Origin of the sequence: Streptomyces rapamycinicus NRRL 5491 (assembly GCF_024298965.1) — a bacterium.
Lineage (GTDB): Bacteria > Actinomycetota > Actinomycetes > Streptomycetales > Streptomycetaceae > Streptomyces > Streptomyces rapamycinicus.
Map to the genome: position 1 here is coordinate 518030 of NZ_CP085193.1, position 230686 is coordinate 748715.

Sequence of the window (230686 nt, forward strand, 5' to 3'; positions counted from 1 at the left end):
TCAGCAGCTGCTGTTCGACGTAGGCGCCGGCCGAGTCGTCGTCGTAGACGGAGTGGAAGTACAGGCCCTCCTGCAACGGGGTCAGTGGCAGGATGTCGCGCAGGGCCGGGCCGTCCAGGGCGTCGACGTCGGCCTGCGCAAGGGGCACGAGTGCGAAGTCACTGGGAGAGTGGCCGCCCCGGTCGAGCGAGGCCAGCCCGGCCAGGGCCGTCCGGAAATACCCGCCGAGGGTCGCGATGTCCTCGTCGGTGAACATGCCGTCGGGCCAGGAGATGGTGGTGACCAGTTCGTACTCGCCGGTGGCGGCGGCTTCGGCGATCGCGTTGAACTCCAGGGGGCGCGGCAGCCGCATCCTCGGATCGCGCTTCTCGCCCAACTGGACTGTGGTGCCCGTGAGTTGCCAGTCGTCGGTGGTACCCGCGTCGAAGCGGCCCAGGTAGTTGAAGAGCACCTGTGGTGCGGGCGTGTCGAACTCGACGTGGGTCAGGTACCGCAGGGCGCCGTACGAGACGCCGTTGTCCGGCACCCGGGCGAGGTCCTCCTTGACCGCCTTGAGCGCGGCGGTCAGGTACTCGGGGGCGGTGAAGTCGGCCGCCGCCCCGGGATCCACGGTCACCGGGAACAGGGTGGTGAACCAGCCCACGGTCCGCGACAGCGCGGGCTCGAAGCCGGCGGAGCCCGCGACGAACTGTCCTTCGCGGCCGTGGCCCTCCAGTTCGACGTGGGCGAAGGTCTGCTCCTGCCCCAGGTCGCGGCGCCACCTGGCCAGGGCGACGGCGAGTCCGGTCAGCAGTACGTCGTTGACACCCGCGTGGAACTTCGCGGGTGTCTCGCCCAGCAGCGCGGCCGTGACCTCGGGGCCGGCCGAGACGGCCTGGAGCCGCTCCGTCGCCACGGTGTCGGCCGTGGCGAGCGTGCGCCTGCCCAGCGGTTGGTCCTCTCCCGGCAGGGGACGCCAGTAGGGGGAGCTGTCCGCGTCGAACGCCGCGCGCTCCAGCAACTGCGTCCAGCGCCTGAACGACGTGCCCACCGGGGGCAACTCGATCGGCGCGCCCGAGGCGAGCTGCCGCCATGCGGTGGCCAGGTCGTCCATCAGGATCCGCCAGGACACTCCGTCGATCACCACGTGATGGGCGGTCAGGACCAGCTGCCGCGCCTCGCGGCGCCAGACCGCACGCAGCATCACGCCGCACTCCGGGTCCAGCCCTTCGGTGGCGAGCGCCACGCACTCGTCGAGCGGCCGGTCGCTCTCCTGCCATCCCAGGGCGGCCTGGTCCGCCTCCGGGATGTCGAAGCTCCAGCGGTCGCCGCGCACCAGCCTGGCGCGCAGCATGTCGTGGTGCCGGATCAGGGCGATGAGGATCGCGTCGAGCGCGTCGGCGGTCAGATCCGCCGGGGTGTTCAGCACGACCGACTGTACGAAGCCGTCAATCGCGTCCGTGGTGTCGCCGAGCCACCGCACGATGGGCGATCCCACGACGGAACCGGTCGCGACATCGCGGTGGTCCACGGTGGAGACGTCTTCGCGGCTCGCCACCGCCGCCAGCGCCCCCACACCGCTGTGGGTGAAGATCTGCCGTGCCGTGACATGGAGCCCCGCGTCACGCAGTGCGCTCAGCAGGGAGATCGCCAGGATGCTGTCTCCGCCGAGTTGGAAGAAGTCCTGGTCGACGCCGACCTCGTCGAGCCGCAGCACCGCCGCGACAGCCGCGCACACCGCGTGCTCGTTCTCGGTGGTGGGCCGTTTGAGCGGGCCCGTCGGGACCGCGGGCTCCGGCAGGGCGCCCCGGTCGAGCTTGCCGTTCGCGGTGAGCGGGAACTCCGTCATCACGACGACATGGGTGGGCACCATGTACTCCACCATGTGCTCGGTGGCCCACGCCCTGACCTCGTCCGCCCGCAGCTCCCCACTGCCGGCCGCCGGGATCACGTACCCCACCAGGTAGGTGCCGCCGGCCGCGTTCTTCTTCGCGACGACGCAGCTGTGCCGTACTCCGGGGTGCTCCGCGAGACCGGCCTCGACGTCCTCGATTTCCAGCCGCATACCGCGGATCTTGATCTGGTTGTCGGCCCGGCCGAGGAAGTCCAGCGATCCGTCCGGGGTGTACCGCGCGAGGTCACCGGTCCGGTACAGCCGGGACCCGTCCGCGGCGAAGGGGTTCGCCACGAACCGGGACGCCGTCAGGCCGGGCGCGCCCACGTATCCGCGTCCCAGCAGGAACCCGCCCGCGTAGAGTTCGCCGCCGACCCCGACCGGGACCGGGCGCAGTTCATCGTCCAGCACATACAGCTGGGTGTTGGGGTTGGCCCTGCCGATCGACGTCGACAGCCGCTCCGCCGCCCCCCGGTAGATGACGTGCGAGACACCGATCGTCGTCTCGGCCGGGCCATAGCCGTGGTACAGGGGGATGTCGAGCTTGGTGCGGAACCTCTCGTACAGCTCCGGGGTCAGCACCTCGCCGCCGCACCACACGTGCCGCAGGCTGTCCAGCCTCCCGGAGTCGCCCGCCATCTCCAGCAGCACGTCCAGCATGGACGACACCAGGTACGTGAAGGTGACGCGCTGTTCGGCGATCACGCTCAGCAGGTGGTGCGGATCGCGTTCGCCGCCGGACCGCAGGATCACCAGCCGGCCGCCGGACACCAGCGGCAGGAAGATCTCGTTGATGGAGATGTCGAAGGACAACGGCGCCTTGAACAGCGATGCGTCGTCGTGGCCGAAGCCCAGGATCTCGTTCATCTGCCACAGCAGCCGTTCGCTGATCGCCGCGTGCCGGATCATCGCGCCCTTGGGCCGCCCGGTCGAACCGGACGTGAAGATCACGTACGCCAGGGCGTCGCCGGGGACGGTGACCGCGGTGCCCTCGGCGGGGTGGGAACCGAAGCGCCAGTCGCCGAGGTCGACGGCCACGGCGTCCGGTTCGGCCGGATCGCGTTCGCCCGAGTCGTTGAGCTGCACCACGACCTGGGCGTCATCGATGACGACGGCCCGGCGCGCGGCCGGCCACTTCGGATCGAGCGGCACGAAGGCGCACCCCGCCTGGAGCACGGCGAGCAGCCCGATCACCATGTCGGCGGAGCGGCGCAGTGAGATGCCGACGACCTGTTCGGGGCCAAGTCCGCGTGCGATGAGGTGGTGGGCCAGCTGACCGGCCAGCCCGGCCGCCTCACGGTAGGTCAGCGACCGGTGCTCGTCGACGATGGCGACGGCGTCCGGCCTGGTCCGCGCCTGCTCATGGAACATCTCCACGATGGTCGGGCGGACCCGGTCGGCCTCGGTGTCGTTCCACCCGGCCAGGGCCTCGAGCCTCGCCGCCACACCGGCCGGGCCGATGGTGCCGATGGGCCGGTCCGGGAAGTCGGCCAGATCGTCCAGCGCGAGCTGCGCGTCGGCCGGCCCGACGCCTCCCGGGAGGACGATGCTCCGCTCGTCCGCGCCGATCTCCCAACCGCCGGACGCCGTACCGCCGTTGTCGACCCATCCGAGGACGTCGGCGAAGAGCGTGCCGGGGGTGAGGTCGATGCCGTCGGGGCTCCGGCCCGTTGCCCAGTACGCCAGCCCGATGGCACAGGCTTCGGCGATGGTCCGGTCGGAGAAGTCACCGATCCGCCGGCGTACGTCGGCGACACGTGTGGGAGAAAGCAGTACGCGACGAGCGCTCGGTTCCACCATCGAGGACTCAGCATCCCTTCCGCGTCATGAAAAGCCGATCTGAATCAGGGGTGGCTAACTGCCTTCTCGCCAGGCCCGCCACAGTCGCGCATACCGGCCGCCCAGGGCCACCAGCTCCTCGTGGGTTCCCTGCTCCACCACGCGTCCCGCGTCCAGCACGGCGATCCGGTCCGCCGCCATCGCCTGGGTCAGCCGGTGCGCCACGAGCAACGTGGTCCGGCCCGAGCACGCGGCCAGCACGGCCCGCTCCAGCTCGGCGGCGCCCTCGCTGCCCGCCTCCGCGGTCGACTCGTCGAGCACCACCACCGGCGACCGGGCCAGCACCAGCCGGGCCAGGGCGATCTGGGCGACCTTGGTGACGTCCAGCCGCTCTCCGCCCTCGCCGACCATGGTGTTCAGCCCCTCGGGCAGCGCATCGACCCACCCATCGGCGCCGACCGTGCGCAACGCGTCCATCAGCTCGGCGTCGGTCGCCTCCGGCGCGGCCAGCCGCAGGTCGTCGGCGAGCGGACCGGAGAACACATATGTGTCCTGGGTCAGGATGCTCACCATGGCCCGCGCCCCGGCCTCGTCCAGACCGGCGAGGTCGGTCGGCCCGATGCGCACCGACCCGGACTGTGGGGTTCCGATGCCCGCGATCAGCGCGGCGAGGGTCGTCTTGCCCGCGCCCGTCGCCCCCACCAGCGCGAGCGAGCCCCCCGCCGGGATCGTCAGGCTGACGTCCCGGAGGACCGGATCCTCGGCGCCGGGATAGCGGAACGTCAGCCCCCGCACCGTCACCGGGTACCGCGCGGCGTCCACCGGTGCGGTTGCCGCTTCGCCCACCAGCCGGTCCTGCGCGGCCTCGCCGACCACCCCGACCAGCCGGGTCAGGCTCGCGCCCGACTTCTGTGCCTCGTCGAAGGTGAACATGATGGAGCCCAGCGGGGTGAACAGCCGGTGGAACATCAGCGGGGCCGACGACACCTCGCCCAGGCTGGCGGCATCGGCCTCCAGCAGGGCGTACCCCACCACGATGATCAGGACAAGACCGATGAACTCGGCGCGGTTCTCCCTGCCGACGAACCGGCCGAAGAACCGGAACACCTCGATACCGAAATCGCGCACTCGCCACGACTCGCTGGTGACCTGCTCGCGGAAGGCGCCCTCGAGGCGGTACGCCCGGACCGTGTCGATCCCGTTCAGACCACTGATCAACGCCTGTGCACGGTCGGCCTGGGCCGCCCGCTGCTTCTGGTAGAGCGGGGCGGACCGGGGGAGGTACCAGCGCAGGGCCAGCGCGTACGCGGGCAGCGCGCCGGCGCCCGCCAGGCCGAGCCGCCAGTCCAGTCCGAACATGCCGGCCGTCGCGATGAGGACCAGCACTCCCGCCGAGAACACGGTGGGGACGGCGGTCCGGATGCCCTTGGACAGCACGGCCACATCGTCACCGACCCTGGACAGCACGTCCCCCCGGCCGACCTGCTCGATCCGCGCGCTCGGCATCCCCAGCACCGCGCGGACGGCGCCTTCCCGCAGCCCCGCGAGCAGATCCGCGCCGAGCCGCCCGATGAGATAGGTCGACACCGCGGTGGCCGCCGCGCCGAGCAGCGCGGCGGCCCCCATCAGCACCCCGATCGTGACCAGGGCCGAGCGCGGTTCACCCTCGACAACGCCGTCGACCACCCTGCCGAGCAGCAGCACCGGGAGTACCTGGAGGGCCGCCCCGGCCACCGTGGTGAGCACGGTGGCGGCCGTCAGCCAGGGCATCTCGCGGCAGTGTGCCGTGACCCATCGGATGGCCACGCGTCCGGTGGCCGTGCGCAGGGTCGCCGGGGTGACACGCGCGTCGGTGGTGCTCACCCCCGGCCGACCGACGTGACGAGTTCGTCGATCGCGTACGGCAGGGACAGCAGGGTGCTCTGGGAGATGGCGGCGCCGACGGCCGGGCCCTCACTGTCCGGCAGATACGACACCTTGCCCTTCTTCACGGCGTCCAGGTTGGTGAACAGCTGGAATTTCCTCAGCGCCCGCTGGTCCGCCTTGTCGTTGATGACGAAGACGCGGTCGACGTCGACCAGGTCGACGCGCTCGGGGGAAAGGACGGTGAAGAACTTCCCGCCCGCGGCCTTGTCGATCTTGGTCTGGTAGCCGAAGCCGATGCCCGTCACCAGCCGCCCGCGCACATCGGTGGAGGTGAACGGCGCCACCGAGTTCTTGTACCAGGACAACGCGACGGCGGTCTGGTCCGCGAACTTCGGATGCGCCTTCTTGGCCGCGTCGAGCTTGTCCTGGATGCCCTGCACCAGTTCGGTGCCCTCGGCCTCCTTGCCGAGCGCCTTGGCGATCTGCACGGCGTTGTCCTGCCAGGGGGCGCTGAACGGCTCCTTCTCGCCCTTGGTGCGGCCGACGGTCGGGGCGATCCGGGAGAGCTTGTCGTAGGCGGCCTTGTCGATCTCGGAGTACACCGCGACGATCAGGTCCGGCCGCAGGGCGGCGATCTTCTCGTAGTTGGGGCCGGAGTCGCCGTTCTTCATGACGACCTCGGGCCGGGCGTCGCCCCATTTGTCCTTCACCCAGGGCCACTGGGTGTTGATGTCCGGCTGCTTGCCCGCCGGGTTCGGGTACTGGTCGACCATGCCGACCGGTCTGACACCCAGCGCCAGCATGGCCTGGTCGTCCGTGTAACCGACGGAGACGACCCGCTGGGGGGTCTTGGTGATCTTCGTGGATCCGAACGCGTGCTCCACGGTGACCGGGAACGCGCCGGAGGCGGCGGCCGGGGCGTCGTCGCCCGCTTCGTCCGCCGAGTCGGAACCACATCCCGCGAGAAGGCCGACGCCGAGGGCCGCCGCGGACAGCGCCGCCGCCGACCGCCGCCATGGCGTCATACGCGTCGTTCGATGGAGGAGCATCCGGAATCCCTTGCTGTCGCGCCGTCCGTTACACCCCTGACTAAGGGCAGGCAAACCTTATCCTGTGCAAGTGAGGCTAGCCTAGCCTTACTTGAGGCTCTCTTCCCGGAACCTGGCCGAGCCGGGCATGGGTACGGCCGATCGGCACGATGAGCGGCCGATCCCCCACCGGGTCGTCGATGACCGTGGCACGCAGCCCGAACGCCTCGTCCAGCAACTCGGCGGTGATCACGTCACGCGGGTGCCCCTGCGCCAGGATCGAACCCGCCCGCATCACGATGAGGTTGTCGCTGTACCGCGCGGCCAGATTGAGGTCGTGCAGCACCATGACCACGGTGCGGCCCGACTCGTGCAGGTCGTCCACCAGGTCGAGCACGTCGATCGCGTGCGCCAGGTCCAGATAGGTGGTCGGCTCGTCGAGGAGCAGCAGATCGGTGCCCTGGGCCAGGGTCATCGAGATCCAGACCCGCTGGCGCTGCCCGCCGGACAGCGAGTCGACCGGGCGGTCGGCCAGATCCGACACTCCGGTCATGGCCAGCGCGCGCTCCACCACACCGGCGTCGTCCGACGACCACTGCCGCAGCCAGCTCTGGTGCGGATGACGCCCCTTCGCGACCAGGTCGGCCACCGTCAGCCCCTCCGGCGCGACCGGCGCCTGCGGCAACAGGCCCAGCTTCTTCGCCACGTCCCTGGTCCTGAGCCTGACGATGTCCTCGCCGTCCAGCACGACGGCCCCCTTGGCCGGTTTGAGCAGCCGCGTCAGGGTGCGCAACAGAGTGGACTTGCCACAGCCATTGGGACCGATGATCGTGGTGATCACGCCGGGCGGGATCGTCACGTCCAGGTTCTCGATGACGGTCCGGCCGCCGTACCCGACCGTGACGCCTCTGGCCGCGAGCCGCGCGGCGCCCTGGGCCATGGACTGGATGTCGGTGCTGCGCTCGGCGCTCACAAGCCCCCCTGTATCGAGGTTTTGCCTGACGTCATTGCCATCTACCTGAGGTTCGCCCGCACCAGCAGATAGACGAGGAAGGGGCCGCCGATCGCGGCGGTGACCACGCCGACCGGGAGAGTGATCGGCAGCGCCGTACGCGCGACCAGGTCCGCACCGATCAGCAGCAACGCTCCCACCATGCCGGAGGCCGCCAACGGCGGTGTCGGGCACCTCGCCAGACGCATCGCCACCTGCGGCGCCACCAGCGCGACGAACGGGACCGGGCCCGCGGCGCTCACCGCCACAGCGGCCAGCAGGACCGCGCACAACAACAGGACCGCCCGCACCATCGAGTACCGGACGCCCAGACCGGCGGCGACCTCGTCGCCCAAGTGCATCGGCTTGAACTGGAACGCCACACAGGACACGACGGTCAGGAGGACGAGCGTGCACCACAGCGCCACCCGGACCTCGCCCCACGAGCGGCCCTCCAGCGAGCCGACCAGCCACACCTGGGCCCGGGCCACGTCCTTGATGTCGGCCGTGGCCAGCAGCCATGTGGTGATCGCCTCCATCACGGCGCTCACCGAGATGCCGATGAGGATGAGCCGGAAGCCGTCGACACCGCGCCGCCACGCCAGGAAGTACACCAGCAGCCCGGTCCCGAGACCGCCCGCGAGCGCCGCCGCGGACAGGCCCACGGCGCTGACGACCGCCGCGGCGGTCCCGCCCGACACCGTCACCAGGAACACCGCGACCGCGCCGGCGCCCCCGGTGATCCCCAGAATGTCCGGACTGGCCAGCGGATTGCGGGCGATGGACTGCGTCAGCGCCCCGGACACCCCCAGCGCGACCCCCACGATGAGCCCGGCCAGGGCACGCGGCATCCGCAAGTCGATGATCACGAACTCGTCGACCCGCTCGCCCCCGCCGAGGATCGTGGCGAGCACCCGGGACAGGCCGATGGGGAAGTCCCCGACGCCGATGGACAGGCAGAACACCAGGAAGGTGGCCGCGGCCAACAGCAGCGTGACGCTTACGAGCCAGGGCCGCCACACGAACGACACCTGGCCGAGCCGCACACCCGGTGCCACCGATCGCTTCACATCCGTCCCGCTCATGTGTTCTTGAACTTTCCGAGCCACACCAGGACCGCGAAGAACGGAGCACCCAGGAGAGCCACGACAACACCCGCGTCCAACTCGCCCGGCCGCACCACCAAACGCCCCACGATGTCGCAGACCAGGAGGACGACGGCGCCGAGCAGCCCCGCGTACGGCACCAGCCAGCGGTAGTCCGGCCCGGTCAGATACCGGGCCACATGGGCCACCATGAGCCCGAGGAACGCGATGGGGCCGCACGCCGCCGTCGCGGCGCCCGCCAGCAGGGTGATGGCGACGATGCCGACGGTCCGGCTCAGCGCGATGTTCACGCCCAGCCCCCGCGCCACGTCGTCACCCAGGTTGAGCAGGTTGAGGGCGGGCAGCGTGGTCAGCGCCAGCACCAGCCCGACGGCGATGAACAGGGCGACCGGCCGGATGACGTCGAATCCGGCACCGGCCACGGAGCCCGCGTTCCAGAACCGCAGCACGTTCAGCGACGCCTGGTCCGACAGCGCGACCGCCGTGGTCATCGCCGCCAGGAACACCGTGATCCCCTGTCCGGCCAGGGCGAGCGTCAACGGGTTGCCGGCCCCCCGGCCGATGCTCGCCAGCCCGAACACCACCACACCGGCGACCGCCGCCCCCAGGAAGGCGAACCAGACATACTTGAACGGGTCGGTGAACCCGAACAGGGTGATCACCGACACCACGGCGAACGAGGCGCCGGCGTTCACCCCCAGCAGGCCCGTGTCGGCGATCGGATTACGCGTGTACCCCTGGATCAACGCCCCGCCGACTCCCAGGGCGATGCCCGCCACGATCGCGAGCACCGTCCGGGGCACCCGCACGGTCCGCACGATGAGCCTGATCTCGGTGAGCCGCTGGTCGGAGTCCGGTGCCGCGAACAACCCGTGCCACACCTCACCGGGACTCAACGCGCGCGCACCGACGGCCAGCGACACCGCCCCCGCGATCACGAGGAGCGCCACGAGCGCGCCCATACCCACGACCCGTCGCCGTCGGGCCTCTGTTGTGCCCCTGGCCAGGGGACGTTCCATCGCAGTCGTGCCCATGTCTCAGTACGTCATCCCTACCGGGCGGTGCAGCCGACGCCGTCGGCGGCCGACCGGGCCTCCCCGGACGCGGATATGACGCCCCGGTCGAGGAGCGAGTCCAGGATCTCGCCGACCCTGATCGCGGTGTTGGACAGCAGAGACGATGTGATGCCGTGCGTGTGCTCCGTGCCGCCCTGCAGATAGATGCCGCAGCGCAGCCCGGGGTCCGTCGCGATGCGGTAGTCGCGCTCGACGCGGAAACGGCCCTCGTCGTCCCTGAGGCAGCGGTCGGCGACTTCGCCGAGGAGACCCAGGGGGTCGGCGGGGCTGTAGCCGGTGGCGAAGACCACGACGTCCGCGTCCAGAAGCGTCTCCTCGCCGGTGACGAGGGACTTCACGGTGGCACGGACCTGCGTCGGCGTCTCCTTGACGTCGGCGAGCCGGGACACGTTGAGGAAGCGCAGCCGCTCGGTGCCGAGGACCTTCTCCTGGTACATCTGCCGGTAGAGGTCGTCGATCAGGTCGATGTCCACCACGGAGTAGTTGGTGTTGCCGTGGTAGTCCATGAGCCGGCGCTTCACGTCCTCGGGCGCGGCGAAGTACTCGTCGACCGCGCCGGGGTCGAAGATCCGGTTGGCGAAGCCGCTGTCGTCGGCGGGGCTGTAGCCGTAGCGGGAGAAGACCGCGCAGACCTCGGCCCCGGGGAAACGGCGGTGCAAGTAGGCGACGTTCTCGGCGGCGCTCTGCCCGGCGCCGACGACGACGAACCGGGAGGGCGAGGTGCCCTCCAGTTCGTCGGCCTTCGCCAGCAGTTCGGATGTGTGCCACACGCGGTGGCCACGCTCCACGCCATCGGGCATCAGGGGACGCAGCCCGGTGCCGATGACGAGGTTGCGCGCCCGGTGGACCGCGAGCCCCTCTCCCGACCGGACCGTCACCTCCAAGTACTCCACGGCTCCGTCGCGGCCGACAGGCACGATGCCGACGACCTCGTGACCGTAGGAGACCATGTCGTCGACCTTGGCCGCGGCCCACTCGAAATAGTCGTGGAACTCCACCCGCAGCGGGAAGAGGTTCTTGTGGTTGATGAAGTCGATCAGCCGCCCCTTGCTCTTCAGATAGCAGAGGAAGCTGAACTCACTGGCCGGGTTCCGCAGCGTCACCAGGTCCTTGAGGAAGGACACCTGCATGGTGGCGTCGTCGATCAGCATTCCTCGGTGCCAGCCGAAGCGTGGCTGCTGCTCGAAGAATTGGGCGGAGATCGCCTCACGCCCGCCGACGCGTGCGTTGTGCTCGCTGAGTGCGATCGCCATGGCCACATTGGACGGTCCGAAGCCGATGCCAATGAGGTCGTGGACCAGTAATGCGTCACCAGGAAGAACCTGTGACATGTCACTCCCATCGTGCGGGGCAATCGCCTGTCAGGCGTGGGGAAGCTGCGGTGGCCACGCCGGCGGAACGGCATGGCGGCAACTTAGGTGAGCCTAAGCTAAACCCACGCGACTGTCGATAGTGCCGCCCGAGCGCCCGCACTCCCCAACTGAGAGATCAGATTGGCCCGTTGCAAGCTAAGGTAAGCCTTGCTTTACTTGCTGCTCGGTCATCCCCTGCTTCAAGGAGGAACCCCATGCGGGTCGTCATGTTCGGCTACCAGACCTGGGGGCACCGCACCCTGCAAGCCCTCCTGGACTCCGAACACGACGTGGTACTGGTCGTGACGCACCCCAAGAGCGAGCACGCGTACGAGAAGATCTGGAGTGACTCCGTCGCCGAGCTGGCCGAGGAGCACGGCGTCCCGGTGCTGCTCCGCAACCGCCCTGACGACGACGAGCTGTTCGAGCGCCTCAAGGAGGTCGACCCGGACATCATCGTGGCGAACAACTGGCGGACGTGGATCCCTCCGCGCATCTTCGGCCTGCCGCGCCACGGCACGCTGAACGTCCACGACGCGCTGCTGCCGAAGTACGCCGGATTCTCCCCGCTGATCTGGGCCCTGATCAACGGCGAGCCCGAAGTGGGCGTCACCGCGCACATGATGAACGACGAACTCGACGCCGGCGACATCGTCCGGCAGGAGGCGGTTCCGGTCGGACCGACGGACACCGCCACCGACCTCTTCCACAAGACCGTGGACCTCATCGCCCCGGTCACCATCGGCGCACTCGGCCTCATCGCCGCCGGGCAGACGGAGTTCACCAAGCAGGACCGGTCCCAGGCCAGCTTCTTCCACAAGCGGTCCATCGAGGACAGCCGCATCGACTGGACCTGGCCGGCGAAGGACCTCGAACGCCTGGTCCGCGCCCAGTCCGAGCCATACCCCAGCACCTACACCTTCCACAAGGGCAAGCGCCTCGAAATCCTGGCAGCGGTCGTGTCCCAGGGCCGGTACGGCGGCACTCCCGGCCGCATCTTCTACCGCGAGGGCGACGGCGTGGCGATCGTCGCCGGAGCCGACGCCCGCACCGGCCGCAATCACGGTCTGGCCATCACGCGCGTTCGGACCGAGGACGGCCGCGAGCTGGGCGCCACGGAGTACTTCACCTCCATGGGCGGCTATCTGACCAGCCGCCCCTGACGTGTCAGCCCACCGCGGTCCCGTCGTTGCCCTTCGCGAGCTCGCATCGTCCGTACCGGCGGCCGTTCACAGAAGGAGAGGGGCGGACGACGAACTGCTGGCTCCGTTGAGCCCGGCTGAACGCGACCAACTGGCCTCCCTGCTCCGCCGGGTCCACGCACACCTCGATCAGGCCCAGCACCTCGGCGCCACCGGCGTAGTCCACCGGCGGCCATCCGAAGAAAGCCGTATCGGCTGACCAGCCGGCCCGGGTGGGCGACTCAGATGGTTCGGCAGAGGCGGGCCGCGTCCAGCATCGCGGCATGGACATTTCCGCTCGCCACCGCGAAACCGTTCTCCGCCAAGGAGTTGGCATAGCCAGATGCCGTGAGCGAGCCGAGGTCGGGTGAGAGGGTGCGCTCGGGTGCGACGACCTCGACGGTGGCTCCTCCGCGGACGAGGGCCCCCGCCGCGTCGAGTGCCTGGTTTCCGCCGTGGTCGTCGGTGGCTCCGCGCCTCCGTGGATTATCGGAGCACCAGAGCCCCGAGAACGACTTCCTGCCGCCCCGGTGCCACGTACACGGCCCCCAGCTCACCGCTCACCTCAAGCGGCCCGAGCACCCTGAAAGGAGCCGCCGCCACACCGCGGCCGTCGTAACCTGCCATGCACATCATGTTTCTTTGGTACGGCCAGGCCTGGTCTGGCTCGCGCAATTGGGCAGTGCCATCCATGCTGACCTGACTCGTCGGTCACAGCCGTGGGCTGACGCCTCGCCAGCTTTGCCGCGGTCGAGGGCGCGTTGAACCAGCCGAGCGCGTCGAGCAGGCCCAGGCCGATCGCGGCGGCCGCGGGTCAGGGCAGTACTCGAGGTGCCCGGCCGGGGGCGGATGAAGACGCGGTCGCCGGCCAGCAGTTGCCAGCCGAGCCTCGCGCCGTCCGCCCCACCAGGTCGCCTGGTTACGCAGTTGAGAGGCAGGACCCAAATCGGCCGGGACCACGAACCTACCCAGGACGGAAATGCTCAGGAAGAAGCCGTTAAGCGTCTACGGAGTCCGCCGCAGGGAGGTCATGTCGGGGAGGCTGCTGGCGATCGCTTCGGCGAGCGCGGCGGGCTGGGACAAGAAGGGCGAGTGGGAGGAGTCGAGTTCGGTAACGGCGGTCGGTGAAGCCGACACGGCGTCGATCTCCTTGATGAAGCGGTGTGGCAGCGCCAGGGGGATGGCGTTGTCCCGGGTACAGGTCACGTACGAGTGCGGGATGCGGCCGTAGCGCTGCGCGGTGATGGTCAGTTCCTCACCGGGAATCCCCACCGGACCATCCGGACTGAGCAGGGCGATCGCGGCATCCGCTGTGCGGTCGTCGACGTCGTTGTACCCCTTCGAGGTTATGGCGCCGTCGAGCTCTCCCACGCTCGCCTGAATGTCAGCGCCCCTCATCGCCACAGACTGCGCGCCGTGCGATGAGGGGGCTTGCACTGCCGCCGTCAGCTGTCCTGGCCGCCGGCGGGGATGAAGTTGGCGTACTCCTCAATCCGCTTGATCTGTCCGGCATCGTCGAAGCCGAAGTAGACGGCGGCGTGGACCTCGCCGCGCATGCCGCTTGTGGTGGCGACGTGGACCACGTGCTGTTGAAGGACTTCGCCCGGCTGGGAGAGTTGACGCAGGACGTTGTAGCGCATCGATTCGATGGATTCGATCTGCCCTTCCATCCCGGCGATGTTCTCCTCGATGGACTGCTCGCCCTTGCCGTCGTTGTGCCAGACGGTGGTTGTCTCGGCGCACAGGGCCCGGGCGGCTTCCCAGTCGCGGTTTTCCAGTGCGCGGAGGTAGGTGACGGCCCTGTCCTTCAGGTCCTTGCTCATGTAGGTCTTCCTTCGTTACACGTTGATGGGTTCCGGCAGGGGTGGGGCGTATCAGCTCTGGGCGGTCGCGTCGGTCAGGGCGCGCTCGCCGACCTCGATGCGCATCGGCAGGTGGTTGCCGGGCGGCGAGAGCGGACAGACGAACACGTCCGGGTTCAGGTGGTGGTGCGAGAGCGTGGCCTTGTTGAAGTCGACCGTCACGGTGCTGCCGGGCTCCAGCAGCGGCAGCACCAGCCAGCGGCCGATCGCCGGCGTCGATTCGCCGTTGGTCTCGTCGGTGAAGATCACCAGGCGCTGGCCGGGGAAGTCCTGGAGGACGGCCAGGACGAATTCGATGCCGCCGATGGTCACGGCCAGGTCGACGGGGGCCAGGATGGCTTCGGTGCTGCGTGGGCTGGTCAGCCGCGGCACCTCGATGCGGCGCCCTTCGGGAGCTGCTCGGTACTGGCCTTCGAAGACCCAGGCGGGGTTGTAGGGGAAGGTGTCGATGCCTGTGAGTCCGGTGCGCTCGAGGCGGCCTTGATCCATGACGACCAGGCCGTAGGAGCCGTCCGCGCCGCCGGCGAAGCCGATCCGGTTGTCAGGGAATTCCAGGGAGCTGCCGGAGGGGACGGGACTCGTTCCGTCGACCAGGCTGCCCGCCACCTGCACGCCGTCGATGGCCTTGGCCGTCACGGTCAGGTCTCCCGCTTCGGTGGTGCGCCATTCACCGGGGATGCCAGGAAGCGTATGAGGGCACGAGTCGGTGATCTTGGCGTTGGCGACGACCTTGGCCTTGCCGTTCGCTCCGGCGATCTCTTCCCACCGGTCCTGGCGCCAGGCTTCGTAGTCGACTGGGATCTGTGGTGCGGTCATGAATGCTCCCTTTCCTCTCCGCCCGCGCTGTGGGGTCGCGGCGATAGCGCTGCGCGGGCGTGGTTGCTCAGCCCAACGAAGCGCTTGGCACTGCGCGGGCGGTGGTTGCGTATGAGGCAAGCAATTCGGTGCTGAGGCGGCCCGGGCAGGCAACCCTGTGTTGCGCCTGGCATCAGGCGCGGCGGGCGGCCCAGACGGTGCGCTCGGTGCGTACGGCGAGATCCTCGCGGCGCAGGAGGCTGTTCGGGCTGTCGGTGTCCAGGAGGTCGTCGAGAGCGGTGAGGTCCTCGGGGCTGAGAGCGGGGGCGGCGACGCCGCGGATGCGCTGCAAGCTGCCGTAGGCGTAGCGGCCGATCGCCTCGCTGCGCTCACCTTCGATGTTGACGGTGATGGTGCGCTCGTCCTCGACGGTGAAGCCGGCGGCTGTCAGCATCGGGCCCCAGTCCGCGCCGCGGTGCGGAACGTGCTCGGCGTGGAAGCTGTCGGTCGCGGCATGGGCGCGCTCTTCGAGGCCCGGCCGGTTCTCCGGGGCGCCGGCAGGCAGGAAGCGGGGGAAGCCCGCGAGCTCTACGACGGCGAACAGGCCCCCGGGGGCAAGCAGTTCGCGGACACTCCGTAGGGCGCGGTCAGGTTCGGCCATGTGATGCATCGAGGCCGAGGCCCACACCAGATCCGGCCTGCCGAGATCGGGCCAGCGGTTGCTGTCGAGGTCGGCCTGCACGGTCCGTACGCACGCCTCGACACCACGGGCGCATGCCTTCTCGCGCAGGAACTGGAGGTGCCCGGCCGAGGCGTCGACAGCGGTGACGTGCGCGTCGGGGAAGCGTTCGAGGAGCGCGAAGGTGCCCGCGCCGGTGCCGCAGCCCAGGTCCACGATCTGGCGCGGCTCACTCTTCAGTGGCAGCCAGGCGGTGATGGACGCTATGTGCTCGGCGAGCACCTCGGCGTCCAGATCGAGGATCTCCGCCTGCCCGCCATCGCTGTGCTCTTGGTGGCCGCTATGGCTGTGGTCGGGGTGGTGACCGCCTTTGCCATGGTGGGGGGTGTGCTGGTGCGTTTGGGTCATGGCAACACCGTAAGCCCGCCATGCGCCTGTCGCATAACCTCTTGCGGAATACGCAAGAAGGTGGCTTGGAGTGCTGCCCGGCACGCAAGATCGCCCGCCGCGCCGGGGGTTCCGGCCGACCGTAGCCCGCTATTCACAAGGCCCCTGGGCACCTCCGCAGTCGGCTTCGGAGCCGTCAGCACCGGCGCCCTTCTGGTGGCCGCGGCGGGCATCGCGGTCGAAGATGCCCATGATCTCGCACGGTCCGCCATCGGCGCCGATGGCATGCGGCATCATGGTGGGGAACTCTGCGGCCTGATTGGTCTCGATGCGAAAGCGCCGGTGGCCGAGCATGAGGATGGCGGTGCCGGACAGCACCACCAGCCATTCACGGCCGGGGTGGGCGCGCATGCGGGCCGGGTTGTCGGGCGGAGGGTCGGTCATCCGCTGACGCATCACGCTCATTCCAGGGTCGCCCTTTATGGGCCAGCGCATCAGGCCGTGGGTGCCGTCGATCATCGGGCTGATGACGACGTCGTCGGCGGCGTTCTCCACGAGCTGGTCCAAGGTGGTATCCAGGGCGCGGGCAAGGGTGACCAGCTGATCCAGGGCGAGGCGGCGCTGACCGTTCTCGATGCGGCTCAGTGAGGACTGGCTGAGGTTGGCGCGGGTGGCCAGCTCCTCCAGTGACCAGCCCTGCGCGACGCGCAGCGCGCGGATCCGTTTGCGTACGAGGCTGTCCAGCCGCCCATCTTCTTGCGTCATAAGCAACATTGTATGCCCTTGATGCAACGCGGGTTTAACGTCGAACACAGATGGCCCAGCACGGGGGCCACCTATGACGAAAGGGCGCGACATGTCTGTGCAGACTTCCCGCTATGAGAGCGACGCACTGCCCACCGAGACCGTGGATGTAGTGGTGATCGGCGGAGGCGCCGCGGGGCTGAACGGCGCGCTGATGCTGGCCCGCTCCCGCCGCTCGGTCGTCGTGATCGACAGCGGCACCCCGCGCAACGCCCCCGCCGCCGCCATGCACGGCTTCATCGTCCTGGACGGTACCCCTCCCCTCGAGATCCTCAAGCGCGGACGCCAGCAGGTACGCGAGTGCGGCGGCCAGATCGTCTTCGGGGAAGTGGCCACGGCCGAACCCGCCGCCCCCTCAGCCGACGGCGACCTGCGGTTCACCGTCACGCTGGCCGACGGCCGCACGCTGACGGCGCGCCGGGTACTAGTGGCCACCGGCCTGCGCGATGTGCTGCCCGAGGTACCCGGCCTGGCCGACCACTGGGGCCGCAGCGTGGTGCACTGCCCCTACTGCCACGGCTGGGAGGTTCGCGACAAGTCCATCGGCATCCTCGCCACCGGCCCCGCCTCCGTCCACCACGCCTGGCTGTTCCGCCAACTGTCGGATGACCTCATCTACTTCACCCGCGGCACCGAGTTGGACGCGGAGACCCGCGCCCGCTTCGCCGCTCGCAACATCCACATCATCGAGACCGACATCAAGGAAGTCGTCAGCGAAGCGGACGCCCTCGCAGGCGTCCGCTTGACGGACGGCACCTTTGTGGGACGGCGGGTTCTGGCTGTGGCCACGCAGATGCAGGCCCGTACCGAGGGCTTGGAGGGCCTGAAGCTGCCGATCGAAGACCTGCCCGACAACATGGGCCGCCGCTTCGCCTCCGCCATGGCCGGCACCACCGAGATCGCTGGCGTGTGGGTGGCCGGCAACGCCACCGACCTCACGGCCCAGGTCGGCACCTCCGCCGCAGCCGGAGCCCTGGCCGGCTCCCACATCAACGCCCTGCTGGCCACCGCGGACACCGATACCGCGCTCGCCGCCGCGCAAAAGACCACCGGCTGACGATAAGCCCCCGCTGCTGAAGAACCGCGCGACCGCGATCCAGCGGTCCGCGCGGTGAGCGGGTCACCACCTCACCAACTTGGCGACCGGTCCTGTCCCGGCGCCGATTCCGCATGCCCTTTTGGAGGGAAATCATGAGTACGGACCAGCCTCCTCGGACGGCGGCCGCGCCGGTCAGCGGCGGAGGCACGCCGGATGCGCGTCAGCTGCGCGCGATCCTGATCACCGTCTCGATCGCGCTGATGGCCGTCATCGCATCCGTGTCCGGGCTGAACGTCGCCCAGACCCACATGGCGGTCGAATGGGGCGCCTCGCAGACCACCGTCCTGTGGATCATCAACATCTACACCCTCGCTCTGGCCGCCCTGCTGTTGCCGCTCGGTGCGATCGGTGACCGGCTGGGCCGCAAGCCCATGCTGATCACCGGGCTGATCATCTTCGGTGCCGCCAGCGTCGTCGCCGGCCTGGCCCCGTCGGCCGCGGTGATGATCGGCGCCCGTGTGGCGGCCGGTATCAGCGCCGCGATGATCATGCCGATCACGCTGGCCGTCATCACCTCCACCTTCCCTGAGGAGGAGCGGGGCAAGGCGATCGGCGTATGGACCGGTGTCGCCGGAGGCGGCGGCATCCTGGGCATGTTCCTCTCCGCCCTGTTGGTCGATGTCGCCGACTGGCGCTGGCTGTTCGTGCTGCCCGTGATCCTGGTCGTCGTCGCGCTGGCGATGACGCTGAAATCAGTGCCCAACTCCCGCGAACGCTCTACCCATTCGTTCGACACCATCGGTGCGCTGGTCTCCACCATCGCCGTGATCGGTCTCATCTTTGTCCTGCAGGAAGGCCCCGAACGAGGCTGGACCGCCCCCATCACCCTGATCAGTCTCAGCGTCGGCGTAATCGCCGCCATCGCCTTCGTGGCCTGGGAGCTGCACCGCCGTGATGCCTCGCTGCTGGATGTGCGCCTGTTCCGTGAGCGCGGTCTGGCCAGCGGATCGATCACACTGCTGGTCGTCTTCGGCGTCCAGGCGGGTATCGCCGTCGTGCTCTTCCCGTTCTTCCAGGCCGTGCTGGGCTGGTCCGGGCTGCTGTCGACCGTGGCGATGATGCCAATGGCCGTCATGATGATGATGACCTCGGGCCTGGCCCCCAAGATGGCCGCCAAGATCGGCGCCCGCTCCACCATGGCCGTGGGCGTCGCCCTGGCCACCCTCGGCCTCGCGCTGATGGCGCTGTTCGTCTCCGTCGACGGCGGCTACCTGTCCATCCTCGCCGGCATGCTCGCCATGGGGATCGGCATGGGCCTGTCGATGACACCCTCCACCGAGGCCATCACCAGCTCCCTGCCTCGCGCCAAACAAGGCGTCGCCTCCGCTCTCAACGACGTTACCCGCGAATTCGGCACCGCCCTGGGTGTCGCGATGCTCGGCGCGCTCCTGGCCAACGGCTACCGCAGCGCCATCGACGACAAGCTCGACGGCATCCCTGCCGGTGCTGCGGACACCGCCCGCGAAGGCATCGCCAACGCCATCGAGGTCGCGCCCAACACCGGCAGCCGCCCACAGGACCTGATCCACGCCACGCAGCAGTCCTTCGTCGACGGCTGGCAGCAGGCCATGTGGATCGGCGCCGCCGTTATGGCCGCACTGCTCGTCTACGTCGCCCTGCGCGGCCCGAAGAACACCGCACCCCTCCAACCCGACACCGAGGCAGCCCCGGAGACCGAGGTCGTGGAGAACGCCGCCGCCCACTGACCCCGCGGAAACTCCGTGCGGACAGAGCACGACACCGCCCGCACGGCAGACGGCCGTCGGGCACACCGCGGCTTCACGGTGTGCCCGACGGCCGCACAGCGCCCTGCGCACAACCCGCCCCACGTACTGGGGGTGGCCTGCGCCTTCGCGGAGCTGCGGGGCGAGCGGCACCCTCAGGACGCGCCCCGGCCGGACCACCCCGACGCGTTGGGCGCCTTTCTGGAGCGGGTGCGGTCGGCGGCGGGCGCCGAGGCGAGCGTGCACCTGCTGACGCATGGGATACCGGCGGACGGCCACGGCGCCCCTGGAGCACCGGACACGGCCGGGGTGTCCGCCCGCCCGCGCTGGCACCACGCGCCCGGCCCGGCGGCCTGGACCGACGAGACGCGACGCCTCCTCGCCGCCGATGCCCAGCTCCCTTCCGAGCCCGCGCCCGACCTGCCCCGTCTCCGCGACCCGCTGCTGACCTGGTCCACCACCTGGACCGCCTCCGCGGCCCCCTTCACCCGGATCGCCGTTCCACGGCCGCCGTACGACGCCGCCCCGGCCATCTGCGGCTCTGATAACGACTCGAACGCTCGGGAGGCGCGCCCCCGGTCACCCCGTGGGTCCCATGGCGACCCGGCGGATGAGCAGCGCCTCGGGCTGTCCCGCAGGGTCGTCCGCGCGGGGCTGCGGGCACTGGCCGAGGAGGGCATGCTCGACCCGCTCCCGGGCGGTGCGACCGCCGTCCCCGCCGTCACGGCCAAGGACGTCCTCGACCTCTACGCGCTGCGCGCCAGCCTCGGAGCGCTGCTCATCCGCCGGGTCGCCATGCTCGGCCGCGACCACCTCACTCCGGTGTCAGAGGCCCTGGCGGAGGTCCGGGCCGCCGCCCGGGACGGCGATCATGTCCGCATCCGCGAAGTCGACTTGCGGTCCCAGGACGCGCTCGCGCGCATCGCGGACCTTCCGCCAACGAGGACACCGCCGTCTTCGACGCGTTGCGCAACGCCGACGGCAACGAGGCGGCCCGCCTGTGGCGGGTCAAGATCGAACGCTGTGTCCGTTTTATGATCGCCCAGCTCCCCGAGGACGACGTCGCCCCGCACCTGTGGACCACGCCGGCGGGCAGGCCCCGGCTGCACCGGGAGGACGCGCGGAGCGCCGCGCACTGAATGCGGACGGACGCCGCGGACGCTCGGCGTCCATCTCAGATGGCGGCGCGAATGGCCCGTTCGAAGCCCTCGACATGGCTGTGGGCCAGCTGTGCCGCCTTGTCGGGGTCACCGGCGACGACCGCCTCGATCAACGGCCCGTGCTCTCCGATGTGACCGGCCATGTCGGAGAGGCGGTCGATGAACAGGCACCAGATGCGGGTCGCCAGGTTGTCGTGGCGGACGAGCGTGTCCTCCAGGTACGGGTTGTGCGTGGCGGCGTAGATCGCGCGGTGGACCTGGAGATCCAGGCGCATCAGCTCGGCGGCGTCGCGCTGAGGTGAATCCGCGCCCGCCAGCTCCCGCAGGGCGGCCGTCAGGGTCGCACGGTCCGCGGCCGTGGCACGCCGCGCGGCCAGGGCGGCGGCCAGGGGCTCCAACTCCTGGCGCACCTCGGAGATATGGGCCAGGTCGGTGATGTTGACCTCGGTGGCGAAGGTGCCACGCCGGGGGTAGGTCGTGATCAGCCGCTCGTACTGGAGCCGCTTGAGCGCCTCGCGCACCGGTGTGCGCCCGACGCCGAGGGACTGCGCCAGCTGGTCCTCGTTGATCGGCGCGCCCGGGCGGATTTCGAGCATGACGAGCCGGTCGCGGATGGCGCGGTAGGCGCGCTCGGCGAGGGAGAGCTCCTCGCCCGCGGGTTCGGTCGCCACCTGCTGCATGAAATGCCCCCTTGACCTGTCTCGCAAGCTCTCATACCTTACCGCAGAGGCTGATATATCAGTTGCCCATTAGTTGGCTCTCAGGATGGTGCACAGATGGCAATCACTCCGTCGACCAGCACATTCGCCTCCCCTCTCACCCTCCCGCTCAGCGAACTCGACCCGGACGTCGCCGCCGCTGTCGACGCCGAACTCCACCGCCAGCAGTCCACCCTGGAGATGATCGCCTCGGAGAACTTCGCCCCGGCGGCGGTCATGGAGGCCCAGGGCTCGGTCCTGACCAACAAGTACGCCGAGGGCTACCCCGGCCGCCGCTACTACGGCGGCTGTGAGCACGTCGACGTGGTCGAGCAGATCGCCATCGACCGGGTGAAGGAGCTCTTCGGCGCCGAGGCGGCGAACGTCCAGCCGCACTCGGGCGCCCAGGCCAACGCGGCCGCGATGTTCGCCCTGCTCTCCCCCGGCGACGCCATCCTCGGCCTCGACCTCGCGCACGGCGGCCATCTGACCCACGGCATGAAGATCAACTTCTCCGGCAAGCTGTACGACGTCGTGCCGTACCACGTGCGCGAGTCCGATCTGCGCATCGACATGGACGAGGTCGAGCGGCTCGCGCTCGCCCACCGGCCCAAGATGATCGTCGCGGGCTGGTCGGCCTACCCCCGACAGCTGGACTTCGCCGCGTTCCGCCGGATCGCCGACGAGGCCGGCGCGTATCTGATGGTGGACATGGCGCACTTCGCCGGGCTGGTGGCCGCGGGCCTCCACCCCAGCCCGGTGCCGTACGCCGACGTCGTGACGACCACCACGCACAAGACCCTCGGCGGCCCGCGCGGCGGGGTGATCCTCAGCCGTGCCGGCCTGGCCAAGAAGATCAATTCGGCGGTCTTCCCGGGCCAGCAGGGCGGTCCGCTGGAGCATGTCATCGCGGCGAAGGCGGTGGCCTTCAAGGTGGCGGCGGGCGAGGAGTTCAAGGAGCGCCAGCGGCGCACCCTGGACGGCGCCCGCATCCTCGCCGGACGGCTGCTGGCCGACGATGTGGCCGAGGCCGGGATCACGGTGCTGACCGGCGGCACCGAGGTCCATCTGGTCCTCGTGGACCTGCGGAATTCCACGCTCGACGGGCAGCGGGCCGAGGACCGGCTGCACCGCGTCGGCATCACGGTCAACCGCAACGCGGTGCCGTTCGACCCCCGCCCGCCGATGGTCTCCTCGGGACTGCGGATCGGCACTCCGGCCCTGGCCACCCGCGGCTTCGGCGAGACCGAGTTCCGGGAGGTCGCCGACATCATCGCCCAGGCCCTGAAGGACGAGCGGCTCGACGACGAGCGCACGGGCCTGCTCCGCGACCGGGTCGAGAAGCTCGCCTCCGCCTTCCCCCTCTACCCCCGCCTGAACGGAGACGCGGCATGACCGCCCAGCCGCTGCCGGAGCACCCGGACTTCCTCTGGCGCAACCCCGAGCCGCGCTCCTCGTACGACGTGGTCATCGTCGGCGCGGGCGGCCACGGCCTGGCCACCGCCTACTACCTCGCCCGGAACCACGGCATCACCAACATCGCCGTCCTGGAGAAGGGCTGGCTGGCCGGCGGCAACATGGCGCGCAACACCACGATCATCCGCTCCAACTACCTGTGGGACGAGAGCGCGGCGATCTACGAGCACGCGCTCAAGCTGTGGGAGGGGCTGCCGGCGGAGCTGGACTACGACTTCCTGTTCAGCCAGCGCGGCGTCCTCAACCTCGCCCACACCCTTCAGGACGTCCGCGAGGGCGTGCGCCGGGTCGGCGCCAACCGCCTCAACGGCGTGGACGCCCAGTGGCTGGCGCCGGACGAGGTGGCCGAGGTCTGCCCCATCCTCAACGTCTCGCCCCGCACCCGGTATCCGGTCCTCGGCGCCACCTTCCAGCCGCGGGCCGGTATCGCCAAGCACGACCACGTCGCGTGGGCGCTCGCGCGCCGGGCCGACGCCATGGGTGTGGACCTGATCCAGGGGTGCGAGGTCACCGGCTTCCTCAAGGACGGCGACCGGGTGGTGGGCGTCGAGACCAGCCGTGGCCGCATCCGCGCGGGCCGGGTCGGCCTCGCGGCCGCCGGGCACAGCAGTGTGCTGGCCGAACTGGCCGGTTTCCGGCTGCCGGTGCAGTCCCATCCGCTCCAGGCGCTGGTCTCCGAACTGCACGAGCCGGTGCACCCGACCGTGGTCATGTCGAACCATGTGCACGTCTACGTCTCCCAGGCGCACAAGGGCGAACTGGTGCTGGGCGCGGGCGTCGACTCGTACAACGGCTACGGGCAGCGCGGTTCCTTCCACGTCATCGAGCAGCAGATGGCCGCCGCCGTCGAGCTGTTCCCCGTCTTCGCCCGCGCGCATGTGCTGCGGACCTGGGGCGGCATCGTCGACGTCACCCCGGACGCCTCCCCCATCGTCGGCACCAGCCCCGTCGAGAACCTCTACGTCAACTGCGGCTGGGGCACCGGCGGGTTCAAGGCCACCCCGGCCGCCGGCTGGACCTTCGCGCACACCATCGCGACGGGCGAGCCGCATCCGCTGAACGCCCCCTTCGCCCTCGAACGCTTCGCGACGGGCGCGTTGATCGACGAACACGGCGCCGCGGCCGTGGCCCACTGAGAACCGGCTGAGAACCGGTTGAGCACCCACTGAGAGACCCACCGAGAGCCCGCTGAGAGCCCGCTGAGAGAAGGGACACCGTGCTGCTGATCACCTGCCCATGGTGCGGTCCTCGCGACGAGGCCGAGTACCACTACGGGGGCCAGGCCCATGTCCCCTACCCCGAACGCCCCGCCGACCTCGACGACGAGCAGTGGGCCGCGTACGTCTTCTACCGGGACAACCCCAAGGGCCCCTTCGCCGAGCGGTGGACGCACAGCACCGGCTGCCGCCGCTGGTTCAACGTCCTGCGCGACACCGTCAGCTACGAGGTGCTGGCCTCCTACCGGCTCGACGCGCCCCGCCCCGAACTGCCCCAGGCCGGAGGAAACCGATGACCGACCAGCCCCGCCAGCCCGACCAGCACTGTCGGCTCCGGCAAGGGGGCCGTATCGAGCGCGGCACCGTGCTGCGGTTCACCGTCGACGGACGGGAGCTGACCGGGCACCCCGGAGACACCGTGGCCTCGGCGATGCTGGCGAACGGGGTCGCCGAGGTCGCCCCGTCGATCTACCGCGGCCGCCCGCGCGGCATCGTCGCCGCGGGTGTGGAGGAGCCCAACGCCCTGGTGCAACTGGCCGGTTCATGCTCGGAGGGCATGCTTCCGGCGACGACGGTCGAGCTGTACGAAGGTCTGTCCGCCACCACCCTTTCGGGGATGGGGCGGCTCGATCCCACTCCCGACCCCGCCGTGTACGACAAGAAGTACGTCCACACCGACGTCCTGGTCATCGGCGCCGGACCGGCCGGGCTCGCGGCCGCCGCCGCTGCCGCCGGCTCCGGCGCCCGGGTGATCCTCCTCGACGACCAGCCCGAGCCCGGTGGTTCGCTGCTGTCCGGGCGCGCCGAGAGGGTCGGCGCGCAGACCGCCCTCGAGTGGGTCGCCGAGGTCCACGCGGCGCTCGACGCCGCCCCGGAGGCCGTCGTCCTGCGCCGCACCTCCGCGTTCGGCTCCTACGACGACAACTATGTGCTGGCCGTGCAGCGGCGCACCGATCACCTCGGAGCCGACGCGCCCGGCCCCTCCGAGGGCGTCTCGCGCCAGCGGCTGTGGCACATCCGGGCCCGCCAGGTGGTCCTGGCGACCGGCGCCCACGAACGTCCGCTGGTCTTCGCCGGGAACGACCGGCCCGGGGTGATGCTCGCCGCGGCCGTGCGCTCGTACGTCAACCGCTACGCCGTGGCTCCCGGCTCGCGGGCCGTGGTGAGCACGACCAACGACAGCGCCTATGACACGGTCGCCGATCTCCACGCCGCCGGGATCGGCATCGCCGCCGTCGTGGACGCGCGTCCCGAGCTGTCCCGCCGGGCCGCCGAGGTCGCCACGGCGACCGGGGTACGGGTGCTGACGGGCAGTGCGGTGGTCGGCACCGCGGGCGGCGGCCGGCTCACCGGCGTCACCGTCCAGGCCCTCGACGAGGAGGGTCAGCTCACCGGCGGCCCGGAGTCGTTCGACTGCGACCTGCTCGCCGTCTCGGGCGGATGGAGCCCGGTGGTGCATCTGCACAGCCAGCGCCAGGGCAGGCTGCGCTGGGACGCGGACCTGGTCGCGTTCGTGCCCGACGGCACCGTACGGGACCAGCGGGTCGTCGGCGCGGCCCGGGGGACGTACGACCTCGACGGCTGTCTGGCCGACGGCGCGCTGGCCGGTGCGCGGGCCGCGACGGACGCCGGGTTCCCGGTCCCCCTGCCGTCGCCCGAGAACACGCGGGCCGGAGGCGGCCCGATCCGCGCGCTGTGGCTGGTGCCCGCCCCCGAGGGCGGACCCGGCGGCTGGGACACCCACTTCGTCGACCTGCAGCGCGATGCCACCGTCGCCGGCGTCCGGCGGTCCACCGGTTCGGGCATGCGCGGTGTCGAACACGTCAAGCGCTACACGTCGCTCGGCACGGCGAACGACCAGGGCAAGACCTCCGGCGTCAACGCGATCGGTGTGATCGCCGAGATCCTCGGCGCGGGCGCGTCCCCCGGAGAGATCGGCACCACGGCCTACCGGGCGCCCTACACACCGGTGGCCTTCGCCGCCCTCGCCGGGCGCGAGCGCGGTGAGCTGTTCGACCCGGAGCGCATGACCTCCATCCACCACTGGCATGTCGCCCAGGGGGCGGTGTTCGAGGACGTCGGGCAGTGGAAGCGCCCCTGGTACTACCCCCGGCCCGGGGAGGACATGGACACGGCCGTGGCCCGCGAGTGCCGAGCCGCCCGTGAGGGGGTGGCCTTCATGGACGCCTCCACCCTCGGCAAGATCGAGATCTGGGGCCGGGACGCCGGGGAGTTCCTGGGCCGCGTCTACACCAACGGCTTCAAGAAGCTCAGGCCCGGCATGGCCCGCTACGGCGTGATGTGCAAGCCCGACGGCATGATCTTCGACGACGGCGTCACGCTGCGCCTCGAGGAGAACCGCTACTTCATGACCACCACGACCGGCGGCGCCGCCGGAGTCCTGGACTGGCTGGAGGAGTGGCTGCAGACCGAGTGGCCCGAGCTCGACGTCCACTGCACCTCGGTGACCGAGCAGTGGGCGACGATCGCCGTGGTCGGCCCGCAGTCGCGCGAGGTCGTGGCCCATCTCGCCCCCGACGTCGACTTTTCGAACGAGGCGTTCCCTTTCATGGCCCTCCGCGAGACCACCCTCGCCTCCGGTATCCCGGCCCGCATCTGCCGGATCTCCTTCTCCGGCGAACTGGCCTACGAGATCAACGTCTCGGCGTGGTACGGCCCGGCGGTCTGGGAGGAGGTGTACGCGGTGGGCCGACCGTACGACATCACCCCGTACGGCACCGAGACCATGCACGTCCTGCGGGCCGAGAAGGGCTACATCATCGTCGGCCAGGACACCGACGGCACCGTCACCCCGCAGGACGCGGGAATGTCCTGGGTGGTCTCCAAGCAGAAGGACTTCATCGGCAAGCGCTCGTACTCCCGCCCCGACACCTCCCGCACCGACCGCAAGCACCTGGTCGGCCTGGTGCCGAGCGATCGCAGCACCAGGCTGCCCGAGGGCACCCAGCTCATCGCGCCGAACGTGCCCGTCACCCCCGGGGCCGGGCCGGTGCCGATGCTCGGCCATGTCACCTCCAGCTACCACAGCCAGGCGCTGGGCCGTCCGTTCGCCCTCGCCCTGGTCACCGCCGGCCGGGACCGCGTCGGGGACACACTCCTCGCCCCCGTCGGCGACGACCTCGTCCCCGTCCAGGTCACCGACCCCGTGCTCTACGACCCCGAAGGGACCAAGCGCGATGGCTGAGCAGACCGACACGAGCCCGGTGGCGCTGCGTACCAGCCCCCTGGCACATCTGGCGGACCGGATGCGCGCGGCCGCCGTCACCGGCGCCCGTGGCGTCACGCTGGCCGAGCGCCCGTTCCTCACCATGGTGAACCTGCGCCTCGACCCCACTTCCGAAGCGGCCGGCCGGATGGAGAAGACCCTGGGGGTGCCGCTCCCCCACCAGTGCGGCCACACCACCACGTCCGGCCCCCACACGGCCGTCTGGCTCGGCCCCGACGATTGGCTCCTGCTGTCCGAAGAGCCCATCGACACCGCCGAGTTGCGGCAGGCACTCGCGGGAGACCCGGGCTCGGTCGTGGACGTCTCCGCGAACCGCACCACGCTGGAGCTGAGCGGGCCGGCCGCCCGCCAGGTGCTGGAGAAGGGCTGCCGACTGGACCTGCACCCCCGGGCCTTCGGCCCCGGCCGGGCGGTGTCGACCACGGTGGGCCCCGTCCCGGTGCTGCTCTGGCACATCGACGACGCGCCGACGTACCGGCTCCTCCCGCGATCCTCGTTCGCCGACCACCTGGCGCGCTGGCTCATCGACGCGATGAGCGAGTACCGCGGGCCGGAAGTGCCCTGACAGAGGCCCGGCGCGGCCGTGTCCACCGGACGTCCAGTCCTCGTCCAAACGTACGACGCAATCTGAGGAGGCACACACGCACCGAACCCGGCCAAAGGGGAGGATCTCCGGTGAAGATCAAGCTGGCGTATGTGGAGCCGGACAGCGGTCACGAGAGGACTTCCCCCAGGCAGGGGTAGTCGGTGTAGCCGCGGTGGTCGCCGCGGTAGAACGTGGTCTCGTCGGCCTCGGCGAGCGGCGCGCCGAGGCGGAGGCGGTGCACGAGGTCGGGGTTGGAGATGAACAGCGTCCCGAACGAGAGGATGTCCGCCAGCCCGTCGTCGACCAGGCGCAGTTGCCGGGGGCCGGCGGGCCAGTCGTGGTGAGTCTCGTGCGGATTGAGCATGAACGCTCCTGCCCACTGCTCCCGCAGTTTCACCGTGAGGTCGCGGTGGCCCGGAAACTCGAATACGTGCAGGTAGGCCAGGTCGCGTGGCAGACCGTCGACCAGGGTCAGGTAGAGCTCGTGCAGGTCCGGCTCGTCGAGGCCGAACGCGGTGCAGCCAGGGGAGATGCGCAGTGCGAGCCGCTCGGATCCGATGCGCGCGGCGACGGCGTCAACGAGGTCGAGCGGGAACCGGACGCGCCCGGCGACGCTGCCGCCGTAGCGGTCGGTGCGGCGGTTGGCGTTGCCGGAGAGGAACTGCTGAATGAGGTAACCGTAGGCTCCGTGCAGTTCGACACCGTCGAACCCGGCGTCGATCGCGTTCGCGGCCGCATCGGCGAAGTCGGCGATGGTATCCGCGACGCCCCGCATGGTCAGGACTTGCGGTATCGGGTACGGCTTGCGCACGGCCGGTTCGCCGCCGTGGACGCGCACGACGCCTTCGGCGGCACACGCGGACGGCGCGAGCGGGTGCAGCCCGCCGCCGAGGAGTTCGGGGTGGCTGTTGCGGCCGGCGTGCATGAGCTGTGTGTAGATCCGGCCGCCCGCGTCGTGCACGGCGTCGGTGACCGGGCGCCAGGACAGGACCTGCGCCGGGTCGTGCAGGCCGGGGGTGTCGGTGTAGCCCTGGCCGACATGACTGGGCTGGGCGGCTTCGGCGACGATCAGCCCGGCGGTCGCGCGCTGCCGGTAGTACTCGGCCATGAGCGGGGTCGCCGACAGGCCGTCGCCGTAGGCGCGGCGGCGGGTCAGCGGGGCCATGGCGACCCGGTTGGGCAGGGTAAGCGGTCCGATGGAGATCGGGTCGAATGCGTTCGGCATCGGGAGTTCTTTCTCGGAGCGATGTGTTTTCGTGCCCCGCCACAATCCCCTCGCGCTGAGCCCCGCGGCAGAAACACCGCCCCAGTGGGCGCTATCCGACACGCAGGGCCTCGTACGCGGCGCTATCCGACGACCGGAGACGCCCCCTTGACCACCCGCATACTCGGCGCGGTCCCCACCGACAGCAGCCCGGGCAATGCCGCCACCGGGCCCGTCAGGTATTCGTACAGCGCCGTGCCAGTGGGGCACTGCACGCTCGCGTACAGGTTGGACACGCCGGTGGTGGCAGCCGCGAAGCTCACCTGCGGATGCTCCGCCAGCGCCTCACCCGCAGCCGCCAGCTCACCCGGCGCGACCGTCAGCCACAGCCCCGCCGACGTCCACGACCCCAGCAACGCCGGGTCGACGTCGACGTCGACGTACACCACCCCGCCCGAGCGCAGCTCTGCCAGCCGCCGCCGCACGGTCGTCTGCGACCAGCCCGTCGCCGTGGCCAGCGACCGGAACCCGGCCCGCCCGTCCAGCGCGAGCGCCTCCAGCAACGCGTTGTCCTCCGCCGACAGTTCCACCGGCCCGGACACGCGTTTCGCCGCCGGCGGCGACAGCTGCGCGCACTGCTCCGCCGTGAGCGGCCCGTTCTTCGTCAGCGGACTCTCACTTCCACCGAAGAACGGGTGCAGCACGCGGTGCGCACTCACCCCGGTGACCCGGGGCGTGCGGGGCAGGCGAGACAGCACGGTCGACTCCGCCGCCGGCGGGTCCGTCACCGCCTGAACCATGCACAGGACCTCCGCGCCTCCCGAGGCGATCTGCACCCATGTCGTCTCCGCCTGCTTCGCCAGCGCTCGCGCGAGCCCCGCCACCGCCTCCGGTACGCACCGCACCCGCACCAGCCACAACTGCCGCCCCACCGCCTCCGGCCACACCGCACCGATCACCCGAACGCCCGCCTCGTTCCGCAGCCGCGCGTACCGGCGCGCCACTGTCTGGTCCGAGACCCCCAGCACCGCACCGACCAGCGAGAACGCGACCCGCCCATCGATCTGGAGCGCTTGCAGCAGCCCGCGTTCGACCGCGTCCAACATATGTCCCGTCCTACCGATCCGACCCATCCGGCGCGCCCCGTGTGCTCCCCGTACCGGCCACGCCCGATGGGCTCCGCCAACTACGTATCAGGGTTCCAGTCTCCGCCAATCGCATCGCCGTCACCTCCGCCATCCGCTTTCCCTCGCACCGGCGTGGGCGTCCACGAGGCGGGATACAGACCGCGGTTCTCGATCACGGTGTTGGACTTGCCCCGCGACCAGTTTCCGCTGCCGGTGTTCTGTAGATAGTTGTTGTACAGGTGGGCGTTGGCCACGTTGTCGATGCTCGGGTTGCGGGACTGGGTGCCACACCAGTTGTGATGGATCGTCACCTGGGAGGTGACGTTGTCCGTCCAGCCGATTCCGAAGGTCTTGTGGTTCTCATTGATGATGTTCCAGGACACCGTCAGGTTCGTGGTGTCCTTGCGGCTGTCGATCAGGCCGTCGTTCATCCGCTCCAGGCGGTTGTGGTCGATCCAGATGTGGTCGGCGGTGTCGATCTGGATGGCGTCGTAGTCGTAGCTGTCGTCGTCCGGGTCGTCGTCCGGCATCCGGGTGTCGCGGATGGTGAGGTTACGGATGATGACGTTGCTGACGCCCTTCTTGAGGAAGAAGCCTCCGCCGACGATCTCTCCCTTGGTTCCGGCACCGATGACCGTCTTGTTCGAGGCCACGCGCACCTCGTTGCCCATCGTCGGGTACTTGAGCGTCCCGCCGACCTTGATGACGTAGGGGTCTTGGGCGGTGGCGTACTTCTCCAGTTCGGCGAAGGAGGTGACGGTGACGGTCTTGCCCGCGGCCCCGCCGGTGGTGCCGCCGCCCAGGGAAGCGAACCCGTCGGCCTTGTCCGGCCACGCCTTGACGGCCGGGGCGGCGGTGGCGTCTTCGGAGAGTGCTTGCGGACCCAGCAGGGAGCCGCCCAGGACGACCGCCCCGGCCAGCACGGCGTACGGCCAGCGGCGGTTTCTGCGATGGCTCGCTCGCTCTGGACCTGGGCTTCCTGGCATGTCCTCTACAAATCAGAGGCTCGCTCTCGATGGCCTGGCCGCTGGGCCGCTGACCACCGCGGAGATAGCGGCGCACGCCGGGGTCTCCGTCGCCACGGTCTCCAAGGTGATCAACGGGCGGACGGACGTCGCGTCCGACACCCGCGCTCGGATCGAAGAGATCATTCGCAGCCACGGGCACCGCAGGCAGAAGCGGGCCTCCCGCCCCGCCCCCGCACTGGAACTCGTCTTCCGCCAGATCCGGGACGCGTACCACGTCGAGATCATCAAGGGCGTGCAGCAGGTGGCGCGCGAGCACCGGCTCGCAGTGGTGATCTCCGAGCTGCAAGGCCGGTTGACCCCCGGACGCGGCTGGGTCGAGGACGTCCTGTTCCGGCGCCCGGCAGGCATCATCGAGGTCTACTCCGTCCTCGCCGATACCCAGAGCGGCCAACTGCGCAGCCGGGGCATCCCGTTCGTCCTCGTCGGCCCCAATGGCGAACCCGCCCACGCGTCCCCCTCTGTGGGTGCGACCAACTGGAACGGCGGTCTCTCGGCCACCCGCCATCTTCTACGGCTCGGGCACCGACGCATCGCCGTCATCACCGGACCCGAAAACGCCCTCGCCAGCCGCGCCCGGGCGGACGGCTACCGGACCGCCATGGAGACCGCAGGCGTACTCGTCGACCGCGACCTCGTCCGCATCGGCGACTACCGTGCGGAGGACGGCCTCAGGCACGCACGCGAGTTGCTGCGCCCGCCCAGTCCACCGACTGCCGTGTTCACCTGTAACGACGCACTGGCACTCGGTGTGTACCGGGCCGCCGCCGAGGCCGGACTGTCCATCCCCGACGACCTCAGCGTCGTGGGGTTCGACGACCTGCGCCCGGCACAGTGGACCGTGCCACCACTGACCACCGTGCACCAACCGCTCACCGAGATGGCCGTCACCGCAGCGGCGATGGTGGTCAATCTTGCACAGGGGCAACCGCTGGCACAGACCCGGGTGGAGCTCGCCACCGAACTCGTCGTCCGCGACAGCACCGCGCCACCGCGCTCGTGAAATCCGGGACGGGGACGGGAAGTTCCCCCTGCGCAAACGCAGCATCGCACAGGTCAACTCAGCGGCCCTGATCTGGAACCCCACAGGCAGGGCGACCGGGAAAGCCATGCCTGTCCACTTATTGCCTCGGTGTGAAAATGTAGTGCTGGCGCCGCACCGGTGCTTCTTGAGGTGCGTAGGCTGCTCCTCCCGCAATAGGTGATCTCCGATGAGGGACCATTGATGCGTCCCAGTCATTTATTTATCCGCTCGTTGGGCAGAGGAATGGCTTCACGGTAGATACGCCGGAGCCTACGGTGTGGGCGCACTGCGTTTTCCGGAAATGTACCCGCATGCCTCACCGGAGGTAAATCAATGCGCTCATCTCATTGTCCGGCCGGCGCGACGTGGCCGTTAGGGACCAGACCCCGCGCCGTAATGGTGCTGATCGCACTGGCCACCGCCATTGCCCTGGCTCTGGCCCTGCTGAGCCTCTCTGCCCCGCCGACGGCCGCTGCCGTGCCGTCGTCCCAGGACAAGACCGCAGCCGCCGCCGAACTGCTGTCGCAGGGTAAACCCGCGACCGCCTCGTCCACCGAGAACACGTCCACTCCCGCGTCCGCGGCGGTGGACGGCAACACCGGGACCCGCTGGTCAAGCGTGTTCAGCGACCCCCAGTGGCTACGCGTCGACCTGGGCGCCACCGCCGCCATCAGCCGAATCGTCCTGCGCTGGGAGGCCGGATACGCCCGCGCGTTCCAGATCCAGACCTCGGACAACGGCACCGCCTGGACCACCATTCACTCGACCGTCACCGGCACCGGTGGCGTGCAGACCCTCGACGTCACCGGAAGTGGCCGGTACGTCCGCGTCCATGGCATGCAGCGCGGCACCCCCTATGGCTACTCGCTGTGGGAGTTCCAGGTGTACGGGTCCAGTGGCGGCACCTCCCCCGGGGACGGGATCCCGGACCCGACGACCGCTTCGCTGGAGGCCGCAAGCGGGCCGCTGGCCACTGCCGCCTACACCGTTCCCAACCCGAGCGGATATGGATCCGGCACCGTCACCTACCCGACAGCCACCGGGTCATACCCGGGCGTCGTGCTGATGCCGGGCTATCAGGGCACCCAGCAGAACCTGCAATGGCTCGCACCCCGCCTCGCCTCCTGGGGCTTCGTCGTGATCAACGTCGGCACCAACACGCTCACCGACGATCCCGAATCGCGCGGGCGCCAGATCAGCGCCGCCGGCACCCAGTTGCTCGCGCTCGGCAACACCACCGGCAACCCGGTCTCCGGCAAGCTCAACGGCACACTCGGCGCGGCCGGTCACTCGATGGGGGGCGGCGGTGTCATGGCGGCCCTCCGCGACGACTCCCGCTTCAAGGCGGGCGTGCCCACGGCCCCGTTCCATATGAGCCCGAACTTCTCCGGAGTAACCGAGCCCACCTTCTTCCTCACCTGTCAAAGCGATGTCGCCGCCCCCGGCAACAGGTATGCGCTGCCCTGGTACAACTCCATGACCCAGGCCGAGAAGCTCTACATCGAGGTTCCCGGCGACCACCTCTGCCCGATGACCGGATCCGGCAACAAGGCCAAGCAGGGCAAGTGGATCGTGTCGTTCCTCAGCCGCTGGCTGCGCGCCGACACCCGTTTCAGTCCGTTCCTGTGCGACGCCGTGCGTGACTCCGACAAGAACAACACGTCCCTGGTCACGCGCTGGATGGACACCTGCCCGTTCTGAATCTGGCCGCTCGGAGCGCTCCGCGGCCAGCCGCTGGAGCGGCGCACGTCACACTGCACGTGATCGACCAGGGCCCCGGCATGAACGAGAGCGAACGGCAGCGCGCCTTCGACCGCTTCTGGCGCGCCGCCGACGCCTACCACGACGGCACCGGACTGGGCCTGCCCATAGTCCAGCAGCTCACCCGTGCCGGCGGCGGCGACGTCCCCTGGACGCCGCACCCGGCGGCGGCCTCGACGCCCTTGTCCGCCTCAAACCGGCCGACGCCCACCGTCCACCCGCCGCCCACGCACCGCCACCCGTGCCCGACACGAGGCCACACCGCCCGCACGGACGGGCTGAAGTCTTCGAGATCACGGGCTCAGGCGCGCGTCACGCGTCCTTGCCAGGGCCGGTGCGCGGCCGCTTTCCGTTCCAGCGGTGCTGTTGCGCAAGTGGGCCGGCAAGGGCGCCGAACTGTTGGTGCTCCGCCACGAGAACGCGGTGCTACGCAGGCAGCTTGCCGTACGAGTGGCGGAGGGGTTGTGCGTCGCGACGCCGTCCTCGCTGATGGCTCGGCCGCGCTGAGGACAGGTCGGCGCTCCGGCTGGCGCGAGAGAACCCCCGCCGCAGCGGGCCGACATGGCATGAGCTCCGGGGTATTCGCCGACACGGTGATCGTCCGCACGACGGAACGCCGGCCCACCCCTCACGGACCTGCTCGTCAGGACAGGCCCGTCAGGCGCTGGCGCGGGTGACCAGGCGGGTGGGCAGGATCAGCGGGGTGGGATCCTGTCCGCTGATGAGTGCGACGAGCATGCGCGCCATCTCCCGGCCGAGAGCCGCTATGGGCTGGTGGACGGTGGTGAGGGGCGGATCGGCGATCTGGGCGACGGCCAGGTCGTCGAAGCCGACCACTGCGACGTCGACGGGGACCACTCGGCCTGCCTCGCGCAACGCGCGCAGCGCTCCCGCGCCCATGTTGTCGTTGGCGGCGAACACCCCGTCCACGCCGGGGTGGTTCGCCAGCAGTGCGGCCATGGCGGCGGCTCCGCTGGGCTCGGTGAAGTCCCCCTCCTGCGGCGGGAGCGGATCGAGGCCGGCCGCCAGCATGGCATCCCGGTATCCGCGGTACCGGGCGCGTCCGACCTCGGTGTCCAGACGCCCGCAGATCGCGGCTACGCGAATCCGGCCGCGAGAGACCAGGTACTCGGTCGCCTCGCGCCCTCCACCGACGTTGTCGACGTCCACGTACCACCGGGGAGTTGTACCGACCGGGCGTCCGCCGAACACGACGGGCATCTCCGCCTCCTCGGCCATATGGGCCAGCGGATCGTGCTCACGCAGCGCCATCAGCATGGCGCCGTCGGCGCCCTTGGACCGGAGGAGCTCCCCCACCCGCTCGCGGCTCCGGTCGGAAGCGGCCAGGCACAGCATCAGATGCAGGTCGGCCTCCTCCAGAGCGGCCGACGCTCCCACGATCACCTGGGCGAAGAACGGATCCGCGAAGATCGACGGGTCCTCGCCGGAGACGACCAGGGCGGCCGCTCCTGTCTGGCGGGTGGCCAGAGCGCGGGCGGTCGGATTGGGTACGTAACCGAGTTGCCGGACGGCCCGCTCGACCGCCTCGCGTTTGGCACGGCTGACGTGCGGTGCGTTGTTGATCGCGCGGGACGCCACGGAGCGGGAGACGCCGGCGAGTTCGGTCACCTCGTCGAGCGTCGGCTGCCGACGGGGCGCGTCTTCCGCCATGAGTCATGAGCCCTTCCCTCTCGATCGGACGGGATGCGCCTCCCCCGGCTCATGCCGCTGCCGCCCGCCCGGTGGGCGACGGAGGACGGGTACGGAGCCCTCAGGCACCGGAGGACTGGGAGCGCTTCCAATTATGGGACTGTAGAGCCTTGTCCTCGCCCTGTGAAGGGCGAGTTGTACGTCGACCCTTGACAGCTTGACCAGCCAGCAACACCATACCGACCACACCCCAGGTGCTCTCGGTGCTGTTGGGAGCGCTCCCAGTGGGAGCGCTCCCAACACCCGCTACCGAACTTCGGACCTGTCGTCCCTGCCGGAGATTCGTCGGCACAAGGGGGCGTTGTACCACCGCACTTCCTCAGCGCGTCGCTCGCTCATGACCAAGAGCGTCCGGCACATCCCTGTCAGGAAACCGAGGTACAGTCATGCGCCACAGACTCCGCGCCCTGATGACAGCGCTCTTCGCTCTGCCGCTGGCGCTCGCCATCGCACCGTCCGCCCACGCGGCCGACCCGACCACCATGACCAACGGGTTCTATGTGGACCCCGACTCCAGCGCGAAGAGGTGGGTCGCCGCCAACCCCGGCGACGGCCGGGCGCCCGCGATCAACGCCTCCATCGCCAACACCCCGATGGCCCGCTGGTTCGGCTCCTGGAGCGGCACCATCGGCACCGCCACCGGCGCGTACGTGGGCGCCGCGGATCATGGGGACAAACTGCCCATCCTCGTCGCCTACAACATATACAACCGCGACTACTGCGGCGGGCACTCCGCGGGCGGGGCCGCTTCGCCATCCGCCTACGCGACCTGGATCGCCCAGTTCGCCGGCGGGATCGCCAACCGCCCGGCTGTCGTCGTCCTCGAACCGGACTCTCTCGGGGACTACGGTTGCATGACCCAGGCTCAGATCGACGAACGCGAGGGCATGCTCACCGGCGCCCTCGCCCAGTTCAGCCGCCAGGCCCCCAACACCTGGGTCTACCTCGACGCCGGCAACCCGGGCTGGGCGGACCCGGCGACCATGGCCCGGCGCCTCCACGAAGCCGGCCTTCGACAGGCCCACGGCTTCTCCCTCAACGTCTCCAACTACTTCACCACGAGCGAGAACACCGCCTACGGCAACGCCGTCAACAGTGAACTCAACGCCCGCTACGGCTACACCAAGCCGTTCGTCGTCGACACCAGCCGCAACGGCAACGGCTCCAACGGCCAGTGGTGCAACCCCTCAGGCCGCCGTATCGGCGCCCCCACCCAGCTGGGCGGAGGCGCCGAGATGCTCTTGTGGATCAAGACCCCGGGCGAGTCCGACGGCAACTGCGGTGTCGGAGCCGGCTCCTCGGCCGGACAGTTCCTCCCCGAGGCCGCCTACAAGATGGTCTACGGCTACTGATCCAGTACTCCCGTGGCCTGGTTCCCCCCGCCCCGCGACCGGGCCACGGGCACACCTTGATCAGGCTCCGGGCTGCCCGCGAATCTCGCGAAAGGTATTGACGCCGCCCACCGGTCCCCTACCATCCAGATTGCTCGATACTTCGACCCTTGTTCGATATCGCGAACACAGCACAGCTGCTCCACTCGCACAGCAGGACACTTCCGGGCCACGCCACCGGAACGACCGAGCCGCAAGGAGCACGCCACACATGCGCATGTCATGGTCGCATCAGTCCTCCCCTCGTCGCGCGCCAGCTGCCGCCACCGGCCGCGTCCAGGGCCCCACCTCCACCGCCACGGTCCAGCTCGACCACTCCGCGACGCGGGACGGCACACGGGCCGGACTCGCGCTACCGCGCAACCCTCCGCGTGGATCGGTGTCAAGCGCGAGGGCGGAACGAGCCGGGTGGTGGAGGTCAGCGGGTCGACCATGGACAGCAACCGGCACCGGGCGACGAGCTCATGAGCGCGGCCCGTTCCGGGCAGCCGCATCTGGCTGCGGGCGAGCGCGGACACCCCCGGCGGCGCGGCACACCGGGACCTTCTCGTAGCCCTTGAGCCGTTCGGGTCCTCAGCTCCGTCTCGGCCAAGGAATGTCATGAACAACGCAACCCGCACCGTCCCGCGCGAGCCCCGGTCTCGATCAGACCTCGAACGGCTCGCGGAGTACATGAGGGTCACCGTGCGGCGAGCTTCCACCACGACGAACCCGTCCGGACACCTCCGACGGGGCCAGCCGGAACCACTTACTCAAGAATCAAGAGGTCCTCATGCGCGGAGGAACTTTCAACCGCAAACGTCTATCTGTGATGCTCGGCGCCTCGGCTGCGGCCCTGGCCTCGTTGGCGGCGACGCTCGTCGCCAACCCGGCTCAGGCGGCCACCAGCGCGTGTTCTCTTCCATCGACGTACCGGTGGACGTCGACGGGCGTGTTGGCGCAGCCGGCCAACGGGTGGGTCTCACTGAAGGACTTCACCAACGTGGTGTACAACGGCAAACACCTGGTCTACGGGTCGAACGTGTCGGGATCGTCTTACGGCTCGATGAGGTTCAGTCCCTTCACGAACTGGTCGGACATGGCGTCGGCCGGCCAGACCGGGATGAGCCAGGCCGCGGTGGCGCCCACGCTGTTCTACTTCGCGCCCAAGAACATCTGGGTGCTGGCGTACCAGTGGGGTGCGTGGCCCTTCATCTACCGCACGTCGAGCGACCCCACCAACCCCAACGGCTGGTCCTCGCCGCAGCCGCTGTTCACCGGTAGCATCTCCGGCTCCGGCACCGGCCCGATCGACCAGACCCTGATCGGTGACGGCCAGAACATGTACCTGTTCTTCGCCGGTGACAACGGCAAGATCTACCGAGCGAGCATGCCGATCGGGAACTTCCCGGGCAGCTTCGGCTCGTCGTACACGACGGTCATGAGCGACTCGACGAACAACCTGTTCGAGGGGGTGCAGGTCTACAAGCTTCAGGACCAGAACCAGTACCTCATGATCGTTGAGGCGATCGGTGCGAGGGGGCGCTACTTCCGCTCGTTCACGGCCTCCAGCCTGAACGGTTCGTGGACCCCGCAGGCCAGCAGCGAAAGCAACCCCTTCGCGGGCAAGGCCAACAGCGGTGCCACCTGGACCAACGACATCAGCCACGGTGACCTGGTCCGCAACAACCCCGACCAGACCATGACCATCGACCCCTGTAACCTGCAATTCCTCTACCAGGGCAAGTCCCCCTCCGCCGGCGGCCCCTACGACCAACTGCCCTGGCGGCCGGGCGTACTTACCCTACAGCGCTAACTTCGCGCTTTCATCGGGTGGGCCACCCGCCTGTGGGCACCCCGCCGCACGCGCGGGTGCGCCTCGGGCGGTGGTCCGACCCGCGGCAGGCCTGATGGCCGAAACGGCCCCCGGGGAATCCGGCGGGCCGTCACATTCAATCGAGCCCGGCGTCTCCTCCTCCACGGTGCCGGGTTATCCAGCGGCTGGGGCCGATGCTCGCGCTGGAGCCCGTCTCCCGCCCGGCCGATGCCCCGAGCGGATGTGGATCGTGGACGGCACCTCGAGGAGGACGACAATGCCGAGCACCGCAGGGTCCGTACCCGCGTGGAACACGTCATCAGCCGGAAGAACTACAAGATCTTCCGCGACTGCCGCCAGCGCGGCGACAGCCTCCATCACGCGGTCCAGGCCGTCGCCCACATGCAACCTCGCCCTGGCCTCATGAGCAGACAGCCCCGCTCACGGGCTCTGACCTGCCCGAGCACAGCCGACGACGGAACACCTCGTCCTCGGTCTCGACACCGACCTTGAGGCGCGCCGCCGACTTCCATATCTCCCAAGTGGTGGACGAAGTGAAGGGCGTTCACTGCCGATTCCCCAAGGCCCATCTGGAATCGCCAAGGGAATAGCGGGCCACCGGCTTCGCCGGGACACAGGTCGGGGATCCGCACGGTCGACGCTGGATCTTCGAACGGGAAACGAGAATCGGGTGGCTGTCTCGGTCAGGAGGGGCGCCGGCCTACGGGTGGTTCCAGGGGCCGGAACGCCACGGCGGGCTGACCAGCGCAAAGGAAACATGGGATGGATCGGCTTCCGATTGAGGCAGACATGCCTATTGACAGTGTGAACGACCGGTGGAATCACTATGGGACATGGGATGTCTGAGAGTACGGGCACAGCACTCTCTGCCCCCTTCCTCACACATTCAAGGAGCAGAATGCAGCTTTCATCTGTTTCGCTCCGGAGCCCTGCGGCTCGTCAACCACGCTTACCGACGGTCGCCTCCGTATGCGTGATGGCGCTGCTGACCATGTTGCCGGCGGCCGCGCCGACATGATCGGCATCCAACGCGATGCGCGGCAACTGGGTGTGCTGCGTCATCCCGAACCTGACCGGAGTGCTCACCCAGAGCGGGGGCAGCTGGCAGCCGACCGGCAACTGGTGGGCGCTTCGGGACTACGCCGATATGACCGGCACCCTCGTGGACACGTCCGGCCAGGTCGGTTCGACGGCGATCTCGGCCTCCGTGGACCGCTCCGCCAAGCGAGCGGTGGCGGTCATCTGCGACTCGAACGGATACACCGGCGCCGCGTCCGTGACCTTCAGCGGGCCGGCGTCCCTGCCCTGGCTCGCGAACGACGGCGTCGTGCACGTCACCGTGCACCGCATCCCCGACCAGGCACCGCTCGGTGCCCCGCAGATCGTGTACGACCAGAACGTGAGCGCCTCGGGCGCTCGGTCACCGTGCCGTTCCCGTTCCGGGGCTCGCACGACGCGTTCGCCGTCCATCTGACGCCCGCCTCGTCCAGCGGCGGCGGCTTCGACATGTACGGCGACTCCGGCAGCACCGGCACCGCGATCGACCAGTGGACCCCCAACGGGGGCGCCCCTTCATCCTCCGCTGACCGCGGCTGAACGGACGCCCGTCCGCGAGTGGCCTCCGGCAACCGTGGAGCCACGGCCACCACGAGCAGCACGACTCGCACGAGCACAGCACAGCACAGCACAGTCACCGTGCCCCATGGCCGGACCGGCGGCCACGGGACGCCTCCGACCTGCGAAAGGAACCGACCGTGTCAGCATTCAGACGGCTGTTCCGGCGTCTGCGCGCCTCGACGGCCGTGCTCACGGGCCTCGTCCTGGCCGCCGGCGGCCTCGTCGGCACGGCTGCCGTGCCGGCCCAGGCAGCCACCTCCATCACGATCAACGGCGCGTCCGGCGGCCGCACCTTCGACGGCGTCGGTGCGATCAGCGGCGGGGGCGGCAACAGCAGACTCCTGATCGACTATCCCGAGCCCGAGCGCGGCCAGGTCCTCGACTACCTGTTCCGGCCCGGCTACGGTGCCTCCCTCCAGATCCTCAAAGCGGAGATCGGCGGCGACACCAACTCCACCTCGGGGGCCGAGCCGAGCCACCAGCACACCCGGTCCGACCTGAACTGCGACCGGGGCTACGAATGGTGGCTGATGGAACAAGCCAAAGCGCGCAACCCGGACATCAAGCTGTACGGACTCGCCTGGGGCGCGCCCGGCTGGATCGGCGGCGGGAACTTCTGGTCCACCGACATGATCAACTACCTGCTCTCGTGGCTGGGCTGCGCCAAGCAGCACGGGCTGACCATCGACTACCTCGGCGGGTGGAACGAGCGAGGCTACAACATCTCCTGGTACGAGCAGTTGCGCAGCGCGCTCAACAGCAACGGCTACGGCAGCACCAAGATCGTCTCGGCGGACTCCGACTGGGCCGTGGCGAACGACGTCAACTCCAACCCCGCGTTCGCCGCCGCGGTGGACATCATCGGCACGCACTACCCCTGCGGCTACCGGTCGTCCCAGTCCAACTGCTCGGTGCCGTCGGCCGCCACATCGTCCGGCAAGCAGCTGTGGGCCAGCGAGAACGGCTCCGACGACTACAATGCGGGAGCCCCCGCCGTGGCCCGCGGCATCAACCGCGGATACATCGACGGCCGGATGACCGCGTATCTCAACTGGCCGGTGGTCGCCGCGATCACACCCAACCTGCCGTACCCCACCATGGGGCTCGCCGTGGCCGCGCAGCCGTGGTCCGGGCACTACAGGATCGGCAAGAACGCCTGGGTGATGGCTCAGACCAGCCAGTTCACCAGCCCGGGGTGGAAGTACCTCGACGCCTCCAGCGGCTACATCGGCGGCAACCGGAACAACGGCAGCTACGTCTCGCTGAAGTCCAAGAACAACTCGGACTACTCCACGGTCATCGAGACGATGGACGCCGGCGGCGCCCAGACGCTGAACTTCACCCTCACCGGAGGGCTGTCCACCGGAACCGTCCACGTATGGTCGACCGACGTCAACTCCAACAACCCGGCCGACTACCTCGTGCACGCCACAGACATCACACCGTCCGGCGGCGGCTTCAGCCTGACCGTGCAACCCGGTCACGTCTACACCCTGACCACCACGGCTGGTCAGGGCAGGGGCACCGCCACCGGCCCTGCCCAGGCCACGATGGGTCTGCCGTACACCGACTCCTTCGACAGCTACGCCACCGGCACCGAGGCCAAGTACCTCATGGACTGGCAGGGCGCCTTCGAGGAGGTGGGCTGCGGCGGCGGTCGCGGCGGCAAGTGCGTGCGCCAGATGAGCCCGCAGAAACCGATCACCTGGGACGCGCTGTCCGATCCGCACGCCTTGCTCGGTGACGTGGGCTGGAGCAACTACACCCTCTCGTCCGACGTGATGCTCGAACAGCCCGGATACGCCGAGCTGATCGGCCGTGCCAACGCACAGGACTACAACAGCACCGGCGGGCTCAACGCCTACCACCTGCGGGTGAGCGACGCCGGGGCCTGGTCGATCCTGAACTCCAACACAGGCGGCAACGTCTCCGTCCTGGCCCGCGGCACGACCGCGGCGCTGGGCACCAACCGGTGGCACACCCTGGCCCTCACCCTCTCCGGCACCACCATCACCGCCGTCATCGACGGTTCCACGGTCGGTTCCGTGAACGACCGCACCTGGGCCAGCGGGCAGATCGGCTATGCGACCAGCCAGGGCGAGACGGCACAGTTCGACAACCTGTCCATCACCCCCGGCAGCGGCGGCAACGGCGGCACGACCGGCGCGATCGTCGGGGTCGGTTCCGGGCGCTGCGTGGACGTGCCGAACCAGTCACAGACGGACGGCACCCAGGTGGAGCTGTGGGACTGCAACGGCGGCAGCAACCAGCAGTGGACGAACACCTCGGACGGTGAGCTGCGGGTGTACGGCAGCGACTGCCTGGACGCCGCGGGCCAGGGCACCACCCCCGGTACCAAGGTGGACATCTGGGACTGCGACGGCGGCGGCAACCAGAAGTGGACGCTCCACGCCGACGGCACCATCACCGGTGTCCAGTCCGGCCTGTGCCTGGATGCCACCGGCGCGGGAACGGCCAACGGCACCTTGCTCCAGCTCTGGACCTGCGACGGCGGCGGCAACCAGAAGTGGACGCGCGACTGATCCGGTGACCGGCCGACGATCAACGACCACCGCACCTGCTCCGTCAATTCCCCGAGAGGCCCCCATGTCTTCCTCTTCCCTGCCGCTCAGCCGGCGCCGACTGCTGGCGGCGGCCGGCGCCGCCACGGCCTTCGGCCTGCTGCGGTTCGCCCCCGAGGCCGCCGCGACCGACGGTCCCGGAAGCTACACCGCGAGCTGGTCCTCCGTGGACCAGCACCCGCCGGCCCCGGCCTGGTTCCAGGACGCCAAGTTCGGCATCTACTACCACTGGGGTGTCTTCAGCGTTCCCGCGTTCGGGAACGAGTGGTATCCGCGCAACATGTACATCGGCGGCTCGGCCGAGAACAGACACCACATCGCCACCTACGGCGACCCCTCGGTCTGGCCGTACAACAACTTCATCGACGGCGCCCGCGACAAGACCGGCAACTACGTGCAGTTCGCCCCCAAACCGGTCTCCCAGGGCGGCAAGTGGGATCCGGACGCCTGGGCGCAGCTGTTCAAGGCCGCCGGCGCCAGGTTCGCCGGGCCGGTCGCCGAGCACCACGACGGCTTCTCCATGTGGAACAGCCACTCCAACCCGTGGAACTCGGTCCGGCACGGTCCAAGACTCGACCTGGTGGGTCTCCAGGCGCAGGCCATCCGCGGGCAGGGGCTGAAGTTCATGGCTTCGCTGCACCACGCCTACCACTTCAACGGCTACTACGACCACGTGCCGTCACAGTCGGACCCGGCACTCCGCGTCCTCTATGCCCAGCAGGGCTCGGCCGCGGAGAACAAGCTCTGGTACGACAAGCTGACCGAGATCATCGACGGCTACCAGCCGGATCTGGTCTGGCAGGACTTCGACCTGAACCTGGTGCAGGAGTCCTACCGACTCGAGTTCCTCGCGCACTACTACAACCAGGCGGTCTCCTGGAACAAGGACGTGGTCGCGACGTACAAGGACGGCCTCAACAACAAGGGTGAGGTCTTCGACTTCGAGCGCGGCGGCCCGGCAGGGCTGCTCACCCCCTACTGGCTGACCGACGACAGCGTCTCCTCCTCCAGCTGGTGCTACACGGAGGGCATCGGCTACTACTCGACACAGGCACTGCTGCACTCGCTGATCGACCGGGTCAGCAAGGGCGGCAGCATGCTGCTGAACATCGCCCCGATGTCCGACGGCACCATCCCCTCCGGGCAGCGGTCCATCCTGCTCGCCATGGGCGACTGGCTCGGCCGCTTCGGAGAGGCGGTCTACTCCACCCGCTCCTGGGCCAGTTACGGCGAGGGCCCCACCAAGATGGGCGGAGGCTCGTTCAGCGGACCGGTGGCCGGCAAACCGCAGGACGTCCGGTTCACCCGCAGCCGGGACAACAAGGTCCTCTACGCCACCGCCCTGGGCTGGCAGGGCGGCACCATGACCATCACGACACTGAACTCGAACCAGATCAACCTCAGCAGCCTGACCGGCGCCAAACTGCTGAACGACACCGCCGGCGCCTACCTCGACCTGCCCGCACCGGTCCAGGACGCCTCCGGCCTGCACCTCACCATGCCCTCGTCCAACCCACCGTTCAGCGCCCTGGCGTACACGGTAAAGCTCACCTTCTCCGGTGAGATCCCCGTCCTGGGCGCGCCGGGCGGCTCGACGACCTGGGTGAAGATCGCCAATGTGACCAGCGGACTGGCGCTCGACAGCGGGGGCGACGTCGCCTCCGGATCCAACCTCAAGCAGTGGAACTACGACGGGAGCACCAACCTGCACTGGCAGCTGATCGACCTCGGCAACGGCTACTACCGCATCATGAACCGCACCAACGGCATGGCCGCCGACAGCTGGGGTGACTCCGCCAACGGCGCTCCCGCCCGCCAGGAGGTCTGGAACGGCGGCAACAGCCAGCAGTGGTCGCTGGGCAGCCTCGGCGGCAACCGCTACCAGATCATCAATCGGGGCACCGGTACCGCCCTCGACGGCGGTGGCAGCACCACGGTCGGCTCGACCACGGTGATGTGGACTCCGAACTCCAGCACCAACAACGAATGGACCATCACCGGCGTGTGACCCACCCCAATCGGACCTCCCGCGCGTACGGCGCGACGGTGATCCGGTCGATCAGCGGGGCATGGCGGGAGCGGAGCAGCACCCCGGGGAAGTGTCCGAGGCGTAGGTGGTGCCGTCGAAGTTCGGCAGTTCCCCGGGGCGGAAGGTGTGGCCGAGCCCGCGAGCTTGGCATCCTGCGCCTCGTACGTACACGCCTTCAGCCTGCCGGCGCCGGGTGTGACGGTAAGGCGGTCGACGAGGGTGGTGGACGAACCGCCGGCCGGGGCCCCCTTGTTGACGCCACCCCAGTCGGGTCCTTGGCGAGCCGGACCGCCCCCGAGCCGCAGGCAGGGGGTTTTGGCTCGCCTCGGCAGGTTGTAGACGGGCTGTGCCCCACCGGCTGCCCTTCGCCTTCCCGGCCGGGCTGAGGACGATCTCGTATGCCGAGGACTCCTTCAGCTTCGGCAGCTCGCCGTCACCGAAATCGGTGACGACCGTGCCGTCGTCACCGACCTTCAGGTCCCGCTCGCCGAGGACTTCGGGCCGGAGGAATCGCCTACCTGACCGCTCCACGGCCCGGTGGGCGAGGAAGAGGTGGGCCAGGCCGACAACGCATGCCCACCCGGCTCGCTTCCGACTTCCGCACGGACGAGATCCGCCGGCAGTCCCACGCAGGGGCCGACGCTGCCACCCCCTCGGCCCGGCGCGGCACCACCAGCCCGGCCACCACGCAGTCCCACCGGGCAGCCGGTATCACTCAGCACGAGCGGCCTGAAAGCTCGTCGGCGCGAGCGGTGGACAGCGCCGCCAAAGGCACCGTGCAGCAGATCGATCGCCGGTCCCTGCTGCCACAGACCCCGGCGCCATCCGGCTGGGCCCGCGGACGGTCGCCATCGAGGGCACCAGTCCGTGCCCGCCCGACAGCGACTGCCCCACAGCGGGCTGACGGTCCCGGGAAGGACTCGACCTCAGCAGGTCAGGCGAACTGCCGAGGTCGCGCAACAGGATCAGAGACCGAAGAACTGCACGGCTGCGGCGGCCATGCCACCCATCGGCAGTTGGTGCCCGGCCCCGGAGACGCTGATGGCTTCCAGCCGCACGGCGCCGTCGGTCCCGGCGAAGCGCTGCCGCGTCCAGCTCGGCTGCGGCTGGTCCGTCGAGGTCGGCGTCTGGCTCAGCCCGAAGACGTCCGTCCACTGCTTGGTCTCTTCCTGCATGAGCTGGAAAGGCACGAGTGTGTCGTTGGTGCCGTGCCACAGCTGCACGCGAGGACGGGTGCCGGAGTGGCCCGGGTACGCCTGCCGGACCAGGTTTCCCCATTCCTGTGCCGTCTTGTGCATGTTCCCACCCACACACTTGCTCGTCCACGGTGGGAAGTCGGCCTCGTTCGCGAAGCAACCGAAGGGGACGCCCATGAACGCCGAGCCGGCCTTGAAGACCTCCGGGTAGTCGGCCAGCAGCGCGCTGGTCTCCATGCCGCCGGACGAGCTGCCGGTGACGAAGACCCGCTGCGGGTCTCCGTTGTAGTGCTGTTCCACATACGACACCATCGAGACGACCGAGACCGGGTCGCTGCCGCCGTCGTGGTGTTTGGAGGCATCGGACCACACGTCGAAGCAATTACTCATCGCTGTCTGCTTCGTGGCGGTCGGGTAGATGACGACGAAGCCGCGCTGGTCGGCCAGCGACGCGAACTCGCTGCTCTGGTAGAACCCCGGCCCCGAGCCGCCACAGCCGTGCATGGCGACCACGATCGCCGGCTTGGCCGGACGGGAGTCCGGCACGTACACGTGCATGCGCAGGTTGCCCGGATTGCTGCCAAAGTCGGTCACCTCCGTGAGCGAAGCCGCCGTCGCCTGCGGCGCGAGAACGAGACCGGAGACGAGGAGTGCCAAGGCGCCGGCGACAGCCGCCAGCACGGTTCTGATCGCGGTCATGGTGCAACCACCTCCTAGTGATCACGAGATTCGCACACGAGGTTAGGCATGTTCATGACGGTGCTCCATGAGCACGCCCACCGATACACCGGTACGCGACGAGCGCACCCCTCCGGCCATGGACGTCCAGGCCTACCGGGACGCCGCGACGCGCGAATTCGGCATGGGGAGCTTCTACGCGAAGTATCTGCGGGACCTGCCGCCGGGCACGGCGCTGCCCTCCGACGACGTCAAGGCGCAGTACCCCGACATGGCCGGCGGACAGGTCACCTTGGCCTGGACCCTGTACGAGCAGTACCGCGACCGGAACGCACTGGAGACGGCCTATCCGGACATGAAACGGTTCGTGAACCGCAACGCCGCCGAGGTACCCGGGCTCATCTGGCCCACGGACAAAGGCTTCGGCGACTGCTGACCGCCCGACCACCGACCACCGACCAACGACGGCATGGGCAGCCCCACCGCCGGAGACTGCACCACCGAGGTCTCCCTGGTCAACACCACCCTCTCCTACCAGCAGGCCCGGGCCACCGCGAAGGCCGCGACAGTCCTCGGGCACCGGCGTCTTCGGCACCCGCTACCTGGCCGACGCGCTGGCCCGCACCGGGAGGATCGACCTGGCGACGACCATGCTCCACCAACGCACCTACCCCGGCTTCGGCTTCCAGCTCGCCAACGGGGCCACAACCGCCTGGGAGCAGTGGCTCTACCGCTCCTCGATGGAAACCCACGACCACGCGATGTTCGCCGGCATCACCGCGTCCAAGCCCCCACCGAAGCGAGGAAGACACACAGGTCACCGACCAAGCGGTCGCGTACCGAGTCGGCTCCGGAACCTGGGTGTTCGCTGTCCGAGCCCATTGACGGTGAACGGGTCGGCCCTCAGTGGGCCGGCCATACTGAGGTCTTCCCGGGCCTGCTGGAGCGGTCCGACTCACCTGGTGAGGGCCGCTTGCCAGGAGGTGCCGTTGCTGGTGGCGTCGCTTCGCAGGCGGTCGCGGGCGGCGGTGTCGCCGTACAGGCTCCAGCGGAACCAGTCCAGGAAGGTGTTCTTGGTCTGGGCGTAGTAGCGGTAGTCCGGGGTCAGGTACTGGCCGTGGTCCGCCCCGACGTGAGTGAGGAACGCCTTGGGCGAGGGAAGCTCCGCGTACGCGGCGCGCGCCGAATTGTAGTCGCAGGTCGGGTCGTGATCACCATGGATGAACAGCACATTGGCGTGGAGGCCGGCGGGGTTGCCCATGTCCACGCAGGCGACCGGGACGGCGGCGACAATGCGGTTGTCCGGCCAGGAGGTGAGAAGGCCGTGAGTGGTCATCCCGCCCATCGAGTGGCCTGACACACCGACACCGGCGCGGGTGTCGATGTGCCCGGCGAACGGGTCGCCCGAGGTGTTGTTGAGAGCCAGTGTCCGGGTGAGGACCTCGGAGACGTCCTTCGACCAGTTGCCGTTGTAAACGCTGCCGATGTTGGTGTTGTCGGAGAACGAGGGGGCGGGGCAGATGAAGCCCGCGGCGGCCAGATCGTGGGTCTGGGAGGAGTAGCAGTCGGAGTTGCACCCCATGCCGTGGCTCCATTCGGCGATGGGGAAGACGCCGTTGGCGATGGGCGCGTTCGGGATGGGATTGCCGCCCGCGGTTCCGGAGGCCGGGTAGAAGATCTTCGTGTTCAGCTGGCGGCTGCCACGCGACCAGTAGAACTGGCGCACGCCGATGGCGAACTGCGCGGTGGGTGCCTGCCGCGGTGAGGCCATCCGTGGTGACAGGGTGCCGGCGGCCGCGCTGCTGCCGAGCAGGGACGTGCCCACGCCCGTGGCCGCGGCCGCGCCGAGGCCCAGTAAGGTACGCCGTCGCATCGACATGGGTGACTCCTTGTTGTCGTAGGGGTGAGCGGGGCACACGGGCGCGGTGCGCCAGCGTGAGAGGGAATCCCGCAGAGGTTGCTCAGGGGGGTGGATACGGGCGTCAGTCCAGCGGTGGAACGGCCGCCACCGTCGGAGGCGCGAGCCCAGCGGTAGGGGGAAGTAGCCGCCGTCCAGGGTGGTGATGGCCGTCGCGGTGCGGCGGGCCCGGCATTGTCGCGCCCGAGACGGTGAGGAAGACGCGCCTGTCGATCGTCATGACATGACCTTCCGGCGGCATGTGCGGAGGCGGGAAGCGCGGGCACGGGACGGGCAGCAGGTGCTCCGATACATCCCATGTCCCTCTAGGGGTCCCATGGGATCTTTGGGGCTGTCAAGAGACTTGACGTCGAACAATACGGGCGCCTGCTGCGGAACTCGGGCCTACGGCCCTGTGGCATGGGCGGTGGGAGAGGCCAAACATCACATGTCGCCGACGATTCCGCCCCGCAGGACACCGCCGGGCTGCGGTTTTCATCGCGACCTCCACACCCGTCCGGTGTGCGGTCTTGACAGCCTCCGGGGCTCCCCTATCATCCATCTCTGTCCGGTGTTTCGACAGCAGTTCGAGATATCGAACGCCCGCTTCTTGTGCCCCACCCCATCCAGCCGATCCGCGGCGTGGCTCGACATGTCATGCCCTGATCAGATTCCACCCTCCAGGAGGAGACGGTGCAGTCTTCATTGGTTTCCGTGCCGGGCGGTGTGTCCCGTAGCCGGCGCTCGCTCGCCACCTTGGCCACAGGCTCGGCGCTGATGTTGATTGCGGTACTTGTGGCGGTGTTCGGCCGGTCGGCGCCGGCGTCCGCAGCCGCCACCGGCCCCTGTGACATCTACGCGTCGGGCGGCACGCCGTGTGTGGCCGCGCACAGCACGGTGCGGGCGCTCTATGGCTCGTACACCGGCAAGCTGTACCAAGTCAGGCGCTCGTCCGACAACGCGACCCGGGACATCGGCGCCCTGGCGGCAGGCGGCGTCGCCGACGCCGCCGCCCAGGACTCGTTCTGCGCGGGCACCTCATGCGTCATCACCTGGGTCTACGACCAGTCCGGGCACGGCAACAACCTGGGCTACCAGGGGCCGGGCGGAGTCGGTGGCTCCGACACCGCCGCGAACGCGACGAGTGAATCGCTGACGGTCGGCGGCAACAAGGCCTACTCGCTGTACATCAACCCCAGGAACAGCTACTGGCGTGACGGCCACACGACGGGCGTCCCCACCGGCAGCACGCCTGAGGGCATGTACATGGTGACGAGTGGCGCACACGTCAACGGCGGCTGCTGCTTCGACTACGGCAACAGCGAGACCACCCGCAAGGCCGACGGCCCCGGAGCCATGGACGCGATCAACTTCAGCACGCAGTGCTGGTTCGGCGGATGTTCCGGGAACGGCCCATGGGTCCAGGCAGACCTCGAATGGGGCCTGTACTCCGGGGGCAGTCAGTCCTGGAACCCGAACCAGCGGGCCTTCACCAGCAAGTTCGTCACCGCCACATTGAAGAACAACGGGACGACCCGGTTCGCGATCAAGGGCAGCAACGCGCAGTCCGGAAGTCTGAACACGCTGTACGCCGGCTCCCTCCCCGGTGGCTACAACCCCATGAAGAAGCAGGGGGCCATCATCCTGGGCAGCGGCGGCGACTGCTGCAACGGCAACACCAACCTCAGCGCCGGCACGTTCTACGAGGGAGCCATGGTCTCCGGCTACCCCTCCGACCAGACGGAGAACGCCGTACAGGCCAATATCACCGCGGCCGGGTACCGCTGAACCGCGGCGTTCCCCGGTCCCGACGACCGCCGCCCTCCTCCGTGACCATCCGGGCCGGAGGTCACGACACACCACCGGATGCGGCGGCCGTCATCCGGGCCGACAGCCTGCCCGGCATCCGCCTGCCGCCGCATCGCGCGCACCGCGGGCGATCGCTCGTCGCATCCTTCCAGGAAGGAACCATCTCGTGTCGAAACCACGCGGACGATTACTCCGCTTCCTCACGGCCGCCGCGCTGATCGGCACCGTCTTCACCACGGCCTCGGGCCACTCGACCGCCCAGGCGGCCCCGGGCAGTCCGGCGCTCACCCCGCCGCTGGGCTGGAACAGCTGGAACAGCTTCGGGTGCGGGGTCACCGAGGCACAGGTCCGGCAGGCCGCCGACGCGATGGTCTCCTCGGGCATGCGGGACGCCGGTTACCGATACGTGGTGGTCGACGACTGCTGGTTCGACCCGCAACGCGACACCGCGGGCAACTTGCGGGCCAACCCGGCAAAATTCCCGAGCGGGATGAAGGCGCTCGGGGACTACATCCACGGGAAAGGCTTGAAGTTCGGCATCTACCAGGTGCCCAACGAGCGCACGTGTGCGCAGGGCGGGGGCAGTTACCCGGGGTCCACCGGCAGCAAGGATCATGAGGCCCAGGACGCTCGCACGTTCGCCTCGTGGGGTGTGGACTACCTCAAGTACGACTGGTGTTCCTCCGCCGGCACCCGGGACGAGCAAGTCGCGCGGTTCACGCTCATGCGCGACGCGCTGCGCGGGACCGGGCGCCCGATCGTCTACAGCATCAACCCGAACAGCTACCACGCCATCACCGGCGACACATACAACTGGGGCGAGGTCGCCGACCTGTGGCGGACGACCGAGGACCTGCTCGACATCTGGCAGAACGGCAACACCAACAGCTATCCGATGGGCGTGGGCAACGTCGTGGACGTCACCGCGCCACTGGCCGCGCAGTCGGGTCCCGGCCACTGGAACGACCCCGATATGCTCGTCGTCGGCCGCCCCGGGCTGTCGCTGACCGAGTCCCGCTCCCACTTCGCCCTGTGGGCACTGATGGCCGCGCCGCTCATGGCGGGCAACGACATCCGCACCATGTCGGCCGATGTGAGCGCGGTCCTGCGCAACCCGCGCCTGCTGGCGGTGAACCAGGACCCGCTGGGCGCGGGCGGGCGCAGGGTGCGCGACGACGGAGACACCGAGGTGTTCGCCAAGCCCCTGTCCGACGGCTCGGTCGCCGTGGGCCTGTTCAACCGGGGGAACAGCCCGGCGACCGTCACCGCCACGGCGGCACAGGCCGGCCTGTCCGGCGGGTCGTTCACCCTCACCGACCTGTGGACCGGCGGCACATCGAGCACGACCGGACAGGTCTCGGCGAGTGTGCCCGCACACGGCGTCGCCGCGTTCCGGGTGACCGGCGGCACTCCGCTGGCCGCCACCACGTCCCGGCTGCGCGGTGACGGGTCCGGCCGTTGCCTGGACGTGGAGAACGCCTCGACCGCGGCCGGGGCGAGGGTGCTGATCCAGGACTGCCGCACGGCCGCCGGCCAGTTGTGGACCACCTGGGCCGGCGGCGAGATACGCGTCTTCGGCGACAAGTGCCTGGACGCTTATGACCAGGGCACCGCCAACGGCACACGCATCATCACCTGGCCCTGCAACGGACAGGACAACCAGAAGTGGACACTCGACGCGAACGGTTCGATCCGCAACGTCCACGCCGGCCTGTGCCTGGACGTCGATCAAGCCGGCACCACGAACGGATCCCCGCTGATCCTGTGGACCTGCAACGGTCAGGGCAACCAGAGGTGGACCCGCACATGAGGAGACGACCACAACCCACTCGTACGAGACTCACGCGAGCGGTCGCCTGGGCGGCTGGTCTCCTGCTGGCCATTGTCCTCGCGCCCGCAGCGGTGTATCCCACGGAGGCCAGGGCGGACAACCCGATCGTGCAGCACGTCTACACGGCCGACCCCGCGCCTTTGGTCCATGACGGCCGCGTCTACCTCTACACCGGGCACGACGAAGACAACTCGACCAACTACACCATGAAAGAGTGGCGGGTGTGGTCCTCCGCCGACATGGTCAACTGGACCGACCACGGCTCTCCGCTCAGCGTGGCCTCCTTCAGTTGGGCGTCCGCCAACGCGTGGGCGGGCCAGGTCGTCAACCGCAACGGAAAGTTCTACTGGTACGTGCCGACAACGGAGCGCGCGACCGGCCGCATGGCCATCGGCGTGGCGGTGTCGGACAGCCCCACCGGACCGTTCCGCGACGCCCTCGGCCACCCGCTGGTCGGAAACGGCGAGATCGACCCGACCGTCTTCATCGACGATGACGGACAGGCGTATCTGTATTGGGGCAACCCGAACCTGTGGTACGTCAGGCTGAACGCCGACATGATTTCCTACTCCGGCAACCCGGCCAAGATCCCGCTCACCACGGCGGGCTTCGGCACCCGCACCGGTGATCCCAACCGGCCCACGCTGTTCGAGGAAGGGCCCTGGGTCTACAAACGAGGCGGCCTGTACTACATCGTGTATGCCGCCAAGTGCTGCTCGGAGTTCATCGCCTACTCCACCGCCCCCGGCCCGACCGGACCATGGACCTACCGCGGAACGATCATGCCCACGCAGGGCGCCAGCTTCACCAACCACCCGGGCATCGTCGATTTCAAAGGTAATTCGTATTTCTTTTACCACAACGGCGCGCTTCCGGGCGGAAGCGGCTATACCCGCTCGGTCGGCGTGGAGAGGTTCTCCTACAACCCCGACGGCACCATCCCGACGATCAACATGACCAGTACGGGGGCGCCCCAGGTCGGCACGCTCGACCCGTACACCCGTCAGGAGGCCGAAACGATCGCCTGGGAATCCGGGATCGAGACGGAGCCGTCCAGCGAGGGAGGCAGGAACGTCGGGTACACCGAGAACGGCGACTACATCAAGGTCAAAGGTGTCGCTTTCGGCGCGGGCCCGTCCTCCTACACCGCACGCGTGGCCTCGGCGACCGGCGGCAGCACCATCGAACTGCGTCTGGGCGGACCCAACGGAACCGTCGTGGGCCGGTGCGACGTGCCGAACACCGGCGACTGGCAGACCTGGACGACGGTGTCCTGCCCGATCAGCGGCGCCACCGGCACGCAGGACCTGTATCTGCGGTTTGCGGGCGGCAGCGGCTACCTGGCCAACGCGGACTGGTGGCGGTTCACCGCCGGCGCCACCACTGCCCCGCCGGGACGGGCGGGCGGGTGATGGCTGACACGCGGCCGGGCCCCGCCACCGCGACGGCCTCGTCGTGGTGGCGGTGGGCGCGCCGTACGGCGCCACTCCGCTACGACGCCTCGTCGCCCGCCGGACCCGGCGGGCCGGCGGGCTCGTCGGGGTCCAGGTGCTGACGCAGCCACTGCTCCGTCGTACTCACATGCATCAGCGCCGCAGCCTCGGCCAGTGCGGAGTCCCGGCGCAGCAGGGCGGCGTAGATCGCCTCGTGCTCGGCGATGGTCCGGTCACCGGCGTGGTCGTCGACCATGCCGCGCCAGACCCGGCCGCGCACGGTGCGGCTGGAGATGCCCTCCAGCAGCGTAGCCAGCGTGCTGTTCCCGGCGGCTGCGATCACCGCCCTGTGGAAGGCGGCGTCGTGCTCGTTGAGCAACTCGACATCGTCGCGGGCGGTCCTCATCGCGTCCAGGTGGTGCCTGACCACGACGAGGTCGTCGTCGGAGATCCGGGTGGCGGCCAAGCTGGTGGCAACGGGCTCGAAGAGCCTGCGCACTTCGGTCAGTTCCAGCAAGGTGTCACCGTGGAGCAATTCCACCGCCGTGCCCAGCCCCTCGAGCAGCAGCGCGGGCTCCAGGCTCGTCACATAGGTCCCGTCGCCCCGCCTGACATCCAGGACCCGCGCGACAACAAGCGCTCTGACCGCCTCACGCATCAGGTTCCTGGACAGACCAAGCTCCGTGGCCAACTGCTGTTCGGGCGGCAGCTTGGCGCCGGGCGGTAGTTCGCCGGACTGGATGAGCTCCCTGATGCGGGCGATTGCCTTGTCGGTCAGTGACATAGGCGGACTCCACACTCCCTGCTCACGCCATGCCACGCTAACAGGACCTCCCATGTTCCAAAAGGGACGGGAAGTCCTTCAAGGGCGCCCCGCTCGCCGATGTCCACGCTCTTCTGCCCTCACCTGCGAAAGTGCGGACCTGCCGACGATCCATAGTCAGGCGGTTCAACTGCGCTCGAACCAACACATCCCATGTGACGGTGATGTTCGTGCCGCCGCCGGCGAAGGAGCTCATGAGGCTGTCCTCGCCGCCGGTCGCCCCGTTGTGCGCCGCGGCGAGTCCGCGGCGCACACGATCCCTGACGTGTCCCGGTTCGGTGGCCGAGGCCGGCTACCGCCTCGGTCCCGCGACGGCGTAGGCCGTGGTGCCCGCGATCGTGAGGACCAGGGCTGTCCAGGTGCCCGCCGCCGTGCCGGGTGGCAGCAGCATCCAGGACGCCACCTGCGTCGGCACGCTCGTCGGGTGCGGGGCGAAGAACGAGAACGAGAGCCAGGCGAACGGCAGCGTCCACGCGTACTGCCCCCCGCACACCGCCGCCCCGACCGCGGCGAGCCCCATCAGTCCCGCGCTGTCCCGCACGACGAACGCGGCGGTGGCCATGTCCTTCCCCGTCGCCTGCACCGCCAGCAGCACCACGGCGACGACCGCGCCGGCGAGCAGCACGTGCACCGCCCTGCGGGGCGCCCAGCGGATCGCGGCCGTCCGGTCCAGCGCGAGGTCCTGCCCGCTGAGCCCGGTCGAGACCGCCATCGCTCCCGCGGCGAGTACGAGCGCGGGCAGCCGCGGATCGCCCGGCCCCCCGCTGCCGTCCCGGGCGAGTGCCCACACCGTCACCGTGCTCATCACCACCGCGGCGAGTGACGCGGGTACCTGACGCGAGCGCGCGTACAGCGTCAGCCATCTCACCGGTACGCACCGCCGGTCAGCGCGTCGAGTGCGTCTGCCTTGCAGGAGAGCGCGGCGGCGCGCATCGCGTTGATCCGCGAGAGCTGCTCGGCCCGTGGCAGCGCTTTGAGGTCCTTCCACACCGCCCGGGGCCGGGGGCCGACTTCGCGGCGCACGTTCGGTGACCCCTGGCCGGGCAGCGGCCTGAGGTCGCCGAGGACCCAGCCGACCGCGACGGTCCGCGCGATGTCCTCTCCCCCCGTGCCGCTCCAGCCGACGGGGGTGCACCCCGGCACCATGCCTTTGGCGACCAGGGCCCAGGTCAGCTCCCCGCCCTTCGCGGCGGCGATGATGCCGTCGTCGAAGTCGATGAGCACGGTCTTGCGGGACCACCGCGGCGTGGAACCCTCCGGCAATACGGCGGTGTCCTCCCGGACCGAGACCGGCGCCTGGCTCCCCAGGGCACCGTGCAGCAGGCGCAGCGCCTTTTTGCCGTGACCCGCGAGGTCGGTGAGTCGTGCCTGGTGGGTCCTGGTCACGCATACCGGGCCATCGCACACCAACTCCGCGGCGGCCTTGTCGAGGACATACATCCGGCGCGGGTCGGAGGGGAGGACGAGCAGGGCGACGGCCGCGCCCGCCAGGACGGGCGTCAGGGCGAGCAGCCGGGTGCGCGGGGTCGCGGCGACCAGCAGCGCGAAGCCTGTCGCGGCCAGGCCGAGCAGCCAGATCGTCTGCCCGACGTGCACGGAGGCGGAGAGCGTGACGAGCGCGTCACGCACCTCATCCACCGCCGGTGACAGCAGCGAGAGACGGTTCGGCTCCGTGCTCGGGACCCCCGTCGCCGTGTCCGTCTCCGTCCGGCCCAGCGACATCTGCATGAGGGCCGTGAACGCGAAGGCGCCCATGGCCAGCAGCGGCGGGGTGAGCGCGGACGGCAGGGCGCGCCCGGCCCCCATGCCCAGCACGGCTCCCGCGACCAGTGAGAGTGCCCCCACCAGCGAGATCGGCAGCCATCCGAGGTGCGTGTACTCGGTGTTGGCGAACACCTGGACCGCGCCCACGAGGACGAGCAGCGCGAAGGCCGAGGCCAGGCTGAGCGCCATCGTGCCCGCCAGCGTGGCGGCGCGGTGCCAGGCGGGACGCGATGTGGTCGTCAGCAGCTCGGACATCTTCGAGCGGTGGTCACGCAGGCCCTGCAACGCACCGAGCCCCACGGTCAGCGGCCACAGGTAGAACAGCAGGGAGCGGGTCCACAGGGCCAGGGACGTCCACTGAGCCGTCCACGCCGTAGTGCCCCTCCACCATGCGGCGTCCACCAGGTACAGGAACGCCAGCGCGCTCGTCAGAACCACGGCTCCTGCCCAGAGGGCGACGGAGCGCTTCAGCTCGGTTCGCAGGACACGCGTATTCACCAGGCGCCCCTTCCCTGGCCGGGGGTCAACAGCAGTGCCGAGTAGCCGCGTTCCAGCGGGCTGTCGCCCACGTGCTCGGGGCCGCCCGCCGCGGCCAGGTCGTCCGGGGTGCCCTGGAAGACCAGTCGGCCCTCGGCGAAGAGCACCACGTCGGTGCAGGCGGCGGCCACGTCCTCCACGAGGTGGGTCGAGACGACCACACAGGTGTCCTTGCCCAGTTCCTGCAGCAGCTCGCGAAAGCGCAGCCGTTGCGCCGGGTCCAGGCCGGCCGTGGGCTCGTCCAGCAGCAGGATCGACGGGTCATTGACGATGGCCTGGGCGATGCCCACCCGCCGCACCATGCCGCCGGACAGAGTCTTCATCCGCTTGTCGGCACGGTCGGCCAGGCCCACCCGCTCCACGGCGTGCTGCACCGCCGCGGGGATGTCCGCCTTGGGTACCTCCTTCAGCCACGCCATGTACTCGACGAACTCGCGGACCGTGAAGCGCTTGTAGTAGCCGAACTCCTGCGGCAGGTAGCCGATCCGCCGGCGCAGCGCACGGTGCTCGCCCATGCCGCCCGCGGACTCGCCGAGCAGTTCCAGGGTGCCCTCGGCGGGGCGCAGTACGGTGGCCAGAGCCCGGATGAGGGTGCTCTTGCCCGCCCCGTTGGGGCCGAGGAGGCCGTGTACACCGGTGCCCAGCGACAGGTCGAGCCCGTCGACGGCCATCCGGTTTCTGCCGACCCTGACCTTCAGCCCGGTGGCCCGGATCTCCCAGGCGTAGGGCGTCGGTGCGATGTCGGCCGCGCTCACCGCGGGCATCATGTGGTGTCCTACCTTTCAAGGGTGGTTGCTCTGGTCATTCGTAAGATCGGAGGGCCCAGGGGTTCTGGGTATGGCTGGCATGTGGGCGCCGTTGGCAAGGCTCAAAGGACTTGGCCGCCCGGGACCCCGCGACGACTCGACCGCCAATTGGGAGACGCGACTCGATCGCTGCTGTAGGACAACGTCGGCGAGGTCGTCTGCGGGTGACATGTGAGACGGCGAGCTGGCGGAGGTGGCCGTGCCCGAGATCTGGGCCGGAGTGGACATCGGCAAGGAACACCACCACTGCGTGGTGATCAACGCGGACGGCGAACGGCTGCTGTCGCGCCGGGTCCTGAACGATGAGACCGAGTTGCTTCACCTCATCGGCGATGTCCTGGCGATATCCGCGGACGTGCTGTGGGCCGTCGATCTCAACCACGGCGGAGCTGCCCTGCTGATCTGCCTGCTCCTCAGCCACGATCAGCCGATGGCCTATCTGACCGGCCTGGCAGTCCACCGTGCCTCGGCCACCTACAAGGGCGAAGGCAAGACGGACGCGAAGGACGCCTTTGTCATCGCCGACCAGGCCCGCGTTCGCCGGGACCTCGGGCTGCTGAGGCCCGGTGACGAGATCGCTGTCGACCTGCGCACGCTGACCAACCGGCGCCTTGACGTGGTCTTCGACCGCACCCGGCAGATCAACCGGCTCCGCGCCCAACTGCTGGAGATCTTCCCCGCGTTGGAGCGGTCGCTGGACCTGGTCAATAAAGGCCCGGTGATGCTGCTGACCGGCTACCAGACCCCGGCCGCGATCCGCCGCGCCGGCGTCCAGCGGATCGAGACCTGGCTGAAGAACCGCAAGGTCCGCGGTGCCGCGGCGCTGGCGAAGACGGTTGTGGAGGCCGCCCGGGCCCAGATGACCGCACTGCCCGGCGAGAAGCTGGCGGCCGCCATGGTGGTCCGCCTCGCGAAGGGGGTGATGGCCCTTGATGAGGAGATCGTCGAGCTTGACGCCCTGATCGAGGCCACGTTTCGCGAGCATCCGCACGCCGAGGTGATCCGTAGCCTGCCCGGTATGGGCCCCAAGCTCGGCGCCGAATTCATCGCCGCGACCGGCGGTGACATGGACGCCTTCGGCAGCGCCGACCGCCTGGCCGGCTTCGCCGGCCTTGCCCCCAGGCCCCGTGACTCCGGCCGCGTCAGCGGCAACCTGCGCCGCCCCCGGCGCTACCACCGCGGACTGCTGCGGTCGATGTACCTCTCGGCGATGGTCAGCATCACGAAATGCCCCGCGTCCAAGGCGTACTACCAGCGGAAGAGAAGCGAGGGTAAGGGCCACAAGCAGGCCCTGCTCGCGCTCGCCCGCCGCAGGCTCAACGTCCTGTGGGCGATGATCCGTGACGGACAGTGCTACCAAGGTTCACCTCCCGTCACGACTGCGGCTTGACATCACGATTGGGAAGTCCTTTCCGATGGTCAACGATGGGCTCCCAGCACGGAGTACGCGCCCCTGCGGGCGATCACGACACCGATGCCGAGCGCGAGGATCAGCCCCCACACGGGCAGACCGTCCGTCCGCAGGGCGAAGGTCGTATGGCCGGCGGCCAGGGCCGGTCCCACGACCACGGCGACCCACCCGGCCACCAGCCAGGCGGCGGCACGGGTCACACCGACGACACCGCCGAGCGCCAGGGTCGTCGAGGTGAAGGCCAGACAGGGCAGCAGCCATTGCGCGGCCGTCACCCCCGTCACCCATCCGGCCAGCAGCAACGCGGGGACGACCACGGCGAGCACGGACGCGGTACGCCGCAGCACCAGGTACAGTCCCGCCCTCGGCGCGGATGCCGTCAGCTCGTACGCCGGGTCCAGACCGCGCGACCACGACGCCGCGACGCCGAGCACGGGCAGGACCGGGGCGAGCAGCATCACCAGCGACACCTCGCCGGAGCCGGTGTCGGCCAGGTCGAGCAGCAACGCGAGCAGCGTCACACCCACGACCATGGCCAGCCACGGCACCATCACGGGCGTCATCCACCTCGACAGCCGCGCCGACCAGCGCCGTCGACGCGGTACCCGGGCGGTGCCCGCGAGCTGGGGTTCGATGTCGGACCACACCGTGCCGACCAGCGCCGCAACGGCGGGCGCCTGCGCCGTGACGGAGGCCGACAGCCGGTCACGGCACACCCGGCACGCCTCCAGATGGGCCTCCAGGGCCCACACCTCGTCGGCGGCGAGGTCCGTCTCGCCGCGCGCGTAGGCGTCGATGATCCGAATCGACGCGTGTTCCACACTCATGCCAGTGCCTTCCGCATCTCGATCCGGGCCCGGCGGGCACGGGTCTTGACCGTGCCCTCAGGCAATCCCAGCAAGACAGAGGTCTCCCGGACGGACAGCCCGTCGAGCACCATGGCCTGCAATACCTCTCTGAGCTCCGGCGCGAGGCGCCGCAGCGCGTCCCCGACCTCACCACCGACGGTCGCCGCGAGCGCCTCCTCCTCGGCGGCGGGCGCCAGGGACCGCGGGACAGCCGCGGGCGGCGGCTCCGCGTGGTGGGCCCTGCGCCGGAACGCGTCGACGAGCCGACGCGCCGCGATCGTCCACAGCCAGCCGACGGCGGTCCCCCCAGCCGCGGCCCCGAGGAACGCACCCGCCGCGCGCCACACCGCCAGATACGTCTCCTGCATGACCTCGGCGACGATCTGCTCGTCCGCACATCTGCGGCGCAACCGCACCGCCAGCCACGGCGACGTACGCCGGTACAGCTCCTCGAACGCGGCACGGTCGCCTCTGGCCACCAGCCGGACGAGACGCTCCTCGTCCAGTTCGCCCGCTGTCTTCCTGACTGATCTCACACCCGCAAGACGTCAGGCAGGAACGCCAGGTTTTCCTCCGGGCGTGACCCCCGTCACATATGAGGGCTCGGAAGCCCCGCCCCGACGGCAGAGGCCGGGCCCTCACCGCGCACGGCACGCCGGCCGGGGCTCGGCGCCGTCACATGAGCAGAGGAACACCGCCCACCACGCCCGCGCGGATGTGACCTATCCCGTGGTTCGCCCTGGTCTCCGCCAAGGTCGGTACGGGCCACGGGTCGGTCGTACGGCGGCATCCTTCGCAAGATCATGGGCTGGCCGACCGTACCCGCATCATCACCGCCCCCGTGCCCCACCGGCTGACGGTGCGGCCGGTCACCAGTCCGCGGCAGAATGAGCCGCCGCCGACAGCGCTGTGCTGAAGCCTCCGGCCCGCAAGATGTACATGGACGACGTATACGTTGCTCGGCACAGGCACAGGCACAGGCAACACAGGCGCAGAGCAGGAGATGGTGATGACGCAGTTGCACTAGCCGCCCGCCCGGAGAGCCCGGGACCCCGGGCGGCTGGTTCCGGAGGAACGAGATGTCCCGCACGGACAAGACGAAACCATCGTGGGTACGCCACCGAGAGCACGGTGGCCTGCCCCTGCACGACCACCGGCACGGCCCCTGCGACCTTCCGCCGCACCCGCCCCGGCAGGACACCGGCACCCGCTGCCGATGGGCCACCGTCACCGGAATGGCCTCCCCATGGACATGCTGCGCACGCACCCAGGAACGTTCAGCGTATAAGGAATGGCAGGGGTGGGTGAGGGCTGCCAACCGCAAGGTCCGCTACGCCGATCGCCGCGCTGCACGCCAGTGGCAGATGGGCATGGATTGACCGGGACCTCCCGCGCACACTGCGGTGCCGTGGCCAACATCGCCGTGGCATCCGCGGCGCTGCGTCCCGCGGACGAGCGCGTCAACGCCGCCCTGGCCCGGGATCTCAAGGTGCCCGTTTCCCGGCACCACCTTCATTCCACGGCAACGAGCTCAGCTCCGAGGAACTGAACGACCGGTCCGTAGCGCGGAAGTTCCTCCACCGCACCGGGCACGCGCTCCGGCCGCACACGCCGCCTCCTGGGACGGCGCGCTGGTCACAGGCCGACCCTTGGTGAATGTCGTCGACCGCCCGCGATCACCATCGTCGGCCCGGGGCACGGCGCGACACGTCAGCCGTACGTACCGGGTGGGCGCGCGGCTGTCGGCCGTTCGGCCGACAGCCGCGCTCCCACCCGCCCTCCTACGCTGAGGAGCGTGGATCGACATCTCCCGCGTACTCCGCACGTCAGACGGCTGATCACCGTCAGCGGCCTGTTCGTGTTCGCTCTCACCTGGCTGGCGGACATCGCCGTGGTCAGGAGCGGTTCCATAGCGTTCGGAACCGCCTGGCTGCCCGTCGTGGCTACCGGCCCCCTGATCGCCCTGGCTGTCACCGAGACCCCCTGGTCACCGTCGCTGGGTAAGTGCGTCGCCGCCGTGGTGTCACTGTCCTTGGCACTGACCGCTTGGAGCCTGATCGCACCGAGCACCATGGCCTGGTGGGGAGCACTGGAGACATTGGGCCTGCTGTGCATGCTCCTGCGCACCGCGGCCCGACCCGGCCGGGCGGCCGCCGCGGTGGCGGAAACCGTCCTGATCAGCGCGACCGTACTTCTGCTGCCCCTGCGTACCGGGTCGTGGCACGCGTTCACCGGCGGCGGCTATGTGCTGACCGTCGCGCTCGCCATCTTCATCACGCTCGGCTATACCATCCGAGCCCTGGAAGCGCGGAGAGAGCGCACAGCCCGCGAGGTCCGATACGGGGAGCGCCTCGCCCTGGCCCGCGATCTGCACGATCTCATCGCCCATCACATGACCGGCATCATCGTGCAGGCCAACGCCGCCTTGTCCATCCAGGCCGCCGCACCGGACAAGGTCAGGCCCATCCCGCGCAACATCGCCCAGGCCGGTGCCGAGACCCTGGAATCCACACGCCGTCTGGTCCACGTCCTGCGAGAGGAGAACAACACGCCGTTGCTGCCCGGCGACTTGCTCACCGATCTCGGTGAACTCGTGTCCGCCCACTGCGCCGCCGCGTCGCCCGGCTCCGGGCCCACCGAAGCCGATACCGCACGCCTCGAAGCCACAGCGGCAGCGCGGGCGGCCCGACTGCGGCCCGAAGCGGAGACCTCCACCCACCGCGTGGTCCAAGAAGCCCTGACCAACGTACGCCGCCACGCACCAGACGCGCACGCCATCGTCCGCCTGGACGCCGACACCGAGCGACTGCGCGTGACCGTCACCAACACTCCACCGCACCGCAGGGCGCTCAAACCGGCCGGGGGCCGGGGCGGTTTCGGCCTGCTCGGGCTCCAAGAGCGCATCGAGGCCCTCGACGGCACCCTGCGCGCCGGGCCGCTGCCCGGCGGCGGATGGGAAGTCTCCGCCGCCCTCCCGCTCGCACCGTCATGCCCCCGGGCCGAGCCCCAACCGAGCCAGGCCCTGACGAAGCGGCCCGGGCCATCTCGACGCAGCCCTGCCCCGTGATGATAGGAACGGTCGGTGCCCGAACCCCAGATTGACGTGGTCATCGCCGACGACCAGGAACTGGTGCGGATGGGATTCAGCCTGATCCTCGGTGTGCAGCCAGGGATCACCGTGGTCGGTGAGGCGGCAGACGGTGTGGAGTGCGTCGAACTCGCGCGTCGTCTGCGTCCCCGAGTCGTGCTGGCCGACATTCGCATGCCGCGGCTGGACGGGCTGGAAGTCGTGCGACAGCTGGCCGGTCCCGGCGTGGCCGATCCGATGAACGTCGTCGTGATCACCACATTCGACCAGGACGACTACGTAAGAACCGCACTGCGCAACGGCGCATGCGGTTTCCTGCTCAAGGACGCCTCTCCCGACCTTCTGGTGGAGGCGGTCCAGGCAGCAGCACGGGGAGACGCCCTCATCTCCCCAGCGGTCACCGTGCGGCTCCTGCGGCGGCTGGAAGCGACGGAACGCGGGACGGCACAGGCACCCGAGGGGTCCGATGACGCAGGTCTCAGCGAACGGGAGCGGGACATCGTCCGGCTGGTGGCCGTAGGGCGCACGAACCAGGAGATCGGCGATGAGTTGTTCCTGTCGCTGTCGACGGTGAAAACGTACCTGGCACGCATCCAGGCCAAGCTCAACGCCCGTAACCGGGTCGAGGTTGCGGCCTGGGCCTGGGAACATGGAGCAGTCCGCGGGAGCAGATGAGACGGCCGCCGGCACCTCACGTTCCAGCTTGGTGAGGAACTTCTTGAACTCCTCGGGGCGAATTGAGGTCGCTCGGGCCCAGCCGCACACAGCATTTCCCGGCCTCGGGAGCCAGCACGGCCCGGACCCCGTTGACCTCGAGGCCGTTGACGTAACCGGCGAGGAAGGCGTGGTTCATGCCGCACACCAGGTCGGGGGCCTTCGCGGTCAGCGGGTGGAACGGGCAGTTGCGCAGCCGGAGTTCGGTGGGGGCTTCCCGGACGGGTTCATAGCCGTACTCGTCCAGCAGGCGCTCACAGACGGTCAGCCCGCGCTCGGGGCCCAGGCGGCCGGGGCGGGTCTCGTCCCGCGCGGCCCCGCCCATCCGCCGGCCGCGCCGCTCGGCGGCCCGCACCGCCGCCTGCGCGGCGTTTTCGTCGGCCTCCTCGGTGAGGACGGCATCCAGGAGGAGGTCCGCCAGGAGTTCATGGCGCCGCTCGGGAATGCTGACCGTGATCTGGGCGTCGGTGGGTTCGTACACCTTCGGCCGTCTGCCGACCTTCCGGATCCCGCCGGGCGTTTCATAGCGGGCGCGCAGCAGACCGGCGTCGACGAGCTTGTCGAGGTGGAAGGCGGCCAGCTTGCGGGAGATGCCGACGCTCGCGGCGGCCTCGTCACGGGTGACCGGACGTCCGGCACGCCGGATGAAGACGAACATGCGCCGCCGCGAGTCCTCGCTCAGGACGCTGACGGAGTCGATGGCGGTGTTGACCGTGTCGGCCGGCGGAGTCGAGTCAGAAGCCACCCGAGCACGATAACTCCCACTCACGTGGGCACAAGCGCCCTTTTGGCTCTCTGCACTCCGTGGCTTGACGCGCCACCGCAATAAGACCAAGATTTATTGGCGAAACTCGTTTGGGAGCCAGGAGTGTCCGGCTGCCTTCGCCATGCTCATCTCGGGAGTTCTCCATGGACAACGTCCTCGTCCTGCCCACGGCTCCGGGCATCGGTGGCAGCTGACATGACCGAGCTCGCGCCCCGCGCCACCGCCCGGATACGGCCGCACGACCCGGAGGAGCCGGCGCCCGCGGGCCCCGCTCTGCGGGTGGTCCATGAGTCCGGCGACATCGACCTGGCGGCCGCGGAAGCCGCGGCCGGCCAGTTCCTCAACGCCCTGGGAATCTCCACCTCGTCGGAGAGCCTGCGCGGCACACCGGGCCGGATGGCCCGCGCGTATGCCGAGCTGTTCAGCCCGCGCCCCTTCGACCTGACCACCTTCCCCAACGACGAGGGCTACGACGAGCTCGTCCTGGCCCGGCGCATCCCCGTCCGGTCGGTGTGCGAACACCATCTGCTGCCGTTCGTCGGCACCGCCCACGTCGGCTACCTGCCCGGCGGCCGCATCCTGGGCCTGTCCAAGCTGGCCCGTGTCGTCGAGCACTTCGCCTGCCGCCCGCAGGTCCAGGAGCGCCTGACCAAGCAGGTCGCCGACTGGCTCCAGACCCATCTGGAGCCCAAGGGCGTCGGTGTGGTGATCGAGGCCGAGCACTCCTGTATGACCCTGCGCGGGGTCCAGGCCACCGGATCGAGCACCATGACCTCCACCCTGCTCGGACTGCTGCGTTCCGACGCCCGCTCGCGCGCCGAATTCCTCGCCCTGACCGGCGCGACCTCGTAATCGCTACGGTCCGGACGACATCGCGGCGACCGGTGACGGTTCGCGTACGGAGTGAGGCATGACGCCGTGCCGGCCGGTGCGGCGGTCGCGCCCGATGACGACGTGGCGCGCCGTCAAGAGTTGGCGAGCCGGAGTGATGGCACCCGAGCCATGCCTCCAACTCTGAAGTGGGGCGATCGATACTTCCGCGGCGATGCGGTCAAGCCAAGGGCTTTGGTTCAACTAGTGAATTCAGCATGACCCTTGACCGGCAAGGGCAGGGTCCAAGACAGTCGTTCCGTGTGAGCGCTCTCTCGGCCCCATCGGCGCTCGCTCTGCCCACTGTGCCCGAGTTCCCGTAGCCCGATCTCCCATCACCCCCACGCCGGGGAGCGGGCTACGGGGGCTCGCACACCTCATCAACGCTGTTGCTACGAACGAAAGCAGCCCCCCACATGTTCAGGATCACTTCCTCAGGTACGACGGCGGAGGCCAAACCCCGCCGCCGACGACGACGCGTTCTGGCCTTCGTTGCCGCCTTGTCGCTTCCGGTGACCGGACTGCTGGCTCTCACGGTGTCCTCCAACACCGCCGCCGCGGGTGAGCCCGCGGCCAAGGCCGAGTGGACCACCGTCTTCCAGGACGACTTCGACGGCGCGGCGGGCACCGGCCTGAACAAGAACGACTGGCTGTACGACATCGGCACCGGCTACCCGGGCGGCGCCGCGAACTGGGGCACCGGCGAGATCGAGTCGGTCACGGACTCCACCGACAACGTCTACCACGACGGTGACGGTCACATGGTGATCAAGCCGATCCGCGACGGTTCCGGGAAGTGGACCTCCGGCCGTGTGGAGACCCAGCGCACCGACTTCGAGGCGCCCGCCGGTGGGCAGTTGGAGATCAGCGCCTCCCTCAAGCAGCCCAACCCCGAGAAGGGCCTCGGCATTTGGCCCGCCTTCTGGGCCATGGGCGCCGACGCCCGCCCGGTCGGGGCCACCAACTGGCCGAGCATCGGCGAGCTGGACATCATGGAGGACGTCAACGGGCTCAGCAAGCACTCGAACACCTTCCACTGCGGTGAGTGGGCCGGCGAGTGCCACGACCCGGACGGGATCACCAGCGATCTGCTGCCGTGTGACGGCTGCCAGACCGACTACCACACGTACTCCGTGATCGTGGATCGCACCGACACCTCCGCGGAACAGCTGCGCTTCTACCGCGACGGCAAGGAAACCTTCACGGTGAAGCAGAACCAGGTGTCCGCCGAGACCTGGAAGAAGGCCGTGGACCACGGGTTCTTCGCCATCTTCAACGTCGCGGTCGGCGGCTCTTATCCCAACAAGGTCTGCGGCTGCACCTCACCGGCGGCGGACACCACCTCCGGTGCGGGGATGAGCGTGGACTGGTTCTCGGTCAAGGTGAGCAAGTGAGCAAGTAGTACCGCGCAGCACATTCGTCCTGGTAGCAGAGCGCCCGGTCCCACCAGCGCGGCGGGACCGGGCGCATCCGGGCGGCTAACGGGACTGATCGAAGAGCCAGTCGACGACGACGTCGTTCTCGTATGTCTGGGCCCACGCGAAGTGCGGACTCACCGGCGTCGTTCCGGGCGTGTAGCTCGTGAACAGCACATGGCTGCCGGCCCGGCGGGCCCGGTTCAGCAGGGCCCTGGAGCGGGCTTCGAACTCCGCTTTCGGCAGGTCGTTGGCCCACTCCCCGCGGGTGACCGGCGCACCGGCGCTCTCCAGCGCGTTCATCAGCGTCCAGGTGCCGGGCTTTCCGAACCGTCCCTCGCGGTAGGGGACCACGGGGTCGTCAATGGAGTGGTCGGTCCACATCGGGATGTGCGTGATCCCTTCCATGGTGGACGGGTCGCCCCAGCCGGAAGTGGCCAGGGCCGCGGCGAAGGTGTGGGGGCGCCTCGGGAGCAGGTTGAAGATGCCTCGAGCACCTGATGAGAGACCGACGAGATAGAGCCGATCCGCGTCGACGGGGCGCTGCGTCGTGAACGCGTCGATGAGTTCGACCAGCGCCGCGCGGACCTTGGGGTCGGTCCAGTCCGTACCGTCGGGTCCGTCCATGGGGCGGGGCAGTGGGATCTGAGGGGCGAGCACGAACGCCGGGTGCCGGCGCTGGCGTTCCGGCTTGGCGAAGGTGACGGCGATGCGATTGGCGGTGAGCTGGGTCATGTTGTTGTCCGCGACCTCGCCACCGCCGTGCAGGGTGACGACGAGCGGATACCGCGCGGCCGCCCCCGGACTCCGTACGAACCCTTCCGGCTGGTACAGCCGGAAGGCCAGCTCGAATCCCGTGGAGTCGGTGAACGATCCCGCGGTGAAGTCGTCGACCACCGGGGTGATGACGTCGTCGTTCCGGATCGCCAACGGACCGGCCGCGAGCACCAGGTCACCGTCGGGGGTCCGCACATCGGCCACCTGCCTGACGGTGTAGGCGCGATGAAGCGGAAGAGGGTCGGTGCCGGAGGCCCGTGCGTTGGCGTCGTCCGGGTCGAGCTCGATGACGAGATATCTGCCCGGCCGTCCGGCGTTGGGGCGGTCGTCCGTCCTGGCCACGGTGTTCGGGTAGGCCCGGGTGACCGTTCGGGCCGCGCTCTGTCCGCCGAGGCCGGCGGTGACCTGGAACGCGGAGGGTGGGATGACACCGCCACGTATGTCGATGGGATCCGCGTAGCGGATGGCGACGGCGGTCACCCGCCAGTTGTCCCTGGGCGTCACCTCTGTGATGAGGGCGGTCCGCAGAACGGGATTGGCTCCGGACGCCACCGGCCGTCCCGGCGCCGGAGCATCGGCCGACGCCGTGGCCGTGTTGATCGCCAACGAGCCGGTGACGGTGCCCGCCGCCATGGCGAACGCCGTACGTCTGGTCATCTTTCCCATGGGTCCTCCGTAAGGTATCGGGCGGCCCGGGAGGGCCGGACGTGGAGCCGGTGGCCTGGTGCGGGGGAACCGAGGATGAGCGGTACGGCGGGGTGAGCGCCGGTGCGTGGCCGGGTGCGCCGTTCAGAGGGCGAGGCAGGCGGCGGGCATCGCCGTATCACCGTGAGTCTCCAAGCTGTGTTCGAACGGTGTCCAGCGTCGAAACCGGGATCTGTCGATGCGTCATCCGCATCAATCCGAAGGGCTCCCGCGGCCGACCGTAGGAGCCCTCGGAGGATCCGCTCAGAACGGACAGGTGTCCTGCCAGCGCGTGACCAGGGGGGTGTTCTTGAAGCCCCAGGAAGCGAGGCGGGGCGCGAGCCACCGCAGGTTCTGCTGGGTGCCTTGATAGCCCGGCATCAGCACGACGCCCGGTACGAGCCACTGGCCGTCGGGTGAGTGATCGTGCCGGACCCGTACCCGCTCGGTTGGACGCATCGATGTACCTCCAGGATGCGGCGCGGGTACGCGCTGCGGAAGCGCAGCGCGACCACACCGGCACGGGCCCATACGATGAAGGCTGTTGACGCGGTAGCTGAAGTGCTGGACTTCGCCCGGGCGCGTACCGGGCTCTCCAACGTGGCGGTGCCACTGTGCCTCGGATGCCCGTGGCCGCGGCACTTCGCCCTGAGGTGACCGCCGACAGCCATTGACCGAACGGGGGCTTCGACGTCGTGTTCTCCTCATCCGCCGCACCACCCGGCCCGACCGCACCGCACATGGTCGTCTGCGGTGACGACGCGCTCGCACACCGCCTGGCCGCGGAACTCCACTACGTCTACCGGGCACGGGTGACCCTCATCGTCCCGGGCGGCGTCTCCCTGGCGGAACCCACGGGGCGGAGGATGGCCGGAGGCCGTGCCGCCGCACTCTTCGGCCGGTTGAGCACCGCTGTCGGACGGGTCCCGCCGCCGAGGTCCCCGGACGACGCCGCCCCGGACCGGGGAGTGGAGGTCATGGAAGCCCCGGCGCTGGACGACGAGGTGCTGGCCGAGGCGGGTATCGAGCATGCGACAGCGCTCGCCCTGGTCCATGACGACGACGAGGTCAACATCCACGCCGCGCTCCGCGCTCGCCGCCTCAACCCCCGGCTGCGCCTGGTCATCCGGCTCTACAACCGCAAACTCGGCCAGCATCTGGAGGAACTCCTCGACCAGGCGGCGTGGGTGGCCGCCCCCGGTATGGACCCGGCCGAGCTGGACGCGTCCACCACCGTGCTGTCGGACGCCGACACCGTCGCCCCCGCACTCGCGGCCACCGCCGTCGCGGGCACCAGCAAGGTGGTACAGGCCGACGGGCTGCTGCTGCGTGCGGCCGAGCGCATTCCGTCCGGCTCCGACGAGGTCGCCGATCCGGGGCTGTGCACCCTCGCCCTGCTCTCGTCCACCACCAGCGATCCGGCCGGCAGCGAGGGCTCCGAGGGCAGCGGGGACGAGGGGCCCAGGCTGCTGCCGGGGGACGAGGAGGTCGCCGCCGCCACCGGGCGCGGCACGGTGGTACTGGAAGCCGTCTCCGCCACCGGCACACCGCTGCCGCCGCGGCGGCTCGGCAGCCGCAGACTGCCGCTCGCCTCACTCTTCTCCCGCCGGCTGCGCTGGTCCGTCGCCGGTATGGCGATCGCCGTGCTCGCGCTCGCCGTCGCCTCCTGGTACTTCACCGGGGCCGGTCTCCTCCACGGGGCCTACCTCACGGTGCTGGACGTCCTGGCGATCGACGACCCGGCGCTGGACGAGCCGACCGGACGCAAGATCCTCCAGCTCCTGTCCGGGCTGACCGGACTGCTCCTGCTGCCCGTCCTGGTGGCCGCCGCGCTGGAAGCGCTGGGCACCTTCCGCACCGCGTCCGCGCTGCGCCGCCCGCCGCGCGGCCTCTCCGGCCACGTCGTGCTGCTCGGGCTCGGCAAGGTCGGCACCCGGGTCCTGGCCAGACTCCGGGAGATGGACATCCCCCTGGTGTGCGTGGAAGAGGACCCCCAGGCGCGCGGCATCCCGCTGGCCCGCAGGCTGGGGGTGCCGACCGTCATCGGCGATGTCACCCAGGAGGGCGTCCTGGAGGCCGCCAAAATCCAACGCGCACGCGCCCTGCTCGCCCTGACCAGCGTCGACACCACCAACCTGGAGGCGACACTGTACGCCCGCTCGGTCAAACCCCGGCTGCGGGTGGCCCTGCGCCTGTACGACGACCACTTCGCCACCGCCGTCTACCGCACCCTGCGCGCCGCCCACCCGCAGGCGCTGACCCGCAGCCGCAGCGTCTCCAGTCTGGCGGCGCCCGCCTTCGCCGGGGCGATGATGGGCCGCCAGATCCTGGGCGCCATACCGGTCGAGCGCCGGGTACTGATCTTCGCCGCACTGCATGTCGCCGGACATCCGCGGCTGGAGGGGCGTACCGTCGCCGAGGCGTTCGCACCGGGCGCCTGGCGGGTGATCGCACTGGACACGGCCGAACCCGAGGACCGGCAACGCGACCTCGCGGCGGCACCCCGCTACGGCGAAGCCACCAGGCAACCCGCCCTGGTGTGGGAACCGCCCCCCGACTACGTCCTGCGGTCACAGGACCGCGTGGTGCTGGCCGTCACCCGCCAGGGCCTGGGTGAACTTCTCGCCGGTCACCCACCCGCCGGTATTCACGGATCGCAGGGAGCGGACCGCTGAGACGGCGCAGCATGCCCGCGGGCGCGGCGCCTGGCGGTACGCCAGGAGGAGTGGCATGGGTCTGGGCGAGCCGGCCGGCCGGGGCCTCCCACAGGTTGGCCTGCCGCACCTTCACCAGGAACTCCATGTCCAGCTTGCTCACCGGGCCGGCCGTGGTGACGACGTCACCGGGGGCGGCCGGTTTGGCGCTGGGGAAGCTCGCCGAGGAGTTCTCGGTGGCGTTCGCATCGCCTCGGGTGGCCCAGACGATGGCTCCGGCGATGACGGCCAGGGCGACGAGCAGGTCCGCTACGGTCCCGCTCCCCGGCACCTTGACCGCGTGGGTGCACGATGAGCGTCTTGAGACAGTGCAACATTTGCATGACCGAAGCAGCTGGCGGCGGCCCCGGCGGCGGTGTAGTCACCGTTCCAATGGGGCCGTCGCCCGACATCACCAATTGGCGTGCGCCTGGGAGCCGTTCGGCACCGCCGGCTCGCCGCCCGCCTCCGTGAACGCCTGCAACGCGTCGATCAGATAGCGACGCCGGCCCGGCGGCATGGCGTCGACGATGCGTGCGATCTCCTGCCGACGCCGTTCGGTGGCCTCAGCCACGATCCGCCGCCCGCCCTTGGTGAGCGAGATCACGCTGGTGCGCCGGTCCTCCGCCGAGACGCCGCGCGCGGCCATTCCCGCCGCGACCAGACGGTCGATCATGCGCATCGCGGTCGACGGCTGTACGCCCAACTCCCCCGCCAGCCCGGACAGGCTCAGCGGCCCCCGGCCGTCGAGCACCACCAGCATCCGGAACTGCGGCGGTGTCAGGGACTCCTCCACCTCGGCCAGTGACCGGACTGAGACGGCGACCAGCAGACGGGACGCGGTCAGCAGGGCGGAGACCATCGCCTCGGCATCGGACTCGGGGCCTGGAGAACGGCGCGGCATACGCCCTTTCTACCGTCTCGGCCCGCCGTACGGGGCACCGGCCGCTTCCCACGCCCGCGCTCGGACAGGCTCACTCAGCCCTCGCCCGGCCGCACGACGACGGCGTTGGTCCCGACACGTCCGCCGTGTTCGAAGCGGAGGGTGAAGGGCACCAGGTCTCCGGGCCGCCAGCGGGCCGTGGCCGGGACGGTCACATCACTGGTGAACGGTGACATGTCGAGCGTGCCGCCCGCCGGAACCGGCAGGGACTCCGCGGCCTGGGGGTAGGCCGATCCCCGCCCGGTCATCCGGTGACGGCTGAGCGAGATCCCCCCGGTGACCGCGGGGGACGTCACCTCGACCAACCGGTCCCGCGCCCCGCCGGTGTTGGTGATCCGGAAGAACGCGGCGGTCCGGGGCACGCCCGGGGCGGGAAGGAAGAGCCGTGCGCCGGTGACGTCGATACGCGGGGGGCTGCCCGCGCTGCCCGAGGCGGTCCACACGGCGAGACCACCCAGCGCCAGGACACAGGCGCAGGCCGGAGCGACCGCGGCCCGTAGGGAATCGGTGAGGCGACGGTGGCTGGGCGTCCAGGAGGGCTTTGTCATCGGGCGGGTCTCCACCTCGGTATCGGGCCGCGGTCGCGGGCAGGCAGTCCGCCCGCGAGCGGGGAACAGGGGCGTCACAGTGGTGTCCGGGCGGCGGGCCGGGTGGGGCGGCCGCCGGTCGGTGACGGCTGCCAGACACGCAGCCGCAGGCTGTTGCCGACCACGAGCAGCGAGCTGGCCGACATCGCGACAGCGGCCGGCATGGGGCTGAGCAGGCCGACCATGGCCAGCGGCACGGTCACGACGTTGTAGCCGAACGCCCAGACCAGGTTGGCCCGGATCGTGCCCAGCGCACCGCGGGCGAGGCTGACCGCGTCCGCCAGGGTCTCGATGTCGCCGCGTACCAGGGTCACGTCGGCCGCGCCGATCGCCACGTCCGTGCCCGTGCCCATGGCGATGCCGAGGTCGGCGCCGGCCAGGGCGGCCGCGTCGTTGACACCGTCGCCGACGACGGCGACCCGGTAGCCCCGCTCCCGCAGCCCGCGGACGAGGGCTGCCTTGTCCTCCGGGGTACATCGGGCGTGCACCTCCTCGATGCGGAGGTCGGCGGCGACGGCGCGGGCGGGCGCCTCCCGGTCGCCGGTGGCGAGCACGGGTCGCACCCCCAGGCGGCGCAGCCGGTCCACGGCCCGGTAGCTTCCCGGCCGCAGGACGTCCCCGACCTCGATCAGTGCCTCCGTCTCGCCGTCGACGCGGACCACGACCGGTGTGCGGGCGGCGGTCTCGCCGGCCGACAGCGCCCGGGCCAGGGTGGGCGGCAACGTGTCGTCCGGGGCCAGGACCTCGATCAACCGGCCCGCCACCCGCCCGCGGACGCCCTTCCCCGGCAGTGCGAGGAAGTCGGCCACGGCCGGAAGCGGCTCCCCGGGAACGGTTCGCCGGGCATACGCGGCGATGGCACGCCCCAGCGGATGTTCCGACCCTTGTTCGACCGCGCCCGCCAGCCGGACCGCCCGCTCCTCGCCGAGTCCGCCCGGCACGGCGGTGACCCGGGCGACGCTCATGTGCCCGGAGGTGAGTGTTCCGGTCTTGTCGAGCACCACGGCATCGAGGTGCCGCAGTCCCTCCAGCGCCCGCGCCCCGCTGACCAGGACGCCGAGTTGGGCTCCCCGGCCGGTCGCCGCCATCAGGGCGGTGGGGGTCGCCAGGCCCAGCGCACAGGGGCACGCCACGACCAGGACGGCCACGCACGCGGTGATCGCCGCCTGCGGCTCGGCTCCGGCCCCGAGCCAGAATCCGAGCACCGTGACGGCAAGGGCCAGCACGACGGGGACGAAGACCCCCGCGACCTTGTCGGCGAGCCGCTGCGCCCGTGCCTTGCCCGCCTGGGCCTCGGTCACCAGCCGGGTGATACGGGACAGTTGGGTGTCGGCCCCAACCGCGGTGGCCCGTACGAGAATCAGCCCTCCGGCGTTGACGGCACCGCCGATCACCGGCGCTCCGGGGCCGACTTCCACCGGCTCGCTCTCCCCGGTCACCAGGGAGAGATCGACGGCCGAGCCGCCCTCCACAACGGTGCCGTCGGTGGCCAGGCGCTCCCCGGGGCGGACGGCGAAGACCTGACCGACCCGCAGTTGTCCGATCGGGATCAGGCGCTCGCCGTCGCCGTCGCGTACCGAGACTTCCTTGGCGGCCAGCCGGGCCAGTGAGCGCAGTGCCGCGCCGGTTCCCCGCCGGGCCCGTGCTTCCAGGTGGCGGCCCGCCAGGACGAACAGCGGTACGCCGACGGCGGCCTCCAGATAGATGTGGGCGACGCCGTCCGGGGCGGTGGGCACCAGGCTGAACGGCATCCGCATGCCGGGGTCGCCGGCGCCGCCGAAGAACAGCGCGTAGGAGGACCAGGCGAAGGAGGCCGCGACTCCCAGCGACACGAGGGTGTCCATGGTCGCCGCCGAGTGCCGCAGTCCGCGCGCCGCCCGCAGGTGGAAGGGCCAGGCTCCCCAGACGACGACGGGCGCGGCGAGTACGAAGCACAGCCACTGCCAGTCGCGGAACTGCAGACCGGGAACCATCGACAGGATCAGCACCGGCACCGCGAGCAGAGTCGTGATCACCAGCCGGTCGCGCTCCTGCCGGGCGTCCTCCGCTTCGTCGTCGTCCTCGCGCCGTCGCTGTCCGGGCGGCTCGGGGAGCGCGGCGGAATAGCCGGCCTGCTCGACGGCCGCGATCAGCTGGTCCGGGCCGATCCCGGAGGGGTGGTTCACCCGGGCCCGGCCGGTGGCGAGGTTCACGTTCGCCGTGACCCCGTCCAGCCTGGCCAGCTTCTTCTCGACGCGCCGCACACAGGCCGCACAGGTCATTCCGCCGACGGAGAGGTCGGTCACGACCGCCTGGGAAGTCGATTCGGCGGCCATCAGCGCCCGCTTCCGCGGTCCGTGCCCATGCCGCCCATGTCCATGCCGCCACCGCCGTGGCCGCCTCCCGGGCCGTCCTGTGTCGTGCCGGTGCCGTGCATGCCGGGGGCGACGGGCCCGGCGCCCGTGCCGACGGCGTAGGAGGCGGCGAACACCACCACGAGCAGCAGGAGGAAGCCGCACAGCGCGGGCGGGGGCAATGCTCCGGACAGCGACGCGGCCGCCCGGCGGCGGGCCGGCCGGTGGTTCTGCTCCATGTGATGAGACTCCGATCAGTTCGTGCGGGTTCAGCCCTGTTCGTAATGGCTCGGTCTGCCGTGACGGTGGATGAGGCGGCCGAGCTGTTCCGCGCGGGTGCGGGGCAGGAGGGTCCAGGTGCCGTCGGTGCGGTGCAGGGCGGCGGAGTGCCAGGGGGTGGTCCAGACGTCGGGAACGTCGAGCAGGCGGATGCCGAACTTCGGGGCGCCGATGGGCTGGGGGTGGATGGACAACCGGATGGCGCGAGGGTGGTGTTCGGCGATCAGGTCGCCCCAGGCGCGGCTGCGCTGAATGACGCCGTAGGCGCGTTCGCGGCATTCGCGTTGGAGGGCGGAGCGGGTGCCGGTGAAGTCCGCGGTGTCGTCGACGAGGAATCGGGTGATGCCCCGGTACAGGGCCAGGGTGTCGCCCTCGGAGCGGACCTCCGCCCGCAGCGCCTCCAGGGTGGGGGCGTAACCCTGGTGCACCCGGGCGCGCTTGGCGCCGTGGGGCAGGTCACCCAGCACATCGCGCAGGTCGAAGACGGAGAGGCGGCGCAGGTCCGCCTCCCGTATGAGGTGTCCGAGCGCGTCCGCGTAGGCGTCTATGTGGTCGTCCGGGACGCGGATGAGGTCGCCGAAGACATGGCCGTCGGAGCAGATGATCACGCGGGCGCCCGGCGGGTGGATCCGCTCGATCTCCTCGCACAGGGTGTTCAGGAAGCCGAGGGACAGGCGTTCGCCCTGGTCGGGGAGGTGGCCGAGGACCTTGGCGGGGTTGGGGGACTTGCACGGGAAGCCGGGCAGGGTGAAGACCACGGGTTCTCCGGCGCGTACGAACCCGGCGATCTGGCGCAGTTGGTGCGGGAACGCCATCACTCCCCCGGGCACGGCGGCGGCCGTGCGGTGGTGCGGCAGGAGCAGGTTGAGGATGGCGGCGCTGATGCCGCTCGTGGAGCGGGTGTCCGGCGTGGTCGTCGGCGGCATGGATGGGGTCCTCCGTGAAGGGGTGCGACGCGGGCATGCGGGCATGGCCGTATGGCGCCTCGGCGTGCCGCGTCATATGCGCCGGTCGTAGCCGACGAGCAGGTGGCTGGTGCCCCGTCCGAGGACCGCCGGGATCCACTCGAGGTCCTCGTCGTCGATGGCCAGGCGCAGTCCGGGCAGGCGGGCCAGGAGGGTGTCCAGGGCGATCCGGAGCTCGGCTCGGGCGAGGGCGGCTCCGGGGCAGAAGTGGATGCCGTGGCCGAAGGCCAGGTGGGGGTTGGGCGAGCGGTCGAGGTCGAGTGCGTCGGGGTCGGGGAAGCGGCGCGGGTCACGGTTGGCGGCGCACAGCGAGATGATCACCGAGTCACCGGCCGGGATCCTCGTACCGTGCAGGTCGCCGTCCTGGTCGAGGAAGCGCCAGGTGGTCAGCTCGAAGGCGCTGTCGTGGCGGAGGAGTTCGTCGACCGCGCGGGGCGTCAGACCGGGGTCGTCGCGCAGCCGGGCGAGCTCGGCGGGGTGGCGGAAGAGGGCGATCAGGGCGGTGGTGATCTGGTTGGTGACCGGTTCCTGTCCGGCCACGAGGAGCTGGAAGATCATCGAGTCCAGTTCCTCCGGCGACAGCTCTCGTCGGTCGCGGGCCGCGACGAGGCTGCTGAGCAGGTCGTCCTCCCGGTGTTCGCGCTTGTGGGCGACGACGTCGGCGATATAGCCCTGCAGTCCGTGCAGACGGGACTCGTACAGCGGGCGTCCGGGGTCGGTGGGGCCCACCGGCTGGACGACCTTGCCCCAGTCGCGGTCGAAACGGGCGGCCAACTCGGGTGACAGGCCGATCACTTCGGCGAGGACCCGGAACGGGAAGTGGGCGGCGAAGCCGGTGACGAGGTCCGTGGGACCGGTTTCCGGGAGGGCGTCGACGAGGGCGTCGGCCAGCTCCTGGAAACGGGGCCTCAGCCGCTCGATGCGGCGCGGGGTGAAGGCGTCGGTGACGAAGCGCCGCATCCGGGTGTGGTGGGGCGGGTCCTGGTGCAGTAGGTGGACCTGGAGCTGGGAGTGTTGTGGCTCGGGCATGATCGAGGCACGGGCGCGCCAGTGGTCGTTGCCGCGGTCGTGGTTCTTGCCCAGGCGGTCGTCGTTCAGCGCGGCGTGGGCGGCCTCGTAACCGGTGATGAGCCAGGCGTGCACACCGCTGGGGAACAGGACGCGATGGACCGGACCGCTCTCACGCATCCGCTGGTACAGCGGATAGGGGTCGGCCTTGTACGGGCAGCCCATGAGCGGGACCGGGTCGGGCAGGGGTTCGCCCGGGCGGTCCGCGTCCATGGCGGGCAGAGGTTCCTGGAGGGTCATGGGGGGCGCTCCTCAGAGGGCGAGGTCGGGCTGGTGGTGGTCGAGCCAGAGGGCGAGGTCGACGACGCGTTCGAGGCGGAGCCGGTGGCCCCAGCGGAGTTGATCGGGCGCGGTGTCGAGACAGGGCTTGATACGGGTCTCGTCGGCGAGGGAGCGGACCCGGTCATCGACGAGTGCGTCGCGGGCCATGTCCTGCAGGCCGCGGTTGTAGTCGGGGTGGTGGGTGGCCGGGTAGTGGTTCTTGGGCCGGCGCAGCACCGACTCGGGCGCCAGCCCCGTGCCCGCCGCGCGCAGCAGGCTCTTCTCCCGGCCGTCGAAGCTCTTCAGCGCCCATGGGGAGGTGAAGGCGTACTCGACGAGCCGGTGGTCGCAGTAGGGGACGCGCACTTCCAGGCCCTGTGCCATGCTCAGCCGGTCCTTGCGGTGCAGTAGCTGGCGCAGCCAGCGGGTGAGCGACAGGTGCTGCATCTCGCGTTGCCGGTGCTCGGTCTCCGACTCGCCTTCGAGGTGCGGTACGGCGGCCAGGGCGGCTTGGTATGTGTCGTCGCGGAACTCGCCGATTCTCAGGTCGAGTTCGGGGTTGAGCGGCATGGCGGCCTCGTCGCCGGTCACCAGCAGCCAGGGGAAGGTGGGCGCGGCGAGCGCCTTGGGGTCGTGGAACCAGGGGTAGCCGCCGAAGACCTCGTCGGCGGCCTCACCGGACACCGCGACGGTGGAGTGTTTCCGGATCTCCCCGAAGAGGAGGTAGAGGGAGGTGTCCATGTCGCCGACACCGATCGGCGAGTCGCGGGCCACGACCACGGCCTTGCGGTGCTCGGGGTCGAGCAGAGCACGCGGGTCCAGTACGACCGTGCTGTGATCGGTGCCGATGAACGCGGCCGCTTCCGTGGCGTACGGGGTGTCGTGGCCGGTGCGCAGGACGTCGCCGGTGAAGGTTTCGGCCTGGTCGCTGTAGTCGACGGCGTAGGAGCGGATGCGGGCGTCCGGGCCCTCGCGCAGGCGCAGTTCGTCGGCGAGCAGGGCGGTCAGGACGGTGGAGTCGATGCCGCCGGACATCAGGGAGCACAGCGGGACGTCGGCCTCCAGCTGGGCGCGGGCCGCGGTGCTCACCAGGTCGTGCACGCGGGCGACGGTCGTGTCCCGGTCGTCCGGGTGGGCGCCGGCCTCCAGTTGCCAGTAGCGGCGTTCGCGGATGCCGTGCCGGTTCAGCAGGAGCAGGCCGCCGGGCTCGACCTCCCGTACGCCCGACCACACCGTCGGGCCGGTGTTGAACAGCAGGCTGTACGCCTCGCGCAGCCCGTCCGCGTCCACCCGCGGCCGTATCTCCGGGTGGGCGAAGAGCGCCTTGGGCTCGGAGGCGAAGGCCAGGCCGCCGTCGATGGCGGCCCAGAACAGGGGTTTGACACCCAGCCGGTCGCGGACCAGGAGCAGCCGCCGCCTCCGCTCGTCCCACACGGCGAACGCGAACATGCCGTCCAGGTGGTCGGCCACCGCCTCGCCCCACTCGGCGTAGGCGCGCAGCACCACCTCGGTGTCACCGCGGGTCCGGAACTCGTGTCCCAGGTTTCTCAGTCGGGCGCGGAGCTCATGGTGGTTGTAGATCTCACCGCTGTAGGTGAGGACGCTCGCCGGGACATCCGGCCGGTCGGTCATCGGCTGTGCGCCGCCTTCGATGTCGATGACGGCCAGGCGGCGGTGGCCGATCGCGGCGTGCTCGCCGAGCCAGACTCCGCCCGCGTCGGGCCCGCGCGGGGTGAGAGTGGCGGTCATGGCCTCGATGACCGGGGCCTGGGTGCGGGCGTCCTGGTGGAAGGACACCCAGCCGGTGATTCCGCACATGGGTACGACTCCTCGGTGAGGGCTTAACGATCGATGGCTCAGCGGGGTGCGGCGGGTGCCGTGTCGGTGGCGTTCTCTGGGAGGTTCGCCGCGCCCCGGGCGGGCAGGGCGAGCAGCGGCACGGCGAGGCAGGCGGCGGTGGCGGCCAGCACCAGGCCCGTCCGTGCGCCGCCGTCCTGGCCCGTCAGCCTCCAGACCGCCGTGGCAAGAGCCGGGCCGAGCGTGAAGCCGAGGCTGCGGGCGAGCTGAACCGTGGAGCCGACCGTGGCGGTGCGGCCCGGCGGAGCGGCGCCCATGACCAGGGCCTGGGTGGGTCCGCCGGTCAGCCCCATGCCGAGTCCGGCCAGGACCAGCCGCCAGGCCACCTCGGGCGGGGACCAGCCGTCGCCCGGCAGGACGAGCAGCAGCAGCCCGGTGGCGGTGAGGGCGGCACCGGTGACCGCGACGGGCCTGGCACCGTAGCGGTCGGCGAGCCGTCCGCCGAGGGGGCCCGCCAGCCCCATGCCGAGGGGGAAGGCGAGCACGGTCAGGCCCGTGGTGGTGGCGCTGACGTCCTCGTCGTGCCGGAGGTGCAGGGCGACCACGTAGTGCATGGCGGCGAAGCCCACCGCCAGCGCCAGCACCGCGCCGTGCACTCGCAGCAGCCCGGCGGCCCGCAGCACATCGGTCACCGGACGGCCGCCGGGGCCGCGCAGCCACCACCACAGCGGCGGTACGGCGACGAGGGCGAGAGTGAGCCAGGCGGGTGCGTCGGAGACCAGGGTCAGGGACAGCAGCAGGATCGTTACGCCTGTGGCCACCAGGGCCGTATCGGCAAGGGAGCGCCGGTCCGGGCGGCTCAGGCGCCCGGACCGGGGCATCGCCCGCCACACCACCGCCAGCGCCACCGCGCAGAGCGGGATCTTGACCAGGAAGATCCAGCGCCAGCCCAGATGGTCCAGGACCAGCCCTCCGGCCGCCGGTCCGATGACGGCGCCCAGGGGGCCGAGGGTCGCCGGCACGCTCATCGCGCGCCCGCGCAGTTCCGGCCGCACGGAGCGGACCGCCAGCACCGGCATCAGCACGAACAGCACCGCGCCGCACGCGCCCTGTCCGATCCGGGCGGCGATCAGCCACGACGCCCAGGGGGACGCGGCGGCGAGCGCGCTGCACAGCCCGAAGCCGGCGGTCGCGGCCAGCAGCGCGGGGCGGACGCCCATGCCGTCGAGCCACCGGCCGACGGGCAACAGAAGTGCGACGACCGGGAGTTGATAGCCCAGGACCACCCACTGCGCCGCCGCGTCCGACACCCCCAGGCCCTCGGAGATGTCCGCGAGCGCCACGTTCACGATGTTCATGTCGAGCATCGCCACGAACGACAGCACGCCCGCAACTGACACCAGGAGCCAGCGGTCGTGCACTTCGGGTACGTCCCCGGGCCGCTCCGCACCGGACGTGTCGTCCGTCATGCGCCCTCCCGCTGGCCAACCACCGCGTTTTCGCGATGGTCGAGGGCGATCAGCGGGTCCCCGGTCAGCGGGTGCTCGATCACGGCCGCGCGCACGCCGAACACCTCGGCCAGCAGGGGCGGCCGCAGCACGTCGCGGGGTGCGCCGGAGGCGACCACCCGGCCCTCGTGCAGGACGTGGAGCCGGTCGCACACGGAAGCGGCGGCGTTGAGGTCATGCAGCGAGACCAGGGTCGTACGACGGTGGCCGCGCAGCAGGGCGAGCAGTTCGACCTGGTGGCGGAGGTCGAGGTGGTTCGTCGGCTCGTCCAGGACCAGGACGTCCGTCGCCTGGGCGAACGCGCGGGCCAGCAACACGCGTTGGCGTTCGCCGCCGGACAGCTCGGTGTAGCGGCGGGCGGAGTGGTCCGCCATGCCGACATCGGCGAGGGCACGGGCGACCATGTCCCGGTCGGCGGCGTCGTCCCCGGCGAACGCCCGCTTGTAGGGGGTGCGCCCCATGGCGACGACCTCACGCACGGTCAGCTCGAAGTCCGCACCGCGCTCCTGCGGGAGGGCCCCGATGTGCCGGGCCGACCGGGCGGGGCTCAGCTCGCGGATGTCGGTGCCCTGGAGCAGCACGCGCCCGGCGGCGGGCTTCAGGTGCCGGTACACGGTCCGCAGGATCGTGGACTTGCCGCTGCCGTTGGGCCCGACCAGGCCGGTGATCTCGCCCGCGGCCGCGATGAGGTGGGCACCGGCCACGACCGTGCGCCCAGCATACGCGACGCTCAGGCCCTCGATGTCGATCCTCAACCGGCGCTCCCCCGGTCCGTCCCCGGCTCCCACTTCCCCGGGCAGGACCGCGTCTCCCGCCCTCCGTCCGGTCCTCAACTCCCGCTCCCCAACCGCCGGTCCAGCAGATACAGCAGCGCCGGAGCGCCGATCAGCGAGGTGACGACCCCGACCGGCAGTTCCTGCGTGTCCATGGCCGTGCGGCACACGAGGTCGACCACCACCAGCAGCAGCGCGCCGAAGAGCGCCGACAGGGGCAGCAGGCGACGGTGGTCACCGCCGACGACCAGACGGCAGACGTGGGGGACCATGAGCGCGACGAAGGCGATGGCCCCGGAGACCGCGACGAGGACGCCGGTGAGCAGGCTGGTGACCGCGAACAGCTCACGGCGCAGCCGTACGACGTCGATGCCGAGCCCGGCGGCCGTCTCATCACCCATCAGCAGCGCGTTGAGCCCTCGGGCCCGGGCCTGGAGCAGCAGCAGGACCGCCGGAACCGCCACCGCGGGGGCGGCCAGCAGGGGCCAGCTCGCGCCGCTCAGGCTGCCCATGAGCCAGAACAGCACACTGTGCGTCTGCTGCTCGTCCCCGGCCTGGAGGACGAGGTAGCTGGTGAAGCCGGACAGGAACTGCCCGATGGCCACCCCGGCGAGCACCAGTCTGAGCGGCGCGAATCCCCCGCCGCGCCGGGCCACCACCCAGACGAGGGCGAAGGTGGCCAGGGCTCCCGCGAACGCGGCACCGGACAGGCCGAGGCCCAGAGCGCCCCCGGTGCCGAGGCCGAGGACGATGGCGGCTACGGCGCCGAGGGAGGCGCCGTTGGAGACGCCCAGGAAGTACGGGTCGGCCAGTGGGTTGCGGACGAGGGCCTGCATCGCCGTACCGACCAGACCGAGCCCGGCACCCACCAGCGCGGCCAACAGGGCGCGGGGCAGGCGCAGTTGCCAGACGATCAGATCGTTCGTGCCGGGCCTGGGGGCATGGCCGGTCAGCCTGCGCCACACCACGCTCCACACCTCACCCGGCGGGATCGACGTGGAGCCCCAGGCGACCGCCGCTGTGAGGGCCGCGAGCAGCGCGACCGCGAGGAGCAGCGCCAGCGGCCCGGCGGGCACGGAACGCCGCGTGCGCGCGGGGGCCTCGGTGGCGCCATCGGTGGCGCCCTTCCTGCTCACCGTGGTGTCGAGCACGGTCAGCCGACCTTGCCCGGGTAGAGGGTCTTGGCGATCTTCTGGACGGTGTCGGCGTTCTCGACGCCGGCGATGGTGGTCTGCTCGGAACCGATGCGCAGGAAGTGGCCTTCCCTGACGGCCTTCAGGCCCTTGGTGGCGGAGTTCGACTCGAGCCACTTCCGCGCCTCGTCGAACGCCTTCTCGTTCGCCGCCCGGCTGCCCCGGTTACGGACGCCCAGCTGGATCCAGTCCGGGTTCCTGGAAATGACGTCCTCCCAGCCGACCTGCTTGTAGTCGCCGTCGCAGTCGGCGAAGACATTGCGGGCACCGGCCAGAGTGATCACCGCATTGGCGACCTGCCTCTCGCAGACGGCGGTGGGCTGCTTGGTACCGGCGTCGTAGTCGAAGAAGAAGTACGTCGGCCGCTCGTCCTCCGCCGTCCTGCCGACCGCTTTCCGGACGGCGTCCACCTTCTCCTTCATGCCGCCGACGAGTTCCTTCGCCTTCGCGCTCGTACCGGTGACCGCGCCGAGGGAGGTGATGTCGGCCTCCACCGCGGACAACTCGGTCAGCGCGCGCTTGTTCCGCGCCGCACAGGCGGTGGACTTGAGGTAGATGTGTTTGATCCCGGCCGCCTTGTACTCCTCCTCCGTCGGAGCGTCGCCCATGCCGCCGCCCATGTTCATCGAGGCGAAGGTGTCGATGTACACATCCGCCCCGGAGCCGAGGAGCTTCTCCTTCGGGATCACGGATTGGGCGAGCACCTTCACCTTCCGCGCCCGCGCGTCGAGTTCACCGGGCAGCGTGCCCTCACCGGGCGGGAAACCGGTGCCGAGCACCTTGTCGCCGGCGCCCAGGCGGAGCAGCAGCTCCAGGCTGGAGGCGTTGCTGGTGACGATCTTCTCGGGGGCCTTCGAGAACGTGGTCTCGGCGCCCGCGCAGTCGGTGACGGTGACCGGGTAGTCGCCGGTGGTGGGCTTCTCGGCGCCGGCACTCGCCTTGTCGCCGTCCCCACTGCCGCTGCCGCCTCCGTCGCCACAGCCCGCCACGAGGAGGCCGCCCAGCACGACGGCCGTCGTACCCCACCACACACGAGAACGCATCGAAACACTCCTGGATCCACTTGGTACACGGGGAGGGAACGTCGCCCCGGTTCAGTAGTCGTGGCGGATCCGGCATCGGTTCCCGCCCACGCGTCGAACGGGGACGGGGCCGCCTTTTCGCGGACCCGTCCCCGGGGGCGGGCGGTCTGTCGAGGGGTGCGCGCTCCGCCGTACCGGAGGCAGCATGCTCGGAAACGGCTGGGTGCGGGGCAGCGTGGCATTTGGCGTACGACCTCGCGGGCGGCGCCGTGAGCTTCCCCCAAGGTGCCGGGCCCATGTCCAGGGTCTTGGTAGCTTTACCGAGTGAGCCTGGGCTGCGGCAGCGTCGAGGGAGGCACGCGGCACCGCCTCCCGCGCCCGCCCTGCCACATGCCACCATCACCCCGCGTCCGCCCCGCGCCGCCGACCCCATTGCCCGCATCACCCTCCGAAAGGCACCCCATGAGCCAGCCTTCCGCCGGTCCGATCGTCGAGCGGATGGATGCCCGGCATCGATACGAGATCCTCGTCGACGGTGAGCGCGCCGGCCTGACCGCCTACCGCGACCGCGGTGAGCAGCGCGTCTTCCATCACACGGAGGTCGGCGACGCGTTCGCCGGGCAGGGCCTGGCCGCGCTGTTGGTCCAGCGGGCACTCGCCGACGTACGCGGCTCCGGGAAGCGGATCGTGCCCGTCTGCTCGTACGTGGCCAAGTTCGTAAAGAAGCACGGTGAGTTCGCCGACATCACCGACCCCGTGACCCCCGATGTCCTGCGATGGCTGGAAGCGGAGCTGGACTGACCGCTGAGGAGGGCGCACCAGCGGCCGGAGGGCGCACCATCCGCCGGGTGCGGGGCCCTGGCGCCGCTGCGCGTCTGCACCTGAAGGCTGAATCACCTCGGATGCGGCCGGACCCGTTCCCGGGTCCGGCACCCGAACATCCGGTGACCCCCGTACGGCTCCGTGGCATGACGACTCTCGCCCTGCCCGGCAGCCGGCCGGTGGTCAGCTGCCGGTGGACCGGACGGTGCTCATGATCTTCTTGAGCTGGGCGTCCGTCAGCGCCTTCGGAACTCCCTGGTCCGCGTAGATCACCCAGCCGTGCATCGTCCCGTCGGGGAGCTTCTGCGCGACGCTGTGCACGACGGCCTTCGGCGGAACGCAGGAGCTCGGGCGGTTGGTGACGGTGACCTGGGCGGTCGCGGTGTAGCCCTCAATACCCCCCTGCTTCCACGGCTTGGCCTCGCTGACCTTGATCTTGGGCTTGTGGTCCGCACCGCCGTACGCGGCGAAGCCCCAGTTGCCCGCCCAGTTGCGGGCGTTCTCCTGGAGCGTGCCGTCCTTGCCGCCGCCCGTGGTGCCGACGGTGGCGAGCTGCCCCTTCCCCGCCTCGCCGAAGGCCTTGGGATTGGGACTCGACGCGCAGCCGCCCTCACGGTAGTTGCCGGCCGCGGTCATGACGACGATCGGCTGGCCGTTCTTGTCCGTGTAGGAGAGGGCCGTCTCCTCGTCGAGGATCTTCCACTTCTCGGCCTTGGCGGGCACGTCGTAACGGAAGTGGTGCTTCTGCGAGGTCTGCGTCTGCCACCCCGTGAACAACGGCTGATCGCCCGAGGGGCTCGCCGGGGCGGAGGACTGGGACGACCCCGCGGAAGGCGCCTTCGACTCCGCGGCGCCGGTGTCCTTGTCCGTGCCGCTGCTGGTGTCCTCGTTGCATCCGCTCAACGCGACGGCCATGCCGATGCCGACGGCCGCGATCAGGGTCTTCTTCATCCGCCGGGATGGCGTCGAGGTGGGCTGCTGAGCATGGTTCTTGAAGATCTTTGTTTGGGACATGACCGGCACTCTAGGCGAGCCGCGTCGCCGCACATCCCCAGGTGGGCGCCCCACCGCAAGACGGATACCCACTCGTGACACATCAGATCAAGCTGATACGCGCGGCTGGGGAGCCTCGTAGCGGACACCGGCCTTGGCGGCCAGGCCGGAGATCATCAGCTCCAGCCCGTACTGGAACTCCGCGTCGTGATCGCTGTCGGCCAGATAGGGCGCGGTCGCGGTCAGAATCGGGTCGCCGGAGGCCGCGATGGCTTCGGTGCGCTGCTGGACCTGGTCGCTGTCCATGGCGCCCAGATAGATGGCGTAACCCAGTTCGCGCATGATCGAGCCGACCATGAAGGCGGTGTAGCCGCGCAGGACGTGGACCATCTCCTCGGGGGCCAGGCGGAGTTCGTCGAGACAGGACAGCGTGGAACGCATGGCCTCCAGGGCGGCGGGTGACTGCGTGGGCCGGGTCAGCACCAGCGGGAACGCCTTCGGGTGCCGCTTGGCGGCGGCGCGGAAGGCGGCGGCGTGCGCCCGGATCCGCTTCTGCCAGCTTCCGCCCGTCTCCTCGGGAAAGGCGATACCGGCCAGCAGCGCTTCGGCGACGCCGTCGAGAAGGGCCTCCTTGTTCGGTACGTGGTTGTAGAGCGACATGTTCTCGATGTCGAGCTCCGTGGCCAGTTTGCGCAGGGAGAAGGCGTCGTGGCCATCGCGGTCGATCATCGTCACCGCTGCCGCGATCACCTTTTCGCGGGTCAGGCCGACCCGCCTGCCACGGCCGGTTCCTCGCGCCGTCATGCGTCACCTTCCCTTGACATCACTTACGCCGCAAGTCTAGCGTTCCGGCCCACAAGACTTGCAGTGCAAGTGTCACTGTGGGCGATCGCACTGGGTTCACGAGCTGACCAGGGAAGAAGGACTCGATCGATGAAACTCGCCTGGCAGGACACCGACGTCCTCGGCACGCCCACGCTCGGCACCCCGATCACCACCCTCGACGGCCTCGCGGACATACCCGGCGGCTACGGCGCACAGCTCGTACGGGCCCGTACGCGGGCGGAGGCGCTGCGTACCGAGTTCGCGGCGACCGGTACCCCGGACACCGTCACCACCTGCGACCTGGTGACCCTGCCCTATCCCACGAGATTCGGCCTCTTCCGCGCCTCCCGGGCCATCGCCCCGTTCCTCGCCATCACCAACCGCATGCTCGTCATCCGCTGGACCGAGAGCGACGGGCGGCGGCGGGTGCTCCTGTTCGAGCCGAGCGATGTCCAACTCGGCCGCAACACCCCGTACTTCGCCGCGCTGGCCCGCCGCACACCCGGCCCGGTGCGCTCCCTGATGGTCACCGAACACGGCACCGTCCTCGGGCATCTGGCCCGGCTCGGCATCGCGCCCGAGGACGTCGACTATCTCCTCTTCGACCATCTGCACACCCAGGACCTGCGCCGGTGGATCGGCACCAGCACACCCCAGCCGGATTTCGGCGACGGTCCGGTCGAGCCCGTGTTCCCCCGCGCCAAGGTGATCGTGCAGCGGGATGAACTGCTGGCCATGTCCGAGCTCCACCCGCTCCAGCGGCCCTGGTACCAGCCCGAGGCCTATCGGGACGTGCGGCTCGAGGCCTTGTACGCCGTCGACGGCTCGCTGCTCCTCGGCCCCGGTGTCGCCGTCATCTCCACTCCCGGCCATGTGCTGGGCAATCAGACCCTCCTGCTGAACACCTCCAGCGGCATCTGGGCGTCCAGCGAGAACGCCATCGCCGCCGAGTGCCTGGCCCCCGAGCACTCCCGCATGCCCGGCATCGCCCGCTGGGCTCGCGCCTGGCAGCAGGAGGTCGTACTGAACGCCAACACCATCGAGACGACCGCCGAGCAGTACAACTCGCTCATCGTCGAGAAGACGCTCGTCGACCGCGCCCAGGCCGACCCCCGCTTCCCGCAGTTCTTCCCCTCCAGCGAACTGACCGCCGCCTGGACCAACCCCGGCACCGGCCCCACCTTCACCCACAAGGCAGTGACCCACCGATGACCACCGTGATCAGCGACGAAATCCTCGCGGCCCGCCAGAAGCTGGTCCTGGACCACTTCCATGACGAGGTCCGCCAGGAGTGGGACGACGTCCTGGCCACCTTCCCGCATCCGCGCTACGAACTGATCCCCACCATGACGGTCCACGACGGCGGTACCGCCGTACGCGGCTACTACCGCGACAGCCGCCGCGCCTTCCCCGACCAGGACCACGAGATCATCGCCCTGCGCCACAGCGGCGACGCCGTGATCGTCGAGTTCTGGCTGCTGGGCACCCACCTCGGCCCGCTGGGCGCCATCCCGCCCACCGGAAACCGCTTCCGTGTCCGCATGACCGCGTACTTCATCTTCGGCGACGACGGAGACGGGGCTGAGAACCTCGTCTGCGAGCGGATCTACTTCGACAGCCTCACACTGCTGAAGCAGCTGATCGGCGGCCTGAACCTGCGCAACCCGCGCAACTGGCTCCTGGCCGTCCGCTGCCTGCGCGGACTCCTGAAGGAAGCCGGCGGCACCCCGCACCCCGCCCTCGTCAACACGCCGAAGGCGGACCTGTCGTGAAGGTCCACCACCTCAACTGCGGCACCATGCACCTGCGCGGCGGACCGCGGCTGGTCTGCCACGTCCTCCTCCTCGAAACGGACGCGCAGGGGCTCGTGCTCGTCGACTCCGGCTTCGGCCTCATGGACATCGCCACCCATGGCCGCCGTGTGGGCCCGGCCCGCCACTACATCAGACCGGCCCTGGACCCCGAGGAAACCGCCGCCCGGCAGGTCGAACGGCTCGGCTTCCACCGCGACGACGTCCGCCACATCGTCCTCACCCACTTCGACGCCGACCACATCGGCGGCCTCGCCGACTTTCCGCACGCCACCGTCCACGTCACCGCGGCCGAGGCACACGGCGCGATCCACGCCCCCTCCTGGCGGGAACGCCTCCGCTTCCGCCCCGCCCAGTGGGCCCACGCACCGAGCATCGTCGAACACAGCCCGGACGGCGAGGCGTGGCGCGGGTTCGCCGCCGCCAAGGAGCTCGACTCCGTCGCGCCCGGTATCGTCCTGGTCTCCCTCCCCGGCCACACCCGCGGCCACGCCTGCGTCGCGGTCGACACCGGCACCCGCTGGATCCTGCACGCCGGGGACGCCTTCTACCACCCCGGCACCCTCGACGGCCGCGTCCCCGTCCCCGCGGCCCTGCGCGCCATGGAAGCGGCCGTCGCGTACGACCTGAAACAGGTCCGCGCCAACCACGCCCGCCTCGGCGAGCTGCACCGGCGCGCGGAACCCGACCTGGCGATCATCTGCGCCCATGACCCGGCCCTGTACGAACGGATGCGGGGCGGTTGAGGGAAGAGCCCGGGTGCCGACCGCACCCGGGCCGAACGGCTGCCACCGGGACTACCTGGTTTACCACGGCTACCAGGGCACGAGCTGGTCCTGGTGGTTGAGGAATCGCAGGCCCGGTTCGCCGCTGTGGCGGTCGATCGTGTCCACCACGCCAGGGATGGACTGGTCGATGGTCAGCGGTGCGCCCGGTCCGCCGAGTCCGGTGCGTACGTGGCCGGGGCACATGAGCAGCAGCGTGTGCGCGGCTTCGGCGTACCGGGCGGCGTAGCTGCGCATCAGCTGGTTCAGGGCGGACTTGCTGGCGCGGTAGACATCCTGGCCGCCCTTGGTGTTCAGGCCGAGGCTGCCCTGGCGCGAGGACATGACGCCGATGGTTCCGGTCGGGGCGACCAGCGAGCGGAGGGACTCGACCACGCGCATCGGGCTGAGCGCGTTCGTGACCATGACCTCGGTGAACATCTCGGTCGGTACGTCGCCGATCGGAATGTTACCCCTGGTGATGGCGGCATTGACGAACAGCAGGTCGAGCGTGTGCTCCGCCAGGCGCTCGCGCAGCGCGGCGACCTCGTCCGGCTTCGTCATGTCCATCGACTCGACCGTGACCCGGCCCCCGGACGCCTCGGCCAGGTCGTGGAGGCCGGTGCGCCGCTCGCCCCGGACGGTGCCGATGACGTTCCAGCCGCGGTGGGCGTACTCGGTGGCGAGGCCGAGTCCGAGGGCGCGGGACGCGCCGATGATGAGCGCGGTCCTGGGGGCGCTCACGCCTGGACCGCCGGCTTGAGGACCTCTTCGCACCACTGGCGGAAGGTCGTCGGACTGGCGGTCTCGGGGGTGCGCCGCACGCCCTCGTCGATACCGTCGTCCTTGGAGCGCATCATGTCGACGTAGCCCTGCACGATGGCGTCGCCGACGCCGCGCCCGGTGAATGCGGCGCGGAGGTCCTCCAGCGACTGCCGCTGGTAGCGGATCGGACGGCCGAGCACCTCGGACATGATGTGCGCCATGTCGTTCGCCGAAAGGTCCTCGGGGCCCAGCACCGGGACCTCGCCCGTCCCCGTCCACGAGCGGTCCAGCAGCAGACCGGCGGCGGCCGCGGCGATGTCTCCGGTGGTGGCCGTCGGTGCCGTGCGGTCGGCGGCGGCGGTGTCGGTGAACACGCCGTCGTCGCGGATCGAGGCCACCTGCCGCAGCAGGTTGTCCATGAAGCTGGGGCAGGCGAGCGCCCGGTAGGCCACGCCCGTGCCCGCGATGAGGTCGTCCATGGCCAGCGACGCCGTCACATGCCCGGCGCGGCCGGCGGCGGGAGTGCCGCGGCCGAGCGCCGATACACCGACGACGTGTCCGACCCCGTGGACCGTGAACGCCTTCGCGGCGGCGCGGGTGAACCCGGAGTAGGCGGCGTCCAGGCTCGGTGCCCGCGGGTGCGGCGGAGCCAGCCAGAAGACGGCGTCCGCGCCGGCGAAGGCCCGGTCGACGACCTCGGCGTCGCCGTGCGAGCCGGTGACGACGTCGACACGGGCGCGGACGGCGTCGGAGAGCTTCCCCGGGTCGCGCACGATGACCCGCAGTTCTTCGCCGTGCTCGGGGGCCTCGTTGAGCAGGATTCCCAGGACCCGGCCGCCGATCTGGCCGGTGGGAGCGGTAATAACGATCATGTTGTGAGTCTCGGGGCGGGCGCCCTGTGGCGTCCAATACCTTCCCCGGCAATTGATACCTTGAGGGCATGGATCTCGATCTGCGCAAGCTCCGCTATTTCGCCGCGGTGGCCGAGCACCGGCACTTCGGCCGGGCCGCGGAGCAGCTCTTCATCGCCCAGCCGGTCCTCAGCCGCCAAATCAAGGCGTTCGAGCAGGAGTTGGAGTGCGCCCTGCTCATACGGACGACCCGCAGCGTGGAACTGACGCCCGCCGGGAAGCAGCTCCATGAGGAGGCGCGGCGGATCCTCGGGGCGGTCGACGCGGCGGTGCGGCGCGTACACGACGCCGAACGGGGCGCCCAGCGCCTCGTGGTCGCCTTCTCCCCCGGGCTGCGGGTGTCGGCCGCGATCCGGGCCTTCACATCGCGCCACCCGGACGTCGAGACCGATGTCGTCCCGGCCCACTGGTGGCAACCGGACGCGCCGCTCCGGGACGGCCGGGCCCAGGTCGCATACCTGCGACAGCCTTTCGACGCCTCGGGGTTGCGCACCATCCCCATCGGCCATGAGCCCAGAGTCGCCTGCATGCCCGTGACGCACCCGCTGGCGCGCCGCGAGAAGCTCACCTGCGCCGACCTCGACGGCGAGAAGATGATCGACGCGACGACCCGGCCGATGTCCTCGATCGAGGAGAAGTTCGAGCTCATCGCCGCCGGGCACGGTATCGCGCTCATCTCCATGAGCGCCGCGCGCTCCTACTCCCGCCCCGACCTCGTCCACCTCCCCGTCGCGGACGCCCCGGGGGCCGAGACCTGCCTGGCCGTCGCCGCCGACCGGCGCGAGAAGCAACTGCTGCGCGACTTCCTGGAGATCGCCACCGCGACGCTGCGGGGCGCCTGAGCGGGCTTCGTTTCACCCGCCCCGGCGCTGGAACTCGGTCATCAGCCGATCCACCACCACACGCAGCGGCAGGTCCAGGGCCCGGGCGGCCGATTCCACGTCGGAGAGCTCCGGTTTGACCGTACGGCTGCCGTCCCCGACCTCGGACACCTTGACGCCGATGTGCTGCCGTCGCCCCTCGGGTCCGATGGCCACGGTCACCGACCGGCGGGGCAGGGTGGCCCGTTGCCAGGACGACCAGCGCACGCCCACCGTGGTGGTGTGGCGGAACACCGTGTCGACGATCGCCTCCCGCAGGCTTTCGTCGCACAGCGCGGTGAGGACCTGTCCCTGCCGGCCGTGCCGGGCGGTGATGGCGCTCGTCCAGCAGTCCCAGGCGCCGGCGGCCCGGACGGCGGCGAGCACCGACGGCCACAGCTGCGGGTCCAGGTCGTCGATGGTGGCTTCGACGACGAGCACATCGCCGGACGGTCTGCGTGCGTTCTCCTGGAGGGTGCCGACGACGACCCGGGTGATGTTGGGGCGGTCGGCGGGGTCCCGGGAACCGCCACCGATGCCGACGCCGCGCACCGTCATGGCGGGGAACGCCCCGGGCCGGGCGAGCGCGGCGACCAGGGCCGCCCCGGTGGGGGTCGTGCGCTCCCCCTCCAGGTCCCCCTCGGTCAGCGGCAGGCCCGCTCGCGCGGCGATGCCCAGCACGGCCGGGGTGGGCACCGGCAGCCGGCCGTGCTCGGCGCGCACGGTGCCCCTTCCGGCCGCCAGTGGCGATGCCGTCACCACGGGATCTCCGCTGAGCAGCCCGAGGTCGTCCAGCGCCGCCGCGCAGCCCACGACGTCGGCCAGCGCGTCGAGCGCCCCCACCTCGTGGAAATGCACCGCTGTGGGGTCGATTCCGTGCACACCGCCTTCGGCGTGAGCGAGCAACTCGAACACCCGCCTGGCGTAGCTCCTGGCGCCCGGGGCCAGCTCCGCCGACTCGACCAGCGCGAGGACGTCGTCCAGGTGCCGGTGCGCCGGAGGTCCCGCGGGGACGCGGACCCGGGCGCGCAGACAGCGGAATCCGCCGCGTCGGCCGGGTTCCACGCGTACGGCGACGCCGAGGCCGAGCGACGCCACCGCGGCGGCGACCCGCTCCTGGTCCGCGCCCGTGTCGACGAGCGCGGCCATCAGCATGTCGCCGGCCAGCCCGGACGTGGCGTCGATCCAGCAGGCGACCCGCTCGGCCACGGCTCGCTCAGCCATGGCACACCACGTTGAGTATCTTCGCGACATGCACGGCGGCACCGAAGCCATTGTCGATGTTGACCACGGCCAGCCCGGGGCTGCAGGACGACAGCATGGTCATGGCGGCGGCGACGCCCCCGGTGGCCACGCCGTAACCGACGCTGGTCGGCACACCGACGACCGGGGCCGCGACAAGGCCGGCGACCACGCTGGGCAGGGCTCCGTCCATTCCGGCCACGACGACGAGACAGTCCGCCGCGCGCACGTCGTCCAGCTTCGCCAGCAGCCTGTGCAGTCCGGCCACTCCGACATCCGCCATCACCTCGGCGCCCACGCCCAGCGCCGTCAGCGTGGCCAGGCATTCACGGGCCACCGGCAGGTCGGTCGTGCCCGCGGTCAGGACCAGGGCATGTCCCGCCGGTGGTGGCGGCTCTCCTACGGTGACCGTCGCGGCCGTCCGGTCGACGCTCACCACCTCGCCCGGAAACGCCTCGGCCGCGGCGTCGAGGACCGCTTCGGGGCAGCGGGTCGCCAGAGCCGGGCCGGTGCGGTCGTGCGCCCGCAGCTCGGCCAGGAGCCGCAGTGTCCGCTCGGGCGGCTTGCCCGTACCGAAGACCACCTCGGGGACGCCCGTTCGCGTCCTGCGGTCCACATCGAGCCGGGCGTAATCACCGACTCCCAGCGCCCCGCTCACCGGCTCCGCTCCACCGGAGTGATCGGCAGGTTCAACGAGCCGGAGCGGAAGGGCCGTTCATCGATCTCCACCTGGTCGTAACCGGCGGCCCGCACGGCCGCCACCACCGCGGCGCGCTCCCCGGGGTCGCTCACCCGGGCGAGCTCCTCGGCGGCCAGCTGGACCCTGCCGAGCCGGCCGTGGTGCCGCACCCGCAGAACCTCGTAGCCGAGCCGCTTCAGCGCCAGCTCCGCCCTGTCGACCTGCGCGAGGACGGGAGCGCTGACGGCCGTGCCGTACGGAAGGCGGGAGGCCAGACACGGGGAGGCCGGTTTCCCGGCGGAGGGCACGGACAGGTCGCGGGCCAGCGCCCGGACGGCTTCCTTGCCGAGACCCGCCTCCAGCAGGGGATGGCGTACACCGTGCTCGGCCGCGGCGCGCAGTCCCGGACGCCAGTCGCCCATGTCGTCGGCGTTCGCGCCGGACAGCACCGCCGCGTAGCCGCGCCGCGCGGCGAGTTCGTCCAGCCGGTCGTAGAGCTCGGACTTGCAGTGGTAGCAACGGAAACGGTCGTTGCGGCGGTAACCCTCCCGGGTCAGCTCGGCGGTGTCGACGACCTCATGGGCGATACCGACCGAGGCGGCCACGGAGCGCGCCCCCTCGAGCTCACCGGTGGCGAGCGCGGACGACACGGCCGTCACGGCCAGCGCCCGTGGCCCGAGCGCCCGCGCCGCCACCGCCGCCACCAGTGATGAGTCGACGCCGCCCGAGAAGGCGACGACGGCACTGCCGACGGCGCCGATGCGCGCGGTCAGGGCCTCCAGCGGAGTGGTGGTGTGCACGGTCAGCCCTCCTTGGGTTTCTTCGCCTTCGCGGCGGCGATCAGCTCGTCCGGCGGCCACCCGTCGTCGAGCGCCTGGCACACCCGCAGAAACGCCCCCGGATCGCGGCCATGACGGCGGGCGGCCAGGGTGATCGGCTCCCGTGGGGCTCCACCGCAGTAGACACAGCCCACGCCTATCGCGGACAGCAGGCGCATCGCGGAGCCGTCAGGATGCCGCCTGATCAGTTCCGTGATGGTGGTCGAGCCCCGGACCGGTGACCGGGGTGGCCCGTCCGGATTCACCGCGGCGCCTCTTGCGGGAAACGCAGGGGCTGGGCGTCCAGCCGGACCAGATCGCGGGGCAACTGGTAGCGGGCGAAGGGCAGGATCGCCACCTTGGCGTCGGGGCCGTGGCGCTCCATCGCCGCGGCGAACGCCGCGTCCAGCGAGGTGGTGGCGTCGATGCCGATGTCGTCCGCCATGGCGAGGTTCTCTTCGAGGGTGACCAGCGTCAGGTGCTTGCGCACCATGACCTCGTAGATCGGGGCCCAGATGCAGCCCGCCCACATCTGGATCTCACGGGCGTGGATGTCCCCCAGCAGCCGGTGGTATCCGGCCTCGGAGGGTGGCATGTAGGGCTTCATCAGGTCCATCAGGGCCAGGCCGGGGAAGAAGCCCGTCTCGGTCCGCACACCGGGCGAGGGACTGGTGTAGATGATGGTGCCGCCGTCGCGCACCACGTAGTCGGCGGACATGCAGCCCCAGCCGGTGTGGAAGAACAGGTGGTCGGTGGGCGCGAACACCCCGCAGATGACGATGTCGGCCGGACCGCTTTCGGCCACCGGGCTGTCGAAGGTGTAGATCTCGTTGAACCGCTCGATGGTCCTGCGGTGCGACACCGGATGTGCCCCGAAGTTCATCTCGATCACCTTGCCGCGGGTGTCGAGCAGGACGTCCAGGGTCGCGGTGAGGCCGGCCATCGTGGCGATCTCGTCGATGTCCGAGCGCATCGGTCCGGCCAGTGCTCCGTAATGCGTCTGGGGCGACATCACGAAGTTGCCGTGGTTGGCCTCGATGGTGATGTCGGCGCACACCCCCGGCATGACCAGCTTGCCGCCTCCGCCGTAACCCCAGTGGTTGGCCTGCGCCTGTCCGATCGCGATCACCACGTCGTGGCCGGTCACGGACTCATGCACCCATGCGGGCGTGCCGCGCGAGGTGACGCCGAGGTGGGTGTAGACGTCGTAGTTGAGGGGGTCGTTCTGGAGCAGCGGGATGCCCAGCCGGGCCATGCGCGCGAGGTTGTCCCGGCCGACCTTCTGCTCGATGTCGCGCTGCGACATCGATATGACCTTGCCGTTGCCGGTGATGACGGTGGCCTTGGTGGTACCGGCCCGCTCGATCTCGTCGAGTACGGCCGGAAGGATCTTCGAGGCCGGGGTGGGCCGGAACTGGTTGTCGATGATGACCGTGATGCTCCGGCCGCCCTCGAGCAACTGCGCGAGACTCGGCCCGGCCACCGGGTTGGCCAGTGCGCGCCGCGCCTCGTCGGTGGTGTTCTTCACCGCGGGGGGTTCGTCGGGGTAGACCGCCGCGAGCAAGTTCCGCTCGGGGATGTCGAGGCCGAGTTCCTCGCGGCGGACGTTGCTCTCGTCGTCCATGACGCCGATGGTCAGCGGGTCCAGCGACTCGTAGGGAATTCGTGCGTGGAAAGTTCCGGTCATCGTCGACCTCTTCGCAAGCGGCGCAACCATGCTCAATGGACCATATGTTTAAGACGGTTGATCAATATATCGGAAGCTAGGCGAGATTTCAGATCCTGTCAACGCATCCTGTCAACGCCTCCTGTCAACGCCTCCTCGCCACGCTCGCGCATGCGGCGGCCCCGTCACAGACCGCTGCCGACCTGCTCGGCCCGTTCCGGCCGCCGGCCGAAGGACACCGAGCCCCGGGTTTCCGGAACGGCGATGAGCGTGACGACGAACACCAGGCTCGCCCCGGCCAGGAAGAACACCAGCCGCGAGGGCACATCGGTGAGATCGGGACTGAGCAGGCTGACGAAGGTCGGCATGAGCCCGCCGAGCATGAAGCCCAGGTTCCAGCTGACCGCCGTTCCCCTGGCCCGCAGCTCCGTCGGATACCGCTCGTTCAGGAAGATCATCAGTGGCGCGTAGGCCGCGTTGGACAGCATCACCATGAGCACGCACAGCACCGCGACCACGGCGCCGCGCTCTCCCCCGGCCGCCGCGATGGCCCACACCACGGCCGGCAGGGCGAGGAGGTTGCACAGCCCGAATCCCAGCATGGTCCTGCGCCGGCCGATCCGTTCGCTCAGCTCCCCCGCCCCGATCGCCGCGACCACCACCGCCAGGCTGGACACCAGGAGGATGAACCCTCGCATGCCTTCGGTGACGGGCACGATCTCGCTGAGCAGGGTGGGCAGGAAGCCCGACGTCAGGTAGTACTGCGCCCCGCCACCGGCCGCGACGGCGACGTTCAGCGCGAGGATCTTCTTGCCGTTGCCGCGGAGTAGTTCACGGAACGGCACCGGCTCGGGGGCCCGGTCGGTATCACTTCCCTCCCAGGCCGGTGATTCCTCGACCTTCCTGGCGACGAACAGGCTCAGCAGCGCGCCGCCGAGCCCGCAGAAGAACAGCACCCGCCAGCCCCAGGCGTCGAAGGCCGGGCCGGGAAACGCCGCGGAGACACCGATGTACGCCACGCTGGCCAGCGCCCCGCCCAGGCCCGCCCCGCCGGCACCGATCAGTCCGCTCATCAGCCCCCGCCACCGCGGGCCGATGCTCTCCGTGCCCAAGGTGTGCGTGGTCGCGGTGACGCCGCCGACGAACAGGCCCTGCACCACCCGGAGGGTCAGGAAGAGGATGGGAGCGAGCACACCGACGGCGGCGTAATCCGGCACGAGTCCCATGGCCGCCGTGGTCAGGCCCACGCCGCTCATCACCACGACCATGGCCTTTTTGCGGCCTCTGCGGTCGGCCACTTCGCCGAAGAGGGCGGCACCGGCGGGACGCATGACCACGGTGACGGCGAACGAGCCGAACACCGCGGCCATCCCGAGTGTCGGATTGGATGTCGGGAAGATGCTCTCGCTGACCGGCCCCGCGACGTAGAGCAGCAGGAACAGATCGAAAAGGTCGAACGACCACCCCGCGACCGAGGCGAAAACGGCGGCACCTGGCGACTTCGCGGGCTGTCGGGTGGCGGGACTCATGGTGTTCTCCTCGTCTCGGAGTGGGCATACGGGAGGGCCCCGTGGCTTCGGCGGGAGTCCACGGGCGGCGCGGTCGGCGGGGAGGGGTACCACTAACACCTGCGGCTAACGCTCCTTGTCCCGGCCGCTCCGCCGACGCGGTCCGGCACCGCGCAGCAGCCGCCTGACGCGGTCGAGCAAGGGCGCGAACACCAGGCTCAGGGCGCTGGGGGCCTTCACCGGCCCGGAGGGCGCCTGCCCCGATGTCGCCGCTTCGGTGACGGCGTCGGCGAACTGCTCGAACATCCGGCGGCTGACGTCACCGGCGAGAGCGCGACCGAACTGGGCGATGCGGCCGGTGAGATAGACCTTGGCGTCGGCGTGCATGGCGGTGCCGGTCCCGGTGGCCTCGGTGGTCAGTGTGATGTCCGCCTGTGTCTGCGCCCCGCCGGTGTCCTGGCCTTGCGCGATCGCCCGCAGCCGACCGGCCTCGCGGTCGTGTTCGAGGATCTGCGCCACTCCGTTGAAGGCCAGTTTGATCGGCCCCACGGAGACCCGGGCCCTGCCCGCGTAGTGGCCATTGCCGTAGTCGTCGGTGAGCTCCGCGCCCGGCAGGCAGCGCGCGAGCAAGTAGATGTCGTCGAGAACGCCCCAGACCCGGTCCTCGGGCAGGTCGATCTCCGTGGTGATCCGCACCGCGATGGTGGGATCGCCGCTGGGCAGCACGATGTCCTGGACGCTCGGCGACACCGTGTCCCCGGCCTCATCCGGACCGCCGGACGCGTCCGTGCCCTGCCCGGCCCGGCCGACCAGCGCCGTGCGCACGCAGTTGCCCGGCCCGGGGATGCCCTCGGGGTGTGCGCGCCGGGTCTGGTCCACCGCGGTGAGGATGTTCCGGTACCCGGTGCAGCGGCAGATGACGCCCGACAGCTCCTCCGGCAGCTCCTCCTCGGTGACGTCCGGCTTGTTGACCAGCAGGTCGTAGGAGCTCATCAGGAAGCCGGGGGTGCAGAAGCCGCACTGCAGGGCGTGGTGGCGCCCGAACGACTCCTGCAGCGGGTGCAGGGAGTCGGGCCGCCCGAGGCCCTCGACGGTGACGATGTCCGTCCCGTCCAGCTGCACGGCGAACAGCAGACAGGCGCGGGCCGCCTCGCCGTCGACGAGCACGGTGCACATACCGCAGACCCCGTGCTCGCAGCCGACATGCGTACCGGTGAGGCCGAGGTGGTCACGCAACGCGTCGGCCAGGGTGACCCGCGCCGGGAGGCTCAGCACCGTGGGCGTCCCGTTGACGGTCATCCTGACCTCGACCGGGTCGTCCGCGCCGGCCTTCACCGGGCGCGGCGTACGGGGCCCCGCCTCGCGGGACCCGGCTTCGCCGACGGTCACGTGGTCACCTCCTCGGCGCCATCGCGGGCGCGCTCGTAAGCCTTGGACAGTTCCCGGCCGGCCAGGGCGAGCAGCAGCCGGCGCCGGTAGTCCCTGGACGCGTGGATGTCGCCGTCGGTGTCGACGATCTCCTCGACGACGGCGACGAGTTGTTCCTTGAGCCGACCCGCGAGCCCGTCGCCGCCGTCGTTGACCGCGGCGGCGAGCCGCTCGGAGAGATCACGGGTGACCGGCCGGTCGGACACGCCGAACGCGGTCATCGTCGCCTCCGGGCCGCCCGCGCGCAGACGTACCCGCACGGCGACGCCCGCGAGCGCGAAGTCGCCGTGGCGACGGGCGATTTCGGCGAACCCGAACCCCTCCCCCGCGGCGGCCACGGGCAGCCGTACGGAGGTGAGGATCTCGTCGGGGGTCAGCGCCGTGGTCATCGCACCGTGGAAGAACTCCCGGGCGGACACGCGCCGGTGGCCGTTCGGTCCGGACAGCGTCAGCTCCGCGTCGAGGCAGCAGGCCACGGCGGGAAGCTCGGCCGCCGGGTCGGCATGGGCGAGGCTGCCGCACACCGTCCCCCGGCTGCGCAGCTCGCGGTGGCCCACCCAGGGCAGCGCCAGGCGCAGCAGGGGAACGCTCGCGCCGAGCGGATCCCGCTCCACACGGCGCTGCCGTACGGTCGCGCCGATGTGCAGGGCCGGTCCGGAGCGGGTCAGCGCGCCGAGCTCTTCGACGGAGTTGATGTCGATCAGCGTGTCGGGGCGGGCGAGCCGCATGGCGAGCACCGGTGTCAGCGACTGCCCGCCCGCGATGACCTTGCCGCCCCCGCGGGTCTCCGCCAGTTCGGCGATCGCGTCGGAGAGGCGCGAGGGACGAACGTAGGCGAACGGTGCGGCTTTCATGGATCAGATCACCGGCCCTGGAACTTCGGGGCCCGCTTCTCGCCGAACGCGGCGACGCCCTCGGCGAAGTCATGGCTCGACCGCAGCATCGCGTACGCCTTGCGCTCCAGCTCGATCCCCGAGTAGAGCGGTGCATCGATCCCCTTGTCGAGCACCTCCTTGGCGGTGCGCAGGGCCAGTGGCGAGTAGCCCAGCATGGTCTTCACCACCCGTTCGACCTCCGCGTCCAGCGCCGCGCGATCGGGCAGCACGGCCGACACCAGGCCCCAGTCCCCTGCCTGCCGCGCCGTGATGCGGGTCGCGGTCATGACGTGGTACTTGGCGCGGGAGAGACCGATGAGCCGGGCGAGGCGCTGGGTGCCGCCGGAGCCGGGGATCATGCCCAGGCGCATCTCCGGAAGGGCGAACTCGCTGCGCTCGGTGGCGATACGGATGTCCGTGGACAGCGCGAGCTCGAAGCCGACGCCGAAGCAGTAGCCGTCGACCGCGGCGATGACCGGCTTCGGACTGCGGGACGGTGCCGTGATGTTCTGGCCCAGATCGGTGAAGCCGACGGGCTCCATCTCCATGAAGCCGGGGATGTCGCCGCCCGAGGTGAAGTGCTCGCCCTCGCCCCGGACGACCACGACCCGCACGTTCTCGTCCGCGTCGAGCTCGGCGAAGCGGTCGGCCATCGCCTGGCGGGTCTCCATGGTGACGATGTTGTACTTGCCGTGATCGAGGGTCAGGTAGGCGACACGTCCGTCGTGGCCGTGGTCCAGCCCGATCCGGCCTCCGGTCAGTGCCATGTCACAGGTCCCTTTCATTGTCGGTGCCGTTGAGCAGCTCGTTGAGCACGTTGCCGTGGAGGGGCAGAGTGGTGATGTCCACGCCCGCGGGAGCGAGCGCGTCGGCGACCGCGTTGGCGATCGCGACGGGAAGGCTCATGCTGCTGCCCTCACCGCAGCCCTTCGCGCCGAGGCGGGTGAGGGGTGAGGGGGTCTCGAGGTGGTCGCTGTTGAGCGCGTACCGTGTCTCGGCCGTCGTGGGACACAGGTAGTCCATGAACGTGGCCGTCGGTTGTCCGGCGTCGGTGTAGCGCATCTCCTCGAACATCGCGCCGCCCATGGCGTGCGCGAGCGCGCCGTGGATCTGGCCTTCGAGGAGCGTGGGGTTGAGGATGGTGCCCGGGTCGTGGACGGTCACCACCTTCTCGAGCCGGAGCTGCCGGGTCTCGGCGTCGATCGTCACGGTGGCGAGCTCGGCGACGAATCCGTAGCACAGGCTCGAGTTGATCTGGTCGTTCCGGCGGGCGGCCTTCGCCTGAGGCGGTGTGAAGGCGGCCTCCTCGTACAGCCGCGCGGTGGTGCCCTCGGGCAGCGCTCCGGGATCCCAGTGGACCAGCCCGGCCGCGTGCCGGAACAGCACCGACCGCTCGGGCTCGGCCCGGACCCGGACCCTGCCGTCGGCGAGTTCCACCTCGTCCCGGCGGACGTCCAGCAAGGTGGCACCGGCGACCTTGACGGTCTCGGCCAGCTTCTCACCGGCCTCGACCAGCGCGCTGGTCAGCAGGGGGGCGAACCGCGACGAATAGCTGCCGGAGGTCACCGTCCAGGGGGTGGTGGCGGTGTCCATCTCGACCACCGGACGGACCTGGTCCAGCGGCAGCCCGAGCTGTTCGGCGACCACGGCCTGGGCGACCGTGGCGTGGCCCTGCCCCTGCGGCACGGTGCCCAGCAGGACGGACACAACGCCGTTGAGGTCGACGCTGACGCGTACGTGTTCGGTGGAGCCGGACTTGCCGCGCCCCGCCGTGCGCTGTTCGGCCGGGGTGGCCAGGCTGACATAGCCGATGTTGGTCGCCGACGGGTCGACGATGGTGGCGACGCCGATGCCGTAGTACTCACCGCGCTCCCGCGCCGCGCGCTGCTCCTCCCGGAGTGCCTGGTAGTCGGCGTTCTTCAGCAGCATGTCCAGCGCCCGCTGGTAGTCGCCCGAATCGTAGACGCCGCCGGTCGGAGTGGCGTACGGGAAGTCCGCACTGCCCACGAGGTTGCGCTGCCGCAGTTCGACCGGGTCCAGGCCGCACACCCCGGCGATCTGGTCCATCAGCCGCTCCAGGCCGAAGTACAGCTGCTGGCCGCCGAATCCGCGGTTGAGTCCGGTGGGCGTCTTGTTGGTCACGACCGCGCGGGAGCGGATCCGCACGGCGTCGATCGTGTACGCGCCGGTGATGTTGCCGAAACAGCGGTACAGCGTGCTGGGCTCCGGCGGGCGGAGATACGCGCCGACGTTGTCCACCAGATCCGCGCGGAGTGCCCGCACCTCGCCGTCGGCGGAGACCGCGGCCTCGAACCACATCACGCGGTCGGATCCGGCGGAGCTCGCGAGCATGTGCTCGATACGGTCCTCGGTCCAGCGCACCGGGCGGCCGGCGTGCTTGCTGGCCAGCGCCATCAGGGCCACATAGGGGTAGATGCCGGCCTTGATGCCGAAGCTGCCGCCGTTGTCGGCCGGGATCATCAGCCGGACGCGTGAGGCGGGTACGCCCAGCGCCCCGGCCAGGACCGGGACCATGGAGAACGGCCCGTGGAAGTTCGCCCACGCCTGAATGCCCGGTCCGTCGGCCTCGTCCTGCCAGTGGGCGACGACCGCGTAGCACTCCATCGGGGTGGAGGAGTACCGCGGGAAGGTGTACTTGCCCTTCACCACGTGGTCGGCGGTGGCGAAGTGGCCGTCCACGTCGCCGAATTCGAAGGTCCGATCGGTCGCCACATTGCTGTCGGCGCCCTCGTGCAGTCGCGGGGCGTCGGGCAGGAGGGCCTTCTCGACGTCGACCAGCGGGGGCAGCGGATCGTAGTCGATCTCGACGAGTTCGGCGGCGTCCTCCGCGAGGTAGCGGTCCGCGGCCACCACCACGGCGACCGGTTCACCGACGAACCGGACCTTGTCGGTGCCCGTCGGGTAGTACGGCATGGGCGTCTTGAGGGAGAGCGGGAACGGCCGCAGTGTCGCGGCGACCTCATCGGGACCGATCACGGCGGCGACACCGGGGTGCCGCCGCGCCCGGTCGAGGCACACGCCGCGGATGCGGGCGTGCGGATGCGGGCTCCGGACGACCGCGGCGGTCAGGGTGCCCGGCAGCGGGTCGAGATCGTCGAGGAAGCGGCCCCGGCCGGTGAGCAGTGCGGGGTCCTCGATCCGTGCGGTCGGCCGCCCCGGCCGTTCCGTGGTCGCGGTCACGTGGTTCACCTGTCTGTCGCGGTGTCGCTGTCGGCCAGCGGGTGGTAGTCGCCGGAGCTCAGCCGGCGGCGGAGGATCTTGCCCGCCCCCGACTTCGGGATTTCCTCGACGGCGATGAGCCGCTTGGGGCGTTTGAGGGACGGCAGTCCGGAGCCCTCGCGCACATAGGAGCGGAGCTCGGTCAGCGCGTGGTCGGGGGCCGTCCCGCTCTCGGGGACGAAGAAGGCGGTGGCGGCCTGCCCCCAGCGGTCGTCGGGGAGCCCGACGACCACGACCTCGCTGATCACCGGACAGCCGATCAGCTTGTCCTCGATCTCGTCCGGATAGATGTTCTCGCCCCCGGAGTTGATCATGTCGTCGATGCGTCCGGTGACCCACAGGTCGCCGTCCTCGTCGGCGACGGCGAGGTCACCGGGGAAGTACCAGCCACCGCGGATCGACTTGGTGTTGGCGTCGGGCCGGTGCCAGTAGCCGGCGAAGGCGTCCGGGTTGCGCATGGAGACGGCGATCTGCCCCTGCTCGCCCGGCGCCACCTCGGCATCGGGCGGGGCGTCCGGGAACGGCTCCACCAGGCGGACCCGGGAGAAGACCCCCGCCCGGCCCGCGCATCCCGGCTTCGCGATGACGTCGGTCCCGACGGTGAAGGTGTAGATCTCGGTGGATCCGAAGTGGTTGACGAAGGACTCCGGCCGCAGCGTGTCCACCAACCGCTTCACCAGCGTCGGAGTCATCGAAGCGCCCGCGTAGGCCAGCTTGCGCACGGATGTGGCCTCCCCCAGGCGGCCGGTGCGCAGCAGCGACCAGTAGACGGTGGGCACCAGGTAGAGCGAACTGATCTTCTCCTGGGCGATGAGGTCGAGCATTTCCTCGGCGTCGAACTTCGTCTGGGGAACCCAGGTGCCCGCGGCGACGACGGTGGCGATGAGCGTGCGCAGTCCCATGGTGTGGAACAGCGGCATCACGCCGAGCGTCGTGTCGAAAAGCGACTGTCCGCTCTGCAGCAGATGGGCGACCGAGGCGTGGAACTCGGCGCTGTGCGTGCGCGGCACACCCTTGGGCCGGCCCGTGGTCCCCGAGGTGTACAGCATGACGCTGATGTCCCGTTCGGACACCCGGACGTCGAGCGGTCCGTCCGGCTGGTCGCGCGCCAGGCGCTCGATGGTCGCATCGAGCGGGTCCCCCGAGCGGATCCACGGAACCGCCTCGACGGAAGCGAGCGCCTCCTGCGCGAGAGCCGAGGTGGAGTCGTCGGCGATCACCAGCGCCGGCTTCGCGTCGGATATGCAGTAGGCGAGTTCCGAGGGGCCGAGGCGGAAGGACAGGGGTACGGAAACGGCTCCCAGCTTCTGCGCCGCCAGATGGAGGCCGGCCAGTGGTTCGCCTCCGGTGCTCAGCAGCACCACCCGTTCCCGGGGACGGACACCGAGCTCGGCCATCGCCCGTGCCAGCTGATTGGTGTGGCCGTCCCACTGTCCGTACGTCATCGGGGTCCTGCCACCCACCGCCCGGCGACGCGGATGGCGCTCGGCTGTCCAGCGCAGAACCGTGCTCAGGTCCATCGCGGTCCTCTCCATTCCACATGCGCCTGTCGGCGCCCGGCGGAAGCTTCCCGGCCGAATGGTGCGAGCTGCACCGTATGATTCAGACCATCGTGGGGTTGGAAGCTACGCCGACCTGAGGAAGGTGTCAACGGTCCGGAGACGACGACCGCGCCGCCCGGGCTTCCGGGCATGGCCGCACACAAGAAGCCGCCATGCCCCGCGGGGCATGGCGGCGTGTCACCGCGCGCCGGTCCTACCGGGTCGTCGGCCGCCTCTTCATGAACGAGAACTCACCGCGCTCGACGCGTTCCTGGACGCCGCGCCAGAACTCGCGCGCGGCGTATTCCATGCCCAGGCCCAGTTCGAGGGTGACCATACGGCTGGAGACCTCCTCGATCCCGCCGTAACGGCGCCGCATCTCCTCGTACTCCGCGATGCGCCGCTCGTGCTGCTCGATCTGGTCGCGGGCGAGGCGCGCCACGTCGTCCGGCTCCGCCAACTCGTTGAAGAAGAGCTTGATCTCCGCGATGTCGCGCAGTTCGAAGTGTTCCTTGACCGGCTCGGCCAGCCAGGCCCGCAGTGCGGCGTCGCCCGCCTCGGTGATCGTGTAGATCTTGCGCCGCCGCCCGGTGTCCTCCTCGTGCACGTCCAGAAACCCGGCCCCCTGAAGCCTTTTGGGCTCCGCGTACAGCTGAGCGTGCGGGAAGTTCCAGAAGTAGCCCACGGACCGGCCGATCGCGCGCTTGAGGTCGTAGGGGGTGGACGGGCCACGCATGGCGATCATCCCGAGAACCACGTACGACGTCGTCGAGAGCCGGAATGCTGACATGGTCCGAAGCGTACCGTGGCGCCCAGGGCCCTTTTGCCTCGGTGCGGGAAAGCGGCAGTTCACCACCAGCGCCCCGCCATGTTCGCCCGGCACCGCCGCCTTCGAAAGACGGGCGGGCACCGGCATGGCGGGGCGCGGGGGTCGGGCGGTGTGCGGTGCCGGGGCGGCAGGAGCGCGGCTCGCCGCCGGCTCAGCTCCCGGGTGTGAGCTCGAGGGTGTCGAGCACTCCGTACACCCCGAGGAAGGCGATCGCCACACTGCTGAGGACGAGGGCGGCGGTCAGCCAGGGGTTGGCGCGGAAGCGGGGCGGGACACCGGTGTAGCGCAGGCGCCAGACCGCGACCACGACCGCGAGCAGGAAGACGCCACCGCCGATGCCGCCGATCTGCACCATCAGGACCGGGGACTGGACCCACAGGAAGATGCACATCCACACCGGGGGCAGACAGCAGGTGAGGATGCGGATGGTGCGCGTGCGGACGCGCATGTCGTGCCAGTCGACCACTCCGAGCAGCCCGAGGGTGTTGGTCCACAGGCGGGGAACGCTGGCCGACGAGGCGACGGTGACCGAGAAGAGGACGGCGATCGCGCCGCCCAGGAACAGGTACTCCGCCCAGGGGCCGAGCGTGTCGGTGTAGATGTGCGACAGCGTGGTGATCATTTCGTTGCCCTCGGGCACCAGGCCCTGCGGATGGAGCACCGAGGCGCCGATCACGTAGAAGGACAGGGTGCAGATGGTGCACACGACCCAGGAGACGCCCACGTCGAGCCGCATGACCTTGAGCCAGCCCTCGGCCCGCCGGGCGCGCTGCTCGCTGCCGTCGTCGGGGCCGGTCCAGCGGGCGTAGCCCTTCTCCAGACACCAGTAGGTGTACGTCGTCATCTCGTCGGCGCCGACACCGGTGATGCCGAACATGGCGAGCGCGATGCCGACCGTGCCCGCGGGGATCTGGAAGCTCAGTCCGTCGGCGAACTGCTCGGGGCCGTATCCGAAGGCGGTGAACGGCAGGGCGAGGGCCAGGCCGAAGGTGATGATCGTCTTGAGCGTGATGCCGACGATCTCGACCCGCTCGACGACGGGGTACTTGCCCGTCTGCAGGATGAGGATGGCGGCGCCGGTCACGATGAGGGCCCAGATCGTCAGCGACGATGTGCTCAGCGACCCGCCGTGGATCGGCAGCAGGATCGAGCAGGCGGCCGCGGTGCCGCCGATGATGCCACCGCGCTGGAACATCTTGGCGAAGTCCATGCCGATCCAGAGCCAGTTGATCCAGCTCAGCCGGCCGATCCGGGGGCCGACGTCGCGGAAGCCGTCGAGCGCGGGCCGTCCGTTGAGGATGGTCCAGCGGGCCAGCTCCATCTGCACCCACACCTTGACCGCGGTCGAGACGATCACCAGCCACAGCAGGGCGAACCCGGCCTTCGCGCCGAGCGAGGTGGTGGTGATCAGCTCACCGGAGCCGACGACGGCGGCGGACAGCACGAGCCCGGGGCCGAGGTGGCGCAGCCGGCCGCGGAAGGCCTCGGGCGCCGGGCGGGCGTCCTCGGCGCGCAGCGCGTACGGATCGGTCTGCGCGGCGGGTGGCGGCGCCGCCGTGGCGCCGTCGGTCGTGGTGGACATAGCGGGTCCTTAGAGGATCTTCCGGCGCCGTCGCCGGTATCCGGAATGGGGACAGGGTGGTGTGGGGGCGTTTCGTGGCGCCGTGTGCCGCCGGGCCTCAGCGCGCCGGGTGGTGCGGCTCCGCACCCGCCAGTACGCGGACGACGTCCTCGGCCACCATCGCGCCCATGGCCTGGTTGGCCTCGGGCGTGCAGGCGGCCATGTGCGAGGTGAGGACGGTGCGCGGGGCCTCGCGCAGCGGATGGTCTTCGGGCAGCGGCTCGGTGCTGAACGCGTCGAGGGCCGCGGCTCCGAGGTGCCCGGAGCCGAGCAGGTCGGCGAGCGCGCGTTCGTCGACGAGGCCGCCGCGCGCGGCGTTGACCACGATCGCGCCCGGCCTCATCGCCGCCAGGCGGGAGCGGTCGAGCAGCGGAGTGCCGGACGGGTCGGGCGGAGTGTGCAGGCTGACTGCGTCGGCACGCGCCAGCAGGGCGTCGAGCGCGGCCGGTTCGGCACCGTGCGCGCGGACGTCGGCCTCGGGGACGTACGGGTCGTGGGCGAGCAGGTCCATCCCGAAGGCGCGGGCGTAGCCGGCCAGCAGACGGCCGATGCGGCCGAAGCCGACGATGCCCAGCGTCCTGCCGTGCAGTTCGGGGCCGAACAGCTTCGGCCAGCCGCCCGCCGCCACCGCGGTGTGCGAGGCGGTCAGGGAGCGGGCCGCGGACAGCAGCAGACCGAAGGTGTACTCCGCCACCGCACGCGAGTTGCTGCCCGGCGCGCACACCACCGGGATCGCGCGCGCGTGGGCGGCGGCCACGTCGATGGTGTCGACGCCGACACCGTGCTTGGCGATCACCTTGAGGCGGGGTGCGGCGTCCATCACCTCGGCGGTGATCGGGTCCATGCCGACGATCAGCGCATCCGCTTCGGCCGCGTGCGACAGGAGTTCGGCGGTGGGCAGCGCCGTGTCCTCGCGGGGGCGCAGGGGACCCGCTCCGGCCTCCTCCAGGATCTGCCAGGGCCGCGCCGAATGCCGGGCGAAGGTGGGTGTGGTGATGAGCGTGGTCGGCATCAGCGGGCCTCGCCGCGTGCCGCCCGGAGGTGGGACGTCGCGATCTGCTGGAGGTGCACGACGTCGGCCGCGACCGTCGCGAACGTGAAGCCTTCGGCGAGGCGACGGGCGGCGCTCTCGCCGTCGGCGTTGTGGATGCCGGCCGCGATGCCCACCGCCTCGGCCGCCTTGCGGACGCGGGCGAGGGCCTGCTCGAACTCGTCCTGCACGGCGGGGTCGGTGGACGTCGCGCCGCCGATGGCCAGGCGCAGATCGGACGGGCCGACGTAGACGCCGTCCAGGCCGGGGGTCGCGCAGATCTCCTCGAGGTTGGCCAGGCCGTCGGCCGTCTCGATCATCGCGAGGACGGCGGTCTGGTCGTGCGCGTCGGCCGGGTTCGGGCCGATGCGGAGCTGGGCGCGCATCGGACCGTACGAGCGCCGGCCCAGCGGCGGGTAGCGGACGGCGGCCACGGCGTCGGCGGCGTCCTGGGCGTTGTCGATCATCGGGACGATCACGGCGCTCGCTCCCGCGTCCAGCGCCTTGCCGATGTAGGTGAGGTCATTGGCCTCGACGCGCACCATGCCGACGGCGGTGCTGCCCTTGGTGTCGGTGGCGAGGAGGTTGTTCAGCATGCCCTGGTAGCCGAAGAGGCCGTGCTGGGCGTCGAAGGCCAGGTAGTCGTAGCCGACGCGGGCGAGGCGCTCGGCGGCGACCGGCGAATCGAGCAGGGACCAGTAGCCGATGAGCTGCTCACGATCGCGCAGTGCGGCGATGAACTGGGCGGAGGTGCGGCCGGTGGCCATGTGTGTCTCCCTTGCGACGTTGCGAGGTGGGCGGGCGGGGTCAGCGGTTGTAGGCGGGCATCGGCCCGCGCAGCCGGGCGCCGACCTCGTCGCAGGCGGTCAGGACGTCCGCGGGCAGCGGGCCCGCGGACGCGGCGGCGATGTTGGCCTTCAGGTGCTCGACCTTGGAGCCGCCGAGCAGCAGCGCGTCGGTGGAGGGCCGGGACAGCAGCCAGCGCAGGGCCAGGTCGGTCAGCGGCAGACCCGCCTCGGAGGCGATGCGGGTGAGGTCGGTGACGGCGTGGAACACCTCCTCGTTCCAGTACCGCTCGCGGTACATCGCGGCCACCTTGGAGTCACCGAAACGCCCGCTGTCCGGGACCTGATCGAAGCGGTGGCGGCCGGTGAGCAGCCCGCCGCCGAGCGGGTTGTAGACCACTGTGCGCAGTCCTGTACTGGCGGCGAATTCGACGTACTCCTCCTCGACGCGGCGCGCGAGGAGGTTGTGGAGCTGCTGGGCGACGACGGGGCGGGGGGCACCGGCCTCGTCGGCCACCCGGTTCAGCTCGGCGATCTGCCAGGCGGCGAAGTTGGAGACGCCGAGGGCGCGGACCTTGCCCGCCCGTACGAACTCGGCGACGGTCGCAAGGGTCGCGGAGAGCGGTGTCCGGCGGTCCGGCTGGTGCAGATAGAAGAGGTCGACGTGGTCGGTGCCCAGGCGCTTGAGGCTCCCGTCGAGCGCGGCCCGCAGACCCTCGGGTGAGAGCGGCGCGTGCTCGCCCTGGTCGGGGTGCGGGATACCGGCCTTGGTGGCCAGGACGATCCGGTCGCGGCGGCCCGGCAGCAGCTCGGCGAGGATGCGCTCGCTCTCACCGCCCGCGTAGCCGTTGGCGGTGTCCACGCCGGTGATGCCCGCGTCGAGCGCGGCGTCCACCATCGCGGCGGCCGTCGCGCGGTCGGCGGTGTCGCCGAAGGTCATCGTCCCGAGGACGAGCGGGGACAACGGGACGGGCACATGCGGGAGTGCGAGGCCGACGGTCACGGGCGGATTCCTTCCGAGGCGGGTGGTGCTGGTGATGCGGGTGTTGCTGATGGTGTCGGTGGTGCGTGGTGCGGATGGTGCGGTCGTACTCATAGGCGATCACATGCGTGATGTGCGCATCGCACATGGCGCCGGGTGGCTCCGCGGCCCCGACCGGTCGCCGCGGTGGCTCCCGGTGACGCATCGCGCGACGGCCGAGTGCGGTGCGATGCGATCTGCTGGGTAAGCCGGTCCGCCCCGCGTCCACGACGGCGACACGGTCCATGGGTGACGGCCGTCGGCGCCATGGGAACGCTCGCACGGTTGCGTAAATCACGCAAGATGTATCGCGCAGTTCACGCAGCCTATGCCATGATCCTCACTGGGCTCGACCGTGTTGTCCATCGACGGGGCCGGGCACTCGCCGCCGCGCATCGCCGTCGCGCACCGGCCCGTCCGCCCGGCCCCGCCTCGCCTCCCGCCTAGGAGTTGTCCCCATGCCCACCCCCCTCCCCCTCATCGCCGTCACCATGGGCGACGGTGCCGGTATCGGCCCCGAGGTCGTCGTCGCGGCCCTGCTCGACGACGCCGTGCTGACCCGCTGCCGCCCCGTCGTCATCGGTGACGCGCGGCGGCTGCGCGAGGCCGCCCGCGTCCTCGGCCTGGACTGCGAGATCGCCGCCGTAGACCATCCGCGCGACGCGGAGTTCACCCCCGGCCGCGTCAACGTGGTCGACCTCGGACTGCTCCCCGTCGAGCTGCCCTGGGGCAAGCTGTCGCGATTCGCGGGAGACGCCGCGTACGCGTACATCAGGCGCGCCGCCGAACTCGCCGTGGCGGGCGAGGTGCACGCCATCTGCACCGCACCGCTCAACAAGGAGGCCCTGCACGCCGCGGGCCACCTCTATCCCGGCCACACCGAACTCCTCGCCCATCTGACCGGGACCGAGGAGGTCTCGATGATGCTCTCCACCGAGAAGGTGAAGGTCATCCATGTCACCACGCACATCGGCCTGATCGACGCCGTCCACCGCATCGAGCCGGGCCTCGTCGAGCGCACCGTGCGCCGCGGCCACGAGGCGATGGTCCGCGCCGGCACCCCGAACCCCGTCATCGGTGTCTGCGGCATCAACCCGCACGCGGGCGAGAACGGTCTGTTCGGCTACGGCGAGGAGGACGAGAAGATCGTTCCGGCCCTGGAGAAGCTGCGCGCCGACGGCGTCGACGCCCGGGGTCCGCTCCCCGCCGACACCGCCTTCTTCCTCGCGTCACGCGGCGACTACGACCTGATCGTGGCGATGTACCACGATCAGGGCCACGGCCCGGTCAAGGTCCTGGGCATCGAGGCGGGTGTCAACCTCACCGTGGGCCTGCCCGTCATCCGTACCTCCGTCGACCACGGCACCGCCTTCGACATCGCCGGAACGGGCACGGCGGAACCGGGCAGCATGGTCGAGGCGCTGCGCCAGGCGGCCGGGATGGCCACGGTGCCGATCTCCCCGGCGGCCTGACGTGGTTGTCTCCCCCGGTTGTCAGGCTTGCACGGTGGGCCGGACGACGACCTCGCTGATGTCGACGCCGACGGGCTGCTCGATCGCGTAGCCGATCGCGGACGCGATGGCGGAGGGCGGGATGGCGATCTCGTCGCGCTGCCGGGCAGCCGCCGCCGCTGCCTCGGGACTCGCCCCCTTGCCCACCCCCTCGGTGTTGGTGAACCCGGGCGAGACCAGAGTGACGCGCAGATGGGGTCCCGACTCCTGCCGCAGTCCCTCGGTCAGCACCTTCACCGCCGTCTTGGTGGCCGCGTAGACGGCCTGCGGGGATTTCACGACGTAGGCCGCGGTGGAGGCGATGTTGACGAACTGGCCGGAGCGCTGCCGCCGGAAGACGGGAAGTGCCGCCCCGATACCGTTCAGCAGGCCGGTGATGTGCGTCGCGACCATCGCGTCCCAGTCGTCCTGGCGCAGTTCGTCGAACGGTGACACCGCCATCGTGCCGGCGTTGGAGACCAGGACATCGAGTCGGCCGAACCGGTCGACCGCCACGTCCGTCAGCCGCTTGAGGTCCTCGCGGCGCGTCACGTCGATGACGGTCCCGACGGCCGAGCCGCCCCCCGCCGTGATCTGGTCCACCACCGCGTGCAACCGGTCCTCCCGCCGGGCCCCGAGCACGAGCCGGGCGCCCCTCTCGGCGAGGTGGGTCGCCGTCGCCGCTCCGATGCCGCTGCTGGCACCTGTGATCGCTACGACCTTGCCTTCGACACCTGACATCACCAATGTCCTTCCAAGGGATATGCGCAGGTCAGACCACGACCTACAGTGAATTGGGGGCGCCACCAATTACCTCAGACTAAGTGGGCGCGTCCCCGTTTAGCAAGGCGGACGGGATCCGGAGAGGTATGGCGACCGCTGATGGCCGACAGTGCACAACGCCCGTTGCGAGCTGACGCGCGGCGCAACAGAGACAAGATCCTCGCGGCCGCGGTGCGCGTGTTCGCAGAAGAGGGGCTGGACGCGCACCTGGAACGCATCGCCAAGGAGGCGGGCGTGGGCAGCGCGACGCTGTACCGGAACTTCGCCACCCGTGAGGCGCTGATCGAGGCGGTCTACCGCAACGAGGTGGCTCAGCTGTGTGACGCCGTCCCCGATCTGCTCGACGAGCGGCCGCCCTACGAGGCCCTGCGCACCTGGACACGTCTCTTCCTGGACTACGTCACCGCGAAATTCGGCATGGCCGACGCCCTGCGTGCCATCGCCGCCGCGGGAAACAACCCCTATGGCCAGAGCCGGGACATGATCCAGGCCGCCATCACCGTCCTGATGGACGCGTGTGCGGCCGCCGGGACGATTCGCACCGACATCAGCCCCACCGACATGGGTGCCGCCCTCGAAGGCATCGCCCTCACTTCACCCAAGCCCGAACACCGGGAACGGGCCGAACGCCTGCTCGACCTCACCCTGGACGGTCTGAAGGCCCGTTCGTGACGCCGTGAGCGGGCCGGGCGCCCCGGGCCGGCCGAACGGCGGGCGCTTCCGGTCCGGCCACGTCGACGGCCCGGGACCCGGCGTTCAAGACGACGACCCTATCGAGCGGCTCCGTCGGAAGTCGACACCGTGTTCTGCCCCGGGGAGGAGCGGCGCCGGGTGAACCGCGACGGCCGCGACGCCTTCCGGTGCGGGTGCAGTTCGATGGTGAGTGAGGCGGCGGTGAAGACGGAGGAGTAGGTGCCGACCGCCAGGCCGATCAGCAGGGCGAGGGCGAAGTCGGCGAGGGTGTCGTCGGCGAGGACGGCGAGGGCGGTGAGGATGAAGGCCGCACCCATGCCGGTGTTGACGGTACGGGGCAGGGTCTGCAGGATCGCCCGGTTGGTCAGGCGGGGAAACGGTGTGGTGCGGTCGCGGCCGAGCAGTTCGCGGACGCGGTCGAAGAGGACGACGGAGTCATTGACCGAGTAGCCGATGACGGTCAGCAGGGCGGCCAGGAAGACCCCGTCGATGGGCTTGCCCAGCCAGGCGAAGGCGCCGATGAGGATCACCGCGTCATGGGCGAGCGCGACGACGGCCGCCGTCCCGAAGAACCAGCGGAAGCGGACCGCGAGATACAGCAGTTGGGCGCCCAGTGCGAGGGAGAGGGCGATGAGCGCGTTGCGACGCAGTTCGTCGCCCATACTGGGGCCGATCAGCTCGTCGCGGACCTTCTTCGTCTCGCCGCCGAGGGCGCTCACGGTTTCGGTGACGGTGGCCTCGTCGGAGTTGGTCAGGTTCTCCGCGCGCACCGTGAGCCCGGTGTCGCCGGAGGACTGCACGACCGCGCGGGGGAACCCGGCGTCGGTGAGGGCGGTGCGGGCCCGGTCGGGGTCGACGGGGGTGCTGGTGGCGTACTCGATCAGGCGGCCGCCGGTGAACTCGATGCCGAAGTCCAGGCCGCGTACGAGGATGCCCGACGCGGCCAGGACGGCGAGTGCGGCGGAGGCGGCCAGCCAGCGGCGGGGATGGCGCATCAGGAACGGGTCGCGGCGCAACAGCCGGTCGCGGACCCAGCCGGTGCCCGCGATGCCGGTGACGCGGGGCCGGCGGAAGACCGCGGGGCGGCCCACCGCGTACTCGGCGAGCACCCGGCTGATCAGCAGGGCGCTGACCATCGAGGCGAGGACGCCGATGGCCAGGGTGATGCCGAAGCCGCGCACCGGGCCGGAGGCGAAGGCGAACATGAGGCCCGCGGCGATCAGTGTCGTGAGGTTGGAGTCGGCGATCGCGCTGAGGGCACCGCGGAACCCGGCCGTCAGTGCCGAGCGGGGGCTGGGGCGGCTGCGGGCCGCGTACTCTTCGCGGGCCCGTTCGAAGACCAGGACGTTGGCGTCCACGGCCATGCCGATCGCCAGGACGAATCCGGCGAGGCCCGGCAGGGTCAATGTGGCGCCGAGCGCGGCCAGGGCGGCGTAGGAGATGAGGCCGTAGCAGGCCAGGGCCGCGGTCGCGAGCAGGCCCAGGAGCCGGTAGACGGCGATGATGAACAGCGCGGTCAGGGCGGTGCCGATGACGGCGGCCAGGCCGCGGCCTCGATCGCCGCGTCGCCGAGCGTGGCGCCGATGGTGCGCTGTTCGACGGTCTCGACCGGTACGGGCAGGGCGCCGCCGGAGATGAGCAGGGCCAGTTCGCGGGCTTCGGTGTCGTCGAAGGACCCGGTGATCTGGGTGGTGCCGCCCGGGATGCCGGTCCCGCACGGTACGGAGGGGTCGACCTGCGGCGCGGAGATGATCTTGTTGTCGAGGACGATGGCGACCCGGCGCTGCGGATCGCCGGCCGGATGACAGGCGGCCCGTGCGGTGACCTGCCGCCATCGGTCCTGACCGGTCTTGGAGAAGTCGACCGTGACATGCCAGCCGGCACCGCCCTGCTGGTCGAAGCGGGCGTCGGCGCCCTCGACGTCCCGTCCGGTCAGATCGGCGGCACGCAGTCGCAGGGGCTGTCCGGACTCGTCCGGCAGCACGCGCCCTTCGGCCGGATCGGCCGGCGGGGAGGTGGCGCCGTCGGCGGTCCCGGCCGGGCCGAGGACCGCGTGGACGGTGAGCTGCGCGGTGCGGCCCAGCACATCGGCGGCCTTCTTCGGGTCGGACACGCCGGGCAGCTCGACGAGGATGCGGTGGTCGCCGGAGCGGACGAGGGTCGGTTCGGCGACGCCGAGCGCGTCGATGCGGCCACGCAGCACCTCCACGGTGCGGTCGGTGGCCGCGGAGTCGGCGTCGGCGGTGGGGGTGGAGCGGGTTTCCAGCATGATCTGGGTGCCGCCGCGCAGATCGAGGCCGAGACGGACCGGTGTGGTGAGGGCGATGGCCAGCGATCCGGCGATCACGGCGAGGGCGAGCAGCGCACGCATACGCAGGGATTTCCGATGCGCATTCCGCTGGTTCCGGCTATTCCGCTGGTTCCGGCTATTCCGCTTGTTCCATTGATCGCGGCGTTTCAACACGAGCCTCCGGCAGGCACGTCGCGGCGGCGGCACGCGCGGCCGCGACGGGAGAAAGGGTGATGGGTGGCGTCAGGTACCTGCGGCCGCCGGAGGGGCCCGGCCGCGGTCGTGGGCCGATCGGCCGGGAGAGACGGGTACGCACGCGGAGGGCGCTGAACCACGGGTGCCGAAAGCCGGGTCGGCATCCGCGTCGCGGGGGTCGGTGGCGTGGTGATCCGGTGGGCACGGGCGCTCACCGAGGTGGTCGTGGCGGACCCTGGCCTGGGCCGCGCACCCGGCGGCACACGGGTCATCCGCGCGGGGACCGGTGTCCGGGCGCTCGGCGCCCGTGGCCGCCGGGGCAGGATTGGCCGCCGAGGCCGGATGGGGCACCGGGCCGGAAGCGGCGAGCGGGGCATCGGCGGGAACCAGCGCCAGCAGGACGGCGAGGAGCGCGATGAGCGTTCCCGCGAGCCGGTGACCGGTGGCCGGGATGGTGCGGGGTGCTGGGCGCATGCACCGTCCCTTTCCTGCTGGGTGCTCGGTTTCCCGCCTGGTGCTCGACGCGGGCTGGTCAGGGGCGGGCGGGCGTCAGGGCTCGATGAGACCGGCGCGGATGGCGTAGCGGGTCAGCTCCAGCCGGTCGTGCAGACCGAGTTTGTGCAGGAGGTTGGCCCGGTGACGGTGCACGGTCTTGACGCTGATGAACAGGATCTCGGCGATCTCCTTGGAGGAGTGCCCTTCGGCGACGAGTTTGAGGACTTCCTCCTCGCGGGGGGTGAGGAGCTGGTCGGGGTCTTCCTCGCCGTGGCGGACGCGGTCCAGGTAGTTGCGGATGAGGGCGGTGACCGCGCCGGGGTAGAGGAACGGCTCGTTGCGCATCGCGGCGCGGCAGGCGGCGACCAGATCGCGGTCGGCGACCGACTTCAGCACATAGCCACAGGCCCCGGCCTTGAGCGCCTGGAACAGGTACTGCTCGTTGTCGTGCATCGTCAGCATCAGGACGCGCAGGCCCGGTTTGAGCGCCACCAGCTCGCGGGTGGCCTGGAGGCCGGTCAGGCGCGGCATGGCGATGTCGAGCACGGCCAGGTCGATCTCCTGGTTCCGGGCCGCTTCGATGGCCTCGGCGCCGTCCCCGGCCTCGGCGACGACCTCCAGATCGGGTTCCCGGTCGAGGATCAGGCGTACGCCGCGGCGTACGAGGGCGTGGTCGTCGGCGAGCAGGATGCGGATCGGCGTCGCGTTCGTGGGAGAGGCCAAGGGAGAGGCCGTGGGACACGGTGTCGAGGCCGTGCTGGGCCCGGGCGGGGTCGGATCGGGCATGGTCAGAGCTGCTTCCTGGGAGCGGGTGTGATGAGGCGGATCCGGGTGCCGGTGCCGGGCGTCGAGGTGATGTCCAGGGTGGCCCCGGCGAGCAGGGCCCGTTCGCGCATGCCGCGGATCCCGGCGCCTTCGCAGGCGGCCTCGATACCGCGGCCGTCGTCGGCGATCTCCAGCACCACCGCCTCGCCGACGCGGTGCAGGCTCACCTCGACCTGCCGCGCGTCCGCATGGCGGGCCGCGTTGGTCAGGCTCTCCTGAGCCACCCGGTACAGCACGAGCTCGCTCTCCTGGTCGAGGGTGGGCAGGTCGGCGTCGAGGCGGCGCACGACACGCAGCCCGGTGTGGGTGGCGAAGTCCTGCGTGAGCGAGGTCAGCGCGCTGACCAGGCCCAGGTCGTCCAGGACGCCGGGCCGCAGGCGGCGCACCAGGCGGCGGACCTCGTCCAGGCTCTCCCGGGTGATCTCCTGGGCCTGCTGGAGGTCCTCGCGCAGCGGCTCGGGGGCGTCGTCCGCGGCACGCTTGAGCACCAGCAGGATCGCGGTCATGCTCTGCCCGACCTCGTCGTGCAGTTCCTGGGCGATGCGGCGCCGCTCGGCCTCCTGAGCGAGCAGCGCCCGGGCGCTGGACGTGGCGCGTTCGTGCTCCAGCCGGTCGAGCATGGCGTTGAAGGTGCGGATCAGCTCGGACACCTCGCTACCGCCGCCGGCGCCGGGCACGGGCAGCCGCTGGCCCGGGCGCAGCAGGTCGACGGTGGTCATCAGCCTGGTCAGCCGGTCCAGCGGGGCCAGGCCCCAGCGCAGCAGGGTGCCGTTCGCGACCAGCATGACGGCGAGACCGCCGACCAGGATGATCGCCTCGGTCAGCAGCACCGGTACGGAGACGGTCACCGGCGCCCACAGCAGCAGCGCCGTGGCGGTGCCCAGCACCAGGGCGTTGAGTCCGAAGATCCGCCAGAACAGCGACACCGGGGAAACTCCTCCTTCCGCGCTCCGCGGGTGATCATCTCTACTGTCGCTCATCATCCCCGGGCGGAGCCGCGACGACTGATCACGACCGAGCCTGACACAGCCTGCCTCCCGCACCGCGCGCGGTCGATGGGGTCCGTCCCCCATATCCGGGGTCATCGGGTACCCATGCGCCGTTCCCCGCCATAGCCCCGTGGTCACCGCTGTCCCGGGCAAATGGGGTCCGCGCCCGATGGGCTTCCGACGCCGAGTCGAGCAGAGTCGAAGAAGATCGAGCCGTCCGGTACGGCCGGTGCTCGCGGTCGTGGAGACCGCGGCCGGCGTAACCGGGCGGCCGCTGCTGCGCGTAGCGCGCTTTGGAGAAAGGACCTCACCGTGCCGCTCGACACCGCCCAGACCGGTCCCCGCCCCGGCCGGCTGACCTCTCATGAGGCCCGCCAGCGCCTGGAACACGCCCGCAACAGCCGCCTGGCCCAGCTGCGCGCCCTCGACGAGGGCGTGCAGAGCACGGACGCGCATCTGGTGTCCGCACAGACGGAGGCGATCCAGCGGGTCCTCACCGAGATCGACGAGGCATTCGCCCGCGTCGACGACGGCGTCTACGGCACCTGCCAGGGCTGCGCCAAGCCCGTCCCCGCCGAACGCCTGGAGATCCTCCCCTACACCCGGTACTGCGTCGCCTGCCAGGGCCGCGCCACCGCCTGACCCGCCCCATCCGACCCGTCTTCGTCTCCGCCCTGCTCAAAGGGGTGAAGTGGTGAACCACCAGACCATCGGCAGCTCTGCCACGCACCTGTCGCCCGAGGATCTTGCCGCGCTGCGGGAGAGCCTCCATGAACAGCGCCTGTTCCGCCAGGAACAACTGCGGCAGATCGCCGCGCCGCCCCGCGCCGAGGACCTGCTCCGGCGCCGCTCCGCGGCACAGGCCGAAGTGCACGTCAAAGTCGCCGCCTCCGCGCGCATGGTCCTCGCCGACGTGGAGGCGGCGCTGCGGCGCATGGCCGAGGGCCGCTACGGCAGCTGCCACCTGTGCCATCGCCCGGTCGAACGCGAACGACTGATGATCGTTCCGCAGGCCCGCTACTGCGCACGGTGCCAGCAGGTGCGGGAGGCCGGACGATGACCGTCCTCCGCCGCTTCCGGACCGGCTCCCCCGCCGGGCACCGGCACCGGCCCTGGCCGTCGTGCCGGCACTGCTGCGGCCTCGCCCTCGACCTGGGCAGCGCCCGCACCCGCGCCTGGGTCGCCGGCCGCGGCCTGATCCTCGACGTACCCACCGTCACCTTCCCCGGCGCCGGGGCGGTGTACCCGATCCAGCGCGGCGCCATCGTCGACGTTCCGGGAACGGCCCGGATGCTCGACCGGCTGCTCAGCCATCGCCTGCCCCGCCTCACCCGCCCGCTGGTGGTGGTCACCGCGCCCGTGCTGGACGGCCCCGCCTACCGGGAACGGGCCCGCACCGCCGTGGAGGTGCTGCGCCCGCGTGCGGTCCTGACCGTCCCCACCGCACGCGCCATCGCCCTGGCCGCGGGCGCCGACCTCGCCCTGCCGCTGCTCGTGGTGGACATCGGCGCCCACCTCACCGAAGTGGTCCTCCTCCTCGACGGCCTCGTCTTCGACGCCCGCCGCACCGCCCTGGGCACCGCCGACCTCGCCGGTGCCGGCGCCACGGCGGAGATCAGCGAAGCCATCACCACCATGATCACCTCAATGCTCCGGCAGGACCGCACGTCCCTCACCGCCGAGGCCCTGACCCGGGGAGCCCTGCTGGCCGGGGGCGGCGCCCTGCGCCCCGACCTCACTCGCCGGCTCATCGGCGGTACGCACGCGCCGCTGCGGGCGGTTCCCGCACCGCACACCGCGGCGATCCGCGGCGCCGTCAAGTTCCTTCAGGCCGCGCACGGACATCCGTCGGCCAGTGGTACGTCCCCGCCCTGACCTGGCCCGCTCTTGCGCCGACCCCGCCGCCCCACCGGCCGGGGTCTCCGGTACGCCATCCCCCCGACCTTGGAAGGAGAACCACCGTGTCCGGCGTGATACCCCCCGCGCAGCCGCCTCCCGACCCCCCGCACCACGGGCTCGTGCATCCCCTGTCGCTGTGGCGCTGGCGGCACAATCCGCTGTACCGGTGCACCGACCGTCTTCAGGGCCGGATCGCACTGGCGTTGTTGCTGCTCGTGCCGATCCTGGGGCTCGGTGCCACGTTCGCCATCGGTGACGCCGCCCACCGCCACTACCGCGCGGCCGCCGAGCACCAGCGCCAGGCCCTGCACCGCACCACCGCCGTCCTCATCCACGACGCCCCGGGGCATCCGGAACCCGGCTCTGCGGAGGCGAGGGAGAACCGCTACCCGGCCACGGTCCGCTTCACCGACCCGGACGGACGGACCCGCACCGCCGAGGCCGACGTCCTGCCCGGGCTGGACGCGGGCAACTCCGTCCGCGTGTGGGTCGACGCGGACGGAGCGGTCGCCGAGCCGCCCATGACCACCGAACAGATCCGCAGCCGCACCATGGGCTGGGCGCTCGTCGCCTTCCTGACCGTGCTCCTCGCCGGTGCCGCCGCCTACCGCTGCGCCGCCGTGGTCCTGCGCCGTCGCAATCTCGCCGAGTGGGACACCGAGTGGGCCGAGACCGCGCCACGCTGGACCACGTCCCCCTGAGCCGCGGCCGACAGCAGCCGCGCCCCCGGCTCAGGAAGCCTTGACGATGGGCCGGGGGCGCGGCCTCGATGCTGGTGCCGGTGCTGGTGACAGATCAGCCGCGGAGGGGGCCCTCGCAGGTGTAGTCCGACGTGCCCGCGCGCTGGTCGGACCAGATGTCCACCTCACCGAACCAGCAGTTCATATCGGTCAAGTTGTTGTCGCCGCCCGCGGCCCGGTCGAGGATGAAGTAGTCGACCGTCCCGGACATGTCCTCGAAGACCGCGTCCGTGTCCCCGGCATCGGTCAGGTTCGCGGTGATCCGGCCGGTGCAGACGAACCGGGGACGCTCCGGCGCTCCGGTGGCACGGCAGTTCGGGTCGGACGCGGTCGTCGCGGTGAAGGAGGAGCGGATCTGGTCGGCCGAGGTGTCACGGAGCTCGCCCGGGGGCGTGTAGGTGGTGTGGGGCACGTACAAGTCGCCGACGTGGGCGATCTGTTCGTCGAGGAAGCGGTCGTACGCGCTCTGCAGCCCCGCGTCCCCGCCGAGCCGGCCGCGCCAGGCGTCGAAGGCCGCCGGGTCGTCGGAGCGCAGGTCGCGGTACATCTCCCGCAAGAGGGAGGGGTGTTCGGTCCACAGGAACTCGAAGAACGTGCCCGCGTAGTCGTAGAAGCGGAAGCCGTCGCCGTCGTACGTCGCGTGCAGGAGCTGGTTCACGGTCATGCGCGGCCCGCCGCCTGCCGTGTCGTCGATGATCCCCTGGACCAGGGACTTGCGGACCCGGATGCCGTCGCCGCGGGTGGCGCCGTCGAAGAACTCGGCAGTGCCCTCGTCCATCGCGGTGGTCCGGTCGCCCTCGTACCAGGGGCCCTCGCCGAAGAGTCCGGGCACCGCCCAGCGACCGTTGAGGTAGTGGGTGTACTCGTGGCGGAACAGCTCCTCCAGGGTCAGTGAGGAGTCCTGCGGGACGCGGCGCTGGTACGTGTAGAAGGTCGCCCCCCGCTCGATGTAGACGCCGCCGTTGTTGGTGTCCATGCCGGTGAGCAGCGGGTGGAAGTTCTCGTAGTCGGCGCGGGAGCCGTACAGGACGACGTGCAGTGTGGTGTTGGTGTCGCCCGCGAGGGGCGCATCCGTGCCGAGCACACGGTGGAACTGCGCCTTGACCTGCTTGCTCGCGTAGTACAGCTGGTCGACCGTGTCCCGGTCGAGGGCGGTGCGGACCTGGATGCCGTCGGTGCCGTCGGCGCCGTAGACGTACGTGTACGGGAAGAGACGCTTCTCGATGTCGTCCTTGCACACGTGGTACGGGGCGCAGGCTTCGAACACCCCCAGCCAGGTGGCGACCTTCGCCCAGGGGGCGCTGCTGTCCCCGAAGTTGTGGGCGGTGGTGTCCAGGAGGTCGCCGAGGCCGGAGACGATCTCGTCGCGGAGCCCTTCGATCTGGCCGAAGCGGCCGTACTCGCTGAGGGCGTCGCGTATCACCCAGGCGTTGGGCCCGTCCTTGAGGTGGGTGTAGCCGGCGAAGGAGCTGAAGGTGGCCCGGTATGAGGGGTCGGCGGTCACCGCGGCGTGGAAGTCGGCGTCCTTGTTGCCGGGGTACACCCCGAGGTAGTTCACGGTGAGCGCCGCGAGGGCGGCACCGGCCCAGGAGGTGTCCTGGGCGGTTTCGGGGTGCTGGGCGTCCATGGTGGCCAGCACCCGCTTGATCAGGGGCAGTTGGTGCTGGCGCAGGCCGGGGGCGGAGGCCGCGTCGAGGGCTTCGCGCAGGGTCTCGGCGTTGGGCCGGGTGACGTCGAAGGTACGGGCGGCCGAGCCGAAGGCGTCGACGGCCCCGCGCATGGCGTTGACGGTCGGCGCGTCGGTGATGTCGATCTCGTCGTGCGAGAAGTCCTGGTACGCCACCGCGTGCAGGTAGGTGAACATCTCCAGCAGATGGCTGCCGTCCTTGCCGTCGTGGGAGGCGGCGAGTTGGCCGATGCGGCGGGAGACGGCCTGGACATGGTCGTCCGACATGACGGGGACGAGCCGCTGGTCCCAGGTCCAAAGGATCGAGCGCAGACAGCCGTCGGCGGTGACGGCGGGGTCGGCCAGGAAGTCGGCGAACCCCTCCGGGGGCAGGCCGGTGACGCCGTCGAGCGTGCAGGGCACGGATGCCTTGCCGAGTGTGGCGTGCGGAGTGACGGCGCTGCCCCGGCTCTTCGGCTCGGGCGTCCGGGTTCCGGGGACACCGCCACCGGTGAGGCCGCCGGGGGCGGGGACCTTACGTACCTGGCCGGGCGCCTTGGCCAGGCGGTCGGCCCTGTCGAAGGGGTCGGGCGAGGCGGCCGGCCGTAACGCCGAAGGCCGCGCGGGAGCGGGGACGGCCGCGTGTCCGGACGGGGTCGCCGTCACGCAGAGCGTCACCGCCGCCAAGGCCGTGAGCAGACTTCCGCGCGTGGATCCGCGCAGGTTTCTCAACTGGAACACCGTTGGCTCCTGTGGGGGAGGCGGCAAGGGCTATTGGGGCAGCGCCGCTTCAGGGCCTGAATCGCCCTGTGCGGGGCCGCACATGAGAGCGCGTGGTGCCATGTGATGCGTAACGTAATAATGTGAAATTGCACAGAGTGCAAGGCCCTCGACGCGACGGATCGCGGCGAGCTCGTCAACGTACGGATCAAGGAGGACCGATGCATGATCCCCTGACCGGCGCACCTCGGACGGCCGGCCATGACCTCCCCGTCTCACCGGAGTTCGAAGTCTTCATGGCGGGCGGCTGGGCGCCGATCCCGCTGCCCGCGGACATCCGGCCGGCCGCCGCCGACTTCACCGCCGCTCGCCGCGCCCGGCTGTCCGCCCGCTTCCCGGGCGAGCGGCTGATCATCCCCGCGGGAGAGCTGAAGGTCCGCTCGAACGACTGCGACCACCGCTTCCGGCCGTACAGCGGGTACGCCTGGCTCACCGGTCTGACCGGCGAAGAGCAGGCCGGGCACGTCCTGGTCCTGGAGCCGGACGGGCCGCACCGGCACGAGGCGGTCCTGTACGCGCGGCCCCGCTCGCCGCGCACCGATGACGGCTTCTACCGGGACCGGCGCTACGGCGAGTTCTGGGTCGGCCGGCGCCCCGACCTCGACGAGACCACGCGCATGACCGGCATCCGCTGTGCCGTCATCGGCGACCGGGCGGGGCTGCCGCCGGGCCGCGACGCCACGGCCGACGCCGAACTGTCCGCGGCCTTGAGCGAGTTGAGGCTGATCAAGGATGCCTGGGAAGTGGGGCAGCTGCAGCTCGCCGTGGACCACACGGCCGCCGGTTTCGAAGACGTCGTACGCGCCCTGCCCCGCGCCCTCGCCCATCCACGCGGCGAGCGCTGGATCGAGGGCGTCTTCGGCCTGCGCGCCCGCGCGGAGGGCAACGGCACCGGCTACGAGACCATCGTGGCGTCCGGTGCCCACGCCTGCGTCCTGCACTGGATACGGAACGACGGGCCCCTGGACGCACGGCGGTTGCTGCTTCTGGATGCGGGCGTGGAGACGGACAGCCTCTACACCGCCGACATCACCCGCACCCTCCCGCTCTCCGGTCGGTTCTCCCCCGTGCAGCGGCAGGTGTACGACCTCGTGCTCGCCGCCCAGGACGCGGGCATTGCGGCGCTCAGGCCGGGCGCGAGCTTCCGGGATTTCCACCGGGCCGCGATGCGCGTGATCGCGGAAGGGCTCACGGACTGGGGTGTGCTCAAAAGCCCCGAGGGCGACTTCCACCGTCGCTACACCCTGTGCAGCAGCGGACATATGCTCGGACTCGACGTCCACGACTGCGCGCAGGCACGGGCGGAAACCTATCTGGACGGGGTGCTGGCGGAGGGTCAGGTGCTGACGGTCGAGCCCGGACTCTACCTCCAGGCCGACGACGAGACGCTCCCGGACGAACTGCGGGGCATCGGGGTGCGCATCGAGGACGACCTGGTCATCACCGCCGGAGGAGCACGGCTGATGTCAGGTGCCCTGCCACGCACCCCGGACGCGATCGAGACGTGGATGGGAGAGCTGATCGAGAGTCGCTGAATCGGCAGCGGCAGCCGCATCCGCACACGGGCACCCGCGAGAACAAGGCCCGCGAGAACAACATGACATTGTACTCTGGTGATCCTCTCGGCCGTGAAGGCACGGGGCACGAAGGGAACACCAACCGTCATGGGCCACCTCAGGCAGCGCAACCTCATCACCACCAGGGAGCGGCTGCGCGACCAGGTGGCCCATGCCCTGCGCGCCGCGCTGATATCCGGCGAACTGCGCCCCGGCGAGGTCTACTCGGCACCCGGCCTGGCCGAGGACTTCGGCATCTCCGCGACGCCGGTGCGCGAGGCGATGCTCGACCTGACCCGCGAGGGCCTCGTCGAACCGGTACGCAACAAGGGCTTCCGCGTCACCGAGGTCAACGAACGCGACCTCGACCAGTACACCGAGATCCGCGCCCTGATCGAGGTCCCCATGATCGGCCGGATCACCCGCGGCGCCGCCCGCGAGGACCTGGAAGCGCTGCGCCCGGTGGCGGAGGAGATCGTGCGCGCCGCGCGCGAGCACGACCTCATCGGCTATCTGGAGGCCGACCGTCAGTTCCATCTCTCCCTGCTCGCGCTCGCCGGAAACGACCGGCTCGTCGAAACCGTCGGCGACCTGCGGAAACGCTCACGCCTGTACGGACTGACCACACTGGACGAGCGCGACCAGCTGATCCCGTCCGCCGAAGAGCACATCGAGCTCCTCGATCTGATGGCCGCGGGTGACGTGACGGGCGCCGAGGCGTGCATGGCCCGCCACCTCGGCCATGTGCGCTCGCTGTGGGCCAAGCCGGGTCGTCCCCAGCCGCAGGGCGGATGACCGGGCCGGTGGCGGTCTGCCCACAACAGCCGCGGCCACCGGGCCGCGACCGTTGTCATCGCCGGGTCAGTCGTGCGGTGTGGTTTCGGCTCGCCGCCCGGGAGCGGGAATGGCCGTCGGCTTCTTGTGCGGGCTGAACAGGAAGCAGCACAGGGCGGCGGCCACCAGGGCCACGGCGCATGCCACGAGGGCGGTCTGCATGGCGTTGACGAAGCCGGTGGCGAACGTGTCAGCGGTGACGCGTTCGTACAGGCCGGCCGTGGCGGGGTTCAGACCACCCGGTGGCGTGGGCGGACGGTAGTCATGTGCCGCGGCGGTGCTGCGGTCGATGAACTGGGCGCGCAGATCCTCCGGTAGCCGGCCGGCCCGCCTCTCGGCCTCGCCGCGCAGGGTCGAGGAGAGGCGGGCCGACAGCAGGGCGCCCAGCACGGCGGTGCCGAGGACACCGCCGATCTGCCGGGTGGTGCTGGAGACTCCGGAGGCCGCTCCGGCCAGCCGGGGATCGACACCGTCCATGGTGGCCTGCTGCAGTGGTGCGAACGTGGCGCCGCCGGCGATCCCGATGATGGTCAAACCGGGCAGCAGGCTCCATGCGCCGCTGCCGGGGCCGACCATGGCGACCAGCACCAGCAGGCCGACGGCCAGCAGTGTCATCCCCGCCAGCAGGATGTACTTGCCGCCGAACGTGTCCGACAGCCGCCCGGCGTACATCGAGCCGGCGGCGGTGAGCACGGCGTTCGGCAGAACCACCAGACCGGTCTCCAGTGCCGAGTACCCGCGTGCCATCTGCAGGTACAGCACCAGCACGAACATGATGCCGATCATGCCCAGTTGGAAGACGAACCCGACCCAGTTGCCGACCGCGAAGTTGCGCGCGCGGAACAGGGCCAGTGGCATCAGGGGCTCGTCCCGCTGCCGGTGCTGCCGCAGGACGAACACCGCCAGCAGCGCGACACCGGCGACGATGACCGAGGTGATGCTGATCGGTCCGGTGATGGTGCCCCAGTCGTAGCGTTCTCCCTCGATCAGGCCGAACACGATGCCGCTCAGCCCGGCGGTGGCCAGCGCGACGCCGAGCAGGTCGAGTCGGTGGCGGCGTTCCGAGCGCATGGGCGGGGCGAACGTCCAAGCCAGCACGGCGGTGGCGATCCCGATCGGAACGTTGGTGAAGAAGATCCAGCGCCAGCTGAGGTGGGCGAGCAGGAAGCCACCGAGGACCGGGCCGACGATCGGCGCGAAGCCGACGATCGCACCGAACAGGCCGAACGCCCTGCCCCGCAGATGCGGTGGAAAGATCGTCAGGATCGACGAGATGACCTGCGGGAACAGCAGCGCGCCGCCCACTCCCTGCACCAGCCGGGCGGCCAGCAGCTGGGGCGGTGAACCGGCCAGCCCGCACAGCGCCGAGGCGATGGTGAAGACGATGACGCCGAGCACGTACAGCCGCCGGTATCCGAAGATGTCACCCAGCCGCCCGGTGGTGATCAGCAGTACCGAGAAGAGGAGCAGATAGCCGTCGATGACCCACAGCACCTGGTCGTAGGTGGCGTCCATGCTGTGGATCAGTGTGGGGACGGCTACGTTGACGATGGATCCGTCGAGCAACGACATGAAGAAGCCGATGCACATGATCGCGAGAACCAGCCACGGACGCCGCGTGGCGGGTTGCTCGGGGGATTTGACTTCCGGCACTCCGGAGACCTCCCTGAGGGGAACCGTCTGCGGGGCGGTGACACGGACCAGGCCGCCGATGCCGGAATGGCGATATGGCTGGAACACGGACCCGGGCAGATCCCCCGGGGCTCGGAAGGAACCAGAAGGGCCGACACGCGTCGCCACCATCACAGAACACCCTTTTCCAGGATGTGATGAGTGACTTCCACCTTCCCCGTGTCATCGGGACCCGGGTGAAGCTGGTTGGCGAGGCGGAATGCCCAACGGTGAGAAGCCGGTTGGGAGCCTAGCACGCCGTATTCGGCCCGCACGCACGGGAGATGACCCGTCCGGCGATGCGCTTGAGCCCTGCGTGGCGGACGTGGGTCAGGCGGGGGTGGCGGGGACTCGGAAGTAATGGCCCTTGTCGAGGTCTTCGAGGAGGCCGGGGTGGGTCGGCCGCCAATCCAGCCATTCGCGGGTCAGGGCGTTCGACGCCGGGAGGTCCTGGCCGAGGAAACCGCCGAGCCAGGCGAAGTGCCCGGCCGCGTCCTCGGTGGCCACGGAGGTCACCGGTACCTCGAGGTGACGGCCGATCACCTCGGCGATGTCCCGGATCGGGACGCCCTCCTCCGCGACGCCGTGCAGCACGGATCCCGCCGGGGCCTTCTCGGCCGCCAGCCGGAACAGCCGTGCGGCGTCGAGGCGGTGGACGGCCGGCCAGCGGTTGGCGCCGTCCCCGATGTGGCCGGAGACGCCCTTTTCCCGGGCGATGGCGACCAGGGCCGCCATAAAGCCGTTGTCCCCGTCACCGTGGCAGGTCGGAGACAGCCGCACCACGGACGAGCGCACGCCGCGCGAGGCGAGTGCGAGCACCGCCTGGGCGGTGGCCGGGCGGACCGAGACCGGCGAACCGTCGATCGTGGGCGTGTCCCGCTCGGTCGCCACACGCCCGGGCGCGAGGCCGACCAGACCGGAGGCGAGGACGAAGGGGCGACCGGTACCGGAGAGCGCGTCGCCGAAGGTGTCGACGGCGCGGCGGTCGGCCTCGGCAGCACCCTGGAAGTCGCCGGTGAAGGCGATGTCGTGCTTGAAGGCGAGATGGATCACACCGTCCGACGCGGCGGCGGCGCTCCCCAGGACGTCGAGGTCGTCAACGGTGCCGCGGACCACTTCCACCCCGGCGGCGGTGAGGGCGGCGGCGGAGGCGTCGGAGCGGGCGAGCCCGACGACCTGGTGCCCCGAGCCGATGAGCTCGGGAACGACGGCGGAGCCGATCCAACCGGACGCACCGGTCACGAAGACGCGCATGAGAGATACTCCAGAATCATCGATGTCAGCGACTGTCATCAGACTTTAGCACCTGATGTCAGTCACTGCCATCGCGTAGGATCTGAGCATGGGCAGATGGGAGCCGAACGCGCGGGGACGGCTGGCGAAGGCGGCGTTGGAGCTCTACGGCGAGCTCGGCTACGAACAGACCACGGTGGCGGAGATCGCCAAACGGGCCGGCCTCACCGAGCGGACCTTCTTCCGGCACTACGCGGACAAGCGCGAGGTGTTGTTCGACGGATCGAGCGCGCTGCAGGAGCTGTTTGTGACCGCGGTCGCCGAGGCGCCGGAGTCCGCGGCACCGATCGACGCGCTAACGGCGGGGCTCGAGGCGGTCTCCGCGGTCTTCGAGGGTCGGCGCGAGCACGCCCGGCAGCGCCAGGCCGTCATCGTGGCGAACGCGGAACTCCGGGAGCGCGAGCTGATCAAGCTCGCCTCGATGTCGACCGCGCTCGCCGACGCCCTGCGCCGACGCGGTGTCGCGGACCCGGCCGCGAGCCTGACCGCCGAGGCCGGGATCGCCGTCTTCAAGGTCGGCTTCGAACTCTGGCTGACGGCACCGGAGGAGCGTGAGATGTCGCGGTTGATGCGGGAATCGCTGGCCGAACTCCAGGCCGTGACCGCGCGCGGCTAGCCATCGCCTAGCTCGCGCACCATGTCGTCGCCGCACACCCCTCCCCCGTGCCGGACGCCACGGTCATACGTGTCGGCCGCAGCAGCGCCCTGGCCGGACTCCCCTGCTCCATCGACCGCGACGACCCGCTCCCGTGGAGCCTGGTCCGCGATGAGGAACCGCTCCACCCGGGCCTCCCCCGCCTGCGCCACCGTGTCACCCTCACCCGCGTCGCCGGCGGCCCGCCCACTCCCACCTCGGAAAGGTAAGCCCCCATGCCTGTCGCACTCTTGTGCATTCCCTATGCCGGAGCCGGCGCCAGCCTCTTCCGCCGGTGGAAACGTCACCCCCTCCAGCAGTTGGAAGTGGATCCGGTCCAACTCCCCGGCCGGGAAGAACTGTTCGCCGCCGAACCCCGCACCACCATGGCCGAGGTCGTCGACCTGTGCGTCGACCGGATCCGGAAGATGCCCCAGGACGCGCCGTTCGCCCTCTTCGGACACAGCTTCGGCGCGCTCGTCACCTACGAGACGGCACAGCGCCTGGCCGCCGAAGGGCCGCGCCTGCCCGAACGCGTGATCGTGAGCGGCGCGGCCGCACCCTGGCTGCCCAGGCCGGTCACCGGAAGCGGCTCGCTGACCGACGACGAATCCCTCGCGCGAGTCCGCGAGGTCGTGGGATCATGTACTTCTCGCTGGACCCGAAGCCGCTGCTCACCGCACTCGACGCGCTCTTCGTCCCTCCCTCCGGCTGAGCGACGGCGGCGGGGCGCCGCTTCCCTCGGCGCCCCGCACCCAGCGGCACCCCAGGTGAGTCAGATGAGCTTGTCGTCGATGTCGAGCGAGCCGACGATCGACCGCAGGCTCGCCACGAGCGCCACGACGGAACTGGTGCGGGCCTCGGCGCGGCTGATCGCGCAGATCCGGACACCGTCGGAGGCGTCGGCGATCCGGCGGAACACGACAGCGGGCAGGGAGCTGGTCAACGCGATCGGCCCGGCGTGGACACCCACGTGGCCACGCGTGGCCACGTGCACGGCCAGCTCGTCGTAGCGCCCCACCTCCTCGATGTGTGTACGGGGGATGCCGGCCCGGATGATGTCCGCCTGCAACTGGCTTTCGAGATAGGGGTTGTCGGCACGCGGCGTGATCAGGATCTGACGGGTGCGGAGGTCGGTGAGCGCCACCTCGTGGCGGCTCGCCAGCGGGTCCGCCGCCCGCAACACGGCGACCAGCGGGAACGAGCCGAGTACGGCACTGGCGATCCCGGGTTGCTCGGGAACCGACCAGCACAGGCCCACGTCCACCTCGCCCTCCGCCACGGCGGCGAGCTGCTCGGGGGTGTGCATCGGGACCGGACGCCAGCGGCCCCGGGCCTCGTCGTCAGCGACTGCGCCGGGCCACGCGTCGACCAGTCCCGGCAGGATCAGCTGCCCCAGCTCCGGGGTGTGGGCGACGACGAGGTCACGGTGGCGCGCCGAGCGCAGGCGGGCGGCCCGGTGGGCCTGGTGCAGCGCCTCGATGGGCTGCCGGATCGCGGCGGCGAACTCGGCGCCGAAGGGCGTCAGTCGCACCCGTCGGCTCGTACGCTCGACCAGTCGGCTGCCGAGGCTGCGTTCCAGACCGGCGACGGCCTCGCTGACACTGGGCGGAGCCAGCCGCAGACGGTCGGCGGCCCGCCGGAAGTGCAGTTCGTCCGCGACGGCGAGGAAGCACTCCATCTGGCGCAGGTTCACTGCCGTTCTCCCGTCACTCCATAGTGTAAGAACCACGACGAGCAGCCAGGCTCTTCTACCACATCGTTCGGTTTCGCCGAACGATGGCTTCGGCAATCCCCAGTTGATCAGCCCCTCGGATCGGACCGAGTATGGCAAGGTGAGCGAGACCGGTGGGCGGCTGCGACGGGCCTGGATCGCACGGCTGGGCCCGCGTGGCGAGGTCGGCCTCGACCAGGCGGCGAGCCCGCGCGCGATCGTCGAGGACGCCGTGGCGCGCGTCGGCGCGGACCCCGTGCGCTGGGCGATCGAGCTGAATTCCGTGGTCTTGCGGCGGATCGTCGGCGAGGTGCCGGTCCTCGGCGGCAGTCCGGCCGCGGTCGAGATGCTCAGGCGGGGCAATGAAGCCACCACCCTGCGGGCGCTGTTCACCCTGGTGGAGGGCCCGGCGGCCGCCCCGCCCACCGGCGAGGCGATCCTGGAGGGCATCCGCGAGTTCGTGCACCGGGCCATACCGCTCGAGCGGGTGTTGCACGGCGTCCGGGTCGGACACGCCGCGACGACCGAGGCGTTCCTGCGGGCCTGTGCCGAACTGGTCGACCCGGAGGAGGCGGTCGACGAGGTCACGGCGATCTCCCGCGAGCTGTTCTCCTACGTCGATGAGCTTTCCGACACCATGATCCGCACCTACCTCGTGGAGCACGAGGTGTGGAGCACCAGCGCGGCCGCGGCACGGGCCGACCTCGTACGTTCCCTGCTGAGGGATGCCGCGGCGGCGGATGTCGACGAGGCGTCGGGTGTCCTCGGCTACAACCTGCGGCGGACCCACATGGCGGTGGTGGTGTGGTCGGACTCGCCGAAGGGCGGCGCCACGCTGCAGGCGGCGGCGATCGAGGTGCTGCGGGCCCGTGGCGCCACCACGACGCTGGTCGTCCCCGTGGCCTCGGGCCGGTTGTGGGCGTGGGGCACCGTACCTCCGGACGGGACGGACAGGACGGAAGGGTTGGAAGGGGTGGACGGGACGGACGGGGCGCGCCCACCCGGTTCATGGCAGACCATCACGGAGGCACTGTCCCGGCAGCGGATGCAGGCGGCCTTCGGGACCCCGGGTTCCGGCGTCGCGGGCTTCCGCCGCTCCCACCGCGAGGCCGAGCGCGGGGAGCGGATCGAGCGGCTGCGGCGCGCGGCGGGACGCGTTCCGAGGTACGCGACCGGCTACGCCGACGTCGCCGCCATCGCGCTGCTGGCCACCGATCTCGACGCGGCCGGTGACTTCGTACGACGTGAACTCGGCGGGCTCGCCGCCCGCGGCGCGCCGATGGAGGCACTGCGGACCACGCTCTACCACTACCTCGGCGCCGAGCGCAGCCTCGTGGATGTCGCCCGGCGCCTGCACGTGGCCAGGGGGACCGTGACCTACCGCGTGAAGCGGGCCCAGGAGGTGCTGGGACACGACCTCGACGACCGCCGCTTCGCCCTCCACACCGCCCTGGCACTCGCCGAGGAACTGGGGGACGCGGTGCTCCTGCCGCGCGACGTCGAGCGGTGAGCCCGATGTACCGGACACGGCCCGGCCCGGCAGACCAATGGGAGACCGGAATCCTGAGCCGGCGGACCAAGCGGCCGCCCCGGGAGCCGGAGTCTACTTCCTGATGTCGGACGCGGTGACCCACCAGGCCGCGCATCCCGACAGACGGATTCCAGCCCAACGGGAGGCCCGCGATGATCGACCGTAAGACCTTTACCGAGCTGATGAGCGGGGTGTGTGCCCCGGTCACCGTGGTCACGGCGACTGCCGCCGACGGGCGGCCGCACGGCAGTACCGTGTCGAGCTTCGCCTCGCTCTCGCTCGACCCGCCGCTGGTGAGCTTCGCCCTTGACCGCGCCTCGGGGCTGCTGGCCCACCTCCAGCCGGGTGACCGGGTGGGGGTGAACATCCTCGGCGCCCACCAGCGGGAGGTGGCGTCGGCGTTCGCCCGCCGCCGGGGACCGGGCTCGAAGTTCGACGGCGTCACCTGGACCGTCCGCGCCGGACTCCCCTACCTGCCCGAGTCCGCCGGCTGGACGGCGGGACGCGTCGAACGCCATGTGGACGGCGGTGACCACGTCCTGCTCCTCGTGTGCCTGGAGGAGGCCGAGTCGACCTCCGCGGCCCCGTTGATCTACGCGCGCCGGATCTTCGGCACCCACGCCCCGCTCGCGGTCGCGAGCTGACCCGTACCCCGGATGATCCCTGACACCGAAGTGACGACGATGAACATGACCATGGACGTTCCCCGCACAACTGACGCCGCGCGCACGTTGCGGGCCGACCTCGTCGAGCGCGCCGCCACACTGCGGCCGCTGCTCTCCGGCAACGCCGATCCGGCCGACCGCGAGCGCGGAGTGCCCGCCGAGAACATCGGCGCCCTGGCGGAGGCCGGTCTGCTCTCGCTGATGCGGCCCGCCCGTTACGGCGGTCTGCAGACCGACCACCGCACACTGCTGGAGGTCGGCCGCGAGGTCGGGCGCGCCTGTGGCTCCACCGCCTGGGTGACCTCACTGCTCAACGCCAACGCGTGGTTCGTCGGGCTCTTCCCCGCCCGGGCCCAGGACGACGTCTGGGCCCACACGCCGCACGCCCGAGTCGCGGGCGTCGTGACCCCCTCGGGTACCGCGCGCGTGGTCGAGGGCGGGTACCGGGTGAGCGGGCGCTGGACCCCGGCGTCCGGTTGCGCTCACGCCGACTGGGCGGTCCTCGGGGTCACCCGGCCGGACGCCGAGGGCACGTCGGACGCCGTCGGCATCGTGCTCGCGCCGATGTCGGAGCTGACCATCGAGGACACCTGGTTCGTGGCGGGCATGCGCGGGACCGCGTCGAACACCCTCGTCGGCGAGGACCTCTTCGTGCCCGCACACCGCTTCCACTCCGTCCCAGACGCCATCGAGGGCCGCTACGCCACACCCTTCACCGACGAGGCGCTCTACCGGGCGCCGTTCGTGCCGACCGCCGCGCTGGTGCTGACCGGGCCCCAGCTGGGGCTGGCCGCGGCCGCTGTCGATCTCCTGGTGGAGAGGGCCCCGGGGCGAGCGTTGGCCCTGACGGGCTACACCTCCCAGGCCGAGGCACCCACCGTCCAACTCGCCGCCGCGCACGCGGCGTCGCTCGCCGACTCCGCCCGGCTGCACGCCTACCGTGCGGCCGCTGACATCGACGAGGCCGCACGGGCCGGGGTGTTCCCCGATTACGACGCCCGGGCACGGATGCGGATGGACGCGGGAATGGCGGCGGTCCACGCGCGTGAGGCGGTCCGCATCGTGTGCTCGGCCCAGGGTGCTTCGAGCTTCGGCGAGTCCAACCCGCTGCAGCGCGTCTGGCGCGACATCGAGACCGGGAGCCGACACGCCGTCCTCAACCCCGAAGTGGCCGCCGAGATCTACGGGAAGTCGCTGTTCGGCATCCGGGGCACGGTGTCCGTGATGGTGTAGGACGAAGTACGCCGGCGGCCGCGGGCGACACGTCCGCCACGAGGCGGTGCCCCGGGAGCGTCCCCGCCCCCGGGGCACCGCCTCGTCATACGACGGGTCAGCCGGCTCCATGACCTCCGTGGTGGAGCCGGTAGTGCTGGGCGAGGAGATCACGTCCGTAGTCGTTGCCGTTGGGCGCCCGCACGATGGTGTGGACGTGGAAGCGGGCGGGCTCGGGATTGGTGAGGAAGACACCCGGATGGTTGTCGTACTCCACCAGCAGCACGGGTGAGTGGATCCGGTAGTAGAAGGCGCACTCGTCGTCGTGGCCGCCGCGCCAGGCGAACCGCGTCTCGTCGAAGTGCTCGCGGACGAGTGCCAGGGTGCGCTCGGCCTGTGCCGGGGGGAGGCGGTCGAGGTAGATCCGGATCAGCTCCACCAGACCGTCACGCTGGTCGGCCGGCAGGGTCGCCGCGACGATCCCCTCGGGGGCAGGACGAGGTTGTCACCGCCCGCACCGGCGAGATGCCGTCCGTTCCATGGCCCGGCGAGCTCGGGCGGAAGGTCCTCCGCGCGCAGCGACGGCCCCATCAGGAACTCGTCCTCCCGGCCCGGGTCCAGCGTGCGGCGGAACGCCAGGGCGACCTCGGTCTCGTCGCCGAGGGCGTGGACGCCCTCGAACCGCCCCGTCCCGGTCGTCGGTTCGGCGCCGAGGAACACGGGGGCGAGAACCACCTGCCCGCCGACGAAGACACAGTGCAGGTCGACATGATGGCCCATCAGCTGCCATCCCCACGGGGAGTCGCCGGAGGGAGTCCCGAAGACGGTGAACCAGTAGGCGAACTCCGTGAGGGTGTCCCGGTAGTCGTCGATGAGCTCGCCCAGGTTCTCGTTGAGTGCCATCACCGCTCGTACCTGGGCGTAGCCGGCCGGGCTGAGACTCGCCTCGATGACGGCGAGTGCGCGGTCGCGGTCGCCGTCGGCGAGCCGTTCCAGGCGCATGCCCTTCGGGTGCCAGGTCGGGATCGCGTTCGTCCACAACCGCCACTCCGGGGCGTCCATGGGCAGGGCCGCGACCACCCGCTGGTGGGGCGCCAGCCCTTCGAGATAGGCCCGGGCCGCCGCGACGGCGGCGCTCGGGGAGGTGCCCGCACCGTCAAGGCGGTAGAGGCCCCGGCGCGGCGTGCCGTCGTCGGTGATGCCGACGTAGGGCTCGCGATGACGGCGCAGACCGGCGGTCAGCTCGTAGGCCGCCTCCGGGGGGAGCAGGTCGTCGAACAGGTGGGAGTCGACGATCGGCAGCTGGCCTCGAGTGGCCGGCAGGGGGAAATCTCCCGGGTGCCGCTGGTGGGACATCGGTCTCCTTACTCGGTGGGAACGGCGAGGACGTCACCCGGCATGAGGAAGCGGTTCTCGATCCGCCGGGAGGCGATGAGCCACCGGCGAGCCGCCCCGTCCGGCTCGCCGACCCGGACGAAACGGTCGAACACGTCGGCGACCAGCACCGGAACGGTCGTCGGGATGGGTGGCTCGCCGTCCCGCGCGTAGAGCACCAGGGCGGAGACGGCCTCGACGAGGTCGGTCTCATGACGGAGGACATGGAAGTTGGACATCAGGTGCCGCGAGACCCGTGGTCCTCGCGCGGCGCGGTCGCCGTACACGCCGTTGATCTCGTCGGTGCCGCGGAAGGTCCGGCGCGAGAACGTCAACTCGGCGTCGGCGGTGAAGAAGCCGGAGGCTGCCGAGCCATCGCCGTGGTCGATCTCGAACCACAGCGCCGTCACCAGCGTCGACAGATCGGTGTGCACGAGGGCGAGGGCCGGACCGCCGACGCCCCGAGTGTCACCGGCGGTCATGGGCCGGCCTCCGTCGCGGCGGGACGTGCACCGCTCACCAGCGTGTGTGCGCCCTGGCGCAGCATCGTGGTGTCGGCTCCCAGGACGAGGAAGTCGTACCCACGGCGGTCCAGCAGTTCCGGCGCGTTGCCCGCGGCCGTGGCCCCGAGGGTGATGCCGTGGTCGGCACAGCGCCGTTCGGCCGCGGCGACGAGGTCCGCCAGTCTGCCGTCACCCTCGCGGAACCGGTCGGCGACCGCGAGATCGGTCGGGCCGATGAATACCGCGTCGACACCGGTGACTTCGCCGATCTCGACGATCGCCGAGAGGGCTCCCACGCTCTCGGCCTGGACGACGAGGCGGACCTCGTCATTGCCGGAGCGCAGATAGTCGCCGAGGGCCGCCAGCCCCCACCGGCCGGCTCGTCCGGAGGTGCTGGCCCCGCGTCGGCCGAGCGGCGGGAACCGTGTCGCCCGCACGGCGTCGCGCGCCCGGGCGGCGTCGTCGACCTGCGGGACGAACAGCCCGGCCGCACCCGCGTCGAGCGGGACCTGGACGTCGCGTGGTGCGGTGCCGGCGACCCGGACGAAGGGCGCGATCCCGCAGCCACGGGCCAGCCCGATCATGGTCGATGCCGTACGGCTGTCGATCGCGCCGTGCTCGGCGTCGATCACGGCGAAGTCGAACCCGGCGAGTGCGAGCAGTTCGACGCTCTCCGGGGCCGGGAGCTTGACCCAGGCTCCGAGCCGGGGAAACGCGTCGCCCGTCACCGCTGGGCTCCCCGGTATTCGCCGGCGTTGAGCACCCAGCCGTTCGCGAGGAAGTCCTCGCGCGGCGGGGCGAAGACGTCGATGAGCGTATGCGGGCCCGCGCCCACGGCCCGGGTGGTGTGCACGACGGTCGGCGGGATCAGTGTCATCGAGGGGCTGCCGACCCGGACGTGCTCATCGTCGCGCCACTCACTCATCCGGCCGGTCCACGGAACCCGGAGGTGATGGGCGTAGTTTCCGGCGAGGGTCACCGACATCTGCTCGAAGTCCTCGTGGGAATGCGGTGAGAGCCGTTCGGTGTCGCGGGGCCCCTCGTGCACCGGAAACCAGTTCACCATCAGCGACGCCGTCCGGAAGATCCGGCCGAGGCGTCCATCCTCCTCGGGTATGTCACGCAGCCGGTGTATCCGGATCCCGGCACGGCCGGTCTCGGTGGGTTCCGGTAGCGGTGCGGTCCGCGGGTCGGCCCCGGCGGCATGGTTGACGGCCCGTCTCATCTGCTCGTCGCAGCGGGCGGTGAACACCCGCGCCACCGTCGTCGGCGACGCCGCACGGACAGTGCTCGTGCCGGCCGGTACGACGACGAGGGCGGGCTCGGACACGGACACACCTGCCCGGCCGCCGTGCTCCACGCCCACCACCGCGTCGTCCTGCACGAGCAGCACGTATTCGTCGGGCAGGTCGTGCTCGGTGAGGCGGTCATCCGCTTCGAGCTCGGTGATCGCCACCACGAAGTTCCGGCCGCATACCGACCAGGTCCGGCTGCCACCGGCGGAGACCAGGTCCGGATCTCGCTCCGAGATCTCGTCGACGACGGAGGTTCCTGCGATTGCGGCGATGGTCATCGGCCCTCTCCTCTATGCGCTGCGGGGACGACATGAGCTTCACGCCGGCCCGGCCGGGGAACAATCGCGAGTTTCCGAGCGCACCGGTCGACCGAACCGAACCATCGGCACTCACCCTCCTTCGAGTTCCCGGCGCACGGTGGCCGCGATGCGGGTGAGCGCGGCGCCGAGGTGGCGGCGTTGAGCGGCGCTGAGGGGGTCGAACACGAGTCGCCTCACCTGCGCGACGTGTTCCGGTGCGCTCGCGACGACCTTCTGCCGCCCGGTGTCGGTCAGGGTGGCGAGGGTGTACCGGCCGTCAGTGGGATCGGGCCGTCGCACGACCCAGTCGCGGGCCTCGAAGCGGTCCATCACCTTCGACAGGCGAGGCTGGGTGCTGTCGCATTCCCGGGCCAGGTCGCTGAGTCGCATCGTGGCCTCGTCGGTCATGGACAGCCGGGCCAGAACGCCGTACTCGAAGTTGGAGATGCCGGCATCTCGTTGCAGCTGGCGGTCGAGGGCCGCCGGGAGTGCGATGACGACGGTGAGCAGTGCCTGCCACACGTCTTGCTGATCGTCGTCGAGCCAGGGTGATGGAGTGTCCATGAGCCCCATCGTACTTGCCCGGGCAACTCGAATGACTTGCCTGGGCAAGTCTTGAGGGTTACTTTCTGAGTTGCCCAGGCAAGTGAAAATGGGCATACACACTGGAGGAAAGTGCCATGAAGGCAGTGCGTTACCACGGCTTCGGCGGCAGCGAGGTCCTGCGTTACGAGGACATCGAGCGTCCGGTCCCCGGGACCGGGCAGGTACTGGTGCGGGTGGCGGCCACATCGTTCAACCCGGTCGACGATCACATCCGCGCCGGTGTGCTGGCCGAGATGATCCCGGTCGCGCTCCCGTATGTGCCCGGGATCGATCTGGCGGGCACCGTCGCCGAACTCGGCGCGGAGGTGACGGGCCTGGAGGCCGGTGACCGGGTCGTGGCGATGCTGCCCCTCAACGCCGCCGGTGCGGCCGCCGAGTACGTGCTCGCCCCGGCCGAGGCCCTGGTCGCGGCGCCCCGGACGATCGAGCTGGCCGACGCCGCGGCGCTGCCCCTGACCGGTCTGGCCGCCTGGCAGGCGTTGTTCGAGCTCGCCGAGCTGAAGCCCGGACAGACCGTCCTGGTCAACGGGGCGGGGGGTGCGGTGGGCGGCCTCGCGGTCCAGCTCGCCGTCGACGCGGGGGCGCAGGTGACCGCGGCGGCCGGTCCGCTCCACGCCGAGCGCCTGCGGAGCTACGGAGCGGCCCGGGTCGTCGGCCACCTCGATCCCGCCGAGGGCCCGGCCGCCGTGAGTGGCCCGTTCGATGTCCTGCTGAACCTGGTGCGCGTCACACCGGACGAGGCCGCGCGGCTGTCGCGCTACGTCGCCGACGGCGGGGTCGCCGCGAGCGCGGCCGGCCCGATTCCCGAGGAACCCGCCCGGTCGGTGCGTGCCGCGAACCTGTTCGTCCGCGGCGACGCCGCCCAGCTGACCGAGCTGGTCGCCAGGGTCGATGGCGGCCGGCTCCGGATCCACGTCGCCGCCCGCCGCCCGGTGGCCGAGTCACGCGCGGTGCACGAGGACGCCGCCGCCGGGCGGCTGCCCGGCAAGACCGTCCTGACCGCGCCCTGATCGCCCGGCCGGGACGCACTCACGGATGAGCGGCGTTCGCCGCGACGCTCGGCTCGCGCCGTCCGGCGGGGCCGGGCTGGTCCCGGATGAGCGTGCGCAGCAGGTCCGCCACCAACGCCGCGGCCTCCGAAAGGGGCTGCACCTCGGGGGTGCACAGGGACATCGCGGTGTGGAGCTGGGCATCCGCGAAACGGTAGGCGCGGACCTCGTCGGGGGCGAAGTGGGCTCGGGTCGCCGTGAGCGGCAGGACGGTCACCCCGAGCCCGCTCACCACCGCGTCCCGCAGCACCATGCCCGGCTCGATCTCGGCGACGACCGAACAGTGCAGCCCCGCGGCGTGGAAGGCGGCGTCGGTGATCCGCCGCACGGTGTGCACCTCGCTCGGCAGGATGAAGCCCAGCCGGCTCGCCTCCTTGAGCGTGATGGTGTCGCCACGGTTGGTGACGGGCGGGAGCCTCGCACTGGAGATCAGACAGAAGTCCTCTTCCAGGACGTGCTCGAACACGACCCCCTTCACATAGCCGGGATCGTAGATGAGCGCCATGTCCACCTGTCCGAGCAGCACGGCCTGGCTCATCACCACCGTCAGGTTCTGGATCAGCTGCAGCTGGATGTTCGGATACCGTTCCCGCACCGCCCGCAGCAGTGGTACGGCCAGGCCGGGCGCCATGCTGTACGAGGCGAGGCCGACGGTCACCAGGCCGGCCGGAGTGTCGCCACCGGCGCGCAGGTCGATGCGGGCGGCCTTCTCCAGCCGGAGAATGCCCTGTGCGTAGCGGTAGAGGGAGCGCCCGGACGCCGTGGCCACCACACCGCGGCCGGTGCGTGTCAGCAAACGCGTCTTGACGTCGTGTTCCAGTGCGGAGATGTGCTGGCTGAGCGCCGATTGCGTGATGTGCAGCGAGTCCGCGGCCCTGGTGATGTTGCCGACGTCGACCACTCTGACGAAGTAACCGAGCCTGCGGGTGTCCATCGCGCTCCTCCTCGGAGTTGTCGTCCCGGCGGCCCGGCGCCGCTGCGTGCGGTGGCGTGGTCCTGAACCGGGGCGGCACCGGCCGACGGGCACGAGGCACGCAGGTGAACGTACCCCTCGTGGCCCGCCGGCGGAACAGGGGCGCGGGCGGGCGCGGGCGGGCCACCAGCCGGGGGTCCCGGTCGTGGCGGCCCGCACCCCGTTCACCCGGGCGGTGGCTCACCGCCTCCTCCCGGTGAGAGAACCTCGTAAACGGCGGAATGGTCCTCGCCACCGAGCCCGCGACCGAGTCGACTTCGTGGACAACGACACCACGGCGCAGGACGGCTACGGCCACGGCACGCACGTCGCCACGACCGTCGCCGGCACCACCTACGGCGTGGCCAAGAAGGCGAAGATCGTGGCGGTCCGGGTGCTCGGCGATGACGGGTCCGGCACCACTGCCGGTGTCATCGCGGGCGTGGACTGGATCACCGCCAACCACTCCGGCCCGTCCGTCGCCAACGTATCGCTCGGCGGCGGCGCCAGTACCTCCCTCGACAACGCGGTGACCAAGTCGATCGCGTCCGGGGTGACCTACTCCATCGCGGCCGGCAATTCCAACGCCAACGCCGCGAACTACTCCCCCGCCCGGGTGCCGACCGCCCTCACCGTCGGCGCCACCACCAACACCGACGCGCGGGCGAGCTACTCCAACTACGGCTCGACCGTGGACCTCTTCGCCCCGGGCTCGAACATCACGGCCGGCTGGAACACCTCCGACACCGCCACCTACACGGGCTCCGGGACCTCCTTCGCCGCCCCGCACGTCTCGGGCGCCGCGGCGATCTACCTCTCCGGCCACACCGCCGCCTCCCCGTCCGAGGTGGGGAGCGCGCTGGTGGACGGGGCCACGTCGGGGGCGCTCTCCGGCATCGGTTCGGGCTCGCCCAACAAACTGCTCAAGATCGTGGAGTGACACCCTGATCGGCGCACCGGACCTCCGCTGATCACACCCGCCGCCTGCCGGGTCCCACCCGGCGGGCGGCACTCCGCTGTACGGACCAGACTGTCAACCGACCGATATCCACGGCCCGCACCGGGCCTCACTCAGGCGGAGCCATGACTCTTCACGAATCCCTGCTCGACGCTGTCGGCGACACCCCGCTGGTCAGACTCACGAGGATCGCCTCCGGGGTGCCCGCGCCCGTCTACGCCAAGGTGGAGTTCTTCAACCCCGCCGGCAGCGTCAAGGACCGGGCGGCGCTGGGCATGGTCCTGGCGGCGGAGAAGTCCGGGGCACTGGCGCCCGGCGGTGTCATCGTCGAGGGGACCTCCGGCAACACCGGGATGGCGCTGGCCATGATCGCCGCTCAGCGGGGCTACCGGTCGATCGTCGTCGTCCCGGACCGTACGAGCCCCGAGAAGATCAAGACGCTCAAGGCATACGGCGCCGAGGTGGTCGTCACCACGGGGGCGCTCCCGCGTGAGCATCCGGAACACGTTCGCAACGTCGCCGCGCGCCTGGCCGCGCGGACACCTGGTGCCTGGTACGCCAACCAGTACGACAACCCGGCCAATCCGGAGGCCCACCGGACCACGACCGGCCCCGAGATCTGGGCCGCGACCGGCGGCCGGATCACCCACTTCGTCGTCGGCGTCGGCACGGGCGGAACGGTCACCGGGACCGGCGGCTTCCTCAAGGAGGCCAGCGGCGGCCAGGTCCGGGTGATCGGCGCCGATCCGCTGACGTCCACGTACTCCGGCGGCGACGGAAGTCCGTACTACGTGGAGAGCATCGGCCACTACCTCCACCCGCAGACCGCGGAGGACGAGTACCCGGAGTCGTACGACCAGTCCGTGGTGGACCGGTTCGAGCGGATCGGAGACCGTGAGTCGATCACGATGGTGCGCAGACTGGCCCGCGAGGAGGGCATCCTCGCGGGCGGCTCGGCGGGCACGGCGGTGGCCGCGGCGCTGCGGGTGGCCGCCACCCTCACCCCGGACGACCTGGTGGTGGTCCTGCTCCCGGACTCGGGCCGGGGATATCTGTCGAAGTACTTCGACGACGACTGGCTGCGGCGCTTCGGCTTCCTGGAGGACCTCCCGGGAACGCCGACCGTCGCCGACGCCCTCGGCGACCGCCCGGCCCCCCTCACCGCCCTTCCTTCCACGGCCACCGTGGCCGACGCGCTCACCGCCGCCGGAGCGCTCGTCCCGGTGCGCCTCCCCCGCTCCGGAGACAACGCGACGACGGATGTCTCCGAGGTCATCGGCGCCGTCCGGCCCGATGCGCTCCGCGCCCTGGTGGCGAGGGATCCCTCGGCGTCCGCCGCCCCGCTCCACGACCATCTCCTCCCCTCGCCCCCGGCCGTGGGCATCGGCGAACCCGTCGACGAGGCCGCCGCCCGGCTCGCCACGGGCACCGGCACCGCCTGGGTCCTCATCGACGGCCGTGTGTCCGGCACCGTCACCCACGACGCACTGCGGCGGACCACCGGCCACGTCCCCCCTGCCCGCGCCGCGGGACCGGCGAGCCGGGCGACCTGAGAACGCGTGGTCAGGCGCTTCGTCAGGCGCTTCGGACGCGGCGGATGAGCAAGTACATCTCGCAACCGAGGCAGTAGCCGAAAGCCGCGTTGAGGAAGGCCGCGGCGAGGGCGAGCGCGGTCGCGGCCAGGCCCAGCCAGTGGACGCCGGTGAGGTAGCCGACGGTGCCGACCAGGCCGAAGCCGAGGCCGACGGCCTGCGCGAAGCGGGGTGGCCGGGCGTCCTCCAGCTCACTGGGCGGAGAAAGCCTGGGCCGAACGGCCACTTGGTACAGCCGGCCGTACGGGGAGTACCGCAAGCCGGCGAACGCGCCGAGGGCGAAGACCACGGTCTGCACGGCGAGCAGGGCACCGCTGTCGGCTATCAGTACCGCGGCAAGGACGAGTGTGGTGAGCACGGCGGCGAACCGCTGGCCGCGCGGGTCGATCTGCATGAGCAGGACTCCGGGAGGAGGGAGGGCGGGCGATGACCGGTGCGGGTGTCAGCGACAGCGGGAGGCCGTGGCCCGGCAGAGGTCGACCACACGGCGGCTGGTCAGCCGCGGCGAACGGGGGGAGTCCATGGCGGTCATGCTAGTGCAGCGGTGTCGACGGACGACGGCCGGTTGCCCGGGAAGGGGCCCTGTGGATGCAGACTGGTGGCGTGACCGGTCTGGTGGTGTGTGCCGCGGCGCTCCTTCTGGCGAGCGCCTTCGGAGTCGTGCGTGCGACGCGCGGCGGAAGACTCCGGGCGCGGCCGCGCGATGGCGCGGTGCGTCTGTCGGCGGCGGAGCTCGGGGCCGAGTTGGGGGACCGGGCCACACTGGTCCAGTTCTCCACCGCCTTCTGCCAACCCTGCCGGGCGACGCGGCGGTTGCTGGCGGAGATCGCCGGGACGATGCCGGGTACGGCGCATGTGGAGATCGACGCGGAGGACCGGCTCGAGCTGGTCAGGCGGCTGGGAATCCTGCGGACGCCGACCGTGCTGGTGCTCGACCGGGCCGGCCGGGTCGTCGGCAGGGCATCCGGGCAGCCCCGGCGCGCGGAGGTGCTGGCGGCCATCGGCGAGGCGACCGGGGCCACCACTCCCCCGCCGTGATTGACATTCTCAACGCTCACGCAGAAACTCGATCACATGTATGAGGTCCCGCTCCTTACCAGCGAGCGCTGCGTCGACCTCGTTCGCGTGTCCAGCGCACAGTGTTGATCCTCCACTCGGATCCGCCGCGCCGCCCCGTCATCCGGACACGATTCAACGCCTCGGTCGCGTTCCACGATGTTCGCCTTGACCTGCGAGGGCCTTCGCCCGCCCCGCTCCGTGAAGCGGCACGTCGCCACTCGGTCCGGTTGTCGCACCCATAACCTCCGGGCGCATGAGAGGCCGCGGACGGCCGGCGACGTGTCCGGCCCGCTGTGTGCGGGCCACGCGCTCCCGCGACGGGTGGCGGTTCGGCGGCGCCGTCTCCACCACCCTCCATGACCGGCCCGGCTCATGTCGTGCCGACACCGGCCACGCAGCGATCGGAACCATCATGAGCCTGGAATTTCTCTGGTACATACCCAACACCGTCGAACCGGGCCACCGCGGCGACGACACGACAACCGGCTGGGGGTCCATCGAGTACTCGACCGAGCTTGCCCGATCGGCAGAGGACCACGGCTGGAACGGAGCCCTGCTCGGCACCGGATGGGGGCGCCCGGACACCTTCACCGTCGCCACGGCGCTGGCCGCCCGGACCACGACGTTCAAACCCCTGATCGCGATCCGCCCCGGCTACTGGCATCCGGCGAACTTCGCCAGTGCGGCGGCCACGCTCGACCAGCTCAGCCGGGGACGCGTCCTCGTCAACATCGTCAGCGGGCTGGACAACCCGGCCGCCTACGGCGACACCAATGTCGAACCCCCGCAACGGTACGCCCGCACGCAGGAGTTCCTGCATCTCCTGCGGCGCCTGTGGACCGAGGAGGACGTCACCTTCCGCGGCGAGCAGTTCCAGGTCACCGGCTCAACCGTCGCTCCACGCCCGTACCCCACCGGCGGGCGGACGCATCCGACGCTCTACTTCGGCGGCGCGTCCTCGGCCGCCGAACGGGTGTCGGCGGCCGAGGCCGATGTGCAGCTCTTCTGGGGAGAACCACTCGACGGGCTCGCCGAACGCATCGACCGGCTCAAGGCACTGAGCGAGCAGGTGGGCCGACGGCACAAGCCGCTGGAGTTCGGGCTGCGGATCACGACGCTGGTGCGCGACACCACCGAGGAGGCATGGCGTGCCGCCGAGGAGAAGGTGGCGAAGATGGCATCCGCCGCGGGCGACACCACATGGACGGGGAACCGCAGGACGGCGGTCGGGCAGCAGCGGCTCTTCGATCTCGCCCAGCGCGGAGAGGTGCTCGACACCTGCCTGTACACCACCCCGGGCACGTTCGGCGGTGGCGGAGCGGGGACCACCTGGCTGGTCGGCTCCGCCGACGACGTCGCCCGGGCGCTGCACGGCTACCGCAGGCTCGGCATCACCCACTTCGTCCTGTCCGACACGCCCTACCAGCGGGAGATCAGCCGGATCGGCGACCAACTGCTTCCCCTGCTGGGCGCTTCCGCCCCGGCTCAGCGGCGTTGCCACTCCTCGGCGAGCAGTTCGTAGGAGATGTCGTCGATCTGTTCGCCGTAGTCCCGCGCTTCCGCGCCCGGCTGCTGGAGGAGTCGCCGCTGGAGGGTGACGGCCGGGAACCTCATGACGCGGCCCGTTCCCGGTGCGTCTCGGTGCCGGGGTGGGCAAGGCCGAGGTGGTCGCGCAGGGTCGTGCCCTCGTACTCGGTGCGGAACACACCGCGCTCCTGCAGCAGCGGGACGACGGTGTCCGCGAAGACGTCCAGCCCGCCGGGGGTGATGTGCGGTACCAGGATGAAGCCGTCGCCGGCATCGGCCTGGACGAAGGAGTTGATGGTCTCGGCGACCGTGGCCGGGGAGCCGATGAACGACTGGCGGTTGCCGGTCTCGATGACCAGGTCACGGATGGACCACTTGTTCGCCGCCGCCAGCTCCCGCCACTCCCGGGCGACGGCCAGCGGATCGCGGTACATCCGCACCTGGGCGCGGCCGCGGGCGACGGTGTGTTCACCGGGGTCCGGATCGATGTCGGGGAGCGGGCCGTCGGGGTCGTACGCGGACAGGTCGCGGTTCCAGACGAACTCCAGGTGTTTGATCGCGGTGGCGCCGCTGACCTGCTGGCGGCGTACGTCGTGGGCCAGCTCCCGCGCCTCGGCGTCGGTGTCGCCGAGGACGAACGTGGCGGCGGGCAGGATCAGCAGCTGGTCGTGGGTGCGGCCATGACGGGCGAGGCGGCCCTTGACGTCCGTGTAGAACGCCTGCCCCTCCTCGAGGGTGCTGTACCGGCTGAAGATGGCGTCGGCGCCGGCCGCGGCGAACTCCCTGCCTTCCTCGGAGTCACCGGCCTGGAAGATCACGGGGCGGCCCTGTGGGCTGCGCGGGACGTTGAACTGCCCGGCGATGTCGAAGTGCTGTCCCTGATGGGCGAAGGCGCCGGCCCGCGCGTCGCCGAGGAAAGTGCCGGATGCCTGGTCGGCGACGATCTCGTCACCCTGCCAGGAGTCGAACAGCTCGGTGGCGGTGGCCAGGAACTCCTTGGCCCGGGAATACCGTTCGTCCTGCGGGAGGAAGCCGCCGCGGCGGAAGTTCTCCCCGGTGAAGGCGTCCCACGAGGTGACGACGTTCCACGCGGCGCGCCCGCCCGACAGATGGTCGAGGCTGGCGAACTGGCGGGCCACCTCGTAGGGCTCGTTGAAGGTGGAGTTGATGGTGCCGGTCAGGCCGAGGCGGTCGGTGACGGCGGCGAGCGCGGACAGGACGGTGAAGGTGTCCGGCCGCCCCACCACGTCCAAGTCGTAGATCTCCCCGCCCTGTTCGCGCAGCCGCAGCCCTTCGGCGAGGAACAGGAAGTCGAATTTGGCGCGCTCGGCGGTGCGCGCGAAGTGGGCGAACGAGCTGAACTCGATATGGCTGCCCGCCTCCGGATCACTCCACACCGTGGTGTTGTTGACGCCGGGGAAGTGGGCCGCCAGGTGGATCTGCTTGAGCGGTGTGCTCATGGTCGGTGGTCCCTCCGGCTCAGGCGGTGGCGTAGCGGTTGGCGGGGTGGGCGAGGCCCAGCAGCCCGCGCAGGGTGTCGGCCTCGTAGGACCGGCGGAAGGCGCCGCGGCGCTGGAGTTCGGGCACCACGCCGCGGGTGATCGCCGCGAGGTCGTGGCCGATCACACCGGGGCGCAGCCGGAAGCCCGACAGTCCGGTCCGCTGCCAGGTCAGCAGCAGATCCGCGAGCTGTGCGGGGGTACCGGTGAACACCTTGGCGTCGCTGGTGTACGGGGTGTACGGATGGCCCGCGAGGGCGTCCAGGCGCTCCCGCCGGGCGGCCGCGGCACCCGGTTCGTCGTCGAGGAACACCACCAGGTCGCCGAAGACGTGCAGGGGCTCCGCCGCGCGGCCCGCCGCGGCCTGGGCGGCGCGGATCTCGGCGACGGTGGCGCGGGATTGGTCCGTGTCGTGCGGGGTGATGTAACCGATGTCGGTGGAGCGGGCCACCAGCCGGTAGGGCACGCTCTGATGGGCCAGTGCGCTGACGACCGGCTGTCCCTGGGGTGGCCTGGGGGTGATCGAGGGGCCCTTGACGCTGAAGTGCCTGCCCTCGAAGTCGATGTAGTGCAGCTTGTCGCGGTCGATGAAGCGTCCGGTGGCGACGTCCCGGATCTCGGCGTCGTCCTCCCAGCTGTCCCAGAGGCGGCGTACCACCTCGATGTAGTCGGCGGCCTCCTCGAAGAGGTCCGCGGTCAGCTCCCGGACCGCCGGGGTGTCCAGATCCCCGGGGCCGAAGCGCGGAAGGGTGCGGCGGCCGAAGTGTTCCGCCTCGTGGCGCCGCCTGGACACCCGGATCCGCAGCCCCGCGCGGCCGGTGCTGACGTAGTCCAGGGTGGCGATCGCCTTGGAGATGTGGAACGGCTCGGTGTGGGTGGCGACGACGGTCGGCACCAGCCCGATGTGCCGGGTCAGCGGTGCGACCCGGGAGGCGATGAGCACCGCGTCCAGCCGCCCGCGCACCTGGTCGGTGCGGCCGTCGGGCTCGGTGCGGTGCGAGGACTGGAGCGAGAGCCCGTCCTCGAAGGTCACGAAGTCGAGCAGCCCGCGTTCGGCCTCGGTGACGACGTCGGTCCAGTACGCCGGGTCGAACAGCTCCCGGGGCCGGGCCTCCGGCTCGCGCCATGCGGCCGGATGCCAGCCCGCCCCGTCGAGGGCGACGGCGAGGTGCAAGGGGGTGGATGAGGAATCGGACACGAAGGGTGCCTCCCTGGTCGGCCATGGGTGATCACCGCGCCTCATCGGGAGGGCACGGTGTCCTCGAGGTGATCAGGTCAGCGGCGACAGAGCGCGCCCGCGACGCGCAGCAGGTCGATGTGGTGCCGGGAGTACAGGTGGACGCCCCGGCCCAGGGCCGGAGTCGGCGCGGGCGGGCTGGTCATCGGCCGCGACACCATCGCCTCCCGTTCCCGTTCCCGACGGGCCTTCGGGCCCTGGCTGATATCTCGGAACGCTACGTGAGGCCGGTGACCTCACGCAATCGTGAACTCGGACGGGGTCGCGGCATATTCCCCGACGTCCATGGGTAACCCGACAAAAGTGCGGGCGACCCCGCTGACGCGCTCCACCCCGACGACGGGATCGGTGGAGATGTCCCGGACTGACGGCACGTGGGCACGGGCCCGTCGGCATTCGCGCCCGACGCACCCGCTCCGGCCTCGCCCCCTGACCAGGCGGCTGCACATCGACCTGCTGCGGATCTCCAGTTCCTACCGCCCAGCGGGCCTTCAGAGCACCCTCTGATCGCCACCGTTCGGAGGGCGCGGCCATCGCCTCAGGGGCCCGTGGCGCATTCAGCCACGGGCCCCGTCCACCGTCCGGTACCGGGCTTCGAGCCGCCGGGGCCCCGCCACGCGCCTGGAGAGTCATGCCGGTGCCGGTTCTCGCGCTCTTCACGGGCGTACTGACGGATGAAGCCGAGCCGCTGGTAGACGCGCTGGGAGACGACGTTGTCCCAGCCGGTGTCCAGGACCAGGGCGCGCATGCCCCAGCATCGGGCGCGCCCGATGCCCTCGAGGAGAAGCGCACCGCCGGCTCCGCGGCCACGGTGTTCGGGCAGGACGGCCAGCAGGCGCAGTTCCGCCTCGCCGGGCAGGGCGAGGCGGGCGTACGCGGTGCCGGGGCGCAGCGGACTCGCGGTGCCGATCAGTGTGCCGTTCGGTTCGTCCACGGCCACCAGCAGGTCTCCGGCGGCGGCGCGGCCGGGTGTGTCGCGCAGCAGCGCCAGCCGTTCGGGGCGGGGTGCGCTGTTGCGGCCGCGGAAGCCGTCGACGGTGACGGCCGCGACCCGTTCGTGCTCATGGGCGCGGGCGGTGCGGATGCGGATGTCGCTCATCGGACCGGGGCCTGGGCGTGCCCGAGGCCGAGGTGATCGCGCAGAGTGGTGCCGTGGTACTCCGAGCGGAACACCCCGCGTTCCTGGAGTTCGGGAATCACGGTGTCGACGAACTCGTCCAGTCCGGTGGGGGTGAGGTGCCCGGAGACGATGAACCCGTCGCAGGCGTCGCTCTGCACATGGGTGTTGATCTCTTCGGCCACCTGCGCCGGTGTGCCGACGAAGGCGTGGCGGCCCGTCACCTCGATGACCAGGTCGCGGATGCTCAGCTGCTTCGCCACGGCGACCTGACGCCAGTGGCGTGCCACCGCGAGGGGGTCGCGGTGGTGACGTGCCCGGCCGCGGGTGACACCGGCGGCGTCGGCCAGTGGTTCGACGTCGGGCAGCGGTCCGTCGGGGTCGTAGCCGGACAGGTCGCGTCCCCATACCTGTTCGAGCTGCGCGATCGCTCCCTGCGGGGAAACCTGCTGGAGGCGGATGTGGCGGGCGCGCTCGCGTGCCTCCTCCTGGGTGTCACCCAGCACGAAGGTGGCCTGGGGCAGGATCTTCAGATCTCCGGGAGCACGGCCGTACGCGGCGAGCCGGCCCTTGACGTCGGCGTAGAAGGCCTGACCCATCGCCAGTTCGGCGTGGATGGTGTAGATCGCGTCGGCGGTCGCGGCGGCGAACTCCCGGCCGTCGCCGGAGTTTCCGGCCTGGATCAGCACCGGGTGGCGCTGGGGGCCGTGCGGCACCGTCGGACGCGCGGCGATGTCGAACTGCGGGCCCCGGTGGCGAACCTCGGCGATGGCCCCGTCCTTGACGAAGAGCCCGGCGGCGGGGTCGGCGACCACCGCGTCCGGGGTCCAGGCGTCCCACAGCTCGCGGGCGACCTCGACGAACTCCGCGGCGCGGGTGTACCGGTCGGCGTGGTCCAGGAAGCCGCCGCGGCGGAAGTTCGCGCCGGTGAAGGCGTCCGAGGAGGTGACCACGTTCCATGCGGCGCGCCCGCCGGAGAGGTGGTCAAGCGTCGCGAACTGCCGGGCGAGTTCAAAGGGTTCGTTGAACGTGGCGTTGACGGTCCCGGCCAGGCCGACGCGGTCGGTGACGGCCGCCAGCGCGCTCAGCACGGGCAGGGTGTCGGGTCTGCCGACCACGTCCAGATCGAAGATCTCCCCGCGGTGCTCGCGCAGCCGGAGCCCCTCGGCGAGGAAGAAGAAGTCGAACTTTCCGCGCTCGGCGGTCCGCGCGAGATGGCGGAAGGAGGAGAAGTCGATCTGACTGCCCGAGCGTGGATCGCTCCAGACGGTGTGGCTGTTCACCCCGGGGAAGGCCGCCCCGAGGTGTACCTGCTTGGCGGGTTCGCTCATGCCGGACTCCCGGTGATGACGAGACGGAGAGCGCGCGCGGCGGGCGCGGGCGTGGCCGTCGATGGTGAACGAGCCGGTGCCGACGAGGCCGAGGCGCGGGGTCCCGAGCCGGTGGGGGCACATCGGGCCAGGAGCCGCGGGGCGGTCAGGACGGCGGCGAGACGCCGGGGGTCAGGCATGGCCGCCCCGCTCCGCACGGCCGGTGGCGGGCAGCCACTTGGCGAAGCAGACGCTGTACGGGTCGCGGGAGTAGGGCGGATAGGGAGGGATGCGGTACCAGCCCTCGCGTGCGTAGAGGGCGGCGGCCTCCGGCTGCCGGACACCCGTCTGCAACATCAGCTCCGCGACGCCCCGTTCGGCCGCGGACGCCTCGACGGCGGCCAGGGCCGCCGCGGCCAGCCCCCGGCCACGGTGTCCGGCCCGGACGAAGACGCGCTTGATCTCCCACCGGTCGCCGGGCAGCGCGCGCAGTGAGGCGGTGGCGACGGGTTCGCCGGAGCCGGTGAAGGCGACCCAGGTGACGGCCATCTCGCCGGCGGTGGGCGGAGGCGGCAGATGCGGACGCGGCCCGAAGGCCGCGTAGCGGGGCTTGATCTCCGTGTCCATCAGTGCCCGCAGCTCGGCGGCGGCGGGGTCGTCCCAGCCCACGGCCGCCCATCGGACCCGGTTGGGCGAAGTGGGCGCCGGGTGGGAGGCGGGATTCCCGGTGGGGGATGCGGTCACGTGCGTCGTGTTGGTCACGGTGGTTTCCTCATGGGAGGCGTGGGGCTCCTCGGAGCCGACGCAGACAAGTTGACGCGCCGTCATGCCTCATGGCGCACGGGAGTGCGGCCTCTTACGGGCAGACGGATCACACGCGAAGAAACAGCTGGGATAAGGCGCCCCGGCGGGCAGCCGTCAATGCCTCAACAACACTGCGCGCTCACCACTCGACCGAGGTCGACGTGGTGGCGGGACACCAGAAGCGTGGAGGCCATGGGCGTCACCCAACACCGGCGTTCGTGTGCTGGTCAAGCGGCGACCAGCATACGGAACGGCACCCGGCGGCCGGGCACACCGCGCATCTCACCATGCGGTCCGCTGTTGACCTCGGCGGACGGCGTGTGAGCGTCCCATCCCATGTCGCGGACTCTTCTCTGCACGCGCCGCCGCACGGTCGATCACATGGTGATCACCAGCGCCGCCTGTTTCTCTCACTGACCTCATTCCCGCTCGGGGCCGGCCCGCCTCCTTCCTTCGGCGCGCCCGCCCGCGGCCACCGCTCGGTCGTCGGCACCCAGGAACGGATCGCGGACGACATCACCGGCTGGTGGTCGGCCGGTCTGGTGGACGGCTTCACCCTGCTGCCCGACGCGCTGCCCGACGGCCTGGACACCTTCGTCGACCACGTCGTGCCGATCCTGCGGAAACGCGGCGTCTTCCGCCACGGCTACACGGGCACCACCCTCCGCGACCACCTGGGGCTCCCCGTACCGGCGTCGTCCTACGAGCCCTCCGGGCAGAAGGGGGCCACGGCCCGATGAACACCACCACGGCCCGTCGGGCCGTCTCGGTACGGGATTGTCCTCGACCGCGTACCGGAGCTGACCGCCTCCCTCCCCGCCGACACGGCGCGCCGCGAGGCCGAGCGGGAGCTGCCGTACGGGTCCAATGTGGCACAGGCGCTCCGGCCGCACTTCGGGTTCGTCGAGAAGCTCATCAGCGACAGTGGGAAGGAGGACCGCGAGCGGTGGTTCGCGGCGGCGCTGGCGGGCGAGCTCTTCGGCAACGCCACCGGGGAGGCCACCGCCAAGCACCCCGGCGACATCCACACCGCGCTGGTGCCCGACGGCGACCGCTACCGGCTGAGCGGCACGAAGTACCACAGCACCGGCAGCCTGTTCGCCGACTGGGTGGTCATCGCCGCGAAGGACCACCTCGACCGGCGGGTCCGCGTGGTGCTCCCCCGCGGCCGCCCCGGGCTTCGGCTGATCGACGACTGGGACGGCATGGGCCAGCGCATGACGGCGAGCGGCACCACGGAGCTGGACGACGTGGCGGTGCACCCGCACGAGGTGGTCGTGGACGAGGCCGTGGGGGTGCGCCGGACCCATCTCGGCGCGTACCACCAGCTCTTCCTCGCCGCCGTGGAGACCGGCATCGCCAAGAACGCGGTGCGCGACGCGGTAGGCTACGCCCGCGACCGGGTCCGCGCGGTCCGCCACAGCGGCGTCGACCACGCGGTCCAGGACCCGTTCGTGCAGCACACCGTGGGCGAGATGGCGGCGCTCGGGTACGGGGCCGAGGCCACCGTGGAGCGCGCGGCCGCGGCCATCGACCGCGCTCTCGCCGGCCCCACGGCGAGGACGGTGTGGCGGGCGGTGAACCGGCGCTCGCCGAGGCGGCCACCGAGGTGGCGCAGGCGCAGGTGGTGGCCGCCCAGGCGGCCCTGCGGGCGGCGGAGCGGCTGTACGACGTGGGCGGGGCCTCGGCCACCCGGCGCGAGTTCAACTTCGACCGCCACTGGCGCAACGCGCGCACCCTGGTCAGCCACAATCCGATCGCCCACAAGGCACGTGTGGTGGGCGACTACCTCCTCAACGCCGAACCCCCGCCGCTGACGGGGTTCTTCTGACGATGTCCAAGAGAAGGAAGACACTGAAGACATGACCACGTACCGCACCCTCGGCCGTACCGGCGTGAAGGTCAGCCCCCTGACGCTCGGCGCGATGAACTTCGGCGCCTGGGCCAACCGTGACCACGACGACGCCGTCCAGATCATTCACCGGGCCCTCGACGCGGGCATCAACGTCATCGACACCGCCGATGTGTACTCCCAGGGCGAGAACGAGGAGATCGTCGGCAAGGCGCTGGCGGCCGGCCGCCGCAACGAGGTGTTCCTCGCGACCAAGTTCCACGGCCAGCCCGGGCGGCGGAGCGGGCGGTGCTGCCCGTCGCCGAGCGGTACGGACTGGGTGTCCTGCCGTGGAGCCCGCTGGCCGGTGGCTGGCTGTCCGGTCGCTACCGCAAGGGGGACACGGCACACCCCGTGTCCAGCCGTCTGGAGCGCCAGCCGCACCGGCACGACCCGGAGCTGGCCGCCAACAAGCGCAAGCGGGAGGCGGCGGAGCAGCTCGCCGAGCTGGCCGACGAGGCGGGCCTGTCGCTGATCCACCTGTCGCTGGCGTTCGTGCTGGAGCACCCGGCCGTCTCGACGGTGATCATCGGCCCGCGCACCCAGGAGCACCTGACGAGCCAGCTCGGCGCCGTCGACGTCCGTCTCTCGCGGGACGTGCTCGACCGGATCGACGAGATCGTGCCGCCCGGCACCACGATCAGCCCGGCCGACGAGGGCTACCAGCCGCCGTCGCTCACCGACCCGGCCGCCCGCCGCCGCCCGGCCGTGCGCGACTGACGCGGACCGCCGACCAGGGCTCAGCTCAGGAGCTCAGGAGGTGACCGGAGGCGCGCGGTGCGCACGCGACCACCTCCTTGCCGACGTTCTCGGCCGTCAGCCGGTGTCCTAGCGCTCGTTGGCCACGTCCACGCCCAGCCGGGCGAGCAGTCGCTCGCGCAGCGCGGCGTACTCGGCACCCGCGGGGCGGCGCGGCGCCGGAACCTCCACGGCGAGGTCGGCGGCGATCCGGCCCCCGTCCAGGACCACGATCCGGTCGGCGAGCGCGATGGCCTCGTCCACGTCGTGCGTGACCGGCAGCACGGCGGGACGGTGCCGTTCGTACAGGCGGGCCAGAAGTGCGTGCATACGGGTCCTGGTGAGCGCGTCGAGCGCGCCGAACGGCTCGTCCGCGAGCAGCAGTTCGGGCTCGCGCACCAGGGAGCGGACCAGCGAGACCCGCTGCTGTTCGCCGCCCGACAGCTCCACCGGCCGGGCGTCCTCCCGCCCGGCCAGGCCCACCTCGGCGAGCGCGGTGCGTGCCCGCTCCTCGGCGTCCCCGCCCGTGAGCCCCAGTGCCACATTGGCCAGCACCCGTTTCCACGGCAGGAGCCTGGCGTCCTGGAAGACGACCGACACATGGGCGGGCGCGCTCAGTACGCCTTCGCCACCGGCGTCGTGGTCGACTCCGGCGAGCGCCCGCAGCACGGTGCTCTTGCCGGAGCCACTGCGGCCGAGCATGGCCACGAACTCCCCGGCGCGCAGGCTCAGTTCGAGCCCGTCCAGCACCTTGCGCCCCGCCGAAGTCAAGTACGAGCCCTTCGATGCGGACGGCCGTCCCGGCCTCCGGGGCGGTGGCCGTCAGCCCGCCAGTGTGCGTCGCCATGACAGGACCTTCCTCTCCACGAGCGGCCACCTCACGGGTGCCGCGCGGGCCGGGGCTCCTCCGCCGTCGCGGGGCCGGGCCCCGGGGTGGCCCGGCCGCGCCCGGTCAGTCGGCGGCCAGTCCGGTCCGCCAGCTGGGTATCGAGGGCTTCCAGTCGAGCGCCTGGCGTATGCGGTCGTTGGACGCGCCGCGCATGGCGGTCAGCTGGTGGGCGGTGAGCCAGCCCAGCAGCCGCTCGGCCAGTGGCGCCGGCACCGTACGGGGCGGGAGCCCTCCGAGCAGCCGGGCGTACTCGGGCAGCCAGACCGCGGCCTCCGCCGGGTCGTCGTCGGCCACGTTGAACACACCGTCGGCATCCGCCTCGACGGCACGGACCGCGGCCCGTGCGGCGTCCTCGACATGGAGGAACGAGGTGACGCCGGTGGCGGACTCGGGCAGTGGCAGCCTGCCGCGCGCCACCGCGCCGCGGATCGCGCCGTCCCGGTGGTAGAGCGTGCCCGGCCCGTACAGGGTCCCGTGGCGCAGCACGATGCCGGAGAGGTTCGCGGCGCCCAGTACCCGGCGCTCCAGTTCGCTGATCGCGCGGGCGGTGAGCGCCCAGCCCGGATCCGGTGCGTCGACATGGAGCGGCGCGTCCTCGGTGAGCACCGGCCCGCCGCGGGGGGCCGTGGCGAACGCGATGCTCTGGGCCACCATCCGTCGTGCTCCCGCCGCCTCGGCGGCGGCGATCAGATGCGCGGTGCCTTCGGTGCGCAGCCGGGCGGTGCGCTCCAGGCCCTCCGCGGTGGGCCCGCGCAGCGCGGTCAGCTGATGCACCACCACCTCGGGCCGGGCCGAGACCACCGCCGCGCGCACCGCCTCGGGGTCCAGTGCGTCGGCCACCACGACGCCGTCCAGGCCCGGCCCGGCCGCCCCGGACACCTCACGTACCAGCGCGGTCACATGGTGGCCGCGGGCGCTGAGCAGCGGGACCAGCGCCCGGCCGATCACACCGGTGGCCCCGGCGACGAGGACCCGTGCCGTCATGCCGCACCTCCCCCGGCTCGCATCAGCAGTCGGCAGGCGGGATCGCCGTCCCGCAGACACGCGGTGGCACAGTTACGGGTGAGTTCGACCCCGAGCCCCTCCGACCAGCCGGCGTGGATGTCGGTGCACGGGCACTCGTAGCCGTCGAGCGAACCGGCCATCCGGACCATGGTCACGGCGAAGTTCTGCCGCATGGTCAGCTCGATATCGCCGTCCGGGAGCACCGCGGTCCCCCCGTCGCGCAGTTCGTTCGGGAACATCCACTCGGAGCAGGCGTCGTACCGGCGGCGGAGTTCCTCGAGGTCGGCGGCCGGTTTTCCGCCGAACTGACGGCGGATCCGCTTGCCCACCTGGACGGCCACATACCGCAGCGCCTCGGCGTTGATCTCATTCGCCACGTCGTGTCCGAACCTCTTCGCCACGCCCTGGTACCAGCGCGCGTCGTGCAGCCACCACTGCCGGTACACGTCCATGGTCCTCGGGCGGGGGCCCGTGCCGGGGCTCGTGCCAGGGCTCGTGCCGGAGCCCGTGCCGGAGCCCGTGCCGGGGCTCGTGCCGGGGCTCGTATGGTCGAGCGCGGTCATCGCACCTTCCCGTCCAGTTCGCCGTCGGCCACCCGGGCCCGGAACCGCTCGCGCATCTCCCGCTTGAGCACCTTGCCGGTGGCTCCCTTCACCACCTCGCTCGCGTCCATCCGGAGCGCACCGGTCAGCTGCGGGAAGCCTTCGGCGGCCAGCACCCGGTTGACGTCGGCCGTCCACCGGGCGTCGTCCCTGTCCGCGTCCCCCACGTCCGCCGCGTCCGCGCGCACCTGCAGCAGGGCGTAGGCGTCGGCGGTCCCGTCGCCGTCCCAGTCCGCGCTCACGCCCTCGGGCGCGACCGCCACCACCGTGCAGTCCTCGAGCCCGGGCAGCTCGCGCAGCAGCAACTCCTCGGTGCGGGTGCTGAACACGATGCCCGCGGCGGTGCGGATCGCGTCCGGCACGCGGTCCAGGTGGTAGAAGTTTCCCTCCTCGTCCCGGTAGGACAGATCACCGGTGAGCCAGTAGCCACCGAGCCGCAGCCGGTGGAAGGTCAGCGAGTCGTTCCAGTATCCGGGGGTGAGCGTGGGTGAGCGCACACCGAGGCGGCCGACCTCGCCGGGCGGCAGCGGTGTGCCGTCCTCGGAGAGCACCGCCGCCTCGGCGAAACTCATCGGTTTGCCGACGCAGCGGGAGAACGACGACTTGCCGGGCCGGTGTCCGTTGTGGAAGAGCGAGTAGCCGGTCTCGGAGGAGCCGAGTCCGTCGGTGAAGACGGATCCGGAGACCCGGCGGCGCTTCAGGTCCCGGCCGACCGTGTCATGGCTGCCCTGCTCGATCAGCGCCCTGATATGGGTCTCGTGCGCCGCGTCCCCGGTGTTGTACCACGCCTCCACGCTGGACAGATCGCGCACGGAGAGATCCTGGGCGGCCATCTCCCCGTAGGTTCCGGCGAACGCGAACACCGTGGTGGGGCGGAACGACTCCATGGCGTCCAGGACGTCGACCCCTCGCTGGCTGGACAGCATGCGGACGGGCGAGCGCAGCAGGAAGCCGAACAACATGACCGAGATGGCTGCGTTGTGCGAGCCGGGCAGCGCGACCAGCAGCCTGCCCATCGCGGAGCCGACGGACAGCTTCAGCCGGTGCAACTGCGCGTACAGCAGGGTTTCGTGGGTGTGCGGTACGGCCTTGGGCATACCGGTGGTGCCCGAGGAGTGGGAGATGATGATCGGGTCGGTGGCGTGGTGGGCGTACGGGTAGCCCGTGGGGAGGGCTTCGCGGTGCTCAGCGCGGATGTCGGCCGCCGTGACGCAGAAGCCGAGGCCCAGTTCGGCCCGGTCGCGGGCCAGGACCGCGTGGTGGGCCTGGTCGGTGATGGCGCCGACCGCGCCCTGGCGCCGTACGTACTCGCGGGCGATCTCCGGGCGGAGGTTGCCGTTGACGAAGGAGGGGATCGCGCCGAGGGAGGTGAGGGCGAGGAAGTTGATGGCGAACTCGGTGCTGGACCAGGTCTGGATTGCCACCGGGTCACGGGGCCCGACACCCTGAGCGTGGTACCAGCTCGCGTAGATCTCCACGGCCTCGTGCAGCTCGCCCAGGGTCAGTACCTCGGGGTGGCCGCCGTCCGGGGCCTGCCAGGTGGCGTCGGTCCACAGGACCTGCTCGTCGAACGATCTGCCGTACGCCTTCAGCCGGTGGATCACGTTCCCGGCCCCCAGGGCGGCGTCCTCGCTGATCCGCGCGCGTTCCTGCTTGGTGATCATGGTGTGGTCCTACCTTTCAGATGTGGGTCTGACCTGGTCGTTCGTAAGATCGGAGGGCCCAGGGGTTCTGGGTATGGCTGGCATGGTGGAGACCGTTCGATGGCTCGAGGAACTTGGCCGCCCGGAGCCCCGCGACGACTCGACCGCCAATTGGGAGATGCGACTCCGATCGCTGCTGTAGGACAACGTCGGCGAGGTCGTCGGTGGGATCGATGTACGACGAGCTGGCGGAGGGGAACGTGCCCGAGATCTGGGCCGGAGTGGACATCGGCAAGACCCATCACCATGCGGTGGTGATCAACGCGGAGGGCAAGCGTCTGCTGTCCCGCCGAGTCCAGAACGACGAGACCGAGCTCCTCGCTCTGATCGGCGACGTCCTGGAGATATCGCGGGATGTGCTGTGGGCGGTGGATCTCAACCATGGTGGTGCCGCGCTGCTGATCGGCCTGCTGATCAGCCACGGCCAGCCGGTCGCCTACCTCACCGGCCTGGCGGTCCACCGTGCTTCCGCCACCTACCGCGGCGAGGGCAAGACGGACGCGAAGGACGCCTTCGTCATCGCCGACCAGGCTCGCGTTCGCCGTGACCTCGGCCTGCTGAGGCCCGGCGACGAGATCGCCGTCGACCTGCGCACCCTGACTACCCGTCGTCTGGACGCAGTCTTCGACCGCACTCGCCAGATCAACCGCCTGCGTGCCCAACTCCTGGAGATCTTCCCTGCGTTGGAGCGGTCCTTGGAGCTGACGAACCACGGTCCGGTGGTGCTGCTGACCGGCTTCCAGACCCCGGCGGCGATCCGTCGTGCGGGCGTGAACCGGATCGAGACGTGGCTTAAGAACCGCAGGGTCCGAGGTGCCGCCGCACTGGCGAAGACGGTGGTGGAGGCCGCCCAGGCTCAGCACACCGCGCTCCCCGGCGAGAAGCTGGCCGCTGCCATGGTGGTCCGCCTCGCGAAGGGGGTGATGGCCCTCGACGAGGAGATCTCCGAGCTCAACGCCCTCATCGAGGGCCGGTTTCGCGAGCATCCGCACGCCGAGGTGATCCGCAGCCTGCCCGGCATGGGGACCAAGCTCGCCGCAGAGTTCATCGCCGCGACCGGCGGCGACATGGACGCCTTCGCCAGCTCCGACCGCCTGGCCGGCTTCGCCGGCCTGGCCCCCAGGCCCCGCGACTCCGGCCGCGTCAGCGGCAACATGCGCAGACCCCGGCGCTATCACCGCGGGCTGCTGAGAACTATGTACCTGTCCGCGATGGTCAGCCTTCGATGCTGCCCCGCCTCCAAGGCGTACTACGACCGGAAGCGGAACGAGGGCAAGGGGCACAAGCAGGCGCTGCTGGCCCTCGCGCGCCGACGCCTCAACGTTCTGTGGGCGATGATCCGTGACGGAGAGTGCTTTCACGCTTCACCTCCCGTCACGGGAGCAGCTTGACAACATGATTGGGAAGTTCCTTGGATTCGGGCGGCCAGCTCGACCAGGCCGCGAAGGGTGCCGTACTCCCCCGAGGGGGTGGGCGGGATGTCGGACGGCGGGCGCGGGAGGGGATCGTCCCGGTCCAGCACGAGGGCCACGGCCAGGTCCGCGGCGGGCGGGCCGGTACGAAGCTCGCGGTACGCCGCCGTGGTGCGCTCGGAGCCGGTCAGCTCGACCCCGATCAGCACGACGCGGTCCAGCTCCTCGTCCTCCAGCAGCAGTTCCGCGGCGGCCAGCAGCTCATCGGCCGGGTCCGCCACGGTGGACAGGCAGAGCAGCGGCCCGGTGATGGCGAACTCCCGGCTGAGCCGGCCCAGGACCGCGTTGGCGGTGGACTGCATGAACAACAGCGGATTGTGCACCTGCCCGGCCACCAGCAGACGGCTGCCGAGGTCGAGGGTGGCGGCGTCCCCCATCGTGCTGGCCAGGGCCATGGCGGTACGGGCGCCGTCGCCCGGCCGGGCGGTCAGGCACCGCTCGACGGCCTGGTACACCATCGGGTTGAAGGCGGACTCCACGAAACCGGCGACCGGCGGCGCGGAGGGGCCGGACATCGCGGCGATCATGCTCGCTCCAGTACCAGCGCGGTGTTGGCGCCGCCGAACGCGGCGTTGACGGTGAGGGCACGCCGGAGCTCGGCCTTGTGGGGGCGGTTGGGCACATAGTCGAGGTCGCAGTGCGGATCCGGTTCGGTGAACCCGGCGGTGGGCGGCAGCACCCCGTCCCGCAGCGCGAGCAGGGTGATCACGAGTTCCACGACTCCGGACGCCTCCAGCAGATGTCCGGTGGTGCTCTTCGTCGAGCTCACCGGCGTCCGGGCGGCCGCCGCGCCGAAGAGCGTGCGCAAGCCCCGGGTCTCGGCGGGGTCGTTGTACCGGGTGGCGGTGCCATGCGCGTTCACATAGTCGATCCGCGGGCCGCCCGCACGCCGCAGGGCCCGGCCGGCGGCCATGGCCAGCCCGGCGCCTTCCGGATGGGGCCGGGCGACGTGGTGGGCGTCGCCCGCGGCGCCCCAGCCGGTCAGCGCGCCGAGCGCACGCGCTCCCCGGCGCCGGGCGCTCTCGGCGGATTCGAGCACGACGGCGCCGGCTCCGTCCCCGAGTAGCAGACCGCTGCGGTCGGCGCAGAACGGACGCACCATCCCGTCCCGGGAAAGGGCGAATCCCGAGTCGAACTTGGCCAGGTTCTCCTCCTCCACCAGATACGCCCCGGCGCAGATCGCGGTGTCGGCCCAGCCGGAGGCGATGAGCCGGCAGGCGTGCGTGATCGCGGTGGCAGAGGCGACGCACGCGCTGGTGAACGCCAGCCGGGGGCCGCGCAGGCCGAGGGTGTCCGCGAGGGTCTCGGCCTGCCACGCGGGCACGGTCTCCGCGGCGCCGCCGGAGTCCACCGCGCCGGGAGAGCCGGAAGACCCGGGAGAGCCGGAAGACTCAGAAGAGCCGGCAGCGCCAGGTGCGCCGGGTGCGTGCGCGGCGCGCCAGAAGCGGGTCAGACCGGTGAAGTCACCCGCGGTCCCCACCAGGACGGCGGCCTCGGCACCCGTCGGCAGCCCCGCCATGGCGACCGCCGCCCCGGCGACCTCGGCCAGCACCTCCCGCAGCGGAGCGGCCGGGCCGCCGGTGGCGGCCAGGCCCGTTCGGTACGGGCCGGTGTCGAAGCGGGTGATCGGTGCGAAGGCGGGCCGCCCGTCGAACACGCCCTCCCGCACGGCGTCCGCCCCGGTGCCGAAGGCCGTGCGCACCCCGAACCCGGTCAGCAGCACCTCACGGTCCATGAACGCCCGCCAGGTAGTCGGTGATCCGGCGGATCGAGGTGAATTCGGCGAGGAACGCGTCGGCCGGCTCGATCTCCAGGCCGTAGCGCAGCTCCAGTTGGTGCAGGAACCACACCAGCCCCAACGAGTCCAGGGCGAGTTCGGCGTCGTCGTCCAGGCCGGGTGGCAGATCGGCGAAGATCTTGGGGTCGGACAGCAGTTCCCGGACGGCGTCGGTGGTGATCCTCGGCCGGGCTTCGGATTCCGCGGTCATGCCGTGGCGCCCCGCTCCACGACATCGTTGATCAGGTCGCCCAGGTTCATCGCGCCGGCCTGCTCGATGTCGCTGTCGGGGAACTTCACATCGAACCGGCGCTCCAGGCGCAGGAGCAGTTCGATCAGGCCCAGTGAGTCGATGTCGATTCCACCGGTGCCCATGGGGCTGTCATCGCTGATCTCGTCCGCGGCGAGCGGATGGTTCATCTCCTCGCTGATCGTGCTGAGCACGAAATCGCGGATCTCCTTCTGCAAGGCCGTCTGCGTCTCCATGGTGCGCAACCTTTCTGTGCCACAGGGGGTCGATGCGGGGTGGTCGGCAAGGGGCGGTCAGCCGGGTCAGCGGTCGGGAGCGCGGGCGAGCAGGGCTTCGCGGCGCCTGACCAGCTTGCCGTTGGAGGTGCGGGGCAGATCCGCCAGGACGTGCACGACGCGGGGCACCTTGTAGTCGGCCAGCCGGTCCCGGCACCAGCGCAGCAACTCCCCCGCCGAGGGGCCGTCCGCCGCGGCCGAGACATAGGCTTCGGTGGCACCGGCGTGCACGACCACGGCCCCGCTGACCCCGGGGTGGCGGCGCAGTACGGCCTCCACCTCGGTCAGGTCGACCTTGAGGCCGCCGATGACCACCAGGGAGTCGCCACGGCCCAGCAGCCGTACGGCGCCGGAGGGATCGAGCTCGGCCCGGTCATGGGTGCGCAGCCAGCCGTCGGCGAACCGGTCGCCGCCGGAAGCGTGCAGATACGGTGAGCCGTCCGGCAGCCGGACGTCCAGTTCGCCCTCGTGGATCCTCAAGAGCACACCGGGCGCCGCCGGGCCGACCGAGGGCCTCGAGGCGCCGCTCACCTCCATCGCGATGACGCCCGTCTCGGTGGTCCCGTACGACTCGCCGACCCCGGTGCCGAACCGTTCGGCAAACCGCGCGGCGGTCTGCGGCGGCATGATCTCCCCACCGGAGACCGCCGCGCGCAGCGCGGGCAGGGCGGGCAGGTCCCGGGCGGTGCTCAGGAGTTCGTAGTGGAACGGGGTACCGAAGATCACGTGGACGTCGTGGCGCGCGGCGGCGCCGAGGATGTCCTTGGCCGACACCCGTGGCGCGAAGACCGCCGAGACGCCCGCGGCGAGGGAGTGCAGCACCCCGGCGATCAGGCCGAAACTGTGCGCGGTCGAGCTCAGCAGCAGCACCCGCTCGCCCAGGACCGGCATCCCCTCGATCCGGGTGAACCGCTCGATCTCGGCCGACAGGGAGGCCGCGGTCCGCCCGATCACCTTGGGCAGCCCGGTGGAACCCGAGCTGAACTGCACCAGCCGGTGCCCGGTCGTCGCCGGTCGGCCGTCCGGGTACCGGGAGGTGACCACCTCGTACCTGGGCTCGAACTTGAGCGGTGAGCGGCCCGCCGTACCCGCGGCGACCAGGAACTGCGGGTGGCACAGCGAGCGCAGGGCGTCCACTTCGGACGGTTTGAGCCGGTGGTCGACCAGCATCACCTGGGCGCCCAGCCGCCACAGCGCGAGCAGCACCTCTATCTGGGTGCAGCTCGGCGGGCTCTGGAGCATCACCGTATGCCCCTCGCCGATGCCGTGCCCGGCGAAGACCGCCGCCTCCATGTCCACGGCGGCCCGGACCTCGCCACGGCTCACCGGATGGTCGCCGTGGACGAGGTAGGGCAGCTCGTCGGGATGGGCGTCGAACAGCGTGTCGAGGAGCTCCCGCATCCGTGCGCTCATCAGTGTTCCTTGCAGAACTCGCCGATGGGGAAGCCCACATGACGCTGGTCCGTGGCCAGGTAGCCGAGCAGCTCGTCGCCGCGGCGCAGCTCGGTGACGTTGTGGACCTTGCCGCCGGGCCCGAGCACCCGCACATGCCAGTCGTCCTGGACGGTCAGGCTCACCACGGTGTCGTCGGCGGCCCGCGCGGTGATGGTCAGCAGCGGACGGGACTCCAGCTTGGCCCGGCCGACCGTGACCGGCCGGGTCCGGCCCTCGGAGTTGACGGCCAGGGTCGTGCTGCCCGAGCCCAGCTCGCTCAGGTAGTTGGTCCGGTTCTCCGGGCCGAGCACATAGGAGTGCAGGGCGCCGGCGTTGACCCGGAACGGGCGGGTCGGCATGTACGGCAGCGGATGGGTCTCGCTGCAGCACAGGATGAAGCCGGTCGAGTACGAGCCGACCAGGATGCCCTCGTCCTCGGCGAAGTGGGTGCAGGTGTCCACGCACACCCGGTCGCCGAGCCCGTGGTGCTCGATGCCGTCGACGGTCAGCGTGGTCAGCTCCAGCGGGGAGGTTCCGGCCTCCAGCAGCCGGGCCAGCGCGAACACCTCACCGGCGTCGGAGGGCGCCAACAGGACTCCGTCCGAGCCGCGTTCGAGCACGTCCAGCACGGTGGCGGCCTCGTCCAGGTCCGCGCAGACGGTGATCAGCTTTCCGGCGGAGCGGTCCGCGGCGGCGAGCACGATCTCCAGGGGGATCTTGGTCGGGTCGGCGAAGCGGACCACGGTGTGGGGCAGCGCGACCGCCGCCGCGCACGCCAGCCGCAGCGACGGTTCGTCGTGCACATCGACCCAGGCCGCGTCGGCGTCGAGGTTGTACAGCTGCTTCTCCTCGGTCACCGCCGCGGTGGTGACGGCGGTGACGGTGGGGGGCAGCGCCTTGAGGACGGATTCGTCATCGCAGAGCACGCCCTGCATCCGGGTGTGGATGGCGGCGTCCACGACGGACTCGAGCCGGGCCTGCGGAACGGTGCGGAGGTCGATCCATGCGAACTTCATGCGGCTCCTGTCGCGATCGTCGAGGGGTGGGGGGTCGTTCCGGCTTCGGCGGCGTGCACCACGGCGGCGAGCCGTGCCACCAGCGAGGAGGGTGAGGGCGAGGAGAAGATCCGGCGGCCCACCGCGAGGCCCCGGCAGCCCGCGAGCATCAATGACGTCCCATGGCTGACCAGGTCCGAGCCGTCGGGCGGGCCACCGGCGGCGAGGATCGGCAGCGGACAGCTGTTCACCACCTCGGCCATCCGCTCCATCGGCAGGGCGACCGAGGTCTTCACGAGGTCGGCGCCGAGATCCGCGGCGATGTTGACGGCATGGGCGAGCAGCGCCGGGTCGTGCGGATCGGCGATCCGCGGCCCCCTCGGGTAGATCATCGCGAGCAGCGGCATGTTCCAGAGGTCGCACGAGGCCGCGACGGTCCCGAGGTCCTTCAGTTGCCGGTGCTCGGTGTCCGAGCCGAGGTTCACATGCACGCTCACCGCGTCCGCGCCCAGCCGTACGGCCTCTTCCACGTCGCCGACGAGCACCTTGGCGTCGGTGTCGGCCGCGTGCACGGTGCCCGCGCTCAAGTGAACCACCAGGGCGCAGTGGCGCAGGATGTCCGGCGCGATCGCCCGCGCCCGGCCCTTGTGGACGACGACCGCGTCCGCGCCGCCGTCCACCAGTGCCCGGAGCAGCCCGTTCCAGCGGGCCTGGGACACCACCGGCCCATCGGACACACTGTGGTCGAGCGGGACGAAAAGATATCTTCCGTCCCCCGCGACCGAGAGCCTCCGCATCCGGAATGATTTACCAATATCGGTCATGTGCCAGGCACACCTCTCCCAAGGGGGCGAACCACGCAGAGGATTGCGGAGACAGAATGGCACGGCTATGCAATAGCGAGCGGATATCGAATCTCCATAACTCTGCGGTTATGCGGCTCTGAGGAATTTCTGAGAATGCTCTGACAGGCTGTCCGACGGCTATTCCGCCGGAGCCGAAACCGCGTTTTCCAGGAGGCTGGTTTGACCGCCTTGACCGACCCGGTTCGCATCTCGATCGCCTGTCACGGCGGACGTGGTCACACCGCCAGGCTGGGTGAGGCCGTACGGACCGGCGCCAGCCGGGTTCCGCACACCGAGGTCACCTCTGTCCAGGTCGACCGGATCACCGATCAGGAATGGCATCGGCTGGACGACGCCGACGCGATCATCTTCGGTGCCCCGACCTATATGGGCACGGCCTCATCGGCCTTCCACACCTTCGCGGAGGCGAGCGCCAGGCGCTGGCTCACCCGCCGCTGGCAGGACAAACTGGCCGCCGGATTCACCAACTCCGGCTCGATGGCCGGGGACAAGGCCGGCACCCTGGGCTATTTCGCCACCTTCGCCGCCCAGCACGGCATGCTCTGGGTCAGCCTCGGCCTGGCACCCGGCTGGAACTCCTCCTCCGGCAGCGAGTTCGACCTGAACCGGCTCGGTTTCCACCAGGGCGCCGCCGCGCAGTCCCCCGTGGACGACAGAACGGGGACGGTGCACAAATCCGACCTCGCCACCGCGGAACACCTCGGGCACCGGGTCGCGGAGCTCACCCGGACCGTCGTCGCGGGCAGACGAGCGCTGGAGTCGTGAGCCACCGGCCCGCCGCGCCGACCGCGGCCGGGGACGAGGACCGTGCCGTGGCGGCCCCCGCCCGGCAGTGGTGGACCGTGGCCGTGGCGGTCCTGGCGCAGACGCTGGTCCTGCTGGACAACACGGTCCTCAACGTGGCGTTGGAGACCCTCGCCGATCCGGTCCACGGGCTCGGGGCGAGCGCGGCGGATCTGGCGTGGGCCAACGCCTCGTACTCGCTGGTCTTCGCCGCGGGCAGCTTCGCCGGTGGCGCCCTCGCCGACCGCTACGGACCGCGCCGCACCCTGGTCGCCGGGCTGGTGCTGCTGGCCGGTGCCTCCTCGCTGGCCGCGTTCTCGGACGGGGCCACGGAGCTGATCGTCACCCGCGGCTTCATGGGCGCGGGCGGGGCGCTGATCACACCGGCGACGCTGGCGATCGTCACCCGCGGTACCGCGCCGGCCGACCGGACCCGGGCGATCGCGGTCTGGGCCTCCGCGGGCGGCGCCGCCGTCGCGCTCGGACCGGTGGTGGGCGGTGCGCTGCTGACCCGGTTCTGGTGGGGCTCGGTGTTCCTGGTCAACCTTCCGGTGGTGGCGGTGTGCCTGGCCGGCGCGGCTCTCCTGGTACCCGAGCTGCGGTACGCCGAGCGCAGGGTGCTCGACCCGCTGGGCCTGGCGCTCTCCGTACTGGGGCTGGGCCTTGTGGTGTACGGCGTCATCCGGGGCGGCCGCCCGTCCGGCTGGACGAGCCCGGCCGCACTGCTGCCCATGGCGCTCGGCCTCGTCCTGCTGGCGGCGTTCGTGGTGTCGCAGAGCCGCCGGGCGGTGCCGGGCTTCGATGTGCGCCTGTTCACCGAGGCGCGCTTCGCGGGCGGCAGCGTGACCCTGCTGCTGCTCTTCTTCGGCCTGGCGGGGCAGCTCTTCTACTGCGCCTTCTATCTGCAGGGGGTGCACGGACTGTCGACGCTGGCCGCCGGGGCCGTGATGTCGGCCGCCGCGGGCGGCATCGTCCTCGGCAACCAGGTCTCCCCCGCGCTGTCCCGGCTGCTGACCGTCCGCTGGTGCGCGGTCGCCGGGATACTCCTGTCGAGCGCCACCTTCGGCGGCTATCTGCTCTTCGACGCGGACACCCCGGTGGCCTGGATCGCCGGGACGCTGTTCGCGCAGGGCGTCGGTATCGGGCTGGTGGTCGCGCCGATGACGGCGGAGATGATGGCCGCCCTGCCACCGCGGTTCACCGGCGCCGGCGCGGCGATCAACGCCGCGGCCCGGCCGGTGGGCAGCACGCTCGGGGTCGCGGTGCTCGGCTCGGTCCTCGCCACCGCCTATCGCGGGGCCGTCCGGCCCGCGCTCACCGATCTGCCTCCCGGGCCACGGGAGAAGGCCCTGGACTCCGCGGAGGCCGCCCGGGCGGTGGCGAGGTCGCTGGACCGGCCCGGGCTCCTCGCCGCGGCGGACCGGGCCTATCTGCACGCCATGTACGTCACCGCCGCGTGGACGGCGCTGCTGTCCCTGGCCGGTGCCGTCCTCGTCATCGGATATTTCCGGCCGCGACCATCAACGACGGAGGCAGGAAGTGGATATGGGGCTGCGCCATCTTCGAATCGTGCTCACCGTGGCTGAATCGGGCAGCATCAGCCATGCGGCCGCCACCTTGAAGATCGCCCAATCCGGCCTGTCCACCCAGCTCAGACGCATCGAGCAGGAATTCGGCGGGCCGCTGTTCCGCCGCCGCCCGAACGGCGTGGTGCCGACCGAGCTCGGCGTCCATGTACTGGGGAGGGCGCGGCAGTTGCTCGACGAGTTCGGCGATCTGCTCTCCACGGCGCGGGCACTGGCCCAGCCGGCCGAGCCGCCGCGGGCCGTCGGGCTGGGCGGAGTGGACAACCCCTGGGTGCCCCTGATCGCCGCGCTCGTCCGGGAGCGGCTGCCGCACCATGAGCAGCTGACCTATCTGGAGCCCTCGTCCCAGGCCGTGCTGGAGCTGCTGCGCACCGAGAAGATCGCGCTCGGGGTCATCAGCGAGTTCCCGGACGTCGTGCCGCCCGCGGTCCGTGAGTTCGCCGTCCGCGACCTCGACACCGAGCCGGTGCTGATCGGGCTGTCGCCCGGCCACCGGCTGGCCCACCGGCAGCTGATCGCCCTCGAGGAGTTGGCCGAGGACACCTGGGTCGCGCCCGGCGACCGCTCCGACGGTCTCGGCCTGAGCCTGAGGATCGCCTGCGAGCGCGCGGGGTTCACCCCCCGGTTCCGCTACTTCGGCGCCGACCAGACGACCGCGGCGGCCATCGTGAGCGCGGGGAACGCGATCGGGGCCTTCTTCGCACCGGGCGACCACTGCCCGGGGGTCTCGTTGAAACGGCTGGCGAACGGCCGGCTGTGGCGCCGGACACGGCTGGTGTGGGACGCCGAGTCGCCGCTTGCCGGGCTCGCCGAGGACCTCGACGGCGGCGCGCTCGACTGGCGCCGGCCGTACGCCTCGTGAGCCCGGCCGCGGACCGGACCCGACGGGCTCAGCCCCCGGGAACGTCGGGCCGTCTGCCTCCGACGGAGAGACACGACGCGATCGTCCGCTGCCGCGGAACCGTCTCCCCCACCCGCGCCGCCGGCAGCTCCACGGTGAACAGCGCACCGTGCCCCGGCCGTCCCTCGGCGGTGATCCGCCCCCCATGGCTTTCGACCACCTCGCGGGCCAGCGCCAGTCCGAGCCCGAACCGTCTGCCGTGGCCGGCGGAACCCCTGGCGAACCGCTCGAAGAGGCGCGCGGCCTCCTCCGGTGCGAACCCCACTCCGGTGTCGCGTACGGACAGCGACACGATGCCGGGAAGTGGGGTGTCCACGGACACCGTCACCTCCCCGCCGGGCGGGGTGTGCCCCATCGCGTTGTCGACCAGCGCGGCGATCACCCGGCGCAGGGCGGGGGCGGTGCCCACCACCACATGCCGCCCCGGCCCGGGCCGCAGCCGCACGGCCAGCCCCATCTCCTGGGCCCGGGCGTCCTCGGCGGAGACGGCCTCCTCGGCGAGCGCGGTCAGGTCGACCGGATCGCGGGATCCCGGCGACTGCGACAGCCGCGCGGACAGCAGCAGGTCGTCGATGACGTCGCCGAGCTGCCGGGTCCCGGTCACCAGGCGCTGGAGGTCGGTGGCCAGCTGCTGCGGGGTCTCCGTGCCGGAGCGCCGGGCCAGCAGCTGGGCGCGGGTGTGCAGCTGGGTCAGCGGGGTGCGCAGTTCATGGCTGGCGTCCGCGACGAACCGCCGCTGCCGGTCCAGTGCCTCGGAGAGGGGCTCCATCGACCGTCGCGCGAGCATGCCGCTGGCGGCCGCGACGAGCAGCAGACCGACCGCCTCGGCCGCCGCGAAGGCGAGCAGCAGATGGTTGCGGTCGGCGCGCTGGAACCGTTCCCCGTACGCCGCCTGGACGAGCTCCGAGCCACGCCGGGCGGTGCGCACCGTGTACTGCTCACCGCCTCGCTCCACCCGTTCCAGCACCGGAGGAGCGCCCGCGCGGACCGCGCCCAGGCTGGATCTCACGGGCAGTCCGGCGGGGGCGCCGGGGGTGCTGCTGACCACTCCGTCCCGCTCCACGGTCATCCACACACAGACCGGCGGGCTCTCGACGGTGTTGTGGTCGATGCCCCACTGGGTTTCCCGCTCCGCGTCGGCGCGCTGGGCGAACAGCACGACGGTGTAGACGATGCCGCCGACGATCAGCATGATCACCGACATCACCAGCGAGATCCGCCAGGTGATCGTCCACTGGGCGGCGGCGAGCCTGCGCTGCTCCGGGCTCCGCGCCGTGCGGCGCGGGAAACGGATCGGCATCGCGTTCACAGGGCCCCCAACTGGTAGCCGCGTCCCCGCACGGTGCGGACGACGTCGCGGCCCAGTTTCCGCCGCAGGTAGTAGACATAGGTGTCGACTATGGACTCCGCCGAGGTGTCGGGGAAGACACGCTCGCGGAGGTGTGCCCGCTCGTGCACGGTCCGGGGGCCTTCGGCGAGCGCGTGGAGCAGGCCGAATTCCCGCAGGGAGAGTTCGACGCCCGTACCGTCGGCCAGCCGCACCTCGCGGCGCCGGAGGTCCAGCTCCCCGTCGCCGAGCGGAAGGACTTCGGCGTCGACGAGGTCGCGCCGGTGCAGCGCCCGCACCCGCGCCAGGAGTTCGTCCACTTCGAAGGGTTTGACCAGATAGTCGTCCGCGCCGGAGTCGAGGCCGGTGACACGCTCGTCGAGTGCGCCCAGCGCGGTCAGCACCAGCACCCGGGTGGTGACACCGACCCTTCGTAATCGTTTCACCAGGTCCAGTCCCTCGATGCCCGGAAGCATCCGGTCGATGACCATCACCTGATGTCGTCGTCCCAGAGCGAGATGAAGCCCCCGTTGGCCATCGAATGCCACATCGACGTCGTAACCCTCTGAATTGAACAATTCGGCCAGCATGTCTGCGGTTTCCCGGTCGTCCTCGACCAGTAACAGCCGTGTCTGATCCGCAGTCGACCGGTCTATATCGGCTGGGTAGATCATTCGCTCATCTTGACCCAATCCGCGTCGGTACGACGTCAGGGGTGCGAAACAGGGTCGTGAAGGCGCCGGAAACGGCTCTCCGGCAGTACCCGCGCCGCGGGTGCGGACCGGGCGCCGACGCGGCTCAGGACGCTGTCGAGAACAGCTTCCAGACCGGGGAGAAGACCCTCGGCGGACCTCAGATCGGCGAGGGCCGCGACAACCAGGTCGGCCGTGTGACCCGCCCCGCGGCGCCGTCCCGCGAGCACCGCGCCCACGATGGAGTCCCGCTGCCGGGCCAGCCAGCGCGCGGCGGACTCGTCGCCGTCGAGGGCGGGGAGCGGGCAGCGGGTGTGCGACGACGGCATCCGGGTGCCGTGCCGCGGGCCGGGGCTGATCCGTTCGCAGGCCCGGCCGTACCAGGTCAGCAGCTCGCGGAGGACGGCACGGCCGACCGGCTCCTCGGCCTCGGCCACCTCCCGGGCCAGCGCCCGCACCAGGTCGTTGAGGTGGTACCGGCCGGGGCTCGGGGAGGTCAGCAGCCGGGCGTCGACCAGCCGTTCCAGGGTGTCCTGGGCCTGCTGGACCCGGCAGTTCAGCATGACCGCCACCGGCTCGGGGCCGACATCGGCGGCGCCCAGGACGCCCAGGGCGCGGAAGGCGGCGTCCGGGGCCGGGCCCGACGGAGGGCCGAGGTGGGCGGAGTGGGCGCGCAGCGCGGCGTACTGGGAGCGCAGTCCGGTGCCCACGGTGAGATCGCCGACACGTAACTCGTCGAGTAATCGGCCGGATGAGGTGAGCCGTTCGGCCATGTCGTCGAGCGACCACTGCTCCCGGGTCAGACAGCGCGCACCGGCTATGCGGAGCGCCAGCGGCAGCCCGGCGCAGACGGAGGCTATGCGCCGGGCCGCGAACGGCTCCTCCCGCACCCGCTGATGACCGACGACGCCGCCCAGCAACTCCAGTGACGCGTCCTCGGGGAGCGGCCTCACCGTGAAGGTGTACGCCCCCTCCAGATCCGCGAGATGGCCGCGGCTGGTGATGATCAGCCGGCTGCCGCCGCTCCCCGGGATCAGGCTGCGGACCTGGGCGGCGTCATGGGCGTCGTCGAGGACGACGAGCATCCTGCGGTCGGCGATCAACGACCGGTACAGATAAACCCGTTCGGCCAGGCCCTGGGGAACGGCCGATCGGCGCAGCCCGAGATCCGTCAGGAACCGGGCCAGTACGTCGGCGGGAGAGGCCGGCCGGCCGGCCGCGTCCCGCAGTTCGGCGAAGAGCTGGCCGTCCTGGAATGTGTCGCGCAGGCCATGGGCCAGGTGCAGGGCCAGGGCGCTCTTGCCGACGCCGGGCCCGCCGGTGAGGGCCACGATCACCGCGCTGCCGGGGTCCGACGCCGGGGAGCACACCAGGGAACGGAGCGCCGCGGCCTCATCGGCCCGTCCGGCGAAGGCCGTGGGAGCCACCGGCAGCTGTGCCGGCCGCGGCCGGTTCCGGGAGGGCCGGGCGACGGTCAGGCGCCTCTCGTGCCCGGTGGAGGGCCGCGGCTCGTCGTCGCTCAGCACCCGCTGCTGCATGCGTCTCAGCTCGGGCCCGGGTTCGGCGCCCAACTGGTCGATCAGCAGGGCGCGGCTGCGCTGGAAGACCTGGAGGGCCTCGGCCTGCTGCCCCGAGCGGGACAGGGCCAGCATCAGGCGGGCCGCCATCGGTTCGTCCAGCGGGTTCTGCAGGACCAGCCGCCACAGTTCGGGAAGCATGCCGTGGTGCCGGCCGAGTTCCAGCTCGACGTCGATCCGCTTGGCGACGGTCTGCCTGCGCAGCTCCTGAAGGTGGCGCACCTCGACGTCGCACAGGGTGGACGAGGGGATGTCCAGCAGTGGTTCGTCCCGCCACAGCGACAGGGCCCGGTTCAGTTCATCGGCGCCGGTGGACAGGTCGCCGGAGGAGATGGCGGATTCGCCGGCCCGGCGGTGCGCGGCGAACCGGCCGAGATCGCTTTCGTACTCGTCCAGTTCGATGAGATATCCCGGGGAGCGGGTCACGATCCGCCGGCCCACCTGGTGGCCGAGCACCTGTCTCAGCCGCATCACATAGGTGCGCAGGGTGGCCGGGGCACTGGATGGCGGAAATCCGTCCCACAGAAAGTGCGAGAGGCGGTCGGTGGACACGACACGGTTGCCGTTGAGCAGCAGCGCGGCGAGGAGAACGCGCTGCCGCGCCGCCGGAACGGTCAACTGACGGCCCTCGACGTTGATGACGAGAGGACCGAGAAGCGCGAAGTCCACAACTACCTCATTCGGACGTCGAGTAGACCTCACCACGCTCTTCGCAGCGTGGCCTCAATGAGGCTAAACCATGACTCAAGCCAAAACACCGGCAGAAAACCTAGTGTCCCGGGTCAGGGATTTCAGCCGTGGAGAGAGGAGGTGAGGGCCTTCAGGGGAACTCGACGATGTCTTCCGAGGAGTGCGGAGGTGAGGCGATAGGCGTCGACGAAGGCCCGGCCACCGGTGTTCCGCCGCAGAAACTCCGCCACGTCCGGTGCTTCGGGAGCGTCGTCCCTGGCGAGCAGTTTCCCGGCGCGGTCGATGAATTCGCCCAGCAGGTCCATGCGGAACGACTGACCGCTGCCCTTGCCGAGAGCCGCGATGAAGTACAGGCGCATCCCGAGGCGTACGGCGTCCGTGGATCCGCGGGTGCCGAACTCGTCCGCGAGCCCGGCGACCGTGTGCCGGTGGTCGACTCCATGACGGCTGGAGCGTACGACGCCGTCGAGCGGCACTCTGCTGAGACCGAGGCGATGGGTGTCGGCGCCGAGCGCGCCGAAGATCTTCTGCAGGAGGATGTAGTCCTCGGTCAGCTCGCGGTCGTGAACGAGAACGATCTCGTCGTACCGCTCCAGCATCGGCACCAGGTCACGCAGCGCGCAGCCCAGGTAGTTGGGGTGCCCGGTGGCCGAGGTGACGGCGCGCAGGGGCAGGCCCTGGGCGGTGGCATCGAGATAGACGGGGCCTCCGTCGCGGCGGGCGTCCAGGCACAGACCGCGCTTGGCGAGATACTCGACCACCTCCTCGAGCCCCGCCCTGGGCGGCATGGTCCGGGTGATGCCCGGGTCGTACAGCCCCAGCCAGTCATAGTGGCCGCGCCAGATCTCCAGCACGCGCCGGCTCACCGGATGCGTCCAGCCGGTCTCCTCGACGGCGCGGACGTACGGCTGGAGCGCCCCGTCCGGTGGCGGCGACGGCTGCGCCTGAAAGGCGGTGTAGAGACGGCCGACATCGTCCTCCGTGCACCGGGACGGGTCGATGTCCGGGCAGGCGCGGTCCAGGTACTCCCAGAAGCCCGCGGTCTGCCGGGTGATGTTGAAGGCGGTGTGGTTGTAGAGGTAGTCGGCATCGGTCAGCGATCGGGTGGCGCGGTACATGACGTCCACCCACAGCAGGCCCTTGAGGTGGCTGAGGCCCAGCGCCTTGGTGGGGGTCACGGTGACCGGGGCGATCAGCACCCTGGGGCGGCGCGGGGAACCGTCCACCGCCACCGGGCCCGTGCCGCCGTGCGGCCCGGCGGCGGGTCGTCGGGGCGCGGCCATGCTCACTTCCGCACGCCGTGGACGAGGAACACCCGCTCGACGTCCGGGACATGGCGCGGGTGGACGGGGTCGGGCCACCGTCCGTAGTGCGCGGATTCCTCGCCCGGCTGCACCGCTTCCGCCTCGATGCCGTACTCGGCGAAGAGCGCTTCCGGCTCGTCGTGCCCGGACAGCCAGGGGCAGCCCTGGCGCTCGAAGACCTCGAGCAGCGGCGCGACGGCGGGGGCGGTGAGGGTGGTGGCGCTGACCATGTCCGCGGCTATCCGGCTGCCGGGGGCGGCCAGGTCCGCGACACGGGAGAGAAGCCGCCGGGCCTCGGCGTCGGTGAGGTAGTACAGCAGTCCTTCGAGCAACCACAGGGAGGGCCGTTCCGGACGGTAGCCGGCCGTGACGAGGGCGTCCGTCCAGTCCGGGCCGAGCAGGTCGACGCCGATCGGACGTCTGGTGACCCGCTGGTGCACCGGCTCGTCGCCGAGGGCCGACTCCTTCGCCTCCAGGACGCCCGGACGGTCCAGTTCGAAGAGCTCGATCGCCCGGGGCCAGGGCAGCCGGTAGGCGCGGGTGTCCATGCCCGCGGCCACCATGACCACCTGGGGATATCCGCCGTCCTTCACCTGGGTGAGCAGATAGTCGTCGAAGTACCGGGTCCGGATCGCGTTGAAGTCGACGGTGCTCGGCACCTTCTGCCCGGGGACGTCTCGTCCGGGGGCGCCCTGTCCGGGACCGGTGGGGCGGGGCCCGCTCGCATCGGCGACCTGGCCGAGCAGGTCGCCTCCGAGGGCGCCCACGAGCCGGGCGGCCAATGGGTCCTCGTAGAGGCGGTCCGGCCGCTCGGTCTCCTTGGCGCGCAGTGCCGCCGTCAGCAGGGACGTCCGGGCGATCGCGTCCAGTGGTGCCATGTGCGTGCTCCTTGTACGAGGGATGAGGAGGAGGGCCGGGCAAGTGGCCGCGGGGCGCCTCAGCTGCCGAGCAGGCGCTGCCAGGCGGCGGCGTCGTGCTGGAAGACCCGGTCCTTGACCTGGGCCGGACGGGTTCCGGCGGCGACCCTGTGCTGCCAGTCGCGGGCGAAGGCGTCCGGCGCCACGCGGTGGATCTCGGGGGCGTCCAGCCGGCCCGTGCCACGCGCCGACCGGTAGCCGGGGGCGGCGGCGCTCAGCGCCGCGTCGACCGCACGTCCCAAGGCCGCGGTCTCCCGGTCCGACCAGGGAAGGAACGGCTCCAGCGCGAAGGCGTACCGCGGCCGCGCGACGCCCTGTGCCGGTCCCGCGCCCGCGGGATCCCCGCCGGTCCCGGCCGCCGGGGCGTCGGCCACCCGGCAGGTGGCGTTGCGCACCTCGAGCCCGGTGGCCGCGAGCGCCGAGCGCAGGGCGGTCACCACATGGGACTCGCGCAACCGCTCGCCGACGGCGTCCGAGAGGGTGCGCCGGCCGGCGTACTCGACCCGCGGGATGTCCCCGACGCGGTCGACCACCCGCACCACATCACCGAGCGCGTACCGGTACAGGCCGCCGACGTGGCTGATGACGGCGTGGTACTCACGACCGGTCTCCAGCTCGTGGAACAGCTGGGTGGCGGAGTCGGGCCGGAGATCCTCGTCGGCGTCGACGAACTCCAGCAGCCCGCCGGTGATCGCCGGTGATCCGGCCGTCAGATGACGGTCGAGGGCGACTGCCACGAAGCCCTCCGACGCCGCCACCGGGGCGGGCAGCGCGGTGACCCGGGGCCCGAACGCCTCCCGCAGCCGCGGCAGATAGAGCGAGGCCAGGCCGGTGGTCCAGCAGAACAGCAGTTCCATCCGGGGCCAGACGTGTGTCGGCAGCAGCCCTCCCGCGCGCTCCGCCGACCTCTCCAGCAGGCGGGCGCGGCCGGGGTCGGGGGTGCCGCCGGGGTGCCCGTCGATCGTGCCGTCGTACAGATCCTTGACCAACCGGGGCCACCACTGGACGAGTTGGTGCGGCACCGCGGCGACCATGGCCGGGTTGATACCGATGACGCACCGCACATCATGCTCGATCGCGGCACGCAGCCGCACATAGCCGCGCTGCAGGTGGTCCGCGGGGTCCACGAAGTCCGGCAGGGTGCTCCAGGGGGCCCGGCTGCCGGGCTCAGCCGCGAGGGGTTCGCCGAACGCCTGGCCGAAGTCGACCTGGCTGGCGCCCAGATGCGGCTGTCCGGAACGGGTGGTGCCGACGGCGGGGGCCGGGTCGTGTTTGAGGTTGAGCGTGGCGTCCGCCCGGTGGACGGCCTCGGGGAAGTGCTCGACGAAGTTGGCCCATGCCGCGTAGTAGAAGGGGAAGAAGGAGGTGCGCATGAACTGCCGGGTGATCGGGATCTGTTTGCTGTCCCCGGTGCTGCCGCTGCTCTTGAAGAAGACCACGGCGGGATCCGCGCTGAGTACGTGTCGTCGCCCGGCGGCGGCCGACTCGATCCAGGGGGCGAGCGAGGCGTAGTCGGCGATGGGGACCGCCGCGCGGTACTCGTCCACGCCGCCGCAGCGGGAGAAGCCGTGTGCCTTCCCGAATTCGGTGTCCGCGTTCTCACGCAGCATGCCGCGCAGCGCGTCGTCCTGGGATTCCCGCGCGTCGTCCAGCGCCGCCCACAGCCGGTCGCGCTCGCCCAGCACCCTGCTCCGGTAGGCGGAGAACGTTCCGCCCGCCGCGCCGGCCGTCTCCGCCGCCTCAGCCATGTGCACCGTTCCTCACAGCCCTCTCCACGAGATCCACGGCCCCCTCGACACCATCGGACTGGCCGAGGGTGATGACGTTCAGCCCGGCCAGCTCCTTCCTCATCACATCGCCCAGATCAGCCTGAAAGCGCGTGAACGACTCCTCGGTGGGCTTCTCGCCGTAGTGCTCCATCGGATTCGCGTCCGCTCCCCAGCCGCTCCGCTCCCAGGCGACGGCGGGCTCCACATCGAGGTAGACGACCTGGTCGGGCGGCGGGAAGGACCGCCACCAGGAGAACAGCGACGGGTTGTCGTAGCCGAGGAGGGAGCACTTGGCCAGGAGTTTGTAGTGGTAGGAGTCCACGATCACCGGCCGGTCCGGCGGGGCGTCCGCCACCCGGTCGCGCAGATGCACCGCCGCGATCTGCACCAGGGTGAGAAAGAGATCCGGGGAGTAGCGCCCCGCGGGCGCCCGCAGCGCCTCGGTGAGGAATTCGTCGCGCACCCTGCCGATGAGCGAGTACACCGGGTCCAGCAGCGCCTCGTCGTACGAGACGACCGTCCAGGTCCCCCGCTCGGCGAGACGCTCCAGCACCGAGGACTTTCCGGAGTAGTCGGGCCCCAGCAGGACCGTTGATCGCGGCCTCACCCGGCGGGCCTCCCCTCGGCGGTGGTGCCGGGTTCCGGGCCCCCTTCGGGAGGCAGCGCGCGAGCCGTACGCGTTTCAGGCATTAGTTTTTCCTTCGCTCGTTCACTTGGATTTACCGAGTATCCGAGCGCGATGTATCGCCTCGATAGCGCCATGTGCGGCGACACGTCACGGGGCGGGCGCACCGGTCGTGGGCGTACGTCAGGAAACCCGGCCCCCGCCGCCGAGGGAGAGTCCCGCGCAGGCGCGCAGCCGGCCGGGGCCGGTGGCCTCCGGACCGTCGCCGGAGGTGTCCGCGTCCGCGTCGGGGACGACCCGGAGCATGCCGAAGGGGCCGTCCGACGGGTCGAGTTGCGGTACGTGGTGGATCGTCAGTTGCGTGTGCTCGTCGATCAGCTTCGTGATGACGGCCTCGGCGAGGACATGGTGAACGTGGACGAGGTAGGCGGCCAGGGACACCCGCGTCGTGACGGCGTACAGCCGCGCCCGGCGGACCGGTGCGTGGGCGTCGCGTTCCGGGGAGGGGGCCGCCGCGGGCACCTCCAGCCGGGCGGGGAGGGCGGGCAGCTCCGCCGTGGGGAAGAGTCTGAGCAGCCGGCGAAGTGGCGACCGCTCCCCCGAGTCATCGGGCGCCGTCCACGCCATGGAGCCGTCCCGGCTGATGTGGTGGAAGCCGAACCGGGTGGCGAGGTTCGCCGGGTTTCCGGTCAGGAACACGGTCCTGGTGTAGGCCCGGAGCCACTCCTCGCGCAGGGTGTCGGGAAGGCTCAGGGCGTAGCCCAGCACCGATTCCGCGTAGATCCGGGGTTCGAACCGGCGCAGTACGACGGTCACGGTCGTCGTCGCCGACGCGGCCTCCGCGGCGATCTCCGCCATCCGTTCCGCGGTGAGCGGCTGGGCGTCCAGCGCCTCCGTGTCACGTCCCGTGCGTGCGACGCGGATCCTGGAGGCGAGCTGGGTCTGGAGAAACTGTTGGGTAAACATACGCAACTTCTCTCTGGCGCGGGACCGTCGCGCGATGGCGCCATTCCTTTGACCATCCGGGGTGGGTCCACCGAGTGTTCAAAGGACCTCTATCGTCCCGATAGCGCGGACCGTGTCAGCTCCGCACGACGCCGCGCAGGAGCAGGTCGATGAGCCGGGTGGCCAGGTCGCGCCGGTCCTCACCGGCGGCCATGAGGCTGATCCCGCCGAGGGCCATCAGCACGTCCTGGGCGTCTGCTTCCGGCCGCGCCGCCGGCCGGCCCTCCCCGGACGACAGCAGGTGGTCGATCGCCCCGGCGAGCAGAGCCCTGGTCTGCAGGCGCTCGCCGTCGTCGGTCAGCACCACTCTCAGCGCGTCGGCCATCCCGCCCTTGGCGGCCATGAAGTCGATGAAGCGCTCCATCCAGGTCCGCAGCGCGTCCACCGGTGGCAGTGTGGCGGCCAGGTGCGGCGCCGCCTCGCACAGGCGCCGCACTTCCTGCCGGTAGACCGCCTCGACCAGGAGTTCCTTGGACGGGAACCGGCGGTAGAGCGTGCCGACGCCGACACCGGCCTCGCGGGCGATGTCCTTGACCGAGGCCCCCGCGCCCTCACGGGCGAACACGGCCGCCGCCGTCTCCAGCAGCCGGTCCTCGTTGCGTTGCGCGTCGGCGCGCAGCGGCCTGCGGTGCCCCGCCGCGTTCCCCTCGGTGCCGGTCAATCCGGGTCCCCTCTCGCCATCACTTGCAACCGGAACCAGTTCCGCTTACCGTCGGGAAGTGAACCGGAACCCGTTCCGGATACGAGCGTACGACGGCCCGCGGCCACCGCGCACCGGCCGCGCGCTCGCACCCCTCCTGCCACCACCTCCCTGGAGCGCGCCATGACCGGCCACCTCATCACCACCCCCTTCGGAGCCCGGACGACCGCCGCCGAGGTCCTGGACGGCGTCGACCTCACCGGCGAGCGCGCCCTCGTCACCGGAGCGGCCTCCGGCATCGGACGCGAAACCGCACGCGTCCTGGCCGCCGCCGGTGCCGAGGTCACCATCGGCGTCCGCGGCCCGGCGGCGGGTGGGCGGGCCGCCGAGGAGATCTCCCCGGCGAACGGCCCGGGAACGGTGCGCGCCGCCCCGCTCGACCTCGCCGACCAGGGCTCGGTGCGCGCCTTCGTGGACGCTTGGCGTGGGCCGTTGCACATCCTGGTCCTCAACGCCGGTGTGATGGCCTCGCCACTCCAGCGGACGAAGGAGGGCTGGGAGACGCAGTTCGCCACCAATCACCTCGGCCACTTCGCCCTCGCCACCGGTCTGCACGGCGCCCTGGCGGCGGCCCGTGGCGCACGTGTGGTCGCGGTCAGCTCGGTCGGCCACGTCAACGGCGATGTGCTCTTCGACGACATCAACTTCGAGCGGCACCCCTACGACCCATGGGCGGCCTACAGCCAGTCCAAGACCGCCAATGTGCTGTTCGCCGTCGAGGCGAGCCGCCGCTGGGCATCGGACCTGATCGCCGTCAACGCCCTCAACCCCGGCCGCATCACGAGCACCCGGCTCGGCCGCCACATCGGGGACATCTCCCACAGCCCCGCCTCGTTCGACCCCTCCAGCACCGATGTGTCCTGGAAGAACATCGAGCAGGGGGCCGCGACCTCCGTACTGCTCGCCGCCTCCCCGCTGACCGAGGGCGTGACCGGCCGGTACTTCGAGGACTGTGCCGAGGCCGGACCCCATCAGCCCGGTGTCCGGCGCGGAGTGGCCGCCCACGCGCTGGACGCGCACCGCGCGGCCCGCCTGTGGCGGATCTCCCGCGACATGCTCGCAGCCACCGCCTGACCACACCGTGCCCCATGGGGTCCGACGAGACGAGGACTACCGCTTGTACGGATCCCCGTCCGGGAGCCATGCGTCCGGCGCGTGGACGCCGAAGTCGCCGACGCCTTCGGTCAGGGCGTCCACGGTGCTCAGAACGGCCGGGCGGAGCTCTTCCCGGCGCCAGACGAGGGACCAGGTCCAATAGACCTTCGGCTCGACCACGGGACGGGCGACCAGATCAGGCGGCAGTGGAGTGGTCTGGCCCTTGGGCGAGTTGAGGATGGGCCGCCCACGGCGGCGTACGTGGTCGAAGAACACGGGGCCGGTGACACCGCCGTCCGTGATGCGCACGGCGGGGGCGCCGGTGTCGGCGGCCAGCCGCTCCGCGTAGTCGTTCCAGGACACCCATGTGGTGGCGTCGTCGTCCAGCAGTACGACGGTGTCCCGGGCGCGGACCTCGCCGGTGTCCTGCCCGGCCGAGACGGCGTAGAGCCGGTCCGCGCCGATCAGCCGGGCGCTGAGTCCGCGCTTCTCCAGATCGTCCGTACGAATCCAGCACACCGCGAGGTCGAGGCCGCCGTCCGCGACGCGGGCGGCCTGGGCGTGGGAGGGCGCCACCCATGCGTCGATGTGCAGGCGCGCCACGGACGAGGCGCGGGCGGTCAGGTCCGAGGGCAGCCAATTCACGTATCCGAGCCGGACCGGTTCCGAGCCCGCGATCCTCGCGGCACGGTTGCGGAGGTCGTCGGCGCGGTCGAGCAGGTCCCGGGTGTGCGGGAGCAGGGCCGCCCCGGCCGGAGTGAGGGCCACCGAACGGCGGTCGCGGTCGAAGAGCCGGACGCCGAGGTCCCGTTCCAGCGCCTTGATCTGCTGGGACAGGGAGGGACCGGCGATAAGGAGCCGCTCCGCGGCCCGGCCGAAGTTCAGCTCCTCGGCCACAGCGACGAAATACCGCAACTGACGCAGCTCCACGATCGCCATGCTACCCGCGGTGGAGCCGGCACCCATGATGGGAGTCGGCACCCATCAGCCGATCAGCGGCCGCCGCCTCACCTCAGGCGCCGACCGGCGCCAGAGGTGTGCGGGCGCCCAGCAGCGCCAGGCAGTTCGGCCACACCGCGCTCAGCCGGGAAGCGTTGTTGTAGAGCTTGGCGAACAGGACCTGGCCCTCGAGCTGCGCGACCACGGACCGAGCGGCTTCGCGGGTGTCGGCGACGGTGACCTCGTCACGCTCGACGGCATCGGCGATGACCGAGTCGACCATCTCGACCTGGGTCTCGAAGATCTCCTGAAGCCGCTTGCGGACGGCTTCGGTCTGATTGCTCATCTCGAGGGTGAGGTTCCCGAACATGCAGCCCGAAACGGTCCCACAGCTCCGCTGGCCCGCGCGCTGGGCGGCCTCCGTCTCCTCGAACAGCCGCCGTAGCCGTTGCAGCGGCCCCGCGCCGCTGTTCAGGATGCGGGTCCAGTCCTGCCGCTGGGCGGTCCAGTGCTCGTCGATCACGGCCAGCGCGAGGGCCTCCTTGGACTCGAAGAAGTAGTAGAAACTGCCCTTGGGCACTCCGGCCGTCTTACAGATCTCGGCCACCCCCAGAGCCGAATAGCCGCGCAGCTCGATGAGCGACCGCGCAGCGCTGAGGATCTTTTCCCGGGCATCACTCGTCCGTCCCATGTTGTCAGTATACGACCGATCGACTACCTTCTTTAATAGACCGGTCGTCTACTGATCGGTCTCCAGCCGCGAACGAACGCCCCCGCACTCTCCCGTTGGAGGAGCCGACACCATGAGCACCGACGCAGTGGCAGTGAACGACCCGATGCACGAGGTGCTGAGGCGCTGGCAGACCGCATTCGACGGCCACCAGGCCGACGCCATGGCCGACCTGTTCACACCCGACGCCCTCTTCCAGGGATTCGGCCCCGAGACGATCTCCGGCCGGGACGCGGTGCGCGGCTACTACGAGGCCGTTCCGGACTACCGCAGGGCGCATCTCGGGGACGTCCACGGCTACCGGATCGGCGAGCACGTGGCCGGTGGCTTCGCCGACGTCACCTTCCGGGATCCGACGGGCTGGGAGGCCCCGGTGCACCTGTCGCTGGTCCTCCAGCACGAGGGCGGCGGCTGGCGGATCCGCCAGTACCACGTCTCCCGGATCGTCACCGATCACTGAGGCCGGCGGCTCACTGAGGGACGTCTGACTCAGTGTCCGGCGTTCTGGCCACCGTCCACGTGCACGATCTCCCCGGTGACGAACGGGGCGTTCTCCAGGTAGATGATCGCGTTGACCACATCGTCGACCTCCCCCATCCGGCCGAGCGGGTGCATCGCGGCGAGGGCCTCCTGCGCCTCGGCTGCATGCATGGGGGTGCGGATGACGCCCAGTGCGACGGTGTTGACCCGGATGTCACGGGCCGCGTACTCGATCGCCAGCGCCCTGGTGACCGCGTTCAGTCCGCCTTTGGTCAGCGAGGCGAGGGCTGAGGGCGACTGCGAGTTGGCGTGGTCGACCAGGCTCGTAGGTTCACCACGTGGCCGCCACCGTCCCGGGAGAGCATCGCGGCGACGGCGCCGCGGGAAGTCTCGAAGAAGCCACGCAGGTTGACCCCGGTCACGAGGTCGTAGTCCTCGTCGGTGAAGTCGGTGAAGTCGGTGAACGGCTTGGAGGCGAAGACCCAGGCGTTGTTGACGAGCGTGTCGATCCGCCCGAACCGGTCCAGGGTCGCGTCGACGATACGGGCGCCCACGCCCGGCTCGGACACATCACCGCTGACGGTCAGCACGCCGGGATCGCTCGACTCGTCCAGGGTGCGGGCGGTCGCGGTGACCGCGTAGCCGAGCTCGCGGTAGGCGGAGACCAGGGCGGCACCGATTCCCCGGGAAGCCCCGGTGACGATGGCGACCTTCTGCACGGTGTTCATTCGGCCACCGCTCTCTCCGGCTCAGGCGGTAGTTGCGTCGCTCCCGATGTCTCCATCATGCGCCCGACAGCGGCGCACCCGCACGCCGGGTGATGGGGCTCAGTCGAGGAGCGGGCCGAGGCCGCGGCCGCGCTTGATCTCGTAGCAGCCGGTGGCGTGCCCGGGCGCCCCGTACCGGCGCCCGCGCAGGCGGTCCGGGGTCAGTGGCCGGCGCTCTGGCCGCCGTCGACGTGGAGGATCTCGCCGGTGACGAACGGGGCGTTCTCCAGGTAGACGACGGCGTCGACGATGTCGCCGATCTCGCCCATCCGGCCCACCGGGTGGAGGGCGGCGAGTGTGTCGTGGTATTCCGCCGGGTGCATCGGCGTCCGGATGATGCCGAGGGATACGGCGTTGCTGCGTATGCCGCGGGTGGCGTATTCGATGGCCAGGGCCTTGGTGGCCGACTGGAGTCCGCCCTTGGTGAGGGAGGCCAGTACGGAGGTGACCGCGGAGTGGGCGTGGTCGACCAGGCTGGTGGTGATCTGGACGATGTGTCCGCCGCCCTGGTGGAGCATCTGCTCGGTGGCGAGCTGGGCGATGCGGAAGAAACCGCCGAGGTTGACGCCGGTGACCGCGTCGTAGTCCGCCTGCGTGTACTCGGTGAAGGGCTTGGCGACGAAGATGCCGGCGTTGTTGACCAGGGTGTCGATGCGGCCGAAGCGCTCGATGGCGGCACCGGCCACGCGCTCGGCGGTCGCGGGGTCGGCGATGTCGCCCTGGACGGTCAGGATCTCGGGGTCGGAAGAGGGGGCGATCCCGCGTGAGGTGGCGACGACGGCATGGCCGAGCTTGCGGTACGCCTCGACCAGACCCGCGCCGATGCCCTGGGACGCGCCGGTGATGACGGCGACCTTCTGACCGGAAGTGCTCATGGTGACTGTCTCCAGTGGAGTGGGGTGGGGTGTCAGGACCGGCGCTGATCACCGGCCCTCCATGAACATAGACGACCGGTCGACAAACGGCCAGGAACGGCGAGCGCGCCCCACCTCCCCCGCACGGCTGTGACCTGCGGTGGGAGGCGGCGCCTACCAGACGGGAGGCAGCCGGTCACAGGGATGCCCTGGTCAGGCCGGTCCGTCCGGGCCGTCGAGGCCGCGGAGAGGGGGTCCGCGCTTCCGCGTGCGTGGTGCCCGTAAGAGGCCGGGCCTACCAGGAGGGAGGAAGCCGATCGTGGCATTCGCCCTGGCGGCGGGCGCAGTCTGACGCCATGGGAGCGCAACGCCACCCAGGCTTCCGTACCGCGAAACCGTCGAGGACCACATCGTGACCGCAGCAGCTCCGCGCCCCCACGCCACCGGCTCCCGGAGCGTCCGCCACTCGCCCTGGACCCATGTCGCGCAGGCGGCCGCCGCGCTGGGGGCGGGCATGGGTGTCGGCCGTTTCGTCTACACGCCGATTCTTCCCCTGATGCACACTCAGGCCGGGCTGTCCGTGGCGACGGGTGCGAACCTCGCCACCGCCAACTACGTCGGCTATCTGATCGGCGCGCTCGCCGGAACCTTCCTGCCACGTCTGATGCGCTCCCCCGCCGTACTGCGGAGTTGTCTGGTGGTGCTGGCGGTGTCGCTCGCAGGGATGCCACTGACCCACGCCACCGGTGTATGGCTGCTGCTCCGGCTGTGCGCGGGAGTGGTCAGTGCGGTGATCTTCGTCATCGCCGTCAGCTCGCTGCTCAGCCATCTGCGCGACCATCCCGCCCACTTGCCCGGGTGGGCCTTCGGCGGAGTCGGGGCCGGTATCGCCCTGTCCGGGTCGCTCGTCCTCGCCCTGCGCACCATCGCGGACTGGCAGGCCGCGTGGTGGGCCTCCGCCGCGCTGAGCGCGCTGCTCGCCCTTCCCGCATGGTTTCTGCGGCCGGAACCCGCGCCCGCTTCGGTGCCCGCCACGTCCCGGCCCGGAGCGGAACGGCGGGCGAGCGGCCCGCGCACCCATCGCTGGTTCACCGCGCTCTTCGCCTCGTACACGCTGGAGGGCGTCGGCTACATCATCGCGGGCACCTTCCTGGTGGCCGCGATCGAGCAGAGTTCCCCCGGCTGGATCGGCAGCGGGGCCTGGGTGCTGGTGGGCCTCGCGGCCATTCCGTCCTCCGCGCTGTGGGCGGGGCTGGGGCGGCGCTGGTCCCGCCCCAGCCTCCTGCTGGCCGCGCTGGGCGTCCAGGCCGTCGGCATCGCCCTGCCCGCGCTGATCGGGGGCGTCGCCGCGGCGCTGATCTCCGCGGTGCTCTTCGGCGCCACGTTCATCGGCGTCAGCACCCTCGCGCTCGCGACCGGCGCGCAGCTGCGCTTCCCCCGCGCGGTCGCGCTGCTGACGGCCGGATACTCGGTGGGCCAGATCCTCGGCCCGCTGGTCGCCACCCCGCTGCTGCGCCACGGGTACCACCAGGCCCTGCTCCTCGCGGCCGTGGTCGTGCTGGCGTCCGCCGTCGCGGCCGCCCTCCTCCGGATCGGGTTCCCCCACCACGTGCCCGCGCTCGGCCACCCGGTCCTCCGCGCGGAGCCCGCACCCGACCGGCAGTCCACGGGCCTCGGCGCCGCCGAGGCCCGGGCGGACTGACCTCGCCGTCAGTCGACGAGGTCCAGCGCGGCGGCGACGATGCTGTCCGTGTCGATGCCGTGGTAGCGGTAGACGTCCTCGATCGAACCGGACTGGCCGAACCGCGTCACGCCGAGGGTGGTGACGGGCGTGTTCTGGACCGTGCTCAGGAAGGCCAGCGTGTGCGGATGGCCGTCCAGCACGGTGACCAGCGGTGTGGCCCGGTCGGCGGGGAAGACCTGGTCCAGGATCCAGCTCGGGTCCCGCGACAGGCCGCGGCGGGCCTGCAGCGCGCGGAAGAGCAGGTCCGGGCTGGTCACACAGACCACGTCGGCGCCGTGGCCGAGGGCGGCGAGCCGGTCGGCGGCGGCCAGGGCCTCCGGGACCAGGGCGCCCATCGCGGCGAGGGTCACCACGGGCCTCTCGTGACGGCGCAGCCGGTACGCCCCCGCGGTCACCTGCCGGCGGCGGCGCTCGCGGGCGGCCGGGTCTCCGGGCACGTCGGCCGCGGACTGGTCGATGGGCCGGGTGGACAGCCGCAGGTAGGCCGAACTTCCCTCCGGCCGGCCGAGGTTGCCCAGTGCGGCCAGCAGACACCATTCGGTGTCGATCGCGAACGCGGGCTCGAAGGTGACGCAGCCGGGCTGTTCGATGCCCAGCGAGGGTGTGGTGATCGACTGGTGGGCGCCGCCCTCCGGGGCGAGCGTGACACCGGACGGCGTGCCGACCAGGATCGACTGGCCGCCCGCGTAGATGCCGAACGACCACGGCTCCAGGGCCCTGTTGACGAAGGGGTCGTAGACGACGCCGATGGGCAGCAGCGGCTGACCCCAGCGGCTCCAGGTGGTACCCAGCTCGCCGAGCAGGCCGACCAGGTTGGTCTCCGCGATGCCCAGCTCCACATGCTGGCCGGTGGGCCGCTCCCGCCAGTGCAGGATGGTCTCGGCGTCATCGGCGAACCAGTTGGGGCGCTCGGCCGGGGACCACACACCGACCTTGTTGAGCCAGCCGCCGAGGTTGGTGGTGGAGCTGACGTCCGGGCTGACGGTCACGATCCGGGCGGCCGCCTCCGGCGCCCGCCGGGTGAGGTCCAGCAGGACGCGGCCGAGAGCCTGCTGAGTGTTGCCGGAGCCGGTCGGTGCCGGGCGGGCGAGGTCGGCGGGGACCTCGGGGACCTGCTGGGGCGCGTGCTCGGGGCGGTGCAGTCGCCCGGCGGCCGCCGCGCACCGGGCCGCTTCCGGCGATCCGGCGGCGAAGGCCGCCCACGGGCGGTCGGGGTCCGTTCCCAGGCGGTCGGCCAGGGTCCTCATCTGGTCTGAGGTCAGCAGGGAGGAGTGGTTCTGCGGATGGCCCTCGGTGGGCAGCCCGTAGCCCTTCACCGTGTACGCGAAGATGACGGTCGGCCGGGTGTCGTCGACGCTGTCGAACGCGTCCGTCAGCGCGCCGATGTCGTGCCCTCCCAGGTTGCGCAGCGCCGCCAGCAGCGAGGCGTCGTCCAGGGGGGCGATCAGGTCCGCGATCGGCCCGGCGGTCGAGCCGGTGCCGGGCAGGCGCTCGCGCAGCTCCTCGGCGGAGCAGCGCAGCAGGCGCTGGTATTCGGGGTTGTCCATGGCGTCGATACGGGCGTGCAGGGCCTCGCCGCCCGGCCGCGCGAACAACTCCCGCAGCGTATGCCCGTACTTGAGGCTGATGACCTGCCAGCCGGCCGCGGCGAACATGCCCTGCAGCCGGTCCGCGGCGATGCCGGGGACGACCCGGTCCAGGGACTGCCGGTTCAGGTCGACGACCCATACCGCCTCGCCCAGGCTGGGCACCATCGGGTCCTGGATCGCCTCCCAGATCGCGCCCTCGTCCAGCTCCGCGTCGCCCAGCAGGGAGTACTGCCGTCCCTTCCCGGCACCGCCGAAGCGGCCCTCCACATAGCGCCGCGCGAGGGCGCCCCACAGGGGTGCGGTGGCGCCGATGCCGACCGAGCCCGTGGAGTAGTCGACGGGGTCGGGGTCCTTGGCCCGGCTGGGGTAGCTCTGCAGACCGCCGAAGGCGCGCAGGGTGGTCAGGTAGGACTCGTCCAGCTCGCCCAGCAGGTAGTTGATGGCGTGCAGCACGGGTGAGGCATGGGGTTTGACCGACACCCGGTCCTCAGGGTTGAGCGCGTGGAACCACAGCGCCGTCATGATCGAGGACATCGAGGCGCTGGACGCCTGGTGACCGCCGACCTTCAGCCCCGAGGGGTTCGGCCGCACCCGGTTGGCATGGTCGATGATCGCGGTGGACAGCCACAGCACCCGCTGCCCGACCGCCTCCAGCACGGCGAGCTCCTCCGCCCGGGCACCGCCCGTGCCATTGCCGCCGATCGCTCTCAGCTCCGGGTCCAGGACCATCACCGACCGCCTCCGCTATCCGCACCACGCCGTGGGAAAACTGATTTTGTGCTCCGTCAGTAGACAGATAGCTCTTCAACTGCACAAGATGCTTCTCTTTCGTTGAGCATTCTGCTCAGGCTCCGGGTCGAATGAGGGACATCGATTGAGCACTATGAACAGTGAGCGAGGCGTGGACGCCACCGACGCGCGGATCCTGCTCGCCCTCGCCGCCCAGCCACGGGCCACCGTCGTCGCCCTGGCCGAGCAGCTGGGGTTGTCCCGCAACACCGTCCAGGCGCGGGTGGCCAGAATGGAGCAGGGCGGCGCGCTGGGCTCCTTCGAACGCCGGATCGCCCCGAACGCGCTGGGCCATCCGCTCACCGCGTTCGTCACCGCGCGGGTGAATCAGCGAAGGCTGGCCGAGGTGTCCGAGGCGCTGGCGGGCATCGCCGAGGTCGTGGAGGTCTTCGGCCTCAGCGGCGAGACGGATCTGCTCGTACGGGTGGTCGCCGCGGACGCGGAGGACCTGTACCGGATCGCGGGGCAGATCCTCGCCGTTCCCGGCATCGAGCGCACGGCGACCGCCCTGGCCATGCGCGAACTGGTGCCGCACCGCCTCACCCCGCTGCTGCGCCGTGCCGCGGCGGAGTGAGCGTTCAGAGCCTCTCTCAGCTCGCCCCGTCGGCGACGCCACCCCGTTCGAGCGCCAGCCGGGTGAGTTCGACGCGCGTGTTGATGCCGAGCTTGGTGAAGATGTGCTTCATATGGGTGTTGACGGTGTGAATGGACACATAGAGCCGGTCGGCGATGGCCCGGTTGGTGAGTCCGTCCACCACGAGCGGGATCAGCTTCCGCTCGGATTCGGTGAGGTTCCCCCAGCCCGGAGGGCCGGTGGCGTGGTGCCGTGGGGCGCCGGTGCGCACACCGAGCCGCCGGAGGCGCCGTCTGATCCGTTCGTGGTCGCGCCGGGCTCCTGAGACCGACGCCAGCTCACCCGCTTCTTGGAGGTACGGGATCGCCGGGGCCGTATCGGCCGATGCGGCCAGGAGTTCACCGAGGTCCTCGCAGGCCGCGGCCAGGGCCAGCGGTCTGCCACCGCTCCGGTAGGCGCTGATCGCGGACTCCAGTCCACGGGGGTCGCCGTGGAGCAGGCCGTCCACGTGGACGCGGACCGCCCGGATGATCCGCTGGCTGTCGTCCCGCGCGGTCAGGCCGCGCAGGGCGCCGGACACGGCCTCCGCGACCGACCGGTCCCCGCCGCGGAGCGCGATGCGCACGATCCCGGGCCAGTGGGACGGCGTCACCGCGAGCAGCCGCGTCGGCTCGCGGTCCCCGAAGCCGGCCGCGAGTGCCACCGCCGGGCCGTCCAGGCCGCCCTCCGCGTCCGCCAGACAGGCGCGCGCGAGCGTCACCCACCGGCCGTACCGCTGCGTGGTCGGGTCGGGACCGGCTTCGGCGGCGCGGAGGTGGTCCCTCGCCCTGGCGAGGTCACCGCGCCTGATCTCCACCAGTGCCAGCACGGACCGGGCCCGCGCGTTCGGTCGGGTGATCTCGAGTTCGTCCGCCACCGTCAGACTGGCCTCGGCCTCCACGGCCGCGTCGTCCAGCGCTCCCTGTTCGAGGAGGGCGCAGGCGCGGGTGGCGTGCCAGTGGGGAAGTGACCAGCCGAGGCCCAGCGCCTCCGCCTCGCGCTGTCCGTCCCGCAGGATCCGTTCGGTGTCCGCGAGCCGGTCGGTGGCGAGCAGCGCCATGGCCAGCCACAGCGCCGGGATCCGCGGGGGCCGCAGATAGAGCGCGCCGGACTCCGTACCGGCCCGCCCGGCGGCCTCCTCGGCGAGCTCGACGGCGCGGGCGAGGCGCCCGCGGTAGAAGGACGTCTGCGACTGGAACACCATGGCGCTGACGAGGACGGCCGGATCGTCGCCGCGGTAGGCGGCCGCGACCAGCCCGGTGTCGGTTCGCTCGGCGGCGGTGATGTCCCCGAGGTACACATGGCCCGTCCCCTTGGTCTTCAACAGCCGGACGCGCACCTCGGGCGGCAGCGCGGGAAGGTCCAGAGCCCGCTGGAGGTGTGTCATCGCGGCGGCGTCGTCGCCCGCGGCCTGGTGGATCTCGGCGGCCACCAGGCGCAGACCCGCCTCCCGCGGCGGTTCGAGGCGGTCCGACAGGGTGGCGTCGACCAGGTCGAGCGCCTCGTGCACCCGGCGGGTCCGGCCGAGGTACTCGGCGGCGTCGGTCAGCAGCGTGATACGACGCCGGTCCCGCGGGGGCAGCAGTCCGGCGATCCGCTGAGCCAGGTCCGCGGCGGCGCCGGGGGCCGACGCCGACAGTTCCCGTACGGCGGTGGTCAGCGTGGTCACGGCCGCCTCGTCGACCGGACCGCCCGACATGACGACGTGCCAGGCCACCTCGGCGGACCGGGCCCCGGTGCCCCGCAGACTGTCGGCCGCCTCCCGGTGCAGAGCGGTCCGTACGGCCCGCGGCAGGTTCTCGTGGACGGCCTGCCGCATGAGGTCGTGGCGGAAGGCGAGTCGCGGGCCGTCGGCCGAGAGCAGACCGGCGTTCAGGGCGGCCTCGACGCCCGACAGCAGGCTGCCGACCCGTCTGCCGAGCATGCGGGCGGCCGTGCCGAGGTCGAATTCGCGGCCGAGGACGGACCCCATCTGGAGCAGCCGCGCGGCATCCTCCGGGAGCCGGTCCAGCCGTGCGGCGACACTCCGCCGGAATCCGGCGGGGATGCCGTCGTGCACGAGGCTCGCCACGCCCGCCTCCACCTTGACGGCGTCCGTGCCGGCGAAGGCGCGCACCAATTCGATCGCCAGGAACGGGTTGCCCGCGACGCCTCGCAGCTGCCGGGCCAGACCGGGTGACGGCGTCGCTCCGAGGACATCGGCCGCGATCTGCCCCAGCTCCCGCTGCGGCAGGGGGCCGAGGGTCAGCCATCGGGCTCCGAGGCGTTCGAGGTCCTCCCGCACCATGGCCACGGTCGGCCGATCGGCGTCCGGCCGTACGGCCAGCACCCACAGGATCCGCGAGCCGGCCAGCCGACCGGGCAGGGTGCGGAGCACGAAGAGGGTGGCCGGATCGGCCCACTGCGCGTCGTCCACCAGCACGGCCAACGGGGCGCGCTGGGCCCGCGTCTCCAGGGCGTCCGCGATGCCGTCCAGCAGCCAGAGCCGCTGGTCGTCAGCGGTCACGGCGGCCCGGTGGGGACCGCCGGAGGACCGCAGGGCGGACTGCAGGGCCGCTCCCGCCGCGTACTGGTCGAGCTCGTCGGCCCGTACGGACACCACATCGAAGCCGGACCGCCGCGCCATCCCGTCCAGCTCCGCGAGCAGCCGGCTCTTGCCGGCGCCGGGCGCGCCTTCCACGACGACGCGGGCGCCCCGCCCGGCAAGCACTGCTCCCAGATCCTCACGGACAGCGGCGATCTCGCGGTCCCGTCCTCTGAGGGGCAGCCCGGCGACGGCCCGGTCCCCGCGCCCCCGGACCAGGTCGCCCGCGGGGTCTGTGCTGTGCATGGGGCCAGCATGCCGCACGGCCACATGGCCCTCAACGCCGGTTCCCCCGCGCCGGACGCTTTCACCCGGGTGAATCCCGGTGCCGCGCCGTCCGCTCACCCCGCCGCGGCACATGCTCCGAGCCGTCCAGATCTCTTGTCCCCGGAGAGGAGCACGACGTGCGTACAGGCAAGGAATACCTGGCGGCGCTGAACGACGGCCGCACGGTGTGGGTGGGCGACGAGCTCGTCGGCAACGTGGCCACACACCCCACGACCCGGGCGTACGCCCGCAGGCTCGCCGACTTCTACGACCTGCACCACCGCCCGGACCTCCAGGACGTCATGACGTTCGTGGACGAGGAGGGCGTCCGGCGGTCCATGACGTGGTTCCAGCACCGCTCCAAGGACGACCTGCGGCGCAAGCGGCGCTACATGGAGACGGTGCTGCGGGAGCTCGGCGCCGGGGCGGTCCCGCGCACCCCGGATGTCAACAACTACGTCCTGCTGACCTACGTCGACGACCCCGAGCCCTGGAGCAGCCAGTCCGTCGGCACCGACGGGAGGGACCTCACCGAGGGCATCGTCGACTTCTGGAACGTGGTACGGGAGGGCGACCTCAACACGACACCGGCGTTCGTCGACCCGCAGACGGACCGCTCGCGCGATTCCGCACAGGCCGAGTCCCCCGCGCTTCAGGTGGTCGGCACCTCGGACGAGGGCATCACCGTACGGGGTGTGAAGGCGATCAGCACCGGCGCGGCCTTCGGGGACTGGATCCACATCGGCGTCTTCTACCGCCCCGGCATCCTGCCGGCGCAGATCATCTTCGGGGCGGTGAAGCCCAGCACCCCGGGAGTCACCATCATCTGCCGGGAGAGCGACGTCCGGGACGGCGAGGACGTCGAGCACCCGCTCGCCTCCCAGGGTGACGAACTGGACAGCGTCATCGTGTTCGAGGACGTGCTCATCCCCTGGGACCGGGTGTTCCACATCGGCAACCCGAAGCACACGTCGCTGTACCCGCAGCGCGTCTTCGACTGGCTGCACTACCAGGCCCTGGTCCGGCAGATGGTGCGCGCCGAGCTGATGCTCGGCCTGGCCCTGCTGATCACCGAGCACATCGGCACCTACCAGCTGCCGCCGGTGCAGACCCGGATCGCCCGGTTCGCGGGCTTCCACCAGACGCTCAAGGCACATGTGATCGCTTCGGAGGACGAGGGGTTCACCACCCCCGGCGGCCTCTACAAGCCGAACGTCCTGATGTTCGACTTCGGGCGGGCGTACTACCTCGAGAACATCGCCGGGATGGTCCACGAGGTGATCGACCTCGCCGGTCGTGCCTCGCTCATCTTCCCCACCGAGGGGCAGTGGCAGCGGCCCGAACTGCGGCCCTGGCTGGAGGCGTTGCAGACGGGACCGGTCGGGAGGCCGCACGACCGGCTGAAGATCAGCCGGGTGATCCGCGATCTGTTCCTGTCCGGCTGGGGCGACCGCATCAGCACCTTCGAGAACTTCAACGGCACGCCCCTGCTGGCCATCCGCACCCTGACCATGAAGCGCGCCGAGCTGTCGCCGAGCGGCGGCATGGCAGACCTCGCGCGCAAGGTCTGCGGCATCGAGGGCGTCGACGAGCGGGAGCAGACCGCGTACACGGCCCAGGCGGACTACGCCCGGCGCCAGGACGCCTCGTAGCGCGATACGGGGCCCGGGTCAGAGCACACCGCGCTCCCGGGCCCTGGCCACCGCGCCGCTTCTGTCGTGCGCGCCGAGTTTGCGGAAGACGGCCCGTACCTGTGTCTTGACGGTGTTGTGGGACACATAGAGCTCGGCGGCGATCTCACGCAGGGTCAGCGGGCCGCACAGGGCGCGGAGCACTCGGCGCTCCCCCAGCGACAGGTCCTGGGGCCCGGGTACGGAAGGCGCCACGGCCGTGTCCTCACCGGCCCGGCCGAGCAGGTCCGTCAGTACCCCGCGCGATTCGCAACCGGACGCCGCCCGCTCGGCCGCCGCGCGGGCCTCCCGCGCCGCGTCCGCGTTGCGCCGCGCGCTCTCCAGTCGCGCGCGCGTGGCGTGGCACAGGGCGCGGATGTGGGGTTCGTGCGACGCCCGGGGCGGGCCCGCCAGCGCCGCCTCCGCTTCGGCCAGAACTCGTGCGGCCGCATCGGCCCGGCCCTCTTCGAGGAGCAGACCGGCCCGGGCGATGTAGCCGGACACGGAGACGAAGTGTCCGCTCAGGCCGGCCGCGGCGGCCACGTCGAGGGCCTCGTCGCTCAGCATGCCCGCCGACTCGTGCCGTCCGGTCAGCAGCGCGCACAGCGCCCGCAAGCCCAGGGCGCGGACGAGTGCCAGGCTGTGCCCGGCGGCGTGTGCGTCACGGGTCGCCTCGCCGAGCAGCGCCTCCGCCTCCTCGTACCGGGAGGTCCACAGCGCGGCGGCGCCGCGGGCCGTACAGGCCAGGGCGCGCCAGGACGTCAGCGGCAGGGTGCCGCCGACGGCGGACGCGCCGAGCCGGCCGGCGGTCAGGACCTCCCCCTTCAGACAGCAGGCCACGGCCCGGGCGACGGCTGCCGCATCGGACACCGTGCTGCCCTCGCCGACCGTCTGGGGGCCCGTCCGTCTGAGCCGGGCCACGTCCAGCCAGCGCCGGGCCGTCTCCGGGGCGCCGCCGGAGAGGGCCGCCATCGCCGCCACGACGCACAAGCGCGCGTCGGCGGCGACCGTGCGGCGCGGCAGCAGGTCCAGCCACCGCGTGACCAGCGCACCACGCCCCGCCGAGATCGCCTTCTCCCAGGCCCCGAGGATCGAGGCGACGGCCGCCGCCGCGTCGCCGCCGAGCATCCAGTGCCGTACGGCGGCGGTCGTCTCGCCCTGCCGGGAGTACCACTGAGCGGCGGCCCGGTGCAGGGACACGACGGTGTCCGGCCCCTCGGCGGTGCGGACGTCGGAGAGCAGCGCGGCCAGTGCCCGGTGATGCCGGTACGCCGGCGGATCGGCGGCGACGGGCACGAGCAGTCCTACGGTCCGCGCGAGCTCCCGCAGCAGTACGCCCGCCCGGTCCCCGGCGAGGGCCTGGCACGGCCCGGTGCTCAGCTCGTCGAGCACACTGGTGCGCAGCAGGAACCGGCGCTGTTCCGTGGTGAGCCGGAACAGCACCTCCGTGGCCAGATACTCGGAGACCGCCTGCCTGCCGTGGGCCACGTCCCGTTCGGTGTGCGTCTGGCCGGCCGAGCGGGCGAGGGCGCGCCCCATGACGCACAGCCCCGCCGCCCATCCCTCGGTGGCCTCGTACAGCGCACTCGAAGTGTCCGCGGCCGGAGGGGCGCCGAGCAGATCGGTGAGCACGGCCTGTGCCTCCTCAGGGGTGAAGGCCAGGTCGTGCTGGTCGAGTTCGGCGACCAGACCCCGGGCGCGCAGGGTCGGCACGGGCCTTCCGGGGACGTGCCGGGTCGACAGGACGGCGCGGAAGCCCCGGGGAAGCCGGGTCAGGAAGTCCGCCAGGCTGCGGACCGCGTCGGCGTCCGTGATCGAGTCCAGTCCGTCGAGGACCAGTGTGAGCGGCCGCTGTCCGCCCAGGCCGGTCACCAGGCTCGGCAGGATCTCCTCGAGCCATGCGTCGAGCGTCCACTCATCGCTGTCGAGGCGGACGGGCAGTTCCGGCCGTACGTGCCGCAACGCCCGCAGGATGCCGGCCCAGAGCCGGCCGGGGGCGTTGTCGTACCCGTCCAGGCTGAGCCAGGCGCACTCTCCACGGGCCGCCGTGCCTTGCGTCCACTCGGTCAGGAGCACGGTCTTCCCGGCACCGGCCGGTGCGGAGACCACCACCACGGGCTCGGTCGCCGCGTCGAGCCGGCGCAGCAGGCGCGGGCGGGTCAGGAGGTGCGGGGGCTGGGCCGGAGGACGCAGCTTGAAGGCCGGCACGGAGCGGGGCACGGCACCTGCACGGGACATGGCACCTTCAATGGAGTCGTCGGGACGGGCGGAGCCCCCGACAACCGTGGCTCGCCTGGCGCGAACCGGCATCCGGGGCGGTGGTGAGCCGGTCACGCGGCCTTCTTCGGGCCGCCGCGACTAGGGCCTGAGCCCTCCGAACCCTCCCGCGAAGTAGAGCAGCGGCCGGCCGTCCACCCGGTGTGCGCATTGGCGGACGTCACCCACGAAGATGGTGTGGTCGCCGCCGGGCAGCGCCTCGGCGACATCGCACACGACGGCCGCGATAGCGTCCTTCAGCACCGGCACACCGTGGTCGTCGACGGTCTCGACGCCCGCGAACTTGTCCGGTTTGGAGGCGCCGAAGTTCCGCGCCAGGTGCTCACCGTCCTCGCCGAGGACATTGACCGCGAAGCGGCCGTGCTCCGCGATCGCGGTCCGCGTGTACAGGTGGTTGCCGACGCACACGATCAGCTGGAGCGGGTCCATGGACAGGGCGCACACGGCGCTCGCCGCCATGCCGATGGGCGTGGCTCCGGAGCGGGTGGTGATCACGCTGACGCCCGTGGCGAGCCGGCTCATCGCGCCTCGGAAGTCGGGTGTCGTGTCAACGGTTTCCATCATCGGAGGACCTCCGTGAAAGGGGGGGCTGAACCCTGGTGGCTGGTGTGAAGCGTGCGACTCCGGCTGTTAACGCGGGAGAAATCACGGCCCGGGCGCGACACCGCCCGGAGTTCACCCGGCCCGTCCGGTCATCGGCGCAGCCGGTCGACCAGACGTCTCAGGTCCGCGGACGGCCCCACTCCCAGCTCCTTCATGACGCCCAGATAGCCCCGGTACAGGTCGAGCAGTTCATCGTCCGCACCGGCCGCCTCCGCGGCGCACAGGGCGAGCCGCCACGCCCGCTCCCGGTAGGGGTCGCTGTCCAGTACGGCACGCGCGAGCCGGCGGGTCTCCCGGACGCGGCCGAGGCGCAGCGCCACGGCCGCCGCGTCCATGCGGGCCCGCAGGAGGGCGGAGTCGAGTTCGGCGCGCCTGGTGTCGAGCCAGTGGGTCGAGAGGGAGTCGAAGTACGAGCCGCGTTCGGCGATGGCCAGGGCGCGCCGCAGGGTGTCCCACCGGTGCTCGCCGTCCTGCCGCGCGGCCTCCGCGAGCAGCCGCCGCAGGGTCCCCGAGGCGCTCACGACGGCGGACGCCGGTGTCAGCCGGTACACATCGCCGTCCTGGCGGAGCGACAGCCCGTCGGGCAGCACCTCGCGCAGCCGGTAGACGGCCTGCCGAAGGTAGCTGCGCGCCGTGGTGTCGCTCCGTCCGGGGAACAGCGCATCCAACAGGGCCCGGCGCCTGGCGCTCGCCGAGGGCCGGTCCAGCAGATAGGCGAGCAACTCCACGCTCTTGGCCAGCCGTGGGTGGACCTCTCGCCCGTCGACGGCCAACCGCACCGGGCCGAAGTCCTCCAGCGTCAGCCGGGGTTCGGCGCACCCGGTCACCGGTCTCGCGGTGGCGAGCGCGGACACGAGCTCGTGCCAGCGTGAGGAGTGGGCGGGTTCCGCGTCGGCCCGGCGCACCGCGACGGAGGGCATGTCCTCCAGGGCCTGCAACAGCAGATTACGGGGGCCCTGGGCGGTCGCGACCTCCAGGGCCAGATCGGCGGCGGCGTCCGCACCGTCCTCGTCTCCGGTGCGCCACAGCGCCTCACTCAAGTAGACGGCGGCCGTGGGGAGTTCGAGATGTCTGTCACCCGCTCGCATGGCGGAGACCGCGGTGGTGAGGTGGGGCACGGCGTCGTGGTCGCGACCGGCCAGCAGCAGCTCCAGGCCCCGCCAGGTGTCCGCCAGTTCGGCGGTGAAGGCGTAGCGCGCGCACCCTCTGCGCTCCGCCTCGGCGAGCGCCCGAGCCGCTCGCGGCGGGTCGCGGTCCAGGCGCAGGGCCAGTTTCGCCTCCAGGAGCAGGCTGAGGATCTCGTACACGCGGGAGCCGGTCGACGCGATCCGCCGCCGGCCGGCCAGCAGCGCGGACCACGCCTCGTCCCGGCGTCCGAGCTCCGCCATCAGCTCCGCGGCCTCGAAGGCCGCAAGCCAGACGGGCCCCGGTCCGTCTCCGACCGCCGCGTACGCCTCCTCCGCCTGGGAAATACATCCCTCCGCGCGCAGCGCCGCGACCCTCCAGGGCGTCCCCGCCACTCTCCGCCAGGTGCCGGAGGTGCCGTCCCGCAGTTCGCGCAGATGGCCGGACCGGTAGGCGATGCGCATCACCATGGCCTCGAGGGGTCCCGCGACCCGGTCGAGTACGTCAGGGGCGAGCCGGGGTGTGCTGTCGTCCGCCAGAGCCAGCACGGCCGCCGCGATGTCGCGGGGGTGCCCGGGCGGCATCACGCCCAGGATCTCGCGCGCCCCATCGATCCTCCCCGCGTGCCAGAGACACCACACCAGCAGGGCCAAGTCCTCCTCGCCGCCCGGCTGTTCGGCGAGACCGCTCCACCACGCACGGCCGTGGTGGTCGGCCAACCGCACGCCCCGCCAGCACTGTTCGAGCCCGAAGGCGACGCGGAGTGCCGCCGAGGCCAGGCTCGGGGTGGGCGCCGGGCGCATCCGGTCGAGCCAGCCCTCGGCGGTCGTCAGGTCGAACCGCCCGAGTACATCGGGCAGCGCGCGTTCGGCGACGTGTCGGGCGGCGGTGGTGTCCCCGCTCATGAGCAGTTCGGCCACGGCGTCCTCGTGGCGCCCCCGGCCCTGGAGCAATGTGGCGTACCCCCGGCGCAGCACCCGCAGGGTGTCCGCGTCCAGGCATTCGATCTCCCGCTGGAGATGGTGGCGGAACCGTGGCAGGGCGACCATCCGGCTGCCGTCCGCGGACCAGTCGAGCGGCAGCCGTCGGCCGCGGAGGGCGGCCATCGTCCGGTCCGGCGACACCAGTCCGAGGGCGTTGGCCCGCTCGGCCGTCACCCCGTCGTCGAGCAGGCTCGTACGGACGAGCAGTGCTGCCTCCGCGGGCGTGAGCTGGGTCATCAGCTCGGCCGCGAGACACTCGTGCTGTGCGGCGGAGGCGGCGGCGTCGGCGCCCCACCAGTCGTACAGGACTCCGGTGACCCAGCCGCCCGTCGCCGCCACCAGGCGGGACGGGTCGTCACCCCGGTCGGTGCCCCGGTCGTCACCCCGGTCGGTGCCCCGCAGGGCCTCGGCGGCCTCGGCCGCGTCGAACGCCAGTTCCCCGTCCTCGATGAAGGCGACGCGATGGACGTCGCCGAGGCCTCCGAGACCCGGGGGCAGTTCCACACGGGAGACCAGTACCAGCCGGGGCCCTTCCGGCAGACCCCCGACGAGCGCGTCGAGCAGCCCCTCCGCACCGGCCCACCCTCCGATCGTCTCCACGCGGTCGAGCACCAGCACCAGGTCCGTACCGGCGAGCGCCCCGGCGAGCAGGGCGCCGGCCTCCGACGCCGAGAGCCCACGCGCCGGCGCACCCGTCAGCGCGGTCGCCGCGGCCGGCACATGCGGCTCGACGGCCGCCGCGAGAAGGCGCGTCAGCGCCGGTCCGCCGGCACCGGGACCGGCGTCGCCGGGCATCCCGGCGAGCGATGCCCAGGCGACGGGTCCGGACAGCGCCTGGGCGGCCTGGACCACGGCGGTCGTCTTGCCCGACCCCGCCGAAGCGGCCACGACGAGCACCGGGTACCGGTCCAGCAGCCGATGGATCCTGCGGACCAGCCTCGGCCGGGGTATGACATGGCCGGGCAACCGAGGCGGGACGCCACCCCGCTGGCCCGGATCGCCACTGCTCATGGATGACCGCCTCTCGATGGTGTGCGGCCGTCGGGATCAGTCCGCGGGACGGGGTTCGAGGACGAAGGTGTGCCGCAGCGCGGTGTACGGCTCGTCGGTCAGCTCGCGGCAGGGCCCGGTGCCGGCCTCGTAGGTGTCATAGGACGTGATCAGCGACTCCTTGACCCCGAACACCGGATCCGAGTCCAGGTACGAGTCGTCCGACGGGAACAGCATGGTGGTCACGCGCTGGAATCCGTCGGCCTCGATCAGCAGGTGTACATGGGCGGGACGCATGAGCGACCTGCCGGTGGCGCCCAAGAGTTCGCCGACCGGGCCGTCGCCGGGGATCGGGTAGCTGGCCGGGCGGATGGAACGGAAGCCGAAGTGTCCCGTCTCGTCGGTGCGGAACAGCGCGCGCATGGCCGGGTCGGCCTGGCCGGGCACGTCCACGTCGTAGTGGCCGTCCCCGTCACTGTGCCAGACGTCCACCGCCGCGCCGGACACCGGCGCTCCCGCACGGTTCACGACCCGTCCGTCGAAGAACAGCGGGGTGCCGGGCAGACCTCCGGAGATGTCGGCGGCGTCGGCGTGGAGCGGCCTGTCCTCCCTGAAGAAGGGGCCCAGGACGCTGTTCTGGGTGGTTTCCGTGGGCCGTCGGTTGCTGAGGGAGTCGACCAGCATGGTGACGCCCAGCACGTCGGACAGCAGGATGAACTCCTGGCGCGTCGATGTGCACATCTGCCCGGTGCGCGTCAGGAAGTCCACTCCCCGGGCCCACTCCTCCTCCGTCAGCTCGACATCGCGAACGAAGGCGTGGAGGTGCCGCACCAGCGATTCCAGGATCTCCGCGACGCGGGCGTCCTTGGTGTCCCGCATGGTGGAGATCACGGCATCGGTGATGGTGTCGCTGGTCAGATCACGCATGGCGCGCTCCCGTGGTGGTTGGGTGTCGATGGCGGAGTCGGTCCGGGGACGTTCGTCGCCGGATGACATTCACGGTGTCCCGCCGGCCCAGGCGCGGGTCAAGAGGGCGCGCACCGCGGTCCGTTCCACTGGCCGCGGATTCCAGTAGCCGTCCCGCACGATGAGTTCGGCCGCCTGCTCGATGCCCGATTCCGGCATGCCGAGGTCCCGCAGTGCCCTGGGGGCGCCGAGCCTCCCGGCGAAGTCGAAGAGACCGCTCGCGGCGTCGTCCCGGGCCAGCGCGTACGCGATGCGTGCCATGGCCTCTGGGGCGGCCGGCCCGTTGTAGGCGACGACATGCGGCAGCACGGCCGTGTGGGTCTCGGCGTGCGGAAGCCCGAAGGTACCGCCGAGCACATGGCACACCTTGTGGTGCAGGGCCATGCCGACCGTGCCGAGGCAGGTGGCCGCCAGCCACGCCCCGTACAGCGCGTCGGCCCGCGCCTCGCCGTCGTCCGGGTGGAGCGCGATGGCCGGAAGGGACCGGGTGAGGGAGTCGAGCGCCTCACCGGCCATCAGGAAGGCCACCGGATCCCGGTCCTGTGCGTAGAGGGCCTCCACGGCGTGCGCCATCGCGTTGACGCCGCTGACCGCCGATATCCCCACGGGAAGCGTGAGCGTCAGGTCGACGTCGTACACCACCGTCTTGAGCAGCGCTTCCGGCAGCCGGCGGGTCGTCTTCCTGCCGCCTTCGGTCTCTCCGAGGATCGGCGTCATCTCCGAACCGGCGTAGGTGGTGGGCAGCGCCAGCTGCGGAAGACCGGTGCGCACGGCGATCGCCTTGCCGAGGCCGATGGTCGATCCACCGCCGATGGCGAGCACGGAGTCCGCTTCCACGCTTCCGGCGTACGCGACCGCCTTCTCCGTGACCTCGACGGGGGTGTGCGGCGCGGCTTCGGCGAACGTGCCGACTGCCGTGGCTCCGAGCAGGTCGCGTATCTCCGCCGCCCGGTCCCATTGGCCGGGGGTGCACAGGATGAGCACCCGACGGCATCCGAGAGCGTCGGCCTCCTCGGGTATACAGCGGCGGGTACCGCTGCCGAAAACCACCTTGGTGATCTGCCCCCGATGCACGAATGTCTTCATCAGAATGTCCTCGGTCCCGCCGGTGCTCTGTTCGTGGAAGAAGGCTTTGGCACTCGGGTGACCTCCGTCAACGGAATCGGCGCGCGATGACGGGCATCGGCGTGGAAATACCGTGTTCAGGCGACCGGCACCGCCATGACCGGGGCCATGGCGGTGTGCGTGTGCGGGAGAGGTCCGGCTCCGCCGTGCCAGCCTCGGCAGCCTCGGCAGGTCAATCAGTGGGCCGCGGGTGGCGCAGATGGGCCCGCTTCTCCAGCTCCTCGTCGTCGACCAGCGTGAGCATCGGCTGGCCCGGCGCGCACAGCATGAACACCACGAACTTGCTCGGGGCGTCCGGCAGGGCGTTGCCGTTCTGGTAATGGATCACGTCACCGCCCGGCTCGAACAGCGTCTCACCGGCCTTGATCACGCGCTCCGGCTCGCCTTCGAGCTCGAACCGGATCGCGCCCTCGGTCACATAGCCGTAGCACGGTCCCGAATGGCGGTGCGGAGGAGTCCCCGGGTCGCCGGGAGGCCACTCGACGAGGACGGTCATCCCCGAAGCACCCTCGGGAATGAAGGGCGGCTTGACGTCCGCCAGCATCTTGGGTCCGGTCCCATCCACTGAGTCCATCTCGTGCACTGTGCTACACCTCCGTGGGCCGGCCCGGAACGGGCGGACGATCCGCGTCGGGGATCCCGGGCTCGGACATCTCGAATCACAGGGAAGAAGAGGCACGGCCCGCATCTGTGACACGCCGTGCGCCATCAGGGAAAACGCGATTGGCTCAGCCGAACTGGCCGACCTGGTAGCCACCGGCCGGCTGCTGGTTGATGATGTTGACGCGGTTGTAGCCGTTGATGATGGCGATGAGGGAGATCAGGGCGACGAGCTGATCGTCATCGAAGTGCTTGGCGGCGTTCGCCCAGGCCTCGTCCGTGACCCCACCGGCCGCGTCCGCGACCCGGGTGCCCTGCTCGGCCAGCTCCAGCGCGGCGCGCTCGGCCTCGGTGAAGACGGTCGCCTCCCGCCAGGCCGCGACCAGGTTGAGCCGTGCCGGGGTCTCCCCGGCGTGGGCCGCGTCCTTGGTGTGCATGTCGGTGCAGAATCCGCAGCCGTTGATCTGGCTGGCGCGGATCTCCACCAGACGCTGAACGGATTCCGGCAGCGTCGAGTCCGCCACCACCTTGCCGGCCGAGTAGAGGTGCTTCAGCACCTTGGCCGCGAGGGCATTGCCGAAGTAGTCGAGACGTGGATCCATGGGTCCTCCCAGCAGATGTGCCGTTATGCGTTCCTCCCTGGCCACACTGGATCAGCGCGGCACCGAGGCGCATCGCTTAAACGAGTGATTCCGGGACCGGCCGCCTAACGCCTGAGGATGGGGACCGGTCCCGACGTGGCGTCCTTACGGTGACGGGCATGGTTCGAATGACGCGCCGCGGCGCGCTGGTCGGGGTGGTGGCCGCGGTGCTCGCGGTGGCCGGGCTCGGCGCGTACCTGCTGTGGCCCGCCCCCACGCTGAACGCCGCGGACATGGGCGCGGTACTGCCGGCCGAGCGGGACCTGCCCGGGTTCGTCCCGTACGACGGGCTCACCGGTGCCCTGTCGGTGCCGGCCGGCAACAAGGAGGGGAGATCCGTGCTGGCCGGCGCCGGCCTGGACAAGCAGTGCCGGAAATGGCGCAAGGAGGGCGACGGCTGGGCGTGCCGACACCTGCGTGGGGCGGGCATGGTCGTGCTCGAACGGTCGGAGAACGTGTTCTTCCGGGTCAAGTCCGATGTCCTCGCCTACGACGACGAGGACGCCGCGGAGGCGGCCTGGGACGGGCTGGTGGCGGACAACCGCGACGAGATCCACAAGATCCGGGGCGCCAAGGAGCGCTCGTCCGATCTGGGGGACGCGGCCCTGTCCTTCGAGGCGCCGGGCGTCACGGTCCTGGCGATCCGGATCGAGACGGTCGTCGTGGAGGCCATCGTCTGGGACGGGAGCGACCAGGTGAGCGAGGCGGACGAGGACGCGATGGTGGAGAAGTGGCCCGCACTCCAGCTCTCGAAGATCGAGAAGCAGCTCGGCTGAGCAGGGGCGGGGTATGCCGTGGCCGCGGCACACCCCACCGGCCGCCGGCACGATGAGGGCCTTGACGGGGAGAGTGGCGACATGGACGACGAGGGCGAGCGGCTACGGGCCGAGTGTGAACGCCTCCGGGAGGAGGTCGGGCGGCTCAGGTCCCAGGTGGAGCGGCGACGGGCCGCCGTCTCCGCAACCGATGTGCCCGGCCCGGAGTTTGAGGAGGCGGCCGGGGGCGTCGGGAAACGAGCGGATGGCGCGCCCGCCGCCCGCGCACCCCAGGAGCCATCGCCCGCGCCCGATCCGTACGCCTCTACGGGTGCGGACGCCTCCCTCGCCCGGCCGCGCGCGGCGGGGGTCTCCCGCCGGGGCCTGCTCGTCGCCGGTGGCACCGTCGTGGTCGCCGGGGGCGGGGCCGCCGCCGCTGTCCTCGCCCAGGACGACGGCTCGGCCTCCTCCCCTCGCCCCCGGCCGTCGCGGCCGCGCCCCGTGACGAGCATTCCCGCACACCCCACGATCCGCCGCCTCGCCACTCTCAAGGGCCACTCCGGCACTCTCGGCGGGGTGTGGTTCGGCCCGGACGGGCGGACGCTGGTCTCCACCGAGGCAGAGGTGGGCAACCTGCGGCTGTGGGACGTCCCTGAGCACCGGCGGATCGGCGCGCCGCTGACCTCCGCTCTCGTCGTCTTCCAGTCCGTGGCGATCAGTCCGGACGGCAGGACGCTCGCCACCGGTGGCGCGGACAGGGCGCAGTTCTGGCAGCTTCCCTCGCTCCGCCGCGCCGGCAGGTCGCTGAGTCTGCCGGACCGCACACAGCGGCCGTTCGAGGTGGTCGCCTTCAGCCCGGACGGCAGGACGCTGGCCGCGGGCGGCACGAACGACCCGGGCGGTGACGCCGTGCGGCTGTGGGACGTCGGATCCCGCAGACAGCGGGGCGAGCCGCTGACCGGACACGAGGGCGGTGTCGAGGGGCTGCTGTTCAGTCCGGACGGCAAGACCCTGGCCGTGAGCAGCCATGTCGGCGACGGTGTCGTGCGGCTGTGGGACGTGGCGTCCCGCAGGCAGCGGGGCGAGCCACTGACCGGGCACGAGGGCGGTGTCGGCGCCATGGCGTTCAGCCCGGACAGCAGGACCCTGGCGGTGAGCGCGAGTGTGGGTGGCGACGGCCTCGTACGGCTGTGGGACACGGCCACCGCCACCCGGCGCGGCAAGCCGTTGCGCGCCCGTACCGTCGGCGTCAGCGCGCTCGCCTACAGCGGAGACGGGAAGACCATCGTCACGCTCGGCTTCTACAGCGGGCTCGTGTTGCGCTTCTGGGACGCGGCCACGCACAAGGAACGCGCGAAGCCCTTGGAGCTCGCCTCCCTGTCCCAGCCGACGGCCTTCACGGCGGACGGGCTGACGCTGGCGACCGGCAGCTACGACGACAACGCCATACGGCTCTGGCGGATCGAGTAGCCGCCGGGCCGGCCGGTCTCGCGGTCGGCGCATCACACGAAGTGGAACAGGGGAAGGGCGGGAGCGGGGTATGGACGAGCGAGGACCCTCGCCGGAGGACGTACGCGACGCCTCATCCGGTGCGGGGCACACCGGGCCGGACGACGGGAAGCCGACGACGGAAGCGGACGCCGGGGTCGAAGAACTCGGCCGACTCCGCGCCGAGCGCGACCGGTTGCTGGCCGAACGCGAACGCCTCCGCCACGAGCTGGGCGGACCGCCCCCGCACCCACCGCGGATACCCCCGGAGCCCCAGCCGCGGATACCCGCGAAGCCCCTGCCGCGGACACCCGCGAAGCCCCTCCCGCCCTCGCGGCGCCGTCTGCTCATCGGCGCGGGCGCGGCCGTCGCGGTCGCCGCCGTGGCCGTGCCCACCGGCATCGCCCTCTTCGGCGGCGACTCGGACGGCGGGAAGGACACCGCGCACGGCAAGCCCGGCAAGGACACCCGCAGCCCCTCCCCCGCTCCCCCGCGCACACCCCCGCCCATCGCCATCCCCGCCCGTCCCAGGCTGCGCCCGCTGGCGACCCTCGAGGGACACAAGGGCGAGATCGGCACGCTGCGCTTCAGCCCGGACGGGAAGACCCTGGCCTCCAGCGAAGCCCAGGACGGAGTGCTGCGGCTGTGGGACGTGGCCACCCACGAACAGCGAGCCAAAGCCCTGCTCTCCTCGCTCGTCATCTTCAAGGGAGTGGCCTTCAGCCCGGACGGCCGGACGGTGGCGACCGGCCACGAGAGCAGAGCCCAGTTCTGGGACGCGGCCACCCTGCGCCCGCACGGCAAGGAGATCGCCCAGCACGACGATCCCTTGCTCTCCTTCGAGACGATCGCCTTCAGCCCGGACGGCGGGCTCTTCGCCACCAGCGGCTTCATCGACCAGGAGATCCGGCTCTATGACGTGGCGACACATCGGCAGAAGGGCGCGCCACTCGAGTCGGCAGGCGCCCACGTGCTGGTGTTCAGCCCGAACGGGAAGACTCTGGCCGGCGCGGACGAGTCCGGCATGGACGGCGTACGGCTGTGGGACGTGGCCACCCGGAAACAACGGCCTCAACCGTCGAACGACTCCTTCGGCGGCGCCGGCCACATGGTGTTCAGCCCGGACAGCGGAACCCTGGCCGTCGCCAACGACTCCACGGAAGTCCACTTCTTCGACGCGATCAGCGGCAAGGAGCGCGGCAAGCCGCTCGCCGGCCACTCCGGCTCCGTCACCGGCCTGGCCTACAGCACGGACGGCCAGACCGTCCTCACCACCGACTACACCGGCCTGCACCTGTGGGATGCCGCCGGCCATAAACACCGAGCCGCCATCAGCAACCCCGGCTCCTCCATCGCCCAACTCGCCTTCAGCCCCGACGGCCGCACCCTGGCCACCGTTGGCTTCCAGGACAAGACGATCCATCTGTGGCGCCTGGAGTAGTCCCCTGGAGTAGCCCCGTGTGCTGCCGGACGCTACGCGTCGGGGCCGCCGCCGGTGAGCTGTTCGCGGATCGCCTCCAGGTCGATCAGCGACCAGATCTCCGCGATCCTGCCGTCCCGGTAGCGGTAGAAGACATGCTCGACGAACGAGATCGACCGGCCGGTGGGCGGTATGCCACGGAAGCTCGCCGTGGGGGTGCAGTCGAACCGGATGCGGCACGCCACCTCCTCGCCCTGGACCACGAGCCGCTCGATCGCGTAGTGCAGGTCGGGGATCTCCGTCGCGTCGCGGCGCAGCAGATCCTGGAACTCGGCGATGGTGAGTGTCCGGTCGTTGTGCACCACGGGGTCGTGCACGAACTCGGGAAGGTCGTGGAAGCGCCGCTCGTTCAGGCAGGTGAGGTATCCGCGATAGCGGTCCTCAGGAGCGAGTTCAGCCATGGGATGTGCTCTCTCGGTTTCGTGCGCCGCTTCGGTCCGGCCATGAAGCTCGCCATAGCCTAGCGCGAGCCCCGGCCATGACGGCTGTCCCCCTGCGAGCCACACGAAGGTGTCCACCGCTTGGTGACGATCTCGGGCCGCCGCATCCCTGGCGTTCGGAGCAGCCGCGGCGCTCCGGCCGCGGATCCGGCGAAGGACTGAGGACGAGCGCCGGACGGGCCGGTATGCCGAAGCCGTCCGGCGCTGCGCTCCCGGCCGGACGGTGCTCGACATCGGCACGCACCGCGGTGCCACCACCGCCGTCGCCCTGGACCTGGGCAGTGCGACGGGGGGCGAATCGCCCGGTTTCCCGTCCGCCACCTTCGGCTTCGTGCAGGAGATATTCGTCGCGGTGGGCCACCCCTTCGACCTGCGGGTCTGTCTCGCGGGGTTGCAGGACGTGCCGGAGGTCCGGGAGCGGTCGTACCTGTCCGGCGCCGTCGAGGTGGAGCCGCTGGAGTTCAACGGCGAATTGCGGCCGGAGGGCGTCGACCGCGCCGAGCTGACGTTCACCAGGCCGGGCCGCTTCTCCGGGCTCGCGCTCGGGGTGCGCCTGTGGGTGGCCGAGGGCGGCGAACCGATCGACTCGCTGTGTGAATGGAGCAATTGGGCCCCCGTCTACGCGGCGCTGTCGGAGGAGGGGCTGCCGGTGCGGCCGGGCGACCGGTTCACCTTCGAGTTCACCACGACGATCAGCGACGACGGCGTACACCCCGACTACGCGCTCACCGGCGGGCTGCACCGGGACGGCGGTCCGGCGGTGCCGTTGCGCTGGAGCTCGACGCACCATGGGAAGGGTTTCCGCGAGACGTTCTTCCACCGTCGGCTCTTCCCCGAAGCCCGATCCGCGAGCCCCACCACGGCCGACACCACCGCTACACTCGCCCGGTGATCAGTGTTCGACAAGTTCCCGAGATGTGGCACCGGTTCGATGTCACGGTCCGGGATCTCCCACTCGGGCTGCTGATCCTCGCCGGGTCGCTCATCCCGGAGTTCCACAACCACGGGACGCAGCTGGGCGGCCTGCCCGCCCGCCCCTTCGACGCGCTGGCCATCGTGGCAATCGCCCTCCAGTGCCTCCCGCTCGCCGTGCGGCGGCGGTGGCCGGTGGTCTGTCTCGCCCTGGTGTCGCTCGGCTTCGCCGTCGACCAGCTGCGCGGCTACCACTCGTTCGCGGGCACCACGATGCCCATCGCGCTGCTGAGCGTGGGATCCCATCTGGAGCGGTACCGGCGCGCCACCGCGCTCGTGTTCTCCGTGGCGTATGTGCCACTGGCGGTCGCGCTCCACCGGCTCGGTTCTGGCGCCGAGGCGCCGAGCGAGTTCGTGCTGTACTACCTGGCGCTGGCCCTCCCCTGGGGCATTGGGTCGTGGCTGCGCTCCACCCGGGCCGCGGAGGCCGAGCGCCGCCACCGCGTCGCCGAGGACACCCGCGCCACGGAACGCGCCCGCATCGCCCGTGAGCTCCACGACGTGGTGACCCACCATGTGACGGCGATGGTCGTACAGGCCGAGGCGGCGCGCTATCTGACCGCCGCGCCCGAGCGCCTCGACCAGGCCCTGACCGCGGTCACCGAGACCGGCAGACGTGCCACCACCGATCTGCGGCACCTGCTCGACCTGATCAACCCCGACCACGGCACCGAGGCCACCACACCGACGGCAGGCAGACTCCTCACGCTCGTGGAGCAGACCCGCCGGTCCGGGCAGCCGGTGGAGTTCACCGAGGAGGGCACACCGGCGGAGTCGACCGGCAGCGCCGACCTGGTGGCCTACCGGGTCGTACAGGAGGCCCTGACCAACGCCCTCAAGTACGCCCACGGCAGCCGCACTTCGGTCCGGGTCCACCACGGGGAGCGGGAGATCACAGTGGAGGTCAGCACGGACGGCTCCGGCTCGCGGGCCCCCGCCTCGCCCAGCGGCAGCGGGCGGGGGCTGGCCGGTCTGCGCGAACGGGTCGGCGTCCTGGGCGGCGACTTCAGCGCGGACGCCCGGACGAACGGTGGCTTCGTCGTCCGGGCGCGGATACCCGCGGGGAGCCCGTCGTGAGCGAGTCGATCCGGGTCCTGGTCTGCGACGACCAGGTGCTGGTCCGCACCGGGCTGGTGACGATCATCGACGCCCAGCCCGACCTCGAGGTGGTGGGCGAGTGCGAGGACGGCCGGACCGCGGTCGACCTGGCCGGCCGGCTGCACCCGGACGTCGTGGTGATGGACGTCCGCATGCCGGTGCTCGACGGTATCGAGGCCACCCGCCTGCTGGCCGGTGCGGGGGTGCGGCGCCCGGTCAAGGTGCTCGTGGTGACCACGTTCAACCTGGACACCTACGTCTACGAGGCGCTGCGCGCGGGGGCGAGCGGCTTCCTGCTCAAGGACGCGCCGCCGTCCCAGCTGCTGCACGGGATCCGGACCGTGGCCACGGGCGCGGCCCTGCTGGACCCCGACGTGACACGCCAGCTCGTGGGCAGGTACGCCGCCCGGATCCGGCCTCCCGAGGGCGCCCCGCACGACATCCCGCTGACCCCTCGCGAACTGGAGGTGCTGCGCCTCATCGCCAACGGCCTGTCCAACAGCGAGATCGCCGCGACTCTGGTGATCAGCCAGGAGACCGTCAAGACCTTCGTGTCACGCATCCTCACCAAACTCGGACTCCGTGACCGGGTGCAGGCGGTCGTCTACGCCTACCGCCAGGGTCTGGTGACCTGACTCGCCACGCGGCGGACCGCCGCCACTCATGCCTTGATCAGTTCCTCGCTCAGCTCCCAGAGCCGCCGGGCGGACCGCGGGTCGATGGCGTGCGGCACGACATCGGCGGGAGGGTCCTGGTCGACGCCGAAGTCGATGGGGGCCGGGTCCTCGTCCAGCGGTGAGATGTCGTTGTCCTTGAGGTACACACCGCCGATCCCGGCGAGCAGTGGGCCGGCCGCCGCGAACACGATGGTGCTCGCCCCCTGTTGCGGGCTCTTGATCCCGCGGTCGGGGTCGACGACGGGCCGGCCGGACTCGTCGAGCAGTCCCATCGCCCTCTGCTGCTCCTCGCCGACCGAGTCGTTCAGTTTCGTGCCGACGACGACGCCCGGGTGCACGGCGTAGCCGCGGATACCGTCCCGGGACCAGCGGCGGTCCAGCTCGACGGCGAACAGCACATTCGCCGTCTTGGACTGGCCGTAGGCGAGGTGGCCGTCGTAGCCCGTGGTGAAGTGCGGATCGTCCCAGCGGATGTCGGAGAGCCGGTGGCCACCGGATGACACGTTGACGACCCGGGCACCGTGGGCGGCGCGCAGCGCGGGCAGCAGGCCCAGGGTCAGCTGGAAGTGGCCCAGGTGGTTGGTGGCGAACTGCGGCTCGTAGCCGCGTGCGTCGCGCACCAGGCGTTCGGGGAGCGGCAGACCGGCGTTGTTGACCAGGATGTGGAGCGGGCGGCCGGAGCCGAGGTACCGGGCCGCGAAAGCGTCGATCGAGGCGGGGTCGAGCAGGTCGAGCCGACTGATCTCGACACCCTCGATCCCGGTCAGCGCGGCCGCGGCGCGGTCCGGGTCGCGCGAGCCGACGGTGATGGACGCGCCGGCCGTGCCGAGTGCCCGGGTGGTCTCCAGGCCCAGTCCGGTGTGTCCGCCGGTGATGATGGCGTGGGTGCCGGACAGGTCGATGTCCGCGAGCACCTCGGCGGCCGTCGACGCCGCGGTGAAGCCGGATCCGAGGGGATGTTGTGTGTGATGCATGGAGCCACTCTCGGGCGTGCCCCTCGTACTTTGAATACTTGCACGTTCGGAGTTCTTGCTCGATCGTACGGATATGGCCGACGACCAGCTGTCCGAAGTGTTCGATCACATCGAGATCCAGGGACTGATGTCGAGCGGCTTCGCGGCCCGGGAGCCGTGGGTGGCGCGCGGCGCCATCAACCATCCCCTGAAGTTCATCGCGGTGGCGCGCGGCCGCGCCTGGCTGACCACCGACAGCACCGGGAGCCCCATCGCCCTCGACACGGGCGACGTCGCCATCCTCAACAATCGGGCGTGGCTGGAGCTCCGGGGAGGCGCCGGTGACGGGCCGCCCCGCGACATCGATGTGACCACGGCGAGCTACGCCTCCCTCCGCGGGGACGACATCGACCACGCCGGGGCCGACGTGGTCCTCGGCGGCCACGTCGCCCTCAACTCGGTGGGCCGGGCCCTGCTGCTCCAGGCGCTTCCGCCGGTGGGGCACGTCCGGGCGTCCCCCGCCGCGACCCATCTGCGAGACCGGCTGGACCAGATCCTCGACGAGCTGACCGGCGGCCGGGTCGGCTCCGCGTTCGCCATCCGGCAGCACGGCCAGCTCCTGCTGCTCGACATGTTGCGCGGCTACGTCGACCAGGCCGAGCTCCCCACGGGGTGGCTACGGGCGCTGACCGACGACCGTCTGCGTCCGGCGCTCAGCCTCATGCACGCCGAACCGGCGAAGCCCTGGCGGCTGGAGGCGCTGGCGAGCGCCTCGGCGATGTCACGGACGTCCTTCGCCACGCACTTCCGGACCGTGGCGGGCATGCCGCCGCTCACCTATCTCAACCGCTGGCGGATGCTGCTGGCGCAGCGCGCCCTGCGCGACGGCGACGACCCCATTGGGTCGCTGGCGTCCGCCCTCGGCTACACATCCGTGAGCGCCTTCAGCTCCGCGTTCAAACGGGAGGTGGGAGAGTCACCGCTGCGCTACCGGCACCGGCTGCGTGACGAGGCACTTCGCCGCCGTTGAGCCTCGTGGACCGGCGCCGACCGCGCCTTCCGCCGGGGCCGTGAAGGGCATGAGCGGGTCATAGCCGTGTGGCCGTGCGGATCAGCCCGGCGAGGGCGAGGGAGCGGCTGTGCGCGGGCCAGGCGATGTGGGTGACGACGGGGGGTGCGTCGGTCAGGGGGACGGCGGTGTGCTCGGCCCATAGCCACGCGCGGGCGGAGTCGGGGAAGACGGCCACGGTGCGGCCGAGGGCGATCAGCTGGGCCAGCTGCGTCTGATCGTGGATCTCGGGGCCCGGGCCGGGTGGGGACGTGCCGTCGCGGGACCAACGGGCGAGCGGAAGATCGGGCACGTCGCTGACGTCGGCCAGGGACAGGGTCCTGTGCGCGGCGAGGGGGTGCCCGGCGGGCAGGATGGCGATCTGCCCCTCGGTCATCAGTTCCTCGCTGTCGAACCCGGCCAGGGAGTTGAACGGCGCGTGCATGAGCGCCACATCGGCGCGGCCGTCGCGCAGCATCTCCCCCTGTTCGCATGTGCCGCTCGGCAGCACCTCGATCTCGGCGGCGCCGGGCTCGGCCGCGTAGGCGTCGAGGAGCTTGTGCAGCAGCTCGTGGGACGCGGCGGCCTTCACTGCCAGCACCAGGCGGTTGCGGGAGCCGCCCGGACTGTCGGCGCCACCGGCGCGGCGGGTGCGGCGAGCGGCGGCGGTGGTCGCGTCGAGGGCCGCGCGGCCCTCGTACAGCAGCATCTCTCCGGCGCCGGTCAGGGCGACGCCGCGGCGGTTGCGTTCCAGCAGGCGGACGCCGAGGCGCCGCTCCAGCTGCTGGATCGCCCGGGACAGCGGTGGCTGGGCCATGCCGAGGCGCTCGGCGGCGCGGCCGAAATGCAGTTCCTCCGCGACGGCTACGAAGTACCTCAGCTCACGTGTCTCCAAGGTGTCCACGGCCGCAGCATAGCCCGGTGATACCCGCCGGGTATGACAGGGCACCGGGTCGGTATTGGATGCGCCGCTCGTCGGCGAGCGAACATCGACGGTACGGGCGAAACGAAGTCCGCGCCGGTGGCCGGCGCGGACAAGGGGTGCCGTTGACGTACGGCACACCACGTAGCAGACAGCCCCTCTACAGCATCCGGCTCAGCAGGAAAGACACCGACATGAACACACCCTCCACGTCACTGCCCGGCGGAACCTGGACCCTGGGCGATCTGACCGTCACCCGGTTCGGCTACGGCGCCATGCAGCTCGCCGGGCCCGGGGTCATGGGCCCGCCCGCCGACCACGACGGTGCGCTCGCCGTCCTGCGCGAGGCCGCCACCCTCGGGATCACCCACATCGACACCGCCGGCGCATACGGACCACGCGTCACCAACCACCTGATCCGCGAAGCGCTGCACCCCTATCCCGCATCGCTGCACATCGTGACCAAGGTCGGCGCGGTCCGCGATCAGCAAGGCGGCTGGCCCCCGGCCCGGCGCCCCGATGACCTGCGCCGCGCCGTCCACGAGAATCTTGAGGACCTCGGCATCGATTCGCTCGACGTGGTCAACCTCCGGCTCGGCGACGCCCAGGGCCCCCGGCCCGGCTCGCTCGCCGAGCCCTTCGAGACCCTCGTCGAACTCCAGCGGCAGGGCCTGATCCGACACCTCGGAGTGAGCAACGCGACGGCGGAACAGGTCGCCGAGGCCCAGGCGATCGCGCCGATCGTATGCGTGCAGAACATGTACAACCTCGCCCACCGGCAGGACGACGAGCTGATCGACGAGCTCGCCGACAAGGGCATCGCCTACGTACCCTTCTTCCCGCTCGGCGGCTTCACCCCGCTGCAGTCCACGGCGCTTTCCACCGTGGCCACCCGGCTGGACGCGACGCCGATGTCGGTCGCCCTGGCCTGGCTGCTGCGGCGGTCGCCGAACCTCCTGCTCATTCCCGGCACCTCGTCGGTGGCGCACCTGCGCGAGAACGTCACCGGCGCGGGACTCTCGCTCTCCGACGGGGAACTCGCCGAGTTGGACAAGATCGGCCACTAGCCTCGCGGATCGGTGCACGGCCCACGAGAGACGGAGCGGGGCCGAGGACACGCGAAATCGCCTCAGCCGTCGTCAGCGGAAGTGAGGTTCTTTTCGATCTTCGAGAGGATCCTGGCGAACGCCTCGCGTTCTTCGTCGTCGAGCCCGTCCAGGGTGTGCTCCTCCAGATGCGCCCAGACCTGCGCCACCTCGGGCCGCAGGACGTAGCTCTCCGCCGAGGCCCGGACGAGCATGACGCGCCGGTCCTGCGGATCGCGCGTACGGACGACATGTCCGCCCTGCTCCAACCGTCGCAGCATCAGAGTCACGGTCGACGGGTCCAGGTCGAGCGCCTTCGCCAACTCCGACTGGCGGACCGATCCCTCCTTCCACAAGGTCATCATCAGGAATTCCTGGCCGGAACAGAGGCCGGTGGGGCGCAGCAGCCTGCCGCCGAAGAGGCGGTGCAAGCGGGAAACGCGGGCCAGGGTCTGGCTGACGGGGCCGTCGTCTCCGGCCTCCGTCGCTTCGGTCCGCGTGGGCTCTGAGGTCATACGGACAAGGTTATCGTGGGCGCCCAATCATTGGTCGCCCAACGAATGGGTTATGGTGGCCCCGGATGAGTTCATTGGTCGACCAATGAACTCATCCGTCAGTCAGTGTGCCCGTCAATCCCCAGGAGCCGTTGTGGCCACAGCATTCGATCCGATCGACCTTTCCGGGCTGCGCCTGCGCAACCGCGTGGTCATGCCCGGAATGGGGCGCGCCCGCGCCTTCGGGCCCGGCAATACGGCCACCGACTCCATGGCCACGTACTACGCACAGCGGGCCACGGCGGGTCTGATCATCACGGAGGGGTCCCAGCCGTCGGTCGTCGGCCAGGGCTTCCCCAGCACCCCGGGGCTGCACAGCGCCGAGCAGATCGCCGCCTGGCACCGGGTCACCGACGCGGTGCATGCCGAGGGCGGCACGATCTTCGCCCAGATCTCGCACGTCGGCAGGGTCGGCGACCCCGGCCTCCTGGCCGACGGACTGGTGCAGGTCGCTCCCTCCGCGATCGCCGCACCCGGCCGGCTGTTCACCGTCGACGGGATGAAGGACTTCACCACCCCACGCGAGCTGACCTCCCAGGAAGTGCGGGAGACGATCGCGGACTTCGCCCAGGCGGCGCGCAACGCCATCGAGGCGGGGTTCGACGGGGTCGAACTGCACGCCGCCTACGGCTACTTGCTCCACCAGTTCCTGGCCCCCAACTCCAATCTGCGCACCGATGAGTGGGGCGGCTCCGTGGAAGGCCGGGTCCGGTTCGCGGCGGAGGTGGCCACGGCCGTGTCCGATGCCATCGGAGCACGGCGCACGGGAATACGCGTATCGCCCGGAACGGGCTACAACGGAGTGGAGGAGCCCGACCCCGAGCCCACATACGTCCATCTCGTCCGCCGGCTGGGCGAGATCGGCCTGGCCTATCTGCACGTCGTCGAGAACTCGCGCGATCTGACCGGCATCCTCCGCAAGGAGTTCCCCGGAACCTTCATCCTCAACCCCGCGACGGAGGGGTTCACCAGCGCGGAGGAGCTGGCGCTCATCGAGGACGGCACGGCCGACATGATTTCCTTCGGCGCGCTGTTCCTCGCCAACCCCGACCTGCCGGCGCGTCTGCGAGCCGGCGGGCCGTACAACGCACCCGACCAGGCCACCTATTACGGTGGCACCGACAAGGGATACCTCGACTACCCCTACCTGACCAGCTGAGGACGCCGCCAGGCCGCAATGTCTTATGCCCCGCCCTCCCCCAATTACCACGTCAGTCGAGTTCGCTGAGAACTTGGCGATGTCTCGGACTCAATCTCCGCAGTGATGCGGTCGGATCAGTCGCGATACGCCGTATATCGACGTACCCGCGTGCGGCACCGGACACCTCTGACAGAACGACAGCTCGAAATGGGGCATCTGGGCCACTTGGCAGCAGGTACAGGTGGAGTCCCTGGTTCTGGTCCATAAGGGGTTTCATTCACGCCCAGGTCTCGTTGGTTTATCATCCTGAGCATGGCCCAGAAAGTAGTCACCACGTACGTAGATGATCTCACTGGTGAGGAATCAGAGGAGATCAGCACCCACACCGTCCTGATCGATGGGGCTGGGGTTGAACTTGACCTGTCATCCCAGAGCTACGACCAGCTCTTGGAGGCCTTGAGTCCTTACCTCAACGCCAAGGGCGCTCGTCGCGTGCGTGGGAGCGTCACAAACGGCGCGGCCGTCAAGGGGAAACGGCGGTCCGCAACACCGGCAGGAGGTCAGGACACTGCCGAAATCCGGGCCTGGGCCAAGGAGAACGGCTACGAGGTCAGCGACCGCGGCCGTGTTCCGGCGACCGTCCGTGACGCATACGCGAAGGCCAACTAGCCTCGATTTCCGCATGAGGGTTCGTCAGCTTGCTGACGGGCCCTTTCTGCTTGTTCTGAGCGGGGATTTCCGCCTGGAACGCTCCGGTCGTCGACGCCGTCCGGCAGAGCGGCGCCGCCGCCGCGTCCATGGGGACCACCCGCGTCAGAACCGCTGATCCGTGGCGCTCCGTGAGGTGCGGACACCGAGCGCGGGCAGTACTACTTCGTCGACCAGGGCTTCGTGGAATGCCCGGTCCGCGCATCCGCGCATGAACATCACGCGGTACGCGCTCATGGACGGGATGATCAGCGCGAGCGCGTCGATGTCCGTGCTCGCGGGGATTTCGCCGCGTTCGGCGGCGCGCGCCATGAGCTGCCGGTAGGCGGCGGCGGACGGTTCGACGATCGCGGCATCGACAGCCGAGGCGAGTTCGGGGGCGCGGTACAGCAAGGACATCAGGCTCGACAGGATTTTGCTGCGGTGCTCGCTCGCGCCGAGCCAGTGCGGGTTGATCATCGCGATCATGTCGCCGCGCAGCGACCCTGTGTCCGGCAGCCGGTCGGGGGACAGCTCGGTGTCCGACATGGCCTCGTATCCGGTCTCGGCGAGGAGGTCGAGCGTGGCCTCGAGGATCTCCGCATCGCGGGTGTGGTCCCGTTTGCGCCCGAGCCGCGGAGCGGGCTGTTCCGACGCGGTCCCGCCGGCGCCGCTTGCTGGGGCTGCTGCTCCAGACATGGGTGACACCCTCCTTTCGAAGACCCTGGCAGGGCATGAAAGCTGCGCTTCAAAGCGGAGCGCCGCCCCGGCCCGACGACGGCGCGTCCGCGCGGCGTTGGTGGGTGCTCGGCGCGGTGGTACTGGCTCAGCTGATGGTGGTCCTGGACGGCACGGTGGTGAACATCGCGCTTCCCTCGGCCCAGACGGACCTGGGCTTCTCCGACGACGACCGCCAGTGGATCATCACCGGCTACTCGCTGGCCTTCGGCAGTCTGCTGCTGCTCGGCGGCCGGGTGTCGGACATGATCGGCCGCAAGCGCGTGTTCCTGGCCGGTCTCGTGGGCTTCGCCGCCGCGTCGGCGCTGGGCGGCGCGGCCGATGGATTCGGCGTGCTGGTGACCGCCCGCGTGCTCCAGGGTGCGGCAGGCGCGCTGCTCGCCCCCACGGCACTGGCCGTCCTGGCCACGACGTTCACCGCGCCGAAGGAACGCGCCCGCGCCTTCGGCGTGTTCAGTGCCGCCGCGGGCGCCGGCAGCGCGATCGGTGTGCTGATCGGCGGATTTCTGACCGAGAGCCTGAACTGGCGCTGGACGCTCTGCATCAACGTGTTCATCGCCGTGGTGGCCGCGGCCGCGGCCACCGTGTCCATCGGCCGTACCCCGCGTCAGAACCCCCGGCCGGCCCTCGACATCCCCGGTGCGGTGCTGGTTTCCACCGCGGCCTGAGCTGAGCACCGCTCGCCGCCTCGGCGCTGCTGCTGGTGGTGTTCGCCGCCTGGCAGCAGCGTACGGCGCACCCCCTGCTGCCACCGGGCGTCCTGCTCGACCGGGACCGGGCGGCCGGCTACAGCGGCATCCTGCTGGCCAGCGTCGGAATGTTCGGCGTCCTGCTCTTCGTCAACTACTACCTGCAGAATTCGCTCCACTACTCACCGATACGGACCGGCCTGGCCTTCGTGCCCATGGTCGTCCTGCTCGTCATCGGCTCCCAGCCGGCGACCAACGTCCTCCTGCCCCGTCTCGGACACCGGAGGGTGGTGCCCACCGGCATGGCACTGGGCGCCGTCGGCATGGTCCTGCTCACCGGACTGGGCCCGGACAGCACCTACGCCACCGGCGTCCTGCCCGCCCTGCTGCTCATCGGCTTCGGCATCGGCAACGTCATCACCTCGTCCTTCCAGGCTGGTGGGGCGCCGGCACCTACACCGCGGGAGCACTCCTCACCGCCCTGCTCTACCGCCGCAAACAGCGACCGGCCCCACGGCCCGGTACCTGACAGCACACGGTTCTGTACCGGCTCGCCCGCGCGATGGACACCCGCGACTGGGACCTGCTCGCCACCTGCTTCGTTCCCGAGGCCGTGGGCGACTTCGCCACCGGCCGAACCGTCGGAGGGGGACAGCCTGCTCCTCGACTACAAGGCGTTCCTGCCGCCACTGGACACCACCCAGCACCTGGTCACCAACGTCGAGACCGTCATCAACGGCGATACCGCCGAAGCGACGGCCTGCTTCCTGGCCCAGCACGTCCGCGCGAACACCGAAGGCGGCGACCAGTTCCTCATCGGGGGAAGGTACGACGACCGGCTCACCCGGACGCCCGAGGGCTGGCGCACCACCCGACGCCGGGTCAACGGCCTCTGGACGCAGGGCATTCCGAAGGTGGTGGGCAGCACGCTGGACCGACGCGAGAACGGCTGATCACCATCCGGGCGCCGCCGACAGGACCGGTCACAACGCGGCGCAAGCGGCCCCGTACCCGGCCGAAGGTATGCTCCTGGCCACCCCGGGCCCAAGTCGAGGTCGACGTGGAACTGTCAGACCTGAGGATCTTCCTCGCTGTCGCGATCACGGCACGCCGGGTCTCCGACCTGGGCACCGTGCTGCGGAATCCGAAGATCCTTGTCTTCCGCTCGGGCTGCTCCTACCGCATGCGCTTGGAGCGCATCCTGCACGCCCGGGGCGCCGTCGGTGTTCGCTGCGTGGAGTTCGGATCGCTGGACGGCATCCTCGGCTGTGTCGGGGCGGGCATGGGCATCAGCCTGCTGCCCGCCGCCGTGGTCGAGCGGCACGCCGCCCGCGAACACATATGGGTGCACGACCTGCCAGAGGACGAAGGACGCGCGGAGACGGTCTTCGTCCAGCGCGTCGACGCGCCGCCGGCGCCCGCGCTGACGCGATTCCTCACGCATGCACGGGCCGTGGAGCAGGAACTTCCCGAGCTACGGATGGTCGGCGGTTCCTCCACAGCCGCCGGCTAGTTCACCAGTTGGACGCTCCCGGGGCACGGAGGGCTCTCGGAAAGCGATGGCACCGCCGTCTCACCCGCGGATCAGCGATTCGAGGATCCCGATCGCGGTCGGAATCGATTCCTCCGCGATGTCGAAGTTCTCGCTGTGATGAGGCCCCGGACTGCCCGCCCCGACCATCAGATAGGCGCCCTTGCCCCCGTGCCGCTGGACATGCCTGATGAGAAGGTTGGCGTCATCGCTTCCCGCGAACGCCCGGGTCCGGATGACCTCGGTGACATCGTCATGAGCGGTGGCCACGTCGACGATGCGGTCGATCAGTTCGTCGTCCGGTGCGACGGTGGCGGATTGGCCCATCACCGCGACGTTCGCCCGGACCCCGTGGGCCAGGCTCGCCCCTTCCACCATCGATCGGACCCGGTCGACCAGTTCATCGACGACCTCGTCGTCGGTCGCGCGCGCCTCGCAGGTCATCACCGCGGAGGAGGGCACGATGTTCACCCCGTCGCCGGCGACGAGCGTGCCGACATTGAGCCGCGTGTCCGCGGAGCTGAAGCGCGGGAGCCCCATGATGCCCAGTGCGGACATCGATGCCGCGAGCAGCGCGTTGCGGCCGGCCTCCGGTGTACCGGCCGCGTGAGCGGCCCTGCCCGCGAAGTCGACCTTCAGCTTGCGGGTCGCCATGCCACCGGTGAAGCTCCCCACGACCCTGCCGACGGCCATGTCTCCGGCCATGTGCACCGCGAGCATGTTGTCGATCTCGTCGGCCACCCCGGCGTCGATCATCGTCTGCGCTCCCCTGACCCCCTCCTCGGCAGGCTGGAACAGGACCCGGAGCGTGCCCGCGAAGTCATGGTCCGACAGACGGTGGAGCAGGCCGACGCCGATGGTCGCGTGGGCGTCGTGGCCGCACGCGTGCATCGCGCCGTTCGTCGAGGCGAACCCGCCTGCCACCGGGAAATGTGCGGCATCGGCCGATTCGCGCATCGGAAGCGCGTCGATGTCGACGCGAAGCCCCCAGCGCGGCCCCGGACGGGCGCCCACGACATCGACGACCAGCGCGGTGCCGTTCTCCCGGAAGTAGCGGGCCCGCTCTTCCGGGACACCCGAATCCGCCGCGCGAGCCGCCCATTCGTCCAGGGTTTCCGGGGCCGGGAAGTTGACGACGGCCGAGAGATCCTGAGCGGCCTTCCCCGTGCGGACGCGTATCTCCAGTCCCTCCAGGGCCTGTTCGATCCGGGCCGCGGTGCCGATCTCCAGGAATGCGGGTTCCGGGTTCCGATGCAGTTCTCGGCGAAACGCTACGAGCTGCTCAAAATCCACGAGCGCCCTCTCCTTTCTCGGTGCAAGGGCGCCCGTCCGGGCCGCCTGGCGCCGAGGCTACGAGAAGTGCCGCGAATCCGGTCCGCATGCCGGTTCATCGGCACGGATCAGCGAAATCCGGGCCCGGATACGCATGGTTCGCGACGGCGCCCGCAGTCCCCCGCGTCTCCTCGGTCCCTCAGCCCCCTCGCCCCTCGTTCCCCTCAGTCCTCGAACACCGGGTGATGGCCGAGGGGGACCCAGCGACGGTGCCGGCTGTCCAAGTCGAGGATGTGGCCCGCCCGCTTGGCGATCCTCGGGACGATCCACCGGTCCTTGACCAGTACCTTGGGGAACACCGTGGTCAGCCGGTTCTCGATCTCGTCCAGCTCCCGCAGGTCGCGCAGCCAGAGGAACACCGCGAGGTTGGCGTCACCGGTCACGGAGGCACACAGCCGCACATGGTTCAGCAGCCGGAGCGAGGCGACGACACGCTCCAGTTCCAACGGCTCGACGTCCAGCCACAGCGCCGCCGCGGCGGACCAGCCCATGAGGGCGTGTGCGAAGTCCACCCGCCATCTGACCCAGCTTGCGGCGAGTACCGCGTCGATGTCCCGCGAGATCATGGAAAGGGACCGGCCCAGCTCCCGCTGCATGTCCGCGGCGGTGCGCCGGGCGTCCGCCTCGAGTGCGGTGATGACCGCCCGGTGGGCGGGTCTGCGCTGCTTGGGCGGATCGGCCGGCCGGAGGTCGTGAAGCGCCTTGACCTGTTCCTTGGAGAGCGTCTTCAGCCGCCAGCTCGACCCTTCGAAGAAGATCTTTCGCAGGTAGTGGGTGCGGGTGCCGAGGATGCCGGGGATCACAGCGATCCGCTCGTCTATGTACCGGTCCATGGAGAGCAGGCTGTCGGTGGAGATCATGATGTACAGGTCCCGCGGGCCGGAAGTGCAGTGCACGCTGGAGATTGGACCCTGCCGGCCGAGTTCGGCGAGTACGTGTTCCCGTCGGCCGGGGACGCAGCTGATCTCGACCAGGGCGGAGATCATCTGATCGCGGAGGTGCGGGGCGTCGCCCTCGGAACAGCTCGTCCACACCTGCCGCCGGCCGGTGAGCGCCGACCACCGGCGGGAAATCGTCGAGGGGTCGACCCGGAGGATCCTCCCGAGCTGGGCCCATGAGACCCGGGGATGGATCTGCAGTGCGTTGATGATCTGGAAGTCCAGCGCGTCGACCATGCACAGCATCATGCGGCGAGGACGCCGATCCGGCCAAAACCATGCGCGCACCCGGCCGCGTCCGGGCTGACGCGGCTCTGCGGGGCCTGGTACGCCGTGCTTTCGTGCGGGCAACCGCAACCTGGCCGGAACCTACCGGTGGGTCATGCGGAATACCGTGCACCAGCGTCGTGCCTTTGCCGAATTTCTTGCGTGGTGCGTCCCGGTGGGTCAGCGACGGATGTGTGCGACTTAGGCTCCGGGCACCTTTTCGGCCGTTGCGTGGGAGGCGTCGTGTTTCGTCGGGGTGCTGTGCTGACGGTGGTGGCCGCGCTGGGGTTGAGCGCCACCGGGTGCGGAGTGGATGAGGCCGCGCTGAGGGGGTCGACGGACACGATCAGCATGTCGCTGAACACCGATCCGGCGACCTTCGATCCGGCGTTGGCCAGCGGCGGCGACGACTACACCGTGGCGCGGCTGCTGTACGACACGGTGGTGCGCAAGGACTCCGGCAACCGCCTGGTGGGCGGGATCGCGTCCACGTGGAGGGCGGAGGACGCCGCCCACTACACGTTCACCATCCGCAAAGGGCTGACCTGCTCCGACGGGAGTCCGATCACACCGTCCACGGTGGCGCGGTCGCTGACCCGTTTCGCCTCGCCGGAGACTGGATCCCCGGGCCGGACCCTGGCGCTGGGCTCTGCCACGGCGACGTTCACCGCCGATGATGGAGCGGGCACGGTGAAGGCCAGGCTGTCCGCTCCCTGGTCGGACTTCCTCACCGGGCTGAGTCTGCCGTCGGCCGGGATCGTGTGCCCGGCGGGATTGGACCATGCCGAGCAGCTGGCGACCGGCAAGGTCAAGGGAGCGTTCTCCGGGCCCTACACCTTGGCCTCCTCCCGGCCGGCCGTGTCGTACCGGCTCACCCTGCGGAGCGGCTACACGGCCTGGCCGAGGTTCGCCGAGCCACTGCGGGGGGTTCCCGCCAAGCATCTGGACCTCACACCGATCACCGACTACTCGACCATCGCCACCAAGCTGGTGTCCTACAGCCTGGACGTGGGGGTGGTCGCCGACGAGAACGTGAACCGGTTCGGCGGCGACTCCCGGTTCGCCACCTCCAGCGCGTCCAACACCACGACCTATCTGCTGTTCAACGAGCGTCCGGGCACGGTCTTCGCGAACCGGCCCGACCTGCGCACCGCGGTGGCGCGGGCCATCGACGCACAGACCTTCAGCGACATCGTCAGCGGCAAGCGGGGCAGCGTGATCCGCTCAGTCGGATCAGCCAAGGTGCCCTGCGTCAACACCGACCGGTCGTCGCTGGTCGCCACCGACCGCGCCGCCGCCGCCAGGAAGCTGAAGGGGGTCCGTTTCCGCATCGTCGGCACGACCCTGCTCCGCGGCGGCAACGACTACATCGCCGAAGCGCTGCGCAAGGCCGGGGCGAAGGTGAAGGCCGACTCCTTGGACAACGCCAACTGGGCCACCGTGACCTCCGCCGGGGGCAAGGACTGGGACATCAACGTCCAGGGCGACAACAACATGATGGGCACCCTCACCTCCTCCCTCCTGCGCGTCATGGGCCCGCCGACCGAAAAGGGCGGGCGCAACAAGATGGGACTGGTCAACGACGAGGGTTACGCGGCCGTCGACCGTGCCATGAGCAAGCTGGACCGCACCGCTCGGTGCGCCGCTCTCCGCTCCGCGCAGAAGTCGTTCCTGAAGCGGGTCGACGCGATCCCGCTGTCGACCCTGCCGTCCACCACGGTCGTCGCCAAGGGATACAGCATCCGCACGTTCGACGACTATCTCGACCCCGCCACCCTCCGCATCGTCAAGTAGCCGGAAGGCCGCACACACCATGACTCCTCCCGACTCCACGGAGATCCCAGGGCTCCCGCCACCCGCCCCCGCGGGCGACCGCTCCACGGCAGGTCCACGACGGCTCCGCCACCCCTCCTCGCTCTGGCCCGGGTTCGCCCTCCGTCGGCTCACCGGCCTGGTCACGATCTTCCTCGCGCTGCTCGTCGTGTCGTTCCTGATCGTCCAGCTCATCCCCGGCGACCCCGCGGCGGGCATCGCCGGCGCCAACGCCGATCCCAAGGACATCGCACGCGTCAGACACGAACTCCGACTCGACCGGCCGGTCTGGGAGCGGTTCGTCGACTACGCGGGGGATGTCTTCTCCGGACACCTGGGCACATCGTTCATGTACCGGCAGCCCGTGGAAACGATCGTCTTCAACCGCCTCCCCTTCACGGCGACCATCGCGCTGGTCGGAATCGTCATCGTCCTGTTGGTCTCGATTCCGCTGGGGATGACCGTCGGTGTGCTCACCCGCGGTGGCCGGCGCACATGGCTGGACACCACGTTCGGGGTGGTCACCGGTTTCCTCGACGCCGTACCCGGCTACATCATGGCGTCGTTCCTCGTCGTGACGTTCGCCGTCGGCATCGGAGTGGTGCCGCTCTACCCTCCGGCGTACACGCCCCGCTTCGCCGCCCAGTCGTTCGTGCTGCCCATCGCGTCGATCGTGATCGGACCGATCTGCACCGTCTCCCGGGTCGTCCGCCGCGAAACGGCGGTCGTGCTCGACAACGACTACATGCGCACCGCGCACGGCTGGCGGCTGCCCGCCCACAAGCGCTATGTCAGGTGGGCGCTGCCCAACCTCCTCACCACCACGCTCACCCTGAGCGGGCTCATCCTGACCGGGATGATCGGTGGGGCCATCGTCATCGAGTCCGTGTTCGCGCTGCCCGGCCTCGGCAGCGGCATCATCAAGGCCATACTCGACCGCGACTACCCGGTGATCCAGGGCATGGTGATCGTCATCGGCATGATCGCGGCCATCGTCAACCTCCTCGTCGACGTCCTGCTGGGGCTGATCGACCAACGGACCCTCGGGGGGTCACATGTCTCCGCGTAGCCGACGACGCCGCGGGAACCCCGGACTCGTCCTCGGACTGGCCCTGCTGGGCATCGTCATCCTGATCGCCGTACTGGCCCCGGTGTTCTTCAGCGGCGAGGCGGACGCGCTGGGCAGCCGGTTCGCGCAGCCCTCGTCCGGCCATCCGCTCGGCACCGACGCCGCCGGCCACGATGTGCTGCTCCGCGCCCTGGTCGCCACCCGACTGACCCTGCTGATGACCGCGGGCGCGACGGCGATCGCGGTCGCCCTCGGCATCCTCCTGGGCACCAGCGTGTGGCTCATGCGGCCCCGGGCCCGGGAGGTCTGTCTGCGCGTCATCGACGCGATGGTCGCCTTCCCCGGTCTCCTTCTCGCGCTCGTCGTGGCGGCGGTGCTCGGCGCGGGCGGTTCCTCGGTGGTGATCGCCATCGGCATGGCCGGGATACCGTACTTCGCCCGCCTCACCGCGAATCTCGCCGCGAAGGTGTCCCAGCAGGAGTACGTCCGGACCGCGCGCCTGCTCGGGGTGAGCCATCCGCGGATCGCGGTCAGGCACATGCTGCCCAATATGGCCGAGCCTCTGCTGGTGCTGTCGGCGTCGACGTTCGCCAGCACGCTCACGGCCCTCTCCGCCCTGTCGTTCGTCGGGATCGGCGTCCAGTCGCCTTCCTACGACTGGGGGAAGCTACTGAGCGAGGCGCTGCCGTCGCTGCTGGCGGGCCGGCCATTCCAGATGGTGGGCCCGGCAGCTCTCGTCATCGTGACCGGGCTCGCAGCGATCCTGATCGGCGACGGTCTCGCGGCCGCGGCGAACCCGCGAACGGCCAGGAGGACGGCGGGCCGAGGAGACGCCCGGGACACCGAGCGGGACACGCCGGTGCCAAGGGAGGATTATCTCGTCGACGTACAAGACCTGTGGATTCACAGCGGGGACAAGCCGCTGGTCAAGGGCGTCTCGTTCGGCATCAGGCCGGGTGAGATCGTCGGTGTCGTGGGCGAGAGCGGTTCGGGCAAGACCCTGACCGCGATGTCCCTCGCCCGGCTCCTGCCCGACGGCCTCACCCTCAGCTCCTCCCGCATGGCCATCGGCGACCTCGATCTCCGCCGGCCGGTCCCACCGGGCCTCATGGCCGATGCGCTCAGCCTCGTGTACCAGGACCCGGCATCGACGTTCAACCCGGCCCTGCGGATGGGAACCCAGCTCACCGAAATGCTGCGCACCCACAAGCACATCGGTGCGCGGGCTGCGGGACACCGCATGGTGGAGGCACTCCAGGCGGTGCGCTTGACGCATCCGGAGCGCCGCATGAAGCAGTATCCGCACGAACTCTCGGGCGGCATGCGACAGCGGGCGATGATCGCGACGGCGCTGGCGACCGAGCCGCGGCTGATCATCGCCGACGAGCCGACCACGGCCCTGGATGTGACGGTCCAGGCGGAGATCCTGCGCGAACTGGAGCGCGTCAACGGCCGGCTCGGCACCTCGATCATGTTCATCTCGCACGACATCGGGGTGGTACGGGCACTCTGCCATCGCGTGATCGTCATGTACCGCGGCGAGGTGGTGGAGGAGATCGACGCGGCGGACCTCACCGTGGAATCCGCCCGGCATCCCTACACCAGGGCGCTCCTCGCGGCCACACCCGACATCGACGGTCCGGTGGAGACGCTGCCCGGCATGGCGTGGACCCCGGAAGCGACGAAGGAGCCCTCGCATGGCTGAGCAGACGGCGGCACAGACAGCGGCACGGGCCGCGGCACGGACGGCGGCACGGACGGCGGCCGTCCAGGTCCGTGACCTCGAGGTGAGCTACGGCTGGGGAAGGGGAGCGACGCGGATCCTGCACGGGATCACGCTGGATGTCACCAGGGGACACACCGTCGGCATCGTGGGGGAATCGGGATCGGGGAAGTCCACTCTGGCGAAGACCCTGGCCGGTGCGATCCGGCCGACGGCGGGGAGCGTCCGGATCGCCGGCCATGACGTGTTCGGCACCCGCGGTGCGGATCGCACGGGAATGCGGCGGCGGGTCCAGATGATCCCGCAGGACCCCTATTCCTCGCTCAACCCCCGCCGAACCATCGGCGAGGCGCTCGCCGAAGCGGTGGACCCGCGCCGCGCCAGGGTGAAGAAGCATCAGGACGAGATCGTTCACTGGCTCGAGACCGTCAGGATGCCGGCGGACAGCATCCGCCAGTATCCCCACGAATGCTCGGGCGGGCAGCGCCAGCGGATCGCGATCGCGCGCGGGCTGATCCTCCGGCCCGAGGTGGTGATCGCGGACGAGATCACCTCCGCGCTGGATGTCTCGGTCCAGGCCGAGATCCTCAACCTCATCGCGGGGCTGCGCCGAGAACTCGGCCTGACCATGGTGTTCATCTCGCACAACCTCGCCGTCGTCAGGCACGTCAGTGACGAGGTCGTGGTGTTGTACCGCGGCGACATCGTCGAACACGGTACGGCCGCGGACCTCTACGAGCGCCCGCGGCACGCCTACACCCGCGCACTGCTCGACGCGGTCCCGGGCGCGGCCAAGTCCTGAGCAGATGTGCCGAGGCCGGATCGTGGCCGGGCGGTTCTACGCACCCGTCCAGCCGCGGAGAGCGCCGTAGTAGGCAGGGATGAGGCGGGCGGCGACATCGGACTCGGCAAGGCCGGAATCGATGAGATCGAGGATCTCACGGGGGTCGAACATGAGGTTGTAGAGGAAGAGGGCGTGATCGAAGTGGGCGTCGTCGACGCGGAAGTGGCGCATTACCGCGCGGAGGGGGCGTTCCCATATGTCGCGGACGGTGAGCATGACCTCGTCCTGGTCGCGGAGGCGCGTGAGGAAGCCTCTGCGTGAGCGGACCTGGATGGTGGCGGCGCCGGTGATGCGCACCAGCCGGATGCGTTCGGTGACGACGTCTTCGAAGAGGGCCAGCCCGGTCTTCGGGCAGTCGTGGCTGAAATTGCGCAGTTCCACGATGGTGCCGTGGACGTAGCCGCGGATGAGGTCCTCGCGGGAGGAGAAATAGCGGTAGGCCGTGGCCGGGGAGAGGCCGGCGCGCTCGGCGACGAGGGGGACCGTGACCTTCTCCGGTTCGGATTTGAGCATCTCCCCGGCTGCCTCGAGCAGCTTGGCGCGGTTGCGGATCGCATCGTTGCGCGGGCTTCGAGACCGCTTCAGCGGACGGTCTGCGGTGCTCACTGCGGCCCTCCATCACCTTTCAAAGCGAGAGATCGCTCTTGGTTTTATCTGAGTCTAACCCATGGCTTCACGCCGCGGGCACCGATCCTTGCAGGTAACCAAACGGTCAAGCCCATCCCGGGGTCTTGACGGCGTGAGCAGGACGCGTGAACTCTATGCGAACTGAGATACCAATCTCAGTTAAAGCGTTCCTCTTCAACGACGGAAGGCCACGATGAGACGCATGGCCCCGGGCGTGTGCGGTGCTGCCGCCATGCTCGTACTCACGGCGTGCGGTTCCGGTTTGTCCGGTGAGCCGCCCACCCACGGAACCGCGTTGCGGGCGGCCCTCCCCGACAACATCCGCAGCGCCGGGGTGTTGAAGATCGGCGGCAGCAGCACGGTCGCGCCCTACCTGTACTACAAGGGCGGCGGCTCCGTCGGGGTGGAGAAGGACCTGATGGACGCGCTCAGCCGGGTGCTGGGCGTGCGGATCCACCTCGCGGACATCGGCTTCGCAGGACTGGTCCCGGCGCTGCAGTCGAAACGGATCGATGTGGCGATGGGGGACTTCACCGACAACGCGGAGCGGCAGCAGAGCGTCGACTTCGTCGACTACACCACCTCGTACTCGATGATGCTGGTGGCCGACGGCAACCCCAAGGGCCTGGAGAGGCGTTCGGACCTGTGTGGTTCGAGTGTCTCGGCGACCGTGGGCAGCGTCACCGAGCAGCTGTCCGACCAGCAGGACAAGGCGTGCCGGGCGGCGGGGAAGAAGGGCGTGCGCGTCCTGCGGATGGACAACAACGCCGCCACCTGGACCCAGGTCCACACCGGCCGTGCGGACGCGATGCTCATTGACTACCTGATCGGGAAGTACGTCGCCGACCAGGGCCAGGGGGACCTCGTCGGCACGGCGTTCCATCCGCAGTTCCACGGCGCCGCCGTCCGCAAGGGCGACACGGTACTGCGCAAGGCACTCGCCGCCGGTTTCCGGCAGCTGATGCGCGACGGCACCTACAACAAGATCCTCAAGAAGTGGAAGGCGGCGAGACTCGCCATGTCCCAGCCGATCACCAATGCGAGCACCTCATGAGCGCCCCCACCGCCACCACGCCGAGTGGGGACATCGAACACCTCGCGGGACTTCCCACCGCCCGGGTCCGCAAACCGGGTCAGTGGGCCGCCACCGCCGTCATCGTCCTGCTGCTGCTCTCGCTGCTCTTCTCGGTGGCCCGCAACGACAACATGGGCTGGGACACCGTCGGGGAACACCTCTTCAGCGGGGACATCCTGCGCGGAGTGGGAACGACCCTGCTGCTCAGCACCATCTGCATGGTGCTGGCGACAATCCTCGGCATCGTCGTCGCGGTGATGCGCACCTCGGACAACCGGCTGCTGTCCACCGCCGCCTCGCTCTATCTGTGGTTCTTCCGCGGTACACCGCTGCTGGTGCAGCTGGTCTTCTGGTTCAACCTGGCGCTGGTCTTCCCCAAGCTCGGGCCCGCGATCTTCCTCGGGGAGAGCGCGGGCGGCGTCGACACCAATCTGGCGATCGACTGGTTCACCGCCGCGGTCCTCGGCTTCACCCTGCACGAGTCCGCGTACATGTCGGAGATCGTGCGCGGCGGGTTCCTCTCCGTCGACCGCGGTCAGACGGAGGCGGCGGAGGCGCTGGGGATGACGGGAGCGCAGTCGCTGCGTCGTGTGCTGCTGCCTCAGGCGCTGCGGGTGATCGTGCCGCCGTCGATGAACCAGTTCGTCAACCTCCTCAAAGCCACCTCGCTCGTCGCGTTCATCTCCGGTCAGGACCTGCTCTCCTCCGTGCAGCACATCTACGCGGTGAACTTCCAGGTCATCCCGCTGCTGATCGTGGCCAGCATCTGGTATCTGCTCCTTGTCTCGCTGGCGACGCTGGGACAGCGCGGGCTGGAGAAACGCCTCAACCAGGGCTACGGGCAGGTCACTTCGAAGGGATCCGCACGATGACGAAGGCAATGGTGCAGATCCGCGGGCTGCGGAAGTCCTTCGGTTCGCTCACCGTCCTGGACGGGCTCGACATCGACGTGGCGCGCGGCGAGGTGGTCTGCCTGCTCGGTCCCTCGGGCTCGGGCAAGAGCACGCTGCTGCGCTGCATCAACCACCTCGAAGCCGCGGACGCGGGCGTCATCGCGGTGGACGGAGAGATCATCGGCTACCGCCGGGCCGGGGATGTGCTGCAGGAGCTGCCCCAGCGCGAGGTCGCCCGGCAACGCGCCCGGATGGGGATGGTCTTCCAGCGCTTCAACCTCTTTCCGCACCGCACGATCCTGGAGAACGTGATCGAGGGGGCTCGTGTGGTCAAGAAGGAACCGCGCGAGTCCGCGCTCGAACACGCCCGCGCACTGCTGGAGCGGGTCGGCCTGGCCGGCAAGGCCGACGCGTACCCCAACCAGCTCTCCGGCGGCCAGCAGCAGCGCGTCGCCATCGCCCGCGCCCTGGCCATGCGCCCGAAGCTGATGCTCTTCGACGAGCCCACCTCCGCGCTCGACCCGGAACTGGTCGGTGAGGTCCTGGGCGTCATGAAAGACCTCGCACGGGAGGGCATGACGATGATCGTCGTCACCCACGAGATGGGCTTCGCCCGCGAGGTCGCCGACCGCGTCATCTTCGTGGACGGCGGGGTCGTCGTCGAACAGGGCACGCCCCAGGAGGTCATCGACAACCCCCGGGCCGAGCGCACCCGCAGCTTCCTCGCCCGCGTCGGCTGAACCGCCGCCGCGCCGCGAGCCACCCTCACCGCCCATGGAGCAGACCTTGTCGCACACCATTGCCGAACCCAAGCCCTTCGACGATCAGACTCTGGAGTACATACGCGGACAGTTCGCACACCTCCAGCGCGACGCGCTGGGCAATGAGCGCATCTTCTTCGAGAACTCCGGCGGTTCACTGCGCCTGCGCCCGGTTTCCGAACGGGCGCTGGAGGTGGCGCTGTACCCGGAGAGCTCGGTGCGTCCCAGCAAGGCGGCGCGGGAACTCGACCGCGTCAAGGAGCGGGGGCTGTCCGATCTGCTCGCCTTCTTCGGAGGCGACCCCGAGGGCGCGCTGCTGCCCACCGCCACCGCCTCGCAGGCGATGTTCGCCGTGGTACGCACCGTCGCCGAGAACGTGACCGGCACCAACATCGTGACCACCGCGCTCGAGCACCCCTCGTCCTACGACGCGTGTGCCCGCTACGCGCGGCGCACCGGTCAGGAGATGCGCGTCGCCCAGCCCGACCGGCACACCGGCGGCATCACGCCCGGGGCGATAGCCGGGCTCGTCGATGCCGGCACCAGTCTGGTGTCGGTCATCGCGACCTCGAACATCACCGGCGCCATCACGGACATCCCCGCCGTGGTTGAGGCGGTCCGGGCCAAGAACCCGCAGGCGTACGTGGTGACGGACACGGTGCAGTACGCGCC

201 protein-coding genes and 13 pseudogenes (2 of these 214 cut by a window edge) are annotated in these 230686 nt (G+C 70.9%); 86 read left to right on the forward strand and 128 right to left on the reverse strand.

Features of this window, described 5'->3' with window-relative positions; genetic code table 11:
• From LIV37_RS02305 to LIV37_RS02335, 7 genes are all read right to left on the reverse strand, one after another.
• On the reverse strand, positions 1–3673 hold the 5' portion of the coding sequence (locus tag LIV37_RS02305; protein WP_020865485.1) for a non-ribosomal peptide synthetase. The gene continues 7316 nt to the left of window position 1, outside the view; the window shows 3673 of its 10989 coding nt (coding positions 1–3673); it begins with the start codon at positions 3671–3673; its stop codon lies beyond the left edge, outside the window.
• Positions 3674–3727: 54 nt separating this feature from the next.
• Complete coding sequence (locus LIV37_RS02310) at positions 3728–5515, reverse strand: ABC transporter ATP-binding protein (RefSeq protein ID WP_020865486.1); 1788 nt, start codon at positions 5513–5515, stop codon at positions 3728–3730.
• On the reverse strand, positions 5512–6567 hold the full coding sequence (locus LIV37_RS02315) for an iron-siderophore ABC transporter substrate-binding protein (protein WP_121825902.1): 1056 nt from the start codon (positions 6565–6567) through the stop codon (positions 5512–5514). The genes LIV37_RS02310 and LIV37_RS02315 overlap by 4 nt, the downstream gene beginning before the upstream one ends.
• 76 nt (positions 6568–6643) lie before the next feature.
• Positions 6644–7486, reverse strand: a complete 843-nt coding sequence (locus tag LIV37_RS02320; RefSeq protein WP_121826279.1) for an ABC transporter ATP-binding protein — start codon at positions 7484–7486, stop codon at positions 6644–6646.
• 74 nt (positions 7487–7560) lie between these two features.
• Positions 7561–8622, reverse strand: a complete 1062-nt coding sequence (locus LIV37_RS02325) for a FecCD family ABC transporter permease (RefSeq protein WP_121825901.1) — start codon at positions 8620–8622, stop codon at positions 7561–7563.
• Positions 8619–9677: a FecCD family ABC transporter permease gene (locus LIV37_RS02330; RefSeq protein ID WP_121825900.1), complete on the reverse strand. Its 1059-nt coding sequence runs from the start codon at positions 9675–9677 to the stop codon at positions 8619–8621. Before LIV37_RS02330 ends, LIV37_RS02325 begins: the two co-directional genes overlap by 4 nt.
• Before the next feature lie 17 nt (positions 9678–9694).
• On the reverse strand, positions 9695–11050 hold the full coding sequence (locus tag LIV37_RS02335) for a lysine N(6)-hydroxylase/L-ornithine N(5)-oxygenase family protein (protein ID WP_121825899.1): 1356 nt from the start codon (positions 11048–11050) through the stop codon (positions 9695–9697).
• A 236-nt stretch (positions 11051–11286) separates the two neighbouring features.
• On the opposite strand from LIV37_RS02335, the gene LIV37_RS02340 reads away from it, so the two are divergent.
• Complete coding sequence (locus LIV37_RS02340) at positions 11287–12234, forward strand: methionyl-tRNA formyltransferase (protein ID WP_020865492.1); 948 nt, start codon at positions 11287–11289, stop codon at positions 12232–12234.
• A gap of 4 nt (positions 12235–12238) precedes the next feature.
• Here the strand turns inward: LIV37_RS02340 and LIV37_RS02345 are convergent, their stop codons facing one another.
• The 7 genes from LIV37_RS02345 to LIV37_RS02375 all read right to left on the reverse strand — a co-directional run bounded on the left by LIV37_RS02345 (position 12239) and on the right by LIV37_RS02375 (position 16740).
• Entirely contained in the window at positions 12239–12439 is a 201-nt protein-coding gene (locus LIV37_RS02345; RefSeq protein ID WP_020865493.1) for a hypothetical protein, read from the reverse strand.
• Between the two features lie 55 nt (positions 12440–12494).
• Complete coding sequence (locus LIV37_RS02350; RefSeq protein WP_148717882.1) at positions 12495–12809, reverse strand: hypothetical protein; 315 nt, start codon at positions 12807–12809, stop codon at positions 12495–12497.
• A 448-nt stretch (positions 12810–13257) separates the two neighbouring features.
• Positions 13258–13650, reverse strand: a complete 393-nt coding sequence (locus tag LIV37_RS02355; RefSeq protein WP_148717881.1) for a hypothetical protein — start codon at positions 13648–13650, stop codon at positions 13258–13260.
• Positions 13651–13697: 47 nt separating this feature from the next.
• The gene (locus LIV37_RS02360) at positions 13698–14075 is read right to left on the reverse strand and encodes a nuclear transport factor 2 family protein (protein WP_020865496.1); all 378 of its coding nucleotides are present in this window, start codon (positions 14073–14075) and stop codon (positions 13698–13700) included.
• A 51-nt stretch (positions 14076–14126) separates the two neighbouring features.
• Positions 14127–14930 carry a DUF1684 domain-containing protein gene (locus tag LIV37_RS02365; RefSeq protein ID WP_020865497.1) on the reverse strand — a complete coding sequence of 268 codons (804 nt, stop codon included), beginning with the start codon at positions 14928–14930 and terminating at the stop codon, positions 14127–14129.
• A gap of 172 nt (positions 14931–15102) precedes the next feature.
• Positions 15103–15996, reverse strand: coding sequence for a class I SAM-dependent methyltransferase (locus tag LIV37_RS02370; protein WP_020865498.1), 894 nt, complete (start codon positions 15994–15996; stop codon positions 15103–15105).
• A gap of 129 nt (positions 15997–16125) precedes the next feature.
• On the reverse strand, positions 16126–16740 hold the full coding sequence (locus tag LIV37_RS02375) for an XRE family transcriptional regulator (protein ID WP_020865499.1): 615 nt from the start codon (positions 16738–16740) through the stop codon (positions 16126–16128).
• Positions 16741–16831: 91 nt separating this feature from the next.
• Between LIV37_RS02375 and LIV37_RS02380 the strand changes: the two genes are divergently transcribed.
• The 3 genes from LIV37_RS02380 to LIV37_RS02390 all read left to right on the forward strand — a co-directional run bounded on the left by LIV37_RS02380 (position 16832) and on the right by LIV37_RS02390 (position 20640).
• The gene (locus tag LIV37_RS02380; protein ID WP_020865500.1) at positions 16832–17836 is read left to right on the forward strand and encodes an NAD(P)/FAD-dependent oxidoreductase; all 1005 of its coding nucleotides are present in this window, start codon (positions 16832–16834) and stop codon (positions 17834–17836) included.
• 134 nt (positions 17837–17970) lie between these two features.
• On the forward strand, positions 17971–19584 hold the full coding sequence (locus LIV37_RS02385) for an MFS transporter (protein ID WP_020865501.1): 1614 nt from the start codon (positions 17971–17973) through the stop codon (positions 19582–19584).
• A gap of 15 nt (positions 19585–19599) precedes the next feature.
• On the forward strand, positions 19600–20640 hold the full coding sequence (locus tag LIV37_RS02390) for a GntR family transcriptional regulator (RefSeq protein ID WP_158634954.1): 1041 nt from the start codon (positions 19600–19602) through the stop codon (positions 20638–20640).
• A 136-nt stretch (positions 20641–20776) separates the two neighbouring features.
• Here the strand turns inward: LIV37_RS02390 and LIV37_RS02395 are convergent, their stop codons facing one another.
• Positions 20777–21442 (reverse strand): GntR family transcriptional regulator, encoded by a 666-nt coding sequence (locus LIV37_RS02395; RefSeq protein WP_020865503.1) that lies wholly within the window; start codon positions 21440–21442, stop codon positions 20777–20779.
• Positions 21443–21538: 96 nt separating this feature from the next.
• Between LIV37_RS02395 and glyA the strand changes: the two genes are divergently transcribed.
• The 5 genes from glyA (at position 21539) to LIV37_RS02420 (ending at position 27965) form a co-directional block, all read left to right on the forward strand.
• A complete protein-coding gene (gene glyA, locus LIV37_RS02400) occupies positions 21539–22855 on the forward strand; it encodes a serine hydroxymethyltransferase (protein ID WP_020865504.1) in 1317 nt (438 codons plus the stop codon).
• Complete coding sequence (locus tag LIV37_RS02405) at positions 22852–24072, forward strand: sarcosine oxidase subunit beta family protein (RefSeq protein WP_020865505.1); 1221 nt, start codon at positions 22852–22854, stop codon at positions 24070–24072. The genes glyA and LIV37_RS02405 overlap by 4 nt, the downstream gene beginning before the upstream one ends.
• Before the next feature lie 80 nt (positions 24073–24152).
• The gene (locus tag LIV37_RS02410; RefSeq protein WP_020865506.1) at positions 24153–24449 is read left to right on the forward strand and encodes a sarcosine oxidase subunit delta; all 297 of its coding nucleotides are present in this window, start codon (positions 24153–24155) and stop codon (positions 24447–24449) included.
• On the forward strand, positions 24446–27358 hold the full coding sequence (locus tag LIV37_RS02415; protein ID WP_020865507.1) for a sarcosine oxidase subunit alpha family protein: 2913 nt from the start codon (positions 24446–24448) through the stop codon (positions 27356–27358). Before LIV37_RS02410 ends, LIV37_RS02415 begins: the two co-directional genes overlap by 4 nt.
• Positions 27351–27965, forward strand: coding sequence for a sarcosine oxidase subunit gamma (locus tag LIV37_RS02420; RefSeq protein WP_020865508.1), 615 nt, complete (start codon positions 27351–27353; stop codon positions 27963–27965). Before LIV37_RS02415 ends, LIV37_RS02420 begins: the two co-directional genes overlap by 8 nt.
• Before the next feature lie 148 nt (positions 27966–28113).
• Here the strand turns inward: LIV37_RS02420 and LIV37_RS02425 are convergent, their stop codons facing one another.
• The 3 genes from LIV37_RS02425 to LIV37_RS02435 form a co-directional block, all read right to left on the reverse strand.
• Positions 28114–29211 carry an alkene reductase gene (locus LIV37_RS02425; protein ID WP_020865509.1) on the reverse strand — a complete coding sequence of 366 codons (1098 nt, stop codon included), beginning with the start codon at positions 29209–29211 and terminating at the stop codon, positions 28114–28116.
• Positions 29212–29333: 122 nt separating this feature from the next.
• Positions 29334–30296 (reverse strand): Lrp/AsnC family transcriptional regulator, encoded by a 963-nt coding sequence (locus LIV37_RS02430; RefSeq protein WP_020865510.1) that lies wholly within the window; start codon positions 30294–30296, stop codon positions 29334–29336.
• Positions 30297–30376: 80 nt separating this feature from the next.
• The gene (locus tag LIV37_RS02435) at positions 30377–31303 is read right to left on the reverse strand and encodes a pectate lyase family protein (protein ID WP_121825897.1); all 927 of its coding nucleotides are present in this window, start codon (positions 31301–31303) and stop codon (positions 30377–30379) included.
• On the opposite strand from LIV37_RS02435, the gene LIV37_RS02440 reads away from it, so the two are divergent.
• The 4 genes and pseudogenes from LIV37_RS02440 to LIV37_RS52000 all read left to right on the forward strand — a co-directional run bounded on the left by LIV37_RS02440 (position 31302) and on the right by LIV37_RS52000 (position 34634).
• A complete protein-coding gene (locus LIV37_RS02440) occupies positions 31302–32345 on the forward strand; it encodes a LacI family DNA-binding transcriptional regulator (RefSeq protein WP_020865512.1) in 1044 nt (347 codons plus the stop codon). The genes LIV37_RS02435 and LIV37_RS02440 overlap by 2 nt on opposite strands.
• Positions 32346–32762: 417 nt before the next feature.
• Entirely contained in the window at positions 32763–34067 is a 1305-nt protein-coding gene (locus LIV37_RS02445) for a poly(ethylene terephthalate) hydrolase family protein (RefSeq protein ID WP_121825896.1), read from the forward strand.
• 80 nt (positions 34068–34147) lie between these two features.
• Positions 34148–34225 (forward strand): annotated as a pseudogene (locus LIV37_RS52450) (hypothetical protein); the annotation flags it as partial.
• A gap of 262 nt (positions 34226–34487) precedes the next feature.
• Positions 34488–34634: a hypothetical protein gene (locus LIV37_RS52000; RefSeq protein WP_309471126.1), complete on the forward strand. Its 147-nt coding sequence runs from the start codon at positions 34488–34490 to the stop codon at positions 34632–34634.
• A 150-nt stretch (positions 34635–34784) separates the two neighbouring features.
• On the opposite strand, the gene LIV37_RS02460 is transcribed toward LIV37_RS52000, so the two are convergent.
• Positions 34785–35798, reverse strand: coding sequence for a LacI family DNA-binding transcriptional regulator (locus LIV37_RS02460; protein WP_020865513.1), 1014 nt, complete (start codon positions 35796–35798; stop codon positions 34785–34787).
• Positions 35799–36223: 425 nt separating this feature from the next.
• Here LIV37_RS02460 and LIV37_RS02465 point away from each other — a divergent pair, with 425 nt between their 5' ends.
• The 3 genes and pseudogenes from LIV37_RS02465 to LIV37_RS52005 all read left to right on the forward strand — a co-directional run.
• On the forward strand, positions 36224–37189 hold the full coding sequence (locus LIV37_RS02465; RefSeq protein WP_020865514.1) for a glycoside hydrolase family 6 protein: 966 nt from the start codon (positions 36224–36226) through the stop codon (positions 37187–37189).
• 931 nt (positions 37190–38120) lie between these two features.
• Positions 38121–39023, forward strand: a pseudogene (locus LIV37_RS02475) (non-reducing end alpha-L-arabinofuranosidase family hydrolase); the annotation flags it as partial.
• A gap of 264 nt (positions 39024–39287) precedes the next feature.
• Positions 39288–39450, forward strand: a pseudogene (locus LIV37_RS52005) (IS5/IS1182 family transposase); the annotation flags it as partial.
• Between the two features lie 533 nt (positions 39451–39983).
• On the opposite strand, the gene LIV37_RS51665 reads toward LIV37_RS52005, so the two are convergent.
• Complete coding sequence (locus LIV37_RS51665; RefSeq protein ID WP_262697881.1) at positions 39984–40106, reverse strand: hypothetical protein; 123 nt, start codon at positions 40104–40106, stop codon at positions 39984–39986.
• Positions 40107–40122: 16 nt separating this feature from the next.
• Here LIV37_RS51665 and LIV37_RS02480 point away from each other — a divergent pair, with 16 nt between their 5' ends.
• From LIV37_RS02480 to LIV37_RS02490, 3 genes are all read left to right on the forward strand, one after another.
• Positions 40123–40518 (forward strand): hypothetical protein, encoded by a 396-nt coding sequence (locus LIV37_RS02480; protein WP_243146419.1) that lies wholly within the window; start codon positions 40123–40125, stop codon positions 40516–40518.
• A gap of 280 nt (positions 40519–40798) precedes the next feature.
• A complete protein-coding gene (locus LIV37_RS02485) occupies positions 40799–43204 on the forward strand; it encodes a ricin-type beta-trefoil lectin domain protein (protein WP_020865517.1) in 2406 nt (801 codons plus the stop codon).
• A gap of 64 nt (positions 43205–43268) precedes the next feature.
• Positions 43269–45251: an alpha-L-fucosidase gene (locus LIV37_RS02490; RefSeq protein ID WP_020865518.1), complete on the forward strand. Its 1983-nt coding sequence runs from the start codon at positions 43269–43271 to the stop codon at positions 45249–45251.
• Positions 45252–46237: 986 nt separating this feature from the next.
• Here LIV37_RS02490 and LIV37_RS02495 read toward each other — a convergent pair.
• A complete protein-coding gene (locus tag LIV37_RS02495; protein WP_020865519.1) occupies positions 46238–47167 on the reverse strand; it encodes an extracellular catalytic domain type 1 short-chain-length polyhydroxyalkanoate depolymerase in 930 nt (309 codons plus the stop codon).
• Positions 47168–47231: 64 nt separating this feature from the next.
• On the opposite strand from LIV37_RS02495, the pseudogene LIV37_RS52455 reads away from it, so the two are divergent.
• Positions 47232–47931: pseudogene (locus LIV37_RS52455) on the forward strand (alpha-L-rhamnosidase-related protein); the annotation flags it as partial.
• 170 nt (positions 47932–48101) lie between these two features.
• On the opposite strand, the gene LIV37_RS02505 reads toward LIV37_RS52455, so the two are convergent.
• A complete protein-coding gene (locus LIV37_RS02505) occupies positions 48102–49025 on the reverse strand; it encodes an alpha/beta hydrolase family protein (RefSeq protein ID WP_020865521.1) in 924 nt (307 codons plus the stop codon).
• An 858-nt stretch (positions 49026–49883) separates the two neighbouring features.
• On the opposite strand from LIV37_RS02505, the pseudogene LIV37_RS02510 reads away from it, so the two are divergent.
• The 3 genes and pseudogenes from LIV37_RS02510 to LIV37_RS02520 all read left to right on the forward strand — a co-directional run.
• Positions 49884–50831 (forward strand): annotated as a pseudogene (locus LIV37_RS02510) (arabinofuranosidase catalytic domain-containing protein); the annotation flags it as partial.
• A 187-nt stretch (positions 50832–51018) separates the two neighbouring features.
• Entirely contained in the window at positions 51019–52662 is a 1644-nt protein-coding gene (locus LIV37_RS02515; protein ID WP_020865523.1) for a glycoside hydrolase family 27 protein, read from the forward strand.
• On the forward strand, positions 52659–54095 hold the full coding sequence (locus tag LIV37_RS02520; protein ID WP_121825893.1) for a glycoside hydrolase family 43 protein: 1437 nt from the start codon (positions 52659–52661) through the stop codon (positions 54093–54095). Before LIV37_RS02515 ends, LIV37_RS02520 begins: the two co-directional genes overlap by 4 nt.
• A gap of 79 nt (positions 54096–54174) precedes the next feature.
• Here LIV37_RS02520 and LIV37_RS02525 read toward each other — a convergent pair whose 3' ends face one another.
• The 4 genes from LIV37_RS02525 to LIV37_RS02540 all read right to left on the reverse strand — a co-directional run bounded on the left by LIV37_RS02525 (position 54175) and on the right by LIV37_RS02540 (position 58004).
• Positions 54175–54900, reverse strand: a complete 726-nt coding sequence (locus LIV37_RS02525; RefSeq protein WP_020865525.1) for a FadR/GntR family transcriptional regulator — start codon at positions 54898–54900, stop codon at positions 54175–54177.
• A gap of 331 nt (positions 54901–55231) precedes the next feature.
• The gene (locus LIV37_RS02530; RefSeq protein WP_020865526.1) at positions 55232–55807 is read right to left on the reverse strand and encodes a hypothetical protein; all 576 of its coding nucleotides are present in this window, start codon (positions 55805–55807) and stop codon (positions 55232–55234) included.
• A complete protein-coding gene (locus LIV37_RS02535) occupies positions 55804–57201 on the reverse strand; it encodes a hypothetical protein (protein WP_020865527.1) in 1398 nt (465 codons plus the stop codon). Before LIV37_RS02535 ends, LIV37_RS02530 begins: the two co-directional genes overlap by 4 nt.
• Positions 57198–58004 carry an ABC transporter ATP-binding protein gene (locus LIV37_RS02540; RefSeq protein WP_121826277.1) on the reverse strand — a complete coding sequence of 269 codons (807 nt, stop codon included), beginning with the start codon at positions 58002–58004 and terminating at the stop codon, positions 57198–57200. Before LIV37_RS02540 ends, LIV37_RS02535 begins: the two co-directional genes overlap by 4 nt.
• 235 nt (positions 58005–58239) lie before the next feature.
• Here LIV37_RS02540 and LIV37_RS02545 point away from each other — a divergent pair, with 235 nt between their 5' ends.
• Complete coding sequence (locus LIV37_RS02545) at positions 58240–59436, forward strand: IS110 family RNA-guided transposase (RefSeq protein WP_167525781.1); 1197 nt, start codon at positions 58240–58242, stop codon at positions 59434–59436.
• Positions 59437–59465: 29 nt separating this feature from the next.
• Here LIV37_RS02545 and LIV37_RS02550 read toward each other — a convergent pair whose 3' ends face one another.
• On the reverse strand, positions 59466–60284 hold the full coding sequence (locus tag LIV37_RS02550; protein WP_020865529.1) for a zf-HC2 domain-containing protein: 819 nt from the start codon (positions 60282–60284) through the stop codon (positions 59466–59468).
• Positions 60281–60784, reverse strand: a complete 504-nt coding sequence (locus LIV37_RS02555; protein WP_373920765.1) for an RNA polymerase sigma factor — start codon at positions 60782–60784, stop codon at positions 60281–60283. Before LIV37_RS02555 ends, LIV37_RS02550 begins: the two co-directional genes overlap by 4 nt.
• A gap of 1316 nt (positions 60785–62100) precedes the next feature.
• Between LIV37_RS02555 and LIV37_RS02560 the strand changes: the two genes are divergently transcribed.
• Together LIV37_RS02560 and LIV37_RS02565 are read left to right on the forward strand one after the other, a co-directional pair.
• A complete protein-coding gene (locus LIV37_RS02560) occupies positions 62101–63372 on the forward strand; it encodes a sensor histidine kinase (protein ID WP_020865531.1) in 1272 nt (423 codons plus the stop codon).
• Between the two features lie 15 nt (positions 63373–63387).
• Positions 63388–64068, forward strand: a complete 681-nt coding sequence (locus tag LIV37_RS02565) for a response regulator (protein WP_020865532.1) — start codon at positions 63388–63390, stop codon at positions 64066–64068.
• A gap of 16 nt (positions 64069–64084) precedes the next feature.
• Here LIV37_RS02565 and LIV37_RS02570 read toward each other — a convergent pair whose 3' ends face one another.
• The gene (locus LIV37_RS02570) at positions 64085–64852 is read right to left on the reverse strand and encodes a helix-turn-helix transcriptional regulator (RefSeq protein ID WP_020865533.1); all 768 of its coding nucleotides are present in this window, start codon (positions 64850–64852) and stop codon (positions 64085–64087) included.
• Between the two features lie 216 nt (positions 64853–65068).
• Here LIV37_RS02570 and folE point away from each other — a divergent pair, with 216 nt between their 5' ends.
• Positions 65069–65725, forward strand: coding sequence for a GTP cyclohydrolase I FolE (folE, locus tag LIV37_RS02575; RefSeq protein WP_020865534.1), 657 nt, complete (start codon positions 65069–65071; stop codon positions 65723–65725).
• 434 nt (positions 65726–66159) lie between these two features.
• Positions 66160–67137, forward strand: a complete 978-nt coding sequence (locus LIV37_RS02580; RefSeq protein ID WP_121825891.1) for a glycoside hydrolase family 16 protein — start codon at positions 66160–66162, stop codon at positions 67135–67137.
• Positions 67138–67221: 84 nt separating this feature from the next.
• Here the strand turns inward: LIV37_RS02580 and LIV37_RS02585 are convergent, their stop codons facing one another.
• Both LIV37_RS02585 and LIV37_RS02590 read right to left on the reverse strand, forming a co-directional pair.
• Positions 67222–68592 (reverse strand): PHB depolymerase family esterase, encoded by a 1371-nt coding sequence (locus LIV37_RS02585; protein WP_243146418.1) that lies wholly within the window; start codon positions 68590–68592, stop codon positions 67222–67224.
• 291 nt (positions 68593–68883) lie between these two features.
• On the reverse strand, positions 68884–69078 hold the full coding sequence (locus LIV37_RS02590; RefSeq protein WP_243146417.1) for a hypothetical protein: 195 nt from the start codon (positions 69076–69078) through the stop codon (positions 68884–68886).
• A 281-nt stretch (positions 69079–69359) separates the two neighbouring features.
• Here LIV37_RS02590 and LIV37_RS02595 point away from each other — a divergent pair, with 281 nt between their 5' ends.
• Positions 69360–71294, forward strand: coding sequence for an NAD-binding protein (locus LIV37_RS02595; RefSeq protein ID WP_020865537.1), 1935 nt, complete (start codon positions 69360–69362; stop codon positions 71292–71294).
• Here the strand turns inward: LIV37_RS02595 and LIV37_RS02600 are convergent.
• The 12 genes from LIV37_RS02600 to LIV37_RS02655 form a co-directional block, all read right to left on the reverse strand.
• The gene (locus LIV37_RS02600) at positions 71215–71604 is read right to left on the reverse strand and encodes a hypothetical protein (RefSeq protein WP_121825890.1); all 390 of its coding nucleotides are present in this window, start codon (positions 71602–71604) and stop codon (positions 71215–71217) included. The genes LIV37_RS02595 and LIV37_RS02600 overlap by 80 nt on opposite strands.
• A gap of 120 nt (positions 71605–71724) precedes the next feature.
• Positions 71725–72216: a MarR family winged helix-turn-helix transcriptional regulator gene (locus LIV37_RS02605; protein ID WP_121825889.1), complete on the reverse strand. Its 492-nt coding sequence runs from the start codon at positions 72214–72216 to the stop codon at positions 71725–71727.
• A 74-nt stretch (positions 72217–72290) separates the two neighbouring features.
• Positions 72291–72803, reverse strand: coding sequence for a copper chaperone PCu(A)C (locus LIV37_RS02610; protein WP_020865539.1), 513 nt, complete (start codon positions 72801–72803; stop codon positions 72291–72293).
• Positions 72804–72877: 74 nt separating this feature from the next.
• Complete coding sequence (locus LIV37_RS02615) at positions 72878–75157, reverse strand: heavy metal translocating P-type ATPase (RefSeq protein WP_020865540.1); 2280 nt, start codon at positions 75155–75157, stop codon at positions 72878–72880.
• Entirely contained in the window at positions 75157–75414 is a 258-nt protein-coding gene (locus tag LIV37_RS02620) for a hypothetical protein (protein WP_020865541.1), read from the reverse strand. The genes LIV37_RS02615 and LIV37_RS02620 overlap by 1 nt, the downstream gene beginning before the upstream one ends.
• 30 nt (positions 75415–75444) lie before the next feature.
• Positions 75445–76380, reverse strand: a complete 936-nt coding sequence (locus tag LIV37_RS02625; RefSeq protein ID WP_020865542.1) for an L-tyrosine/L-tryptophan isonitrile synthase family protein — start codon at positions 76378–76380, stop codon at positions 75445–75447.
• 72 nt (positions 76381–76452) lie between these two features.
• On the reverse strand, positions 76453–77727 hold the full coding sequence (locus LIV37_RS02630; protein ID WP_020865543.1) for a cytochrome P450 family protein: 1275 nt from the start codon (positions 77725–77727) through the stop codon (positions 76453–76455).
• A 12-nt stretch (positions 77728–77739) separates the two neighbouring features.
• A complete protein-coding gene (gene asnB / locus LIV37_RS02635) occupies positions 77740–79566 on the reverse strand; it encodes an asparagine synthase (glutamine-hydrolyzing) (RefSeq protein ID WP_020865544.1) in 1827 nt (608 codons plus the stop codon).
• Between the two features lie 38 nt (positions 79567–79604).
• Entirely contained in the window at positions 79605–81014 is a 1410-nt protein-coding gene (locus LIV37_RS02640) for an MFS transporter (protein ID WP_020865545.1), read from the reverse strand.
• Positions 81011–81808 carry an ABC transporter ATP-binding protein gene (locus tag LIV37_RS02645; protein WP_020865546.1) on the reverse strand — a complete coding sequence of 266 codons (798 nt, stop codon included), beginning with the start codon at positions 81806–81808 and terminating at the stop codon, positions 81011–81013. The genes LIV37_RS02640 and LIV37_RS02645 overlap by 4 nt, the downstream gene beginning before the upstream one ends.
• Positions 81809–81882: 74 nt before the next feature.
• Entirely contained in the window at positions 81883–82962 is a 1080-nt protein-coding gene (locus LIV37_RS02650) for a FecCD family ABC transporter permease (protein ID WP_121826275.1), read from the reverse strand.
• A 17-nt stretch (positions 82963–82979) separates the two neighbouring features.
• On the reverse strand, positions 82980–84062 hold the full coding sequence (locus tag LIV37_RS02655) for an ABC transporter substrate-binding protein (protein WP_121825888.1): 1083 nt from the start codon (positions 84060–84062) through the stop codon (positions 82980–82982).
• Positions 84063–84503: 441 nt separating this feature from the next.
• Here LIV37_RS02655 and LIV37_RS02660 point away from each other — a divergent pair, with 441 nt between their 5' ends.
• A complete protein-coding gene (locus LIV37_RS02660; protein WP_020865548.1) occupies positions 84504–84842 on the forward strand; it encodes a GNAT family N-acetyltransferase in 339 nt (112 codons plus the stop codon).
• Between the two features lie 204 nt (positions 84843–85046).
• Here LIV37_RS02660 and LIV37_RS02665 read toward each other — a convergent pair whose 3' ends face one another.
• Together LIV37_RS02665 and LIV37_RS02670 are read right to left on the reverse strand one after the other, a co-directional pair.
• Positions 85047–85877, reverse strand: a complete 831-nt coding sequence (locus LIV37_RS02665) for a DUF8017 domain-containing protein (RefSeq protein WP_243146416.1) — start codon at positions 85875–85877, stop codon at positions 85047–85049.
• Between the two features lie 87 nt (positions 85878–85964).
• Positions 85965–86660, reverse strand: a complete 696-nt coding sequence (locus tag LIV37_RS02670; protein WP_020865550.1) for a TetR/AcrR family transcriptional regulator C-terminal domain-containing protein — start codon at positions 86658–86660, stop codon at positions 85965–85967.
• A 129-nt stretch (positions 86661–86789) separates the two neighbouring features.
• On the opposite strand from LIV37_RS02670, the gene LIV37_RS02675 reads away from it, so the two are divergent.
• The 3 genes from LIV37_RS02675 to LIV37_RS02685 are packed head-to-tail and all read left to right on the forward strand — an operon-like array spanning position 86790 to position 89238.
• On the forward strand, positions 86790–87893 hold the full coding sequence (locus LIV37_RS02675; RefSeq protein ID WP_020865551.1) for an MBL fold metallo-hydrolase: 1104 nt from the start codon (positions 86790–86792) through the stop codon (positions 87891–87893).
• Positions 87890–88453 carry an ester cyclase gene (locus LIV37_RS02680; protein ID WP_020865552.1) on the forward strand — a complete coding sequence of 188 codons (564 nt, stop codon included), beginning with the start codon at positions 87890–87892 and terminating at the stop codon, positions 88451–88453. The genes LIV37_RS02675 and LIV37_RS02680 overlap by 4 nt, the downstream gene beginning before the upstream one ends.
• Positions 88450–89238 carry an MBL fold metallo-hydrolase gene (locus LIV37_RS02685; protein ID WP_020865553.1) on the forward strand — a complete coding sequence of 263 codons (789 nt, stop codon included), beginning with the start codon at positions 88450–88452 and terminating at the stop codon, positions 89236–89238. The genes LIV37_RS02680 and LIV37_RS02685 overlap by 4 nt, the downstream gene beginning before the upstream one ends.
• Before the next feature lie 69 nt (positions 89239–89307).
• Here LIV37_RS02685 and LIV37_RS02690 read toward each other — a convergent pair whose 3' ends face one another.
• On the reverse strand, positions 89308–90000 hold the full coding sequence (locus LIV37_RS02690) for an SDR family NAD(P)-dependent oxidoreductase (protein ID WP_020865554.1): 693 nt from the start codon (positions 89998–90000) through the stop codon (positions 89308–89310).
• The gene (locus tag LIV37_RS02695) at positions 89997–90893 is read right to left on the reverse strand and encodes an NAD(P)H-binding protein (protein ID WP_020865555.1); all 897 of its coding nucleotides are present in this window, start codon (positions 90891–90893) and stop codon (positions 89997–89999) included. The genes LIV37_RS02690 and LIV37_RS02695 overlap by 4 nt, the downstream gene beginning before the upstream one ends.
• Before the next feature lie 68 nt (positions 90894–90961).
• Between LIV37_RS02695 and LIV37_RS02700 the strand changes: the two genes are divergently transcribed.
• A complete protein-coding gene (locus LIV37_RS02700) occupies positions 90962–91774 on the forward strand; it encodes a LysR family transcriptional regulator (protein WP_020865556.1) in 813 nt (270 codons plus the stop codon).
• 12 nt (positions 91775–91786) lie between these two features.
• Here LIV37_RS02700 and larC read toward each other — a convergent pair whose 3' ends face one another.
• The 16 genes from larC to LIV37_RS02780 form a co-directional block, all read right to left on the reverse strand.
• Positions 91787–93016 carry a nickel pincer cofactor biosynthesis protein LarC gene (larC, locus tag LIV37_RS02705; RefSeq protein ID WP_121825887.1) on the reverse strand — a complete coding sequence of 410 codons (1230 nt, stop codon included), beginning with the start codon at positions 93014–93016 and terminating at the stop codon, positions 91787–91789.
• Positions 93009–93692, reverse strand: coding sequence for a nickel pincer cofactor biosynthesis protein LarB (larB, locus tag LIV37_RS02710; protein ID WP_020865558.1), 684 nt, complete (start codon positions 93690–93692; stop codon positions 93009–93011). The genes larC and larB overlap by 8 nt, the downstream gene beginning before the upstream one ends.
• Positions 93689–94513 carry an ATP-dependent sacrificial sulfur transferase LarE gene (gene larE / locus LIV37_RS02715; protein ID WP_020865559.1) on the reverse strand — a complete coding sequence of 275 codons (825 nt, stop codon included), beginning with the start codon at positions 94511–94513 and terminating at the stop codon, positions 93689–93691. Before larE ends, larB begins: the two co-directional genes overlap by 4 nt.
• Positions 94514–94515: 2 nt before the next feature.
• The gene (locus tag LIV37_RS02720; RefSeq protein ID WP_121825886.1) at positions 94516–94710 is read right to left on the reverse strand and encodes a hypothetical protein; all 195 of its coding nucleotides are present in this window, start codon (positions 94708–94710) and stop codon (positions 94516–94518) included.
• An 83-nt stretch (positions 94711–94793) separates the two neighbouring features.
• The gene (locus LIV37_RS02725; protein ID WP_020865561.1) at positions 94794–96218 is read right to left on the reverse strand and encodes a lactate racemase domain-containing protein; all 1425 of its coding nucleotides are present in this window, start codon (positions 96216–96218) and stop codon (positions 94794–94796) included.
• Positions 96219–96382: 164 nt separating this feature from the next.
• On the reverse strand, positions 96383–97726 hold the full coding sequence (locus tag LIV37_RS02730) for an MFS transporter (protein ID WP_020865562.1): 1344 nt from the start codon (positions 97724–97726) through the stop codon (positions 96383–96385).
• A gap of 105 nt (positions 97727–97831) precedes the next feature.
• Positions 97832–99094, reverse strand: a complete 1263-nt coding sequence (locus LIV37_RS02735) for a 2Fe-2S iron-sulfur cluster-binding protein (protein WP_020865563.1) — start codon at positions 99092–99094, stop codon at positions 97832–97834.
• The gene (locus tag LIV37_RS02740) at positions 99091–99987 is read right to left on the reverse strand and encodes an FAD binding domain-containing protein (protein WP_020865564.1); all 897 of its coding nucleotides are present in this window, start codon (positions 99985–99987) and stop codon (positions 99091–99093) included. Before LIV37_RS02740 ends, LIV37_RS02735 begins: the two co-directional genes overlap by 4 nt.
• An 8-nt stretch (positions 99988–99995) precedes the next feature.
• On the reverse strand, positions 99996–100775 hold the full coding sequence (locus LIV37_RS02745; RefSeq protein WP_020865565.1) for an enoyl-CoA hydratase/isomerase family protein: 780 nt from the start codon (positions 100773–100775) through the stop codon (positions 99996–99998).
• A 1-nt stretch (position 100776) separates the two neighbouring features.
• Positions 100777–103209 (reverse strand): xanthine dehydrogenase family protein molybdopterin-binding subunit, encoded by a 2433-nt coding sequence (locus LIV37_RS02750; protein ID WP_020865566.1) that lies wholly within the window; start codon positions 103207–103209, stop codon positions 100777–100779.
• 5 nt (positions 103210–103214) lie between these two features.
• Positions 103215–104768 carry a class I adenylate-forming enzyme family protein gene (locus LIV37_RS02755; protein ID WP_020865567.1) on the reverse strand — a complete coding sequence of 518 codons (1554 nt, stop codon included), beginning with the start codon at positions 104766–104768 and terminating at the stop codon, positions 103215–103217.
• Between the two features lie 235 nt (positions 104769–105003).
• A complete protein-coding gene (locus LIV37_RS02760) occupies positions 105004–105579 on the reverse strand; it encodes a PadR family transcriptional regulator (RefSeq protein ID WP_121825884.1) in 576 nt (191 codons plus the stop codon).
• A gap of 190 nt (positions 105580–105769) precedes the next feature.
• The gene (locus LIV37_RS02765; RefSeq protein WP_020865569.1) at positions 105770–107200 is read right to left on the reverse strand and encodes an Nramp family divalent metal transporter; all 1431 of its coding nucleotides are present in this window, start codon (positions 107198–107200) and stop codon (positions 105770–105772) included.
• A 97-nt stretch (positions 107201–107297) separates the two neighbouring features.
• Positions 107298–108251 carry a phosphoglycerate dehydrogenase gene (locus tag LIV37_RS02770; protein WP_020865570.1) on the reverse strand — a complete coding sequence of 318 codons (954 nt, stop codon included), beginning with the start codon at positions 108249–108251 and terminating at the stop codon, positions 107298–107300.
• A complete protein-coding gene (locus tag LIV37_RS02775; RefSeq protein ID WP_020865571.1) occupies positions 108251–109036 on the reverse strand; it encodes an HpcH/HpaI aldolase family protein in 786 nt (261 codons plus the stop codon). The genes LIV37_RS02770 and LIV37_RS02775 overlap by 1 nt, the downstream gene beginning before the upstream one ends.
• 40 nt (positions 109037–109076) lie before the next feature.
• Complete coding sequence (locus tag LIV37_RS02780; RefSeq protein ID WP_185058047.1) at positions 109077–110057, reverse strand: aldo/keto reductase; 981 nt, start codon at positions 110055–110057, stop codon at positions 109077–109079.
• Positions 110058–110533: 476 nt separating this feature from the next.
• On the opposite strand from LIV37_RS02780, the gene pdxA reads away from it, so the two are divergent.
• A complete protein-coding gene (pdxA, locus tag LIV37_RS02785; protein WP_020865573.1) occupies positions 110534–111547 on the forward strand; it encodes a 4-hydroxythreonine-4-phosphate dehydrogenase PdxA in 1014 nt (337 codons plus the stop codon).
• A gap of 21 nt (positions 111548–111568) precedes the next feature.
• Here the strand turns inward: pdxA and LIV37_RS02790 are convergent, their stop codons facing one another.
• Positions 111569–112306, reverse strand: a complete 738-nt coding sequence (locus tag LIV37_RS02790; protein WP_020865574.1) for an SDR family oxidoreductase — start codon at positions 112304–112306, stop codon at positions 111569–111571.
• Positions 112307–112447: 141 nt separating this feature from the next.
• On the opposite strand from LIV37_RS02790, the gene LIV37_RS02795 reads away from it, so the two are divergent.
• Positions 112448–113020 carry a TetR/AcrR family transcriptional regulator gene (locus LIV37_RS02795; RefSeq protein WP_020865575.1) on the forward strand — a complete coding sequence of 191 codons (573 nt, stop codon included), beginning with the start codon at positions 112448–112450 and terminating at the stop codon, positions 113018–113020.
• Between the two features lie 98 nt (positions 113021–113118).
• Here the strand turns inward: LIV37_RS02795 and secD are convergent.
• The 4 genes and pseudogenes from secD to LIV37_RS02815 all read right to left on the reverse strand — a co-directional run bounded on the left by secD (position 113119) and on the right by LIV37_RS02815 (position 117772).
• Positions 113119–115412 (reverse strand): annotated as a pseudogene (gene secD, locus LIV37_RS02800) (protein translocase subunit SecD).
• Between the two features lie 162 nt (positions 115413–115574).
• Positions 115575–116000: a hypothetical protein gene (locus LIV37_RS02805; RefSeq protein WP_121825883.1), complete on the reverse strand. Its 426-nt coding sequence runs from the start codon at positions 115998–116000 to the stop codon at positions 115575–115577.
• 75 nt (positions 116001–116075) lie between these two features.
• Positions 116076–116807 (reverse strand): response regulator, encoded by a 732-nt coding sequence (locus LIV37_RS02810; protein WP_020865576.1) that lies wholly within the window; start codon positions 116805–116807, stop codon positions 116076–116078.
• 2 nt (positions 116808–116809) lie between these two features.
• Positions 116810–117772, reverse strand: coding sequence for a HAMP domain-containing sensor histidine kinase (locus LIV37_RS02815; protein ID WP_020865577.1), 963 nt, complete (start codon positions 117770–117772; stop codon positions 116810–116812).
• 375 nt (positions 117773–118147) lie between these two features.
• Here LIV37_RS02815 and LIV37_RS02820 point away from each other — a divergent pair, with 375 nt between their 5' ends.
• The 4 genes from LIV37_RS02820 to LIV37_RS02835 all read left to right on the forward strand — a co-directional run bounded on the left by LIV37_RS02820 (position 118148) and on the right by LIV37_RS02835 (position 120435).
• The gene (locus LIV37_RS02820; RefSeq protein WP_020865578.1) at positions 118148–118477 is read left to right on the forward strand and encodes a TraR/DksA family transcriptional regulator; all 330 of its coding nucleotides are present in this window, start codon (positions 118148–118150) and stop codon (positions 118475–118477) included.
• A gap of 49 nt (positions 118478–118526) precedes the next feature.
• Positions 118527–118895, forward strand: a complete 369-nt coding sequence (locus LIV37_RS02825; protein ID WP_121825882.1) for a TraR/DksA family transcriptional regulator — start codon at positions 118527–118529, stop codon at positions 118893–118895.
• On the forward strand, positions 118892–119710 hold the full coding sequence (locus LIV37_RS02830; protein WP_020865580.1) for a rod shape-determining protein: 819 nt from the start codon (positions 118892–118894) through the stop codon (positions 119708–119710). Before LIV37_RS02825 ends, LIV37_RS02830 begins: the two co-directional genes overlap by 4 nt.
• Positions 119711–119796: 86 nt before the next feature.
• Entirely contained in the window at positions 119797–120435 is a 639-nt protein-coding gene (locus tag LIV37_RS02835; RefSeq protein ID WP_020865581.1) for an Rv1733c family protein, read from the forward strand.
• 94 nt (positions 120436–120529) lie between these two features.
• Here the strand turns inward: LIV37_RS02835 and LIV37_RS02840 are convergent, their stop codons facing one another.
• Complete coding sequence (locus LIV37_RS02840) at positions 120530–122881, reverse strand: collagenase (RefSeq protein ID WP_020865582.1); 2352 nt, start codon at positions 122879–122881, stop codon at positions 120530–120532.
• A 200-nt stretch (positions 122882–123081) separates the two neighbouring features.
• Here LIV37_RS02840 and LIV37_RS02845 point away from each other — a divergent pair, with 200 nt between their 5' ends.
• Both LIV37_RS02845 and LIV37_RS02850 read left to right on the forward strand, forming a co-directional pair.
• Positions 123082–124455 (forward strand): aminopeptidase P family protein, encoded by a 1374-nt coding sequence (locus LIV37_RS02845; RefSeq protein WP_020865583.1) that lies wholly within the window; start codon positions 123082–123084, stop codon positions 124453–124455.
• 129 nt (positions 124456–124584) lie between these two features.
• Complete coding sequence (locus tag LIV37_RS02850; protein WP_020865584.1) at positions 124585–125271, forward strand: GntR family transcriptional regulator; 687 nt, start codon at positions 124585–124587, stop codon at positions 125269–125271.
• A 66-nt stretch (positions 125272–125337) separates the two neighbouring features.
• Here LIV37_RS02850 and LIV37_RS02855 read toward each other — a convergent pair whose 3' ends face one another.
• Positions 125338–126963, reverse strand: a complete 1626-nt coding sequence (locus LIV37_RS02855) for a DHA2 family efflux MFS transporter permease subunit (protein WP_158634953.1) — start codon at positions 126961–126963, stop codon at positions 125338–125340.
• A 348-nt stretch (positions 126964–127311) separates the two neighbouring features.
• Complete coding sequence (locus LIV37_RS02860) at positions 127312–128235, reverse strand: SDR family oxidoreductase (RefSeq protein ID WP_020865586.1); 924 nt, start codon at positions 128233–128235, stop codon at positions 127312–127314.
• Between the two features lie 88 nt (positions 128236–128323).
• Here LIV37_RS02860 and LIV37_RS02865 point away from each other — a divergent pair, with 88 nt between their 5' ends.
• The gene (locus LIV37_RS02865) at positions 128324–128890 is read left to right on the forward strand and encodes a TetR/AcrR family transcriptional regulator (protein WP_020865587.1); all 567 of its coding nucleotides are present in this window, start codon (positions 128324–128326) and stop codon (positions 128888–128890) included.
• Here the strand turns inward: LIV37_RS02865 and LIV37_RS02870 are convergent.
• Positions 128887–129081, reverse strand: coding sequence for a hypothetical protein (locus LIV37_RS02870; RefSeq protein WP_158634952.1), 195 nt, complete (start codon positions 129079–129081; stop codon positions 128887–128889). The two genes, LIV37_RS02865 and LIV37_RS02870, sit on opposite strands and share 4 nt — an antisense overlap.
• Before the next feature lie 63 nt (positions 129082–129144).
• Here LIV37_RS02870 and LIV37_RS52460 point away from each other — a divergent pair.
• A pseudogene (locus LIV37_RS52460) lies at positions 129145–129528 on the forward strand (thioesterase II family protein); the annotation flags it as partial.
• Between the two features lie 155 nt (positions 129529–129683).
• Here LIV37_RS52460 and LIV37_RS02875 read toward each other — a convergent pair.
• The gene (locus tag LIV37_RS02875; RefSeq protein WP_020865589.1) at positions 129684–130604 is read right to left on the reverse strand and encodes a LysR family transcriptional regulator; all 921 of its coding nucleotides are present in this window, start codon (positions 130602–130604) and stop codon (positions 129684–129686) included.
• A 139-nt stretch (positions 130605–130743) separates the two neighbouring features.
• Here LIV37_RS02875 and LIV37_RS02880 point away from each other — a divergent pair, with 139 nt between their 5' ends.
• The 3 genes from LIV37_RS02880 (at position 130744) to LIV37_RS02890 (ending at position 134051) form a co-directional block, all read left to right on the forward strand.
• Entirely contained in the window at positions 130744–132132 is a 1389-nt protein-coding gene (locus LIV37_RS02880; RefSeq protein WP_121826270.1) for a PucR family transcriptional regulator, read from the forward strand.
• A 173-nt stretch (positions 132133–132305) separates the two neighbouring features.
• Entirely contained in the window at positions 132306–132797 is a 492-nt protein-coding gene (locus LIV37_RS02885) for a flavin reductase family protein (protein WP_020865591.1), read from the forward strand.
• Between the two features lie 12 nt (positions 132798–132809).
• Positions 132810–134051 carry an acyl-CoA dehydrogenase family protein gene (locus LIV37_RS02890; protein ID WP_020865592.1) on the forward strand — a complete coding sequence of 414 codons (1242 nt, stop codon included), beginning with the start codon at positions 132810–132812 and terminating at the stop codon, positions 134049–134051.
• Positions 134052–134148: 97 nt separating this feature from the next.
• On the opposite strand, the pseudogene LIV37_RS02900 reads toward LIV37_RS02890, so the two are convergent.
• The 5 genes and pseudogenes from LIV37_RS02900 to LIV37_RS02920 all read right to left on the reverse strand — a co-directional run bounded on the left by LIV37_RS02900 (position 134149) and on the right by LIV37_RS02920 (position 138065).
• Positions 134149–135386, reverse strand: a pseudogene (locus tag LIV37_RS02900) (DUF3500 domain-containing protein).
• An 8-nt stretch (positions 135387–135394) separates the two neighbouring features.
• Positions 135395–135886, reverse strand: coding sequence for a nuclear transport factor 2 family protein (locus LIV37_RS02905; protein WP_020865593.1), 492 nt, complete (start codon positions 135884–135886; stop codon positions 135395–135397).
• Entirely contained in the window at positions 135883–136635 is a 753-nt protein-coding gene (locus tag LIV37_RS02910) for an HpcH/HpaI aldolase family protein (protein WP_020865594.1), read from the reverse strand. Before LIV37_RS02910 ends, LIV37_RS02905 begins: the two co-directional genes overlap by 4 nt.
• A complete protein-coding gene (locus LIV37_RS02915) occupies positions 136632–137480 on the reverse strand; it encodes a cupin domain-containing protein (protein WP_020865595.1) in 849 nt (282 codons plus the stop codon). The genes LIV37_RS02910 and LIV37_RS02915 overlap by 4 nt, the downstream gene beginning before the upstream one ends.
• A gap of 111 nt (positions 137481–137591) precedes the next feature.
• The gene (locus tag LIV37_RS02920) at positions 137592–138065 is read right to left on the reverse strand and encodes a MarR family winged helix-turn-helix transcriptional regulator (RefSeq protein ID WP_020865596.1); all 474 of its coding nucleotides are present in this window, start codon (positions 138063–138065) and stop codon (positions 137592–137594) included.
• Between the two features lie 116 nt (positions 138066–138181).
• On the opposite strand from LIV37_RS02920, the gene LIV37_RS02925 reads away from it, so the two are divergent.
• Positions 138182–139117 (forward strand): NADP-dependent oxidoreductase, encoded by a 936-nt coding sequence (locus tag LIV37_RS02925; protein WP_020865597.1) that lies wholly within the window; start codon positions 138182–138184, stop codon positions 139115–139117.
• Positions 139118–139136: 19 nt separating this feature from the next.
• Here LIV37_RS02925 and LIV37_RS02930 read toward each other — a convergent pair whose 3' ends face one another.
• Positions 139137–140090, reverse strand: coding sequence for a LysR substrate-binding domain-containing protein (locus LIV37_RS02930; RefSeq protein ID WP_020865598.1), 954 nt, complete (start codon positions 140088–140090; stop codon positions 139137–139139).
• 274 nt (positions 140091–140364) lie between these two features.
• Between LIV37_RS02930 and LIV37_RS02935 the strand changes: the two are divergent.
• Both LIV37_RS02935 and LIV37_RS02940 read left to right on the forward strand, forming a co-directional pair.
• Positions 140365–141048: pseudogene (locus LIV37_RS02935) on the forward strand (S8 family peptidase); the annotation flags it as partial.
• Between the two features lie 143 nt (positions 141049–141191).
• Positions 141192–142619 (forward strand): PLP-dependent cysteine synthase family protein, encoded by a 1428-nt coding sequence (locus LIV37_RS02940; protein ID WP_020865600.1) that lies wholly within the window; start codon positions 141192–141194, stop codon positions 142617–142619.
• Between the two features lie 22 nt (positions 142620–142641).
• Here LIV37_RS02940 and LIV37_RS02945 read toward each other — a convergent pair whose 3' ends face one another.
• Positions 142642–143052, reverse strand: a complete 411-nt coding sequence (locus tag LIV37_RS02945; RefSeq protein ID WP_020865601.1) for a DUF4395 domain-containing protein — start codon at positions 143050–143052, stop codon at positions 142642–142644.
• Positions 143053–143246: 194 nt separating this feature from the next.
• Here LIV37_RS02945 and LIV37_RS02950 point away from each other — a divergent pair, with 194 nt between their 5' ends.
• Together LIV37_RS02950 and LIV37_RS02955 are read left to right on the forward strand one after the other, a co-directional pair.
• Positions 143247–143696, forward strand: a complete 450-nt coding sequence (locus LIV37_RS02950; protein WP_214662963.1) for a TlpA family protein disulfide reductase — start codon at positions 143247–143249, stop codon at positions 143694–143696.
• 433 nt (positions 143697–144129) lie between these two features.
• Entirely contained in the window at positions 144130–145239 is a 1110-nt protein-coding gene (locus LIV37_RS02955) for an LLM class flavin-dependent oxidoreductase (protein ID WP_121826269.1), read from the forward strand.
• Here LIV37_RS02955 and LIV37_RS51670 read toward each other — a convergent pair.
• From LIV37_RS51670 to LIV37_RS02980, 7 genes are all read right to left on the reverse strand, one after another.
• Positions 145203–145331 carry a hypothetical protein gene (locus LIV37_RS51670; RefSeq protein WP_020865604.1) on the reverse strand — a complete coding sequence of 43 codons (129 nt, stop codon included), beginning with the start codon at positions 145329–145331 and terminating at the stop codon, positions 145203–145205. The two genes, LIV37_RS02955 and LIV37_RS51670, sit on opposite strands and share 37 nt — an antisense overlap.
• Complete coding sequence (locus LIV37_RS02960) at positions 145328–146704, reverse strand: NtaA/DmoA family FMN-dependent monooxygenase (RefSeq protein WP_020865605.1); 1377 nt, start codon at positions 146702–146704, stop codon at positions 145328–145330. Before LIV37_RS02960 ends, LIV37_RS51670 begins: the two co-directional genes overlap by 4 nt.
• Before the next feature lie 19 nt (positions 146705–146723).
• Positions 146724–147941, reverse strand: a complete 1218-nt coding sequence (locus LIV37_RS02965; RefSeq protein WP_121825876.1) for an LLM class flavin-dependent oxidoreductase — start codon at positions 147939–147941, stop codon at positions 146724–146726.
• Positions 147942–148018: 77 nt separating this feature from the next.
• On the reverse strand, positions 148019–148126 hold the full coding sequence (locus LIV37_RS52010) for a putative leader peptide (RefSeq protein ID WP_309471128.1): 108 nt from the start codon (positions 148124–148126) through the stop codon (positions 148019–148021).
• 392 nt (positions 148127–148518) lie between these two features.
• A complete protein-coding gene (locus tag LIV37_RS02970) occupies positions 148519–149079 on the reverse strand; it encodes a GNAT family N-acetyltransferase (RefSeq protein ID WP_020865609.1) in 561 nt (186 codons plus the stop codon).
• Positions 149076–150428, reverse strand: coding sequence for an NtaA/DmoA family FMN-dependent monooxygenase (locus tag LIV37_RS02975; RefSeq protein ID WP_121826268.1), 1353 nt, complete (start codon positions 150426–150428; stop codon positions 149076–149078). The genes LIV37_RS02970 and LIV37_RS02975 overlap by 4 nt, the downstream gene beginning before the upstream one ends.
• A 171-nt stretch (positions 150429–150599) precedes the next feature.
• Positions 150600–151169, reverse strand: a complete 570-nt coding sequence (locus LIV37_RS02980) for a GNAT family N-acetyltransferase (RefSeq protein ID WP_158634951.1) — start codon at positions 151167–151169, stop codon at positions 150600–150602.
• A gap of 362 nt (positions 151170–151531) precedes the next feature.
• Here LIV37_RS02980 and LIV37_RS02985 point away from each other — a divergent pair, with 362 nt between their 5' ends.
• The 4 genes and pseudogenes from LIV37_RS02985 (at position 151532) to LIV37_RS02995 (ending at position 153822) form a co-directional block, all read left to right on the forward strand.
• Positions 151532–151951: a hypothetical protein gene (locus LIV37_RS02985; protein WP_020865612.1), complete on the forward strand. Its 420-nt coding sequence runs from the start codon at positions 151532–151534 to the stop codon at positions 151949–151951.
• A gap of 129 nt (positions 151952–152080) precedes the next feature.
• A pseudogene (locus tag LIV37_RS02990) lies at positions 152081–152740 on the forward strand (acyl-CoA dehydrogenase family protein); the annotation flags it as partial.
• Between the two features lie 98 nt (positions 152741–152838).
• Positions 152839–153042: a hypothetical protein gene (locus LIV37_RS52465; RefSeq protein ID WP_373920585.1), complete on the forward strand. Its 204-nt coding sequence runs from the start codon at positions 152839–152841 to the stop codon at positions 153040–153042.
• 31 nt (positions 153043–153073) lie between these two features.
• Positions 153074–153822 (forward strand): annotated as a pseudogene (locus LIV37_RS02995) (aldo/keto reductase).
• 108 nt (positions 153823–153930) lie between these two features.
• Here the strand turns inward: LIV37_RS02995 and LIV37_RS03000 are convergent.
• From LIV37_RS03000 to LIV37_RS03015, 4 genes and pseudogenes are all read right to left on the reverse strand, one after another.
• A pseudogene (locus LIV37_RS03000) lies at positions 153931–154687 on the reverse strand (ABC transporter ATP-binding protein).
• 105 nt (positions 154688–154792) lie between these two features.
• A complete protein-coding gene (locus LIV37_RS03005) occupies positions 154793–155713 on the reverse strand; it encodes an NAD-dependent epimerase/dehydratase family protein (RefSeq protein WP_020865616.1) in 921 nt (306 codons plus the stop codon).
• Entirely contained in the window at positions 155710–156297 is a 588-nt protein-coding gene (locus LIV37_RS03010; protein ID WP_309471129.1) for a hypothetical protein, read from the reverse strand. Before LIV37_RS03010 ends, LIV37_RS03005 begins: the two co-directional genes overlap by 4 nt.
• A complete protein-coding gene (locus LIV37_RS03015; protein WP_020865618.1) occupies positions 156294–158000 on the reverse strand; it encodes a class I adenylate-forming enzyme family protein in 1707 nt (568 codons plus the stop codon). Before LIV37_RS03015 ends, LIV37_RS03010 begins: the two co-directional genes overlap by 4 nt.
• A gap of 212 nt (positions 158001–158212) precedes the next feature.
• On the opposite strand from LIV37_RS03015, the gene LIV37_RS03020 reads away from it, so the two are divergent.
• Positions 158213–159430: an IS110 family RNA-guided transposase gene (locus LIV37_RS03020; RefSeq protein ID WP_254807086.1), complete on the forward strand. Its 1218-nt coding sequence runs from the start codon at positions 158213–158215 to the stop codon at positions 159428–159430.
• On the opposite strand, the gene LIV37_RS03025 is transcribed toward LIV37_RS03020, so the two are convergent.
• The 7 genes from LIV37_RS03025 to LIV37_RS03055 form a co-directional block, all read right to left on the reverse strand.
• On the reverse strand, positions 159397–160038 hold the full coding sequence (locus tag LIV37_RS03025) for a hypothetical protein (protein WP_020865620.1): 642 nt from the start codon (positions 160036–160038) through the stop codon (positions 159397–159399). The genes LIV37_RS03020 and LIV37_RS03025 overlap by 34 nt on opposite strands.
• Positions 160035–161246, reverse strand: coding sequence for a beta-ketoacyl-[acyl-carrier-protein] synthase family protein (locus LIV37_RS03030; RefSeq protein ID WP_020865621.1), 1212 nt, complete (start codon positions 161244–161246; stop codon positions 160035–160037). Before LIV37_RS03030 ends, LIV37_RS03025 begins: the two co-directional genes overlap by 4 nt.
• Positions 161236–161499 (reverse strand): phosphopantetheine-binding protein, encoded by a 264-nt coding sequence (locus tag LIV37_RS03035; RefSeq protein WP_020865622.1) that lies wholly within the window; start codon positions 161497–161499, stop codon positions 161236–161238. The genes LIV37_RS03030 and LIV37_RS03035 overlap by 11 nt, the downstream gene beginning before the upstream one ends.
• Positions 161496–161774, reverse strand: a complete 279-nt coding sequence (locus LIV37_RS03040) for a phosphopantetheine-binding protein (protein WP_020865623.1) — start codon at positions 161772–161774, stop codon at positions 161496–161498. The genes LIV37_RS03035 and LIV37_RS03040 overlap by 4 nt, the downstream gene beginning before the upstream one ends.
• A 66-nt stretch (positions 161775–161840) precedes the next feature.
• A complete protein-coding gene (locus tag LIV37_RS03045) occupies positions 161841–163226 on the reverse strand; it encodes a class I adenylate-forming enzyme family protein (RefSeq protein WP_020865624.1) in 1386 nt (461 codons plus the stop codon).
• Positions 163226–164263 carry a 3-dehydroquinate synthase II family protein gene (locus tag LIV37_RS03050; protein WP_020865625.1) on the reverse strand — a complete coding sequence of 346 codons (1038 nt, stop codon included), beginning with the start codon at positions 164261–164263 and terminating at the stop codon, positions 163226–163228. Before LIV37_RS03050 ends, LIV37_RS03045 begins: the two co-directional genes overlap by 1 nt.
• Entirely contained in the window at positions 164260–165066 is an 807-nt protein-coding gene (locus LIV37_RS03055; RefSeq protein WP_121825873.1) for a 2-amino-3,7-dideoxy-D-threo-hept-6-ulosonate synthase, read from the reverse strand. Before LIV37_RS03055 ends, LIV37_RS03050 begins: the two co-directional genes overlap by 4 nt.
• Before the next feature lie 210 nt (positions 165067–165276).
• On the opposite strand from LIV37_RS03055, the gene LIV37_RS03060 reads away from it, so the two are divergent.
• Genes LIV37_RS03060 through LIV37_RS03070 form a run of 3 tightly spaced genes read left to right on the forward strand, consistent with a single transcriptional unit; the run spans position 165277 to position 168339 of the window.
• Positions 165277–165873, forward strand: a complete 597-nt coding sequence (locus LIV37_RS03060) for a flavodoxin family protein (RefSeq protein WP_185058049.1) — start codon at positions 165277–165279, stop codon at positions 165871–165873.
• Positions 165870–167477 carry an MFS transporter gene (locus LIV37_RS03065; RefSeq protein WP_020865628.1) on the forward strand — a complete coding sequence of 536 codons (1608 nt, stop codon included), beginning with the start codon at positions 165870–165872 and terminating at the stop codon, positions 167475–167477. The genes LIV37_RS03060 and LIV37_RS03065 overlap by 4 nt, the downstream gene beginning before the upstream one ends.
• Positions 167470–168339, forward strand: coding sequence for a LysR family transcriptional regulator (locus LIV37_RS03070; RefSeq protein ID WP_158634950.1), 870 nt, complete (start codon positions 167470–167472; stop codon positions 168337–168339). Before LIV37_RS03065 ends, LIV37_RS03070 begins: the two co-directional genes overlap by 8 nt.
• Before the next feature lie 28 nt (positions 168340–168367).
• On the opposite strand, the gene LIV37_RS03075 is transcribed toward LIV37_RS03070, so the two are convergent.
• The 9 genes from LIV37_RS03075 to LIV37_RS03115 all read right to left on the reverse strand — a co-directional run bounded on the left by LIV37_RS03075 (position 168368) and on the right by LIV37_RS03115 (position 178945).
• Positions 168368–169678: a sensor histidine kinase gene (locus tag LIV37_RS03075; protein WP_121826265.1), complete on the reverse strand. Its 1311-nt coding sequence runs from the start codon at positions 169676–169678 to the stop codon at positions 168368–168370.
• Between the two features lie 5 nt (positions 169679–169683).
• Positions 169684–170379 (reverse strand): response regulator transcription factor, encoded by a 696-nt coding sequence (locus LIV37_RS03080; protein WP_121825871.1) that lies wholly within the window; start codon positions 170377–170379, stop codon positions 169684–169686.
• Positions 170380–170414: 35 nt separating this feature from the next.
• Entirely contained in the window at positions 170415–172643 is a 2229-nt protein-coding gene (locus tag LIV37_RS03085) for an AfsR/SARP family transcriptional regulator (RefSeq protein ID WP_020865632.1), read from the reverse strand.
• A 122-nt stretch (positions 172644–172765) separates the two neighbouring features.
• Entirely contained in the window at positions 172766–173947 is a 1182-nt protein-coding gene (locus LIV37_RS03090) for a hypothetical protein (RefSeq protein ID WP_020865633.1), read from the reverse strand.
• A 2-nt stretch (positions 173948–173949) separates the two neighbouring features.
• Positions 173950–174846: a class I SAM-dependent methyltransferase gene (locus LIV37_RS03095; RefSeq protein WP_020865634.1), complete on the reverse strand. Its 897-nt coding sequence runs from the start codon at positions 174844–174846 to the stop codon at positions 173950–173952.
• 59 nt (positions 174847–174905) lie between these two features.
• Positions 174906–176633 (reverse strand): GH3 family acyl-acid amido synthetase, encoded by a 1728-nt coding sequence (locus LIV37_RS03100; protein ID WP_020865635.1) that lies wholly within the window; start codon positions 176631–176633, stop codon positions 174906–174908.
• Positions 176626–177261 carry a hypothetical protein gene (locus tag LIV37_RS03105; RefSeq protein WP_148717880.1) on the reverse strand — a complete coding sequence of 212 codons (636 nt, stop codon included), beginning with the start codon at positions 177259–177261 and terminating at the stop codon, positions 176626–176628. The genes LIV37_RS03100 and LIV37_RS03105 overlap by 8 nt, the downstream gene beginning before the upstream one ends.
• A 201-nt stretch (positions 177262–177462) precedes the next feature.
• Positions 177463–178245, reverse strand: coding sequence for a DUF6182 family protein (locus LIV37_RS03110; protein ID WP_020865637.1), 783 nt, complete (start codon positions 178243–178245; stop codon positions 177463–177465).
• A 115-nt stretch (positions 178246–178360) separates the two neighbouring features.
• Complete coding sequence (locus LIV37_RS03115; protein ID WP_020865638.1) at positions 178361–178945, reverse strand: TetR/AcrR family transcriptional regulator; 585 nt, start codon at positions 178943–178945, stop codon at positions 178361–178363.
• 162 nt (positions 178946–179107) lie between these two features.
• On the opposite strand from LIV37_RS03115, the gene LIV37_RS03120 reads away from it, so the two are divergent.
• A complete protein-coding gene (locus tag LIV37_RS03120) occupies positions 179108–180058 on the forward strand; it encodes an SDR family NAD(P)-dependent oxidoreductase (protein ID WP_020865639.1) in 951 nt (316 codons plus the stop codon).
• A 36-nt stretch (positions 180059–180094) separates the two neighbouring features.
• Here the strand turns inward: LIV37_RS03120 and LIV37_RS03125 are convergent, their stop codons facing one another.
• Both LIV37_RS03125 and LIV37_RS03130 read right to left on the reverse strand, forming a co-directional pair.
• Positions 180095–181018 (reverse strand): LysR family transcriptional regulator, encoded by a 924-nt coding sequence (locus LIV37_RS03125; protein ID WP_121826262.1) that lies wholly within the window; start codon positions 181016–181018, stop codon positions 180095–180097.
• Positions 181019–181091: 73 nt separating this feature from the next.
• A complete protein-coding gene (locus tag LIV37_RS03130) occupies positions 181092–181709 on the reverse strand; it encodes a TetR/AcrR family transcriptional regulator (protein WP_020865641.1) in 618 nt (205 codons plus the stop codon).
• Positions 181710–181821: 112 nt separating this feature from the next.
• Between LIV37_RS03130 and LIV37_RS03135 the strand changes: the two genes are divergently transcribed.
• Positions 181822–182208, forward strand: coding sequence for a nuclear transport factor 2 family protein (locus LIV37_RS03135; RefSeq protein WP_020865642.1), 387 nt, complete (start codon positions 181822–181824; stop codon positions 182206–182208).
• A gap of 29 nt (positions 182209–182237) precedes the next feature.
• Here the strand turns inward: LIV37_RS03135 and LIV37_RS52470 are convergent.
• Together LIV37_RS52470 and LIV37_RS03145 are read right to left on the reverse strand one after the other, a co-directional pair.
• Positions 182238–182956, reverse strand: a pseudogene (locus tag LIV37_RS52470) (SDR family NAD(P)-dependent oxidoreductase).
• A 200-nt stretch (positions 182957–183156) separates the two neighbouring features.
• Positions 183157–183870 carry an SDR family NAD(P)-dependent oxidoreductase gene (locus tag LIV37_RS03145; RefSeq protein ID WP_020865644.1) on the reverse strand — a complete coding sequence of 238 codons (714 nt, stop codon included), beginning with the start codon at positions 183868–183870 and terminating at the stop codon, positions 183157–183159.
• A gap of 493 nt (positions 183871–184363) precedes the next feature.
• Between LIV37_RS03145 and LIV37_RS03150 the strand changes: the two genes are divergently transcribed.
• Positions 184364–185551, forward strand: a complete 1188-nt coding sequence (locus tag LIV37_RS03150; protein WP_121826261.1) for a YbfB/YjiJ family MFS transporter — start codon at positions 184364–184366, stop codon at positions 185549–185551.
• Between the two features lie 8 nt (positions 185552–185559).
• On the opposite strand, the gene LIV37_RS03155 is transcribed toward LIV37_RS03150, so the two are convergent.
• Positions 185560–187911: a transketolase-like TK C-terminal-containing protein gene (locus LIV37_RS03155; protein WP_020865646.1), complete on the reverse strand. Its 2352-nt coding sequence runs from the start codon at positions 187909–187911 to the stop codon at positions 185560–185562.
• 154 nt (positions 187912–188065) lie between these two features.
• On the opposite strand from LIV37_RS03155, the gene LIV37_RS03160 reads away from it, so the two are divergent.
• A complete protein-coding gene (locus LIV37_RS03160; RefSeq protein ID WP_121825870.1) occupies positions 188066–188545 on the forward strand; it encodes an Lrp/AsnC family transcriptional regulator in 480 nt (159 codons plus the stop codon).
• Positions 188546–188561: 16 nt separating this feature from the next.
• Here LIV37_RS03160 and LIV37_RS03165 read toward each other — a convergent pair whose 3' ends face one another.
• The gene (locus tag LIV37_RS03165; protein ID WP_020865648.1) at positions 188562–191414 is read right to left on the reverse strand and encodes a helix-turn-helix transcriptional regulator; all 2853 of its coding nucleotides are present in this window, start codon (positions 191412–191414) and stop codon (positions 188562–188564) included.
• Positions 191415–191572: 158 nt separating this feature from the next.
• On the opposite strand from LIV37_RS03165, the gene LIV37_RS03170 reads away from it, so the two are divergent.
• Positions 191573–193087: a 4-hydroxyphenylacetate 3-hydroxylase family protein gene (locus LIV37_RS03170; protein ID WP_020865649.1), complete on the forward strand. Its 1515-nt coding sequence runs from the start codon at positions 191573–191575 to the stop codon at positions 193085–193087.
• Positions 193088–193105: 18 nt separating this feature from the next.
• On the opposite strand, the gene LIV37_RS03175 is transcribed toward LIV37_RS03170, so the two are convergent.
• From LIV37_RS03175 to LIV37_RS03205, 7 genes are all read right to left on the reverse strand, one after another.
• Positions 193106–195343, reverse strand: coding sequence for a winged helix-turn-helix domain-containing protein (locus LIV37_RS03175; protein ID WP_020865650.1), 2238 nt, complete (start codon positions 195341–195343; stop codon positions 193106–193108).
• Between the two features lie 120 nt (positions 195344–195463).
• The gene (locus tag LIV37_RS03180) at positions 195464–195946 is read right to left on the reverse strand and encodes a flavin reductase family protein (protein WP_020865651.1); all 483 of its coding nucleotides are present in this window, start codon (positions 195944–195946) and stop codon (positions 195464–195466) included.
• Positions 195947–196074: 128 nt separating this feature from the next.
• A complete protein-coding gene (locus LIV37_RS03185; RefSeq protein WP_148717879.1) occupies positions 196075–199104 on the reverse strand; it encodes an AfsR/SARP family transcriptional regulator in 3030 nt (1009 codons plus the stop codon).
• A gap of 36 nt (positions 199105–199140) precedes the next feature.
• Positions 199141–200010 (reverse strand): dioxygenase family protein, encoded by an 870-nt coding sequence (locus LIV37_RS03190; RefSeq protein ID WP_121826259.1) that lies wholly within the window; start codon positions 200008–200010, stop codon positions 199141–199143.
• A 69-nt stretch (positions 200011–200079) separates the two neighbouring features.
• Entirely contained in the window at positions 200080–201135 is a 1056-nt protein-coding gene (locus LIV37_RS03195) for a maleylacetate reductase (RefSeq protein WP_020865654.1), read from the reverse strand.
• A 211-nt stretch (positions 201136–201346) separates the two neighbouring features.
• Positions 201347–201748 (reverse strand): cupin domain-containing protein, encoded by a 402-nt coding sequence (locus tag LIV37_RS03200; RefSeq protein WP_121826258.1) that lies wholly within the window; start codon positions 201746–201748, stop codon positions 201347–201349.
• A gap of 154 nt (positions 201749–201902) precedes the next feature.
• Entirely contained in the window at positions 201903–202376 is a 474-nt protein-coding gene (locus LIV37_RS03205; RefSeq protein ID WP_020865656.1) for a carboxymuconolactone decarboxylase family protein, read from the reverse strand.
• Between the two features lie 158 nt (positions 202377–202534).
• Between LIV37_RS03205 and LIV37_RS03210 the strand changes: the two genes are divergently transcribed.
• The 3 genes from LIV37_RS03210 (at position 202535) to LIV37_RS03220 (ending at position 206099) form a co-directional block, all read left to right on the forward strand.
• On the forward strand, positions 202535–203191 hold the full coding sequence (locus LIV37_RS03210) for a hypothetical protein (RefSeq protein WP_148717878.1): 657 nt from the start codon (positions 202535–202537) through the stop codon (positions 203189–203191).
• Between the two features lie 81 nt (positions 203192–203272).
• On the forward strand, positions 203273–204640 hold the full coding sequence (locus LIV37_RS03215) for a WD40 repeat domain-containing protein (RefSeq protein ID WP_121825868.1): 1368 nt from the start codon (positions 203273–203275) through the stop codon (positions 204638–204640).
• Between the two features lie 70 nt (positions 204641–204710).
• Positions 204711–206099 (forward strand): WD40 repeat domain-containing protein, encoded by a 1389-nt coding sequence (locus tag LIV37_RS03220; protein ID WP_121825867.1) that lies wholly within the window; start codon positions 204711–204713, stop codon positions 206097–206099.
• A gap of 32 nt (positions 206100–206131) precedes the next feature.
• On the opposite strand, the gene LIV37_RS03225 is transcribed toward LIV37_RS03220, so the two are convergent.
• Positions 206132–206539, reverse strand: a complete 408-nt coding sequence (locus LIV37_RS03225) for an ester cyclase (protein WP_020865658.1) — start codon at positions 206537–206539, stop codon at positions 206132–206134.
• A gap of 262 nt (positions 206540–206801) precedes the next feature.
• Here LIV37_RS03225 and LIV37_RS03230 point away from each other — a divergent pair, with 262 nt between their 5' ends.
• The 3 genes from LIV37_RS03230 to LIV37_RS03240 are packed head-to-tail and all read left to right on the forward strand — an operon-like array spanning position 206802 to position 209283.
• Positions 206802–207470, forward strand: coding sequence for a hypothetical protein (locus LIV37_RS03230; protein WP_020865659.1), 669 nt, complete (start codon positions 206802–206804; stop codon positions 207468–207470).
• A complete protein-coding gene (locus LIV37_RS03235; RefSeq protein WP_121825866.1) occupies positions 207467–208627 on the forward strand; it encodes a sensor histidine kinase in 1161 nt (386 codons plus the stop codon). Before LIV37_RS03230 ends, LIV37_RS03235 begins: the two co-directional genes overlap by 4 nt.
• Positions 208624–209283, forward strand: coding sequence for a response regulator (locus LIV37_RS03240; RefSeq protein ID WP_020865661.1), 660 nt, complete (start codon positions 208624–208626; stop codon positions 209281–209283). The genes LIV37_RS03235 and LIV37_RS03240 overlap by 4 nt, the downstream gene beginning before the upstream one ends.
• 26 nt (positions 209284–209309) lie before the next feature.
• Here LIV37_RS03240 and LIV37_RS03245 read toward each other — a convergent pair whose 3' ends face one another.
• Positions 209310–210299 carry an SDR family NAD(P)-dependent oxidoreductase gene (locus LIV37_RS03245; protein WP_020865662.1) on the reverse strand — a complete coding sequence of 330 codons (990 nt, stop codon included), beginning with the start codon at positions 210297–210299 and terminating at the stop codon, positions 209310–209312.
• A 73-nt stretch (positions 210300–210372) separates the two neighbouring features.
• Between LIV37_RS03245 and LIV37_RS03250 the strand changes: the two genes are divergently transcribed.
• Positions 210373–211308: an AraC family transcriptional regulator gene (locus tag LIV37_RS03250; RefSeq protein ID WP_020865663.1), complete on the forward strand. Its 936-nt coding sequence runs from the start codon at positions 210373–210375 to the stop codon at positions 211306–211308.
• 58 nt (positions 211309–211366) lie between these two features.
• Here the strand turns inward: LIV37_RS03250 and LIV37_RS03255 are convergent, their stop codons facing one another.
• Positions 211367–212230, reverse strand: a complete 864-nt coding sequence (locus tag LIV37_RS03255) for a LysR family transcriptional regulator (protein WP_020865664.1) — start codon at positions 212228–212230, stop codon at positions 211367–211369.
• Between the two features lie 212 nt (positions 212231–212442).
• Here LIV37_RS03255 and LIV37_RS03260 point away from each other — a divergent pair, with 212 nt between their 5' ends.
• Positions 212443–213315, forward strand: coding sequence for an aldo/keto reductase family oxidoreductase (locus LIV37_RS03260; RefSeq protein WP_020865665.1), 873 nt, complete (start codon positions 212443–212445; stop codon positions 213313–213315).
• Positions 213316–213377: 62 nt separating this feature from the next.
• Here the strand turns inward: LIV37_RS03260 and LIV37_RS03265 are convergent, their stop codons facing one another.
• On the reverse strand, positions 213378–213848 hold the full coding sequence (locus LIV37_RS03265; RefSeq protein ID WP_020865666.1) for a MarR family winged helix-turn-helix transcriptional regulator: 471 nt from the start codon (positions 213846–213848) through the stop codon (positions 213378–213380).
• Positions 213849–213981: 133 nt separating this feature from the next.
• On the opposite strand from LIV37_RS03265, the gene LIV37_RS03270 reads away from it, so the two are divergent.
• Both LIV37_RS03270 and LIV37_RS03275 read left to right on the forward strand, forming a co-directional pair.
• A complete protein-coding gene (locus tag LIV37_RS03270; protein WP_020865667.1) occupies positions 213982–215046 on the forward strand; it encodes an alkene reductase in 1065 nt (354 codons plus the stop codon).
• A 294-nt stretch (positions 215047–215340) separates the two neighbouring features.
• Positions 215341–215697: a histone-like nucleoid-structuring protein Lsr2 gene (locus LIV37_RS03275; RefSeq protein ID WP_121825865.1), complete on the forward strand. Its 357-nt coding sequence runs from the start codon at positions 215341–215343 to the stop codon at positions 215695–215697.
• A gap of 144 nt (positions 215698–215841) precedes the next feature.
• Here the strand turns inward: LIV37_RS03275 and LIV37_RS03280 are convergent, their stop codons facing one another.
• The gene (locus tag LIV37_RS03280; protein WP_020865668.1) at positions 215842–216414 is read right to left on the reverse strand and encodes a TetR-like C-terminal domain-containing protein; all 573 of its coding nucleotides are present in this window, start codon (positions 216412–216414) and stop codon (positions 215842–215844) included.
• Positions 216415–216449: 35 nt separating this feature from the next.
• Between LIV37_RS03280 and LIV37_RS03285 the strand changes: the two genes are divergently transcribed.
• From LIV37_RS03285 to LIV37_RS03295, 3 genes are all read left to right on the forward strand, one after another.
• Positions 216450–217121 carry an MFS transporter gene (locus tag LIV37_RS03285; RefSeq protein ID WP_243146415.1) on the forward strand — a complete coding sequence of 224 codons (672 nt, stop codon included), beginning with the start codon at positions 216450–216452 and terminating at the stop codon, positions 217119–217121.
• A 35-nt stretch (positions 217122–217156) separates the two neighbouring features.
• Positions 217157–218095 carry an MFS transporter gene (locus LIV37_RS03290; protein ID WP_020865670.1) on the forward strand — a complete coding sequence of 313 codons (939 nt, stop codon included), beginning with the start codon at positions 217157–217159 and terminating at the stop codon, positions 218093–218095.
• Positions 218096–218202: 107 nt separating this feature from the next.
• Positions 218203–218655 (forward strand): LysR substrate-binding domain-containing protein, encoded by a 453-nt coding sequence (locus tag LIV37_RS03295; RefSeq protein ID WP_020865671.1) that lies wholly within the window; start codon positions 218203–218205, stop codon positions 218653–218655.
• Between the two features lie 60 nt (positions 218656–218715).
• On the opposite strand, the gene LIV37_RS03300 is transcribed toward LIV37_RS03295, so the two are convergent.
• Together LIV37_RS03300 and LIV37_RS03305 are read right to left on the reverse strand one after the other, a co-directional pair.
• Positions 218716–219966, reverse strand: a complete 1251-nt coding sequence (locus LIV37_RS03300) for an amidohydrolase (RefSeq protein WP_020865672.1) — start codon at positions 219964–219966, stop codon at positions 218716–218718.
• 203 nt (positions 219967–220169) lie between these two features.
• Complete coding sequence (locus tag LIV37_RS03305; RefSeq protein WP_158634949.1) at positions 220170–221180, reverse strand: Lrp/AsnC family transcriptional regulator; 1011 nt, start codon at positions 221178–221180, stop codon at positions 220170–220172.
• A gap of 273 nt (positions 221181–221453) precedes the next feature.
• Here LIV37_RS03305 and LIV37_RS03310 point away from each other — a divergent pair, with 273 nt between their 5' ends.
• The 4 genes from LIV37_RS03310 to LIV37_RS03325 are packed head-to-tail and all read left to right on the forward strand — an operon-like array spanning position 221454 to position 226616.
• Positions 221454–223004 (forward strand): ABC transporter substrate-binding protein, encoded by a 1551-nt coding sequence (locus tag LIV37_RS03310; RefSeq protein ID WP_158634948.1) that lies wholly within the window; start codon positions 221454–221456, stop codon positions 223002–223004.
• Between the two features lie 19 nt (positions 223005–223023).
• The gene (locus LIV37_RS03315) at positions 223024–224091 is read left to right on the forward strand and encodes an ABC transporter permease (RefSeq protein WP_020865675.1); all 1068 of its coding nucleotides are present in this window, start codon (positions 223024–223026) and stop codon (positions 224089–224091) included.
• On the forward strand, positions 224078–225796 hold the full coding sequence (locus tag LIV37_RS03320) for a dipeptide/oligopeptide/nickel ABC transporter permease/ATP-binding protein (protein ID WP_020865676.1): 1719 nt from the start codon (positions 224078–224080) through the stop codon (positions 225794–225796). Before LIV37_RS03315 ends, LIV37_RS03320 begins: the two co-directional genes overlap by 14 nt.
• Positions 225789–226616, forward strand: coding sequence for an ATP-binding cassette domain-containing protein (locus LIV37_RS03325; protein WP_020865677.1), 828 nt, complete (start codon positions 225789–225791; stop codon positions 226614–226616). The genes LIV37_RS03320 and LIV37_RS03325 overlap by 8 nt, the downstream gene beginning before the upstream one ends.
• A gap of 36 nt (positions 226617–226652) precedes the next feature.
• Here the strand turns inward: LIV37_RS03325 and LIV37_RS03330 are convergent, their stop codons facing one another.
• Positions 226653–227264: a TetR/AcrR family transcriptional regulator gene (locus LIV37_RS03330; protein WP_020865678.1), complete on the reverse strand. Its 612-nt coding sequence runs from the start codon at positions 227262–227264 to the stop codon at positions 226653–226655.
• 214 nt (positions 227265–227478) lie between these two features.
• Between LIV37_RS03330 and LIV37_RS03335 the strand changes: the two genes are divergently transcribed.
• The 4 genes in view from LIV37_RS03335 to LIV37_RS03350 are tightly spaced (at most 34 nt apart) and all read left to right on the forward strand, a layout consistent with a single transcriptional unit that may run on beyond the window.
• Positions 227479–228339, forward strand: coding sequence for an ABC transporter substrate-binding protein (locus LIV37_RS03335; RefSeq protein WP_121825862.1), 861 nt, complete (start codon positions 227479–227481; stop codon positions 228337–228339).
• Positions 228336–229232, forward strand: coding sequence for an amino acid ABC transporter permease (locus LIV37_RS03340; protein ID WP_020865680.1), 897 nt, complete (start codon positions 228336–228338; stop codon positions 229230–229232). Before LIV37_RS03335 ends, LIV37_RS03340 begins: the two co-directional genes overlap by 4 nt.
• Complete coding sequence (locus tag LIV37_RS03345; protein ID WP_121825861.1) at positions 229229–229993, forward strand: amino acid ABC transporter ATP-binding protein; 765 nt, start codon at positions 229229–229231, stop codon at positions 229991–229993. Before LIV37_RS03340 ends, LIV37_RS03345 begins: the two co-directional genes overlap by 4 nt.
• 34 nt (positions 229994–230027) lie before the next feature.
• Positions 230028–230686: the 5' portion of an aminotransferase class V-fold PLP-dependent enzyme gene (locus tag LIV37_RS03350; protein WP_020865682.1), read on the forward strand. It continues 649 nt past the right edge of the window; only the first 659 of its 1308 coding nucleotides appear in the window; its start codon is at positions 230028–230030; its stop codon lies beyond the right edge, outside the window.

Coding starts and splice junctions, on each gene's coding strand:
- LIV37_RS02315 (WP_121825902.1), bottom strand. CDS start 6,567: ATGCTCCTCCATCGAACGACGCGTATGACGCCATGGCGGCGGTCGGCG.
- LIV37_RS02320 (WP_121826279.1), bottom strand. CDS start 7,486: ATGGCCCAGGGCGCCGCGCGGCTCGCGGCCAGAGGCGTCACGGTCGGG.
- LIV37_RS02325 (WP_121825901.1), bottom strand. CDS start 8,622: ATGAGCGGGACGGATGTGAAGCGATCGGTGGCACCGGGTGTGCGGCTC.
- LIV37_RS02330 (WP_121825900.1), bottom strand. CDS start 9,677: ATGGGCACGACTGCGATGGAACGTCCCCTGGCCAGGGGCACAACAGAG.
- LIV37_RS02335 (WP_121825899.1), bottom strand. CDS start 11,050: ATGTCACAGGTTCTTCCTGGTGACGCATTACTGGTCCACGACCTCATT.
- LIV37_RS02340 (WP_020865492.1), top strand. CDS start 11,287: ATGCGGGTCGTCATGTTCGGCTACCAGACCTGGGGGCACCGCACCCTG.
- LIV37_RS02355 (WP_148717881.1), bottom strand. CDS start 13,650: ATGAGGGGCGCTGACATTCAGGCGAGCGTGGGAGAGCTCGACGGCGCC.
- LIV37_RS02360 (WP_020865496.1), bottom strand. CDS start 14,075: ATGAGCAAGGACCTGAAGGACAGGGCCGTCACCTACCTCCGCGCACTG.
- LIV37_RS02365 (WP_020865497.1), bottom strand. CDS start 14,930: ATGACCGCACCACAGATCCCAGTCGACTACGAAGCCTGGCGCCAGGAC.
- LIV37_RS02370 (WP_020865498.1), bottom strand. CDS start 15,996: ATGACCCAAACGCACCAGCACACCCCCCACCATGGCAAAGGCGGTCAC.
- LIV37_RS02375 (WP_020865499.1), bottom strand. CDS start 16,740: ATGACGCAAGAAGATGGGCGGCTGGACAGCCTCGTACGCAAACGGATC.
- LIV37_RS02380 (WP_020865500.1), top strand. CDS start 16,832: ATGTCTGTGCAGACTTCCCGCTATGAGAGCGACGCACTGCCCACCGAG.
- LIV37_RS02385 (WP_020865501.1), top strand. CDS start 17,971: ATGAGTACGGACCAGCCTCCTCGGACGGCGGCCGCGCCGGTCAGCGGC.
- LIV37_RS02395 (WP_020865503.1), bottom strand. CDS start 21,442: ATGCAGCAGGTGGCGACCGAACCCGCGGGCGAGGAGCTCTCCCTCGCC.
- glyA (WP_020865504.1), top strand. CDS start 21,539: ATGGCAATCACTCCGTCGACCAGCACATTCGCCTCCCCTCTCACCCTC.
- LIV37_RS02405 (WP_020865505.1), top strand. CDS start 22,852: ATGACCGCCCAGCCGCTGCCGGAGCACCCGGACTTCCTCTGGCGCAAC.
- LIV37_RS02415 (WP_020865507.1), top strand. CDS start 24,446: ATGACCGACCAGCCCCGCCAGCCCGACCAGCACTGTCGGCTCCGGCAA.
- LIV37_RS02420 (WP_020865508.1), top strand. CDS start 27,351: ATGGCTGAGCAGACCGACACGAGCCCGGTGGCGCTGCGTACCAGCCCC.
- LIV37_RS02425 (WP_020865509.1), bottom strand. CDS start 29,211: ATGCCGAACGCATTCGACCCGATCTCCATCGGACCGCTTACCCTGCCC.
- LIV37_RS02430 (WP_020865510.1), bottom strand. CDS start 30,296: ATGTTGGACGCGGTCGAACGCGGGCTGCTGCAAGCGCTCCAGATCGAT.
- LIV37_RS02440 (WP_020865512.1), top strand. CDS start 31,302: ATGTCCTCTACAAATCAGAGGCTCGCTCTCGATGGCCTGGCCGCTGGG.
- LIV37_RS02435 (WP_121825897.1), bottom strand. CDS start 31,303: ATGCCAGGAAGCCCAGGTCCAGAGCGAGCGAGCCATCGCAGAAACCGC.
- LIV37_RS02445 (WP_121825896.1), top strand. CDS start 32,763: ATGGTGCTGATCGCACTGGCCACCGCCATTGCCCTGGCTCTGGCCCTG.
- LIV37_RS02460 (WP_020865513.1), bottom strand. CDS start 35,798: ATGGCGGAAGACGCGCCCCGTCGGCAGCCGACGCTCGACGAGGTGACC.
- LIV37_RS02465 (WP_020865514.1), top strand. CDS start 36,224: ATGCGCCACAGACTCCGCGCCCTGATGACAGCGCTCTTCGCTCTGCCG.
- LIV37_RS51665 (WP_262697881.1), bottom strand. CDS start 40,106: ATGACGCAGCACACCCAGTTGCCGCGCATCGCGTTGGATGCCGATCAT.
- LIV37_RS02490 (WP_020865518.1), top strand. CDS start 43,269: ATGTCTTCCTCTTCCCTGCCGCTCAGCCGGCGCCGACTGCTGGCGGCG.
- LIV37_RS02495 (WP_020865519.1), bottom strand. CDS start 47,167: ATGACCGCGATCAGAACCGTGCTGGCGGCTGTCGCCGGCGCCTTGGCA.
- LIV37_RS02505 (WP_020865521.1), bottom strand. CDS start 49,025: ATGTCGATGCGACGGCGTACCTTACTGGGCCTCGGCGCGGCCGCGGCC.
- LIV37_RS02520 (WP_121825893.1), top strand. CDS start 52,659: ATGAGGAGACGACCACAACCCACTCGTACGAGACTCACGCGAGCGGTC.
- LIV37_RS02525 (WP_020865525.1), bottom strand. CDS start 54,900: ATGTCACTGACCGACAAGGCAATCGCCCGCATCAGGGAGCTCATCCAG.
- LIV37_RS02540 (WP_121826277.1), bottom strand. CDS start 58,004: ATGCCCGCGGTGAGCGCGGCCGACATCGCACCGACGCCCTACGCCTGG.
- LIV37_RS02550 (WP_020865529.1), bottom strand. CDS start 60,284: ATGAGTGTGGAACACGCGTCGATTCGGATCATCGACGCCTACGCGCGC.
- folE (WP_020865534.1), top strand. CDS start 65,069: ATGACCGAGCTCGCGCCCCGCGCCACCGCCCGGATACGGCCGCACGAC.
- LIV37_RS02580 (WP_121825891.1), top strand. CDS start 66,160: ATGTTCAGGATCACTTCCTCAGGTACGACGGCGGAGGCCAAACCCCGC.
- LIV37_RS02585 (WP_243146418.1), bottom strand. CDS start 68,592: ATGACCAGACGTACGGCGTTCGCCATGGCGGCGGGCACCGTCACCGGC.
- LIV37_RS02590 (WP_243146417.1), bottom strand. CDS start 69,078: ATGCGTCCAACCGAGCGGGTACGGGTCCGGCACGATCACTCACCCGAC.
- LIV37_RS02595 (WP_020865537.1), top strand. CDS start 69,360: ATGGTCGTCTGCGGTGACGACGCGCTCGCACACCGCCTGGCCGCGGAA.
- LIV37_RS02605 (WP_121825889.1), bottom strand. CDS start 72,216: ATGCCGCGCCGTTCTCCAGGCCCCGAGTCCGATGCCGAGGCGATGGTC.
- LIV37_RS02610 (WP_020865539.1), bottom strand. CDS start 72,803: ATGACAAAGCCCTCCTGGACGCCCAGCCACCGTCGCCTCACCGATTCC.
- LIV37_RS02615 (WP_020865540.1), bottom strand. CDS start 75,157: ATGGCCGCCGAATCGACTTCCCAGGCGGTCGTGACCGACCTCTCCGTC.
- LIV37_RS02620 (WP_020865541.1), bottom strand. CDS start 75,414: ATGGAGCAGAACCACCGGCCGGCCCGCCGCCGGGCGGCCGCGTCGCTG.
- LIV37_RS02625 (WP_020865542.1), bottom strand. CDS start 76,380: ATGCCGCCGACGACCACGCCGGACACCCGCTCCACGAGCGGCATCAGC.
- LIV37_RS02630 (WP_020865543.1), bottom strand. CDS start 77,727: ATGACCCTCCAGGAACCTCTGCCCGCCATGGACGCGGACCGCCCGGGC.
- asnB (WP_020865544.1), bottom strand. CDS start 79,566: ATGTGCGGAATCACCGGCTGGGTGTCCTTCCACCAGGACGCCCGCACC.
- LIV37_RS02640 (WP_020865545.1), bottom strand. CDS start 81,014: ATGACGGACGACACGTCCGGTGCGGAGCGGCCCGGGGACGTACCCGAA.
- LIV37_RS02655 (WP_121825888.1), bottom strand. CDS start 84,062: ATGCGTTCTCGTGTGTGGTGGGGTACGACGGCCGTCGTGCTGGGCGGC.
- LIV37_RS02660 (WP_020865548.1), top strand. CDS start 84,504: ATGAGCCAGCCTTCCGCCGGTCCGATCGTCGAGCGGATGGATGCCCGG.
- LIV37_RS02665 (WP_243146416.1), bottom strand. CDS start 85,877: ATGTCCCAAACAAAGATCTTCAAGAACCATGCTCAGCAGCCCACCTCG.
- LIV37_RS02670 (WP_020865550.1), bottom strand. CDS start 86,660: ATGACGGCGCGAGGAACCGGCCGTGGCAGGCGGGTCGGCCTGACCCGC.
- LIV37_RS02675 (WP_020865551.1), top strand. CDS start 86,790: ATGAAACTCGCCTGGCAGGACACCGACGTCCTCGGCACGCCCACGCTC.
- LIV37_RS02680 (WP_020865552.1), top strand. CDS start 87,890: ATGACCACCGTGATCAGCGACGAAATCCTCGCGGCCCGCCAGAAGCTG.
- LIV37_RS02695 (WP_020865555.1), bottom strand. CDS start 90,893: ATGATCGTTATTACCGCTCCCACCGGCCAGATCGGCGGCCGGGTCCTG.
- LIV37_RS02700 (WP_020865556.1), top strand. CDS start 90,962: ATGGATCTCGATCTGCGCAAGCTCCGCTATTTCGCCGCGGTGGCCGAG.
- larC (WP_121825887.1), bottom strand. CDS start 93,016: ATGGCTGAGCGAGCCGTGGCCGAGCGGGTCGCCTGCTGGATCGACGCC.
- LIV37_RS02720 (WP_121825886.1), bottom strand. CDS start 94,710: ATGCGCCTGCTGTCCGCGATAGGCGTGGGCTGTGTCTACTGCGGTGGA.
- LIV37_RS02725 (WP_020865561.1), bottom strand. CDS start 96,218: ATGACCGGAACTTTCCACGCACGAATTCCCTACGAGTCGCTGGACCCG.
- LIV37_RS02730 (WP_020865562.1), bottom strand. CDS start 97,726: ATGAGTCCCGCCACCCGACAGCCCGCGAAGTCGCCAGGTGCCGCCGTT.
- LIV37_RS02740 (WP_020865564.1), bottom strand. CDS start 99,987: ATGAAAGCCGCACCGTTCGCCTACGTTCGTCCCTCGCGCCTCTCCGAC.
- LIV37_RS02745 (WP_020865565.1), bottom strand. CDS start 100,775: ATGGCACTGACCGGAGGCCGGATCGGGCTGGACCACGGCCACGACGGA.
- LIV37_RS02755 (WP_020865567.1), bottom strand. CDS start 104,768: ATGGACCTGAGCACGGTTCTGCGCTGGACAGCCGAGCGCCATCCGCGT.
- LIV37_RS02760 (WP_121825884.1), bottom strand. CDS start 105,579: ATGTCAGCATTCCGGCTCTCGACGACGTCGTACGTGGTTCTCGGGATG.
- LIV37_RS02765 (WP_020865569.1), bottom strand. CDS start 107,200: ATGTCCACCACGACCGACGGCGCCACGGCGGCGCCGCCACCCGCCGCG.
- LIV37_RS02770 (WP_020865570.1), bottom strand. CDS start 108,251: ATGCCGACCACGCTCATCACCACACCCACCTTCGCCCGGCATTCGGCG.
- LIV37_RS02775 (WP_020865571.1), bottom strand. CDS start 109,036: ATGGCCACCGGCCGCACCTCCGCCCAGTTCATCGCCGCACTGCGCGAT.
- pdxA (WP_020865573.1), top strand. CDS start 110,534: ATGCCCACCCCCCTCCCCCTCATCGCCGTCACCATGGGCGACGGTGCC.
- LIV37_RS02790 (WP_020865574.1), bottom strand. CDS start 112,306: ATGTCAGGTGTCGAAGGCAAGGTCGTAGCGATCACAGGTGCCAGCAGC.
- LIV37_RS02795 (WP_020865575.1), top strand. CDS start 112,448: ATGGCCGACAGTGCACAACGCCCGTTGCGAGCTGACGCGCGGCGCAAC.
- LIV37_RS02805 (WP_121825883.1), bottom strand. CDS start 116,000: ATGCGCCCAGCACCCCGCACCATCCCGGCCACCGGTCACCGGCTCGCG.
- LIV37_RS02810 (WP_020865576.1), bottom strand. CDS start 116,807: ATGCCCGATCCGACCCCGCCCGGGCCCAGCACGGCCTCGACACCGTGT.
- LIV37_RS02830 (WP_020865580.1), top strand. CDS start 118,892: ATGACCGTCCTCCGCCGCTTCCGGACCGGCTCCCCCGCCGGGCACCGG.
- LIV37_RS02845 (WP_020865583.1), top strand. CDS start 123,082: ATGCATGATCCCCTGACCGGCGCACCTCGGACGGCCGGCCATGACCTC.
- LIV37_RS02850 (WP_020865584.1), top strand. CDS start 124,585: ATGGGCCACCTCAGGCAGCGCAACCTCATCACCACCAGGGAGCGGCTG.
- LIV37_RS02860 (WP_020865586.1), bottom strand. CDS start 128,235: ATGCGCGTCTTCGTGACCGGTGCGTCCGGTTGGATCGGCTCCGCCGTC.
- LIV37_RS02865 (WP_020865587.1), top strand. CDS start 128,324: ATGGGCAGATGGGAGCCGAACGCGCGGGGACGGCTGGCGAAGGCGGCG.
- LIV37_RS02885 (WP_020865591.1), top strand. CDS start 132,306: ATGATCGACCGTAAGACCTTTACCGAGCTGATGAGCGGGGTGTGTGCC.
- LIV37_RS02890 (WP_020865592.1), top strand. CDS start 132,810: ATGATCCCTGACACCGAAGTGACGACGATGAACATGACCATGGACGTT.
- LIV37_RS02905 (WP_020865593.1), bottom strand. CDS start 135,886: ATGACCGCCGGTGACACTCGGGGCGTCGGCGGTCCGGCCCTCGCCCTC.
- LIV37_RS02915 (WP_020865595.1), bottom strand. CDS start 137,480: ATGACCATCGCCGCAATCGCAGGAACCTCCGTCGTCGACGAGATCTCG.
- LIV37_RS02920 (WP_020865596.1), bottom strand. CDS start 138,065: ATGGACACTCCATCACCCTGGCTCGACGACGATCAGCAAGACGTGTGG.
- LIV37_RS02925 (WP_020865597.1), top strand. CDS start 138,182: ATGAAGGCAGTGCGTTACCACGGCTTCGGCGGCAGCGAGGTCCTGCGT.
- LIV37_RS02930 (WP_020865598.1), bottom strand. CDS start 140,090: ATGGACACCCGCAGGCTCGGTTACTTCGTCAGAGTGGTCGACGTCGGC.
- LIV37_RS02940 (WP_020865600.1), top strand. CDS start 141,192: ATGACTCTTCACGAATCCCTGCTCGACGCTGTCGGCGACACCCCGCTG.
- LIV37_RS02945 (WP_020865601.1), bottom strand. CDS start 143,052: ATGCAGATCGACCCGCGCGGCCAGCGGTTCGCCGCCGTGCTCACCACA.
- LIV37_RS02950 (WP_214662963.1), top strand. CDS start 143,247: ATGCAGACTGGTGGCGTGACCGGTCTGGTGGTGTGTGCCGCGGCGCTC.
- LIV37_RS02955 (WP_121826269.1), top strand. CDS start 144,130: ATGAGCCTGGAATTTCTCTGGTACATACCCAACACCGTCGAACCGGGC.
- LIV37_RS51670 (WP_020865604.1), bottom strand. CDS start 145,331: ATGAGGTTCCCGGCCGTCACCCTCCAGCGGCGACTCCTCCAGCAGCCG.
- LIV37_RS02960 (WP_020865605.1), bottom strand. CDS start 146,704: ATGAGCACACCGCTCAAGCAGATCCACCTGGCGGCCCACTTCCCCGGC.
- LIV37_RS52010 (WP_309471128.1), bottom strand. CDS start 148,126: ATGACCAGCCCGCCCGCGCCGACTCCGGCCCTGGGCCGGGGCGTCCAC.
- LIV37_RS02970 (WP_020865609.1), bottom strand. CDS start 149,079: ATGAGCGACATCCGCATCCGCACCGCCCGCGCCCATGAGCACGAACGG.
- LIV37_RS02975 (WP_121826268.1), bottom strand. CDS start 150,428: ATGAGCGAACCCGCCAAGCAGGTACACCTCGGGGCGGCCTTCCCCGGG.
- LIV37_RS03005 (WP_020865616.1), bottom strand. CDS start 155,713: ATGACGGCACGGGTCCTCGTCGCCGGGGCCACCGGTGTGATCGGCCGG.
- LIV37_RS03010 (WP_309471129.1), bottom strand. CDS start 156,297: ATGACCGCGCTCGACCATACGAGCCCCGGCACGAGCCCCGGCACGGGC.
- LIV37_RS03015 (WP_020865618.1), bottom strand. CDS start 158,000: ATGATCACCAAGCAGGAACGCGCGCGGATCAGCGAGGACGCCGCCCTG.
- LIV37_RS03020 (WP_254807086.1), top strand. CDS start 158,213: ATGTACGACGAGCTGGCGGAGGGGAACGTGCCCGAGATCTGGGCCGGA.
- LIV37_RS03025 (WP_020865620.1), bottom strand. CDS start 160,038: ATGATCGCCGCGATGTCCGGCCCCTCCGCGCCGCCGGTCGCCGGTTTC.
- LIV37_RS03030 (WP_020865621.1), bottom strand. CDS start 161,246: ATGGACCGTGAGGTGCTGCTGACCGGGTTCGGGGTGCGCACGGCCTTC.
- LIV37_RS03035 (WP_020865622.1), bottom strand. CDS start 161,499: ATGACCGCGGAATCCGAAGCCCGGCCGAGGATCACCACCGACGCCGTC.
- LIV37_RS03040 (WP_020865623.1), bottom strand. CDS start 161,774: ATGGAGACGCAGACGGCCTTGCAGAAGGAGATCCGCGATTTCGTGCTC.
- LIV37_RS03045 (WP_020865624.1), bottom strand. CDS start 163,226: ATGAGCGCACGGATGCGGGAGCTCCTCGACACGCTGTTCGACGCCCAT.
- LIV37_RS03050 (WP_020865625.1), bottom strand. CDS start 164,263: ATGAAGTTCGCATGGATCGACCTCCGCACCGTTCCGCAGGCCCGGCTC.
- LIV37_RS03055 (WP_121825873.1), bottom strand. CDS start 165,066: ATGACCGATATTGGTAAATCATTCCGGATGCGGAGGCTCTCGGTCGCG.
- LIV37_RS03075 (WP_121826265.1), bottom strand. CDS start 169,678: ATGCCGATCCGTTTCCCGCGCCGCACGGCGCGGAGCCCGGAGCAGCGC.
- LIV37_RS03080 (WP_121825871.1), bottom strand. CDS start 170,379: ATGATCTACCCAGCCGATATAGACCGGTCGACTGCGGATCAGACACGG.
- LIV37_RS03090 (WP_020865633.1), bottom strand. CDS start 173,947: ATGGCCGCGCCCCGACGACCCGCCGCCGGGCCGCACGGCGGCACGGGC.
- LIV37_RS03095 (WP_020865634.1), bottom strand. CDS start 174,846: ATGGCACCACTGGACGCGATCGCCCGGACGTCCCTGCTGACGGCGGCA.
- LIV37_RS03100 (WP_020865635.1), bottom strand. CDS start 176,633: ATGGCTGAGGCGGCGGAGACGGCCGGCGCGGCGGGCGGAACGTTCTCC.
- LIV37_RS03110 (WP_020865637.1), bottom strand. CDS start 178,245: ATGTTTACCCAACAGTTTCTCCAGACCCAGCTCGCCTCCAGGATCCGC.
- LIV37_RS03120 (WP_020865639.1), top strand. CDS start 179,108: ATGACCGGCCACCTCATCACCACCCCCTTCGGAGCCCGGACGACCGCC.
- LIV37_RS03125 (WP_121826262.1), bottom strand. CDS start 181,018: ATGGCGATCGTGGAGCTGCGTCAGTTGCGGTATTTCGTCGCTGTGGCC.
- LIV37_RS03130 (WP_020865641.1), bottom strand. CDS start 181,709: ATGGGACGGACGAGTGATGCCCGGGAAAAGATCCTCAGCGCTGCGCGG.
- LIV37_RS03135 (WP_020865642.1), top strand. CDS start 181,822: ATGAGCACCGACGCAGTGGCAGTGAACGACCCGATGCACGAGGTGCTG.
- LIV37_RS03145 (WP_020865644.1), bottom strand. CDS start 183,870: ATGAGCACTTCCGGTCAGAAGGTCGCCGTCATCACCGGCGCGTCCCAG.
- LIV37_RS03150 (WP_121826261.1), top strand. CDS start 184,364: ATGGGTGTCGGCCGTTTCGTCTACACGCCGATTCTTCCCCTGATGCAC.
- LIV37_RS03155 (WP_020865646.1), bottom strand. CDS start 187,911: ATGGTCCTGGACCCGGAGCTGAGAGCGATCGGCGGCAATGGCACGGGC.
- LIV37_RS03160 (WP_121825870.1), top strand. CDS start 188,066: ATGAACAGTGAGCGAGGCGTGGACGCCACCGACGCGCGGATCCTGCTC.
- LIV37_RS03165 (WP_020865648.1), bottom strand. CDS start 191,414: ATGCACAGCACAGACCCCGCGGGCGACCTGGTCCGGGGGCGCGGGGAC.
- LIV37_RS03175 (WP_020865650.1), bottom strand. CDS start 195,343: ATGTCCCGTGCAGGTGCCGTGCCCCGCTCCGTGCCGGCCTTCAAGCTG.
- LIV37_RS03180 (WP_020865651.1), bottom strand. CDS start 195,946: ATGATGGAAACCGTTGACACGACACCCGACTTCCGAGGCGCGATGAGC.
- LIV37_RS03185 (WP_148717879.1), bottom strand. CDS start 199,104: ATGAGCAGTGGCGATCCGGGCCAGCGGGGTGGCGTCCCGCCTCGGTTG.
- LIV37_RS03190 (WP_121826259.1), bottom strand. CDS start 200,010: ATGCGTGATCTGACCAGCGACACCATCACCGATGCCGTGATCTCCACC.
- LIV37_RS03195 (WP_020865654.1), bottom strand. CDS start 201,135: ATGAAGACATTCGTGCATCGGGGGCAGATCACCAAGGTGGTTTTCGGC.
- LIV37_RS03200 (WP_121826258.1), bottom strand. CDS start 201,748: ATGGACTCAGTGGATGGGACCGGACCCAAGATGCTGGCGGACGTCAAG.
- LIV37_RS03205 (WP_020865656.1), bottom strand. CDS start 202,376: ATGGATCCACGTCTCGACTACTTCGGCAATGCCCTCGCGGCCAAGGTG.
- LIV37_RS03210 (WP_148717878.1), top strand. CDS start 202,535: ATGGTTCGAATGACGCGCCGCGGCGCGCTGGTCGGGGTGGTGGCCGCG.
- LIV37_RS03215 (WP_121825868.1), top strand. CDS start 203,273: ATGGACGACGAGGGCGAGCGGCTACGGGCCGAGTGTGAACGCCTCCGG.
- LIV37_RS03220 (WP_121825867.1), top strand. CDS start 204,711: ATGGACGAGCGAGGACCCTCGCCGGAGGACGTACGCGACGCCTCATCC.
- LIV37_RS03225 (WP_020865658.1), bottom strand. CDS start 206,539: ATGGCTGAACTCGCTCCTGAGGACCGCTATCGCGGATACCTCACCTGC.
- LIV37_RS03245 (WP_020865662.1), bottom strand. CDS start 210,299: ATGCATCACACACAACATCCCCTCGGATCCGGCTTCACCGCGGCGTCG.
- LIV37_RS03250 (WP_020865663.1), top strand. CDS start 210,373: ATGGCCGACGACCAGCTGTCCGAAGTGTTCGATCACATCGAGATCCAG.
- LIV37_RS03260 (WP_020865665.1), top strand. CDS start 212,443: ATGAACACACCCTCCACGTCACTGCCCGGCGGAACCTGGACCCTGGGC.
- LIV37_RS03265 (WP_020865666.1), bottom strand. CDS start 213,848: ATGACCTCAGAGCCCACGCGGACCGAAGCGACGGAGGCCGGAGACGAC.
- LIV37_RS03275 (WP_121825865.1), top strand. CDS start 215,341: ATGGCCCAGAAAGTAGTCACCACGTACGTAGATGATCTCACTGGTGAG.
- LIV37_RS03280 (WP_020865668.1), bottom strand. CDS start 216,414: ATGTCTGGAGCAGCAGCCCCAGCAAGCGGCGCCGGCGGGACCGCGTCG.
- LIV37_RS03285 (WP_243146415.1), top strand. CDS start 216,450: ATGAAAGCTGCGCTTCAAAGCGGAGCGCCGCCCCGGCCCGACGACGGC.
- LIV37_RS03305 (WP_158634949.1), bottom strand. CDS start 221,180: ATGGTCGACGCGCTGGACTTCCAGATCATCAACGCACTGCAGATCCAT.
- LIV37_RS03315 (WP_020865675.1), top strand. CDS start 223,024: ATGACTCCTCCCGACTCCACGGAGATCCCAGGGCTCCCGCCACCCGCC.
- LIV37_RS03320 (WP_020865676.1), top strand. CDS start 224,078: ATGTCTCCGCGTAGCCGACGACGCCGCGGGAACCCCGGACTCGTCCTC.
- LIV37_RS03325 (WP_020865677.1), top strand. CDS start 225,789: ATGGCTGAGCAGACGGCGGCACAGACAGCGGCACGGGCCGCGGCACGG.
- LIV37_RS03335 (WP_121825862.1), top strand. CDS start 227,479: ATGAGACGCATGGCCCCGGGCGTGTGCGGTGCTGCCGCCATGCTCGTA.
- LIV37_RS03340 (WP_020865680.1), top strand. CDS start 228,336: ATGAGCGCCCCCACCGCCACCACGCCGAGTGGGGACATCGAACACCTC.
- LIV37_RS03345 (WP_121825861.1), top strand. CDS start 229,229: ATGACGAAGGCAATGGTGCAGATCCGCGGGCTGCGGAAGTCCTTCGGT.